Source organism: Brevibacillus ginsengisoli (genome assembly GCF_050113715.1).
Lineage (GTDB): Bacteria > Bacillota > Bacilli > Brevibacillales > Brevibacillaceae > Brevibacillus_H > Brevibacillus_H ginsengisoli.
Genome location: NZ_JBNJQR010000009.1, coordinates 1 through 230686 on the forward strand (window position 1 = coordinate 1; position 230686 = coordinate 230686).

235 protein-coding genes, 12 tRNA genes, 1 rRNA gene and 3 riboswitches (1 of these 251 cut by a window edge) are annotated in these 230686 nt (G+C 44.4%); of the genes, 172 read left to right on the plus strand and 76 right to left on the minus strand.

All coding sequences use genetic code 11. The features are described from left to right. From ACQCN2_RS17535 to purB, 22 genes are all read left to right on the plus strand, one after another. Positions 1-96 (plus strand): 23S ribosomal RNA (locus ACQCN2_RS17535); the annotation flags it as partial. Between the two features lie 62 nt (positions 97-158). After that, a tRNA-Asn gene (locus ACQCN2_RS17540) sits at positions 159-233 on the plus strand. A gap of 4 nt (positions 234-237) precedes the next feature. After that, positions 238-328, plus strand: a tRNA-Ser gene (locus tag ACQCN2_RS17545). A 30-nt stretch (positions 329-358) separates the two neighbouring features. Next, positions 359-435 (plus strand) — tRNA-Met (locus tag ACQCN2_RS17550). Between the two features lie 31 nt (positions 436-466). Then, positions 467-551, plus strand: a tRNA-Leu gene (locus ACQCN2_RS17555). Positions 552-560: 9 nt separating this feature from the next. Continuing rightward, positions 561-637 (plus strand) — tRNA-Glu (locus ACQCN2_RS17560). Positions 638-665: 28 nt separating this feature from the next. Continuing rightward, positions 666-741: transfer RNA gene (locus ACQCN2_RS17565), tRNA-Val, on the plus strand. Positions 742-755: 14 nt separating this feature from the next. Next, a tRNA-Asp gene (locus ACQCN2_RS17570) sits at positions 756-832 on the plus strand. A gap of 41 nt (positions 833-873) precedes the next feature. Next, positions 874-949: transfer RNA gene (locus ACQCN2_RS17575), tRNA-Phe, on the plus strand. 19 nt (positions 950-968) lie between these two features. Beyond that, a tRNA-Thr gene (locus ACQCN2_RS17580) sits at positions 969-1044 on the plus strand. 7 nt (positions 1045-1051) lie between these two features. Then, a tRNA-Gln gene (locus ACQCN2_RS17585) sits at positions 1052-1126 on the plus strand. Positions 1127-1136: 10 nt separating this feature from the next. Continuing rightward, positions 1137-1212, plus strand: a tRNA-Lys gene (locus tag ACQCN2_RS17590). A 22-nt stretch (positions 1213-1234) separates the two neighbouring features. Then, positions 1235-1317, plus strand: a tRNA-Leu gene (locus ACQCN2_RS17595). A 424-nt stretch (positions 1318-1741) separates the two neighbouring features. Beyond that, positions 1742-2695, plus strand: coding sequence for an AAA family ATPase (locus tag ACQCN2_RS17600; RefSeq protein ID WP_426930247.1), 954 nt, complete (start codon positions 1742-1744; stop codon positions 2693-2695). A gap of 15 nt (positions 2696-2710) precedes the next feature. After that, the gene (locus ACQCN2_RS17605; protein WP_426930248.1) at positions 2711-3916 is read left to right on the plus strand and encodes a DUF58 domain-containing protein; all 1206 of its coding nucleotides are present in this window, start codon (positions 2711-2713) and stop codon (positions 3914-3916) included. Between the two features lies 1 nt (position 3917). Next, a complete protein-coding gene (locus tag ACQCN2_RS17610) occupies positions 3918-6164 on the plus strand; it encodes a DUF4129 domain-containing transglutaminase family protein (protein WP_426930249.1) in 2247 nt (748 codons plus the stop codon). 25 nt (positions 6165-6189) lie between these two features. Further along, positions 6190-6291: riboswitch (purine riboswitch) on the plus strand. 157 nt (positions 6292-6448) lie between these two features. Next, a complete protein-coding gene (guaA, locus tag ACQCN2_RS17615) occupies positions 6449-7987 on the plus strand; it encodes a glutamine-hydrolyzing GMP synthase (RefSeq protein WP_426930250.1) in 1539 nt (512 codons plus the stop codon). 159 nt (positions 7988-8146) lie between these two features. Next, a riboswitch (purine riboswitch) is annotated at positions 8147-8247 on the plus strand. A 132-nt stretch (positions 8248-8379) separates the two neighbouring features. Then, positions 8380-9753, plus strand: a complete 1374-nt coding sequence (locus ACQCN2_RS17620) for an NCS2 family permease (protein ID WP_426930251.1) — start codon at positions 8380-8382, stop codon at positions 9751-9753. Positions 9754-9875: 122 nt separating this feature from the next. Then, the gene (locus ACQCN2_RS17625) at positions 9876-11447 is read left to right on the plus strand and encodes a M1 family metallopeptidase (RefSeq protein WP_426930252.1); all 1572 of its coding nucleotides are present in this window, start codon (positions 9876-9878) and stop codon (positions 11445-11447) included. Between the two features lie 125 nt (positions 11448-11572). Then, complete coding sequence (gene purE, locus ACQCN2_RS17630; RefSeq protein WP_426930253.1) at positions 11573-12061, plus strand: 5-(carboxyamino)imidazole ribonucleotide mutase; 489 nt, start codon at positions 11573-11575, stop codon at positions 12059-12061. Next, complete coding sequence (gene purK, locus ACQCN2_RS17635) at positions 12058-13185, plus strand: 5-(carboxyamino)imidazole ribonucleotide synthase (RefSeq protein ID WP_426930254.1); 1128 nt, start codon at positions 12058-12060, stop codon at positions 13183-13185. The genes purE and purK overlap by 4 nt, the downstream gene beginning before the upstream one ends. A gap of 16 nt (positions 13186-13201) precedes the next feature. Next, positions 13202-14500, plus strand: a complete 1299-nt coding sequence (gene purB / locus ACQCN2_RS17640; protein WP_426930255.1) for an adenylosuccinate lyase — start codon at positions 13202-13204, stop codon at positions 14498-14500. A gap of 245 nt (positions 14501-14745) precedes the next feature. Here the strand turns inward: purB and ACQCN2_RS17645 are convergent, their stop codons facing one another. Together ACQCN2_RS17645 and ACQCN2_RS17650 are read right to left on the minus strand one after the other, a co-directional pair. Further along, the gene (locus tag ACQCN2_RS17645; RefSeq protein WP_426930256.1) at positions 14746-15858 is read right to left on the minus strand and encodes an aminopeptidase; all 1113 of its coding nucleotides are present in this window, start codon (positions 15856-15858) and stop codon (positions 14746-14748) included. A 36-nt stretch (positions 15859-15894) separates the two neighbouring features. After that, complete coding sequence (locus ACQCN2_RS17650) at positions 15895-17094, minus strand: iron-containing alcohol dehydrogenase (protein ID WP_426930257.1); 1200 nt, start codon at positions 17092-17094, stop codon at positions 15895-15897. Positions 17095-17425: 331 nt separating this feature from the next. On the opposite strand from ACQCN2_RS17650, the gene purC reads away from it, so the two are divergent. From purC to purD, 11 genes are all read left to right on the plus strand, one after another. Further along, positions 17426-18145 (plus strand): phosphoribosylaminoimidazolesuccinocarboxamide synthase, encoded by a 720-nt coding sequence (gene purC / locus ACQCN2_RS17655; RefSeq protein WP_426930258.1) that lies wholly within the window; start codon positions 17426-17428, stop codon positions 18143-18145. Next, positions 18138-18386 carry a phosphoribosylformylglycinamidine synthase subunit PurS gene (gene purS, locus ACQCN2_RS17660; RefSeq protein WP_426930259.1) on the plus strand — a complete coding sequence of 83 codons (249 nt, stop codon included), beginning with the start codon at positions 18138-18140 and terminating at the stop codon, positions 18384-18386. Before purC ends, purS begins: the two co-directional genes overlap by 8 nt. A 4-nt stretch (positions 18387-18390) precedes the next feature. Beyond that, positions 18391-19083 carry a phosphoribosylformylglycinamidine synthase subunit PurQ gene (gene purQ, locus ACQCN2_RS17665; protein WP_426930260.1) on the plus strand — a complete coding sequence of 231 codons (693 nt, stop codon included), beginning with the start codon at positions 18391-18393 and terminating at the stop codon, positions 19081-19083. Next, entirely contained in the window at positions 19064-21304 is a 2241-nt protein-coding gene (gene purL, locus ACQCN2_RS17670) for a phosphoribosylformylglycinamidine synthase subunit PurL (protein WP_426930261.1), read from the plus strand. Before purQ ends, purL begins: the two co-directional genes overlap by 20 nt. Further along, the gene (gene purF / locus ACQCN2_RS17675) at positions 21289-22707 is read left to right on the plus strand and encodes an amidophosphoribosyltransferase (protein WP_426930262.1); all 1419 of its coding nucleotides are present in this window, start codon (positions 21289-21291) and stop codon (positions 22705-22707) included. Before purL ends, purF begins: the two co-directional genes overlap by 16 nt. An 18-nt stretch (positions 22708-22725) precedes the next feature. Next, positions 22726-23766, plus strand: a complete 1041-nt coding sequence (gene purM / locus ACQCN2_RS17680) for a phosphoribosylformylglycinamidine cyclo-ligase (protein WP_426930263.1) — start codon at positions 22726-22728, stop codon at positions 23764-23766. Then, the gene (purN, locus tag ACQCN2_RS17685; RefSeq protein WP_426930264.1) at positions 23760-24371 is read left to right on the plus strand and encodes a phosphoribosylglycinamide formyltransferase; all 612 of its coding nucleotides are present in this window, start codon (positions 23760-23762) and stop codon (positions 24369-24371) included. Before purM ends, purN begins: the two co-directional genes overlap by 7 nt. A 393-nt stretch (positions 24372-24764) precedes the next feature. After that, positions 24765-25202, plus strand: a complete 438-nt coding sequence (locus ACQCN2_RS17690; RefSeq protein WP_426930265.1) for a hypothetical protein — start codon at positions 24765-24767, stop codon at positions 25200-25202. A gap of 175 nt (positions 25203-25377) precedes the next feature. Then, the gene (locus ACQCN2_RS17695) at positions 25378-25956 is read left to right on the plus strand and encodes a YdcF family protein (RefSeq protein ID WP_426930266.1); all 579 of its coding nucleotides are present in this window, start codon (positions 25378-25380) and stop codon (positions 25954-25956) included. Between the two features lie 122 nt (positions 25957-26078). Next, positions 26079-27626 (plus strand): bifunctional phosphoribosylaminoimidazolecarboxamide formyltransferase/IMP cyclohydrolase, encoded by a 1548-nt coding sequence (gene purH / locus ACQCN2_RS17700; protein ID WP_426930267.1) that lies wholly within the window; start codon positions 26079-26081, stop codon positions 27624-27626. A 12-nt stretch (positions 27627-27638) separates the two neighbouring features. After that, a complete protein-coding gene (purD, locus tag ACQCN2_RS17705) occupies positions 27639-28907 on the plus strand; it encodes a phosphoribosylamine--glycine ligase (RefSeq protein WP_426930268.1) in 1269 nt (422 codons plus the stop codon). A 25-nt stretch (positions 28908-28932) separates the two neighbouring features. Here purD and ACQCN2_RS17710 read toward each other — a convergent pair whose 3' ends face one another. Beyond that, positions 28933-29070 carry an EYxxD motif small membrane protein gene (locus tag ACQCN2_RS17710; RefSeq protein ID WP_426930269.1) on the minus strand — a complete coding sequence of 46 codons (138 nt, stop codon included), beginning with the start codon at positions 29068-29070 and terminating at the stop codon, positions 28933-28935. Between the two features lie 12 nt (positions 29071-29082). Further along, positions 29083-29655: a YgaP family membrane protein gene (locus tag ACQCN2_RS17715; RefSeq protein ID WP_426930270.1), complete on the minus strand. Its 573-nt coding sequence runs from the start codon at positions 29653-29655 to the stop codon at positions 29083-29085. 89 nt (positions 29656-29744) lie between these two features. Here ACQCN2_RS17715 and ACQCN2_RS17720 point away from each other — a divergent pair, with 89 nt between their 5' ends. The 6 genes from ACQCN2_RS17720 (at position 29745) to ACQCN2_RS17745 (ending at position 36915) form a co-directional block, all read left to right on the plus strand. Continuing rightward, entirely contained in the window at positions 29745-31523 is a 1779-nt protein-coding gene (locus ACQCN2_RS17720; RefSeq protein ID WP_426930271.1) for an adenine deaminase C-terminal domain-containing protein, read from the plus strand. Positions 31524-31766: 243 nt separating this feature from the next. After that, complete coding sequence (locus ACQCN2_RS17725) at positions 31767-32987, plus strand: branched-chain amino acid ABC transporter substrate-binding protein (RefSeq protein WP_426930272.1); 1221 nt, start codon at positions 31767-31769, stop codon at positions 32985-32987. Between the two features lie 170 nt (positions 32988-33157). After that, positions 33158-34099, plus strand: coding sequence for a branched-chain amino acid ABC transporter permease (locus ACQCN2_RS17730; RefSeq protein WP_426930273.1), 942 nt, complete (start codon positions 33158-33160; stop codon positions 34097-34099). 10 nt (positions 34100-34109) lie between these two features. After that, positions 34110-35387, plus strand: a complete 1278-nt coding sequence (locus ACQCN2_RS17735; RefSeq protein WP_426930274.1) for a branched-chain amino acid ABC transporter permease — start codon at positions 34110-34112, stop codon at positions 35385-35387. 26 nt (positions 35388-35413) lie between these two features. Beyond that, positions 35414-36190 carry an ABC transporter ATP-binding protein gene (locus tag ACQCN2_RS17740; RefSeq protein ID WP_426930275.1) on the plus strand — a complete coding sequence of 259 codons (777 nt, stop codon included), beginning with the start codon at positions 35414-35416 and terminating at the stop codon, positions 36188-36190. Positions 36191-36207: 17 nt separating this feature from the next. Then, positions 36208-36915: an ABC transporter ATP-binding protein gene (locus tag ACQCN2_RS17745; protein ID WP_426930276.1), complete on the plus strand. Its 708-nt coding sequence runs from the start codon at positions 36208-36210 to the stop codon at positions 36913-36915. Positions 36916-37220: 305 nt separating this feature from the next. Here the strand turns inward: ACQCN2_RS17745 and ACQCN2_RS17750 are convergent, their stop codons facing one another. From ACQCN2_RS17750 to ACQCN2_RS17765, 4 genes are all read right to left on the minus strand, one after another. Next, positions 37221-37760: a pyridoxamine 5'-phosphate oxidase family protein gene (locus ACQCN2_RS17750; RefSeq protein WP_426930277.1), complete on the minus strand. Its 540-nt coding sequence runs from the start codon at positions 37758-37760 to the stop codon at positions 37221-37223. 167 nt (positions 37761-37927) lie between these two features. Next, complete coding sequence (locus ACQCN2_RS17755) at positions 37928-39130, minus strand: branched-chain amino acid ABC transporter substrate-binding protein (RefSeq protein WP_426930278.1); 1203 nt, start codon at positions 39128-39130, stop codon at positions 37928-37930. Between the two features lie 326 nt (positions 39131-39456). After that, positions 39457-40869, minus strand: a complete 1413-nt coding sequence (locus tag ACQCN2_RS17760; protein WP_426930279.1) for a HAMP domain-containing sensor histidine kinase — start codon at positions 40867-40869, stop codon at positions 39457-39459. Positions 40870-40876: 7 nt separating this feature from the next. Continuing rightward, positions 40877-41590: a response regulator transcription factor gene (locus tag ACQCN2_RS17765; RefSeq protein WP_426930280.1), complete on the minus strand. Its 714-nt coding sequence runs from the start codon at positions 41588-41590 to the stop codon at positions 40877-40879. 235 nt (positions 41591-41825) lie between these two features. Between ACQCN2_RS17765 and ACQCN2_RS17770 the strand changes: the two genes are divergently transcribed. The 20 genes from ACQCN2_RS17770 (at position 41826) to ACQCN2_RS17865 (ending at position 65620) form a co-directional block, all read left to right on the plus strand. Further along, complete coding sequence (locus ACQCN2_RS17770; protein ID WP_426930485.1) at positions 41826-42869, plus strand: DUF3048 domain-containing protein; 1044 nt, start codon at positions 41826-41828, stop codon at positions 42867-42869. 106 nt (positions 42870-42975) lie between these two features. Beyond that, the gene (locus tag ACQCN2_RS17775) at positions 42976-43266 is read left to right on the plus strand and encodes a YerC/YecD family TrpR-related protein (protein WP_426930281.1); all 291 of its coding nucleotides are present in this window, start codon (positions 42976-42978) and stop codon (positions 43264-43266) included. Positions 43267-43283: 17 nt separating this feature from the next. Beyond that, positions 43284-43982, plus strand: a complete 699-nt coding sequence (gene pcrB, locus ACQCN2_RS17780) for a heptaprenylglyceryl phosphate synthase (protein ID WP_426930282.1) — start codon at positions 43284-43286, stop codon at positions 43980-43982. A 145-nt stretch (positions 43983-44127) separates the two neighbouring features. Next, on the plus strand, positions 44128-46440 hold the full coding sequence (pcrA, locus tag ACQCN2_RS17785) for a DNA helicase PcrA (protein WP_426930283.1): 2313 nt from the start codon (positions 44128-44130) through the stop codon (positions 46438-46440). Positions 46441-46461: 21 nt separating this feature from the next. Then, positions 46462-48483 (plus strand): NAD-dependent DNA ligase LigA, encoded by a 2022-nt coding sequence (ligA, locus tag ACQCN2_RS17790; RefSeq protein ID WP_426930486.1) that lies wholly within the window; start codon positions 46462-46464, stop codon positions 48481-48483. A 36-nt stretch (positions 48484-48519) separates the two neighbouring features. Continuing rightward, positions 48520-49419, plus strand: a complete 900-nt coding sequence (locus ACQCN2_RS17795; RefSeq protein WP_426930284.1) for a WD40/YVTN/BNR-like repeat-containing protein — start codon at positions 48520-48522, stop codon at positions 49417-49419. Further along, the gene (locus ACQCN2_RS17800; protein ID WP_426930285.1) at positions 49410-50966 is read left to right on the plus strand and encodes a Ppx/GppA phosphatase family protein; all 1557 of its coding nucleotides are present in this window, start codon (positions 49410-49412) and stop codon (positions 50964-50966) included. Before ACQCN2_RS17795 ends, ACQCN2_RS17800 begins: the two co-directional genes overlap by 10 nt. Positions 50967-50980: 14 nt before the next feature. Then, positions 50981-52054 (plus strand): CamS family sex pheromone protein, encoded by a 1074-nt coding sequence (locus tag ACQCN2_RS17805; RefSeq protein WP_426930286.1) that lies wholly within the window; start codon positions 50981-50983, stop codon positions 52052-52054. Between the two features lie 328 nt (positions 52055-52382). Then, positions 52383-53930 carry an L-glutamate gamma-semialdehyde dehydrogenase gene (gene pruA / locus ACQCN2_RS17810; protein ID WP_426930287.1) on the plus strand — a complete coding sequence of 516 codons (1548 nt, stop codon included), beginning with the start codon at positions 52383-52385 and terminating at the stop codon, positions 53928-53930. A 183-nt stretch (positions 53931-54113) separates the two neighbouring features. After that, positions 54114-55073 (plus strand): MraY family glycosyltransferase, encoded by a 960-nt coding sequence (locus ACQCN2_RS17815; RefSeq protein WP_426930288.1) that lies wholly within the window; start codon positions 54114-54116, stop codon positions 55071-55073. A 158-nt stretch (positions 55074-55231) separates the two neighbouring features. Continuing rightward, a complete protein-coding gene (locus tag ACQCN2_RS17820) occupies positions 55232-56713 on the plus strand; it encodes a methyl-accepting chemotaxis protein (RefSeq protein ID WP_426930289.1) in 1482 nt (493 codons plus the stop codon). 28 nt (positions 56714-56741) lie between these two features. Then, positions 56742-57593: an archaetidylserine decarboxylase gene (gene asd / locus ACQCN2_RS17825; protein ID WP_426930290.1), complete on the plus strand. Its 852-nt coding sequence runs from the start codon at positions 56742-56744 to the stop codon at positions 57591-57593. 145 nt (positions 57594-57738) lie between these two features. Beyond that, a complete protein-coding gene (gatC, locus tag ACQCN2_RS17830; RefSeq protein WP_426930291.1) occupies positions 57739-58029 on the plus strand; it encodes an Asp-tRNA(Asn)/Glu-tRNA(Gln) amidotransferase subunit GatC in 291 nt (96 codons plus the stop codon). A 32-nt stretch (positions 58030-58061) separates the two neighbouring features. Next, positions 58062-59525 carry an Asp-tRNA(Asn)/Glu-tRNA(Gln) amidotransferase subunit GatA gene (gene gatA, locus ACQCN2_RS17835; protein WP_426930292.1) on the plus strand — a complete coding sequence of 488 codons (1464 nt, stop codon included), beginning with the start codon at positions 58062-58064 and terminating at the stop codon, positions 59523-59525. A gap of 13 nt (positions 59526-59538) precedes the next feature. Beyond that, positions 59539-60975, plus strand: coding sequence for an Asp-tRNA(Asn)/Glu-tRNA(Gln) amidotransferase subunit GatB (gatB, locus tag ACQCN2_RS17840; RefSeq protein ID WP_426930293.1), 1437 nt, complete (start codon positions 59539-59541; stop codon positions 60973-60975). A gap of 274 nt (positions 60976-61249) precedes the next feature. Further along, a complete protein-coding gene (locus tag ACQCN2_RS17845; protein WP_426930294.1) occupies positions 61250-61603 on the plus strand; it encodes a hypothetical protein in 354 nt (117 codons plus the stop codon). Positions 61604-61888: 285 nt separating this feature from the next. After that, positions 61889-62662 carry a sirohydrochlorin chelatase gene (locus ACQCN2_RS17850; protein ID WP_426930295.1) on the plus strand — a complete coding sequence of 258 codons (774 nt, stop codon included), beginning with the start codon at positions 61889-61891 and terminating at the stop codon, positions 62660-62662. A 98-nt stretch (positions 62663-62760) separates the two neighbouring features. Beyond that, the gene (locus tag ACQCN2_RS17855; protein ID WP_426930296.1) at positions 62761-63486 is read left to right on the plus strand and encodes an ABC transporter ATP-binding protein; all 726 of its coding nucleotides are present in this window, start codon (positions 62761-62763) and stop codon (positions 63484-63486) included. Position 63487: 1 nt separating this feature from the next. After that, on the plus strand, positions 63488-64669 hold the full coding sequence (locus tag ACQCN2_RS17860; protein WP_426930297.1) for an ABC transporter permease: 1182 nt from the start codon (positions 63488-63490) through the stop codon (positions 64667-64669). 45 nt (positions 64670-64714) lie between these two features. Then, entirely contained in the window at positions 64715-65620 is a 906-nt protein-coding gene (locus ACQCN2_RS17865) for a DMT family transporter (protein WP_426930298.1), read from the plus strand. Positions 65621-65698: 78 nt separating this feature from the next. Here the strand turns inward: ACQCN2_RS17865 and ACQCN2_RS17870 are convergent, their stop codons facing one another. Next, complete coding sequence (locus ACQCN2_RS17870; protein WP_426930299.1) at positions 65699-66664, minus strand: ROK family glucokinase; 966 nt, start codon at positions 66662-66664, stop codon at positions 65699-65701. Positions 66665-66859: 195 nt separating this feature from the next. Here ACQCN2_RS17870 and ACQCN2_RS17875 point away from each other — a divergent pair, with 195 nt between their 5' ends. Together ACQCN2_RS17875 and rlmD are read left to right on the plus strand one after the other, a co-directional pair. Then, on the plus strand, positions 66860-67756 hold the full coding sequence (locus ACQCN2_RS17875; RefSeq protein ID WP_426930300.1) for a diacylglycerol kinase: 897 nt from the start codon (positions 66860-66862) through the stop codon (positions 67754-67756). 65 nt (positions 67757-67821) lie between these two features. Then, entirely contained in the window at positions 67822-69324 is a 1503-nt protein-coding gene (gene rlmD / locus ACQCN2_RS17880; protein WP_426930301.1) for a 23S rRNA (uracil(1939)-C(5))-methyltransferase RlmD, read from the plus strand. Between the two features lie 105 nt (positions 69325-69429). Here rlmD and ACQCN2_RS17885 read toward each other — a convergent pair whose 3' ends face one another. From ACQCN2_RS17885 to ACQCN2_RS17915, 7 genes are all read right to left on the minus strand, one after another. Next, positions 69430-69726 (minus strand): hypothetical protein, encoded by a 297-nt coding sequence (locus tag ACQCN2_RS17885; protein ID WP_426930302.1) that lies wholly within the window; start codon positions 69724-69726, stop codon positions 69430-69432. Positions 69727-69904: 178 nt separating this feature from the next. Then, on the minus strand, positions 69905-70180 hold the full coding sequence (locus ACQCN2_RS17890) for a hypothetical protein (RefSeq protein WP_426930303.1): 276 nt from the start codon (positions 70178-70180) through the stop codon (positions 69905-69907). A gap of 122 nt (positions 70181-70302) precedes the next feature. After that, a complete protein-coding gene (locus tag ACQCN2_RS17895; RefSeq protein ID WP_426930304.1) occupies positions 70303-70725 on the minus strand; it encodes a hypothetical protein in 423 nt (140 codons plus the stop codon). Further along, positions 70722-71021, minus strand: a complete 300-nt coding sequence (locus ACQCN2_RS17900; protein ID WP_426930305.1) for a hypothetical protein — start codon at positions 71019-71021, stop codon at positions 70722-70724. The genes ACQCN2_RS17895 and ACQCN2_RS17900 overlap by 4 nt, the downstream gene beginning before the upstream one ends. Further along, positions 71011-72153: a tyrosine-type recombinase/integrase gene (locus tag ACQCN2_RS17905; protein ID WP_426930306.1), complete on the minus strand. Its 1143-nt coding sequence runs from the start codon at positions 72151-72153 to the stop codon at positions 71011-71013. The genes ACQCN2_RS17900 and ACQCN2_RS17905 overlap by 11 nt, the downstream gene beginning before the upstream one ends. Positions 72154-72165: 12 nt before the next feature. Beyond that, positions 72166-72366: a DNA-binding protein gene (locus tag ACQCN2_RS17910; protein WP_426930307.1), complete on the minus strand. Its 201-nt coding sequence runs from the start codon at positions 72364-72366 to the stop codon at positions 72166-72168. 27 nt (positions 72367-72393) lie between these two features. Then, complete coding sequence (locus ACQCN2_RS17915) at positions 72394-73461, minus strand: replication initiation factor (RefSeq protein ID WP_426930308.1); 1068 nt, start codon at positions 73459-73461, stop codon at positions 72394-72396. A gap of 530 nt (positions 73462-73991) precedes the next feature. Between ACQCN2_RS17915 and ACQCN2_RS17920 the strand changes: the two genes are divergently transcribed. Then, a complete protein-coding gene (locus tag ACQCN2_RS17920) occupies positions 73992-74741 on the plus strand; it encodes a S24 family peptidase (RefSeq protein ID WP_426930309.1) in 750 nt (249 codons plus the stop codon). Positions 74742-74931: 190 nt separating this feature from the next. Next, complete coding sequence (locus ACQCN2_RS17925) at positions 74932-76104, plus strand: hypothetical protein (RefSeq protein ID WP_426930310.1); 1173 nt, start codon at positions 74932-74934, stop codon at positions 76102-76104. 432 nt (positions 76105-76536) lie between these two features. Here ACQCN2_RS17925 and ACQCN2_RS17930 read toward each other — a convergent pair whose 3' ends face one another. The 3 genes from ACQCN2_RS17930 to ACQCN2_RS17940 all read right to left on the minus strand — a co-directional run bounded on the left by ACQCN2_RS17930 (position 76537) and on the right by ACQCN2_RS17940 (position 77764). After that, positions 76537-76815, minus strand: a complete 279-nt coding sequence (locus tag ACQCN2_RS17930) for a GNAT family N-acetyltransferase (protein ID WP_426930311.1) — start codon at positions 76813-76815, stop codon at positions 76537-76539. 15 nt (positions 76816-76830) lie between these two features. Next, on the minus strand, positions 76831-77064 hold the full coding sequence (locus ACQCN2_RS17935) for a (4Fe-4S)-binding protein (protein WP_426930312.1): 234 nt from the start codon (positions 77062-77064) through the stop codon (positions 76831-76833). Positions 77065-77368: 304 nt separating this feature from the next. Further along, positions 77369-77764, minus strand: coding sequence for a VOC family protein (locus ACQCN2_RS17940; RefSeq protein WP_426930313.1), 396 nt, complete (start codon positions 77762-77764; stop codon positions 77369-77371). A 288-nt stretch (positions 77765-78052) separates the two neighbouring features. On the opposite strand from ACQCN2_RS17940, the gene ACQCN2_RS17945 reads away from it, so the two are divergent. Then, complete coding sequence (locus ACQCN2_RS17945; RefSeq protein ID WP_426930314.1) at positions 78053-78622, plus strand: SF0329 family protein; 570 nt, start codon at positions 78053-78055, stop codon at positions 78620-78622. 173 nt (positions 78623-78795) lie between these two features. Here ACQCN2_RS17945 and ACQCN2_RS17950 read toward each other — a convergent pair whose 3' ends face one another. Then, positions 78796-79911, minus strand: coding sequence for a DUF2515 family protein (locus ACQCN2_RS17950; RefSeq protein ID WP_426930487.1), 1116 nt, complete (start codon positions 79909-79911; stop codon positions 78796-78798). 49 nt (positions 79912-79960) lie between these two features. Between ACQCN2_RS17950 and shc the strand changes: the two genes are divergently transcribed. The 6 genes from shc (at position 79961) to ACQCN2_RS17980 (ending at position 87508) form a co-directional block, all read left to right on the plus strand. Continuing rightward, positions 79961-81874 carry a squalene--hopene cyclase gene (gene shc / locus ACQCN2_RS17955; protein WP_426930488.1) on the plus strand — a complete coding sequence of 638 codons (1914 nt, stop codon included), beginning with the start codon at positions 79961-79963 and terminating at the stop codon, positions 81872-81874. Positions 81875-82085: 211 nt separating this feature from the next. After that, positions 82086-82988: a glycerol kinase gene (locus tag ACQCN2_RS17960; protein WP_426930315.1), complete on the plus strand. Its 903-nt coding sequence runs from the start codon at positions 82086-82088 to the stop codon at positions 82986-82988. A gap of 43 nt (positions 82989-83031) precedes the next feature. Further along, entirely contained in the window at positions 83032-83682 is a 651-nt protein-coding gene (locus tag ACQCN2_RS17965; protein WP_426930316.1) for a restriction endonuclease, read from the plus strand. A gap of 44 nt (positions 83683-83726) precedes the next feature. Continuing rightward, a complete protein-coding gene (locus ACQCN2_RS17970; RefSeq protein ID WP_426930317.1) occupies positions 83727-85280 on the plus strand; it encodes an RNA-dependent RNA polymerase family protein in 1554 nt (517 codons plus the stop codon). A 522-nt stretch (positions 85281-85802) separates the two neighbouring features. Then, on the plus strand, positions 85803-86777 hold the full coding sequence (locus tag ACQCN2_RS17975; RefSeq protein ID WP_426930318.1) for a helix-turn-helix transcriptional regulator: 975 nt from the start codon (positions 85803-85805) through the stop codon (positions 86775-86777). Positions 86778-86881: 104 nt separating this feature from the next. Beyond that, positions 86882-87508, plus strand: a complete 627-nt coding sequence (locus ACQCN2_RS17980) for a type 1 glutamine amidotransferase family protein (RefSeq protein WP_426930319.1) — start codon at positions 86882-86884, stop codon at positions 87506-87508. A 110-nt stretch (positions 87509-87618) separates the two neighbouring features. Here ACQCN2_RS17980 and ACQCN2_RS17985 read toward each other — a convergent pair whose 3' ends face one another. The 4 genes from ACQCN2_RS17985 to ACQCN2_RS18000 form a co-directional block, all read right to left on the minus strand. Next, positions 87619-88956 carry a GntT/GntP/DsdX family permease gene (locus tag ACQCN2_RS17985; protein ID WP_426930320.1) on the minus strand — a complete coding sequence of 446 codons (1338 nt, stop codon included), beginning with the start codon at positions 88954-88956 and terminating at the stop codon, positions 87619-87621. 32 nt (positions 88957-88988) lie between these two features. Continuing rightward, positions 88989-90338, minus strand: coding sequence for a D-serine ammonia-lyase (gene dsdA, locus ACQCN2_RS17990; protein WP_426930489.1), 1350 nt, complete (start codon positions 90336-90338; stop codon positions 88989-88991). Between the two features lie 64 nt (positions 90339-90402). Next, complete coding sequence (locus ACQCN2_RS17995) at positions 90403-90777, minus strand: RidA family protein (RefSeq protein ID WP_426930321.1); 375 nt, start codon at positions 90775-90777, stop codon at positions 90403-90405. Positions 90778-91050: 273 nt separating this feature from the next. Continuing rightward, entirely contained in the window at positions 91051-91605 is a 555-nt protein-coding gene (locus ACQCN2_RS18000; protein ID WP_426930490.1) for a cupin domain-containing protein, read from the minus strand. A gap of 507 nt (positions 91606-92112) precedes the next feature. Here ACQCN2_RS18000 and ACQCN2_RS18005 point away from each other — a divergent pair. From ACQCN2_RS18005 to ACQCN2_RS18020, 4 genes are all read left to right on the plus strand, one after another. After that, complete coding sequence (locus ACQCN2_RS18005) at positions 92113-93189, plus strand: alpha/beta fold hydrolase (RefSeq protein WP_426930322.1); 1077 nt, start codon at positions 92113-92115, stop codon at positions 93187-93189. Between the two features lie 171 nt (positions 93190-93360). Further along, positions 93361-93894: an RNA polymerase sigma factor gene (locus ACQCN2_RS18010; RefSeq protein WP_426930323.1), complete on the plus strand. Its 534-nt coding sequence runs from the start codon at positions 93361-93363 to the stop codon at positions 93892-93894. Further along, positions 93878-94948 (plus strand): hypothetical protein, encoded by a 1071-nt coding sequence (locus tag ACQCN2_RS18015; protein WP_426930324.1) that lies wholly within the window; start codon positions 93878-93880, stop codon positions 94946-94948. Before ACQCN2_RS18010 ends, ACQCN2_RS18015 begins: the two co-directional genes overlap by 17 nt. A gap of 336 nt (positions 94949-95284) precedes the next feature. Next, a complete protein-coding gene (locus ACQCN2_RS18020; protein WP_426930491.1) occupies positions 95285-95782 on the plus strand; it encodes a DinB family protein in 498 nt (165 codons plus the stop codon). Positions 95783-95831: 49 nt separating this feature from the next. Here the strand turns inward: ACQCN2_RS18020 and ACQCN2_RS18025 are convergent, their stop codons facing one another. Continuing rightward, complete coding sequence (locus tag ACQCN2_RS18025; protein WP_426930325.1) at positions 95832-96302, minus strand: GNAT family N-acetyltransferase; 471 nt, start codon at positions 96300-96302, stop codon at positions 95832-95834. A gap of 79 nt (positions 96303-96381) precedes the next feature. Between ACQCN2_RS18025 and ACQCN2_RS18030 the strand changes: the two genes are divergently transcribed. The 6 genes from ACQCN2_RS18030 (at position 96382) to ACQCN2_RS18055 (ending at position 101169) form a co-directional block, all read left to right on the plus strand. Further along, positions 96382-97242 carry a MerR family transcriptional regulator gene (locus ACQCN2_RS18030; protein ID WP_426930326.1) on the plus strand — a complete coding sequence of 287 codons (861 nt, stop codon included), beginning with the start codon at positions 96382-96384 and terminating at the stop codon, positions 97240-97242. A gap of 183 nt (positions 97243-97425) precedes the next feature. Continuing rightward, a complete protein-coding gene (locus ACQCN2_RS18035) occupies positions 97426-98052 on the plus strand; it encodes a 4Fe-4S single cluster domain-containing protein (RefSeq protein ID WP_426930327.1) in 627 nt (208 codons plus the stop codon). Between the two features lie 2 nt (positions 98053-98054). Continuing rightward, positions 98055-98510, plus strand: coding sequence for a DUF1257 domain-containing protein (locus tag ACQCN2_RS18040; RefSeq protein ID WP_426930328.1), 456 nt, complete (start codon positions 98055-98057; stop codon positions 98508-98510). Between the two features lie 135 nt (positions 98511-98645). After that, entirely contained in the window at positions 98646-99212 is a 567-nt protein-coding gene (locus ACQCN2_RS18045) for a ComEA family DNA-binding protein (RefSeq protein ID WP_426930329.1), read from the plus strand. A gap of 51 nt (positions 99213-99263) precedes the next feature. Then, positions 99264-100949, plus strand: a complete 1686-nt coding sequence (locus tag ACQCN2_RS18050) for an AAA family ATPase (RefSeq protein WP_426930330.1) — start codon at positions 99264-99266, stop codon at positions 100947-100949. Positions 100950-100962: 13 nt separating this feature from the next. Beyond that, the gene (locus tag ACQCN2_RS18055; protein WP_426930331.1) at positions 100963-101169 is read left to right on the plus strand and encodes a DUF2997 domain-containing protein; all 207 of its coding nucleotides are present in this window, start codon (positions 100963-100965) and stop codon (positions 101167-101169) included. Positions 101170-101301: 132 nt separating this feature from the next. Here ACQCN2_RS18055 and ACQCN2_RS18060 read toward each other — a convergent pair whose 3' ends face one another. After that, the gene (locus tag ACQCN2_RS18060; protein WP_426930332.1) at positions 101302-101952 is read right to left on the minus strand and encodes a GGDEF domain-containing protein; all 651 of its coding nucleotides are present in this window, start codon (positions 101950-101952) and stop codon (positions 101302-101304) included. Between the two features lie 418 nt (positions 101953-102370). Here ACQCN2_RS18060 and ACQCN2_RS18065 point away from each other — a divergent pair, with 418 nt between their 5' ends. After that, the gene (locus ACQCN2_RS18065; RefSeq protein ID WP_426930333.1) at positions 102371-103723 is read left to right on the plus strand and encodes an MFS transporter; all 1353 of its coding nucleotides are present in this window, start codon (positions 102371-102373) and stop codon (positions 103721-103723) included. A 109-nt stretch (positions 103724-103832) separates the two neighbouring features. On the opposite strand, the gene ACQCN2_RS18070 is transcribed toward ACQCN2_RS18065, so the two are convergent. The 6 genes from ACQCN2_RS18070 to ACQCN2_RS18095 form a co-directional block, all read right to left on the minus strand. Next, complete coding sequence (locus ACQCN2_RS18070; RefSeq protein WP_426930334.1) at positions 103833-104555, minus strand: cytochrome c biogenesis CcdA family protein; 723 nt, start codon at positions 104553-104555, stop codon at positions 103833-103835. Continuing rightward, entirely contained in the window at positions 104552-105088 is a 537-nt protein-coding gene (locus ACQCN2_RS18075; RefSeq protein ID WP_426930335.1) for a TlpA family protein disulfide reductase, read from the minus strand. Before ACQCN2_RS18075 ends, ACQCN2_RS18070 begins: the two co-directional genes overlap by 4 nt. 20 nt (positions 105089-105108) lie before the next feature. Next, positions 105109-106995 carry an ABC transporter permease gene (locus ACQCN2_RS18080; protein WP_426930336.1) on the minus strand — a complete coding sequence of 629 codons (1887 nt, stop codon included), beginning with the start codon at positions 106993-106995 and terminating at the stop codon, positions 105109-105111. Further along, positions 106982-107746: an ABC transporter ATP-binding protein gene (locus ACQCN2_RS18085; protein WP_426930337.1), complete on the minus strand. Its 765-nt coding sequence runs from the start codon at positions 107744-107746 to the stop codon at positions 106982-106984. The genes ACQCN2_RS18080 and ACQCN2_RS18085 overlap by 14 nt, the downstream gene beginning before the upstream one ends. 179 nt (positions 107747-107925) lie before the next feature. Beyond that, complete coding sequence (locus ACQCN2_RS18090) at positions 107926-108969, minus strand: sensor histidine kinase (RefSeq protein WP_426930338.1); 1044 nt, start codon at positions 108967-108969, stop codon at positions 107926-107928. Continuing rightward, positions 108966-109640: a response regulator transcription factor gene (locus tag ACQCN2_RS18095; RefSeq protein WP_426930339.1), complete on the minus strand. Its 675-nt coding sequence runs from the start codon at positions 109638-109640 to the stop codon at positions 108966-108968. Before ACQCN2_RS18095 ends, ACQCN2_RS18090 begins: the two co-directional genes overlap by 4 nt. A gap of 354 nt (positions 109641-109994) precedes the next feature. Here ACQCN2_RS18095 and ACQCN2_RS18100 point away from each other — a divergent pair, with 354 nt between their 5' ends. The 5 genes from ACQCN2_RS18100 (at position 109995) to ACQCN2_RS18120 (ending at position 115572) form a co-directional block, all read left to right on the plus strand. Then, entirely contained in the window at positions 109995-111368 is a 1374-nt protein-coding gene (locus ACQCN2_RS18100; protein WP_426930340.1) for a GTP pyrophosphokinase, read from the plus strand. A gap of 308 nt (positions 111369-111676) precedes the next feature. Beyond that, positions 111677-112753 (plus strand): hypothetical protein, encoded by a 1077-nt coding sequence (locus ACQCN2_RS18105; RefSeq protein WP_426930341.1) that lies wholly within the window; start codon positions 111677-111679, stop codon positions 112751-112753. A gap of 231 nt (positions 112754-112984) precedes the next feature. Beyond that, positions 112985-113551: a TetR/AcrR family transcriptional regulator gene (locus ACQCN2_RS18110; protein ID WP_426930342.1), complete on the plus strand. Its 567-nt coding sequence runs from the start codon at positions 112985-112987 to the stop codon at positions 113549-113551. An 83-nt stretch (positions 113552-113634) separates the two neighbouring features. Continuing rightward, complete coding sequence (locus ACQCN2_RS18115) at positions 113635-114876, plus strand: MFS transporter (RefSeq protein ID WP_426930343.1); 1242 nt, start codon at positions 113635-113637, stop codon at positions 114874-114876. Positions 114877-115038: 162 nt separating this feature from the next. After that, entirely contained in the window at positions 115039-115572 is a 534-nt protein-coding gene (locus ACQCN2_RS18120; RefSeq protein ID WP_426930344.1) for a DUF1003 domain-containing protein, read from the plus strand. Positions 115573-115585: 13 nt separating this feature from the next. Here the strand turns inward: ACQCN2_RS18120 and ACQCN2_RS18125 are convergent, their stop codons facing one another. Then, entirely contained in the window at positions 115586-116554 is a 969-nt protein-coding gene (locus tag ACQCN2_RS18125) for a helix-turn-helix transcriptional regulator (RefSeq protein WP_426930345.1), read from the minus strand. Between the two features lie 125 nt (positions 116555-116679). Between ACQCN2_RS18125 and ACQCN2_RS18130 the strand changes: the two genes are divergently transcribed. The 3 genes from ACQCN2_RS18130 to ACQCN2_RS18140 all read left to right on the plus strand — a co-directional run bounded on the left by ACQCN2_RS18130 (position 116680) and on the right by ACQCN2_RS18140 (position 118583). Beyond that, the gene (locus ACQCN2_RS18130; RefSeq protein WP_426930346.1) at positions 116680-117564 is read left to right on the plus strand and encodes an SDR family oxidoreductase; all 885 of its coding nucleotides are present in this window, start codon (positions 116680-116682) and stop codon (positions 117562-117564) included. Positions 117565-117703: 139 nt separating this feature from the next. Next, positions 117704-118045: a hypothetical protein gene (locus ACQCN2_RS18135; RefSeq protein ID WP_426930347.1), complete on the plus strand. Its 342-nt coding sequence runs from the start codon at positions 117704-117706 to the stop codon at positions 118043-118045. 115 nt (positions 118046-118160) lie between these two features. Then, positions 118161-118583, plus strand: coding sequence for a VOC family protein (locus ACQCN2_RS18140; protein ID WP_426930348.1), 423 nt, complete (start codon positions 118161-118163; stop codon positions 118581-118583). A gap of 100 nt (positions 118584-118683) precedes the next feature. Here ACQCN2_RS18140 and ACQCN2_RS18145 read toward each other — a convergent pair whose 3' ends face one another. After that, a complete protein-coding gene (locus ACQCN2_RS18145; protein ID WP_426930349.1) occupies positions 118684-119205 on the minus strand; it encodes an ankyrin repeat domain-containing protein in 522 nt (173 codons plus the stop codon). Between the two features lie 140 nt (positions 119206-119345). Further along, positions 119346-120248: a helix-turn-helix domain-containing protein gene (locus tag ACQCN2_RS18150; RefSeq protein WP_426930350.1), complete on the minus strand. Its 903-nt coding sequence runs from the start codon at positions 120246-120248 to the stop codon at positions 119346-119348. Between the two features lie 337 nt (positions 120249-120585). Here ACQCN2_RS18150 and ACQCN2_RS18155 point away from each other — a divergent pair, with 337 nt between their 5' ends. The 3 genes from ACQCN2_RS18155 to ACQCN2_RS18165 all read left to right on the plus strand — a co-directional run bounded on the left by ACQCN2_RS18155 (position 120586) and on the right by ACQCN2_RS18165 (position 122321). Next, the gene (locus ACQCN2_RS18155; RefSeq protein WP_426930351.1) at positions 120586-121185 is read left to right on the plus strand and encodes a hypothetical protein; all 600 of its coding nucleotides are present in this window, start codon (positions 120586-120588) and stop codon (positions 121183-121185) included. 160 nt (positions 121186-121345) lie between these two features. Continuing rightward, the gene (locus ACQCN2_RS18160) at positions 121346-121645 is read left to right on the plus strand and encodes a hypothetical protein (RefSeq protein ID WP_426930352.1); all 300 of its coding nucleotides are present in this window, start codon (positions 121346-121348) and stop codon (positions 121643-121645) included. A 199-nt stretch (positions 121646-121844) separates the two neighbouring features. Beyond that, complete coding sequence (locus tag ACQCN2_RS18165; RefSeq protein ID WP_426930353.1) at positions 121845-122321, plus strand: GNAT family N-acetyltransferase; 477 nt, start codon at positions 121845-121847, stop codon at positions 122319-122321. 83 nt (positions 122322-122404) lie between these two features. Here ACQCN2_RS18165 and ACQCN2_RS18170 read toward each other — a convergent pair whose 3' ends face one another. Next, a complete protein-coding gene (locus tag ACQCN2_RS18170; protein ID WP_426930354.1) occupies positions 122405-123082 on the minus strand; it encodes an HAD family hydrolase in 678 nt (225 codons plus the stop codon). A 214-nt stretch (positions 123083-123296) separates the two neighbouring features. Here ACQCN2_RS18170 and ACQCN2_RS18175 point away from each other — a divergent pair, with 214 nt between their 5' ends. Both ACQCN2_RS18175 and ACQCN2_RS18180 read left to right on the plus strand, forming a co-directional pair. Beyond that, positions 123297-123623, plus strand: coding sequence for a thioredoxin family protein (locus tag ACQCN2_RS18175; protein ID WP_426930355.1), 327 nt, complete (start codon positions 123297-123299; stop codon positions 123621-123623). Position 123624: 1 nt separating this feature from the next. Continuing rightward, positions 123625-124398, plus strand: a complete 774-nt coding sequence (locus tag ACQCN2_RS18180; RefSeq protein ID WP_426930356.1) for a helix-turn-helix domain-containing protein — start codon at positions 123625-123627, stop codon at positions 124396-124398. A 26-nt stretch (positions 124399-124424) separates the two neighbouring features. On the opposite strand, the gene ACQCN2_RS18185 is transcribed toward ACQCN2_RS18180, so the two are convergent. Further along, a complete protein-coding gene (locus ACQCN2_RS18185; RefSeq protein ID WP_426930357.1) occupies positions 124425-125462 on the minus strand; it encodes a heparan-alpha-glucosaminide N-acetyltransferase domain-containing protein in 1038 nt (345 codons plus the stop codon). 211 nt (positions 125463-125673) lie between these two features. Between ACQCN2_RS18185 and ACQCN2_RS18190 the strand changes: the two genes are divergently transcribed. The 9 genes from ACQCN2_RS18190 to ACQCN2_RS18230 all read left to right on the plus strand — a co-directional run bounded on the left by ACQCN2_RS18190 (position 125674) and on the right by ACQCN2_RS18230 (position 134421). Next, a complete protein-coding gene (locus ACQCN2_RS18190; RefSeq protein WP_426930358.1) occupies positions 125674-126945 on the plus strand; it encodes a helix-turn-helix domain-containing protein in 1272 nt (423 codons plus the stop codon). An 18-nt stretch (positions 126946-126963) separates the two neighbouring features. After that, entirely contained in the window at positions 126964-127107 is a 144-nt protein-coding gene (locus tag ACQCN2_RS18195) for a hypothetical protein (protein WP_426930359.1), read from the plus strand. 133 nt (positions 127108-127240) lie between these two features. Next, positions 127241-127480: an aspartyl-phosphate phosphatase Spo0E family protein gene (locus ACQCN2_RS18200; protein ID WP_426930360.1), complete on the plus strand. Its 240-nt coding sequence runs from the start codon at positions 127241-127243 to the stop codon at positions 127478-127480. 148 nt (positions 127481-127628) lie between these two features. Beyond that, positions 127629-128687, plus strand: coding sequence for a Delta(5) desaturase DesA (gene desA / locus ACQCN2_RS18205; protein ID WP_426930361.1), 1059 nt, complete (start codon positions 127629-127631; stop codon positions 128685-128687). A gap of 67 nt (positions 128688-128754) precedes the next feature. Next, entirely contained in the window at positions 128755-129891 is a 1137-nt protein-coding gene (locus ACQCN2_RS18210; RefSeq protein ID WP_426930362.1) for a sensor histidine kinase, read from the plus strand. Further along, positions 129888-130487 carry a response regulator gene (locus ACQCN2_RS18215; RefSeq protein WP_426930363.1) on the plus strand — a complete coding sequence of 200 codons (600 nt, stop codon included), beginning with the start codon at positions 129888-129890 and terminating at the stop codon, positions 130485-130487. Before ACQCN2_RS18210 ends, ACQCN2_RS18215 begins: the two co-directional genes overlap by 4 nt. Positions 130488-130702: 215 nt before the next feature. Beyond that, entirely contained in the window at positions 130703-133147 is a 2445-nt protein-coding gene (gene nirB / locus ACQCN2_RS18220) for a nitrite reductase large subunit NirB (RefSeq protein ID WP_426930364.1), read from the plus strand. A gap of 48 nt (positions 133148-133195) precedes the next feature. Beyond that, entirely contained in the window at positions 133196-133543 is a 348-nt protein-coding gene (nirD, locus tag ACQCN2_RS18225) for a nitrite reductase small subunit NirD (protein ID WP_426930365.1), read from the plus strand. A gap of 47 nt (positions 133544-133590) precedes the next feature. Next, positions 133591-134421, plus strand: coding sequence for a formate/nitrite transporter family protein (locus ACQCN2_RS18230; protein ID WP_426930366.1), 831 nt, complete (start codon positions 133591-133593; stop codon positions 134419-134421). A 57-nt stretch (positions 134422-134478) separates the two neighbouring features. Here ACQCN2_RS18230 and ACQCN2_RS18235 read toward each other — a convergent pair whose 3' ends face one another. Then, a complete protein-coding gene (locus tag ACQCN2_RS18235; protein WP_426930367.1) occupies positions 134479-135363 on the minus strand; it encodes a LysR family transcriptional regulator in 885 nt (294 codons plus the stop codon). A gap of 147 nt (positions 135364-135510) precedes the next feature. Here ACQCN2_RS18235 and ACQCN2_RS18240 point away from each other — a divergent pair, with 147 nt between their 5' ends. From ACQCN2_RS18240 to ACQCN2_RS18260, 5 genes are all read left to right on the plus strand, one after another. Then, positions 135511-136764: an MDR family MFS transporter gene (locus ACQCN2_RS18240; protein ID WP_426930368.1), complete on the plus strand. Its 1254-nt coding sequence runs from the start codon at positions 135511-135513 to the stop codon at positions 136762-136764. Positions 136765-136886: 122 nt separating this feature from the next. Next, a complete protein-coding gene (locus ACQCN2_RS18245; RefSeq protein ID WP_426930369.1) occupies positions 136887-137255 on the plus strand; it encodes a hypothetical protein in 369 nt (122 codons plus the stop codon). A 185-nt stretch (positions 137256-137440) separates the two neighbouring features. Then, positions 137441-138367 (plus strand): phosphatase PAP2 family protein, encoded by a 927-nt coding sequence (locus ACQCN2_RS18250; RefSeq protein WP_426930370.1) that lies wholly within the window; start codon positions 137441-137443, stop codon positions 138365-138367. A gap of 138 nt (positions 138368-138505) precedes the next feature. Beyond that, complete coding sequence (locus tag ACQCN2_RS18255) at positions 138506-138937, plus strand: NUDIX domain-containing protein (RefSeq protein WP_426930371.1); 432 nt, start codon at positions 138506-138508, stop codon at positions 138935-138937. Positions 138938-139085: 148 nt separating this feature from the next. Then, the gene (locus ACQCN2_RS18260; RefSeq protein WP_426930372.1) at positions 139086-139748 is read left to right on the plus strand and encodes a CPBP family intramembrane glutamic endopeptidase; all 663 of its coding nucleotides are present in this window, start codon (positions 139086-139088) and stop codon (positions 139746-139748) included. Between the two features lie 222 nt (positions 139749-139970). Here ACQCN2_RS18260 and ACQCN2_RS18265 read toward each other — a convergent pair whose 3' ends face one another. Both ACQCN2_RS18265 and ACQCN2_RS18270 read right to left on the minus strand, forming a co-directional pair. Next, complete coding sequence (locus ACQCN2_RS18265) at positions 139971-140300, minus strand: DUF3817 domain-containing protein (protein ID WP_426930373.1); 330 nt, start codon at positions 140298-140300, stop codon at positions 139971-139973. Positions 140301-140408: 108 nt separating this feature from the next. Next, positions 140409-141704 (minus strand): hypothetical protein, encoded by a 1296-nt coding sequence (locus ACQCN2_RS18270; protein ID WP_426930374.1) that lies wholly within the window; start codon positions 141702-141704, stop codon positions 140409-140411. Positions 141705-141915: 211 nt separating this feature from the next. Between ACQCN2_RS18270 and ACQCN2_RS18275 the strand changes: the two genes are divergently transcribed. Beyond that, the gene (locus ACQCN2_RS18275) at positions 141916-142494 is read left to right on the plus strand and encodes a GNAT family N-acetyltransferase (RefSeq protein WP_426930375.1); all 579 of its coding nucleotides are present in this window, start codon (positions 141916-141918) and stop codon (positions 142492-142494) included. A 128-nt stretch (positions 142495-142622) separates the two neighbouring features. Here ACQCN2_RS18275 and ACQCN2_RS18280 read toward each other — a convergent pair whose 3' ends face one another. Then, a complete protein-coding gene (locus ACQCN2_RS18280; RefSeq protein WP_426930376.1) occupies positions 142623-142718 on the minus strand; it encodes a YjcZ family sporulation protein in 96 nt (31 codons plus the stop codon). Positions 142719-142966: 248 nt separating this feature from the next. On the opposite strand from ACQCN2_RS18280, the gene ACQCN2_RS18285 reads away from it, so the two are divergent. Next, positions 142967-143425, plus strand: a complete 459-nt coding sequence (locus ACQCN2_RS18285) for a GNAT family N-acetyltransferase (protein ID WP_426930377.1) — start codon at positions 142967-142969, stop codon at positions 143423-143425. A 46-nt stretch (positions 143426-143471) separates the two neighbouring features. On the opposite strand, the gene coaA is transcribed toward ACQCN2_RS18285, so the two are convergent. After that, positions 143472-144419: a type I pantothenate kinase gene (gene coaA, locus ACQCN2_RS18290; protein ID WP_426930378.1), complete on the minus strand. Its 948-nt coding sequence runs from the start codon at positions 144417-144419 to the stop codon at positions 143472-143474. Between the two features lie 188 nt (positions 144420-144607). Here coaA and ACQCN2_RS18295 point away from each other — a divergent pair, with 188 nt between their 5' ends. The 7 genes from ACQCN2_RS18295 (at position 144608) to motB (ending at position 154710) form a co-directional block, all read left to right on the plus strand. Further along, positions 144608-145936 (plus strand): WG repeat-containing protein, encoded by a 1329-nt coding sequence (locus ACQCN2_RS18295; protein ID WP_426930379.1) that lies wholly within the window; start codon positions 144608-144610, stop codon positions 145934-145936. Between the two features lie 136 nt (positions 145937-146072). Next, a complete protein-coding gene (locus ACQCN2_RS18300; protein ID WP_426930380.1) occupies positions 146073-147764 on the plus strand; it encodes a methyl-accepting chemotaxis protein in 1692 nt (563 codons plus the stop codon). A 133-nt stretch (positions 147765-147897) separates the two neighbouring features. Further along, a complete protein-coding gene (locus ACQCN2_RS18305; protein WP_426930381.1) occupies positions 147898-149646 on the plus strand; it encodes a methyl-accepting chemotaxis protein in 1749 nt (582 codons plus the stop codon). Between the two features lie 29 nt (positions 149647-149675). Continuing rightward, positions 149676-150203 carry a YfiT family bacillithiol transferase gene (locus ACQCN2_RS18310; protein ID WP_426930382.1) on the plus strand — a complete coding sequence of 176 codons (528 nt, stop codon included), beginning with the start codon at positions 149676-149678 and terminating at the stop codon, positions 150201-150203. Between the two features lie 167 nt (positions 150204-150370). After that, entirely contained in the window at positions 150371-152833 is a 2463-nt protein-coding gene (locus ACQCN2_RS18315) for an exo-beta-N-acetylmuramidase NamZ domain-containing protein (RefSeq protein WP_426930383.1), read from the plus strand. A gap of 289 nt (positions 152834-153122) precedes the next feature. Beyond that, positions 153123-153926, plus strand: a complete 804-nt coding sequence (motA, locus tag ACQCN2_RS18320) for a flagellar motor stator protein MotA (RefSeq protein WP_426930384.1) — start codon at positions 153123-153125, stop codon at positions 153924-153926. Beyond that, a complete protein-coding gene (motB, locus tag ACQCN2_RS18325; RefSeq protein ID WP_426930385.1) occupies positions 153919-154710 on the plus strand; it encodes a flagellar motor protein MotB in 792 nt (263 codons plus the stop codon). The genes motA and motB overlap by 8 nt, the downstream gene beginning before the upstream one ends. Positions 154711-155031: 321 nt before the next feature. Here motB and ACQCN2_RS18330 read toward each other — a convergent pair whose 3' ends face one another. Then, positions 155032-155511 (minus strand): low molecular weight protein-tyrosine-phosphatase, encoded by a 480-nt coding sequence (locus ACQCN2_RS18330; RefSeq protein WP_426930386.1) that lies wholly within the window; start codon positions 155509-155511, stop codon positions 155032-155034. Between the two features lie 138 nt (positions 155512-155649). Between ACQCN2_RS18330 and ACQCN2_RS18335 the strand changes: the two genes are divergently transcribed. Further along, positions 155650-155880 carry a DUF1450 domain-containing protein gene (locus ACQCN2_RS18335; protein WP_426930387.1) on the plus strand — a complete coding sequence of 77 codons (231 nt, stop codon included), beginning with the start codon at positions 155650-155652 and terminating at the stop codon, positions 155878-155880. A gap of 74 nt (positions 155881-155954) precedes the next feature. Here the strand turns inward: ACQCN2_RS18335 and ACQCN2_RS18340 are convergent, their stop codons facing one another. The 4 genes from ACQCN2_RS18340 to sspK all read right to left on the minus strand — a co-directional run bounded on the left by ACQCN2_RS18340 (position 155955) and on the right by sspK (position 159060). After that, entirely contained in the window at positions 155955-157106 is a 1152-nt protein-coding gene (locus tag ACQCN2_RS18340) for a tyrosine-protein phosphatase (protein WP_426930388.1), read from the minus strand. A gap of 216 nt (positions 157107-157322) precedes the next feature. Continuing rightward, on the minus strand, positions 157323-158435 hold the full coding sequence (locus tag ACQCN2_RS18345; RefSeq protein WP_426930389.1) for a site-2 protease family protein: 1113 nt from the start codon (positions 158433-158435) through the stop codon (positions 157323-157325). Between the two features lie 132 nt (positions 158436-158567). Next, positions 158568-158915, minus strand: a complete 348-nt coding sequence (locus ACQCN2_RS18350; protein WP_426930390.1) for a DUF3905 domain-containing protein — start codon at positions 158913-158915, stop codon at positions 158568-158570. A gap of 16 nt (positions 158916-158931) precedes the next feature. Continuing rightward, positions 158932-159060: a small acid-soluble spore protein K gene (gene sspK, locus ACQCN2_RS18355; RefSeq protein ID WP_426930391.1), complete on the minus strand. Its 129-nt coding sequence runs from the start codon at positions 159058-159060 to the stop codon at positions 158932-158934. Between the two features lie 76 nt (positions 159061-159136). Here sspK and ACQCN2_RS18360 point away from each other — a divergent pair, with 76 nt between their 5' ends. From ACQCN2_RS18360 to ACQCN2_RS18370, 3 genes are read left to right on the plus strand one after another with little or no spacing between them, the layout of a single operon-like run. After that, positions 159137-159415 carry a DUF3886 domain-containing protein gene (locus tag ACQCN2_RS18360; protein ID WP_426930392.1) on the plus strand — a complete coding sequence of 93 codons (279 nt, stop codon included), beginning with the start codon at positions 159137-159139 and terminating at the stop codon, positions 159413-159415. Beyond that, positions 159415-159582 carry a hypothetical protein gene (locus ACQCN2_RS18365; protein WP_426930393.1) on the plus strand — a complete coding sequence of 56 codons (168 nt, stop codon included), beginning with the start codon at positions 159415-159417 and terminating at the stop codon, positions 159580-159582. Before ACQCN2_RS18360 ends, ACQCN2_RS18365 begins: the two co-directional genes overlap by 1 nt. A gap of 53 nt (positions 159583-159635) precedes the next feature. Further along, a complete protein-coding gene (locus ACQCN2_RS18370; protein ID WP_426930394.1) occupies positions 159636-159812 on the plus strand; it encodes a hypothetical protein in 177 nt (58 codons plus the stop codon). Positions 159813-159823: 11 nt separating this feature from the next. Here the strand turns inward: ACQCN2_RS18370 and ACQCN2_RS18375 are convergent, their stop codons facing one another. Genes ACQCN2_RS18375 through ACQCN2_RS18385 form a run of 3 tightly spaced genes read right to left on the minus strand, consistent with a single transcriptional unit; the run spans position 159824 to position 163011 of the window. Continuing rightward, a complete protein-coding gene (locus ACQCN2_RS18375; RefSeq protein WP_426930395.1) occupies positions 159824-161011 on the minus strand; it encodes an ABC transporter permease in 1188 nt (395 codons plus the stop codon). Continuing rightward, a complete protein-coding gene (locus ACQCN2_RS18380; protein ID WP_426930396.1) occupies positions 160998-161726 on the minus strand; it encodes an ABC transporter ATP-binding protein in 729 nt (242 codons plus the stop codon). Before ACQCN2_RS18380 ends, ACQCN2_RS18375 begins: the two co-directional genes overlap by 14 nt. Before the next feature lie 13 nt (positions 161727-161739). Beyond that, the gene (locus ACQCN2_RS18385; RefSeq protein ID WP_426930397.1) at positions 161740-163011 is read right to left on the minus strand and encodes an efflux RND transporter periplasmic adaptor subunit; all 1272 of its coding nucleotides are present in this window, start codon (positions 163009-163011) and stop codon (positions 161740-161742) included. Between the two features lie 214 nt (positions 163012-163225). Here ACQCN2_RS18385 and ACQCN2_RS18390 point away from each other — a divergent pair, with 214 nt between their 5' ends. From ACQCN2_RS18390 to ACQCN2_RS18400, 3 genes are read left to right on the plus strand one after another with little or no spacing between them, the layout of a single operon-like run. Next, positions 163226-164575, plus strand: coding sequence for a glucose-6-phosphate isomerase (locus ACQCN2_RS18390; protein WP_426930398.1), 1350 nt, complete (start codon positions 163226-163228; stop codon positions 164573-164575). Positions 164576-164585: 10 nt separating this feature from the next. Further along, positions 164586-164816, plus strand: coding sequence for an excisionase family DNA-binding protein (locus ACQCN2_RS18395; RefSeq protein ID WP_426930399.1), 231 nt, complete (start codon positions 164586-164588; stop codon positions 164814-164816). Between the two features lie 59 nt (positions 164817-164875). Then, positions 164876-165289, plus strand: coding sequence for a YugN family protein (locus ACQCN2_RS18400; protein WP_426930400.1), 414 nt, complete (start codon positions 164876-164878; stop codon positions 165287-165289). Positions 165290-165383: 94 nt separating this feature from the next. On the opposite strand, the gene ACQCN2_RS18405 is transcribed toward ACQCN2_RS18400, so the two are convergent. Further along, a complete protein-coding gene (locus ACQCN2_RS18405; RefSeq protein WP_426930492.1) occupies positions 165384-165743 on the minus strand; it encodes a L,D-transpeptidase in 360 nt (119 codons plus the stop codon). Positions 165744-165878: 135 nt separating this feature from the next. On the opposite strand from ACQCN2_RS18405, the gene ACQCN2_RS18410 reads away from it, so the two are divergent. Both ACQCN2_RS18410 and ACQCN2_RS18415 read left to right on the plus strand, forming a co-directional pair. Beyond that, on the plus strand, positions 165879-166685 hold the full coding sequence (locus ACQCN2_RS18410) for an NAD kinase (protein ID WP_426930401.1): 807 nt from the start codon (positions 165879-165881) through the stop codon (positions 166683-166685). A 154-nt stretch (positions 166686-166839) separates the two neighbouring features. Continuing rightward, the gene (locus ACQCN2_RS18415; protein ID WP_426930493.1) at positions 166840-167394 is read left to right on the plus strand and encodes a TetR/AcrR family transcriptional regulator; all 555 of its coding nucleotides are present in this window, start codon (positions 166840-166842) and stop codon (positions 167392-167394) included. Here the strand turns inward: ACQCN2_RS18415 and ACQCN2_RS18420 are convergent. From ACQCN2_RS18420 to ACQCN2_RS18435, 4 genes are all read right to left on the minus strand, one after another. Continuing rightward, a complete protein-coding gene (locus tag ACQCN2_RS18420) occupies positions 167380-169272 on the minus strand; it encodes a sensor domain-containing diguanylate cyclase (protein ID WP_426930402.1) in 1893 nt (630 codons plus the stop codon). The genes ACQCN2_RS18415 and ACQCN2_RS18420 overlap by 15 nt on opposite strands. A 92-nt stretch (positions 169273-169364) precedes the next feature. Next, positions 169365-169508, minus strand: coding sequence for a hypothetical protein (locus tag ACQCN2_RS18425; RefSeq protein WP_426930403.1), 144 nt, complete (start codon positions 169506-169508; stop codon positions 169365-169367). Continuing rightward, a complete protein-coding gene (locus ACQCN2_RS18430) occupies positions 169508-170965 on the minus strand; it encodes an ammonium transporter (RefSeq protein ID WP_426930404.1) in 1458 nt (485 codons plus the stop codon). The genes ACQCN2_RS18425 and ACQCN2_RS18430 overlap by 1 nt, the downstream gene beginning before the upstream one ends. A gap of 199 nt (positions 170966-171164) precedes the next feature. After that, entirely contained in the window at positions 171165-172421 is a 1257-nt protein-coding gene (locus ACQCN2_RS18435) for an MFS transporter (RefSeq protein WP_426930405.1), read from the minus strand. A gap of 160 nt (positions 172422-172581) precedes the next feature. Between ACQCN2_RS18435 and ACQCN2_RS18440 the strand changes: the two genes are divergently transcribed. From ACQCN2_RS18440 to spoVAE, 5 genes are all read left to right on the plus strand, one after another. Continuing rightward, positions 172582-172788, plus strand: a complete 207-nt coding sequence (locus tag ACQCN2_RS18440) for a DUF1657 domain-containing protein (protein ID WP_426930406.1) — start codon at positions 172582-172584, stop codon at positions 172786-172788. Between the two features lie 80 nt (positions 172789-172868). Then, positions 172869-173729, plus strand: coding sequence for a DUF421 domain-containing protein (locus ACQCN2_RS18445; RefSeq protein WP_426930407.1), 861 nt, complete (start codon positions 172869-172871; stop codon positions 173727-173729). A gap of 40 nt (positions 173730-173769) precedes the next feature. After that, a complete protein-coding gene (spoVAC, locus tag ACQCN2_RS18450) occupies positions 173770-174243 on the plus strand; it encodes a stage V sporulation protein AC (RefSeq protein ID WP_426930408.1) in 474 nt (157 codons plus the stop codon). Positions 174244-174245: 2 nt separating this feature from the next. Beyond that, positions 174246-175265 (plus strand): stage V sporulation protein AD, encoded by a 1020-nt coding sequence (spoVAD, locus tag ACQCN2_RS18455; protein WP_426930409.1) that lies wholly within the window; start codon positions 174246-174248, stop codon positions 175263-175265. A 3-nt stretch (positions 175266-175268) separates the two neighbouring features. After that, entirely contained in the window at positions 175269-175619 is a 351-nt protein-coding gene (spoVAE, locus tag ACQCN2_RS18460) for a stage V sporulation protein AE (RefSeq protein WP_426930410.1), read from the plus strand. A 23-nt stretch (positions 175620-175642) separates the two neighbouring features. On the opposite strand, the gene ACQCN2_RS18465 is transcribed toward spoVAE, so the two are convergent. Next, a complete protein-coding gene (locus ACQCN2_RS18465; protein ID WP_426930411.1) occupies positions 175643-175795 on the minus strand; it encodes a hypothetical protein in 153 nt (50 codons plus the stop codon). A 160-nt stretch (positions 175796-175955) separates the two neighbouring features. Here ACQCN2_RS18465 and ACQCN2_RS18470 point away from each other — a divergent pair, with 160 nt between their 5' ends. Both ACQCN2_RS18470 and ACQCN2_RS18475 read left to right on the plus strand, forming a co-directional pair. Next, entirely contained in the window at positions 175956-176297 is a 342-nt protein-coding gene (locus tag ACQCN2_RS18470; protein ID WP_426930412.1) for a toprim domain-containing protein, read from the plus strand. Between the two features lie 61 nt (positions 176298-176358). After that, positions 176359-176571 (plus strand): hypothetical protein, encoded by a 213-nt coding sequence (locus ACQCN2_RS18475; protein ID WP_426930413.1) that lies wholly within the window; start codon positions 176359-176361, stop codon positions 176569-176571. 58 nt (positions 176572-176629) lie between these two features. On the opposite strand, the gene ACQCN2_RS18480 is transcribed toward ACQCN2_RS18475, so the two are convergent. Further along, complete coding sequence (locus ACQCN2_RS18480) at positions 176630-177103, minus strand: MarR family winged helix-turn-helix transcriptional regulator (RefSeq protein ID WP_426930414.1); 474 nt, start codon at positions 177101-177103, stop codon at positions 176630-176632. A gap of 159 nt (positions 177104-177262) precedes the next feature. Between ACQCN2_RS18480 and ACQCN2_RS18485 the strand changes: the two genes are divergently transcribed. Continuing rightward, the gene (locus ACQCN2_RS18485) at positions 177263-177889 is read left to right on the plus strand and encodes an FMN-dependent NADH-azoreductase (RefSeq protein WP_426930415.1); all 627 of its coding nucleotides are present in this window, start codon (positions 177263-177265) and stop codon (positions 177887-177889) included. 164 nt (positions 177890-178053) lie between these two features. Beyond that, positions 178054-179184, plus strand: a complete 1131-nt coding sequence (locus ACQCN2_RS18490; RefSeq protein WP_426930494.1) for an MFS transporter — start codon at positions 178054-178056, stop codon at positions 179182-179184. A 126-nt stretch (positions 179185-179310) separates the two neighbouring features. Here ACQCN2_RS18490 and ACQCN2_RS18495 read toward each other — a convergent pair whose 3' ends face one another. After that, on the minus strand, positions 179311-180093 hold the full coding sequence (locus ACQCN2_RS18495) for an undecaprenyl-diphosphate phosphatase (RefSeq protein WP_426930416.1): 783 nt from the start codon (positions 180091-180093) through the stop codon (positions 179311-179313). Positions 180094-180267: 174 nt separating this feature from the next. Here ACQCN2_RS18495 and ACQCN2_RS18500 point away from each other — a divergent pair, with 174 nt between their 5' ends. Both ACQCN2_RS18500 and ACQCN2_RS18505 read left to right on the plus strand, forming a co-directional pair. Then, complete coding sequence (locus ACQCN2_RS18500) at positions 180268-181143, plus strand: CvfB family protein (protein WP_426930417.1); 876 nt, start codon at positions 180268-180270, stop codon at positions 181141-181143. Between the two features lie 167 nt (positions 181144-181310). Then, entirely contained in the window at positions 181311-182396 is a 1086-nt protein-coding gene (locus ACQCN2_RS18505; RefSeq protein WP_426930418.1) for a tetraprenyl-beta-curcumene synthase family protein, read from the plus strand. On the opposite strand, the gene ACQCN2_RS18510 is transcribed toward ACQCN2_RS18505, so the two are convergent. Beyond that, on the minus strand, positions 182393-182566 hold the full coding sequence (locus ACQCN2_RS18510; protein WP_426930419.1) for a DUF5325 family protein: 174 nt from the start codon (positions 182564-182566) through the stop codon (positions 182393-182395). The genes ACQCN2_RS18505 and ACQCN2_RS18510 overlap by 4 nt on opposite strands. 120 nt (positions 182567-182686) lie before the next feature. On the opposite strand from ACQCN2_RS18510, the gene ACQCN2_RS18515 reads away from it, so the two are divergent. After that, positions 182687-183283 (plus strand): PilZ domain-containing protein, encoded by a 597-nt coding sequence (locus ACQCN2_RS18515; protein WP_426930420.1) that lies wholly within the window; start codon positions 182687-182689, stop codon positions 183281-183283. Between the two features lie 267 nt (positions 183284-183550). Here the strand turns inward: ACQCN2_RS18515 and ACQCN2_RS18520 are convergent, their stop codons facing one another. Beyond that, positions 183551-185194, minus strand: coding sequence for a sigma-54 interaction domain-containing protein (locus tag ACQCN2_RS18520; protein WP_426930421.1), 1644 nt, complete (start codon positions 185192-185194; stop codon positions 183551-183553). A 189-nt stretch (positions 185195-185383) separates the two neighbouring features. Between ACQCN2_RS18520 and ACQCN2_RS18525 the strand changes: the two genes are divergently transcribed. Both ACQCN2_RS18525 and ACQCN2_RS18530 read left to right on the plus strand, forming a co-directional pair. After that, entirely contained in the window at positions 185384-186298 is a 915-nt protein-coding gene (locus ACQCN2_RS18525; RefSeq protein WP_426930422.1) for a proline dehydrogenase family protein, read from the plus strand. 123 nt (positions 186299-186421) lie between these two features. Further along, positions 186422-187366, plus strand: a complete 945-nt coding sequence (locus tag ACQCN2_RS18530; protein WP_426930423.1) for a DNA-3-methyladenine glycosylase family protein — start codon at positions 186422-186424, stop codon at positions 187364-187366. 35 nt (positions 187367-187401) lie between these two features. Here the strand turns inward: ACQCN2_RS18530 and ACQCN2_RS18535 are convergent, their stop codons facing one another. After that, positions 187402-188319 carry a DMT family transporter gene (locus ACQCN2_RS18535; protein WP_426930424.1) on the minus strand — a complete coding sequence of 306 codons (918 nt, stop codon included), beginning with the start codon at positions 188317-188319 and terminating at the stop codon, positions 187402-187404. 291 nt (positions 188320-188610) lie between these two features. Here ACQCN2_RS18535 and ACQCN2_RS18540 point away from each other — a divergent pair, with 291 nt between their 5' ends. Together ACQCN2_RS18540 and ACQCN2_RS18545 are read left to right on the plus strand one after the other, a co-directional pair. Continuing rightward, positions 188611-189021, plus strand: coding sequence for an acyl-CoA thioesterase (locus ACQCN2_RS18540; RefSeq protein WP_426930425.1), 411 nt, complete (start codon positions 188611-188613; stop codon positions 189019-189021). 91 nt (positions 189022-189112) lie between these two features. Beyond that, positions 189113-190078: a metal-dependent hydrolase gene (locus tag ACQCN2_RS18545; protein WP_426930426.1), complete on the plus strand. Its 966-nt coding sequence runs from the start codon at positions 189113-189115 to the stop codon at positions 190076-190078. Positions 190079-190184: 106 nt separating this feature from the next. Here ACQCN2_RS18545 and ACQCN2_RS18550 read toward each other — a convergent pair whose 3' ends face one another. Further along, on the minus strand, positions 190185-190532 hold the full coding sequence (locus ACQCN2_RS18550) for a VOC family protein (protein WP_426930427.1): 348 nt from the start codon (positions 190530-190532) through the stop codon (positions 190185-190187). Between the two features lie 395 nt (positions 190533-190927). Between ACQCN2_RS18550 and ACQCN2_RS18555 the strand changes: the two genes are divergently transcribed. After that, a complete protein-coding gene (locus tag ACQCN2_RS18555) occupies positions 190928-192142 on the plus strand; it encodes a WG repeat-containing protein (RefSeq protein WP_426930428.1) in 1215 nt (404 codons plus the stop codon). A 293-nt stretch (positions 192143-192435) separates the two neighbouring features. Further along, positions 192436-193824, plus strand: coding sequence for an MDR family MFS transporter (locus tag ACQCN2_RS18560; RefSeq protein ID WP_426930429.1), 1389 nt, complete (start codon positions 192436-192438; stop codon positions 193822-193824). A 79-nt stretch (positions 193825-193903) separates the two neighbouring features. Here ACQCN2_RS18560 and ACQCN2_RS18565 read toward each other — a convergent pair whose 3' ends face one another. Continuing rightward, positions 193904-194914 (minus strand): RluA family pseudouridine synthase, encoded by a 1011-nt coding sequence (locus tag ACQCN2_RS18565; RefSeq protein WP_426930430.1) that lies wholly within the window; start codon positions 194912-194914, stop codon positions 193904-193906. Between the two features lie 123 nt (positions 194915-195037). Here ACQCN2_RS18565 and ACQCN2_RS18570 point away from each other — a divergent pair, with 123 nt between their 5' ends. From ACQCN2_RS18570 to ACQCN2_RS18605, 8 genes are all read left to right on the plus strand, one after another. Beyond that, positions 195038-195379 carry a hypothetical protein gene (locus tag ACQCN2_RS18570; RefSeq protein ID WP_426930431.1) on the plus strand — a complete coding sequence of 114 codons (342 nt, stop codon included), beginning with the start codon at positions 195038-195040 and terminating at the stop codon, positions 195377-195379. A gap of 372 nt (positions 195380-195751) precedes the next feature. Beyond that, positions 195752-195910: a protein YhfH gene (yhfH, locus tag ACQCN2_RS18575; protein WP_426930432.1), complete on the plus strand. Its 159-nt coding sequence runs from the start codon at positions 195752-195754 to the stop codon at positions 195908-195910. Positions 195911-196289: 379 nt separating this feature from the next. After that, entirely contained in the window at positions 196290-196844 is a 555-nt protein-coding gene (locus ACQCN2_RS18580; protein ID WP_426930433.1) for a hypothetical protein, read from the plus strand. A gap of 100 nt (positions 196845-196944) precedes the next feature. After that, the gene (locus ACQCN2_RS18585) at positions 196945-197514 is read left to right on the plus strand and encodes a biotin transporter BioY (RefSeq protein ID WP_426930434.1); all 570 of its coding nucleotides are present in this window, start codon (positions 196945-196947) and stop codon (positions 197512-197514) included. 99 nt (positions 197515-197613) lie between these two features. After that, positions 197614-198786, plus strand: a complete 1173-nt coding sequence (locus ACQCN2_RS18590; protein ID WP_426930435.1) for a thiolase family protein — start codon at positions 197614-197616, stop codon at positions 198784-198786. Continuing rightward, a complete protein-coding gene (locus ACQCN2_RS18595) occupies positions 198783-200303 on the plus strand; it encodes a class I adenylate-forming enzyme family protein (RefSeq protein ID WP_426930436.1) in 1521 nt (506 codons plus the stop codon). Before ACQCN2_RS18590 ends, ACQCN2_RS18595 begins: the two co-directional genes overlap by 4 nt. A 36-nt stretch (positions 200304-200339) precedes the next feature. Beyond that, positions 200340-201173 carry a MaoC family dehydratase gene (locus ACQCN2_RS18600; protein WP_426930437.1) on the plus strand — a complete coding sequence of 278 codons (834 nt, stop codon included), beginning with the start codon at positions 200340-200342 and terminating at the stop codon, positions 201171-201173. Between the two features lie 28 nt (positions 201174-201201). Further along, positions 201202-202023, plus strand: coding sequence for an SDR family NAD(P)-dependent oxidoreductase (locus ACQCN2_RS18605; protein WP_426930438.1), 822 nt, complete (start codon positions 201202-201204; stop codon positions 202021-202023). 143 nt (positions 202024-202166) lie between these two features. Here ACQCN2_RS18605 and ACQCN2_RS18610 read toward each other — a convergent pair whose 3' ends face one another. The 3 genes from ACQCN2_RS18610 to ACQCN2_RS18620 all read right to left on the minus strand — a co-directional run bounded on the left by ACQCN2_RS18610 (position 202167) and on the right by ACQCN2_RS18620 (position 204997). Then, complete coding sequence (locus tag ACQCN2_RS18610) at positions 202167-203528, minus strand: sensor histidine kinase (protein ID WP_426930439.1); 1362 nt, start codon at positions 203526-203528, stop codon at positions 202167-202169. Position 203529: 1 nt separating this feature from the next. Beyond that, positions 203530-204252 (minus strand): response regulator transcription factor, encoded by a 723-nt coding sequence (locus ACQCN2_RS18615; protein WP_426930440.1) that lies wholly within the window; start codon positions 204250-204252, stop codon positions 203530-203532. Positions 204253-204442: 190 nt separating this feature from the next. Further along, positions 204443-204997: a C40 family peptidase gene (locus tag ACQCN2_RS18620; RefSeq protein ID WP_426930441.1), complete on the minus strand. Its 555-nt coding sequence runs from the start codon at positions 204995-204997 to the stop codon at positions 204443-204445. Positions 204998-205001: 4 nt separating this feature from the next. Further along, positions 205002-205137: riboswitch (cyclic di-AMP (ydaO/yuaA leader) on the minus strand. A 225-nt stretch (positions 205138-205362) separates the two neighbouring features. Here ACQCN2_RS18620 and ACQCN2_RS18625 point away from each other — a divergent pair. The 7 genes from ACQCN2_RS18625 to prpE all read left to right on the plus strand — a co-directional run bounded on the left by ACQCN2_RS18625 (position 205363) and on the right by prpE (position 210856). After that, positions 205363-205776 carry a LiaF transmembrane domain-containing protein gene (locus tag ACQCN2_RS18625; RefSeq protein ID WP_426930442.1) on the plus strand — a complete coding sequence of 138 codons (414 nt, stop codon included), beginning with the start codon at positions 205363-205365 and terminating at the stop codon, positions 205774-205776. Between the two features lie 46 nt (positions 205777-205822). Continuing rightward, positions 205823-206527: a PspA/IM30 family protein gene (locus tag ACQCN2_RS18630; RefSeq protein ID WP_426930443.1), complete on the plus strand. Its 705-nt coding sequence runs from the start codon at positions 205823-205825 to the stop codon at positions 206525-206527. Between the two features lie 139 nt (positions 206528-206666). After that, the gene (locus ACQCN2_RS18635; RefSeq protein ID WP_426930495.1) at positions 206667-207209 is read left to right on the plus strand and encodes a class I SAM-dependent methyltransferase; all 543 of its coding nucleotides are present in this window, start codon (positions 206667-206669) and stop codon (positions 207207-207209) included. Positions 207210-207260: 51 nt separating this feature from the next. Continuing rightward, positions 207261-208139 (plus strand): cell wall-active antibiotics response protein LiaF, encoded by an 879-nt coding sequence (liaF, locus tag ACQCN2_RS18640; protein ID WP_426930444.1) that lies wholly within the window; start codon positions 207261-207263, stop codon positions 208137-208139. Positions 208140-208154: 15 nt separating this feature from the next. Next, complete coding sequence (locus ACQCN2_RS18645; protein ID WP_426930445.1) at positions 208155-209258, plus strand: HAMP domain-containing sensor histidine kinase; 1104 nt, start codon at positions 208155-208157, stop codon at positions 209256-209258. 18 nt (positions 209259-209276) lie between these two features. Then, positions 209277-209906: a response regulator gene (locus ACQCN2_RS18650; RefSeq protein WP_426930446.1), complete on the plus strand. Its 630-nt coding sequence runs from the start codon at positions 209277-209279 to the stop codon at positions 209904-209906. A 119-nt stretch (positions 209907-210025) separates the two neighbouring features. Continuing rightward, positions 210026-210856 (plus strand): bis(5'-nucleosyl)-tetraphosphatase PrpE, encoded by an 831-nt coding sequence (prpE, locus tag ACQCN2_RS18655; RefSeq protein ID WP_426930447.1) that lies wholly within the window; start codon positions 210026-210028, stop codon positions 210854-210856. Here the strand turns inward: prpE and ACQCN2_RS18660 are convergent. Continuing rightward, complete coding sequence (locus ACQCN2_RS18660) at positions 210853-211449, minus strand: N-acetylmuramoyl-L-alanine amidase family protein (RefSeq protein ID WP_426930448.1); 597 nt, start codon at positions 211447-211449, stop codon at positions 210853-210855. The genes prpE and ACQCN2_RS18660 overlap by 4 nt on opposite strands. 160 nt (positions 211450-211609) lie before the next feature. Between ACQCN2_RS18660 and ACQCN2_RS18665 the strand changes: the two genes are divergently transcribed. The 3 genes from ACQCN2_RS18665 to ACQCN2_RS18675 all read left to right on the plus strand — a co-directional run bounded on the left by ACQCN2_RS18665 (position 211610) and on the right by ACQCN2_RS18675 (position 212344). Further along, positions 211610-211834 (plus strand): YneF family protein, encoded by a 225-nt coding sequence (locus ACQCN2_RS18665; RefSeq protein WP_426930496.1) that lies wholly within the window; start codon positions 211610-211612, stop codon positions 211832-211834. Positions 211835-211849: 15 nt separating this feature from the next. Then, positions 211850-212035 carry a hypothetical protein gene (locus ACQCN2_RS18670; protein ID WP_426930449.1) on the plus strand — a complete coding sequence of 62 codons (186 nt, stop codon included), beginning with the start codon at positions 211850-211852 and terminating at the stop codon, positions 212033-212035. Between the two features lie 186 nt (positions 212036-212221). Further along, positions 212222-212344, plus strand: coding sequence for a hypothetical protein (locus ACQCN2_RS18675; protein WP_426930450.1), 123 nt, complete (start codon positions 212222-212224; stop codon positions 212342-212344). Positions 212345-212415: 71 nt separating this feature from the next. On the opposite strand, the gene ACQCN2_RS18680 is transcribed toward ACQCN2_RS18675, so the two are convergent. Beyond that, complete coding sequence (locus ACQCN2_RS18680) at positions 212416-213183, minus strand: TSUP family transporter (RefSeq protein ID WP_426930451.1); 768 nt, start codon at positions 213181-213183, stop codon at positions 212416-212418. Between the two features lie 252 nt (positions 213184-213435). Here ACQCN2_RS18680 and ACQCN2_RS18685 point away from each other — a divergent pair, with 252 nt between their 5' ends. The 3 genes from ACQCN2_RS18685 (at position 213436) to ACQCN2_RS18695 (ending at position 217753) form a co-directional block, all read left to right on the plus strand. Next, entirely contained in the window at positions 213436-214044 is a 609-nt protein-coding gene (locus ACQCN2_RS18685) for a superoxide dismutase (protein WP_426930452.1), read from the plus strand. Positions 214045-214280: 236 nt separating this feature from the next. Further along, positions 214281-216329, plus strand: a complete 2049-nt coding sequence (locus ACQCN2_RS18690; RefSeq protein ID WP_426930453.1) for a methyl-accepting chemotaxis protein — start codon at positions 214281-214283, stop codon at positions 216327-216329. A gap of 116 nt (positions 216330-216445) precedes the next feature. After that, the gene (locus tag ACQCN2_RS18695) at positions 216446-217753 is read left to right on the plus strand and encodes an HAD family hydrolase (protein ID WP_426930454.1); all 1308 of its coding nucleotides are present in this window, start codon (positions 216446-216448) and stop codon (positions 217751-217753) included. A 143-nt stretch (positions 217754-217896) separates the two neighbouring features. Here ACQCN2_RS18695 and ACQCN2_RS18700 read toward each other — a convergent pair whose 3' ends face one another. Further along, positions 217897-218892 carry a metal-dependent hydrolase gene (locus ACQCN2_RS18700; protein ID WP_426930455.1) on the minus strand — a complete coding sequence of 332 codons (996 nt, stop codon included), beginning with the start codon at positions 218890-218892 and terminating at the stop codon, positions 217897-217899. A gap of 181 nt (positions 218893-219073) precedes the next feature. On the opposite strand from ACQCN2_RS18700, the gene ACQCN2_RS18705 reads away from it, so the two are divergent. Further along, on the plus strand, positions 219074-219373 hold the full coding sequence (locus tag ACQCN2_RS18705) for a hypothetical protein (RefSeq protein ID WP_426930456.1): 300 nt from the start codon (positions 219074-219076) through the stop codon (positions 219371-219373). A gap of 9 nt (positions 219374-219382) precedes the next feature. Further along, positions 219383-220480: an A/G-specific adenine glycosylase gene (gene mutY, locus ACQCN2_RS18710; RefSeq protein ID WP_426930457.1), complete on the plus strand. Its 1098-nt coding sequence runs from the start codon at positions 219383-219385 to the stop codon at positions 220478-220480. Between the two features lie 71 nt (positions 220481-220551). Here the strand turns inward: mutY and ACQCN2_RS18715 are convergent, their stop codons facing one another. From ACQCN2_RS18715 to ACQCN2_RS18725, 3 genes are all read right to left on the minus strand, one after another. Next, positions 220552-220713, minus strand: a complete 162-nt coding sequence (locus ACQCN2_RS18715) for a YrzI family small protein (RefSeq protein ID WP_426930458.1) — start codon at positions 220711-220713, stop codon at positions 220552-220554. A gap of 158 nt (positions 220714-220871) precedes the next feature. After that, positions 220872-221033, minus strand: coding sequence for a hypothetical protein (locus ACQCN2_RS18720; protein WP_426930459.1), 162 nt, complete (start codon positions 221031-221033; stop codon positions 220872-220874). A gap of 416 nt (positions 221034-221449) precedes the next feature. Continuing rightward, entirely contained in the window at positions 221450-221671 is a 222-nt protein-coding gene (locus ACQCN2_RS18725) for a hypothetical protein (protein WP_426930460.1), read from the minus strand. Between the two features lie 206 nt (positions 221672-221877). Between ACQCN2_RS18725 and fabL the strand changes: the two genes are divergently transcribed. From fabL to ACQCN2_RS18750, 5 genes are all read left to right on the plus strand, one after another. Next, complete coding sequence (gene fabL / locus ACQCN2_RS18730) at positions 221878-222636, plus strand: enoyl-[acyl-carrier-protein] reductase FabL (RefSeq protein WP_426930461.1); 759 nt, start codon at positions 221878-221880, stop codon at positions 222634-222636. A 128-nt stretch (positions 222637-222764) separates the two neighbouring features. Then, positions 222765-223178: a GNAT family N-acetyltransferase gene (locus ACQCN2_RS18735; RefSeq protein ID WP_426930462.1), complete on the plus strand. Its 414-nt coding sequence runs from the start codon at positions 222765-222767 to the stop codon at positions 223176-223178. Positions 223179-223235: 57 nt separating this feature from the next. Next, positions 223236-223772, plus strand: a complete 537-nt coding sequence (locus ACQCN2_RS18740; protein WP_426930463.1) for a DUF402 domain-containing protein — start codon at positions 223236-223238, stop codon at positions 223770-223772. Positions 223773-223863: 91 nt separating this feature from the next. After that, positions 223864-225672, plus strand: coding sequence for an ABC transporter ATP-binding protein (locus ACQCN2_RS18745; protein WP_426930464.1), 1809 nt, complete (start codon positions 223864-223866; stop codon positions 225670-225672). Between the two features lie 72 nt (positions 225673-225744). Next, on the plus strand, positions 225745-226956 hold the full coding sequence (locus ACQCN2_RS18750; protein WP_426930465.1) for an MFS transporter: 1212 nt from the start codon (positions 225745-225747) through the stop codon (positions 226954-226956). Positions 226957-227276: 320 nt separating this feature from the next. Here the strand turns inward: ACQCN2_RS18750 and ACQCN2_RS18755 are convergent, their stop codons facing one another. The 4 genes from ACQCN2_RS18755 to ACQCN2_RS18770 all read right to left on the minus strand — a co-directional run. Then, positions 227277-228125 carry an NAD(P)-dependent oxidoreductase gene (locus ACQCN2_RS18755; RefSeq protein ID WP_426930466.1) on the minus strand — a complete coding sequence of 283 codons (849 nt, stop codon included), beginning with the start codon at positions 228123-228125 and terminating at the stop codon, positions 227277-227279. 78 nt (positions 228126-228203) lie between these two features. After that, a complete protein-coding gene (locus ACQCN2_RS18760) occupies positions 228204-229025 on the minus strand; it encodes a pyrroline-5-carboxylate reductase dimerization domain-containing protein (protein WP_426930467.1) in 822 nt (273 codons plus the stop codon). A gap of 124 nt (positions 229026-229149) precedes the next feature. Next, positions 229150-229836, minus strand: coding sequence for a zinc metallopeptidase (locus ACQCN2_RS18765; protein WP_426930468.1), 687 nt, complete (start codon positions 229834-229836; stop codon positions 229150-229152). A gap of 264 nt (positions 229837-230100) precedes the next feature. Next, positions 230101-230686: the end of a glutamate synthase-related protein gene (locus ACQCN2_RS18770; protein WP_426930469.1), read on the minus strand. The gene runs 3953 nt beyond the window's last position; only the last 586 of its 4539 coding nucleotides appear in the window; its start codon lies off the right edge, out of view; it ends in the stop codon at positions 230101-230103.

Sequence of the window (230686 nt, forward strand, 5' to 3'; positions counted from 1 at the left end):
TAAGACCCCTCATAGACGATGAGGTTGATAGGTTCGGTGTGGAAGTGCGGCAACGCATGGAGCTGACGAATACTAATCGGTCGAGGACTTATCCACGTTATAATCTCTTAGCATATCGAGTGTATCCAGTTTTGAAGGTACAAAAGTATCTTCTATATTCCTCAGTAGCTCAATGGTGGAGCAACCGGCTGTTAACCGGTAGGCTGGCGGTTCGAGTCCGTCCTGAGGAGCCATAATGGAGAGTTACCCAAGAGGCCGAAGGGGACGGTTTGCTAAACCGTTAGTATGCGCAAGCGTAGCGAGGGTTCGAATCCCTCACTCTCCGCCATTGTAATGCAATACCTATCTTTTATATCTTGGCGGTGTAGCTTAGCTGGCTAGAGCGTTCGGTTCATACCCGAAAGGTCGGGGGTTCGACTCCCTCCACCGCTACCATTATTATAATAAATGTAATGTTTTTTCTTTTGCGGTCGTGGTGGAATTGGCAGACACACCATCTTGAGGGGGTGGCGGGGCGACCCGTGCGAGTTCGAGTCTCGCCGACCGCACCATATAAGAATGGCCCGTTGGTGAAGCGGTTTAACACAGCAGCCTTTCACGCTGTCATACAGGGGTTCGAATCCCCTACGGGTCACCATCATTTTAGCTGAAAAGTGTAACAAAATGGAGGCTTAGCTCAGCTGGGAGAGCATCTGCCTTACAAGCAGAGGGTCGGCGGTTCGATCCCGTCAGCCTCCACCATATTTTAATTTTTTGGAGCTGTGGTGAAGTTGGAGTTCACGCCGGTCTGTCACACCGGAGGTCGCGGGTTCGAGTCCCGTCAGCTCCGCCATTTTAACTAACATATTAAAATGGCATGAAAATATTTATCATGGCTCGGTAGCTCAGTCGGTAGAGCAGAGGACTGAAAATCCTCGTGTCGGCGGTTCGATTCCGTCCCGAGCCACCATAAAACAATACGTTTATGTGCCGGTGTAGCTCAATTGGTAGAGCACCTGACTTGTAATCAGGGGGTTGTGGGTTCAAGTCCTATCGCCGGCACCATTTTTATTGGGGTATAGCCAAGCGGTAAGGCAACGGACTTTGACTCCGTCATTCCCAGGTTCGAATCCTGGTACCCCAGCCATTTTCAGTACGAGCCATTAGCTCAGTTGGTAGAGCATCTGACTTTTAATCAGAGGGTCGAAGGTTCGAGTCCTTCATGGCTCACCATGTAATCGTTCAAGCTAAATATGCGGGTGTGGCGGAATTGGCAGACGCACCAGACTTAGGATCTGGCGGGCGACCGTGGGGGTTCAAGTCCCTCCACCCGCACCATATGCTTAAATAGTAAATCCTTGTAATCAAGGATTTTTTTGCGTTTTAAGGGGAGTTTGAACGATTCTATGAGGGAAATATAGGATTTGTACCTGCCAAGTAAGAAAGGTATAATATTGGCGTATACAAATTGAATGAAGCAGAGACCTTACATAGGGATTGAGTTTCACACCAGGTGAGGGTTGCACTGAGAAAATAAGGGTTTGCATGCGTGCAGACCCTTTCTATTTGGTAGCTTTTGACACACGCATGTAAATTTTGTAAAATGAAATGATGAGAAAATAGAGTTGTTCTATTTGTCAGTATATTTTAATTTTACTAAGTTTTATAATTATTTTCTTGTTTTTCCCTTTATTTATCGATTAATTTAAGAAGTAATCACTCCGTGCCTTCTAGGCCAGGAAGACAGATAGGAGACGTTAATATGAGCGTAATCAAACTTGAACATCCTCACAAAGCAATTGAAGCTCTTATTCAAAATATCGAGAAAGTACTGATCGGCAAGAAAAACGTGATTGAATTAAGTATTGTCGCGTTATTGGCAAGAGGGCATGTTTTATTGGAAGACGTACCTGGCGTTGGGAAAACGATGCTCGTTCGCGCGTTGGCTCGTTCAATTGGAGGAAATTTTAAGCGTATTCAATTTACTCCTGATTTACTTCCTACGGATGTAACAGGGGTCTCCATATTCAACCAAAAAACGCTGGAATTCGAATTTAGACCGGGACCGATTTTTGGACATGTTGTGCTAGCGGATGAAATAAACCGTACATCGCCTAAAACCCAAGCTGCTTTACTTGAAGCGATGGAGGAGCATTCGGTCACCGTAGATGGAGTGACCAATCAGTTAGCGGAGCCTTTCTTCGTGATGGCTACCCAGAATCCTTTAGAATATGAAGGAACGTTTCCGCTTCCTGAAGCGCAATTAGATCGTTTTCTTTTGCAATTACATTTAGGGTATCCGACAGAATCGGAAGAAGTAACGATGTTGACGCGTTATATCGCCAATAAGCCGATTGAAGAAATTCGGCCTGTCGTGACGGTAGAAGATATCCAACAGTTACAACTCGAAGTTTCCAATGTGAGGCTTACGGAAGGAATCAAGGATTATATCGTCCGTCTTTGTCAAAAAACACGGAATCATCACAGTGTTTATTTAGGCGTCAGTCCGCGTGGATCGTTGGCGTTGTGTCGCGCGGCGCAGGCTCTCGCTTTTGTGCGTGGACGTGATTATGTCATTCCTGATGATGTGAAAGAACTCGTAGCGGTTACGTTTACCCATCGGATTATTTTGAAGCCGGAAGCGCGGCTTGAGGGAGCTACAGTTGATCGTGTGATTACTAGTGTGCTTCAGGAGACCCGAGTCCCGATCAGCTAAAGGGCGGTGAACTAGATGAAAAAACGCAAATACGGAAAAGTAAAAGTCATCGGGCTATTAGCGATCACCTATGCATTTGCCAAATTCCAAGGGGGATTCGCCAGCTGGTTTCTTTTCTATAGCTGTTTATCATTTTTCGCCTATGAGTTGTTGGCCTATGTGCTGATGTTTGCTACCCTGCAAGTCACCCGAGAAATTGACAGAGAGCGATTGCAGGATGGCGAAGACGTGGTGGTCACGATCCGGATTCGGCGCAAGATCTGGTTTCCGCTTGGGTGGAATCTGGTTGTTGAGTCTCTTCCAGATAAGTTAGCCAGCTACTATGAGCCACATCGGCAGCTATTTTTTCCATGGTTTAAAAGAGAAGTGCAACTGACCTATATGATTCCTTCATTGCCACGTGGCTATTACCGATTAGAAGGCTGTGAAATTACGGCGGGTGACTTTTTTGGGTTTATTCAACGCGTGAAAGCCTTCCCTCTATATAATGATTTTCTGGTCTACCCTTCGCACCGCCAAATAACCCATTGGCCGACTGGAGATGGGCGTATGAGTGGAAATGTTCAGGTGCCTAACAAACGCTCGGATGATGTGTCTGCCGTTCGAGGAGTGAGGGATTATCAGCGGGGGGACCGATTGAGCCAAATTCATTGGCGCGCCTCAGCTCGTGGAATGGGGCTGAAAACCAAGGAATTTGAGCATCAGGCAATGAATCAGATCGTTTTCTTTTTGGATGTGAATAAATCTGGCTATCCGGCCAAGGATACTCAGTTGTTTGAGATGGCTGTTAAGCTGACGGCAAGTTTGGTTTATTTTGCGAGTCGCAGGCAGTTTCCGTTTGGATTTGTGAGTAACCAGAACGAACGAACCGTGATTCCTGTGGGGAATACACAAACGCATTTCTTTCGGATATTCGATCAGTTGGCTAGGGTTATGCCTGAAGGAGAAATGGAGTTTGCCCAGGTTATAAGCAGGGAAGCGCTGGAGTTCCCTCTTGGGTCTACCCTGGCGTTGATCACTCCTTCATTGAACAAACGATTTGTCGCTGTTCTGCTGGATCTGGCTGCAACGGGAAAGAAGCTCCACCTTTTCTGGGTTTACTCCACCCGTATGAAAGAAGAAGACAAGCAGGCACTGCAAATGCTAAAGGCAGCCAAGGTTGAGTGCAGTTCCATACACCTCCATGAGTATGAAGAACTAAAACAGATCGGAGGTGCGTAACATGATCGGAACGTTACAGTTTTTTCGCAGAGTAAAAGTAATGGATTGGTTGGCCGCGATCTTCCTGTTTTTATTGTTGAGGGAATGGTTGCTGCCCCTCCCGATATTGACGGATACGAGTGAAGCGACCCCATTTCTACTGTTGACGGCTGGCGTCCTGCTGATTGATATGCTTTTCGAGTGGCGCTGGTTGGGATTCCTGCTGAAAATGGGCTTTGGCTTGTGGATGCTGCATCAGACGTTTTTTGAAACATCATTTTTCAAGATGGAGTGGCTGCGAGAGACGTATGAGCGATTGATCCATGACATTCCCTTGCTATATTCACAGCAGTGGTTGGCGATGTCACCGGTTACGAGAAGTTTGTTGTTTTATCTTCTCCTATTGGTTCTGATCTCGATTTTATCGTATCTCGTTTTGCAGCAACGACAGGGGCTTTGGTTTGTCTTTATGACGGAAGCTTATCTGGCGACGCTCGATACATTTATGCCTTACGATGCGGACGCGGGCATTATCCGGTCGCTGATTGTCGGGTTTATTATGTTGGCTGTTCTTCATTTTTCGGCCATGGAAAAGCTAGCTGGCCCTGGTCAAAGCAAATTGACGTACTGGAAGTCACTGATTGCCCCACTGTTGATTATCAGTTTCACAGTTGGTGTCGCTTATTCGGCTCCCAAGGCGGATGCAAGTTGGCCGGATCCGATTTCGTATTTCACGTCCCAAGCGAACGATGGAAAAGGAACGCTCAAAAAGGTCGGCTATGACAACAACGACACGACATTGGGTGGTCCATTCATTCAGGATGAGAGCTTGGTTTTTATGGCGGAAACCAACGAAAAATATTATTGGCGCGGGGATTCCAAAGACATTTATACGGGCAAAGGGTGGAAAAAGGGTGAGGTTGAATACGAGTCGATCCTAAACCCTGGGACGTATGAGTGGCGTGACAAGTTGTTTGAAAACGTGGAGACCAAAAAGGTTGACGCCAGGTTGAGGTTTACGAATGGAGAACAATACCCGACCATATTTTATCCGGGTCAGTTACTTCGCACAACAAGCTTGACTCCACAAAACGCAACAATCCAATATGATGTGACCAACAAGCATATACAGACGCACGAGGGAGTTGTCTCGGTTACCCAAAGCAGCAACCCAGCATCGAGTGCTTTTCCAAAGACGGTGGAAATTCCGAATCCTACTCAGCTGAAAATGCTTAACTACGAAGAACAAGCGGAAGTGCCCGTTCTAAGCGAGAAAAAGATGCTGGAATTGCCTAGCCGATACCCGTCTTCCATTAAAGAGCATTACTTGCAGCTTCCTGAAAATCTGCCGCCAAGGATTAAAGAGCTGGCGCTCAAGGTGACTGAATCTGCTAAAACTCCTTATGAGAAGGCAGTTGCGATCGAAACCTTTTTGCGAAGCGGAGATTACAAGTACGAAATTCGGGATGTACCTGTGCCAACGGAAGGTCAGGATTTTGTCGATCAGTTCTTGTTTGAAACCAAAAGGGGATACTGCGATCACTTCTCGTCCTCTATGGTTGTCATGCTTCGGACGATTGGGATTCCAGCTAGATGGGTAAAGGGCTTCGCTCCTGGAACGGAAGTGGGTCAAATCGAAGATGGCAGGAAGCTGATTGAAGTCCGCAACAAGGATGCCCATTCGTGGGCGGAGGTTTATTTTCCTGAAGTCGGCTGGATTCCATTTGAAGCAACGACCTCGTTCGTTTCGCCAGTTCGCGTTAACTATGATCTGAATTCGGCTCCCGAGCAGCAACCCGCCGTCAATAACACCCAAGCTAATAAACCTCAAGAACAAAACAAAGACCGCCTCAACAAGTTGGAGGAAGATGAGAATACGGCGACGGGTGGGAAAAAAGTTACAGGCAAATATGCATGGATCCTAGGTGTCATACTTCTCGCTGGCTCAGTGATCGCTTGGAAGCGAAGAAATCAATTACTGGTCTGGTGGATTCGCAAGCAGATCGCGACATACTCAGAGGATCGCTTTGTTGAGAAGTACGGAAAGCTTTTAGCCTTATATGAACGAGTTTTGATGAATCGGCGTGAAGGAGAGACACTTCGTGAATATGTGAGACGCTTGTCTGTACCGGGGGATGTACGTCAGGACCTCTGGTATTTGACAAACTTGTATGAACAAATTCACTACGGCTATAAGGAGCTGGAAGAAAAGTCTCGAACCATTGCGAATAAAATTATGGATCGCCTCTCACAACAAATGAAACCTTGAACATTTACCTTTTGTCTGCTAGAATTTGCTCGATAGCAAGAACTCTCGTATAATGTCAGGAATATGGCCTGAAAGTATCTACCGCTCGACCGTAAATTGAGCGACTACGGGGTTAGCAGCCAGAGGTACGTGAAAAATCTGCGTATAATTAACTGGGACTGTACCCTCGCATACTCAAGGGGAGCAGTTCCTTTTTTCTGTGAAAAACGGGCATGACCGTTTTGTTTTTGATTCAGCAGGTTAGTTTTGCTACTATATCTATGAAGTGAATAAGGAGGGTACACATGGAGAAACCGGTAGAATTAGTTGTCGTACTTGATTTTGGAGGCCAATACAATCAGTTAATCGCCAGACGTGTGCGTGATCTGGGTGTTTACAGCGAGTTGCTTCCTTACAATACCTCTGTGGAGAAGATTAAGGAAATGCAGCCAAAAGGGATTATTTTCTCTGGCGGTCCGGCGAGCGTATATGAAGAAGGCGCGCCAAAAGTGGATCCAGCTATCTTCGAATTGGGATTGCCGATTCTTGGGATTTGCTATGGGATGCAATTAATGACGCATAGCCTTGCGGGTAAAGTGGAAAGAGCCGGTAAACGTGAATACGGTAAAGCGGAGATTAACATTCAACAACCACACGAGTTGTATCACGACCTGGAGAATAATGAAGTAGTATGGATGAGCCACTCCGATAAAGTTGTTCAGCTTCCGGAAGGGTTTATTATTGATGCGACCAGCGAATCTTGCCCAGTTGCGGCGATGAGCCATCGAGATCGCAAGCTTTTTGGCGTACAGTTCCACCCAGAGGTGCGTCATACCGTTCGAGGCAACGAATTCATCGGAAACTTCTTATTCAAGGTGTGCGGCTGCAGCGGAGATTGGAGCATGTCCAGCTTCATTGAGGAAGAAGTGGCGAACATCCGTCAAATCGTGGGAGACAAGCATGTTTTGTGCGCATTGAGCGGCGGAGTGGATTCTTCCGTAGTGGCGGCACTCATTCACCGTGCGATCGGCGATCAGTTGACTTGTATGTTTGTGGATCACGGGTTGCTTCGTAAAGGTGAAGCAGAGGGTGTTATGGAAACTTTCGTCGGCAAGTTTGACATGAAAGTGCTGAAAATTGATGCACGCAAACGCTTCATGGACAAGCTGAGCGGTGTCTCTGATCCGGAGCAAAAACGTAAAATCATCGGTAACGAGTTCATCTACGTATTTGATGAAGAGGCCAAGCAGCTGAAGGGTATGGACTTCCTGGCTCAAGGAACGCTTTACACGGACATTGTTGAGAGTGGTACGGATACCGCTCATACGATCAAGTCTCACCACAATGTAGGCGGTCTGCCGGAAGATATGAACTTCACACTGATTGAACCGCTGAAAACGTTGTTCAAAGACGAAGTTCGCAAATTGGGATCCGAACTTGGATTGCCAGACGAGATCGTGTGGAGACAGCCTTTCCCAGGTCCAGGGCTTGCGATCCGCGTTTTGGGTGAAGTTACGGAAGAAAAACTCGAAATTGTTCGGGAATCCGATGCAATCCTTCGCGAAGAGATTAAAAATGCAGGTTTAGACCGTGAGATTTGGCAGTATTTCACCGCATTGCCTGGTATGAAGAGCGTAGGGGTAATGGGCGACGTTCGCACATATTCTTACACAGTAGGGATTCGCGCGGTTACTTCCATCGATGGGATGACAGCGGACTGGGCTAGAATTCCGTGGGACGTACTGGAGAAAATCTCCACTCGTATCGTCAATGAAGTTGATAACGTAAACCGCGTTGTGTACGATGTAACCTCTAAACCACCTGCAACGATTGAGTGGGAATAGGAATTATTAAATAGAGAGAAAGCACCTGTTACTCGAAGAAAGTATGGAGTAACAGGTGCTTTTTCAATAAATACGGATGATTTTTAAAAACGAAACCTGAACGTTCGGTTTTTGTGTTGACATTCGACAAAATTCTTGTTAAACTTTCGTTGTGAAGTAAAAAAGAATAAGGTTATGGTTCGTATAATCCCTGGAATTTGGCTGGGGAGTTTCTACCAGGTTACCGTGAATACCTGACTACGGACGGAACTAACGTGAAAAGTGAAATCATCTTTCGTTTTATTGCTATTTTCCGAACGTTCCTTTCCGAGTCGAGGTATCTGTAGCCACACAGACCTCGACCTTTTTGTTTTTTGCCTCACATCATAATAATCATTAGGGGGAACTAGCAAGTGCGAAAGTATTTTGAATTCGACAAGCTGGGTACGAGCTACCGTAAAGAAATTATCGCGGGTATTACAACGTTTTTGGCAATGGCATACATCCTGGCTGTTAACCCATTCATGTTAAGTGGCGCTGATTTGCCAGCAAATTTAAAGGCCGGTCATTATCCACCGTTTGACGCTGTATTTACAGCAACTGCGCTTGCAGCAGCAATCGGTACATTGGTAATGGGGATCGTGGGTCGCCTTCCAATCGCGCAAGCGCCTGGTATGGGCTTGAACGCGTTCTTTACCTTCACGGTTGTACTGACAATGGGTGTTCCTTGGCAACAGGCGTTAGCGGGGGTATTCGTATCTTGTTCCATCTTCTTGATTTTGTCTTTAACAGGGGTTCGTGAAGCGATTATTAACTCTATTCCGCAAGGTCTGAAATATGCGACATCTGCAGGTATCGGTTTGTTTATCGCCTTTATCGGTTTGAAAAATGCAGGTATCATCGTAGGGAACGAAGCGACGTTCGTGGCACTTGGTCATTTGAGCTTCCATGATGGGATGAAGCCTGAAGAAATTCTTGCTGCGAAGAATGCGCTTCTTGCAGTGTTTGGTTTAGTGGTTACTGCAATTCTGATGTCTCGCAAGTTCAACGCGGCAATCTTTATCGGGATGCTTGTTACGGCAGTGGTCGGAATGATCTTTGGCTTGGTTGAATTGCCAACAAAGATTTTCTCTGCACCGCCTAGCTTGGCTCCTACATTTGGAGCGGCATTCCCTTACCTTAGCGATATGGGAACCATGTTCTCTGCGAAGATGCTGATTGTTATCTTTACCTTCTTGTTCGTAGACTTCTTCGACGCAACTGGAACGTTGATTGGTGTAGCGAGTCAAGCTGGTCTTTTGAAAGATGGCAAACTACCACGCGCTGGTCAAGCCTTGGCGTCTGACGCTATCGCCGGTCTTTGCGGTTCTATTCTGGGTACATCAACTACAACTAGTTATATCGAATCGACAGCAGGGGTAGCGGCTGGTGGTCGTTCTGGTTTTGCTTCCGTTGTTACTGGTTTAATGTTCATCCTTGCCTTGTTCATCTCTCCGGTTTTATCGGTTGTAACATCTGCGGTAACGGCTCCTGCGCTTGTCATTGTCGGTGTGTTGATGGCTTCTCACATGACTAAAATCGCTTGGGACCAAATGGAAGAAGCGTTGCCGGCATTCTTGACTGTTCTGATGATGCCTTTAACCTTCAGTATCGCATCTGGTATCGCGGCTGGTTTCATTGTGTATCCAATCACCAAAATCTTCAAAGGACAAGCAAAAGAAGTTCATCCAGTGATGTATGTGCTGTTCTTCATCTTCCTGGCATTCTTCGGCTGGCTCCGCGAATAGAAGATCGAACGCATAGAACACAATAAATAATCAAAGCTAATCCTGTAAATAAAAGGGATTAGCTTTTTTCCTTTAGGCATATCCTGTAATATGAGTGGGACAAGGTAACGGGGGGCATAACCATGAAAAAATGGAGCGTAACGCGCAATTTGGTGATTGTGTTCGTATTGCTTGAACTGATTGTCTGGGGAACGTGGAGCCCGATGCCCATTCAAGCAGATACCATTCAAACACAGGCAAAGGGTAGCGCCCAAAAACCAATAAAAGAATTCCAGTCGTCAACCAAATATCAAGTGAATGCGCAAGTTGATCCAGACAAACATGTCGTATCTGGTACGCTCTCGGTTGAGTTTCCGGCAGTGGACACGTCCAAAGTTTATTTTCATCTGTATCCCAACGCGTTTCGAGAACGATCCGAGCTTTCCCAGCCAAATTGGCGGTATGAGTTAGGAGACGATCGAATCCCGGGTCAGATCGATATTCAAGAGGTTTGGGTCAATAACCAATCCGTTGCGTTCCAGGTACATAATACGATTCTGGAGGTTCCCTTTCCCAAAAAAGCGAACCAGAATCAGCTCACGCATGTTCGACTTTCCTTTGAACTAAAAGTACCCAAAAATAATGGTCGCCTTTCTTACGATGATCACGCCATCTGGTTAGGCAATTGGCTTCCGATTCTCGCTGTGAAGGAAGCGGCAGGCTGGAGACTGGATGATTATTATCCAATCGGTGATCCGTTCTTCAGCGAGGTAGCGGACTTTGACGTGCAAATTCGCGTTCCCAAGGAGTATCAGGTGGCGACAAGCGGTCTTGAAAGCCAGGCAGTCATCACAGAAACCAAACCAAAAGGAGTTAGGCTGTACGATATTCAAGGGGTCAACATTCGAGATTTTGCGGTCGCCGTGATGGACAGCAGCTACCATAGCTTAACGTCCAAGGTTGGAGATACACTGGTGAACACCTGGTATCGACAGGATGATGATCAAGCGGCAGTTCAACAGCTGCACGATGTCGCTCAAAAATCTTTGCGCTACTATAGTAACTCCTTTGGCGCATATCCGTACCGGGAATATGATGTCGTGCGCACCGGAGGATTCTTCGGTGGTATGGAGTATCCCGGTGTCGTGTTTATCCAGGATCGGTATTTTCAAGAGCCGAATGGATACGGAGCGGCAGTGGTAGCGCATGAAACCGCCCATCAATGGTTTTACGGGATGGTTGGCAGTGATGAGATCCGCGAAGCCTGGGTAGATGAGAGTTTGACGGATTATGCAGCGATGGCGTTCCTTACCCAATATAATCAAAAGCTGGCGGCGCCATATATTATGCGAAGAACGACGCTTGGACACCTAGCTGATTCCTATACCTCACGAGGTATTGTGGCATGGCAAAGCGTCGATAAATTTCCGGATTGGAAAAGCTACAGCGATCTGGTGTACTCGAGGGGAGCCACCATGCTTTGGGAGTTGAGGAAAGCATGGGGGGAAGACGTGATCAACGAGGCATTACGATATTACTGCAGCAATCACCAATATAAGAACGCAACCGGTAATGATGTGATCGAGGCGTTCACTCATGTGACAGGTGCAAGCGCTAAGCCTTACTTCCAATACTGGCTGCAATTGAAGGTTGATCAGGAAAAGCAGGCTTTTCAATGGGTAACGGATGGGAAGGGCAAGGTGCACACAAAATAAACACGAATGATTAATTAATTGTATTCATGTAACGTTCGGAAATAGGTTGACATTCCTTCTTTCCTCTTGCTAAACTGAACCTTGAAGTAACGAAACGGTGAAGTAAAGAGAGGGGCAGCTTAGTGATGAATCATCCTTTGGTCGGCGTGATTATGGGAAGCACATCAGACTGGGAAACCATGAAAGAAGCTTGTCACATTTTGGAGGAATTGCAGGTTCCTTATGAGAAAAAGGTGGTTTCTGCTCATCGGACACCTGATCTAATGTTTGAATACGCGGAAACGGCTAAAAGCCGCGGTCTTGCAGTCATTATTGCGGGAGCTGGCGGTGCGGCCCACCTACCTGGGATGGTAGCTGCCAAAACGGAGCTTCCTGTCATCGGTGTTCCTGTCAAATCTTCGAACCTGAATGGGCTTGATTCGCTTTTATCGATTGTTCAGATGCCTGGTGGCGTTCCTGTCGCAACAGTCGCTATTGGAAAAGCTGGAGCGATCAATGCCGGTCTCTTGGCTGCACAGATTCTTGGTCTGCAAAATCCTGAGATTCAAGATCGTCTTGTCCAAAGACGGGCTGCCATTCGTCAGAGTGTAATGGAGGATAGCCAACTATCATGAAAATCATTCGACCAGGTGCAACGATTGGATTGTTAGGCGGCGGGCAGTTGGGGAGAATGATTGCGTTGTCAGGGCGGGCAATGGGGTATCGATTTGTAACCTTGGACCCGACACCGGATTCACCCAGCGCACAGGTTTCTGATCAGCAGATCACAGCAAGTTTTGATGATGTAGAAGCAGCGAAGCAACTAGCCAAGCTGAGTGATGTTATAACGTATGAATTTGAGAATGTCGACGCGCGAGTAGCGGAAGTGCTGGAGACAAATTCTTTTGTTCCGCAGGGAAGCCAGCTGCTGCGAATTACTCAGCATCGGATTCGTGAAAAATCAACAATAGAAGCCTTAGGAATCCCTGTGGCGCCATTCCGTCAGGTCCAATCTCTTGAGGATGTGAAGCAAGCGACAGAGGAGTTCGGGCTTCCTGTCGTGATGAAGACCGCTACTGGCGGGTATGACGGCAAGGGACAATTTGTCATTCGAGATGCAAGCGAGATTGAAGAGGCTTATGAAACTCTTCATCAATGGGGAACGGAACTGATTGTGGAGAAGTTTGTTCGCTTCCAGATGGAGCTGTCAGTGATCGCGGCCCGTAATCTGTCGGGGGAAGTTGCGTCATTTCCGGTCGCGCAGAACATTCATGTGAATAATATTTTGCATCTTTCGCTGGTTCCCGCTCCTATTTCGTCTGAGGTAACGGAGAGGGCGCGTCAAATAGCGGAAGAACTGGCCGGGAAGCTGAATGTAGTCGGACTGATTGCCGTAGAGATGTTTCTAACGGATGATGGCAAACTATATGTAAACGAATTAGCACCTAGACCGCATAACTCCGGCCATTATACAATGGATGCCTGTGTTACTTCTCAATTTGAACAGCATGTTCGTTGTATCTGCAATTTGCCGCTTGGCAGTACGAAGCTGCTTACACCAGTCGTCATGGTCAATATTCTAGGAGAGCATCTCGATGCGATCCTTCAGAATGTGGACAAGCTTCCGACGTCGAGTAAGCTGCACTTATATGGTAAGAAAGAAGCGCAAGCGAAACGAAAAATGGGGCACTTGAACGTGTTGGCTGATTCAGTAGAAGAAGCATTGGAATTGATTCGGAATTTGGGAATATGGAAATAGAAGCGGAGGTATTCAAATGATTGAACGTTACTCTCGCCCTGAGATGAGGGCAATTTGGACGGAACAGAATAAATTTCAGGCGTGGCTCGAAGTGGAGATCCTCGCGTGTGAGGCATGGTCGAAGCTAGGCGTTATTCCTGCTGATGACGTTCAGAAGCTGTGGGAGAAGGCGAGCTTTGATATTAACCGAATCTATGAAATTGAAGAAGAAACTCGCCACGACGTTGTCGCATTTACTCGCGCTGTCTCTGAGACGATCGAAGGCGAAGAGAAGAAGTGGGTTCACTATGGATTGACCTCTACTGACGTAGTAGATACGGCTTTGTCTTATCTTCTTTTGCAAGCCAACCGCATTATTGAAAAGGACTTGGAAGATTTCATTCAAATTCTTGCTGATAAAGCTCGCGAGCATAAAAATACCGTTATGATGGGACGTACACATGGTGTTCATGCAGAACCAACGACGTTTGGTTTGAAGCTTGCCCTCTGGTATGAAGAAATGAAGCGGAATCTGGAGCGTTTCCGCGCCGCGAAACAAGGAGTAGCTTTTGGCAAAATCTCCGGTGCGGTGGGAACCTATGCCAATATCGATCCATTTGTAGAAGAATATGTTTGTGAGAAACTAGGGCTGCAAGCGGCTCCGATCTCGACTCAAACCCTTCAGCGTGATCGACATGCGGACTACATGGCTACACTTGCTTTAATCGCAACTTCACTTGATAAGTTTGCGACTGAAATTCGCGGGCTTCAAAAGAGTGAGATTCGTGAAGTAGAAGAAGCATTTGCCAAAGGACAAAAAGGTTCCTCTGCGATGCCTCATAAACGCAATCCGATCGGCAGTGAGAACATCTCTGGTCTGGCTCGTGTGATTCGTGGTCATATGGTGTCTGCTTATGAGAATGTGCCGCTGTGGCATGAACGCGATATCTCTCATTCTTCAGTAGAACGCGTCATTCTTCCTGACGCTACTCAATTGCTCAACTATATGCTTCGCCGCTTTATGAATATCGTGAAGAACTTGACGGTCTTCCCTGAGAATATGAAGCGCAATATGGATCGTACTTTTGGTTTGATTTACTCTCAACAAGTATTACTCAAATTGATTGACAAAGGATTAAGCCGTGAAAAAGCGTACGATACCGTCCAACCTCGCGCGATGCAAGCGTGGGAAGAACAACGCTCCTTCCGTGAAATCATTGCCGAAGACGAGACTGTTCAATCTCTGCTCTCCCAAGAAGAACTGGACGATTGCTTTGACTATCGTTATCATCTCAAGCACGTGGATACCATTTTTGAACGATTGGGCTTGGCGTAATCGGAAAAGCATACAGGAAAAAGGACGACCCTTCGCAGGTCGTCCTTTTTTTGTTTAGATGATTTTAGAATGTTAACTTCGCTTTACATAAGTAAAGGAAGTTAACATTCCTTCCATTTGCGTAAGCCCGCTAAAGAAAAGACTTCGTCCAATCTTAGCTCATTTTAAGCGATACAAAGCGTAGAGAACAGTTTTGCTACCAGCGAGCTTAAACAGAGCGCCGATGGACGAAGTCCTTTTCTTACTTACTTCAAGTTCTCTGGGTTAAGTCCTTGAAGCTCTGGCAGAACGAAAATGCCGTCTTTACGAATCAAAACATCATCGAACCAGATCTCGCCGCCGCCGTACTCAGGACGTTGAATTTGCACCAAATCCCAGTGAATAGAGGAGCGGTTTCCGTTGTCAGCGATGTCGTAAGCATTACCAGGGGTGAAGTGGAAGCTTCCGGCAATCTTCTCGTCGAACAGGATATCTTGCATCGGGTTGAGAATATGCGGGTTGAATCCGATGGCAAACTCACCGATGTAGCGCGCGCCTTCGTCTGTGTCGAGGATTTCATTCAACACTTTGGTGTTGCTGCTGGTCGCCTCCACGATTTTGCCTTGAGAGAAGGTGAACTGAATATCAGTGAAAGTCGTGCTATGATAGTTGGTTGGCGCGTTGTAATAGATCGTTCCTTCTATGGAGTCACGAATTGGAGCGGTATAGCACTCGCCGTCCGGGATGTTTAATTTGCCATCGCATTTGATAGTTGGAATACCCTTGATGGAGAAGCTCAGATCCGTTTTAGGCCCCACAATGCGGACACGATCTGTACGATCCATCAATTCCACGAGCGGATCCATCGCTTTGGACATTTTGGAGTAGTCAAGGTTGCAGACAGAGAAATAGAAGTCTTCGAAACCCTCCAAGCTCATGTTGGCGGCTTGAGCCATTGATTTGTTTGGATAGCGCAGCACAACCCAACGTTTCTTCGGAATACGCTCGCCAAAGTGAACCTGTTTGTAGAAGATACGGGAGTAGGCCCCCATCTTATCTTCCGGGATATCGGAGTATTCGTTGATGTTTTCGAATGCGCGAACCGCAATATACGCGTCTACGTCTTGCATGCGGGATAGCTCGTGTTTGGCCATAAGCTCCATGTGTTCTTCGCTAGTGCCCATGATGAGCGCGCGCATGATTTCTTGATCTTTTACCGTAACCAGTGGAAGTGCTCCGACAGCGAACGCTTCACGTACCAATGCTTTTACGATCGGTGTTTGCAAACCGATGTTTTCAATGAGAACTTTCTCTCCCTTTTGCAGGTCGAGTGAGTAACGAATTAATCTTTGCGCTAATTCTTGAATACGTGAATCCATTACGTAAGCACCTCTTTCATTCATCATTGATTTCAATTAGAAACAAGCTTCATATATGGAGAGAACGTCCGATTCAGACAGGGGTCTGGAGCTTTGGATCGCATGAGTTCCTCCTCCGCCCGTTCGAATCGATTCTCGCGCCATTGTTGCCATGGAGTCATGAGATACTCCTAATTCAGAAAGACTCTGAGTGATCCCAAGTTCGGCATACCAACTCGCCACCGCTTCAATCGTCGCTTGAGCCGCCAGGTGATCATTGGTTTCTCGAACACCAAAGCATTCACGTCCCATTCGGGCCAAACGATCAGGACGGTCAGGTAAAATGACCTGTTGGAAGTAGGGGATCGAAAGAATTGCTAGCCCTCGTCCATGTGCGATATCAAAAAAACCGCTGATCGTATGCTCGATCTTGTGCAGCGGATAACCAGCGCTTCTGCCGGAGAGCGTAAACGGACTGATGGCTAATGTACTCGTCCACAAGAGTGTGGCACGTGCCTCCTCATTAGTTGGATCATCCATCGCCAGGCGAGCAAACTGAACAACCTGACGAATCAGTGACTCCGTGAAGCCGTCCTGTACATTCTGCTTGTGTGTATCGATCAGGTACGCTTCAAACAAATGGGAGAAGATATCAGCGCACGCTTCGGCTGTCACATGTGGTGGAACCGTATATGTAAGGGATGGGTCCAGAATGGCAACTTGAGGGTATAGACCCGGTCCAGAGATAGAAGTCTTCTCGTGGCTTTCCCAGTGGGTTAAAACGCTGATATTATTCGCTTCTGAACCTGTTGCCGCAACGGTTGGGATGGTCATGATCGGGAGTGCGTGTCGGACAGGGAGAAGCTCTTTGCTGAATCCCGCCGGATTACCTCGCATGAAATCATAGATGGGGCGTTTGGCAAATGCTGCAGCGGCGATAGCCTTGGAAGCATCCATTACCGATCCACCGCCCAAAGCGATCACGAAATCACAGTGCTGCTCCACGATGAGACGCGCGCCTTCGTCAACGGTGGTCGTACGCGGATTGGGCTCCACACGATCAAACACGACATATCCAACCTGCTCTTGATCCAACAGCTGTTTGACCTTATCCAGCAGTCCAGTAGACTTCGATGATTTTCCTCCAGTAACGAGTAACGCTTTTTGACCTAGTTGTTTGGCTTCTTTACCGGCTCGTGCTAATTCACCAGTGCCGAAGCGGATGCGAGTTGGGAAAGCTAACTCGAACGGAAACAACTTTCATCACCAGCTTTCAAAATGAAATTGTGAGAAAATTTTTTTTACTAAAGGTATTGTACCATAAACGCTTAAAATCAACGAAGTCTTTCGGCATACCCAGAGAGTTTAAGTAAAACAGGATTTGCTAAGGGAAGTATAGGGAAATCGTCGTGTTTTTAGTGAGAAACCGGTGACTATTGTCACTTTCATGAGTAAATCACGAACATTTGTCGACACCTGCGTTGTTAATATTCGTTGAAATATGCGTACATTTATGTTTTAATCAAATTGTAATGTTCGTAAATAACAAACTAATCGAGAAATAACGGAGCGAAAGGGGATATTCCTGGTGGAAAAACAGGAACTACTATACGAAGGTAAGGCAAAACGAATTTATCGGACTTCTGAAGTCAATCTGTTCTGGGTCGAGTATAAAGACGATGCCACAGCCTTTAATGGCGAAAAGAAAGCGACGATCCTTGGTAAAGGCGAGCTAAACAACAAAATCACTTCGATCTTTTTTAACTTGCTTCGAGAACACGGAGTTGATAACCACTTTGTAAAGTTACTTTCTGCCAATGAGCAATTGGTACGTCAAGTAGAGATTATCCCCCTTGAAGTTGTTGTTCGTAACATTGCGGCTGGCTCTCTCGCCAAGCGTTTGGGATTGGAAGAAGGAACAGAGCTTAGTCAAACCGTGGTTGAATTCTATTATAAAAATGACGCGTTGGGCGATCCGCTTGTCAACCCATCCCACATCAGCCTGTTGGGTGCGGCTAGCGAAGCGGATTTGACTCAGATTGAGAAGATTGCCCTTCGAATCAATGAAATTTTAAAAGCTTATCTGGCAGAGCGCCAAGTCATTCTTGTTGATTTCAAATTAGAGTTTGGACGCACACCTGAAGGCGAAATCCTGTTGGCTGATGAAATCTCCCCTGATACCTGCCGTTTCTGGGATGCCGAAACCAAAGAAAAACTGGATAAAGATCGCTTCCGTCGCGATTTGGGAAATGTTGAAGCAGCCTATCAAGAAATGCTACGTAGATTAGGAGGAGTTACGAATGTTTAAAGTACGAGTATATGTAACCTTGCGTGAAAGTGTATTGGACCCTCAAGGTCAAGCGGTAAAAGGTGCGCTTCACAGCCTAAGCTTTAACGAAGTGAATGAAGTGCGCATCGGCAAATTCATGGAGCTTCAGGTTGAAGCTTCAGATCGCGCGCAAGTGGAAGTGCGTGTTGGTGAAATGTGTGAGAAGCTGTTGGCCAACACTGTAATCGAAAATTATCGTTACGAAATCGTGGAGGGCTAAGAGAATGCGAGTAGCCGTCATTGTTTTTCCAGGCTCCAATGCCGATGTAGACATGTATAATGCCGTAGAAGATATCATGCAGGTTCCGGTTGATTACGTATGGCATACACAAAATGATTTGTCTCAATACGACATTATTCTGCTTCCGGGCGGGTTCTCTTATGGAGATTATCTGCGCTGTGGTGCGGTTGCCCGTTTTTCACCTGTGATGGAGCAAGTGAAGAAGGCTGCCGAGGAAGGGAAACTGGTGATGGGTGTTTGCAACGGGTTCCAGATTCTTGTGGAAGCAGGACTGCTCCCAGGTGCTTTGATCCGTAACACGACGCTCAAGTACCGTTGCAAACTGGTTAATCTTCGTGTCGTAAACAATAAGACTGCATTTACACAAGCGTATAAAGATCAGGAAATCATTGAGATTCCAATCGCCCACGGTGAAGGCAACTACTTCTGTGATGACGAAACCTTGGCGCAAATGCAAAAAAACGGACAAATCGTGTTCCGCTATGAAGGCGAGAATCCGAATGGTTCATTAGATAACATTGCCGGAATCACCAACGAGCGCGGTAACGTACTGGGCATGATGCCACATCCGGAACGCGCGGTTCATCAATGGATGACCTCAGATGACGGTAAACATATTTTCACTTCTATTCTTAAGACTTGGAGGGAACGTAACGGTGTCACAACTCACGCTTAAAGAACCAACCCCGGCTCAGATTGCTGAACAGCGTTTATATACGGAGATTGGCCTTACCGATGAAGAATACAACCTGATTGTCAAGTTAATCGGACGTCAGCCTAATTGGACTGAAACGGGCTTGTACAGCGTGATGTGGTCCGAGCACTGTTCCTACAAGAATTCCAAGCCAGTTCTTCGTCGTTTCCCAACCAAGGGTCCTCGCGTGTTGCAAGGTCCTGGAGAAGGAGCTGGAATTGTCGACATTGGTGACAATCAAGCGGTGGTTTTCAAAATCGAAAGCCATAACCATCCTTCCGCGATCGAACCTTATCAAGGCGCGGCTACGGGTGTAGGCGGGATTATCCGTGACGTGTTCTCTATGGGTGCTCGTCCGATTGCGTTGTTAAACTCCCTTCGCTTTGGTGAGCTTAAGTCCCCACGTGTAAAATATCTGTTTGAACATGTGGTTGCGGGTATTGCAGGATACGGAAACTGCATCGGTATCCCGACTGTTGGCGGAGAAGTCAATTTCGATCCAACCTATGAAGGAAACCCACTCGTGAATGCTATGTGTGTCGGCTTGATCGACCATGATAAAATCCAAAAAGGCGTGGCTTCCGGTATCGGCAACCCGGTTATCTACGTTGGTGCTAGCACAGGCCGCGATGGAATCCACGGCGCTACTTTTGCATCTGAAGAATTAAACGAAGACTCCGAGAAAAAACGTCCGGCCGTTCAGGTAGGCGACCCATTCATGGAAAAACTGCTCTTGGAAGCTTGCCTTGAGCTGATCGATTCCGGAGCCGTTGTCGGAATTCAGGACATGGGAGCAGCAGGCTTGACCAGTTCCAGTGCGGAGATGGCTTCCAAGGCAGGCAACGGGATTGAGATGAACCTTGATCTGGTGCCACAGCGCGAGGAAGGTATGACTCCTTACGAAATGATGCTCTCAGAATCACAAGAGCGCATGTTGGTCGTCGTGCAAAAGGGACGTGAAGCTGAAGTTAAAGACCTGTTCGACAAATGGGGACTTCACTCAGCTATCGTCGGAAAAGTTACCGATGATGGAAAGCTTCGTCTGATTCATCAAGGAGAAGTTGTTGCCAATGTTCCAGTGGATACTCTGGCAGAAGACGCTCCGGTTTATCACAAGGAGTCCAGAGTTCCTGCTTACTATGAGGCCAACGCTACTATTGATACTACTGATTTCGTAGCGCCATCTGATTTGACGCAAACGTTGAAAGATATCCTGTCTCAACCAACTGTAGCCAACAAGCATTACGTGTATGAGCAGTATGACCACATCGTTCGTGCCGGAACTGCGGTGAAACCAGGTTCCGATGCGGCAGTCGTGTTGATTCGCGGCACACGCAAAGCTCTAGCGATGAGTACGGATTGTAACGGTCGTTATGTATATCTCGATCCGGAAGTAGGCGGAGCGATTGCGGTAGCGGAATCTGCGCGCAACGTCGTTTGTTCCGGTGCAGAACCGCTGGCGATTACGGATTGCTTGAACTTCGGAAACCCAGAGAAGCCAGAAGTGTTCTGGCAGTTTGAGAAGGCAGTTGACGGAATGAGCGCTGCTTGTACTGCCTTGAACGCCCCGGTAATCGGCGGTAACGTGTCGCTATACAACGAGCGCAGCGGTGAAGCGATTTATCCTACTCCTGTAGTGGGGATGGTTGGCTTGATTACGGATGTGGATCACATCACGACACAACACTTCAATCAAGCGGGCGATGCAATCTTGCTTCTGGGTGAGACGTATGCCGAGCTTGGCGGAAGTGAGTATCAGAAGCTGATGAATGGAACGATTTCTGGACGTCCTCCACAAATTGATTTGGATAAAGAAGCCAAGCTCCAACAGCTCGTGCTTCAAGCAATTCGCGGCGGTCTTGTACAATCCGCGCATGACTTGTCTGAAGGTGGACTTGGAGTGGCCGTTGCAGAAAGCTGCTTCGAGCATCATTTCGGTGCTTCTATTGAAGTCGAAACAGAACTTCGAGCGGATGTTGCCTTCTTCAGTGAATCTCAATCACGCATTCTGATCAGTGTAAAACCTGAGCATGTGGAGCAAGTTCTAGCGTTAGCCGCTGAACAACAAGTACCATGTGTGAAAATCGGAACAACAGGCGGTGAACGTCTGGCAGTGAAGATCAATGGAGAGGTTGCAATTGACGCACCAATTACGGATCTAAAAACTGCCTGGAAGGATGCGATTCCATGTTTGATCGGGTAATTTGGGATAAATTGAACGAAGAGTGTGGAGTATTCGGCATCTATAACCATAAGGAGGCGCCCCAGTTAACGTATCTGGGGCTCCACGCCCTCCAACATCGCGGACAAGAGAGTGCAGGCATGTGCTCTTCCGATGGAGAGAAGTGGTATAAGCATCGCGGGATGGGACTTGTTAGCGAAGCGTTTGGCAAAGGCGATTTAGAGAAGTTTGGCGGCCATCTGGCGATTGGACACACACGCTATACAACCGCTGGATCAAGTAAAATTGAGAATGCCCAACCGCTGTTTTTCCGCTATGCCCATGGAAGTATGGCGGTCGCACACAACGGGAACCTCGTGAATGCGGCACCGATGCGCAAAGAATTGGAACAGCAGGGTTCAATTTTCCAAACGACCAGCGATACAGAAGTGATTGGGCATCTGATCGCCCGTTCCAAAAAAAGTGATCTTCCGAGTGCGGTAAAAGAAGCACTCCAACATATTATTGGCGCTTATGCGCTGCTTGTCATGAACGAAAAACAACTGGTGATTGCGCTTGACCCGAACGGATTGCGCCCGCTCTCCTTGGGACGATTGGGAGATTCGATTTGTGTCGCGTCAGAAACTTGCGCTTTTGACATCATTGGTGCGGAGTACTGGCGAGAAGTGCAACCGGGTGAACTGATCGTTGTCGACGAGACAGGCGTTCATTCCAGCTTTTTTGCAGAGAGAAGAGAACGTTCCATTTGCACGTTTGAATATATTTACTTTGCCCGTCCTGACAGTGATATTGACGGAATCAATGTACACATGGCAAGAAAGCGTCTCGGTAAACAGCTTGCCTCAGAAGCTCCAATTGAAGCGGATGTCGTAACTGGTGTGCCAGATTCAAGCATCTCGGCGGCGATCGGTTTTGCGGAGGCGACGGGAATCCCGTATGAACTTGGATTAATTAAGAATCGGTATGTGGGCCGCACCTTTATTCAGCCGACTCAGGAAATGCGTGAGCGCGGTGTTCATATGAAACTATCCGCTGTTCGCAAGGTTGTGGAAGGCAAGCGGGTTGTGATGATTGATGATTCGATCGTGAGAGGAACGACAAGCGGACGAATTGTCCAAATGCTGCGTGATGCGGGTGCGTTGGAGGTTCACGTGAGAATCAGCTCACCGCCTGTCATGAATTCCTGCTTCTATGGAATTGATACGTCTACGCGCGATGAATTAATCGCATCCAGCAAATCAGTCGAAGAGATTCGTCAATTTATTGGGGCTGACTCACTCTCCTTCTTGTCTGTTGAAGGAATGGTAGAAGCCATTGGTCGCACAGATGCCACGCCTGATCGTGGACATTGTCTAGCATGTTTTACAGGGAAGTACCCAACGAAAATCGATTTTGAGGAAGCTTTGCCGGCAGCCAAGTGCTAGTTTAGAGGAGGGGAAACCATGAGTGATGCTTATAAACAGGCCGGGGTGGACATCCAGGCAGGTAACGAAGCGGTAGAAAAAATGAAAAAACACGTGAAGCGCACATTTCGCCCAGAGGTCATGACTGATCTCGGAGGGTTTGGCGCTTTGTTCAAACTAAATGCGAAGAAATATGAGAATCCGATTCTTGTTTCAGGTACAGATGGAGTCGGCACCAAGTTAAAAATTGCCTTTGCCATGGATAAGCACGATACGATTGGTGTGGATGCTGTTGCTATGTGCGTCAACGACGTCGTGGTACAAGGCGCGGAGCCGTTGTTTTTCCTTGACTATTTGGCGTGCGACAAGGTCATCCCTGAGAAAATCGAAGCGATTGTTAAAGGAATCGCGGATGGCTGTGAACAGGCAGGATGCTCTCTGATTGGTGGAGAGACTGCGGAGATGCCAGGCATGTATGCTGAAGGCGAATACGACATTGCCGGCTTCACAGTGGGTGTTGTCGACGAGCATAAAATGATCGATGGCAAGAACGTTAAACCAGGAGACGTATTGATCGGGATTCGTTCCAGTGGGGTTCACTCCAATGGCTTCTCATTAGTCCGCAAGGTGTTGCTTACAGATCACCAGATGCGCCTAGATCAACACGTGGAAGAGTTGGGCAAGACATTGGGAGAAGAATTGCTGACTCCAACCAAGATCTACGTCAAATCAATGCTGTCCTTATTGGAAAAATTCGAGATTAAAGCGATGGCGCATATTACGGGAGGAGGATTTACTGAGAATATCCCGCGCGTGCTGCCAGCCGGAACTCAAGCGGAGATTGACTATGGCTCTTGGCCAATCCAGCCGATCTTCTCTCTTGTCGAAGAACTGGGGAAAGTTTCTCGCGCAGACATGTTCCGTACATTTAACATGGGCATTGGCATGGTTCTCGTCGTGGATAATGAAGCGGCGGTTTCCGTCATGCAGGAACTGGAGCGCATGGGAGAACCAGCTTATCTGATTGGACGTATCTCCAGCGGGGATCAAGGAGTTGTATACGGCGGGGTGGCATGGTAATGAAGATTGCCGTTTTTGCGTCCGGTAATGGCTCCAACTTTGAATCGATCGTAGAGGCAACAAGAGATGGCCGATTGTCACAGATTGAGGTCGCTTTGCTCGTCTGTGACAAACAGGATGCGTACGTAATCGAGAGAGCCCAACGCTTAGGAATCCCAACCTATGTTTTTCAACCAAAACAGTTTCCGGATAAAGCAGCTTTTGAAACAGAGATTGTTCGCCAATTAGAAACAAACCGGATTTCATTCGTTGTGCTCGCAGGCTATATGCGTCTTGTCGGAGACGTGCTCTTGCATGCGTATGGCGGCCGAATGATCAATTTGCATCCGTCGTTATTGCCAGCTTTTACGGGTAAAGACGCGATCGGCCAAGCCATTTCCTATGGAGTGAAGGTCACGGGGGTAACCGTCCATTTCGTAGATGAGGGTTTGGATACGGGCCCGATCATTGCTCAGCTTCCTGTACAGGTAGAGGAGAGTGATACCGCTGAGACGCTTGCGAAGCGGATTCATCAGGTCGAGCATCAACTTCTCGTAGACGTGATTAACGAGATTGCAGAAGGAAAAGTAAAGCTGTCTGGACGCCAAGTCAGCCGTATATCTTAAACTATTTCAGCTTGTTTCCCAAATCGGTGGAAATGGGCTTTTTTCTTGTTCAATCCAAAAGATCAAGAACTTTACCTATGTAAAGTACTTGATCTTTTTCCGTTCGCGTCTGCCCGCTGAAGAAAAGACTTCGTCACTAAAGCTCATTTTAAGCGAAACAAAGCGCAGAGAACGAAGGAAGGAAAAAGAGTCGGCATTCTTTACACCAGACTGAGAAACGAAGTGATTTTCTTGTCGACTCCCTTCCGTAGTGAACGGAGCGGACAGTAATTGCTACAAGTAAGCTTAAACAGAGCGAAAAGGGACGAAGTCTTTTCTTCCAGTACAACTTTCCCCTTTTCTCCACATCCACATAAGATAGTCAGTGAGATTGAAGTGAAGGGGGTCGAGGCGTTGAGCATCGATCTTATCAATAACCTATTGGAAAAGCTTAAGGCCAAAACAGGGCGTGATTGGAGCATTGTCGATCTGTTGCAGTTAGCGCAGAAACTGCCTGATTTGAATAGCGATAATATCGATAAGTTGTTTGAAGAGTTGAATGAAATGGGATTGGAATTACCTGAGGATACGAAGGAAAAAGTATTGCAAAAGCTTGAAGAAAATCCGAATCTCTCTTTGGAAGATATTCAGCAAGTGAAACGGAAGGTAAAGAATCGACTGCCCCCAAAAAACAGGATTTCCTCCAAAGACAAGGGTCCATCTAAAGACAAGGGCCCATCCAAAGACAAGAGCCCCTCTAAAAACAATATTTCCACCAATGAAAAGAAGAAAAGCTTGCTTGAGCGGGTAAAACAATTCCAAGCAAGCAAATCCAAAAAGAAGAAAAAGTAAACAATTGGAACAAAAAAGGAGAGGCCGACGATGCGCTCTTCTTTTTTGTTGTCGATAAGACGATTCCGCTCTTGCCAGAGGTTCGGCAATCCCGAAGTTTTTTGTCATAGAGGTTCCTGTCGTGAAATGATATGCTTGTAGGTGGATTTTACATTCTTTGGAAGGTGCTATGGCGATGAAACGAATAATGACGCGAGTAATCTGGCTTTTCGCGCTTTGGTTCATGCTGCACGTTATTTTCATCAGTGCGGATGGTTTAATCGATTCCAAACAGCCAGCTGATCTTGGGGTAATTTTGGGCAATAAGGTCGAACAGGATGGAAAGCCATCAGAGCGGTTAAGGGCTCGTTTAGAAAAGGCGCTTGAGCTTTATAAAGAAGGGTATCTCAACAAAATATTGGTGAGTGGCGGAGTTGGCAAAGAAGGCTTTGACGAAGCGCAGGTCATGAAACAGTATTTAGTTGAAAAGGGCATTCCTGCTGACAACATCCTAACCGACAGCATGGGATTGAATACAATGATGACTGCACAAAACACGAAACAGATGATCAATGGAATCGAATCCCAAAAAGTCATGGTGATCACCCAGTTTTATCATATTAGCCGAACAAAATTAGCTTTTCGTAAAATGGGCTTCCAAGAGGTTTATTCAGCACACGCCAATTATTTTGAATGGAGGGACATTTATTCTCTTTTCAGAGAGTTTTTCGCTTACTATCAGTATTTTCTGACGGATGCCTCACATTCGTTTTAGGGAAAAGAATGGCTAGTTGCTTCACCTGGTTAATCTTGAATAACACGTACGTTTATGGTTTAATTTAAATATATCGTTCGTGATTTTCTAATTTAACTAGGATAAATGGGAGGTTTTTTGGCGTGTCGATTAAAAAAGCGCTAATTAGTGTTTCTGACAAAACTGGTGTTGTCGAGTTTGCCCGTCAACTAGTGAGCTTGGGTGTGGAAGTGATTTCTACGGGGGGAACCGCGACACTTTTGAAAGAATCAGGCGTTCCGGTCACAGGGATCTCTGAAGTAACTGGTTTCCCTGAAATTCTCGATGGCCGTGTCAAAACACTGCATCCCAACATTCATAGCGGATTGTTGGCGATTAGAGATAATGAAGCGCATGTTAAGCAGCTGGAAGACTTGAATATCCAAACGATTGATCTCGTTGTAGTGAATCTGTACCCCTTCAAGCAAACGATTGCCAAGTCCGACGTGACATTTGAAGAGGCGATTGAAAATATTGACATTGGCGGACCAACGATGCTCCGTTCCGCTGCCAAGAACCAAGCATTTGTTACGGTTGTCGTAGATGCGAGTGATTATGCACAAGTATTGAAGGAAGTTTCTGAGCAAGGGGATACTACTCTCGAAACCCGTCAGAAGCTCGCGGCCAAAGTATTCCGTCATACTGCTGCCTACGATGCTTTGATTTCTCGTTATCTGAGCGAGCAAGTGGGAGAGTTTCTGCCTGAGACCTATACCGTTACGTATGAGAAAGCGCAGGATTTGCGATATGGCGAAAATCCACATCAACGCGCTGCCTTTTACCGTGAGCCATTAGCTGGAGAAGGTACGGTTGCTACAGCAGAGCAGCTGCACGGCAAAGAACTTTCCTATAATAATATTAATGATGCGGATGCGGCTCTGGCTATCGTTCGGGAATTCACAGAACCTGCTGTTGTAGCCATCAAGCATATGAATCCATGCGGTGTGGGAATTGGCGCTACGATTAAAGAAGCCTACGAAAAGGCGTATGCCGCTGATCCTGTCTCCATTTTTGGAGGAATTGTTGCCGCTAATCGTCCAATTGACGAGCAAACCGCTTTACTGTTAAAAGAAATCTTCTTGGAAATTATTCTGGCTCCAGACTTCACCCCAGAAGCGCTCCAAATTCTTCAGCAAAAGAAAAACCTTCGCCTGCTTCGCACCAATAATGAGTCAGCGCAAAGCAGTCTGGCGCCAAGCTTGAGAGTAGCGCCGGTTGTTGGAGGGGTTCTGGTACAGGATTATGATACCAAGCAATTGAACATGGATGAACTCACCGTTGTAACAGAGCGCAAACCATCCGCAGAAGAACTGGCTCAGCTGGAATTTGCTTGGAAAGTTGTGAAGCATGTTAAATCCAACGCCATTTTATTGGCCAAAGACAACATGACAATTGGCGTGGGGGCTGGACAGATGAATCGCGTCGGCTCCGCTAAGATTGCCATTGAACAGGCTGGGGAAAACGTAAAAGGTGCTGTACTTGCTTCAGATGCCTTCTTCCCGATGCCAGATACAGTCGAAACTGCAGCGCAAGCAGGTATTACGGCGATTATCCAGCCAGGGGGTTCCGTCCGTGATCAGGACTCCATCGATGCTTGCAATCGCTTTGGCATTGCCATGGTATTTACCGGAGTTCGTCATTTCAAACATTAAGGAGGATGACCGATGAACGTATTGGTTATCGGCGGCGGTGGTCGAGAGCATACGATCGCCTGGAAACTGTCACAATCACCCAAGGTGGATAAAATTTATTGCGCACCAGGCAATGGCGGAACGGCTGAGCTTGGGCGAAATGTAAACGTTGCGGTCTCCGATTTTGCGGGACTTGCTCAATTTGTCAAAGATGAAGGAATTGACCTGACGATCGTAGGTCCGGAAGATCCGTTGCTTGCTGGAATCGTGGATTTCTTCGAAGCTCGCGGATTAGCGATTTTTGGAGTGAATGCTCTTGCCGCAAAAGTCGAAGGCAGCAAAAGCTTTGCCAAAAGCATCATGAAACGCTATTCCATTCCTACAGCCCGTTATGAGTCGTTCATCGATTATGAGTCCGCATTGGCCTATGTGCGCGAGCAAGGAGCGCCTATCGTGGTGAAAGCGGATGGGTTGGCTGCCGGTAAAGGGGTAATTGTTGCGCAAACCTTGGAAGAGGCGGAGAACGCGTTGCACTCGATCATGCAGGACGGGGCGTTTGGACAAGCGGGAAGTCGAGTGGTTGTCGAAGAATTCATGAGCGGTGAAGAGCTTACTCTGATGGCTTTTGTAGATGGAGAAACAGTCAAACCAATGATCACCGCGCAAGACCATAAGGCTGTATTCGATGGCGATCGTGGCCCGAATACAGGTGGAATGGGTACGTATGCCCCAGTGCCGCACATGTCACAGGAATTGGTGAACGAGATCGTCGAAATGATCGTCAAACCAATGGCCAAAGCGATGGTGAGCGAAGGCATTGTGTTTAGAGGGATTCTGTACACCGGATTGATGATTACTTCTGAAGGTCCTAAGGTCGTGGAGTTTAACGCGCGATTTGGCGATCCTGAGACGCAGGTCATCCTCCCGTTGCTGGAGACTGATCTGGTAGATATTTGTCTCGCTACCATAAAAGGAGAACTGGCGTCTGTCGATGTGCAATGGAGCGACAAAAGCGCGCTTTGTGTCGTGATGGCTGCACCAGGCTATCCGGGGGATTATCCCAAAGGGGCAATGATTAACGGACTTCCTAAGCCGAACAAAGAGACGATCGTCTTCCATGCGGGAACTCAACTTACAATGGAAGGAACTGTGACCAATGGCGGACGTGTGCTTGGTGTAACTGGTGTTAGCGACACGTTGGAACAGGCTCAAGAGGTTGCGTATAAACAAGTGGCTTCCATTTCGTTCGAAGGGGCTCATTACCGCAAGGATATTGGAGACAAAGCGCTTAGAAGAGTATAGTATGTACCTAAGGGAAGATCCGCTTCTAGGAGCGGTATCTTCCCTTTTTTCTACCTACGTTTATAATAAAATAAACCATGACAGCAATGGAGGCAATTGCTAAAGCGGCCACAAACAGGTTGTGTGAGATCCATTCGTAGAGGTGAGGTCCGATAAGGATCATATCATAATCCCCCTAAGAATACGTCGGATACGTATTCTCATCCTGTTTGTAATTGGTTGCTTGAGTCTTCGCTCTCCGCAGATTTTCCCGCAGATTTTCTCTGGTTCGAACATGTCTAGTTTGCCCCCGAGAAGAAGTCTGGGAAGTAGTTGTAGCCTGGGAAGATCTTGCATGTACTGGTTGCGCAGCTTCAGCAATTGCGGAGCTAACCATTTCAGCCACATCGAAATCCTGTTTGCTACCTTCTTGGCGGTTAACATTCGAGGTCATATGGGAACGGTTATTTTCTTCGCCAATCGCTTCTGTGAATTGGGCCAGCTGGGAAGCCATGAAATTGTCCCCGATTCTGGACAGCTTTTTTTTCGCTTTCTCCATACCTTGTTCCGTGCGCGTTTCCACACCCATACCATATAGCATCGGACAAAAACCGGTGACTCCTTCGGCAACTTTCATAGCGGACATGGTCATGAGAAGCCATGGAGTACGATGAGGACGTCTGGACATCTTGCCTATACCGTAAGCCAAGCCTAACAAGCCGAGTGTAATTCGAATGGATGCGTCAATTGTTCCAACGTTCTTTTGCATGGACAGATTCCCTCCCTTTTCTACTGATAGTTTGTAACCACCTCCGAAAAACAAACATGGAAAAAAACGGATGAAAGGAATGAACGATTATGCGTATACGACCATTATCGCAAGAAAAATATTTGCAGCTGTTGCGAACTGCCAAGAATCAGGCAGCGGCCACGGTATGGATCCGAGGCGGGAAGGTGCTGGACGTCTTCCTCAAAGAATGGCGGGAAGCCCATGTGGTACTCGCAGGAGAACGAATCGCCTACATAGGAGAACGTGAGCCGTTAGTCGACGAACACACAGAGATTATCGATGCGACAGGGTCTTATCTGGTGCCCGGCTATATTGAGCCGCATGCGCATCCATTTCAGTGGTACAACCCATTTAATTTAAACGATTATGCCTTAGCGCGTGGAACGACGACAATGATCGCGGATAACCTATTTCTTTTCAATAGCTTGCCGTTTGAAGAGGTAACGCAAATCATGGATCTTTTGTCTGGGCATCCAGTTAAACAGTACTTCTGGGCAAGGCTTGATCCTCAAAGTCAGAAAATAGAGAAAAAGGCAAGGTACACAAAAGACCAATTAACCCAGATGCTCGCCCATCCCCTCGTCATTCAGGCAGGCGAATTAACCGATTGGGGTGGCATTCTGGCTGAGCAAGAAGAGTTAATCCACGGGATGATGAAGGCAAGAGAACTCGGCAAAAGAATTGAAGGACATCATCCGGGCGCTTCCTGGGATACACTCAACATTGCGGCTGCGGCAGGCGTGACAGCATGCCACGAAAGCATTAACGTTGATGAACTAATCAACCGGCTACGTCTGGGATTGTATGTTACGTTGCGTCATTCGTCTATTCGTCCCGATTTGCCGGTTCTCATCCAGGGAATCCGTGAGCGACAGATCCCTTGGTCCTCGCGATTTATGCTGACCTCAGACGGTTCCACACCGCCAATGATGGGAAAAGGCTTCATGGATTACACCATTCGCGTAGCCATCGAAGCGGGTGCGCCAGCCACGGAAGCGTATGTAATGGCTACGTTGAACCCGGCAACTTATTATGGCTTGGACGCGGAGATTGGCAGTATTACACCAGGAAGAATCGCCGATATCCTGATGCTTTCCGCTCCTGAAAATCCCGTGCCGCATACAGTTATGGCCAATGGAAAGGTGTGGAGTCGCAATCAGCAGTTGGTACAAAAGCCTCTGAACGTGGACTTGTCCCAGTTTTCCTTTGAGAATCGCAGCGATGACTGGCTTATGCAAGCGTCAGCTGATTGGTTTGATTTCGTACACCCGGACACAGAGATTTCCGTCATCGAGATGCTGAATGCCGTGATTACCAAACCAGCGATGGAAAAGCTGCCACGGGACTCGGACGGATTCATCAGTTTGGAGCATGACCCATCGCTTTGTTACGTCTTTTTGCTGGACACGCACTCAAGAAGGATTACTCGGGCTGTCCTCCGCGGATTTGGAGAGAATATCGACGCCTTGGCTAGTACCTATACGGCTTCAGGTGACTGGATCGTACTGGGAAGAGATAAGGTGCAGATCGCCGAAGCCATCCGTCACCTGAATCGAATGAACGGCGGAATCGTACTCTTGAACCAAGGTCGCATAGAGTTTGAACAGCGTCTTCCGATATCGGGGATGGTCAGTCAGGAGCCGATGGCAGTGCTTGTGGAGAAAGGTGAGGAGTTCTGTGAATTCCTGCGGAAAAAAGGCCATAAACATATCGACCCAATCTACTCGCTGTTGTTTATTACGGCTACACATCTACCGTTCATTCGGCTCATGGATGAAGGGATTTACGATGTCAAAAAGAGAAAAATCATTGTTCCATCCAGCCAACTAGACACTTTACCGAATTAAACTAAAGATATACTTATTCCAAAATGATCCAGAATTGTGCAAAAACATAAATAATATAACAATAAAAATAATTTTTTCTCTTGTAAATCTTCTAATTTATCTTACAATAATTGAAGAGCCAAGCTACATCTGCCATCAGCTGCATGATAGAGACGTCACTTACATTCTTTGAGAGCTGAGAAGCCAGAAGGAATTTGGTGATAGAAAGACAAGTGACAGGTAGAAAAGGGGGATTTAACGGGTATGAAGAGAAAGACTCAGCTCGGATTTCTGACAGCGGTTTTAGCTGCTGGAATGGCTCTCACAGGATGCGGTGGCGGTGCTCCCAGTGCCGGAGGCGGCTCAACGACTCAACCAAGTGGTTCTGCAAACAGCGGAGCTTCAGATGGCGGAAAGATCCTGATCGCGACGCAAAGCCCACTCTCAGGGTCGCAGTCTGCTATCGGGGATGCTATCAAAACAGGTGCGGAGTATGCTCTTAATCTCCAAAAAGACGAATTCAAAAAAATGGGTTTTGACTTGCAATTATATCCACAGGATGACCAAGCAGACCCCAAGCAAGGCGTAGCGAACGCGGAGCTTCTCATCTCCAATCCAGATGTCTACGGGGTAGTTGGACACTTTAACACAGGTGTCGCGATTCCCTCTTCTGTCAAGTATGAAGAAGGCAAGCTGGTAATGGTATCTCCAGCTAATACTGGAGTCAAGTTGACCGAAGAAAACAAGAAAACTGTTCACCGAATTTGCGCGCGTGATGACTCGCAAGGTCCGAAAGCCGCGATTTACGCGAAGAACCAATTGGGTGCAAAAACAGCTTTCCTCATTCACGATAAAACAGCGTATGGCCAAGGTCTTGTTGATCAGGTAAAAGCCCAATTGGAAAAGGACGGCGTGCAAGTTCTTGGTTACGAAGGGATCACCCAAGGCGAGAAAGATTATAGCGCAGTACTTAACCAAGTAGTCTCCAAGAAGCCTGACCTTCTCTACTTTGGAGGCATCTACTCGGAAGGCGGTATCCTGGTCAAGCAAGCTCGTGAAAAAGGCTTCAAAGGCTACTTCATGGGTGGCGACGGTATAGACTCTTCCGACATGATCAAGATTGCTGGTCCAGCTGTTGAAGGAGTTATCTTCACATCCATAGCGGGTGACGTATCGCAAACCGAAGAAGGGAAGAAATGGGCTGCCGATTATGAGAAAGCGATGGGCAAAAAGCCTGAAACCTTCTCCGTATACGGATATGACAGCATGAATGTCATCCTGAACGGCTTAAAAGAAACGATCAAAGCAAACGGTGGCAAAAAACCAACGCGTGAGCAAGTTCTGGATGCCGTTCACAAAACAACGGATTTCCAAGGACAATTCACCAAAGTCAGCTTTGACGACAAGGGTGACAATAAATACGCGGAAGTATTTATCTATAAATATGAAAAAGATAAATCCGTTTTTGTGGGTAAAGCTGAATAATCCAACATAGAACAAATCGCAGCTTATTCTTTGCCTCATCTCAGCACGCTGTATCGGGGCGACACGTAGGTTGTCGCCCTTTCCTTGCGTATAGAAGAGACCGTCTCGTTTCCAGTTTGCAATGAGTTTAGTAAAGATAGAGAAATTTACATGAAAAGAGGGAAAAGACGATGCTCAGCATGCTGCCTCAAGTACTGGTTGATGGACTAACCCTCGGGTTTATGTATGCCGTCGTTGCTTTAGGTTATACGATGGTATACGGAATTTTGGAGTTTATCAACTTCGCGCACGGTGAAATCTTCATGGTGGGTGCGTTTGTTGGTACGGAAGTTTTATTAATTTCGGATGCGGCGAATTCAGGCATGAATCCTTACTTGGCCTTCATTCTTAGTATTGTGATCGCCTCTGTGGTTACTGGAGCGCTTGGTGTCGGCATCGAGCGGGTCGCTTATCGTCCGCTGCGCAATGCTCCCAAATTAGTTCCGATTATTTCGGCAATTGGTGTTTCGTTCTTGTTACAGGACGTGGTTCGTTTTACAGAAGCGATTACTCGCAATGAGTTTTACTTGAATGCGCCAATCCTCTTCCCTGGACAGATTGATTTGGGAGTTGCCACTATTCCAGTTAAAGGCTTAATTGTTATCGTGCTTGCGATTGTAATGATGATTACATTAACTTTCTTCGTAAACAAGACTAAATGGGGAATCGCCATGCGTGCTGTAGCCCAAGATCAATCTACGGCATCGCTGATGACTATAAATGTCGACAAAGTAATTATGCTTACCTTCCTGATCGGTTCCAGCTTAGGCGGTGCCACTGGGGTGCTTTTCGCTCAGAATTATGGAACGATTGACCCTTACATTGGATTCATTCTCGGTTTAAAAGCATTCACCGCAGCGGTTCTTGGCGGTATCGGTAATCTTCGTGGGGCGATGGTCGGCGGTGTCCTCTTGGGTGTGTTGGAATCACTTGCCGGTGCATACCTTGGGCCGCTTACGAACGGCGCTTTTGGTGCCGAGTATAAAGACGTATTTTCGTTTGCGATTCTAATTCTCGTGCTTTTGTTCAAGCCAGAAGGTCTGTTTGGCGAAGCCGTAAAAGAGAAAGTGTAGGTGAGAGAACATGGCGAATAATCTATGGAATTCTGTCTTCAAAGAAAAACAAATCCCTCTTCTCTTTACCGTTATCTGGGTAGCCGCTTTTGCTACCGCCCTTTACTTGATGGAAAAGTCAGTAATCGCTTTTATCGGGATTTTATTCTCCGTAATCCTCGTATTCTACACAAAAACATCCAAGCTCATCCGCACGCTTATGGGGGCAGCAATACTTCTCGTGATTATCCCGTTGGTGGCCGGTGACAACCGCTATTACATGGAGGTAGCGTCACAGGTAGGGATTTATGTTGCGATGGCACTTGGGCTTAATATCGTAGTCGGTTTCGCTGGTTTATTAGACCTTGGCTATGTGGCGTTCTTCGCGGCTGGAGCTTATGCCTATGCGATTTTTGCTACCGCGCAAGCGAATGAATTTATCCCGGGTCATCTGTTCCCGCTCTCCGGCGAGTGGTTCTGGCTGTTCTTAATCGTTGGATTAATCGTTGCGGCTATTTTCGGTATTTTACTAGGTCTGCCAGTCTTACGTGTAAAAGGGGACTACCTGGCCATCGTAACACTTGGGTTCGGGGAGATTATCCGCATTATCTTTAACAACCTGGATAAGCCCATCAACATCACAAACGGCCCTCAAGGCCTTACGCCAATAGCCTCACCGGAGTTGTTCGGAATAAAAATGTCCACACCGTTCTACTTCTACTTTATTGTCTTGTTTGTGATTGCCTTTATCGTTTTGGCGAACGTCCGCTTCGAGCATTCACGTCTGGGACGCGCTTGGATCGCTGTTCGTGAAGACGAATTGGCCGCGCAGTCCATGGGGATTTCTCTCTTGAAAACCAAAATTGCCGCTTTTGCTACGGGTGCTTCCTTCGCAGGGGTGGTAGGGGTAATCTTCGCCGCCAAGCAAACCTTCGTTGACCCGACGTCGTTTACCATGATGGAATCGATCGGTATCCTCGTCATGGTTATCTTGGGTGGCAGCGGCAGTATCCCAGGTGTAATTCTGGGGGCATCATTCGTTACGGTTCTGCAGGTTCAATTACTGAAGGAATTCTCCAACTTCCTGCATTCTTTGCAGGCATCCGGAATCATTAACTTGCCGAGTCAGCTTGACCCGTCCAAGTTCCAACGTCTTGTTTTTGGTATCTTATTAATCCTAGCCGCCTTATATCGACCGAATGGGTTAATACCGGCCCAACGGAAGAAAAACGACATTGACGGCATCAAGAAAAGCCAGTATACCAGCGTGAAGCAAGGCATCTTAGGGAAAATAACGGGAGGCAAGTAGATCCAGCCAAAAGGAGGGGCAGCAAGATGGCACTATTAGAAGCAAATGGTTTGACCAAACGATTCGGCGGTCTCGTAGCCAATCAGGACGTCACCATTCAAATAGAAAAAGGAACCATTACAGCGGTTATCGGGCCGAACGGAGCCGGCAAAACAACATTCTTCAATATGATTACCGGTTTTTATGTGCCGGATGAAGGAGATGTGTTGTTGAACGGCAAGAGTATCAAAGGCCTGCGTCCCGATCAGATTGCGGAACGAGGCATCACTCGGACATTCCAAAATATCCGACTATTTAAACAAATGAGTGCGTTGGAGAACGTCATGGTAGGTGTACACAGCCGTCTGTCTGCTGGAATCCTCGGCATCCTGTTTAACACGAAGCGAGTGCGTACAGAGGAAGAGAAATCCAGAGTGGAAGCTTATCAGCTGCTTGAATATGTGGGCATTGAGCATATTGCCAATGAAGCGGCGGGAAGTCTCCCATACGGGTTGCAACGACGATTGGAGATTGCGCGCGCACTGGCAACGAATCCGCAAATTATTTTGCTGGACGAACCTGCGGCAGGGATGAATCCGCGCGAAACGGTGGAGATGACAGATTTTATTCGCAAGCTGAAGAAAGAATTAGATCTCACCATCATTTTGATTGAGCATGATATGAAGCTGGTCATGGGGTTGTCAGAATATATTCACGTGTTGGATTATGGACGCAAAATTGCGGAGGGTACACCTGAGCAAATCCGTACCAATCCGAATGTTATTGAAGCTTATCTCGGCAAAAGTGCTACGGAAGTGTCGTAAGAGGGGAGGATTAGACAATGGCGCTATTAGAATTACAGAACGTCCACACCTATTACGGCGGAATCCATGCGTTGAAAGGGCTGACGATCAGAGTTGAACAGGGAGAAGTAGTGACCCTGATTGGATCCAATGGTGCGGGCAAATCAACTACACTTAAAACTATTTGTGGACAGACGAAAGCTCGCGAAGGAAAGGTTATCTTCAACGGCAAAGACATCACCGGATATAAAACGCATGAAGTCGCTTTGGCGGGGATTGCTCACGTTCCGGAAGGTCGCCGTATTTTCCCGAAGCTGACGGTGCGAGAGAACTTGGAGATGGGAGCTTTCTCCGTAACCGACAAGCAAATTATTGACGAAGGAATTGAGCGCGCGTTTCATTACTTCCCTCGTCTGAAGGAACGGATTAATCAAAAAGGTGGAACCATGTCCGGCGGTGAGCAGCAAATGCTGGCGATTGCTCGTGGATTGATGATGAAGCCTAAAATTCTCATGTTGGATGAACCGTCCATGGGATTGGCTCCGATTCTGGTTGAACAAATCTTTGAAATCGTCACCGAGTTGAACAAGGAAGGAATGACCATCCTGTTGGTTGAGCAGAACGCGAATCAAGCACTTTCTGTTGCTCATCGCGGATATGTGATCCAAACAGGGGAAATTATTCTCCAAGACGAAGCAAGTGTGTTGCTCACCGATCCGCAAGTGCGTGAAGCTTACTTGGCGTAAGAAGAAAAAGGGACTGTCACCGTAAGTGGTGAAGTCCTTTTTTTGTTGTATCGGAATGCATAATTACTTTACAGTGGTAAAGTAATTATGCATTCTTCCATTTGCGCAAGCCCATTAAGAAAAGACATCGTCCGCTTGCAGCCTCCTTGGAAGTGAAGCCTAGCGAAGGAAAGGAGAAAGGGAAAAGAGGCGCCACTCAACCCCGTAGGGGCGCGAAGCGTTTGGCGACTCCCTTTCGGATTGAGAGAGCGGACTTCTTTACTTCATTGCGAACTTCCACAGAGCGAAAAGGGACGAAGTCTTTTCTAATCTTGAGAATCCATTCTTTGGGTCCGTCCTGGATAAAACATCTCGTCTGTCTTTACCGGGTTTTCTTTTGCCGTAAGTGTTAAAGCCTCCATTCGATAGAGAGCGACACCGTGTCCGCGCGAAGAACGGTATTTGATGACATGCTGTTGAGAGAGTGGCGAGGCGTAATAGCCTGGAACGTATTTATCCAGCATCCGGTCTAATGCCTCGGTTGCTTCAACAGGATCATGGACAAGCTCAGCGTTGCCAAAGATCATCACGCTCATATAGGCTGTGTCCGTATGGGCGGGAACCGGTTGGGCGATGGTCCCGTATTCCTCACTGACGGTAAAACAGCAGGAAGGGTTTTGATGAATCAAATCCACCTTTTTTCCTTGGTCTGAACCGTGAAAGTAGATGCGATTGTCCCACCAAAGATAGTTTAAGGGGACGACATAGGGGGAGTTGCCATCAGTCAGGCCAAGAAAGCCAATCCGTGCTGACGTAAGGAACTCTTCAATTTTGGTTTGGTCTTCACAAGCTCTCATGGGAATCATAGCGGTGCTCCTTTTCATCAGTGACTTCTCATTATGGTAAAAGACTCATGTCATGGTGAAAAGGGGCAAAATTAGAATAGTGCGTGGGGTCAGAGATCGATAGACAATGAAGAAGACCAAAAAAACCCGCTAATCGCTGTTACGCGTTAGCGGGTTTCGTCGAAGTATTACTTGGCTTCTCCTTTGAACTCAGCTTTGTCTTTGCCATATTCATAGATGAATACTTTTGCGGAAGTATTGTCGCCTTTGTCATCAAAGGTAACATCTGTGAAGAGGCCTTTAAAGCCGGAAGTAGAGCGAATTGCGTTCATTACTTGCTCGCGGGATGGCTTTTTGCCACCATTCTCTTTGATTGCTTTCTCGATTCCATTCAGGGCTACCAGTGTAGCGTCATAGGAGAATGGAGAGAAGGCAGCTGGGTCTTTACTGAAAGTGGTTTTGTATTTGTCGATCCATTTTTTGCCTTCATCAGTGGAACGGGTATCGCCGACAACGGTTGCGTAAACGATACCAGGTGCGGCATCTCCGGCGATTTTGTAGATATCATTGGACTCGATACCTTCGCCGCCCATCAGTTTGCCTGTGAAGCCCTTTTCCTTCGCCTGCTTCGCGATGATTCCGGCTTCCGCGTACATACCGCCGAAGAAGATCAGATCAGGTTTTTTCGCAATGACTTGGTTGATGACGGCACTGTAATCTTTTTCGCCAGCTGTTACCCCTTCATAGCCTAATTCCTGAACGCCAAGATCTTTGAAAGACTTGCGAACCTCATCTGCAAGGCCTTGTCCATACGCTGTTTTGTCGTGGATCAGGAAAACGGACTTAATGCCCAAAGTGTCTTTCGCGTATTTAGCGGCTGCAGGAGCGATGGTGTGGTTTGTAGCTACGATTCGGTTAACTGATTTTTTGCCATCTTCAGTCAATTGCACGCCTGTGTTGGCTGGAGAAACCATAGGCAGCTTGGCTTCTTCGTATTTAACAGAAGCGGGAATCGCTACTCCTGTATTGTAGTGACCGATAACGGCTAACACGTCGTTATCAGAGATGAGCATTTCTGCGTTGGCTACCCCTTGTTTTGGGTCAGCTTGGTCATCCTGCGGGAAAAGTTGAAGATCGAATCCTAGCTTTTTGAAGTCCTCCGCGCGATCTTTCACCGCTAACTCGGCGCCCAGTTTAATTCCTTCACCTTCAAGTGATTGAGAACCTGAGAGTGGGCTTTGCGTAGCGATTTTGATCACAGTGGAACCGCTGGCGGCATTTCCGCTTGCTCCTCCTGCGTTACTGCTCGCACCGCCGCCGCAGCCAGCAAGCAAAGAAGTAACGAGAAAAGAGGAAAGTAACAAAGAAACAATTTTGTTGCGTTTCTGCATTTTTATGCAACCCCCAATACTACTTTTTGATTTTTCTATACTTTATAAACATATCAGTTGTAAGCGGTTTCGTCAATTAACGACAAGGTGAAACCATGGATGAAATCCTAAATTTATCAGGCTGTTTGTCGAAAAAATATATAATGGCGCAAATTAATTCATAGAAAATTCAATATATTATGTCTATTAAATTTAATGGTCAGAAACTGTATTTCACATACAATAAAATTTGATCGATAGAATGAAAAATGATCAATAGAATAGATGAAAATAGAAAATGAAAAAAGCGAGGAACAATCCCCTCGCTTCTCGCTTTCTTTGCTGGCTTATTGGCTACGCTTCAACTGAGTTTTGGGCAGGAGGATCGTAAAAGAAACCCCAAGCTCGGTATTGGATGCTTGTATAGTGCCATGGTGCGCCTCGATAACAGCTCTCGCGATCGCAAGCCCAAGGCCATGCTTTCCGCTTTTGCCCTTGCGGAAGCGTTGAAACAGGTTGGGCAGAAGAGCTTCATCGATGGGCGGACCGTCATTGGAGATCACGATTTGTACGTCATCCTGCAGTGATTCGGCTTCAACTTTTAATAAACTTTTGGCATACCGGAGCTGATTTTCCAGGATATTGACGAAGGCAGTACTAAGCTGCTCGCCGTCACCTTCTACCTTTACTACAGACGGAATGGCGATTTCCCAGTGAATCTGCGGATTTAAAACATGCAGACGTTGCTGGAGGTAGAAGAACATCTCGGAAAGCTGCAAAGGCGTGATTTCCAGCATCTCTTCGACCGACTCGATTTTGGTCAGATAAAGCAGTTGCTCCACGACATCCTCTAGCCGTCTGCTTTCTTCCATAATGATCTGCAAGCCCTTCTCTGCCTGCACGCCTTTAAATACGCCTTCGAGCAGTCCTTGCGTATACCCTTGGATCGCCATGATCGGGGTTTTCAGTTCATGGGAAATATTCTGCACAAAGTGACGCTGAGATTCGTCGTAATCCTTCAATTGATTTTTCATCGAGTCGAACGAACGAGCCAGTTGACCGATTTCGTCCTGTCGATCAAGCGAGAGGGGAATATCAAATTGGCGGTTCGCGATCTTCTGGCAGATATCCTCCAATTTTCGCAGCGGCTTGCTTAGATAGCTGCTAAACCAGACGGCAAGAATCCAGCTGACGAGTAGAAGGATTGTAAAGACCAGAAAGAACTGTTTTTGCAAAATGGTGTTAATCTGGTTAAGCTCCTGTTCCTTGGAGAACAGTACGAGATAGTAAGGGAATCCGTGAAAATTCATGCGCTTGCTGACGAACAAATAGGATTCATCCGGCTGATTCAGCGTTCCGTGCTGAAGCTCGTTACTCTTGGCGGTAGCCGCGCGGTTATATAAGTAAGTCGTTTGTGCTTCTGTAATCGGTTGATCGCTTCGATGTCCCAACAGACCGCCGTTTGTGTCGAAAACCAAGACGTTAAATGAATACGTGTAGTTTTGTAAAAGTAATTGCAGGAAAAATGGAGCGGATGCTGGCACAGGGAGTAATTCGTTTTTCTCGTTAAACGAGATGTGGCTGGAGAGAGCATCGAACTCTTCCTCCAGCAGGCTAAAGGTATTCTGTACAAGATATTGCTTGATGGCAAACGGATACAGAATACCTACACCGGCTCCCAGTGTGATAGTCAGAATCATGAAGAGAATCACGATTTGGCGAGAAAGGGGCCAGTTTTTCAGATGAATACGCAGTCTCATCGCCTCCTCACTCCTGTGTCATACGATAGCCAAATCCGTAGACGGTTTCGATTGGGAACTTGGCCATTTTTTTACGGATTCGTTTGACCAAATCATCGACTGCCCGATCGGAGCCGATATAATCATCTCCCCAGACAGCCGTGAGAATCTGTTCTCTCTGAAGTGCTTGTCCACGGTTGCGCACAAGGTAGAGGATGAGATCGAATTCTTTGGTCGTCAGTTCGATTTGCTCATGGGCGTCTTTGATTTGACGGCCCTTTTCGGAGATTTGATACGGACCTACCTGAATCCAGTCCTGATAACCTTGTGCTGGTGGTTGGCTGGCCGGCAGGGAATTTCCTCTTTCGTACGTGCGTTGTAGCAGCTTTTGCACCCGGATCACCAATTCGCGCGGTAAAAACGGTTTGGCCAGATAATCGTCACTGCCAAGCTCCAGACCAATGATTTTATCGATATCCTGATCGCGCGCCGAAATGAAAATGATCGGGACATCTGATTTGCCTTTGATCTGGCGAAGCAGCTCGTAGCCGTCTATATCAGGCAGCATGATATCTAGTATCCACAGATGGGGAGCGTCGTACTTCAGTGCTTCCAACGCTTCTTCACCAGTCTGGAACGCTCTCACTTCATAGCCTGCGTTTTGTAAGTAGGGTTTTAACAACTCCAGCAGATTAACCTCATCTTCTACAAGGTGAACGATATAGGTAGTGGGTTGAACCATTCGTTACATCTCTCTTTCTAGTCGAAAAATGGGGGTGACCTAATTCCATCATATCAGATAATCAAGTGATGCACAGGAAATGCGACTTCTTTCAGTCTAGGGAATGGGTGTGGCAACCAAAAGAGAGAAATGTGTAAAAGTATAGGAATTTGCTCTTGCGTCACCATAAGGAGGATTATTATGGATGTTGCAGAAAAAGAATAAGGTACGGGTGAAATATAGAAGGAGTGGTCACATGCTGAAACGAACCAGAATGCTGCTGATACCTATCGCCTTGTGCTCCTTGTTAGCCGCATGCAGCCAAGACGTCGCAACCAAGCCGGTCGATCCCAAGCAGCAGCCAACTGTTGCGCCTACTGGCCCCATCTCAACAACCAAACCGTACACGGCTCCATTCACAGGAGTTGCTGTTGATCATAAGTTGGACAATCGGCCGATTATGGTCATGGTCAACAATCATCCCAAGGCACGTCCCCAATCGGGTTTAGATAAAGCGGACATTGTTTATGAGATTCTGGCGGAGGGAGAAGTGACACGCTTCATCGCCATCTATCAAAGTCAGAAACCGGAAGTAGTAGGACCAGTAAGAAGCATTCGCCCCTACTTTATTCAGGTGGGAGCTGGCTTTGACGCTGTCATGGTGCACGCTGGAGGAAGTCAGGAAGCGCTGGATACCTTGGCTCACTCCGATTACTCATCCATTAATGAAATTAGTAACGGCGCCTATTTTTGGCGCGAGAAGTTCCGCAAAGCGCCGCATAACCTATATACCGACTTGGATCACATTGAAAAAGCCATGCAGGATAAAGGGATGCGCATGAAGTCTGAGCTTCCGTATATCTCTTTCTTGCCTGCTGACACGACCATACAAGAGGGAGAGCCAGCCGCCCATATTGATGTGACCTTCCACCCTGCTTACAAGGTGTCCTATCAGTACGATCCCAAAACCAAACGGTACCTTCGCTTTACACAAGGGCAGCCGCATCTGGATTTGACGACGAATCAGCAGCTTTCTGTAACTAATTTGCTCGTGGTGTCAGCCAAACATCGGGTTCTGGATAAAGAAGGCCGCAGAAGCGTGGATGTCGTAGGCCCAGGGGATGGATACCTGTTCCAAGAGGGCAAAGCCCGCAAGATCAAATGGAAGCGCAGCGGAGGCGTCATTCGTGCCTATACGGATATCAGCTTTACGCAGGAATTGCCTTTGTTGCCGGGGAATACGTGGATGAATATCGTTCCGGATTCGCCAGGATTATCGAAGGAATTGAAATATCAGTAAACACTTGAATTGGAAGCGTTTTTTTTCTAATATAGTGAATGTAGGTCTTTAACGCATAAAAATTTTACAGAGACAAATAATTTCCCACAATAATGGGGTGATCGAGATGCAATTGGAGAAGCTGAAGGGAAAAGGTATTGAACAATTATTCGAGGCGATTCTCTCGCTTGAGTCGATGGAAGAATGCTATCAATTCTTTGATGATTTGTGCACGATTAATGAAATGCAGTCGCTTGCGCAAAGATTGGAAGTGGCACGCATGCTTCGCAAAGGGTTTACCTATAACCAGATTGAAGCGGAAACCGGAGCCAGTACGGCAACGATTTCGCGTGTGAAGCGCTGTCTGAACTACGGCAATGACGGCTATCAGCTTGCCTTGGAGAGAATTGGCAAATAGGCAGGAGGCTTGTTGACGTGATTGATTACAGTGGTTGGCGCCACGCGTTTAAACTAGATCCGGATAAACCGATTGACGACGATGCGTTGGAAGCTGTTTGTGAATCGGGTACCGATGCGATTCTGGTAGGGGGAACGCTTGGTGTTACCTATGAGAACACACTTGATTTAATGGCGAGAATCAGACGATATGCCGTTCCTGCGGTCTTGGAGCTGTCCAACCTGCAATCGGTAGTTCCTGGATTTGACGCCTACTTCGTCCCGCTTGTCTTGAATGCGGGTGATTCGGATTGGTTATTTGCTCCACATGTGGAGGGCTTGAAGGAATACGGTGCCTATATTCACTGGGAGTCGATTTATTCGGAAGGGTACTTGATCTTCAACGAGGACTCCTCAGTGGCACAAGTAACCAAAGCGCGACCGATTCTGACAGGGGAAGAAGCAAAGGCCTATGCTCAAGTAGCCAGCAAGATTTGTCGTTTGCCGATTGTCTATCTGGAATACAGTGGAACTTACGGCGATGTCGAGATGGTTCGCGCCGCTAAATCGGTGCTTGAAGAGACGCATGTATTTTATGGTGGCGGCATTCGGACAGTCGAACAGGCGCAAGCAATGGCTGAAATCGCAGACACGGTAGTTGTAGGCAATGCGATTTACGACAATCTGGAGCAAGCGCTGGAGACTGTGCAAGCCGTGAAAAACGTTTGCCGAAAATAAATAGTTCAAGGCTGCTGCGTAGTACGAGAATTTCTTGTACTACGTTTTTTGCTTTTCGTCAGAAAAACTGGCATACAGGGGTAATCTGTGCCAAAATAGGAACGTATGATTTCTTTTTTGATGTGAAAGGTGGCAATGAGACTTTATGTCAGCACGTGAAAAGATTCTTTTTGGCTTAAATCCGGAGCAACGGGAAGCGGTTGTGAAAACAGACGGACCTGTTCTCATCTTGGCAGGAGCGGGCAGTGGGAAAACACGCGTATTGACTCAGCGAATTGCCTTTTTGATACAAGAGATGAATGCTGCGCCATGGAGCATACTGGCGATTACTTTTACCAATAAAGCGGCACGCGAAATGCGCGAGCGTGTCGGACGTATTGTCTCCCAAGGTGCTGACGATATTTGGATTTCTACTTTTCACTCCTTGTGCGTGCGAATTTTGCGCAGGGATATTGATCGGATGGGCATTAGCCGAAGCTTCTCCATTCTTGATGCGGGCGATCAACAGAACGTCATCAAGCAATGCTTAAAAGAACTGAATCTCGATCCAAAAAAATATGAACCAAGAAGTGTGCTTGCGGCGATCAGCGGCGCGAAGAATGAACTGTTAGACCCCAAAATGTACGAGAAACGGGTAGGCGATCCGTTTACCAAAGCGGTTTCTCAAGTGTATGAACTCTATCAGAAAAAGCTGAAGCGGAATCAGTCGCTTGATTTTGATGATCTGATTATGACGACCGTTCGCCTATTTCAGGATGTGCCGGAAGTGCTGGAGTATTACCAGAAGAAGTTCCGTTACATTCACGTGGACGAGTATCAGGATACGAACCGCGCGCAATATCTGCTCATATCCATGTTGGCGGCCAAGTGGCGCAACGTATGCTGTGTAGGGGACGCGGATCAGAGTATCTATAAATGGCGTGGCGCCGATATATCGATCATTTTAAATTTTGAGAAGGAATATCCGGAAGCGACCACAATCAAGCTGGAGCAAAACTACCGTTCGACCAAAACCATTCTCGAAGCGGCCAATGCGGTGATTGCCAAAAACGTCAATCGCAAGCCGAAGAATCTCTGGACCGAAAATCCAGGAGGGGATAAAATATATGCCTTCGAGGGAGATTCGGAGCATGATGAAGCATATTTTATCGTCGAAACGATTAAGCAACAGTTGGCTACCTATAAACGATTTGACAAGTTTGCCATTCTCTATCGAACCAATGCGCAGTCCCGGGTATTGGAGGATGTTCTGATTAAATCGACCATTCCCTACACAATCGTGGGCGGCTTGAAGTTCTATGATCGCAAGGAGATTAAAGATATTCTCGCTTACCTGCGATTGATCTCTAATCCGGACGATGACATTAGCTTGGTTCGGATTATTAATGTGCCCAAGCGAAGTATCGGGGACACTACCGTTGAGAAGATTCAAGCGTACGCATCGGCTCATGGGATGACGATGTTTAAAGCGATTCAGGAAGTAGGTTACATGGGGCTTCCGTCGCGTACGACCAACGCGATTGGGGCATTCGGCGAGTTGATCTCCAATTTGATCGAAATGTCGGATTACCTAAGCGTAACAGAGCTGGTTGAAGAGGTGCTGAAGCGTACGGGCTACCGTGACGCGTTGAAAGAAGAGAAGTCTCTCGAAGCGGAAGCAAGACTCGAGAACATCGAGGAGTTTCTGTCCGTTACGCAGGAGTTTGAGAAGAAAAGTGAAGACCGCACGCTGCTGGCATTCTTGACAGATCTAGCTTTGGTTGCGGATATCGATACGCTGGGAGATCAGGAGCAAGCAGACGATGTTCCGGCTGAGGGCCAAGTGACCTTAATGACGCTGCATAGCGCCAAAGGTCTGGAGTTTCCTGTGGTGTTCCTTGTGGGGATGGAAGAGGGCGTCTTTCCACATAACCGCGCGCTGTTTGACGACAGCGAGATGGAGGAAGAACGTCGCCTAGCCTATGTAGGGATCACTCGCGCGGAAGAGAGACTCTACTTGACGAGAGCGCGAATGAGAACCTTGTTTGGTCGGACGAATACCAATGCGGCTTCCCGATTCTTTAACGAAATCCCTGGAGAATTGCTGGATGGATTTGTTTCAAGAGAATCCAGCGGTGGCGGCTGGGGTCGACCAGGTATGGGGGGTGGCTCAAGCTACGGCGCTAGTTCTGGCGCTCGTACCGAGAAGTTCAGCTACGGGTCCCATGCTCGTCCCGCGTCCGCTTCGTTTGCTCGTCCGGCTACGATTCAACCGGCAGCAGGCAAAACCCCAATGCATGGTGGAGCAGCAGGAGTGGACTTTAAAACAGGAGATAAAGTAAGTCATGCCAAGTGGGGCATTGGAACAGTCGTGAGCGCCAAGGGCACAGGCGATAATCTTGAGATCGATATCGCTTTCCCTTCCCCAACAGGGATCAAGAAGCTGTTGGCTAAATTTGCTCCAATCACCAAGGTGTAAGGAAAAGAAAGGATGAACGGAATGGATCGGGTAACCGCAGAGACGCGTATTGAAGAATTAAGGAAACAAATTGATCGCCATAATCGTCTGTATCATATAGAAGACCGTCCGGAAATTTCCGATCAAGAGTATGATCAATTGATGCGTGAATTGCAAGGGCTCGAGGATGCGTTTCCTGATCTTGTCGTCCCTGATTCCCCGACGCAACGCGTGGGGGGAACACCCCTTCCGTTCTTTGAAAAAGTAGAACATCGTACGCCGATGCTAAGCCTTGGCAACGCGTTTGGCGAGGATGATTTGCGCGATTTTGACCGTCGTGTGAGGCAAGGGGTAGGAAATCAACAGGTTCGCTATGTTTGCGAGCTCAAAATTGACGGGCTTGCGGTTTCCCTGCGCTATGAAGACGGATTGTTTACAACCGGGGCTACTCGTGGAGATGGGCAGGTTGGGGAGGATATTACCCAGAATCTCAAGACCATCCACCAGGTCCCGCTTCGTCTCAAGCAACCAATCAGTTTGGAAGTGCGCGGCGAGGCGTATATGCCCAAGCGAGCTTTTGAGCGGTTGAACAAAGAGCGTGAGCAACGCGGCGAAGCTTTGTTTGCCAATCCGCGCAACTCTGCTGCAGGTTCCTTGCGTCAGCTAGATCCCAAGATCGCTGCCAGTCGTTCTTTGGATACGTTTATTTATGGAATTGGCGAGTGGAATGGAGAAGCGATCACTTCTCACAGTGAAGGATTAACTTCGCTGAAGGAGCTAGGCTTCAACGTCAATCCAGAGTGGCGATTGTTTGACGATATTGAAGGGGTTATTGAGTTCGTCAATGGCTGGACCGAGAAGCGGCCTCACCTTCCGTACGAGATAGACGGAATGGTGATCAAAGTGGACAGCTACGCGCAGCAGCAGGAGCTGGGCTTCACGGCTAAAAGTCCTCGCTGGGCGATCGCTTACAAGTTCCCAGCGGAAGAAGCTATTACTGTTCTTGAGGATATTGAACTTAGCGTCGGTCGTACGGGTGTCGTGACGCCAACAGCCATCTTGAAACCGGTAAGTCTGGCGGGGACTACCGTAAAACGAGCATCCCTGCATAATGAGGACATTATCCGTGAAAAAGGGCTGATGCTGGGTGATCATGTCGTCGTGAAAAAAGCGGGAGATATTATCCCAAAAATTGAAGAAGTTCTCATTGAACGCAGAACGGGTAATGAACGTCCTTTTGTTATGCCGACTCATTGCCCGGAGTGTAACAGCGAATTGGTACGCTTAGAGGAAGAAGTGGCGCTTCGTTGTATCAATCCGGAGTGTCCCGCGCAGATTCGCGAAGGCATGAGCCATTTCGTCTCCAGGCAGGCCATGAACATCGACGGATTGGGCGAAAAAGTAGTCGCTCAGCTCTTTGCTCTTGGCCTGATCCACAGTGTGGCAGATCTTTACTATTTACATGAGAAGAAAGATCAGTTATTACAAGTAGAGCGGATGGGCGCCAAATCAGTCGATAACATGCTGGAAGCAATTGAGGCCAGCAAGCAGAATTCCGTGGAGAAGCTTCTCTTTGGCTTGGGAATTCGCTTGGTTGGTTCCAAGGCGGCTCGTACATTGGCAGAGCACTTTGGCCATCTGGATCGGATTCGTGAAGCGAGCTCTGAAGACTTAACCGCTATTGACGAGATCGGACCTAAGATGGCGGACAGTATCATCGCTTATTTCTCGATGCCACAGGTGGATGCGTTAATTGAGCGCATTCGTCAAGCTGGAGTCAATCTGGAGTACAAAGGTACTCGTATCGAAAACGCGGAAGGCTTGCCGTTTGCAGGAAAGACTGTCGTACTCACTGGAACGCTTGAGCAGCTTTCCCGTCAGGAAGCTGAAGAGAAAATCACTCAGCTCGGGGGAAAAGTAACCAGCAGTGTGAGTAAGAAAACCGATTTGGTGATTGCTGGCGAAAAAGCTGGCTCCAAGCTGGAGAAAGCTGAAAAACTAGGAATTGCTGTTATAGATGAAGCAAGCTTCTTATTACTCATCAACGAATCGACAACTCCGTAAGAAGTAAGCATGGTATTACGGGAAGGGTGATTAGGGATGAACAAACAGACCGCAAGAAAAGTATGGATGATCGGGGGGCTGGTGGCAGCTCTTTTGGTAGGATGTACTCCGCAGAACCAGGAGGAGAGAAAAATTTCACATACTTCACCGGTTCAAGCAGCACAGATTCCTGGTGATTTAACCTATCAGGATGTGTTGCAAACTGGGGAGCAAATTCATTTCGCCTACGTCTCCCCCCAAGACCTGCGAATCTTATTGGGCACCCATGCAGGCATTTATGGGTCGGCAAAAGATGGCTTGTGGTCTGCGTATTCGCCCGAAATGGCCAAAAGCGATATTACAGGAATTTATGTGGAGCCGAGTAATCCACACTGGATTTACGTGGCGGGAAATCAGGTGAGTAAGCTTACTCATGATGGAGGGAATACCTGGAAGAATGTTTCAACAGGGCTTCCAACTCCATTGGACATTCGTTCAATCGCTGGATTTAGCACGGGCCAAGGTGTAAATCTCTTTGCTTACGTGGAAAACGAAGGGATTTACAAGTCGAGTGATAGCGGAGAGCATTGGAAAAAATGGCTTGCTGTTAACACGGAAGTGATTGCCATGGATTATGATAAAAATAGCAATCGGCTCTATATACTGACTCAAGAAGGGCTATTCTTTGAGGAGAATGGTCATCTAAATCAAGAGGGCACACCTGTCGCGCGGCAAATGTACTCTTTTTCAATCGACCGTGACAATAACCGAATCTATCTCGCGACCGATCAGGGTGTTATGATGAAATCGGATGGCAAGTGGGAGTCATTAGGCAAACAGCTCCCCGAACAAGTCATTCTGCTTGCATCTGGTTCCATTGGTCATCAAATGATTGCGGTAGGAGAATCCGCCTCGCTTTATCTGCTGCAAGATAACCAATGGGAGAAATGGGAATAGAAATTAGCGCAAAGGAGTGGCCGACGCTGAACAAAATCGCCATCATTGATATGGGATCCAACTCCATCCGCATGGTTGTGTTTCAAGTAAGTGAAAAGGTCTACCATCTAATTGATGATACCAAGGAAACCGTTCGTTTAAGCGAAAATATGGGATCCGATCAAACGCTGAAGCCACCAGCCATCAAACGGGCGCTGGCGACTTTGACAAGGTTTATGAAAATTTGCCGGTCAAGGGGTGTTACGGCCATTTTTCCGATAACAACGGCGGCTGTTCGACAAGCAAAGAATCAGATAGAATTCCTCAATCAGGTAGAGCGAGAAACTGGGCTTCGCTTTCGTGTGTTAAGCGGCCAAGAAGAAGGCTACTACGGATTTTTAGGTGTCATTAATGGATTTTCTCTTCCATCAGGTTTTACTCTGGATATTGGAGGGGGAAGTTCGGAGGTCACCCTGTTTGAAGAACGGGAGTTGAAGCGAGCTGTTAGCTTGCCGTTTGGCGCGCTCACGTTGCATGAACAATTTAAGGAGAAGATAGGGGATCTCAAGCTGTTCCTGCGCAAGGTTTACCAACAGTACGATTGGATGAATACTCCAAAGGGTATTCCGCTGATCGGGCTTGGCGGAACAGTACGGAACATCGCGAAGGTTCATCGCCATCTCACCAACTATCCATTAGAAAGTGCCCATTATTATGAAATGACAAAAGCGCAGGTGGATGAGACGATGAATCATCTTACCACCTTAACCATACAAGAGCTGCAATCCCTGCCCGGTCTATCAAAGGATAGAGCGGATATTATTGTTTCCGGCGGATTGATTATTCAGATGCTGATGGAAGTCTGCCATGCCCCTAGTTTGTACATTAGCGGCAACGGGTTAAGAGAAGGACTTTTTTACGAACATTATTTTGGGCCGAGGGAAGTTCAAAGCGGTAAAGATGTGACGATGGCCGACGTCACTAACACGATGCAATATTACAATGTAGACATGGAACATTCCCGTCACGTGGCTTTCCTTTCCGAACGTCTGTTTGATCATCTGAAGCCGATTCACAAGATGGGGGAGAGTGAGCGGCAACTGCTCTTTATCGCTGCTCATCTGCATGATGTGGGAGTAGCGGTCAGCTATTACGAGTGGCAGAAGCATACCTTCTATGTGCTTCTTCATTCCAAGCTGGCGGGATTGAATCATCGAGAGCGCCTGCTGGTCGCCATGATCGCTTCCTTTAAAAATAAGAAGAAGACTCGTGAGTGGGTGCTTCCTTACCAAACAATCGTCAAGCCAGAAGACGAGGATTTGGTCCAAAAATTAAGCCTGTTGCTGTTGATGGCGCGAGCGTTTGATCGCGCTTTGTCCAGCGATATTGTAGATGTTGTATGCGATTTGGAAGAGAAAGAAATTAAGATCATTGCCAAGACAACCAGCCAGGATATAGCGCTTGAACTGAAAGAGGCAAAAGAGCTGCAACAGAAATTTGCCAAAGTGTTCGGATCTGGCTATCAATTAATAGCCGATTACGTGAACGAACCACGTTTCAAAAAATAAAGGAGTTTTTGTAAATGAAAAAACGTACTTCTAGAATTGCTATGGCAGCCTTATCCTGTTTGTTGGCTGTCTTCACCTCTGCCTGCTCGTTGATTCCAGGAAAAGATAATGCATCCAATCCGGCAACTCCTTCGATTTCTTCTACCGTCGACGTCAATGAAAATTACTACTCGGGTCTGTTCCCTTATAAAGAGAACAAGACACGTGGAATGTTAAGCAAACTAAAGAGTTACCGGATTGATTTCAGTCATCTGGAGCTTGGCCTGATGGAGATCGCGCGGGAGACGTATAAGGAAGATGACTACTATTTCCAAGAGGGACAAGTTATCCCCGCTAATCAAGTGAAGGCATGGCTTTCGTCTCCAAGTGAGGACCCGGCCGGATTAAATCCGGAAAAGGGAGGGAACTTGCTGGTTAATGTTTTGGAACATGACTATTTGGATAAGAACAGTAAGAAGCTCTCAGGAATCGTTCTTGGCCTGACGTTATCCCCTCGCTATAAAGACGCGTCAGGACAGGACAAGATGTATTCAACGGATGAACTGAGAACCAAGGGAGAGCAGTTGGCTTCCCATATCGTGACTAAGGTTCATACTCTGGCTCCGCAAATTCCGATGGTAGTGGCGCTTTATCAGGTACCGGACAAAAGCTCAACGCTTGTTCCAGGGCATTTTATTTTAACGGGGACCGTCAATGCCAATGAAAGCAGTGTCTCCAAATGGCAACCGATTGACGAAGCCTACTACTTGTTCCCAAGTGATGATGTGTATAAAGCCTATCCGCAAATCTCACTGCAATACGATAAGCTGATGAAACAAACCCAATCCTTCTTTGGAGAATATATCGGGCTTACAGGTGTTGGTCGATTCATGGATGGACAGTTAATCGAGATGAACCTCACAGCAACGGCAGAATATGATTCTCGTACGGAGGTACTCCAGTTTACACAATATGCGGCCACGTTGATCGATCAGCTGTTTGACAAGAAAGTTCAAGTAAATCTGTACGTTCAATCCGTTAATAAACCGTTAGCCATCTATATACGCCCGGCGAATGGGGAAGGATATATGCACATATACCGTCAGTAAAAAAGTGTAAAGCCTTCTTTGTTTAAAATGTTTCTACTGTACAAACGTGTGTAAATGTGTGCAAGAATTCATTTCTTGCACACAACTGTTCAGAGAGTGGTTTTGTGCCAAATTTTTTGGCGGCTGCCAAGTATTTTTGCAGAAGACGGGGTCATTCTTCATCAAATTGTTGATTTTTGTGAGCCGGCATCGATTGATTGGATCGGACGGAATGCCGAACATGCGCCAACACTGGAATTAGATTGTTTCGGAGGCGTTGGTATGATCCTTGCATTAAACTATTCCACGTAAGAAACGTTAAGCAGTAGGAATTGAGGAGGCGACATTCGTGCAAGTAGAATTCAAGAATGAACCATTTACTAATTTTAAATTACCTGAGAACAAGCAAGCCTTCGAAAAAGAGCTTGCTAAAGTAGAAAGCGAAATGGGCCGTGAATACGATATAATTATTGGCGGCGAACGAATCCGTACCGAAAAGAAAATCAATTCCATTAACCCTTCTAATAAAGAGCAAGTAGTTGGGGTAGTTTCTCAAGCTGACCAAGCGTTGGCTGAAAAAGCGATCCAAACAGCTTTGAATGCATTCGAGACTTGGAAGGATGTCAATCCGCAAGCTCGTTCCCGTTACCTCTACAAAGCAGCTGCGATCATGCGCCGCCGCAAACATGAATTCTCCGCTTGGCTGGTAAAAGAAGCAGGTAAAAGCTGGGCAGAAGCAGATGCGGATACAGCAGAAGCGATCGACTTCATGGAATACTATGGCCGTCAAATGGATCGTCTGGCTGAGCGCCAACCATTGACTCGTATTCCAACTGAAGACAACGAATTGTACTATGTTGGACTTGGTGTGGGTATCGTTATCCCGCCTTGGAACTTCCCATTGGCGATCATGGCAGGTATGACAACGGCAGCGATCGTTTCAGGTAACACAGTTGTATTGAAACCAGCTTCCACTACACCAGTTATCGCCGCCAAATTCATGGAAATTCTTGAAGACGCTGGCGTACCTGCAGGTGTTGTCAACTTCTTGCCAGGAAGCGGCGGAGAAGTGGGCGACTACTTGGTAGAGCACCCAATGACTCGCTTCATCAGCTTCACTGGTTCCCGTGACGTAGGTCTTCGCATCAACGAATTGGCTGCGAAACCTCGCAAAGGTCAAAAATGGATGAAACGACTCATTGCTGAGATGGGCGGTAAAGATTCCATCGTAGTTGACAACGATTGCGATTTGGAAGCAGCCGCACAAGCGATCGTAGCGTCCGCTTTCGGCTTCTCCGGTCAAAAATGTTCCGCTTGCTCTCGCGCGATCGTTCATGCTGACGTGTATGACCAAGTATTGAACCGCGTAGTAGAATTGACCAAAGAATTGACAATTGGCGATGTTGTAAACCCTGAGTTCTACACAGGCCCAGTTGTTGACGCTAAAGCATACAACAAAATCCTTGAATACATCGAGATCGGTAAATCCGAAGGTAAATTGATGGCTGGTGGCGAAAAAGGCCCAGAAACAGGCTTCTTCATCCAACCAACTGTTATTGCTGATGTAGCTGAAGATGCTCGCCTCATGCAAGAAGAGATCTTTGGACCAGTTGTTGCGTTCTGCAAAGCGAACGATTTCGATCACGCAATGGAAATCGCAAACAACACCGAATACGGTTTGACTGGTTCTGTGTACAGCCGCAACCGCGCACACCTTGAAAGAGCTCGTAACGAATTCTTCGTAGGTAACCTGTACTTCAACCGTAAATGCACAGGCGCACTCGTTGGCGTACATCCATTTGGCGGATTCAACATGTCCGGTACCGACTCCAAAGCCGGTGGACCAGACTACTTGCTGCTCTTCACGCAAGCGAAATTGGTTTCTGAATTGCTGTAAGAAGGTTATTGAATCGGATAAAATATCTGAATCAGATTTCATATGCGCAAGTCACCCTTTCTTCTATGGAGAGGGTGGCTTTTTAACGTATTTAGAGAGGTTATGTCTTTCTTTCCACTGGTTATATCCCCACCCAAAAGCCCAAACTAATACAAATCAATTCCTTTTGGGGTGGTGGTTAGCGTGTACGTCTATATTCTAGCGTTATTAGCCTCCTTCTTTTTAGTGTATTTACTCATTCCGCTAGCGAAACGGTTCGCTTGGAAGATTCGCTTGCTCGACATGCCAACGGGGCGAAAAGCCCATGGACGTCCGATGCCACTATCCGGGGGAATCGCGATGTTCACTGGGATAGCATTTATCCTGTTGCTATTTGCCAGAGATGAACCACTGATCTGGGTTTTGATTGTTGGAGGAGCACTCCTTATTGGAATCGGAACAGTCGATGATTGGTTCAAGGCGAATCAGATGGAATTTCCGGTATCGCCCAAGTTAATCGTCCAGATCATGGTGGCTGTCATGGCTTTTTTAATGAATATTCGGTTTCAGGGGATGAATCTCTCTCTTTTTGCGGATCAAGCGGACATTGTGGAATTTCCCGTTTGGTTATCTTTTGTAGCCACTGTTCTATGGATCGTCGGGTTAATTAACATGGTGAACTTCCTGGATGGAGCAGATGGTCTGGCTGGTGGAGTGGTGACGCTTTCGGCAACGACGATGTTTTTTATCTCGTTTGTGAAACAACAATCCCTTACGGCAATGATTGCCATTGTCATAGTAGGTGGGACATTGGCATTTTTGCGCTTTAATTTTTACCCCGCTCAGGTATTCATGGGGGATGCTGGATCCACCTTTCTTGGATATGCGCTAGCCATCGTTTCCTTGGAAGGCCTGATGAAGGGAGCGACGCTTATTTCATTATTCGTCACGATTCTTGCGCTGGGAGTACCCGTTATGGATACGTTGCAGGTGATGATTAGTCGCTTGTTAGCGGGGAAACCGATGTATCAGGCTGATCGACGACACATGCATCACCGATTGATGTCCAAAGGCTTGACAGCCAAGCAGACGGTAGTTGTTTTGTATATCATCAGTATCATTTTCTCGGCTGTTTCTTTATGGCTTTTTCTCTATGTGGTATAACTGCATGAAAAATTACTGGAAATTCTTCGCTATTTATTAATAGACTCACTTCATCTGTTCACTTAGATGTGGTAATGTAAAATAAGTGTGAACTTTATCCATCCGAAAAATGGGAGAGTAGATATGAACATGGATCGAGTAGCAAGGGGAGGAAGCTCATGTTGAATGGATTATTGAACTTGGTCAGAAACACGCTTACGAATAAAGATGGATTTATGATTTTTGTGTTATGGAATCACTTATGGATATCTGTCCTCGTTTGGCTCCATTCAGGAGTTTCTTACTGGAGTATTGTTTCATTTGGTTTACTTGTCACTCTGATTGTCTCTCCATGGTATTTTATCAAGAATGATAGTATCGCTCTTCGCTACTTTGTGGCGATAGGTTTGGTTTACTATACGCTTGCCTTTAATCATGTGACGGAATACGCGGAAGTCAGTTTTCTTGTTTTCATGAGTTTAGGGATCTTGGCTGCCTATTTGGATTGGAAATTGATCGTTACGACTGGAGCACTCTATCTTGGCGCCTATTTCTTGGGATACAATTGGGGCTTAATTGATCTTTTTGATGGTTCAAGCACATTAGCCGATGTGTTACTGGGTGCAGGTGCGATCATTTTCATGTGTGTTGGTTTGGTCTACCTCTGTCTTTCTGGGCAAGCTACACTGCGACAAGCTCACAACGCGCGACTGGATGCGGAAGAGAAGCAGAAGCAACTCGCTATTGTGCTTGATGAAGTCACACATGTAACGGAGACGCTTGACGAGACTTCCCGCCATGTGAATGATAATGCTGACGCTACACGACGCAACACAGACGACATGATGAGCGCCTTCAAGGAAGTGGCATCCGGTATGGAATCGCAAGCCAACTCCACTTGTAAAATCGAAGAAGAGATTCAGTCCATCGACAGCGAGATCAAGGTGGTTAACGAACAATCCTTTACGATGAAGGAAGAAGCGGAGAAAAATAACCGTCGCCTTTCTACTGGTATCGAAATGATGGAGGAGCTGTCTAATCAAATGAATCATATCGTCGATACGGTTCGCGTGGCGTCCGCGACGATTTATCAGTTGAATGAGCGCACCGAAAAGGTTGAATCGATTGTCAGCGCGATTAATCAGATTGCGACCCAAACCAACCTGTTGGCCTTGAATGCGGCGATTGAATCTGCTCGTGCTGGGGAACATGGAAAAGGCTTTGCCGTTGTAGCCGATGAAGTTCGCAAGCTGGCGGAACAAAGCGCAAGTGCGACCCAAGAGATCGCTACGATTCTGGAATCGCTCCGACTTGAGAGTCAGAACGCGGTTAAACAAATGCAACAAGGGGAATCCTCTGTCTTTAAAGGTCAAGAGATCGCCAACAACACGGCGCAATCCATGGAAAAAGTGAAGACGGGCATGGAATCGTTCATGCAGGCCGTTGAGTATGTTCGCACCAGTATGGATAAAGTAAAACGTCGCTCAAGCGAAGTGACGGATGAAATGTCCAATATCACCTCGATTACAGAAGAATCCGTTGCGAGTTTGGAAGAAGTGTTTGCGACGGCCGAATCTCAACGTGAGAAGATTACCCAAATTGCTGAACAAATCCATCATTTGAATAATTTGTCGACCACATTGCGTAAAACATTGAAATAAACCAAGAAGCATTACAAGGAGTTGCATTATGAAAAAACGATTGATTGGCGGATTAATTCATCGGCTTCCACAGAATTCGATGTCTCGGACAATGGGAAAGATCATGGCTTCCCGATTCAGCCGTCTAGCGATTCGCCATTACATCCGCATGTACAATATCGACCTGTCCGACGTAGAGAGGCCTGTAGGTGAATTCAAATCGCTGAAGGAATTCTTCATTCGGCGATTAAAACCAGGAGCGCGCCCGATTGAAGCAGATCCACGCGTGATCGTAAGCCCAGTAGATGGAACCATCTCACAGCTGGGCGATATTCATGAAGGCACATTGATTCAGGCAAAAGGAAAAGACTATCGGGTAGCGGAACTATTGGGACATGATCAGGAATTCTCCGATAAGTTTCACGGTGGATCGTTCATGACGATATACCTCAGTCCGCGTGACTATCATCGTATCCATGCGCCGATTGATGGAAAGCTGATGAAATACTCCTATCTGCCAGGGCGACTCTATCCGGTTAATCAGATCGGTGTTGAACAAGTGGAGAATTTGTTTGCTCGCAACGAAAGGCTGATTACGTTTATCGATAACCAGGAGATGGGTTGCGTAGCTGTGGTGAAGGTTGGGGCTTTGTTCGTAGGTAGTGTCAAAGTTGTCTATAATCGCGCCACCACCAATGTCCCGGGCGGCAAACAAATCACAGAAACAATCGAGGGATCACCCGCTATTCATAAGGGAGACGAATTGGGCTGGTTTGAATTTGGCTCAACCGTTATTCTCCTGTTTGAGAAAAATCAAGTGGAATGGGCGCAAGGAATTGCCGAAGGATCTGTTTTGCGAATGGGACAGAAGCTGGCTGTTCAAGTAAGCTCATCCAAATAATTCCATTTAAAATTGGCCTAAGCGAAAAAAAGCTATAGGTCAATTTTATTTTGCTGAATATTCAGGCCTTGGGAAATTGACGAATCACATTTTATTCAAGTATCATCAATGTTATGGTTTGATTTGAAGACGGGGGTGTCTAGACATGAGTGATATTACTCGAGAGCAGGTTGAACATGTAGCCAACTTGGCGCGCCTGCAATTAACAGAAGAAGAAACCGAACGATATACCAAGGATTTGAATGCGATCCTGGATTTTGCGGCCAAACTGAATGAGTTGGACACTTCACAAGTTGCTCCAACCAGCCACGCGACTGATGTGAAGAATGTCATGCGTGAAGATGCTGTACGCCCTTCCCTTACTCGTGAGGAGGCACTGCGTAACGCTGCTGATCAGGAAGACGGGCAATTTAAGGTTCCTGCGGTATTTGAATAAAGGATAGGTGGATAGGAAGGGAGGAAACTGACGTGTCATTATTAGAGAAACGACTGTCTGAACTACATAGTGGTTTGCGAAATAAAGAAATAACCGTAACCGACCTCGTGAAGGAATCCATTGAGCGAGTGAATGAGGTAGATTCCAAAGTGAAAGCTGTTCTGGCTGTAAACGAAGAATTAGCGTTTGAGCAGGCCAAAGCTTTGGACGAGCGTCTGACCAAAGGGGGCGACGAGATTGGCTTGCTTTTTGGGCTTCCAACAGGTCTAAAAGACAACATCGTGACCAAAGGAATGAACACCACTTGTGCGAGCAAGCTTTTGGCCAACTATGATCCTGTTTTTGATTCTACGGTTACGAAGAAGCTGAAAGCATCCGATGCCGTGATTGTCGCCAAATTGAACATGGACGAGTTCGCGATGGGTGGTTCCAATGAGAACTCCGGCTTTTTCCCTGCGCGCAACCCATGGAACCTTGACTGTGTGCCAGGTGGATCCAGCGGCGGTTCAGCAGCGGCAATGGCAGCGGGAGAATTCTTCTTCACGCTAGGCTCTGATACAGGTGGATCGATTCGTCAGCCAGCGGCGTTTTGTGGTGTTGTTGGATTGAAGCCTACCTATGGACGAGTTTCCAGATTTGGCCTTGTGGCGTTTGCTTCTTCTCTCGATCAGATCGGGCCATTGACCAAGAACGTGGAAGATTCGGCTTTTGTGTTACAGGCTATTGCAGGTCATGATGCGATGGATTCCACTTCTGCCAATGTGGAGGTTCCAGATTATCTGTCCGCTTTAACAGGAGATGTGAAGGGGCTTCGAATTGGTGTTCCTAAAGAGTTGTTAGGAGAAGGGATCGATCCGGAAATTCGCGAATCCGTTCTCGCAGCGTTGAAGCAGTTGGAGAGCATGGGTGCCACCTGGAGTGAAGTCTCCATGCCACACACTCAGTATGCGGTTCCTGCTTACTATCTGTTGGCTTCTTCTGAGGCGTCGTCCAACCTGGCTCGTTTTGACGGGATCCGTTATGGAGTACGTGCGGATAATCAAGAGAATTTGATTCAGCTGTACAAAGAAACCCGCAGCCAAGGCTTCGGACCAGAAGTGAAACGCCGTATTATGCTGGGAACCTATGCGCTTTCCTCAGGATATTATGACGCTTACTATAAAAAGGCACAGCAAGTACGCACCTTGATCATTCAAGATTTCCAAGACGTATTTGCTAACTTTGACGTGATTATTCACCCGACAACTCCATCCACCGCATTCAAACTGGGAGAGAACGCTGATGATCCGGTGAAAATGTATCTGGAGGATATTTGTACGGTACCTGTTAACTTGGCAGGCCTGCCAGCGATTAGTGTTCCATGCGGCTTCTCTTCGGAAGGAATGCCGATTGGATTGCAGATTGTCGGCAAGGCGTTTGACGAAGCAACCATTCTGCGCGTAGCTCATGCCTACGAGCAGGCGACCAATTTCCATACAAGAAAACCGGTATTGTAAGGGGGGGACAATCATGACGAAGTTCGAAACAGTAATTGGCTTGGAGGTTCATGCCGAGCTATCCACCAACAGTAAAATCTTCTGCGGATGTCCTACTGAATTCGGAGCACCGCCGAATACACATACATGCCCAATTTGCCTGGGTCATCCCGGCGTTTTGCCAGTGTTAAACAAACAGGCTGTTGAGTTTGCCATGAAGGCGTCGCTTGCCTTGAACTGCCAGATTAACCAAGAAACCAAGTTTGACCGAAAAAACTATTTCTACCCGGACTCGCCAAAAGCGTACCAAATCTCTCAGTACGACCAACCGATCGGCATCAACGGCTGGATTGATATTGAAGTGAATGGCGAGAAAAAACGCATCCGCATTAACCGTCTGCACTTGGAAGAGGATGCGGGTAAACTGACTCATTCCGATTACGGTGGTGGAACGCTGGTTGACTACAACCGTGTAGGTGTGCCGCTCGTCGAGATCGTGTCAGAAGCGGATTTGCGCTCTCCTGAGGAAGCCAAAGCGTATCTGGAGAAGCTTAAAGCGATCCTTCAATACACAGAAGTATCCGATGTGAAAATGGAGCAGGGCTCCCTTCGCTGCGATGCCAACGTCTCCATCCGTCCGTTCGGTCAAGAAGAGTTCGGTACCAAAACCGAGCTGAAAAACATGAACTCCTTCCGCAACGTCCAATTGGGATTGGAGTACGAAGTTGAGCGTCAACGCCAGGTTGTGCTTACAGGCGGCAAAATTACGCAAGAAACACGCCGTTGGGATGATGCGGGACGCAAAACCATCGTGATGCGTTCCAAAGAAGAAGCCCACGACTATCGTTACTTCCCAGATCCGGATTTGGTGAGTTTGCAGATTTCCGATGCGTGGATGGAGCATGTGAAGGCAACGATTCCGGAATTGCCGGATGCACGCCAAGCGCGCTATATCGAGCAGTACGGATTGTCCAGCGTAGATGCTGGCGTCATCACCAACTCCAAGGAATCCGCTGATTTCTTCGACCAGGCCGTTGCGACGGGCGCTGATCCGAAGCTTGTGGCCAACTGGTTGATGGGTGAGCTGTTTGGCTATTTGAATGCCAATGCGCTTGAGTTGAAAGAAGTGAAGTTGACACCGCAAGGCCTAGGCGAGATGGTGAAGCTGATCGAGAAGGGCACAATCTCTACTAAAATCGCGAAGACCGTCTTCAAGGAAATGGTGGAAACAGGTAAAGAGCCAGCCACAATCGTTGAAGAAAAAGGCCTTGTCCAAATCAGCGATGAAGGCGAACTGAAACGTATGGTAGAGGAAGTATTGGCGGCGAATCCGCAAGTAATCGACGACTACCGCGCTGGTAACGAACGGGCTGTAGGGTTCCTTGTCGGTCAAATGATGAAACTAACCAAAGGAAAAGCAAACCCGGGATTGGTAAACAAGCTGTTGCTTGAGGCGATTGAAAAGCTGTAGAGCCGTAGAGCCGTAGAGTGTATAGCTTTAAATCTGCTAGCACATCAGGACTAGCTAATGAAGAGGCGCTTCCGAATTTAGTCGGGGGCGCTTTTTCACATTAGATCACTCGAAGCTTTTACGACGGTAATAACGGTCATCGCCAAATATCCCGAATCCATTTCCCCGACTGCTGGCTATTGTCAGTTATACCGGTCATTCCAATTATAATTGTGATAAAAGGCTAACTGCCCTATAATGATAGTGGAAATAGTATTAAAGGGGCGTTGTTCTTATGAAAATACTCTCAGTCGTAGGCGATAGTCTTCCCGCAGGCAAGGGTGGGTCGCCATCTGATACGTTCGACCACTCGACGGTCACCTACCAGGTAGGCAAAGATACCAAGACACTTACTGTAACGTATGTCCGCTATTTTGCCACTGTACTTGCCGAAAAAGGCATGTACGATCAAGAAAAAGAGGGCGTTCCAGTCAACAAATTAGCGGGGCTGCTCTTCCTGGAAAAGTTCCCGAACGCAAAAGAAAGCCGTCACTACTTCAATGACGAAAAGGATTTCCTTCCTTTGTTCGAAGGTTTCTCATTAGCCAAGTTCCAAGAGAAGTATTCCAACGTTACACTTGTATCTTAATGCATTAGTTCCTAAGCCTTTGGTGTCGATCTATGTGCGATGTCAGGGGCTTTTTATTATTTAGAAATGTTTAATTGCTTTACAGAGGTAAAGTGATTAAACATTTCCTCCATTCGCGTAAGCTCACCAAGAAAAGACTTCGTCACTCGACGCTCATTTTAAGCGAAACCCAGCGCAGGGAACGTAGGAAGGAAAAGATCTTTTCTTACATTTTGTGATTGGATAATCGATTGTCATTATTATAAAATAAGAATACTTAAAGCTGACACGAAACGAGGAACAAGCATGGAAAGAACCGGGATTTTGATCATCGGACATGGTTCAAGCAAATCCTATTGGGTCCACATGGTGGATGAAGCTGTTCGGATGTTGCGAGCAGATGTGCCAATCGTCCCCTGCTTTTTGGAGATTGTGGAGGGGCGTCTGATTGAAGATGGCATTCGGGCACTGGAGAGCCAAGGTGTGGAACGCATCATTGCCATTCCGCTGTTTGTGGCGTCAGGAAGCATGCACATAGATGAGATCGGGATGATGCTCGGGGTGATCCCTCCTGATCAAGTGCACACGGATGAACTTATAGAACCCATACAGACTCAAGCCAAGATCGTTTATTGCGCGCCAATGGATGACCACCCGCTGATCGTGGATATTTTGGAAGAGCGGATTCGTGAGCTATCCATTGACCCGCGTGAAGAAGTGCTGTTACTGGTAGGACACGGGGCGGACGAAGGCAAATACCATGCAAGTTGGGAAAAGGTACTGCAAAGACTCACCACCAACTTGCGTGAACGATGTGGATTCAAAGGGGCAACCTACGGGACTTTGCATCCAAACAATTTGCGCAGACGTGCCGAAGCTGTTTCAAGCAAGAATCGGACGATTGTCATTCCGCTGTTTTTAAGTGAAGGATACTTTACTGACAAAGTAATCCCTTCTGCTCTTGAAGGCTTGTCTTATCTCTACAACGGTAAAACTTATTTGCCGCACGCCAATGTATCCCGCTGGCTGCAGGCTGGCATTGATCGTGAACTAAACAAGCTCCATCTCAAAACGGTGTAATCCCAAAACCCGCTCAGCCATAGCATTTGCTTCGGTTGGGAGGGTTTTTTGCTCTTGCGGGGCATACCTAGATTGGATGATAGGCAAGGAGGTTCGACATGATTGAACTGCAATCTGTTACCAAACGGTTTGGAAATTTTACGGGCGTAGATCGGTTATCCTTTCAGGTGCGACCCGGCGAAGTAGTAGGCTTACTTGGTGAGAACGGAGCCGGTAAGACCACAACGATGCGGATGATGGCCACTCTGCTTAAGCCAACAGAGGGTGAAATTTATGTGAACGGCTACTCTGTACGAAAAGACTCCATGCAGGTACGCAATCAGATCGGGCTCTTGTTCGGCGGTGATGTGGGATTGTACGCCAGACTGACGGCTCGCGAGAATATTGAATACTTTGGCCGACTCTATGGGTTGGACAGAGCAGAGGTAGCCAAGCGAATCCAACATCTGAGTGAAACGCTCGGGATGGAGGAGTTTCTGGAACGGCGGGTTGCCGCCTTTTCCCGGGGAATGAAGCAGAAGGTGGCGATTGCTCGCGCGTTAGTGTATGATCCACAGGTTATTTTACTGGATGAACCGACGACGGGGCTTGATGTGACGGCTGCCCACGTGTTTCATCAGCTGATTACCAGCCTGCGTGCCGAGGACAAAACCATTCTCTTCTCCAGCCACAATCTAGGTGAAGTGGAGAAGCTGTGTAATCGCGTGGTGATCCTGCATAATGGAAAATCGTGCTTTGAAGGGACCGTTCCCTCGTTGCGTGAAACCTATCAGATGACTGACCTTGAGGAGATCTTCATGAGAATCGTGGGAGGAGGCAACTGATATGAACCGTTCGATCTGGATCGTCTTTCGCAAAGAATTCACAGACCTGCTGCGTGATCGCAAGACGTGGGTCGGTGCGTTTGCCATCCCAATTATCTTGATTCCGCTTGTCTTTTTCCTGTTGGGATCCGCCATCAGCGGCGTAGAGCAGGATGCCAGGACATACATACCCATTGTCATCAAAGGTGAATTGAATCAACCATTGGCGCAAAACATACTCTCCACACCGGGAGTCAAGCTATTGAATTCATCCAACCCGGCTCAGTCCCTGCAAACTTCTAAGATTCGCCTGATTATCGAGCTGCCAAACGGTTTGGAAAAGCAGCTGTCCTTGGGCCAACATGTCACGATCCCGATCTGGTACGATCCCTCCAATCAGAAGTCAACTATCGCTCGTGAGACCATAGAGAAAGTAATCCAAGATTATGAGCAAAAAGTCGTGGCAAAAAGGCTGGAAGCGGTTGGCCTATCGACGCAATCCATCCATCCGATTGAGCTTCATGTGACGAGTGTGGCAAGCAAGGAGAGGATGTCAGGAAGCATGCTGGCAACGATCATTCCGTTGATGCTCATGCTCTCGTTGGCGTCAGGCGGGATACCAGCGGCAACCGATCTCATTGCTGGGGAGAAAGAAAGAGGGACCCTGGAAGCTTTAATCAGCTCGCCTGTTTCCGGAAGTAGTGTTTTGATTGCCAAACTTCTGACTACCATGATCATGGGGATGGTAAGCGCGACAGCCTCGCTGATCAGCTTGTCGATCATTTATACCGTAGCTCCGATCGGTACAGAAGAAGCGGGGGTTTCGCTAGGCTTTTTCAATCCGTTATCCGTACTGGTGCTTCTCCTGATGATCTTGTTATTAGCCGCCATGTTTGCGGGGGTGGAGTTAGCGGTTAGCGCCAGCGCCAAGACATTCAAGGAGGCCCAAACCTATTTGGCTCCCATTGCGATACTGGCCGTCGTTCCCTCCTACATGCTCATGCCGCTTAATCCAGCGGATATCCCGCTCTACTATCATTTTCTGCCGCTTTTTAACGGGGCCGCTGTGTTTAAAGAGATTTTTTACGGAGATTTACAGTGGCTGCATGTCCTTGGGGCCATCGGATCTTCCTTGTGTTATGTAGGGATTGCCATCTGGTTGGCCGCGTACTTTTTCAGGCAGGAGCGTTTGCTGATTCGATAATCATGTATAATGAAAGTACAATCCTTGGTAAAGGTGTGTTAGAACGTGAATCGGTTTTATGTCGGGGTATTATACATCGTCTTATCTGCGGCAGCATTCGGGTTTATGCCTATTTTCGCCATTTACGCCTATCATGGCGGCTTCACTGTCATGACGCTGCTCGCCCTTCGTTTTCTAATGGCAGCGGTGCTGTTTTTTCTAGTTATCGGAGTAACCAAGCCACAATGGAAACTGAGCGCCAGACAACTTCTTTCACTCTTGCTGATGGGGTCTGTGGTGTATGCGGCGCAGTCTTTTACATACTTCTCGGCAGTAAAATTCATTCCCGCATCACTCGCAGCGTTATTGCTTTACACGTTTCCGATCTACGTGACCATATTAGCTTATTTTGTTGAAAAAGAACCGCTCTCCAAGGAAACTGTGCTCGCTATACTATTGTCGTTGGGCGGATTGGTGATGATTCTGGGAACGTCATTCGGGCAAGTGAACCTGACAGGAGTGCTGTTGGCGCTAACGGCCGCCATCATTTACGCGCTGTATATACTTGCAGGAAATAGGCTGGTGAAAAATATCCCTCCTGTGATTGCTACCGCGTTTATATGTCTCGGTGCGTCTGTCTCCTTTTTTATTGTCGGAGCATTTACAGGACAGTTGCAGTTTAACATCCTACCTCAAGGCTGGTGGGCGTTAATCGGTATCGTCATGATCTCAACCGTTGTGTCGATTTTCACTTTTTTCAAAGGGCTGGAGTTAATTGGATCAACCAAGTCCTCGATTCTCAGCACAGTTGAGCCGTTCGTAACCGTCCTGTTGTCGACACTGCTATTGCATGAGCATTTAACCTGGCTGCAACTAATCGGCGGAATCACCGTTCTAGCCGGGGCGATGCTGGTTGTAACCTCTCGCTCCAAACAGCAGGCGGTTTCGAAAGAAGTGCAAAATGGAGCCTAACCTCTAAAAGAGTGATAGAACGAAAAAAGCCGGATTGCTCCGGCTTTTCAACTTTATTCGGGTATAACTGCCACCGAGTCACACCTGATCGTTGTAGACAAGCCACGCGGCACCAATAACACCGGCGTCATTGCCTGTCGTTGCGGGAAGAATCTCGCATGCGTCATAGCAAATTGGCAAGGTAAATTGTTTAAATGACGCTCTCACGCGATCAAACAGGAAATCACCCGCCGCAGAAACTCCACCGCCAATGACGATTTTGGCGGGGTTCAAGATGGTGGCGAGATGGGAAAGCCCAAGTCCCAGATAATACGCCGCCTGATCCACGATGGCAAGCGCCGCCTCGTCCCCTGCAATCGCTGCGTCAAATACATCCTTCGCATTCACTTTCCCTTGACTGCTCAAGCGCTCCGCCAAAAACGGACTGGTTTGCTCCTGTGCGGCACGATTGCCTTCACGTTTAATGGCCGTTGCAGAGGTGTAGGTTTCGAGACAGCCGGTTTTGCCACAATTGCATTGCGGCCCCCCACTCGGAACGATTGAGATGTGCCCGATCTCTCCGCCAGCACCCGTCACACCTTGAATCACTTGACCGCCGACGATCACTCCACCGCCTACCCCCGTACCAAGCGTAATGGCAACAAGGTCATTTGCGCCTTTACCAGATCCTTGCCACATCTCGCCAAGAGCTGCGTTGTTGGCGTCATTGCCGATAAAGACAGGGACATTGGCCAGTTTTTGCAGGCTGTCTCGAAGCGGTACGTTTTTGCAATGGAGGTTGACAGCTTCCAGAATGACTCCGGTTTTTTCATCGACAAATCCAGGCACACCTACACCAATGCCAAGCAGCTTGGTTTTATCCAGTTTGATTTCACCAATCAGGTTTAGTACGGTATGATGAATGGTAGAAATGATGGTATCTATTCCTTCTTGAACCGGAGTTGGTACTTGCGTCTTGCCCAACATGGCGCCTGTCGTATCGAACAAAGCTACTTTAATAGCAGTTCCACCTAAATCGACACCAGCGATAATGGCAGTATCCACATGGTTCACCCCTAACCTATATAAAAAGAATCTCAAGTTTATCTTACCATTGACCAACACCTCAATATTACAGGAATATGAGCGAATCCTTAACGAAATCGAACGATTATCGCATAGCAATTCCCAAAATCGGCTATACAGGATATGATGGTAAGAAGATGCTACGGAAATGCTTGGACGGAAGAAGGGAAATGTGTGAAAACCAAAAGAACACGGCTAATCTACAACCCCAGCTCTGGGAGGGAGGGGATTCGTCGACAATTGCCCCACATTCTAGAGATTCTAGAGGAAGCCGGTTATGAAACATCTTGTTACGCAACCAAGGGAGCGGGTGACGCTACACGGGAGGCTGAAGAAGCGGTCAAACGCGGATTCGACGTCATCATCGCAGCTGGAGGCGACGGTACCATCTATGAAGTGGTCAACGGCATCGGAGAGAAAAACAACCGTCCAGCACTCGGGATTATTCCAGCGGGAACGACCAATGATTTTGCGAGAGCGCTTGGTATCCCCAAATCAGTCAGTTTATCAGCGAAGGTTATCGCCAATGGACGAAGTAAGCCGATTGATCTAGGGCGTATCAATAATCGCTATTTTATCAATATCGCTGGAGGAGGCTCACTCACCGAGCTGACCTACGAAGTACCCAGCAAGCTCAAAACCGTGATTGGACAGCTCGCCTATTACGTCAAAGGTATGGAAAAGCTTCCATTCATCCACCCGACACACGTCCGAATCGAGACCAAAAATCAGGTCATCGTGGATGATGAAATCATGATGTTCCTTATCGCTAACAGCCGTTCGGTAGGTGGTTTTGAACGCCTGGCCCCGCACGCCGATTTATCAGACGGCAAATTCGACTGCCTCGTCGTGAAAAAGATGAGCCTGCCCGAATTCATTCGCTTATCCACTTATGCAGTCAAAGGTGATCATTTGAAGGACCCCAACATCATATATTTTCAAACCGATTATCTCAAAGCAACTTCACAGGGCAAGAACCCAATTCAACTGAATCTGGACGGCGAACTGGGCGGACAGCTGCCGTGCGAGTGCGTTGCTTTGCGGAACCATCTGCAAGTATTTGTTCCATAAATATAAACAGACAGAAGACCCCATGACAGATCACATATTGTAGAAGCAAAGGAGTCCAACCCCACGTGTCAAAAGAAGCCAAACCGAAGAACAATCGACGGAAAAATAACCATAGCACTCGTTCAGCCAGCAACCAAACGAATCGGCAAACCAGCCAGCCAGCTAGTCAAAAAAGAAATCGCAGCGCAAGTGAACGTAACTACCCCGTACAAAACGGACAGGTCCTTAATCTTGAGATTCACGGGCTGAATCATGAAGGCGCGGGAGTAGGACGGCATGAAGGGTATACTTTATTCGTGCAAGGTGCACTTCCGGGTGAGATTGTGCGAGTGCAAGTCGAGCATACTAAGAAGACGTACGGGTTTGCTAAACTGCTTGAGGTAATGCAGCCAAGCGAAGCTCGTTTAGTGCCGCCTTGTCCGTTGTTTGACGAGTGCGGTGGATGCTCGTTGCAGCATATCCACTATAGCGAACAGCTTGTCCATAAACGTCAAATCGTCATCGATAATCTCAAGCGAATTGGAAATTTTGATCTCGAAGGACAGGGAATTGTCGTTCATCCTACGCTGGGAATGGCAGAACCTTGGCGCTATCGCAACAAGGCGCAAGTTCCGATTGGAGAAGAAGAAGGCGGACTGATCGGTGGCTTCTACGCCGAGAAGTCTCACCGCATCATCGACATGGACGAGTGCTTAATCCAGCATCAGGCCAACGACGAGGTAGTTCGAATCGTCAAGCAAGTAGCCAACCAGCTAGGTATTCAAGCGTACAACGAAGCCACGCATACCGGACTTCTGCGCCACGTGGTCTCTCGCGTCGGAGCCAATACAGGTGAAATCATGGTCGTGCTGATCACCACTGAGGCATTTATTCCAGGCCTAGACCAGCTAATCGAAACTATTCGCACGCGAATTCCGCAAGTCAAAAGCCTTGTGCAAAACATTAACGACAAACGAACTAACGTCATTTTTGGCGATACGACGTTTACCCTCTGGGGCAGTGATGTCATTTACGATACGATTGGCCCTGTACGATTCGCCATTTCCGCAAGATCGTTCTATCAGGTGAACCCGACACAGACAGAGGTACTCTATAACAAGACGCTGGAGTACGCTGGACTTCACGGAGAAGAAATTGTAATCGACGCATACTGTGGAATCGGAACCATTTCGTTGTTCCTAGCCCAAAAAGCAAAGCGCGTCTACGGAGTCGAGATCGTTCCCGAAGCGATCGCCGATGCCAACCGGAATGCCGAACTGAATGGTATTACCAATGTGACTTTTGCAGTAGGGGCTGCTGAGGAAGTGATTCCAGCGTGGAAAGAGCAAGGGATTCGTCCGGATGTGCTGGTGGTTGACCCGCCGCGAAAAGGCTGCGACGAAGCTTTGCTCACGACCATTTTGCAGATGAAGCCGGAGCGGGTGGTTTATGTGTCATGTAATCCGTCGACGTTGGCGCGGGATTTGAAAGTTCTAAATGAATTGTATGAGTTGAGAGAGGTTCAGCCGGTGGATATGTTCCCGCATACGGGGCATGTGGAGTCAGTTGCCTTGTTGAATCTTAAATAAATGAGAAAAACCCTTGGGAATCAAGGGTTTTTGCTTTTGTAGGAATACCTATAGAGGACTAATGACCACAATTTGACCACAAACAGTAATTTATTGATAGGCAGTTCAACATTCATCATGTTTGATTTCATGGTAGTCTTTACAAACCGAGCACCATTTCATCCCGTGTTCATCTAACATGTGTTTCTGTTTTATTGCCATAAGCAAAAGTTCCTTATCAGTCCAGTTCCTAACCTTCATAGGATTTACATCTTCAGGGAGACCATTTTTAGGGAAGCCATTAGCATGAAGTAATTCAGCAATAGCATAGTAATCTGAATTAACATCATAGGGGAGATTTAACAGTCTAAGCAATCTAATTTGAGATTGAGTTGGCTGAAATACTTTTTTACTCCTGCTCATGTAATTTTACTACTCCCTTTATTTTATAATAGGCTAGCCTTTGGCAGCGTACACGCTGCCATCGTGCTAGCCCCATAAGCCCATTTAAGCGCTTAGTTAGAGCGCCTGGGATACCTTTCTGTTACCCCTACCACTTACCTTTAACACATAGAGAATAGACTTGATTTTAAGACATACTTTAGATTAATTTTGTTAGTTCTACTCTTCCAGTTCTATTAGTATCTAAAAATCTTATCAATCCCCAAACTGGATTGCCTATCTCATCTTTTAGAAAGCTAATTAGGACTCCCATTCTCCGAGCTTTTTTTGCTTTACTTCTAGGATTGGTTTGGTAAGTTGATCCCAGAACAAGATTTGTTTCATCAACTTTTTCCTTGTTTACGTATAACTCAATCTGACATTCGATGATGTTACCATTTTCATCAGTCTTGTATTTTGTATTATAGAATTTCAATTGAATCACCTTCTGAATTAATTTGTTTAAATGTTAACTCAAGATAATAATGTACAAGGCTTTGCTTTTGAGGATTTGTCATGAATTAATCCTTCTTTGTAGGTCGAACAGATTACCCTAAACTAAAAACCAAAATCTAAATCATCTTCCTTTTGGTCGATTAATCCTTCCTGTTCAGCTTCAACAACAATATTAGAATTTAAAGCGTGCTCTATGAATTTCTTTACTATTTCAATGTTTCGTTCTTCATCATCATATGGTGCTGCCCAACTAATAGCATTTCCAATGGAGTCTAAAATGGCTAACAGGTATTTTTGAAAAAGGTTATAATCTGCATTCAAATCATGCTTGTAATCGATAGAGTCTATTAAATGAACGATAGTTGCTAACCTTATGTCTGAATTCCAAAACTTCTTCTCATTACCCTGTATAATTAAAGATAGATTAACTCCATCCTCATCACCTGAACATGAAGCTTGAAACGGCTTATTAATATCAAATCCAAATTCAGATATTTTTGAAATGAATTTTGTTTTATTGTTCATACTGGTATCTCCATCCCATCACGTATATAATCCAAATACTCCCATTCAGCACTGTCTAAATCTAGCGTTTCGAGAATGTTATGTCTTTCGTCATAAAAACAAATAGGTGAATCTAACAATTCTTTATGTTGTAGAAGGCATTCTTTAGCTCTGCGATGTATTTCTATATCAGTTACATTTGTAAAATCAAATCCTACAACAAAATCGTGATACGCAAATAATAGTGGTTCAAGATCGCCTTCAAAATTTAGGTCATCCATAGTTTCAAAGAAAATTGCTTGTTCCTTAGTCATCATCTTTCAAACCCTCCATTTTCATTGCTTGTTCAAATTTTCTTGCTGCACCGATTTGCATATCAGGAGTAACGTGACTATATACATTCAAGGTCATAGCTGAATTGGAGTGCCCAAGACGCTCAGAGACTATTTTTATATGCTCACCAATCTTTAATAGAATTGTTGCGTGCGTATGCCTCTGGTCATGGAATCGTATCAGCGGAACTCCCGCACTTCTGATGGTCTGCCGGAAATGTCCAGTCAAACTACGTGGATGAATAGGAAGCCCAATCTCATTAGTTGCAATTAAATCATAGTCTTGATAAATATTAACTAATTCCTGCTTATGCCTTTCCTGTTCTTGATAATGTAGTTTTAGTTCCGAAATAACTGTTTCAGGAATAGAGATCAAGCGATTAGACCGGCTAGTTTTTGGTTCCAAAAAATCAAATTTACCCTTGGAGTAATAAAGAGTATTACGAACACTAATTTTTCCTTGGGTTAGGTCACAGTCTTTCCAACGTAAAGCAAGAATCTCTCCTTTTCGCAAACCAGTATAGAGTGCAAGTAGGTAAATTATGTAGTAGGTCTTGTTTGTATTACCTGCGGTTTCAAGAAATTTCACAGCTTCTTCAATCGTCCATGTTTTTTGTTCTTTTCGTTTAATTCTAGGAGGAACAGCAAATTCAACTACGTTTTTTTGAATGTTCTGTAATCTTACCTGATGTTTGAAAAAGCTTTTAATGATTGAGTGTAAATACCTGATATACTCAGGTGACAATCCCTCATCAGTAAGTGACATGTAAAAGGATTGAATATGTTCCGTTTGAATTTCTTTCAATTTGAACCTTCCTAAAGCTGGGATAATTCGCTTTAGAATTGCTTTGGAGTAGTTATCAAAAGTTGAAACTCGCAACGATGGCTTCAAGGTAGTTTCAAGCCACGTAACGATAGCTTCTTGAAGAGTTTTCTTACTTGGTTCAAAATAATCTCCCTTGCTTAATTGGGTGATCATTTCAGCGCAGGATTGTTCTGCTGCTTTCTTTGTTTTAAATCCGCTTTTTGTTTTTTGATGCCTTGAACCATCGGGTTTTCGTCCAATATCAACAGTAAATGACCACGTAGAGCCACGTTTACGGAAATATCCCTTCATCCAGAATCTCTCCTAGACGTATTGTTCGTTTAGCCATTTGAAAAAGGCATCACGAGCGACACGTTTGCAACGTCCGATACGGATTAATGGAAAGCCTGTTTTTTCCATGATTTCATAGGCGATTCTTGTTGAAACGCCAATAATTTCAGCCAGATGTTGAGCATTTAAAACTAACGGATATTCTTCCATGGCAAATATTTTTTTAGGTACCATTGCATTTCCCCCTGAATCTGTTTTAAGCTAATCAGTAAGTAAGTATTTTTTTCTTCTACGTTCTTTCTCATCTTGGAAAGACGTATTTTTTTTATTTAGGCCGATCTCTGCCCAGGACTTGAATAGTCTAGTAGTATCGTCAATTGAATCATGATTCCCAACCGCAGCAATGGAGAGTAAAATTCCTGCTCCTTGGTCAAGAAGTTGTTTCATATTACCTTGCTTTACTAATTCTCTTGTAAGTGGTGAGGCTTCATAATCTAAATCAGCTTGTTGTATGATTCGCCATTTCCTTTTTAGTTTCCACCGAGAAACATTATCCTTAGAAGGCTGCCTGATCGTAAGCCATTCTTGGGTTAAATACGCCCATAAACCACTCTCCTTTGCCAATAGTTCTTCAATCGTGTTTATAGAAAACTCTTTTAACACCTCCCTTCGTAGTTGAAACTCAACTCGCCAAACATCTTTATCATCCTTCCAACCATGATCACGCCAAATTTGTTTGAACCAGTCTTTACCGGATTTCTGAATCTCCAGAGTCTTGTTATAAATTCGGGCTAGTAAGGGGCCACCAATACCTACTCGGAATCCGGAGAATTTTCTTCCCCGAGAATATTCCCCACTAACAAAGCAATCTTCTTTTTTCCTAGCTCTGGTTATCACTCCTTTTGAATCTATCTGTTTAAAAGTAACTAAATCACTATCAGCGCAAATATCAATCCGAGAAATCTGATTATAATAATATGAGTCGGTTAATGAACGGAACCAATTTGTGAAGTGCTTATAAGCGCCTTCTAATCCGTAAGACCATATATACCCTGAGAGGAAATGGACGAACACAGGAGGATTTGTTTTTGATTCCTTATCCATGAAAAAAATGATAAAGTCATCACAGGACAGTCGATATGGATAAAGACGTTTTCCAGTCCGGTGTACCGTAAGTGAGACATTATTGATAAAGTGGTTTTTTTCAATGCCCGATTCTTGGGCTTCCTCCTTTAGTTTTTTTAAAACATCTAGGTGAGGGCGTAGATTCGATTCGTAGTTTTCGATTTTTAATCCAAATTCGATAGTGTCAAAACCCTTTAAAATCAAGGCATCTACCTCCGTCAGCTTGTAATTAGAGCCTAGCATGTTATATGGGTTGCTAGGCTTCCCGATGGTACGCCATAGTCTTGACATGGAGCCTCTGCAAGTGTGCAGGACAAGGCTTAGCGGTCAGGCTAGAAGCGTGCCTGTCCGCTAAACCAGCCTGGCACATCTCGCCACTCCATATCAAGACCAAGCCAGTATTCCGCTGCGCTCCATACTGGTAGGCTGCGCTCACTTCATGGCTTGCCGAGCTTCGCCAATAAGTCCTAAAAGCTTTTTTTCAATACTAATTTGTATAGCTCTAGTTTTTGCTTGCATCTGGAGATATTTTTCAATCTCAATAACTAATTTACTAGAGGATTTTATTTTCAAATAATCACCCTACCTTAAATGTTACAATGTTGTAATCGTATGTTACTAAAAAATCACTTTAAAATTATGGTATACTCTGTTTATGTTTTTGTCAACAATGATGATTAAAAAGTAACATTAAATTCAACACACATACGAAAAATAAAGAGAGGAAGATAATAATGGGATATTATGAGACTCTCATTGAGATGGTAGATAAATCTGGACTAACTTTACAAGAGATAGCGGATAAGTGCCAAGCCGAGTATGGGGTCAAAATTAATAGATCATATATCAGTAAACTTCAGACTAAAAGACAAGCCCCTGCATCCGATGAAGTAAATGTAGCGATTGCTAAAGTTTGTGGAGGTGAAGTTGAGAGATTTCGTTACGAGGGGTATATTGAAAAAGCTCCTGAGTATATTAAAGAATTAATTCAAGAAATGAAGTTTACAATAAAGGGCATGACCCTCTCAATGCTTGGCAGTATTTTGACAGACGAACAATTAAGTTTAGTAGAAAAAGATTTAAATACAAAATCTGAAATTGAGTTAGTTAGAAACACCAAAAATTATCTTAATAAATTACCAAACATAAAGGCTGACTATTACCAAGTAGCAAAAGAAGAACAAGATGGAAAGTACGTTTATAAAATAACGGGATTGCTAGGGGCAAGAATGAACGACGACTCAATGGAGCCTAGAATAAAAAAGGGTACTCTACTACATATCGATAAACCAGAAGATATAAAAAGTGGAGATACAGTCGTTGTGAAAAAATTTTCGGAAGAAAAGTTCTTAGTAAGAAAGTATGTTGTCCTATCAAATACTACTGCTCTTATAAGTGAAAATCCCATATATGAGCCAATTGAATTTGATAACAATGAGTATGAAATTCTTGGTAAAGTAAAATCCATTACTGTTGAAATTTAATTCATTTGTCTTTTGTATTAACCACCTAAGGGCGTGGGCTTCGCCCCACGCCCTTTTGGTGCGTTGCGCCGCTTTACTTCGCAAGGTTCCGACAAGTACCTGCTGATAGAGACTCGTTTTCACTGTGATGTTTCCAATGATGGAGAAAATGTAACGTAAACGGCGAAAGCCTTGTTGAAGGGGGATTCAGATGATCAATATTTATGCAGAAATTTCAAAAGAGATAGCTAAGCAAGTGAATGAGAATATTCATTCTATACTTGAAATGTTCATAGATTACTGTGAAACATCTGGGTTCGAGGTATTTTTGCAGGGAATTTTCCCGCCATTTTTAATTAGAGAAGATCTGGAAAAATGTAGCCGCGTAATTTATGAATTACAAGAATTTACAATGGATAAGTATGAACGCGAATTATACCCGCTTCATGAATATGCTCTTTTTTCACTTCTTGGTTGGTGGAAGGAAGTATCAGATGAATATGATGAAATTGAATTTGATAGTATTGATGAAAAGTTAATTCGGACAGAGGACGATGAATATATAGCCCGAAATATAAATGACATGTATATGTATAGAACATTACTGTTTCAAGATAACGATTTTTTGCAAATACCAAAATTAATCAGTATTTATAGAAAATCTCCTGAATTTGTTCAAGAATTCCTACATATTAACTTAGATAATTACACTGATTTAATGCCTAATGACATAAGAGAAGACTACATATCCTCTAAAAAAACGCTAAACAATCAGGAAATTAGCGATGAACAATTGATAGTATCTTTGTTACACTCAGCAACGAAAAGATTGCAACATAATCCTATAAAGCTTATGAGGACTTCCGAAACAGAACTGAGTGATTATATATGTAATTTTCTTTGGATGAACCTAGAGGAAAGAGGTCTGCACATTTCCAGAGAAATGCCAGGTGGGTTTGCAAAAAAAGTAATAGGAGAAATAGATTTTTTTATTTATCGGAATGATAAAAGTTTATATAATCCTATAGCAGTTGGGGAAAATAAAGAGTGGGGAAATTTTACAGATCAGTTAAAACAGTTGCTTGGTTATATGACAGAAAACGTTTCTTTTGGTTTCACAATAATTTTCAATAAGTCGGTAACATTGTCGACAGTACTCAAAAATAGAATAAAACAATTGGAAGATTTCTATATAGAAGTTAATGGCATCAAATACTTTGAAACATTAAGTGTCAATCCAGTTGAGGGGATGAAATATGTCTTAGTTACAGAACATAAAAACCCCGAAGATAGTGATACCTTTAGAATGTATCATTTGATTGTAAATGCTAACTTAAATGTTCGTGAAGAGGCTGCTAGACAGGCTCGGATGAAAAAATCCTAAAGACCTAAAGATTGACCACATTTTTGACCACACAATAAAAATCTTTATGATAAGCGTTGATCATCCTGATTACCCAAAGCGCTGAGAATCATCACTTAAATTAATTGGGAGATAAGGGATTCGTCCACTTTCTAAACAATCACGAAACGGGGCATGTTGAGTGTGTAGTGTCAACACAGCTAATCGATAAATAAAGAGACATCTAAATAGTTTATATGAAACAAAAGCCTAAACCTCATCTGATGAATGGATTGGGCTTTTGTTTATATCGAGTCAAGTTTGCTTTTGCTGTCAATTGACCCTATCGGAACAACGATGAATAAATTTAATAGGTCTAGCAGGCTACAGAAACATGACCTTTTTACAATCTGTCGCATCAAAAAAGGCAAGTCCATAAGTAACTGAACCTGCCTTTTCTTCTGTAAATATGGATTAATATTTCACATCCGCGTATTCTGGTCTTATCTCCAATTGTCTCTTAGCAAAAGGACAAAGCCCGAGTAGTCTGATCTTATACTGCCGCGCATAATCAACGACTTTAGACATTAGCTCCTCAGCTAATCCTTGTCCGCGATAATGATCATCCACATAGGTGTGATCTATAATATAGAGAGTTTCACTGGTAACGCTATATGTCATTTCGGCCACCAGCTTTCCGTCCTTTTCAATATAAAATTGATGTCCATCCGCATTATGTTGAACCTTATTCATTTATTTCACTCCTTATTAGTCTTGTTTGTCAGAAGGCTTTGATGTCAGCTTGTAGGTCAGTGCTCCACTTGGACAAGTGTCGATATGGGCAGCGATCTTGTCCGCAGTTGATCCTGTAGCATTAACCCATGGTCGCCTGCTCAGATCAAATACCTCGGGCATCCCTTTCACACAAACGCCGGAATGAATGCATTTCTCCGAATCAAAATAAATTTCGATGTCTTCACCTTTGTACACTTTCTTATTCATGTTGAACACACCTCTCCATTATGAAAATACGGAACTTTCTGCTCGTTAAAGGTAATGATTAATGTAGTTAAACGGTAGTTACTGGTAAAGTATAGATTTAGAAATTAATCTTGTCTATAATCTCATTAACTCTCTGCGTCGGTTTGGACGTATGTTGGGTACTCCGTATCACCTCAGCACATGTAGAGTGCTGTGTGTTACAAAGCATACTAGTCTTTACCAAATGAAAGAGAGTACCGCTTTTGAAGTACTCTCTTTCTTCAATCATAGGATCACGATTTGTAGTTAATATTTTAAAAGGATTCTATTTAGCGTTCACATCTGGCTGATGAATACCAAAAATATTGCCTTCGGTATCCATATAATATCCTTGCCACGCCATTCCAGGCAGAGCATACTTTGGAAGGGCGACCTTGCCTCCATTTTTTAGAATTTTTTCTTCAGTTGAATCGTAATCTTCCACTCCCATTGTACAGGCATAACCATTCACAGCCTGGCCAGGTTCTGGGGAAGCGCCTTGACGTTGCATCAAAGCTCCGTTAATTCCAGGCTCGTTTGCATCGCCAGTCACAGCCCCAAAATAAGGCATTCCAGCATATTCACTCCAATCTTCAAATGCCCACCCAAATACCTCTCCATAAAACGTTTTAGCACGCCCCATGTCATCTACATGAATTTCGAAATGAACTAATCTTCCCATGATACCCTCCTGATTTCTTTATTCCTTAATTTGTTATTGTGTATTCTACTTATCGTTTTGATACTCCTTCATGACAATTTTACTTATGCTACACACGTGTAGTGTTGCTCACTGTTGGTCAGGAAAGACTAATGATTGAGGTGTATTGGCGACCTTTTTCAAAAATTGTTGACCTCTCCCCACAGCGATAGAGTTTTTTTTAGCGAAAATACACTCGGAGAATTGTATTATGGGTAATAGTACAACTCCCATAATAGGTATTTATCATATAGAACATTGGAGGATTACATGGCCTGGAGCAAATTGAGACAACAACTAGAGAGTTTTCTCTGTCCTGCGTTATATGGAAGGGTCGAATACCGTGCAACCGGCTACCGTTATTTACCTGATAAAGCAGGACTTTGTTATATTGCGGTAGATAAAAAGAACATACTCAATATGAGTGATAAAACTACCTTAATCAGATGGTATCTGACGGAGCTGGAAATTAAGAATGATTCAGCTATCCAAATTCCTATCCATGATGAGGAAATTGAAGCGATCAGAAAAGACACCAAGGGAACAGTTCCGGAGGATCGTCTAAAAGTAATTGCAAGAAGTAGAAAAATATCAGAATATGCAAAGGAGCTTTTGTCAGCACAATCATCATTAAGTAAATCAAATTTTATAGTTGTTGCTAATAAGTTTTTATCCAGTCCTATAGAGGAAAGCATGGAGAGCAATGATATCTTATTGAATATTCTAGCTTTGGTGGACAGACGAGTTGGAAAAAAGCGGATTTTAAACATGACCGAGAAGATGAAATTAAAGCATCCAATTGTGCAATATTTTTATGAACTACGGCTTAGTACGTTATAAAAATAACTCATTCACCTCCAATCGAGAGGTTTTTCATCTGAAATTGTGTTTGCTGACAGATTAGTTTCGGTGAATTGAAAGAGTTAATTCAACAGGGAAACGATGCAGAGGTAGCACAATTAAGAAAATATTAGTGACCAACAGACAAGTCATGTGGAATGTACAGTGTTTCTTTATTGCAAAAAATGAATCGTTTTATTGGCAAGAGCGGCAACCTCGAGCCGCTCCAATGTTTTACAGTATTCATTCTTAATCTCTCCTTCTATCATTTCTAGGTCTTCCTCTAAATAATCCACTACGTTTATATCTTGTAACCAATCCCCAGGTTCTGCTTCCGGCTGGCTGATATTTTTCCAGGCATACTCCAGTTTTGGGCTGTAAATTCTCATCGCTCCCTTGCGAAGCAGGCAAGATTTTAACTTTAATGGATTGGTAATTCCCGGCGTACCTTCATTTACATCATTGAATAAATGCGGCCAGTAATCCTTCCTTGATCCAGTATGTGGATGACATTTCGCCCAATCCAGTGCCTGTCTATTAAATTCCTTATTCTTAAACAAAATGGTATATAGCCTTTTTCCAAGTAAAATTCTCTCATGGAGAGATTGGAATTGGTGAACTGTCTGCCCCTTTAAATTCTCACCTTCCGAAGGAAAAAGAATTTGATTAAATGACAACCAACTCTGAAGGTGAAATTCAGTTTTGTTTAATACTTCTTTTAGATAATGGGGATTTTGAATGACCCTTTGTTCCAAGTAGCTTTGTTCATTGATAACTAACGCTATACAATGAATATACGTATCTTGGACTCTCCAAAAATAGTTCCAAATCGTTTCCATAAAAAAAGAAATATTCAGTTGAGGCAGTAGATAAAACATTGGTCTATTTTGCTTTAAACTCTCATCGTAAAGCAGGAATTGCGGGTATGCATCTTGGAAAATCAGCCAATTGCTGCGTTCTAAAAAATGAAAAAATGATTCCTGCACCTTTTTTGAGAGCAGTTTGGTTAGAAACTCTCCCTTGAGATCGGTCATATTCCATCCGCCGTTCCGTGATACCATATGGGCTAAAAATGCCCAGTGGATTTCAGGATGCCGGAGATAAAACTCGAGATAGGCTTTTGTTCTAGTCACATTATTTAGGTTGTGTTCCTGTGTTATCCATCTAATTTTGTTCAAAAGATTTTTCTCTGAAAGAGTTAACTCATTGGAGAGGGCAGGGAAGTGTTTCTTTCTTTTCTTTAATTCCTCGCGAATCGTTTCAAGTGGTGTTTTTTGGCGATTTCCTATAAAAAAGATAGGAATTCCCTCCCTTATGAATTCTCTATCGTTGAGCCGAATATGTTTAGCGTACAGATGCTTTTGCGGGAGGAAGGAGTGCTGGGGAACGATGGATACTGTGAAAGGGATAAGATGGATAATTGAAACACTTCGAAAAGATCAATCTCCCGATGGGTCATGGGCCTATCCGTTTGATACGGGTATTACTACCGATGCCTATATGATTATTTTATTAAGGACTTTAGAAATTAATGATGAGGATTTAATTGCAGGGCTTTGCCAAAGGATTTTAAGTAAACAGCAGAAAAATGGAGCATGGAAGCTTTTTTATGATGAAGGAGAAGGAAACATTACCGCAACTTTAGATGCCTATTATGCACTGATTTTTTCAGGATTGTACCGTGAAGAAGACGAGCGTCTTCGCGCCGCCAAAAAGTTTATTCTCACAAACGGCGGTTTATCGGAAGTGAGCATGTTAACGAAAATAATGCTGGCACTGACCGGACAATATAAATGGCCATCCTTTACCCCCTTGCCAATTCAAATCATTTTGCTTCCGAACGACTTCCCAATCAATTTCTTTTCTTTATCTGTTTTCGGAAGATCCAATCTGACCCCGATTATGATACTAGCTGATAAAAAGTTCTCCATTAAAACAGCAAATGCTCCTGACCTGTCAGATTTGAAATTGATAAGGGATGATGAGGACGAGTGGATTCGCTCAAGTGAATGGCGCTCGCTGCTCTCCTTTATTCAGGACGGAGTCAAAAGATTGCTGGGCATCCCGAGGGAACTTCATCGGTTAGCCCTTGAGCGTGCGGAAAAATATATGTTGGAACATCTGGAACGGGATGGAACTTTTTATAGTTATTTTAGCAGTACCTTTTTGATGATTTTTGCCCTGCTTTCGTTAGGGTATAAAAAAACTGATCCGGTCATTACCAAAGCCATCCATGGGATTAGGGCAATGAAATGCGAAATAAATGGCTACCCACATATGCAATACACCACGGCTAATGTGTGGAATACCTCGCTAATAGGTTATACACTTCAGGCAGCAGGAATTTCGCACGAAAACCCGATGGTGACAAAGGCAAACAAGTATTTGCTGAGCCGCCAACATGACCGCTTTGGCGACTGGGCCGTGCACAATCCGAGCAGCTTGCCGGGCGGATGGGGTTTTTCTGATGTGAATACTATGAATCCAGACGTAGATGACACGACTGCCTCGTTAAGGTCCATATCCAGAATTTCGTCGCAGAAGCGGACTGCCTGGGAAAGAGGTATCCGCTGGTTTTTGACGATGCAAAACGATAATGGCGGTTGGCCTGCTTTTGAAAAGAATACCGATTCCAAGCTATTAGAATTCCTTCCGATTGAAAAGGGGCAGTTTCTGCTGATGGATCCCTCTTGTGCGGATTTGACCGGAAGAACGCTTGAATTTTTAGGGAATTATACGAACATTCCTACCAGCCATTCCGTTATCCAGAATGCTGTAAATTGGCTGTTAAAAAATCAGCAGAAGAATGGGGCGTGGTACGGGCGTTGGGGGATTTGTTATATTTACGGCACATGGGGTGCGATTACAGGTTTGAAAGCAGTGGGCATATCGAAAAGCCATCCAAGCATTCAAAAGGCGGAGGCATGGCTGAGAAGTTTCCAGAATTCGGACGGCGGGTGGGGCGAATCGTGCCAAAGTGACATTAAAAATACCTACGTTCCATTAAAGACGAGCACGCTGACGGATACGGCTTGGGCGTTGGATGCCTTGATAACAATTGCTGACCGACCGACTACACCCATCCAAAAAGGAATAACCTATTTGCTGGATTCCCTTGAAAAAGAGGATTGGACCACTGACTATCCAAAAGGTCAAGGTATGGGAGGAGCTTTTTATATCCATTATCATAGTTATCGGTATATATTTCCCCTGCTTGCTTTAGCGCATTATCGAAAGAAGTTTGAATATTGAAACGAGCATTGGCGAAAGCACTTCGTACATGTTCACACTGATTACTCGAGTCATGTTGAGAGTGTGGTTATTAGCGAAGAAATAGCGAGAGAAAGTTTTTTGTATATAAGCAAATCTCAAAATAACCTACTGAATAGTGGGTTATTTTGATTTTAATTGGAGGGAATAGTAGAAAATTGTCGAAAGGATGTTTTAGAAAGGAAGGAAAAATATGACTGTTAATAACCAATTAAAATACATATCAACAACAAGTTTATCTAAGTTAATTGAAGTTCCTACCAGTGAACTTTTTTCCTATCTAGTTCAGCTGGGGTGGATTGAAAGAAAAGATGAACACTGGAAGTTAACTGAGCTTGGTATTGAAAAGGGTGGTCAAATAAAATCGGATTCTCTTCGGGGATCTTGGATAGCGTGGCCTGAAAGCATTAAAGATGATTTAGACTTAGTTAAGAGAATGAAAAATAAGGATGTGAAGATGCTGAATACAACCTCATTAAGTGAGGTATTCAGTGTATCTAGAAATCGATTAAATCCTATCCTGTCTGAGCTAGGTTGGGTAGAGAGAGAACGTAAAGGGTGGGTATTAACAAAGCTCGGAAAGAGTTTAGGTGGTAAGCAACTAGAGTATGAAAAAACAGGCATTCCGTTTGTAGCTTGGCCTGAAGGTATTATAGAAAACAAGCGTTTAAAAGAAACGTTCAAGGTAATTAGCGGCGATTCATCTCAAGAAAAGGATGAGCCAAATTCAAATTCGGTTGGGTTTAGAGAAAAATTTGAAGCGAAGCTAAGAACAGCAGATGGGCATTATGTTCGTTCAAAAGCTGAAATGCTCATTGATAACTGGCTGTACATGTCAGAAATAGTACATGCCTACGAACGTAAACTGCCTATTGAAGAGGAAGTATATTGTGACTTCTATCTACCAGTCGGTAAAGTATACATTGAATACTGGGGTTATGAGAACGATGAAAAATATAATGAGAGAAAAACAAGAAAGCTAGAAATCTACCAAAAATATGATTTTAAGCTAATAGAACTAAATGATGCAGATATTATGAATTTAGACGATACCTTACCAAAAAAATTATTGAAGTTTGGAATACAGACTTTCTGATAGGTTTAACAAACTATGACTTTTACATGATAGGGGAAAGTAGATGGAATTAATTTTAATTATTCTTACCTTAATAATCGTATGTCTTTTTATCCTATTGAAGTGTGGGATTTTAACAAAGAAGGCACCAACAATCAGCGAGGATAATTTTGAATCAATTGATCCGCTAGCGATAGACATACATGATATAGATAAAATGGTTGACGGTTCAGAGTTTGAAATGTATTTATATAGACTATTTGATGCACTGGGATACAAAGAAGTTTATAAAACCGTAGGAAGTAGAGATTTTGGTGCTGATTTAGTTTTTACTGATCGTTCCGGGGCTCGTAATGTAGTACAGGCCAAACGATATAGTATTGATAATCCAGTAGGGTTGGGTGGAGTACAAGAAGTATATTCCTCTATGCGATTTTATAAGGCTAAGAAGTCAATTGTCATTGCAACGACTACATATACCGATTCATGTGAAAAGTTGGCAGGTTACAATGGCGTAAAATTATTAGATCGTTCAGATTTAATTTCTATTATTGAAGAATTTAAACAAGGGAATGCAGAAAAAGCAAAAGATATTATTGAGGCAGAGCCAAGAGTAATTCTGGACTCGTGGTCTCAATACATGAACACGAATACTGATATTAAGAAAGATAAGAAAGCAGAGAAATTATTACGAGATACAAAATTATTTAATTAGAATAAATAACAGAACTCTATTAAAAAATAAATATGGAGGAAACAATGAAACTTAATAATGCATATAATTTTAAAAATCCAGTAAAGCATTTTTTAAATGTAGATTCCCTTAAATTTCCGGATGATGTATCTTCAATGGATATTAAGAAGTTGAGCTGGGTTGAACCCTTTAGTTTCAGAGTGAAAAAGCAAGATGATAAGTATCGCACTCTAAAGATGCCTAATATCTTGAATTTTGCATGTGCGTATGAGCAATTTAAAAGTTTACCTAATTTCGACAATGTTAAGATGCTAGATTTCTCTCATAAACGACTATCTACGAATATCGAGACTGGGGATTTTAAATCTGGTGAATATGAAAAACAATTACAAGAAGATTTCGAAAGATTATGTGTATATGATAATTTGATAAGGATGGATATAAAAGAATACTATGGGAGAATCTATACACATCATATCGATTTTAAGGACAAAAAAGAAAATTATTTATCTAATTTGAATTTAGGTGGAACGAATGGGTTACTAATGGGCAACTATTTGTCGCTATATTTTGCAGAAACTATTTTAAAATCTATAAGTGATGATATAGCGCAAGAAATAATTGATGCTAATATTGAATGTGAGTTCTCGTATTTCTCGGATGATTTTTATTTCTTCTGCAACAAGAATGATAATGAGAAAGTGGTTACGATTTTTGATAAGGTTTTAGAAAAATATCACTTTGAAAGAAACGAAAACAAAAAGGAAGTATGGGATTATGAAACTTATAATAACTACAATCTAGTCGCAAGATATTGGAAAAAACTAATTGCTCATTGCAATATTAGATTTAATGAAGAGAGAGATAATAATAAGCTATATTTTATTAATCAACTAGTGTATAGAATGTCTAATTTGAAGGATGACAAACTTAAAACTGTTTTTATCAATAATTTTTTTAAGACTAGATATTTTATGGAACTTGACCTTGAGAAATATCAGATTAAGAGATATGACTATCATCAGATCTGCTTTATTATGAAATTTTCACCCGAGGTTATGTTGTATGCAGCTAATAAATTTAGTGCGATGAGCAATTTTGATTCTTGTAGATTATACAAATTTTTAAAAGTTAGATATAGAGAGGCACTGCAAGGATCATTTAATGAAGAACAACTCTATTATTACTATGCCATTAAAATGTTTGGTTTTACAGACATTTTAGAGGGGTTGAAAGATGTAGTACTAATGTCAAATAATCAAATATTAATATCCTATTATTTAATGGATGGCATATTTAACGATCAAGATAAAGATGTTTTAAAGGAATATACAGATGAAAAATATTGGTTTCAGAATTACCATTTGATTATGTATTCGGATTCTTTACTCAACGATTTAGAAAACAGTATAAGGAAGTATTTAATACCCGTAAAAGCAGATAAAGATAGACAAAAGGAATCTTACATGACTTTTTATAAAGAGAATTTAGGAATGAGAAATTCAATAATAAGAGATTTCGGAAAAGTAGACGATGAAATTCAAAGGTATATATTACTAAGAATAGAGGAAGGTGAGGCTGCATTTGAAGAAGAGGAGGACGAAGAGATAATAATATAAGAGCATCTGGAATATTGGAGGAAATCCTCTTAGGTGATCTTAATATCTTAAAATATTTAAAAATACCTATGTAATTCTTACTAATTGACCACATTTTGACCACACAATTACATATGTTAATTCGTCTTTGGATTAACGAGGATTAACAAATGCAATAAAAACACACTAGAAGTAATATTATTTCATCACCGATTCATATTACCACAATACGAGTCATGTTGAGACGGTCTGTCAATTGATAAAGAAATTGTAACCCCAAAATAAACCCGTGAAAAAATCGAATATTGACATGATAAAATCGGGGAAGGGATGAATGGAGAACGGGGGAAAACCCAGATCCATCAAGCCTTTCCCCTGTTTTTATATCAAGACATTATTCAGACTATAATAAAGTCGTGACAGAAAAAGTCTGGTCAAAAATCGGGAAAATCATTGCTTTGTAGTAAGAGTGTATTAATTGATGAAACGGTGGAACGCGGGTTAAAGGGCTGATGGACGTAAGAACAGAAAGGATAGGGCTCCGTGTCAAAAAACGATAATATGCTGGCAATTCTTTGGATGCTGAATTCAGGAGCAAAAATAACGGCGAAACAAATTGCGGAAAAGTTAGAGATAAACGTGCGAACCGTATACCGTTATATGGATTCGCTTTGCGCCAGTGGAGTACCGATCGTCTCTGATGCAGGACAGAATGGCGGGTATAGCTTGCTGAACAATTTCATCAATGCGCCTTTGATCTTTGATGTTGAAGAACAAAAAGCGTTGATTCATGCTGCCGTATTTGCAAAAGAAGCAGGGTACCCTTTCAGCGAGACATTAAGCAAAGCCACAGAAAAATTGAAAATGTATTCAAACCAGGAACAGGAAAGCATTCTCAAGCGCCATTTAACTGGCTTTGAAGTGATAAGCCGTAATATTGACCCTTCTGTTAAGCCAACATTAGTAGAACTGGAGCGGGCTGTAGCAAACGAGTATTCTGTAGAAATTGAATACCGCACAACCCATGAAGAACAACCAAGGCAAAGGGTGATTGATCCTTATGGTGTGATTTATTGGAATAATAAATGGTATACGATTGGGTTTTGTCATCTGCGGTGTGAAATTAGAAGTTTCCGGGCTGAACGGATTTTACAGATAAAACAAACGCAAATGGTGTTTAAACGGCCTGAATCTTTTTCTGCCAAAGAGTTTTTTTTACAGAATCTATTGCCGGATCTGACGGATAAAGATGGGCTGATTTCATTAATTATACGGGGCAGGGCAGAGGCTTTGGACGACTTGTGCATTCATTGGTTTTTAGGTCATCATCTAAAAGAGAGAACAACAAATCAAGCTGTCTTTTTACTTGACGAACGAGCAATTCATGCCTATGTGCCGAATTTTCTTTTATCCTATGGGAAGGCGATTCAGGTAATTGAACCACAGAGTTTGAAGATGAAACTCGTTGCTGTCGCATCAGAGTTAATGGAATACTATCAGAATGAACAGCTTCACTGACAGCCGTTGTCAGTGAAGCTGTTTTATTATGAGAAAAGGGGTTCAACAATCCCAAAAATGATGGATTACCATCAATGAATTGTAAAAAGGTGGAGGACATGCAAATGAATAATACTGTCTATCTCTATGTATTTGATACGATGGCAGACTGGGAAATAGGTTACTTATCTGCCGAACTAAATTCGGGAAGATATTATAAGAAAGGACTGACACCATCAAAAATAGTTACGGTGGGAATTGAAAAGACCCCTGTGATTACAAAGGGAGGCTTAAAAATATTACCTGATCGTAAGCTGGATGAGTGCAGTATTAAAAACGCAGATGCTTTGATTCTACCGGGTGGAGATACGTGGGCGGAGACAATTCACGAACCTATACTAAAAATAGTCGAGCAGTGTTTAATAGAGAATATTGTTGTAGCAGCGATTTGCGGTGCTACAGTAGGACTGGCTAAGAAAGGATTGTTGGATTCGCGATGGCATACAAGCAATGACTTAGAATACCTTAAAATGATATGTCCCACCTATACCGGAGAAAAGTACTACAAGAAGGAGTCCGCCGTAACGGATGGAAAATTGATTACTGCTTCTGGAGTAGCTCCATTGGAATTTGCTTTACATGTCTTGAAGTCCTTAGATGTATGTACATCCCAAACATTAGACGCTTGGTATAATCTTAATAAAACGCATGAACCGAAATATTTCTACGAGATGATGAATTCAATCCAATGAAGGTGAAAAAGGTACTTTACTTACATGTCGTTGGAAGCATGTAAGTATAAGTACCTTTACTTCTGCATCCCTTCATGACGAATGGCGAGGATGTGTTATACTAGTATTTATTAAATGACTAGAGATAAAAGTAATATACTGCCTAGAGATACAAATGATGCAATAAGGCAGGCCGCCGTGAAGCTCTTAAACATATCCGGTAATGATAATCCTAAATATTCTTTTACAAACCAAAAGCTCGAATCGTTAACATGGCACCAACCTATCGCTCCGGAACCAATGGCGAGAACGATAATTTCAGGACTCACACCAGGATAAGCAGCCAGCATTGGAGCCACCATGCCTGCAGTACTAATCATGGCCACCGTGGCGGAACCGATAGCACCGTGCATGAGCCAAGCAATTAGCCAAGCAAGAATAATAGGGTTCATGTTTAGAGACATCAAAATCTTAGACAATTCATTACCTAACCCACTGTCAACTAATATCCCATTAAAAGCTCCACCGCCACCAATAATCAGCAAGATGCCGGCAATCGGTCCAAAGCATTGTTCTGTAAGCGCTAACAAGTTTTTCATTTTTAAACCACGAGAAAGGCCTAACGTATAATAGGCTACAAATACGGAAATGAGAAGCGCGATAATTGGATTGCCTAAGAAGGTAACAATCGGCAAAATAGCAGAATCTTTTGCGAGAAACAATGTACTAATCGTTTTTCCTACCATAATGAAGAGGGGCAATAGGATAGTAAATAGGGTAATACCGAAGCCTGGAAGATTCTCAGCTGGCGTTGCAGCGGTCACTTCTGATTCTTTTAATACTCCAGTCTTGCACTTCTTACTGATAAACTTGGCCCAAATTGGACCAGCTAAAATGGCAGTAGGAGTTCCTACAAGAAGAGCATACAGAATGACCTTCCCTACATCAGCTCCCAAAGCTGTAGTAATGGCAAACGCTGCCGGATGTGGAGGTACCATGCAGTGTACGACCATCAGCGATACTGCCAAAGGAATTCCGACGCGGAGCAACGACATCTTAGCTTGTTTGGCAACTATGAAAACCAAAGGGAAAAGTAAAACAAATCCTACTTCAAAAAATACGGGGATTCCGGCGATTAAGCCGACAATTGTCATAGCCCAGGGAGCCCTTTTTTCTCCCATTGTTTCTAGTAATGTTCGGGCAAGGCGCTCTGCCCCGCCAGATATTTCTAACATTTTGCCTAAAATCGTGCCAAAACCGATAACAGTAGCTAGAAAACCTAACGTTCCAGCCATTCCGTTTTCAATGGAAGTAGCAATCTTAGGCAGAGGCATACCTGTAGCAATTCCCACAAATATACACACTATCATTAAGGAAAGAAAGGGATGTAACTTAACTCGAAGAATTAGAAAGATGAGTAATGCTATAGATGCACCTAATACTAACATCATCATTGTTCCTGTATCCATATTCTAAATCCCTCCCTATGCTATAAAGCAAATCAGCTCATTGCACCTTTACGGTAGAAATCTTCCATAACATCTTTGGGAACCATGCCGCCGCCAGTAGCCCAAAGAATGTGAGTGGCATTTGGCATCTTCTGTTCAAGGTGATTATTTTTTATATAATCTTTTCCAATGGAAGAAGCGTGCAATTGAACTGGTCCGATAAATCCTGCAACTGCTGATGGTTCTAAGAATATTCCTTCCGAATCGGCTAGCTTTCTGAGGATTCGATAGAGACAGTCATCTTGAATAGTAAAGACACCACTAATATCTTTCTCTAGCGCTTTACCCACAAAGCCGGATGGTCTCCCAACGGCAAGCCCATCTGCTGCCGTAATATTATCAATGCCAAATTCCTGAGCGGATACATCGCTATGCTTACGTGTCATTAAACCTAGCAACATTGCTGGTGAATGAGTTGGCTCTGCAAAAAAGCAATGGACATTGTCTCCAAATACTGTCCGCATTCCAAAAGTAATTCCGCCTGGAGCGCCGCCTACACCGCAAGGTAGATAAACGAAAAGCGGATGATCCTGATCGACTGGAATTTTCATGTCATTTAGTTGCTTTTGGAGCCGTTTAGCTGCTACGGCATAACCGAGGAATAATGTTGAAGAATTTTCATCATCAACGAAGTGACTATTGGGATCTTCTTGAGATTGTTGTCTACCTGCGGCTACTGCTTTCCCATAGTCGCTATTGTGTTCAACTACGATTGCGCCTTTTTGCCGCAATAAATCTTTTTTCCACTGTTTAGCGTCAGTAGACATATGCACAATAACTTTGAAACCTAATTGGGCACTCATAATACCAATACTAAGACCTAGATTACCGGTTGATCCGACCACGATCGAATAATTCGAAAATAGAGTCCGGAATTTTTCATCTGCCAGAATTGAGTAGTCATCGGTTATTGAAAGCATGCCGTGTTTAAAGGCGATCTCTTCGGCCACTTTTAATATTTCGTAAATTCCACCGCGAGCCTTTACAGAACCCGAGATGGGAAGGTGACTATCACACTTCAGATATAAAGTTCCCGCAATTTCCTGATTGAACATTTCTGACAACTTCTGCTGCATTTTAGGGATGTTGACTAATTCAGATTCGATGATCCCGTTTTTTTCCTTGGTTTCCGGGAACACGTTTGCTAAATAGGGAGCGAAGCGAACCAGTCGTTGTTCCGCATCTTCGATATCAGCTATCCCTAATTCCTTGTTAATCATTCGGTTGTTGCAACTCTCAAGCTGCGGGTTTACCCAGAAAACTTCCTCTGCATCAATGATTTGCTGCAGAACAGGTAATTCTTCTTTCCATTCTTCGACTGTTTTTCCGGCAACGATGTTCATCATGTTTACCTCCGTTTTTGGATAAAGTTTTAATCCAAAAGGCGACTTGTGGTTGGTTTTAAATCTATTTTTCTGCGATTAATTCTATTTCTACTTTGGCTCCCTTAGGAAGACCTGCAACCTGGAAGCAGGAACGTGCTGGGAAGCCAGACGGGAAATAAGAGCCATAGATTTCATTCAGACAAGTAAAGTTGGCAAGATCGGACATAAAAATCGTCGTTTTTACAATATCCTCGAAACCGTATCCTGCTTCGTTCAAAATTGCGGAGATGTTCTCCATCACTTGTTTTGCCTGTGTTGCAAAGTCGTCATCCATTTCACCTGTCTGCGGATTAATTCCAAGTTGCCCAGATACATACAGGCGGGAAGCGCTTACAATTGCTTGCGAATATGGTCCGATCGCGCCGGGAGCCTTATCAGTCATAATTGTTTTTTTCATATAATTTCATCTCCTTGTTTTTAAATCTATCGAACCCTGATAGTTAAATCAGGTTTAATAAATTAAATCTGAATAAATCATAGCATTTCACTTTTATTCATTCAAGCTTAATATTTATCAATTTTTTGAACCGGTAATAATTTTATTTGCATTAAAAAAACCGTTTCTGTAAGTACAAGTGTATTTCACACTGGTACATACAGAAACGGTTTAAACAATTCAGCCCATATAATTAGAGCATTTGCCGCTTTATCTATGAATATAATTTGCTTTCTAAAATGATGGAGGAGTAATAGCAAAAATAACGTTTGCTTCTTTATCCGATTTATTTTCCCACTTATGTTCGATCCCAGGTGGTATTTTTACACTGTCTCCATTATATAAAGTCTCCACATCGTCCCCAATAAATAATACGACCTCACCCGCCAATACATACGCGACTTCTTCACCAATGTGTCTCATCGGTTTTTCGGCAGACTGGGAATTAGGCGGTAATTTCATTAAAACCATCTCAATGGAACCGCTTAAATCCGGAGACAATAATGTATATTCCCAATTGTTCGATGATGGAAATATAATTTTTTTTCTGGAATTTGCTCTGGTAATTAAATCTTTAGTTTGCACATATTCAGTAAAAAAACTAAATAAAGGAACTTCCAACGCATCGGCAATCACGCGCAGAGTATTCAGTGACGGACTGGCAAGCCCTCTCTCAATTTGGCTTAACATTGATGAAGTTACATTCGTTATTTCTGATAACTGTTTAATCGTATATTCCTTGTTTTTGCGAAATTTCGCGATTGTTTTCCCTAATTCTAGATTATCCATCATTCATCATACCTCTTAAAAATACTCAAAAATTAATGAATATGACGTTCCTGAGCCTAATTGCCCATAAATATAAAGATATCATAAGTCTTAGATATATGATAGTTTGATTTGATTTTTTGCGGATGTAGCCATTTTTCAGTAACTCTCTTTTGCCATTTCTTCAGTAGCTTCTTTCGTTAGAAGTTCCCCTTCCACTAAACTTTTATCCATCCAAGTAAAGCCAAGGAGTTTATTATTGCAATGCCCTTTTCAATGATTCACTGTATGCCTCTTCTTTTACAGAAATGTTTGTTTGAGCGACATTGGCATTGCGTGCTTGGGTCTCGGTGTTTACGAGAAAAGAAGCCAACAATCCAATGCCTATTATTGATGCTAATATCTCAAATGTAAGGATCACCTTGCTAGAGTGAAAGCGATTCCATAAATTTCTTGACCGTTTATATTGAAAGGCATATACTTGTCTCGGTTTACCAAATATTAACGTGACAAAAAGGAGACGAGCTTATGAGAATAACGAAGTGGTCACTCGTTTTTGCAATCTTTTTTTTGTTTATGGTCTTAGGCAGAACGGAAGCTATGGCTTCTTCTGTAACCCATACCGTTGTTAAAGGAGATAATCTTTGGAAAATTGCTAAAAAGTATGGGGTAAATTGGGGTGCCATTGCAGAGGAAAATGGAATTAAAAACGTCCGTGCATTGCAAATTGGGACAGTCCTGAATATTAACCTAAAAGACAAATCCAATGGAACCGTTTCAGCGAAAAGCGCTAACAAGGAAAATGCCGCTCAAGCTTATAAGGAGTATACTGTTTCTATTCAAAACGGAGAGCACAAAATTCCAGCTATTATTTGTCTGCCTAATAGGAAAGGGCCATTTCCCGGGGTAGTGATGCTGCACGGTACCGGATCAAACAAGAATGAAGCAGGCAATGGGTATAAACTAGCTGCTCCGGAGCTTGCTAAGGCTGGCATTGCAAGCATCCGTATTGACTTTATCGGTAATGGAGATAGCACGGAGGATTATATTAATTATAACTTCACTACGGCTGTATCGGATGCTAACGCTGCTGCCAAGTACTTGGCTAAGCTTAAAGGAATTGACGGAAATCGAATTGGGATAATGGGCTGGAGCCAAGGCGGTACAATCGCGATGTTAGCGGCAGGACAAAACAATAATTTCAAGTCTGTTGTTACCTGGGCCGGAGCGCCAGACTTATCAATGATCGCTACTGACGAAGCCTATAATATCGCTAAGAAGGATGGCTTCTATAAACTGACGTTTGACTGGCGCAGTCCCCTTAGACTAGGACTCAAATGGTTCGAGGAAGTGCATGCTACGGATGTATTAAAAGTGTTCTCCAATTCGTCAGCACCGGTATTGGCGATAAACGGTGCGGTTGACACAGACGTAGACCCATCTAATGCAAAGAAAATAGCTGCAACTTCAAAAAACAAAATCTCAAAAGCTATGCTTATTGAAGGCGCAGATCATACTTTTAATATTTTTACAGATGACAAGAGAGCTTTTAATAAACTAGTATCTTCAACAGTTGATTGGTTCTCAAAAACCCTTGCAAAATAAAGAACATATCTATGAAAAATAAGACTATCACATTAGTGAGTAAGAGACACCAGTTATGATCTGGTGTCTTTAGTTTGTATTGTGAGAAAAAAGTGTAAAATTTTTCGTGAAAAAAGTGAAAGATATTCATAAGCTTGTCCGTCTATACAGTGAGTAGGAGGTGGAAAACAATTGGATGATCATGCTGGCGCACGTATTGAACGATGGTTTCTGGCATACAGCAATGATGTTTATCGCTTTCTTGTCTATTATACGGGACGAACAGATATAGATGATCTTGTACAAGAGACCTTTATTCGTGCGCTGAAGGCTATCCAACAAACAGAGGTTGTAAATCCAAAAACGTGGTTGTTTGCCATAGCCAGAAATGTAGCGATTGATGAAAAGCGGAAGACAAAACTTATAAGCTGGTTGCCGGATACGTTCTTGCGGCATCTTGTTTCGTGCGACAAAACACCAGAAGAGTCTTTGGAATTAAGTGAGGACAAACGCATGCTTTATGACATCATCCAGCAGTTGAAGAGATCTTATAGGGACGTCTTGATATTGCGTGGTATCAAGGGGTTATCTAGTAAGGAGACGGCGGAGGTTTTGGGATGGAGTGAAGCCAAAGTAAATGTCACTTTGCATAGGGCAATGAAGGCTATTCAAAACAATATGAATCTTCCTATTTCGGAGGCGATTAAAGATGTCGTCACAAGATGAACAGATCATCTGGGAAGATTTAAACAGTTTCCCGGAGCAGTCCCTTTCTTGGGAGCGGACCCAAGTGATATTAGAGAACATACGCGAGGAGAGAAAAAAGATCGAAAAAATGAGAAAGCGAAAAAAATACGTTGGATGGGTGGCAAATGGACTAATCGCATGTGTAGCGGTATTAGCGTTTATCTGGATGAAGCCATTTTCTTCTTCAGTAGACACTTCGGGAAATAAAGTGGTAATCGACCAAAAGTATATAACGGCGGCTCAAAAGGAAATAAAAGCGCTTGGTATTAACAAGGAGTTTCATTTTGAGGAGATGGAGAAAGACACTGATTTCTATATCATACGGACAAAGAATGAAGAGGCATTTGTGGGGTTTAAACAGAATACAACAGAGGTTCGTTATCTTAAGGCGACGTGTACAGTCAATGAGTTGCCAGCTATTTATAAAAAATATGTAGATACAGCACAAGATGAGTTGAAGAAATCGAACCAATCAGTATTTCAGAAAGTCGAATTGTATAAAAACATGGAAGGAACAACTTTACTCTTTAGGGTAGATGACAAACAGTACGTTGATGTCGATCTAAAAACAAATAAAGTATCCAATTTCTCTATAGATTACAAGCCGGATGATGTCGATAAAAAGTATGTGACTTTAGCACAAAAAGCGTTGATGCAACTGTCAGGTACTGATAGTTTCTCTTTTACTCGGGCGGAAAAATTACTAGTTAATGGTGAAGAACAATGGATACTAACCAATGATCAACAGGATTACGTTAAGAATTATTCTGCTACAATTGGAGCAAAAACAGGTCGAGTGTATATGGTCCACTATATAACGGACCAATATAAAATAAAATCAATTAATGAAGTGATCCCAGTAGTTAAACCGCTTATTAAAAACATATTTGGTCTGGATATTACCGGTTATAAGACTTATGGCGACAGAAGCTGGGGTGGCTACGTGCTTAAAGGTCAGGGAAAACCGGATATTTCCATAAAAACTCAGGACTTCAATATTGGTAGTATCTACAGTATAAATGTTGAATGGTAAAAAATGCTCAGTGATCATATTAATTATCATAAACAGTTTTAACCCTGCCCCGATTTCATAAAATTGAATTCGGGGTCTTTTTGCGTCTTATACTGGGCGAGCAGTCTAACACTAAATGGGGAGAATAGAGAGAGCATAACTTGGTTATTGTCTGAAATCGTGGTAAAATTTAGGTAAAGGTTCAAGGGCAATGCTAATGCTTTGGAGTGAGCTCAGAACTTCTTCCATTGAATTGACGTACTTATATTGGATTAAGGTGAAAAATTACATGTCTAGGATATATACTGGCGGCGCAGGGCAAGACGACTTGCTCGCGCGAGGAGGGACAAGCCGATGTTGAACAAAGCATTGCTGGTCGGGGATGTTATGCACGAGTGGGCGGGAACACGCCGATTGTTGGCAAGTTTGCCGGACGAGCATCTTGGTTGGAAGCCGCACGCGAAGTCGCACACGCTCGGGGAATTGGCGACGCACGTCGTTAACCTATTGAATTGGCAACTGGGCATTCTTCGTGATCCGGGAATTGACCTGTCGATCACGTCTTCTCGAAGGACAGCGTTAACGAGCCGTCAGGCGTTGCTAGACGAATTCGACGGGAACATCCAGGAGCTCGAACGGACCCTGGAGGCTATCGATGAAGCGACGTTGGCTTCGGACTGGACGCTCCGTCGCGGCGATACGATCATGGCCGTTCAACCGAAGGCGATTGCGTTCCGTACGATGGGCATGAGCCACATGATTCACCACCGCGCGCAGCTCGGCGTGTACTTGCGTCTGCTTGACCAACCGATCCCGGGCGTTTATGGCCCGACTGCCGACGAACTCGGTAAGTAGCGATCCGCATAACTAGGCCCGTCGGACTTATCCGTCGGGCTTGCTGTTCTTATTCGCCACTGAAATCCAATTTCTTCACCATGACTTTTTCGCCGTTAATATCGAGTTCTCCATTGAACTTGAATCCTCGTTTTTGATAAATACGAATGGCTTTGACATTGTCCTTATATACACTTAAGTAAATCTTATTGCACTTGTATTGTTTGACGAGGTGCTGGATAAGGTCTTCCAATGATTGCTTACCTAAGCCACGCCCTTGATAACGGTGGTCAATAAAGTAGCGATCTAACCAAACGCGTGTAGCTTCAGTTTCATCTCCCTCTGGAAATTCCCCGTACATCGCAAATCCAACTAATTCTTTGCCTAAATAAAGCCCAACTGGACGATAATAGCAACATTCTTGTGCATCATGTAAACAATTTTGAGGTGTTTCGATAAACGAGGTTTGATCCTTTTCGACACTTAGTTGCAAAATTTCTTGTACATTTTCTTCCGTTACGTCACGAATGAGGATATTCATGACTATCAAAACCTTTCTCTTTAATTTACAGTTAGAAATGTACACTATATAGTAACTATATAGTCAAGGAGGTGTTTTTTTGTCTGATACGGCAAACAAATATTTCACAACAGGGGAATTTGCGAAATTATGTCGAGTCAATAAGCAAACATTGTTTTATTATGATCACATCGGATTAATGTCACCGGATATAAAGAATGAGAATGGCTATCGATTTTATTCGTACCGACAGTTTGAGCTATTTAACGTGATTGAGCTCTTAAAAGAGGTCGGGATGCCCTTAAAAGAAATCAAGCCCTTTTTGGAAAACAAAACACCCGATAACTTTGTTAGCCTTTTAGAAGAGAACGCTTCGAAAATTCAGTGCAAAATTCAAAACCTGCAGCACATAAAGCAAATGATTGAAACGAAGCTGAGATTGACAAAGGAAGCCATCAAAACTGATTTTTCACATATATATTTAGAAGAGCTTGCGGAGGAAAAACTCTTTATCAGTGATTTCATTCTAGATTGTACAGACCGAGACTTTGTAAAGGCTGTTTCTGATTTTATCGATACGCTCTATACACATCGATTCGATACAGGCTATCCGATTGGCGCGATGGTTTCGCGTAATCAACTATTGACAGGAGATTACGAAAACTATTCATATTTATATATGAAATGCACTGAGAATCATGAAGCAATAACTTGCTATACCATGCCAAAGGGTTTGTATGTCGTTGGTTACCATATTGGAAAGAGTGAGAAGATTTCTGTAACTTTTGATCGACTTCTTGAATTTGCTAAAGATCAGGGACTTCAAGTAGAAGAATATGCGTATGAAGAATACGTGCTGGATGCGCTAACCAATAATACGAGCGAGGAGTATGTGACAAAAATAATGATTGGGGTAAGGAGTACAGGGGAAGGGTTCGAGAGAAATGGAGAAATCCAGTAATCTCAAGCCCTTCCTCCGATTTTTATCAAGCTGTTTTTCTCACAACAACATGTGTCCCACAGTAAAGACTAAGGTATGTAAACTGTGACCTGAATTTAAGTAACCAGGAGGGAAAAAAGTGTTAATTGTCGAAATGAAGCATTTGGTATCGCAGTAGATTTAGTTCAATAGGGGTGAATGTGTTTGCCTTCCATTCGTATTTCAAGAGTTGAAAAAAAGACGCGGGTAGAAGGACCTGGGTTGCGTTATGCGATTTGGGTGCAAGGCTGTCCGATTCAATGTGTAGGGTGTTTTAATCCTCATACATGGGATACGGAAGGTGGGGTTTTACGGGATATCGACGAAATTTTTTGTGATATCAAAGATACGTTACAAACTACTCCAGAACTGGAAGGTGTTACTTTTTTGGGAGGAGAGCCTTTTAGTCAAGCAAATGAGCTCGGTATCCTTGCGAAAAGGTTGAAGGAAATGAACTTATCGATTGTCACATTTACGGGGTATGAATATGAGAAGATTCTTCGGTCAAACAATCCAAGCTGGCATCAATTGGTGCAAGAAACCGACTTACTGATTGATGGTCCTTATATTGTGAGCCAACATGATCTAAGGCGTCCCTGGATAGGTTCTAAAAATCAACAATATCGATTCTTAACGAATGTCTATAAACACTTGGAGAAATCGATCCTAACCATACCGAATAAATTAGAAATACGTTTACATCCCGATGGAACCATTACGGCGAATGGAATGGCTCGCGTATTCGATCTGGATATGTTGCATCAATTGGGCTATATACGTAAGGAGGTATAATCTTGAGTATTGAAATCGTGTTAATTCCCCTGGCAATAGCTTTAACAAAAGAGATTGCGGAAGGCATCTCAAACTATACCGATAAAATAAAAAATGACTACATGATGATTGAAACCCGAATGAAGGACGAATCTCTGTTGAAACAAGCCCTTGGGGAGTGGAGTTGTTCATTTCGACAAGTAGAGACAGTAGATTCTTTCAAGTTCGATAATGAAAATGAAGTGACCTTTTTGCTAAATGAGGAGGGCTGTTACTCACTAGTTTTACCTAATTCGGCGGATCAAGAAGCCTTTACGAAGTGGCTTAACAACGTTGAACAATCGTATACCCATTTGCTTCAACAAAGAGTCTATCAGGACCTGATCGAAAAAGCCAAAAAACAGGGAATGATTATGGAAAAAGAAGAAGTGCTGGCAGATAATTCGATACAGCTCACGTACCTATTGAATCAATCGTAAAGGAGGGATAGCCTGGTGAAAATGTACACGAATAGAGGGAAGACTTGGGAGTTAGCCAATAGCTGGTGGATTTTATTGACCTTTCTGCCAATTGGGATGACGAGCTTTATCGGGTTTTTGTATGCAGGATCAAAAGTGAAAAATCAGCGGTGGAGAATTTGGGGAGTCATTTATCTACTCGTCTTTATTGTCGCTTTATATCCCCCTTCCAAGAATATTGGGGCGGTGATCGCTCTCACATTATGGATTGGATCTATTATTCATGCCATTAAAATTCGTCCGGCTTATTTAGTTCAACTAGACGTATTAAAAGAGAATGAAAAAGCGCTGGACAATCAAAAAATCTCAAAGCTGCGCCAAGAAGCTGAGGCAAAGTTTAATGTAACGGAAAATAAAAAATCTCAACCACCACAGCCTAAAATGACAAACGCTTCTCAGGAAGAAGAAGCAATAGGAATAATTGATCTGAATACAGCCTCTGAATCTGAAATTGCCAGCATCCCGGCAATTGGAATCATTCTGGCGAAGAAGGTCAGCATCAAACGTCAAGAGCTTGGCGGCTTTCAATCGTTTGAACACTTCTCGCAAATAATGGAATTAGAAAAACAGACCATCGAAAAAATTGAACACCGTGTAGTTTTTTCACAAGTGGAAAACAACAATACTCAAAATAAGTCAGGAGGAAGAGTCATCGATTTTTAAATGACGCAACTATAAAGCTTCAAAAAACGCTAGGGAAAAGGAAGGGGTAGAATGATCGCATCCGGAAATCAAACGAGAACAAAAACATTACTGGCTAATTTACTGAAGGCGCGTTTTCCCTATTTATATATTCAAACTTGGGAGGAAGACCGTGTGTTATCGGTTATTCGTTCCCTTGCTCAAGAAGTTGAATTAATCAAAACCCCGAGGGAAGTTTTAACATGGAGAATGACAACGGGTATTCTTGATAGTAAAGGTCAGTCCAAAGGGGATTGTAAACAGCCGTTAAAGGCGTTAGAGTTCATTGAAAATTATGACATGCCTTGCATTGTGGTCTTGCAAGATTTCCATGTGTACTTTGGAGGTCAAGGAAGGCTTCCAGATTTCCAAGTCATTCGAAAATTGCGAGATATGTTAACCAATATTAAGCAAAGTCCGAACCCAATCAATGTCATCTTTACATCGCCCTTTTTGACCCTTCCTGAGGAATTACAAAAAGATATAACCATCGTCGATTTTGATTTGCCAACCTTTGAAGAAATTCAATCGGTATTAGAGGAAATGATCAGTATTAATGAGCAAAGTGGCCGAATACAAATCTCTCTAAACGGCGAAGAAAAGGAACGTCTCGCAAAAGCAGCCTTGGGATTAACGCTTTCAGAGGCCGAAAACGCGTTTGCGCGCGCGATGGTTGAAGATGGTCGATTGGATATAAACGATTTAGAAATTATTTTTGAAGAGAAAGAGCAGATTATTAAAAAGACGGGCATTCTGGAATTCATCAGAAGCAATTTAAAGATGGCTGATGTCGGTGGTTTAGAAAACTTGAAGCGTTGGCTAACGAAACGCAATAATTCATGGTTAGATTCCGCAAGAAAATATGGTCTGCCAGCTCCCAAAGGCGTCCTTATTACAGGTGTGCCAGGTTGCGGAAAAAGCATGATCAGTAAATCGATTAGCTCCATGTGGCAATTGCCACTTTTACGATTGGATATGGGGACAATTTTTAGTGGAATCGTTGGAAGCAGTGAAGAAAACATGCGAAAAGCAATTAAAACGGCTGAAGCAATTTCCCCTTCGATTCTATGGATTGACGAGATCGAAAAAGGCTTTAGAGGACTCTCGAATGGCGGAGATAGTGGCACATCGTCACGTATTTTTGGCCAATTTTTAACATGGATGCAGGAAAAAACAAGTCCGGTATTTGTTATTGCGACAGCGAATGATATTTCTGGATTACCGCCAGAATTAATGCGCAAAGGGCGCTTTGATGAAATCTTCTTTGTTGATCTGCCTACCAAGCGTGAAAGAAGAGAAATCTTGAAGGTTCATATGAATAAGCGCTTAAGGGATACTGAAGTAATTGGAGACTTCCAGTTAACAGACGAAGTGTTAGAAAACTTGGCTGAAAAATGTGAAGGGTTCGTTGGAGCTGAGATTGAGCAGCTTGTCATTAATGCCCTTTTTGAAGCTTACGCTGAGGAGCGCTCAATTCGTCTAGAGGATTTTAAAAGAGCGATTGTCAATACCGTTCCATTGTCGATTACGCAAGCAGAACAAATCAGAGCGATTCGCAATTGGGCCAATGTACGTGCGGTTACGGCGACTCCCCAAGAAGACCGAGAAGACTATGCAAGTGAGGCCGCTCTAGTCACAAGCGGAAGTCAGGCTCCGGACGGGAATGGAAATGAGGACGATATTCGGAATAACCGTGGTGGAAGAACGATCGATTTCTAGGGAGTGAGTAGTCATGGCAGAAAAAATTCAAATCCGCATTTTTCCTGATGGTCGAATACAAGCGGAAACCAAGGGGATTAAAGGGGAAAAATGCACGGACTTAATTCCAATTCTAGAAAAGTTACTGAATGCTGAAGCCGTTGAAGCCGAGTATACAGAAGAGTTTTACGAGACAGAACAGGTTAACACCAAAGAGACTCAGAATGAATATTTGAAATAGAAGTTTAGCCCGCTTCAACAAAATTCGGTCAAGTGGCCGATGTTCCGCATACCGGGCAGGTTGACTGTATAGTGTCTACAAATAGAATGGATGAAGCTAAACTATCATAAGAAAAGACCAAGCGAAATATTTTCACTTGGTCCCTGTTTTTCTCTGTTCCTTGTACTTATACATATTACGGTCGGCAGATTTGATCAATTCGTCTAGGTTCTTGCTATCATCTGGGTAGAGTGCGGACCCGATGGAGACACTAACGTCTATGCTAACTTGCTTTGATAGATTTTCTAATTGATTGTCCAGTCTGTTGAGAAGAGTTTGTAGACCTTCCTCATCTTTGTAATAACCAATGATCAGGAATTCGTCCCCTCCCCATCGAGCGGTGATGTCACTTTTTCTTGTCGATTTAAGCAGGGTCTCCGCAATCTTGGTTAGAATCAAGTCACCATTTAAATGACCATAACAGTCGTTAATGTACTTGAAATTATTACAATCAATAATCAATACAAAGAGCCTACTATTTGCTCGTTCGGATAATAATGAAATTTTTTCAAATATTCTCACTACAAATCTGCGATTGTATAGCCCCGTTAATTCATCTTTTTCTGAATAAAATTTAACCTTATCGTACTGTTTTCCAATCCAATACCCACAGAAAATCAAGAGGGGATAGGTGTAAAGATCGAAGGGTTCAAGTGTTCCATCACGGCAATAATAATAGATCAGGTAAATCAGATGTATGATGAACATACCAATACTTCCGCAAATTCTGCCTTTATTTCTCATGTGGATCCCGTCCTAAGATAGTTAAAAAGATCTAATACTTTACTACCATCATACTATGGATGTTACATACAGGGGAAGTGACTTAAATCCGAGATCATATTTCAACTAACTGTTGTCATTCATAGTGCCCCTCATGCAGAAAATTTCTATCTACTGATGGGAGCTAAACGAATTGGGGAAATCGAATCGACTGTTTTCGAGGGGATAAAGTTGCCCCTGATGGAGGATGCAATTTCCTAATATTCCCATTAAATTGTACTTTATATGATAAGATTATTTTGCATGAAATGAAGTATTTATTTTGGAGGCGATACAATGAGGTACGGAATGAAGAAGTGGGCACAAAACAAAGGGGATAACGCATCACTGGCCCTATAAACTGCGTGTTCCCCTTGCCTATTAAAGGGGTAGTACACGAATGGAAAAACCGATTGCGGGTAGCATTCCAAAGTCCTTATTTTGGCTTAGCATACTTGCGTTTTTCAGCGTACTTAACGAAACGGTGTTTAACGTATCGTTGCCGGACATTGCCGCTCAATTCAGGATTGTGCCGTCCGTCGCAAACTGGGTGAATACAAGTTTTATTCTTTCTTTTGCAGTAGGAACTGCCGTATACGGAAAAATAGCGGATGTCTACGGTGTAAAAAAGCTGCTTTGCCTCGGTCTGTTGATATACGGTGGAGGATCGTTAATTGGCTTGCTGTTTCATTCCTGGTTTCCAGCCTTGCTTGCCGCACGATTCATTCAAGGAGCGGGTGCGTCTGCCGTTCCGGGGCTGATTATGGTCTTCGTCACTAGCGGTATCGAGCAGAAGCATCAAGGAAAAGCTTTTGGCATAATCGGATCGTCAGTAGCTTTTGGGGAAGGCATCGGTCCGGTTATTGGAGGATTGATCGCGGAATATGTACATTGGTCCTATTTGTTTGTCCTGCCAATGATAACGCTGGTGACGCTGCCGTTCTTCATACGGTCACTTCCCGACGTGCCTTCCCAAAAAGGTCATCTTGATGTTCCCGGCGGTTTGCTCCTTGTTCTTGGAATTGTGACGTTTACCTTATTCACGACGAATTATGAATGGTGGTATTTGGCTATCAGCGTCATCCTGTTCATAGGGCTAGCGCAGCGAATTCGAGTAGCCAAGGAACCATTCATAGAACCTAGCTTATTCAAGCGGAAAAGGTTTATCGTAGGGGTTTTCGTAGGGAGCCTTCTTCTAGGGACCATTGCCGGATTTATCTCCATGATCCCCTATATGATGAGAGAAGTGTATCAGATGGCGACAAGCCTCATTGGGAGTGGTGTTCTCTTTCCTGGAACGATCGGCGTGATTCTCTTTGGGTTTGTTGGGGGTATATGGGTAGATAAGCGAGGAGCAAGATTTGTCCTGGTTTCCGGTCTATTATTAATAGGTGCGGGTTTCCTAACCGTTTCGCTTTTTGTGGATACAATCCCTTGGATGATCTCCGGAGCGCTGATTATGACTTTAGGCGGCTTATCCTTTGTCAAAACGGTTATCTCCACGATTGTGGCGGAAGCGCTAGGCGCAGACGAAGCGGGATCAGGTATGGGGTTTCTGAATTTTTCATGCTTTTTGGCGGAAGGGATCGGCGTCGCTGTGGTAGGAGGGCTGCTTACTCAGCATTGGCTTGCTATGCCCTTTCTCCCGACTGTCACAAACACTACAGCGTATCTTTACAGCAATTTGGCTCTGCTACTTCTAGCGGTAGTGATTGCCGTTGGAGCTATTTTCCTGATTGCATTTAATGACTGACCCATTGGTCGTGCTTGCGCCAGAAAAGTAGGTATTATAAAAGCATCCCGTTTTCCAAATTGGTACGGGATGCTTATTTTTTATTCCTATTTTAACTTTAGAGGGTCCCTTAGAACGAAGAAGGAAGCAGGGAAGAGAGGTAAGTGGAAACCACCTTGAAACTTCCCGTACATAGCATCAAGCCAAGTCCGATCATTAACCAACCATTTACTCGTTGGATAGCAGGCAGATATTTATTCATCTTCCGAATTTTATGAAGGGACTGAGACCACACTGCTGATACTAGAAGGAAAGGAATGCCGAGTCCAAGAGAATATACGAGTAAGAGAGTCATGCCGGTGAGCATCGTGCCGCTTTGACTGGCCATTATCAAAATGGAAGTTAATACAAGTCCGATACAAGGGGTCCATCCTGCGCCAAAGACAAAGCCGAACAGCAGCGAACGGGCAAAATTCATTCCTTTTTGAGTCGATACGGGCATGTTCATGCGTTTTTCTTTAAACAAGACACCTAAGGACAAAATACTGGCCATCTGCAACCCGAACACAATAATGACGATCCCACCGATCTTCTCCACCCAATCTCGATAGGCAAGGAACCATTGTCCAATCAATGAGCTGGATGCACCTAGCAATAGAAATACGACGGTAAAACCAAGAATAAATCCAAGGCTGCGGTTCATTATCGTAGTTCGATTGGCTTCGATTTTCTGCCCATCCACATGCCCACCTGTCAATTGTGCAAGATAGGCAGGGACAAGCGGAAATACACAGGGGGAGAGGAACGAGGCGACACCCGCCAAAAAAGCGATTCCGATGCTGACGTCACTCATTGCTTCACCGCCTCTTTTTTGCGCAGGTCATTGATCATTGTGCGATATTGTTCTTCTGTACGTGCACCAGTGACCAATTCGCCTACAATTCCCCCTTTTTTGTTGACGAGAATGGAAGAAGGGATACCGATCAGCCTCTTCTGGAGCTGCTTCATGAGCTCGTCGGTCGGAATGACATTGGTGAAGGTCAGGTTCATCTCTTTCATCATGCGGTATGCGGTTACTTCCTGTTCTCTCCCATCCGAAACAATGCCAAGTATTTGGACGTTTTGGTCCTTCATTTCTTTCGAAAGCTTTTCGAGTGCCGGCAGCTCTTCTTTACAAGGGGCACAATACGTACCCCAAACGTTTACAAGAGTTAGATCATATTGTTTGAAAATTTCGTTGCTAATCGGTTGATCGTTGGTATCTGTGGTTTGAAACGCGGGAAACATTTTGGGCATAGCGGCTTCTGGTTTATCTGTGGAGGAGCCGCATCCGGTAAACAACAGGCAAAATACAGATAGAAGTAAACCAAGTGTTATCTTTCTCATCCGAGATATCCTCTTTATCTTTAAGAAGTTATGATTTTGTAATAGGAATGAACGGTTATGAAATAGTAGAACACATAAACGAGTGTATACATGACAAGTGTTCCGACGATAGGCACCGTGAAGTCTGCATTCAACTGGATCGCTAAAATCAGGAGCGCAACAATGCTATGACAGATGCCAAGCAGTAAAGGGGCTGCGAAGATGACCCGCATTTGGCGTGCGACCGAGCGCTTTACTTCTTTTTTGGTCATGCCGATTTTACGCAGAATATCATACTGTTTCTTGGCTTCCCCTGCTTCTGTGAGCTGTTTAAAGTAAATGACGCTGCCAGTTGAGAGGAGAAAGATAAAACCAATCAGGATACCGATAAACAGCAGAATCGACATGGGCATAATCAACTGGGCAAACAGCTCGTAATAGGTCGTAAGCGAAGCATCTGTGGGCAGAATTTGGATGAGCTTTTTGGTCAGCTGTTTGCTCGTCTCTGCGTTTTCAATCATGTACCCCTTTAAGTGAAGCGTGTTAGTTGCTGTATACATCTTGTCGTATACACTGTCTTTTACAATAAAGACTTGCTCGAGCATATATGCATTGAGTACGGATTGATTCGTATGTTTGATGATCCGTACGTTTTGTTCGATTCCGTTGGCGCGCAGGTTAAAGTTTTTGCCGATTTCCTCGTCGTAGGTAACTGGGCCATAGTAAGAGAGTACGGCTTCCTGCTCATTGTTTAAGGATACGGGTTCACCATGTTCTTTCATTGCTTCGATTTCGTTCCACTTGCTTTCCGGGATCACATAAAATGAATCGGCTTTTCGTTTTCGTGGAAATGATGTATCGACTTTCATGAGTTCTGCATCTGCCTCATGACGAATGGCATGATCTGGGTCACTGGCAATGGTTTGCTTTACTTTTTGATCAAGGGATGCGTCATGGCTAATATAAGCGTATGAAAAAGGGACAGTCAGGCTCGCGATCTTTTGCCCGTTATAGTTCATGCTGTACGTTGCGCCCACCGATGTTAACGTGACTGCACTTAAAATCGTAATGATGGACAGTGTACGGCTGTGTGAACGAATGCGGTACGTCAGTTGGGAAATATCCGTCAAATTTGATTTGCGGTAATACAGGGACTGATTGTTTTTCAGACGGTGAAGTACCCAAGAGAGTGCGAATCGGAAGAATAAAAAGGTTCCAACGATGGATGAGACAAGCGTGATGACCATATCCCTCAGGAACGTATCTCTGCCTGTTTTCAACCCAATCACATATCCAGCAGCCAAAATCACGATCGCTAACAGTGCGCCGACTATCGATGGTTTCGGCAGCTTCTCTCCTGTTTTCTCGGCATGAAACAGTTCAATTAATTGAAAGCGATACACAATGGAAGCTGCGTATAGGGAAGTAATGATAAACACAATCCCGAACACACCAATCGTATACAAAATCGCTTCCGAGCTTACTGTAAAGGCAATGACGACAGGCAAAGCCATCAGCTTGACGAGAATCATCATGAAGAGCTTGGAAAAAATGCTTCCAAACACAATCCCGATTCCAAGTGCCAATATGCCCATCACAACATTCTCATAAAACAACATGAGTCCGATTTTTCGTTTGGTGACACCAAGCAGCGTATACAAGCCGATTTCTTTTTTTCGCTTGCGTACAAAGAAGGAAGTAGAATACCAGATGAAAAGCATAGAAAACAGTGCGATGATTATAGAAGCAGCGTTAAAGGCGAGGAGAATCTTTTGATCTCCTTCGGCAAAGCCAGCCAGCTGTTCATTAAACCGGATCGAAACAAATGCGTAATAAATCGTCACCGCAAAAATAATGGAAGTGAAATAGATAAAGTAATTCTGGAAGTTTCGCTTTATATTTTTGGTTGCCAGCTTAAAGAGCGTCATGATTACCGCCTCCGATTACTGCCAGTACATCGAGAATTTTGTTGAAGAAGACTTGGCGTTTCTCCCCTTTGACCAGCTCCATAAACAGTGTGCCGTCTTTAATGAAAATAATCCGATCACAGAAGCTTGCGGCAAATGGATCATGCGTGACCATCATGATTGTGGCGTGTTGTTCTTTATTTAGGCCAGACAGGCATTCGAGAAGCTCTGTTGCAGATTTGGAATCAAGTGCTCCAGTTGGCTCATCAGCTAAAATCAGTCTGGGCTGGTTAATCATCGCCCGCGCAGCAGCCGTTCTCTGTTTTTGCCCGCCGGATACTTCATAAGGATACTTGTCGAGAATCGAATCAATCCCGAGTGTTTCGGCGATCGAATAAACTCGCTTGTCCATTTCTTGCGCTTTACCACCCGCTAAGGTAAGGGGCAATACGATGTTCTCTTTTAATGTCAGGGTGTCGAGCAAATTAAAATCTTGAAAAATAAACCCCAGCTTATTTCGGCGAAAAGAGGAGAGCTCCGTTTCATTCATTTTATGAATCGGATATCCGTCTATCAGAATGCTCCCGGTGCTTGGTTTATCAATCGTCGCTACCAGGTTCAGAAGTGTCGTTTTACCTGCGCCAGAAGGGCCCATTACACCGACAAATTCTCCTTCATTAATATCGATATTGATATCGTTGAGTGCTGTATAGTGATGACCGCGTGAGCCGTATACTTTGCTTAAATCTTTGGTTGTTAATAAGAGCGACATGGTGTTTCTCCTTTACCTTCGTATTTGTTCCTTGTTCATTAAACCGCAAACAGGGAGGGGGGAGCCATTGTTCTACCTAACAAAATGCAGGCTAAACTTACATTTGTGTAAGAATCGCAAATAGAAAGGCCTCACCACCTATTTATACAGGGAGTGAGGCTCAAGGGGCCAAACAAAGTCTAACGCGATTTGTGCGTTTGGAGCGCGGTAAAGGAATCATTCAGCTTGGGAAAATGAAGGGTTACTTCTGTATACACGCCATATTCAGACTGTAGAGTAATATCATGATTAAGTTTATGGGCCAGTTTGCGGGCTAGGTATAAACCGATGCCGGTCGATTCCTCATGAGTGCGGCCAGTAGAGCCAGTAAAACCTTTCTCAAATACGCGGGATACGTCTTCTGGGGGAATACCAATTCCTGTATCTCGGATTTTTAGGAAATATTCCTGTTTAGTTTCGCCCCCGCAGATTTCAATTATTCCTTCCGGGGCGGTATATTTTAAAGCATTTGATAAAATTTGGTTCAGAATAAAGAAGAGCCATTTTTTATCGGTTAGGACTTCGTGTTCAAGATCATGCAGCTTGACTTGAATTCTTTTGGAAATAAACGTTTTGGCATTGTTTTTAACAGCTTGTTTGACAATCTGATCCAAATTCACGGTATGAATGAAATAGTCACGGGAAAAGTCATCAATTCGTGCGTAATATAATGCCCGCTCAATTTGATGCTCGATTTTATCCAGTTCTTCATCCAGGCTATCGAGGATCTGTCCGGGTTCTTTTTCCGCTTTATTCTCAATCAGCAGTCGGCTTACAGACAGAGGGGTTTTAATTTCATGGAACCAGGATGTCATAAATTCAAGTGTTTCTTTCTTCTCTGCATAGAGGTGACTCACTTCTTCATGGTGACGTTCATATACGTTAAGAAGCAACTTGTTATAGAAAGCCTGGGCATTTGATTTCGGTTCAGGCAGAATCACGATGGTGTCAAATGGCTGATTGCAGGCTTCTTGTAAGGTGGAAAAGTATGATCGCTGGCGGATATATCCACCAAAGAAATAAAGACAGAACAGTAAAAAAGCAACACTATGTATATAAAAAAACAAATCCAAAGTGGCGCCACCGAATGGGGCTGCATAGATCACGATCGAAATAAACGACATAAGCAGGATGTAAAAAACAAACAGCCATTTATGATCAGCCATATAATCGAGCAGGTTCATGGCAAGATATACCCCTGTCCTTTTTTAGTCTGAATGAAATCGTGCAGTTGAATATCTGCCAGCTTTTTGCGCAAGCGATTAATATTGACTGTTAAAGTATTATCATCAACAAAGCTTTCATCTTCCCACAAGCTGCGCATAATTTTATCGCGACTGACGATACTGCCCGCATTCTTCATTAAAAGATGCAAGATGTTAAATTCATTTTTGGTCAATTCAATGCTTTGTTCATCGTAGGTAAGTGTACTAGATTTTAGATCAAGGATTGCTTGTTTATATTCCAGCACATTGGTTTCTGTATCGGTATAGGAGTAGGTGCGGCGTAGGATGGCCTGAATTTTGGCAATGAGCACTTCAAGTGAGAAAGGCTTTTGAACAAAGTCATCTCCGCCCATATTCATCGCCATCACAATGTCCATACTTTCGGTTCGGGAAGAAATAAACATAATGGGCACTTTCGAGATCTCTCGTATTTTTTGACACCAGTAAAACCCATTGAAATAAGGAAGCGTTATATCAAGTAATACGAGATGAGGCTTCTGTTCAATGAAGCTCTCCAGTATGTTATTAAATTGTTGTACCGCATGTACGTGAAATCCCCATTTTTGAATACTTTCCTCGATAATGTCTCGCAGTTTCGGATCGTCTTCAACCAGCATGATGGTAAACATAACACCCGCTCCATTCAGAATCCCTTCATTGTATGATTGTTATTATAACGATTTACAACAACCTATGTTGTTTATCATATTTTTCCTTCGTTTTGTTCCATCCATTTATGTTCATGGTAGAGGATAAAGGGAATCATTCACAGATAATAATAAAGGGAATATGCTATAATCGCCTTAAAAATCAAGTGATTTAACGGATATTTCTTTAAAATTAATAGGAGTGTTTCGGATGGATCTAGTGGACAATATAATTACTTACTGAGAGTCGCGTCATGTCTTCACCAATCGAACAAATAAAAGATCATTCCTACCGCCATAGAAGAATAAGGATAATGGAATAGTTGGAGGGGCTTTATGGAACTAGAATTGTTCAGTTTTATCGAAAGTGTCACCGAGCATCTAGAGGATTCAAGAAATGAGTTGGAAATAGTAAGCAGAGATATGAGATTATATTTTGAAAAAGTATTGGGAGCTTATAGTGAAGGATATTTAAACATTAATTCCAGGGTTAAATCTGCATCTAGTCTAAAAGAGAAAATACTTAGAAATAGTTACTATAAGAAGTATCAGTCTCCACATCAGTTGATGTATAATCTTTCGGATTTAATCGGGGTTCGAATTGAATGCAGATTTATGGAAGATGAAAAAGAAATATATGAGCTCTTAAAAACACATTTCCACGAGCAAGATGACGATGGGTATTTTTATAATTCAATGAATAAGAATGTGAAATTAAAGTTGGTAGGTGAACAACCGCAAAGGCAAAAAAATGGGTTTGAAATATTTAGAATTGACGGGTTCTGCCAATGTGAGGGTAAAATGATCAACTTTGAGTTACAGATTAAATCTCTCGTTAATATATTTTGGGGAGAGATTGAGCACAAGGTCATTTACAAAAATAATAGCTATACCCTTGGAGACGAATTTATTAAAAACTTAATGACGTCGATTAAGAAAAATCTCTTGATGATCGATAGCCAGCTAATGACAATCGATCATCAATTTAATAAACAAAATTCTATTCATCCTGCCAATCGGAAATGGCAGATCCAAACGCTGTTATCCAAGATCATTTATGATATTTACTCCTTAAAAATGAAGAATGACATTGGGTTTATCGTGGATTTTAGAGAATCCTGTGACACGATCATGAAATATATTTTTAGATCCAATAACGCTGAAGTACTTGAAGATTACAGTGAAACCTTAATCAAAACCTTGAACAGGTTAAATGATGTGAGCAGAAATAATGTGAGCTTTAATAGCGAATTAAAATTTGAGCGGGATGTCTATTTTCAAGATGAATTTTGCAATATTGTAGGCGGCACAATAATGAAGTCCATTAATCGTGATTTTAAATGGAACCTATTTTTTAGAATCTTATTCGAAATAGAGCTAGGAAATAATGCGGAGGACTTCGAGAATTTTATCGTGTTTTTCAGGAATATGTTGTATGGCAATATCAATTTTGCAAAGCTGTATACCAAATTTAATTGTGAAGAAGCCGGTAAAATTGTCAATTTACTCATGAAGGAAGTAGCATACTGTTTTGAGCGTGCTGATTCAATCAAATTTATGTATGACCATGGCATAGAAGAAATTAAAAATATCTTAGACAATACTATTGATTTAATCAGTATGAACATCGATTCATTCCAACACTGGGAGAAAGAACATGAGGTCTATTTGGAAATGATCGGTTCAAGATTATTGCCAAAGCTCACGTAATCCTAATGCGATTTTTTAAAATGAAGAATTGAAAAACCTCTATTAAAAAAAGTTATCCTCCCCAATAGAAAGCCCATCAAGAACGATACATGTCACGAAGCTCGTTTCCCATTTATATTTAGCTTTAGGCCCTTTACATGGGATGTAGACAGGAACTACCTGTACTTTCCAATGTAAAGGGCTTTTCTATGGCTGGAAAAATTAAATTATCCTAAAATTTAATACAGCAATAGTAAATCTTTGTAGACAATAATAGAAAATTAGATAATAATTGTTGCTAAAATATTACATCGTAGAAGGAGAGTTACATGAATAAGCGAAAAGCATTTATTTTTTTATTAGTATTATCACTTTTCATTTCTACCCTACATTGGGGGAATTTCGAAAAAGCAGAGGCTGCAACACAGCCCGTAAAAGTAGAGGATATACAAAAACTTTTAAATGGCTGGTCAAGAATAGCTGTTGGAGGTTCACTCAAAGATAATTCGAAGAACATTGTTTTTGAAAAAAAAGAAATAGTGAACAAAAAATTATATGCGCATCTTCTTTCTCTTAGATCGTATAAGGTGACGAATGAATCTTTCGATACAGGGATAAAAAATTATATTCAGTTAAATCAACAACAACATATTCAATTAAAAATAAAGAAGCATACAAATGCTCTTTTTGAAGCGGTTTCAGCAGATTCTCGGGAGTATACGTACGTGTATGTCGTAAAAACAAATAATGAATATACAGTCAATGAAATTAGTTTAGTAAAATGGAACGATGGATGGAGATTTGGTGTCGGATACCAAATGACATTAAATCCAGCTATTGTAAAAGCGGTAGATAAGCTTGCTCCTCAGTTAATGCAAGAGTTCCTTCAGTATCAATTTATAGATTCTCAAACACTTGACACCACCTATAAAACAATGTCTAAGCAAAAAGACTGGGTGTTAGTTAATACCAGAATAACAGGGAATACTCAATTTGAATATCTGGCCAATGCAGTAGAACGTAGTTATGAAAAAGTAAATTCGAATGGGAAGTATGGAATAAATGTCGAGAAAAGAGTTTTAACACAAAAGGAATTCACCGAGGTATTAAGAAGGTACAAATCAATTTCAACTCCAAAACTTATGTCAACTTACGTAAAAGCCTATGAACTAAAAGGGATGGGCCCTGAAGGTGATGATAAATATGGATATTTCAGCCCTACCCGTATTATATTTGTTCAGAAGAAAGGCACTAACACGATAGACTACTATAGAATCCTTTCATCTGCATATGACGCAAAAGGAATGGGGAAAGACGAAAGTATTGGTGAATGGAGTATTGATGATACAAAAGAGATTAATAGAGTGTTGGAAACAATTGTCGATGGTTTAGTAAAAGCTCCCTAACATAAATGCACTACAGGTAGCACCAGACGGCTTTATAGTCAGGAAATAGACCGTACATCTCTGGAGAGGGCGGTCTATTTTTCTGAGTGGAGTATCTAAAGAGTGAGGTAAGTAGGACCACCTTGAAACTTGATCATTGATGGGTTACAATTGCTTATTGTAACTGTATAAACTACTTTGGTTTTTTTAGTTTCCTGAGATATTTGTAGCTCCCAAATGGAGGATGACGGAATGAATAACCGGATTATGTCGGCTTTTATTGCCGAAATTCAGCAGAACGGCATGAAGTTTACAATGGATGATTTGGCGAAGCGGCTTGGGATCAGCAAACGTACCTTATACGAGCATTTTCCGTCCAAAGGCGATATTCTCGAAGCCATCATCGACCAAACTTTCAACGACATAAACGAAATTACGGAGCGGATTATCCGTGACGACAAGTTAACCATCATTGAGAAGATCCGGGGTCTCATCACTACGCTGCCTAAACACTGGGAGTTATATGACCTGCGCATTCTGGAGCAGATGAAGCGGTATTTTCCCGAACAGTGGGCAAAGATAGACTCCGCGCTAAAAGATGATTGGGCCGCCCTGCGTGTATTGATCGAACAAGGTATCCGTGAAGGCGAAATTGTTGATGTTAACGTGCCGCTCGTTATGAAGATGATTATTGATGCTACCAATTCGACACTGGATCAACGTTTTTATCGGGACAATCAAATTACAGTGACCGACGCGCTGTCTTCCATTGTAGATGTGCTGTTGAACGGGTTAATTCCTAGAGACAAGAAAAAGTAAACGCCTACCGTTTTCTTTTTCTTTTTGATTATGAAAACTGCAAAAACAATAATAGTTTTACTGGTTTAAAAGGAGGTATTCTCATGTTTACTTATTCATCTAAATCCATCGAACAACGGATCGGATTGATGCTTGTCATCACCATCCTTTTCATTGATATGCTGTTGTACAGCCTTCTCATCCCCATCACACCTTACCTGACCGAACTCCTGCACCCTTCATCCACGATGATTGGTATTTTGTTCGGCAGCTACGCCGTCGCTTTGTTGGCCTTTACACCAATATTTGGCCCCTTGTCGGATCGAATCGGCCGGAAGAAGCCACTGTTGATCGGGTTGGCTGGAATGGTACTGTCTACACTCTTATTCGCTTATGCCAATTCTATGTGGATGCTCATCACCGCCCGTTTTATGCAAGGCGTCGGAGCGGCGGCTACATGGACATCCGCGTTGGCCCTGCTCGCCGATCTGTTTCCCCCGAATAAACGAGGCACCGTCATGGGCATGGCTTTAACCGGAATCTCGACAGGCTCGCTGCTCGGCGCACCGCTTGGCGGATGGTTGCTCGATATTGGCGGCTATCAAACACCTTTCCTGTTTGCCGCGGGGCTCTCGCTGGTCACGATTGTGCTCGTTGTCTACCTGCTGCCCCAGCCAGAACGGATCAAGCAAAATGAGCAGGCCGCGGGTGGAACGTTCAGGCTGTTGCGTAACCGCTCCGTTTTGTTCATTGCCATTGTCGTGTTATTGTCCGAAACTACGCTTACGTTGCTTGAGCCGATTATTCCCGTCTTCCTGACGGAGCAGCTTGCCTTGTCATCTACAGCGATCGGGCTGTTGTTTGCGGCATCCATCTTGGCCTACGGTGGCATCGCTCCTATCTCCGGAGCGCTGTCGAACCGCTTCAATCCGCGTAGCCTAATGCTAATCGGTCTCAGCTGTCTAGCGCTCACGCTGCCCTTGATCGCCATGTCGCATACGACATGGCAGCATGCTTGCGCCTTGATTGCGGTCGGTGCGAGCGTTGGCTTCGCGCTATCACCTACTTTGCCGTCTCTCAGCGCTGTCGTCGACAACGGCACGCAAGACGGCGCTTATGGCAGCGCGTTCGCCTTGTTCAACATGTTCCATGCGGTCGGCATGATAGCGGGGCCGCTAATCGGCGGAGCGTTAACCGATTGGCTCAGCGTCCCGAGTGCGATCTGGACGATCAGCAGTGTGCTCCTGTTGGGCGTCATCCTGCTTCATCTATACAATCGCCATGCGCTCGGGAACCGAAAGAATGCTACCCAACGCAATCAACTGATGTTAACTAATCAAAAGTGATTTGGCGAAAGAATGTTACCTCGAGAATGTAAACTAGTCAAAGCAGACATGCAAAATATGGTGTCTGCTTTTTTCTGTAACTCTTGACGAGTATGTTTTGACATTATAAGTTTGATGCTAATAATGATAATTGACCCCATTCGAAAGTAGGGCTATCAAACGATGAGTGAACAAGACAATATCGATAAAGAATTAAAAGATTATGGTAAAAGGGTAGATAAATTAGTAAGTGAATTTGAGGAACAGATACATGAGCATCTCAATGAAGAGTACATGAAGTCCACAAAATGGTCTGATAAATTGGCGGACCAAATAGCTAAGTTTGGTGGCAGTTGGAATTTTATTATTCTATTTTTTGTCGTGTTGCTCGTATGGATTGTTTTTAATACGTTAGCTTTTACTAAATTTCTTCATTTTGATGAGCCGCCATTTATTCTATTGAATTTAGTGTTATCTTTCCTTGCTGGATTTCAAGCACCGATTATTATGATGAGTCAAAACCGACAAGCGGCAAGGGATAAGAGAGAAACCATTATTGATTATGCGATCAATTACAAAGCGGAACAGGAAATTGATGATATGCAAGGCCATTTGCATCGACTTGAGGCTAATTTTGCCGAGTTTAGATCCGAGGTTCAAAATGAGTTGGCGGAGATTAAAGCATTACTGAAAGAAAACCGTAATAACATGCAATAAGGAAAGTGCTGCATTAAGTGTTGGAAGAGCAACCGGTATTGTACAGGTTAATGACAGCCTGAGTTTCGGAGATGACTTTGGCGCGAAGCTCCTCTGGGGCAATAACCTCCGCGAATGAGCCAAAACTAAGAACCTTTTCGCAGGCATGTTCAAGGGTTGCGAATTGTACGATAGCTTCCAGCAAACCATTTTCTGCTGGTTTCGTTTCAAGTACTGTTAAATAACGCTCTTGTTCCAAGCGGTCAAGGAGTTGCTCGTTTATCTTTAGGGTGGCAGGATAACGAGGCAGGTTCTGCTGGAATTGTATGGTTGACTGTTCCCATTGTTGGGCTAAATTAAAATCGATAGGATAGGGAAACGATTCATTCAGCAGTTCGGCATGTACGATGCGTGACACCCGATAGGTTCGGATCTCTCCATCGCTTTCGGCAAGTAAATACCAGACCGAGCGTTTAGCGACCAATCCAAGCGGATGAACGGTTCTGATTACAATATCTTTTTCACGTTTATAGTGCATGCATAACGTACACTCAGCCCATACCGCTTCTTGAACAGTGGTCAAGTAGGGATATGACTCACTTGTTTGATGCCATCCGGCGCCGTCTATATGGATTTTTTTCTGAATCAGTTCGATATTTTTCTGTATCGAAGCAGGTGAGGAAGCCAGCAATTTCTGAAGAGCAACATCGAAATGCTTTTTGATTCCTAAATCCGTTAATAATCCAGGATGCGAAGAGATCACCAAAGAGATCAGTTCCTCTGCCTTCATCCCTGTTAATTTGGTACGATACCCCTCTGCCAGGAGCCAGCCGCCACAACTACCCCGTTCAGCGTATACCGGAACGCCGGACATGCTCAAAGCTTCCATATCACGTATAATCGTCCGTTCGGAAACCTCCAGTCTTTGCGCCAATTTTCTTGAGGACATTTTCCCCTCATTTTGCAAAAGCAACAATATCGTAAGCATTCGATCGGCTCTCAACTGTATCACACCTCCACTGACGAAAAAAATGAAAGATAGCCTTACTTTATCATACATATATGACGATAGGTGTCATGTATGTTCGGCTACTATAAGGATGATCAAATGAAGAGGAGTGGTACGCAATGAGCAAGCCTTTAGAAGGAAAAGTAGCTGTAGTCGCTGGCTCAACACGTGGTGCAGGCAGGGGAATTGCTGTTATGCTTGGAGAGGCTGGAGCAACCGTTTATTGTACAGGGCGAAGTGTGCGCGGCAAACCATCCGATTTGAACCGATCCGAAACTATAGAAGAAACGGCCGAAATGGTATGCGCCAGGGGCGGTATAGGAATACCAATTCAAGTCGATCACACGGATGCTGAACAAGTCAAAGCGCTTTTCGAGCGGGTTAAACAGGAACAGCATGGGATACTTGATATTTTAGTGAATGACATATGGGGAGGGGAGCAGTTAACGGAGTGGGGTACGCCTTTCTGGGAACACTCTTTAGCCAATGGACTACTCATGCAGGACCGCGTTCTTAAAACCCATCTAATTACGAGTTATTACGGGACCCCATTAATGGTCGCTCGCAAGTCAGGGCTGATTATTGAAGTGACAGACGGAATAGATTATCGTTATCGAGGAAATCTGTATTACAGTCTTGCCAAGATATCACCGATCCACATGGCCGTTGCCATGGCCGAAGAGCTGCGCCCGCATAATATTGCCGCAATCTCGGTCACTCCCGGCTTTTTGCGATCGGAAGAAATGTTGGACTACTATAGGGTTCGGGAGGAGAACTGGCAGGATGCTGTGAAGGGTAATCTGCCGCATGCGGAACACTTTGCCGAATCGGAGACGCCTTATTTTATTGGGATGGCCGTGGCAGCGTTGGCGGCTGACCAACAGATTATGCAAAAATCAGGGCTTGCTCTTTCAAGTTGGACACTTTCGGATGATTACGGTTTTGGAGATGTGGATGGAAGACAGCCTCACTGGGGCAACTATGCCAAAAAACACGGGCTTTAAATAGGTATGAGCAAGAGGGGAGCGATCCCCTCTTTTTTGTTCTGTTAGTAAGCAACTGGGCTGGGAAATGGAATAATTAGTAATTAATATGGTAAAATACAGAAAAATTAGGGGGATTTATAAGAGAAGGAATGGTCTCATGATAGATTACGCAAAAGAAAAATGGCGAAAGAATCGTGAAAAAGAGACACAAAGAGAGAATACAATTGGCAATTTAATCGTAACGTTAACAATAGACCCAATAATAATGGCATTAGCTTGGCTGTCTGTTAAACATTATGGATTGACAATAACATTGTCTCTATTAGCTATCTTCATCATTATGAATGAATTCCTCTTCAGCTTAAATGATATTATTTTTTCCCTAATGTGGAAAAATGGATTGAAAGAATTCTCTAAATTCCCTATGCGTACTGCAAAACCTTGGATCAGTAGTTTTGTAATGTCACTGATTGTATATTTTCTTCTTAGGAATCAATAAGTACGTTGAAGGAAAAGGACCAATCGTTTGGGACATTATCCAGAAGGCTCATACTTGGTCGCAAGAAGTAGGATGGAAACCAGGTCAAATCGGATAGGTAGGGTGGGAGGTTACTATGAAACCACGAATTACGGTGATTTCACTCGGTGTAGATGATTTGGAGAAATCGTTGCATTTTTATCGGGATGGATTGGGGCTTCCAACAGAGGGGATCGTCGGTGAGGAATTTGAACATGGCGCAGTTGCTTTTTTCGACTTGCAAGCAGGCTTAAGGCTCGCCATTTGGAATCGCAAGGATATCGCCCATGATACCAAACTTATTCCAACTGCACCAAGCCCTACAGAATTCACGATTGGACACAACGTAGGCAGCCAAGAAGAAGTAGATCAGATAATGGAACAGGCAAAGAAGGCGGGTGCTACGATAACGGTCACGGCGCACGAAACGTTTTGGGGAGGTTATTCAGGTTATTTCCAAGACCCCGATGGTCATTTATGGGAAGTAGTCTGGAATCCTCAGTGGGAAATCACAGAATAACTTTCAATTCCTTATTTCTTAACACGTGCAAGATGCTAGCCTAAATTAATTAAACAAAACAACAGGCTATCTTTTTCATAGATAGCCTGTTACCGAAACTCTATTCTTTTGCCCCATGTTCACGCAATAGGTTGGCCACTTGATCATTGCCCTGTTCTATGGCAATCGTTAAAGCGGTTTTTCCTCCCTCTACTTTGGCATTCACGGGTGCCCCATTCTCCAGCAATAAACGGATGATTTCTGTATTGTCCTGATGGTAGGCAGCAACATGCAGGCATGTATGACCATTGGAGTCCAATAGATCGGTCTGACCGCCATGATTCAAGAGAAGTGTAATGACTTCAATATTTCGCTCCCCAGCAAGGGCCGCGTGTAAGGCAGTGTTGGAAGGAATGTAACTAATTTTGGAGTGGGAAACAGCATTTACGTTGGCCCCATGATCCAGCAGAATCTGAACCACATCTCTATGACCAAAATGAGAAGCAAACCCTAGTGGTGTAAGCCCATCGCTGTTTTCGGCATTTGCGAGATCCGGATTTGCACCCAGCAACTGCATTAATTTCTTATTGTCTCCTGCTTGCGCCGCATCAAACAAATAACGAATCGAATCAATTACACTCATCGAAATATCCTCCTTGTAATCCCAATAGAATGAATAGCCTGACTATTTTTATTATAATCGTGAGGCCTGAAATAACTTCTTCAATATCACTTTTTTTGGTCGATAAGAATTTATAAAAATTCTTATCGATCCAAGTGCAACTAAGGCTCTACCGGCGCCAGAGGCTTGGTATCGCCAAGTTTTCTTTGCCGGAGCTGGGATGGTGAGCTAGAGAATCGTTTTGAAAATAGCCCGCTAAATGTACTTGGGCTCTGAAGCCCCACTTCCAAGCAAATTGTTGTAACGGACTTGTCTGTTTTCAGAAGAAGTTGTTTGGCCTCCTGCAGCCGCTTTTCGGTTAAATACTGATGGGGTGACATACCAAACAACTGCTTATAGGTTCTTAGAAAATGATTAGGGGATAAACAAGCAACCTTGGACATATCCGCTAATGAAATTGGTTGATCATAATAAGCGGAAATAAACTCATGGCCTACTAGCACTCTTTTATAAAGTTCCTGCCGGGTTGAGGTGCGAACGACAGGCAGATTCATCATTTCTTTCATTACATCCCGGTGAACCAGGATAAGCTTTTGGGCAATATCGTGCAGTTGTTCCTCAACCCAAATGCGATCATTCCGTCTATGCTGGTATTCATCCCTCATTTGAAACAAGACAGGGGTTAACACATTGTGGGTGTAAGTTTTTTCAACAAATTCTAAGGTAAGTGGATGGTAGTCCATCGGATTGTCCAGAAGCTGTTCAGAAGAGGTCACGAAACTTCGATAGATTTCTTCCACCATTCCTTCTGGGAAGAAGATGCAAAATGACTCTACCGGCTTTTCAGATTCAATCGTAATCGAATATTCCTGCCCCTGATTAAGTAGGAGATAATTGCCTTCATCCACCGAGTAGTGACCATTCCCTGTGTTGTAAAAAGAACGCCCATTCCGAAACGTTTTAATGGATAACTGACCTACCCCTCTCCAAAAATAGTTACTGCCTTCTGCATGTAGGATAGGATCAAAGCTATGATCAGAGCTTGAGCTTAAAATAGTAGTCATTTAGGAAATCTCCGTTCCTGCGATACTTTGATAAGGCTCTTTTCGATACATTGGATAAATTGTCCTACTAGCAAGTTGGAAAAAGTAGAAAATTACATCTCGGCAAGTTTCCAATGCATTGATATTGTGTAATCCATTTATATCCAATTAAAGACCGATTTGATACAATGTCTTAATGAAGAACGATCACGTGGATGGTGTCACAAATATGAGTAAATTCCATTATATTGCATCAAGTAAAGTGCTTCCATTGGGTTCGAGAGGAAGCGTGAAATCTAACCATATGATGTTTGAAGAGATTGTGAAACAATCAAAAAAATAAAAAAGAGTGTGAAATATGAAAAAAATATTATTGGTTTGTATTATGATAATGTTGATGCTAGCATCGGCTTGTGGAAATGTTGAAATGACATCAAATCCAAATACTTCTAGTGAGTCTAAACCTGAAACGGATGAGTCTATTATTCCAAAAAACACATCCGAATATTGTACTGTAGAACGTATAAATTTGGATAGTGAAACTGAAAAATATTTCTATGGAACTTGGAAAGTTGAGAAGCTTTTAGGATTTGCAAATTCATATAATGATGCTTCTGAATATCCAACAGGGCAAAAATTTATTGGAGATGAAATTATAATCAAAAAAGACTTTTTTTCATCAAAAGGACTAAAAAACTATAAGAAATATCAATATGAACTAAAAAATCCATTATATGAGATTACAGCGACATGCTATAACTCTCTCTCTTTTTATAGATTCTATAAAATACATATCCCAGACTTAAATAAAAATGATGTAGTAAAAGCAATAGATTTAAGTGACCCTTCTACAAAACGTAGCATACCTGTAGGTTTAAGTTTTTTTGTTGTTAATAACGATAGGCTTATCTTGTTATCAGAGGCAACTATTTTTGAGCTTAAAAAAATTACTGATTAAATGAATTAAGGTTATGTAATAAGTTCTGTGCTAATAGGGGTAGCGTCAGGATTTTGACAATTTACAACGTTAAGATGAAAACCCTTGTATCATTAGGGTTTAATCTATTGAGAGTTTATCGATTTCTTGTGAAATCAGGAATTTCGCTGTCTCATATAACTTGTCTCAAAAGTCTTATCGTTGTGAAATTCTACGTTTTGAACGTCACAAGCTGCTTAGCGTTGTAAATCCGCATTTTCGGGACGGGACCCCAATACTGGCTCGACCACTCAAAGCATACGCCGAGAAGAAGACGTATCGAGAGGTAAGAGAGTCGAAAGAGATCATGGATCAGGCTGATGAACGTTTGAAGGAGTTCGGAGCAGTTCCGCTTGAACAGATTGTCGACTTATCTCATTTAAAAGAAGAGCAATTTGGTTTGTCTATCAGGTCTCACCCAATTGGGGAAAATTCTTTATAGATTCAGAACTGGAGAAGAAGTTCCCCGAAGATTACAAGGCAAATGCTAAGTGCATCCGAGAACTATTTAATTAAATGTTGGAGTATGGAGATGAAGATGACGAATTCGAGCTATACACGTGTTGGAATGAGTGGTAATGATATAAAATACTCAATCACACCGTAAACCAAACATTTCTTTAAGAGAGGAGTTCCCTTCCATGACAATGACATTAGAACCGGTCACAAGGGACAATTGGCTTGAGGCACTGGAGTTGAAGGTAAATCAGGAGCAGAGCAGCTTTGTGCCGACAGTTGCTGTCTCCCTTGCGAAGGTTCATGTGAAGCCTGATGGAGATCGTGTCGAGTATCTTCCTTTTGCTATTTATGATGGAGATACCATGATCGGATTTATGATGCACGCGTTTGAGGAGCATACAAGCGATTCGTATTGGATCAACGGTTTTCATATTGATTCCCGCTATCAAGGGAAGGGGTATGGGAAAGCCGCGCTATTCCTAATGATCGACTATATTAAAGAGCGGTTCTCGCAATGCCAGGAAATACGGCTGACCGTCCACAAAAACAATTCAATTGCTTACAACCTTTATCGTGGAATAGGGTTTATCGAAACTGGGGATGTTTGGGGAGATGAGCTGGTTCTCAGGCTTCCAGCAGCTTTTTTAAGCCACAGCTAAGGGCTGTTGAACCTAATTAGGATAGGCATTAAAAAAGGAGAGTATATGAGATACCCTCCTTTTTTGCACCAGTATTACCCTAACTATCCTAGATTTTCATTTTCTTCAACCATTAATAATTTTGTCTTTAATTCTTCTACAGCATGAACAATACAGGTTGGATTTAATTGTCGTAATTCATCCATTGATCCATAGCCATAAGTTACTCCGATGGAATCAATACCCGTATTGTTTGCTCCGATGATATCGTATTTCCTATCACCGATCATAATAAAATCTTGCCTTTCATAATCTTTCATCTCGTTGAGGATGTGCTGAATAATTTCAGTTTTCGATGCTCTTGTTCCATCAAGATTACTTCCGACGATAAGGTCAAAATATTGATCAATGTTGAAGTGTTGCAATATCTTTTCAGAGAAAACAGTAAGTTTGGAAGTTGCGACAATTAAGACCTTTTGTTGTTTTTTGAGTTCTTCCAAGAGTTGAGGTATCCCTTGGTAGAGGACGTTTTCAAACATCCCTTTATCTTTATATCTTTCCCGATAAAATTCGATCGCAAGCTTTGTTTGTTCTTCATCAAAAGAATAAAATTCAGCAAACGATTCATGAAGTGGAGGCCCGATAAAGGGTTCCAGTTTATCTAAGTCAGATTCAACAATCCCCATTTTCTCCAAGGCGTATTGTACAGATTTTGTTATTCCGATTTTAGGGTCTGTCAGTGTGCCGTCTAAGTCAAATAGGACGACCTTGTAATTGTTCATTCATCTATCTCCTTTCATACTTTCATTCAACAAATCGTTAACATGATTATATCCTGTTTAGACACTTTTTTTAACTCAGACCATTACCGTAATAGAACGACTATAGGGGTCGTTTACTAGACAGAGGAGTAAGGATTAAGTAGACTACAACTACTATGATTGAAGTTTCAAAATAGCTGCCAATAAGAACAAAACAAAAGTGATGGTGGATGATATGAAGGTATGTACTGAACTGACAGAGATAAAGGAGTCTATCAATCATCATAAGATCAGCTTATTGTTCATCAAGATGGCCCATTGCGGGGTGTGTGATGTGGTTTTCGCCAAGACGGAGGAGCTGCTCAAAAAGTATCCCGAAATCAATCGTATTGCCGCATCCATTGAAGAAACACCGGAGCTTGCGGGGGAGTTTCTTGTCTTTACAGCACCAACGATTTTGTTGTTCGCAGGTGGCAAAGAGGTTCTGCGTCAATCACGCTTTGTCATGTTTAACGAATTAGAAGATACCTTGAAGCTTATCAATGAACCGCGAGGATACTGAAATGAGCGAACAAATAACCATCAGTAAGCTTGCAAGACTAATGAATGTTTCCACTCATCAGATCAGGTATTTTGAGGAAAAAGGAATTCTCTTCCCCGAGAACATTGAGGAAAATGGGTACAGAATGTATGGGGTGAAAGACATTTATACACTTGCCCATATTTTGCTTTTGAGAAAATTGAATATTCCGGTTTCCAGCATTAAGGAGTGCCTTACGGATTATACACCTGACGATTATACGCAGTTATTTCATTCGTCTTTAGAGCAGCTCAACGAACAAATAAACAATCTGCTGGAATTAAAAAATTTAACCATCGGGATGATCCAAAAGCTAAGTAAGGCTGATCAGTCAAAGGATCAATATGTGATCAAACCTATTGAAAATCGTACGCTTAAACAAATTGGCAAAATGAATCATGACGAAGAATTATCAGCAAAACAATTCTATGACCTGATGAACGAACCAAATAATGCCTCGGGTCTATATGAGACGGATATCATTAGCCTTTATGATCATGAATATGTGTATCTGTGCATCGAAGCGGACGGAACCAATATGGATGGTACGCATCAACTAAAGGCCGGAAAATATCTATGTTACGGTTTCCTTGCGAAGGATGAGAAGGATTTTGAAAGCCAATTGAACCAATTCTTTGAATACGCACAAACACATCAAATCAAGCTGAAAGGAAGACTTATTGCCATAGAAAATACAATACTATCGATTTGTTATAACAACGAGGTATACTGCGAGCTGCAAATGCTAGTTGAATAATCGTAAAAAAAAGCTGCAGCCTATTGCTACAGCTTTGGCAGACAGCTTTTCACACGTGTAAATTTTAGTAAAAAACTGGTTATGAGTACGACGAGGAAACCAATGAACATCGCCACATAATCGGCCATTTGATGGGCGCCTAAGAGCAGAATACTCCACCCGAATAGTACCCACTGGATGATGTAAATTTCTGTGACATGATAACTCCAGAAATAAATGACGCGTAAGACTTGGTGGAAGCCTTTTTGATTCAATAGGGTAACCAGGTAATTCGTGAACATTAGCCATACAAAGATAAAGCTGATCATAAGAAAATGAATACTCAACCCACTTCTATAATAATCACCCACAGGGAAGAACGGTAGTGTTGCAAGTCCGATTGCACCTAGAATTAAGCTTCCCCAAATCAACTTTTTCTTTACCGGTTTTTCCAGTGTTTGGCCCGGAAGATTGTTACTAGCATACATCCCCAAGAGAAAATAGATCCCCCAAGGAAATAACGGAAAATCTGTATGGACACCAGCGCCCCAAAGAGGATCCCATAAAAACAACTGATGATTTAATCCCCATAAGCGCGGAGATACAAGTAGTAGGACAAGGATGAAGGTCGGTAGAATATAGACATGCTCCGCATACTTTTTCAAACCAGAGAAACATATCAGCGATAATCCAGCCAATTGAAAAATGTCTACGACAAACAATAAAGCGAAGGGATCACTTTCAGAATCATAAGGTCCGCCAACTAAAACTAAAGGAAGCGTAAACCTTATGAAATTTAGCACGTACCCAAAAGCAAATAATTTACAGCCGCGAATCATATTTTCTTTTACACTCTTCTGAGATCTGTTTGTGAAAATGCCCATAATGAATATAAAAACGGGGGCAGCAGGTGCCGTTCCTAACAAAACAAACAAATTGCCTAAAAGAGTAGCGCCCTCTCCAGAGGTTCTTTCGTGTAGGATCATTGCATGTTGCATAATCATAAAAAATACGGCCAGTCCTCTGGCAAAATCAAGATAATAAATACGTTTTGAATTTGCGTGTTGAACAGAATGATGCTCCATTGTACACACCTTCTTTACGGAGTTGTATGATTTTCAAGCGGATTGATTGTGCTTAGTGTAGACCTTAGGTCAGACCTAAGGTCAATAGTGGTTTTGTTTTCGTAAACAATAAAAACGTTCAATTTTTAGACAATTTACAACATAATAGACTGGTGGTAGCATCCTAATTAGGAAAATAAAGTAAAAAGAATGGAAGTCGTGGGTGAGTTGCGTGGTAGAAGCGATAATGTATACAACCCTGGGAGAATTGATACGACAGAATAGAAAACAAGCCAATCTTAAATTGTCTGAATTGGCCACCAGATCAAAAGTCAGTAAGGGTGTTATTTCAAAGCTTGAAAACGGTGAAACCAAGCGCCCTGAATTAAAAACGATTCTTCCAATTGCAAAAAGCCTAGCCATTCCAACTGTACAAATCATTGAATACTATATTGATATAGACGAAAGACCAGAAGTCCTAGGCGAGCTTTTTATGAAAGCGATCGAGCTGTCCAATTTAACATTGATAGCGAAAGTAGCGTTGAGGTTTCTTCAATCTACTCAAGAGGAAAGCTATAAGTTGGTGGAACGTTTATACGATATGACCAGCGCCGTTGAGGAGACTGCCGTTAAGTTAACGGTATATGAGTTGATCATCAAATATTCCAGGGAGCACGGTATTCAAAAATACCTGGCAAAAAGCATGTTTCAGAAGTATTTAATAGAGCGGGATGATTTTGGCAGATTGCAGGCAACCTATCAATCGGCCAGGTACCTGTTAAACTACGAAGAGTTTTTATCATCTGAGGAACAAATCCTCATGAATTACAAGATAGGGGTCCATGCGTATAACCTGAGGCTGTTCGAAGAGTGTATTAAGCTCTGTAATCACGTCCTTACAAAGGACAAGACTACAAGCAGAATGAAAGCAGATGCAACACTAGCAATCTGCGGCTCCTATTATTATTTGGGAGACTACAATATGGCTGAAAGCTACCTGGACATTTTTAATACCTATTCCTATCATCATGTAAAAGAGAATGTCCTCTATTTAAGAGGAGCGATTGATGGGAAAAGAGGGAATGTCGCAATGGCCATCGCCCAGCTTAAAGCCTCTCTGGGAGACTCTTCAGAGAATACAGCGATTCATATTGTGAATGAGCTATTAGAACTTTACTTGCAAAATAATGATTTTGACCCTATAGAAGAACTCTTAAGCCTTGAAGACAAAATAATCGATATCAAAATCTCCACTCCATTCAAAAAATCAGAACTAGCGTATTTCTATAAACTCAAAGGTGATTTCTACAAGAAAAAAGGTTTGTATAACCATGCGATTGATTGCTATTTAAAGAGTGCTTATGATTATGCCAAAATAAGTGATCACTCACAGAGTTACAAATGTGTCAATCAAATCTTAAGTTTGTGTACAAATGAAATCGCTGAAGAAAAAATCCAAGTTTTACAAAAAATACAAGAAATGTATGGTATACTTGGAAAATAATTACAAAGGAGTGATACTATGAAAAAGTGCCTTTGGAGTCTATCAGCTTTGCTAACAGCATTTGTCTTGGTGGTTGTTCCTCTCTCTGTTCAAACATCAGATGTGAAAGCCTCGAACACTGCTACTTTCAGTAAGGCTTATGGTCCTGATCCAGGCTGGTAATTGATTCGTGAAGAACGCTCTCGGAGCGTTCTTTTTTATTGGAGATTTTAGTCGAAATATGTAAAACGTTTCGAAGTATCTTTTGGGGAAGAAAAAAAGGAACAAACTGTAAATTAAAGGGTAGAAATGTGGAATGAAAGGATTGCTGGTTTTGTTGGATATTCTCGAATTACAAAATCATTCTGGGAGCGCTATCCCAGACCAAAATACTCTTAAACAGACTATTCATCAATTAAAAATAGAATTGAATCATTTGGTCAGCGAAAGAGGTCTATCAGATGATTCAGTTTTAAAGCTTAGTCAGCTTTTAGATACATATATTGTGGAATATCAGCTTCTCAATCACAAAGCCAAGAGCCGATTAAAAGGTTGAAGGACCTCCCCAACTATGACATTTGTCATACCCTCGACTTGACATTTATGACTACATAGATTCGAAAACGCTTTCTATAATATGGAGAGGAGATAGCGTTGACGTTTTAAGAACGTTCCCTGCGCGCCATATTGAGGAGGAAACATCTATGGAACAGCTGAGCATTTCCCAATTAAAAAAGAAAGTCGCCCCTTATGAAAAGACGGATGCGAAGACTAGTATTCAACAGCTTTTCAATACCCTTCTCCCTTTGTTTGCACTGTGGTATGTGGCTTATCTTAGTTTATCCGTTTCGTATTGGCTAACTTTACCTATTCTCATTGTGACTGCAGGCTTTATGATCCGAAATTTTATTATTTTTCACGATTGCTGTCATCAATCCTTTTTCAAGAGCCGTCTTGCCAATGATATACTCGGCACCATTACGGGTGTCTTATCGATCGTTCCGTATGAACAGTGGAAGAATAGTCATTCCATCCATCACGCGACGAGCGGTAATCTGGATAAGCGAGGCGTCGGGGATATTTGGGTACTGACAGTCGACGAATATATGGCTTCACCATTATGGCGCCGAATGGCTTATCGGATTTATCGCAATCCGTTCAGCATGCTCGTAGTTGGGCCTTTCTTTGTTTTTGTCCTGCAATACCGGTTTAATGTAAAAGGTGCCAAGATGAAGGAGCGTTTGAATACTTACTTAACCAATGTGTTAATTGTGGGTTTGTATACGCTGTTGTGCTGGGCAATTGGATGGCAGGCGTTTCTGATGATTCAGCTCCCGATCTTTTTTGTCTCTGGTATGCTTGGCATTTGGCTGTTCTATGTGCAGCATCAATTCGAGGATTCTTACTTTGAAAACGAAGAAGAGTGGAGTTATGTGAAAGCTGCTGTGGAAGGAAGCTCCTATTACAAGCTTCCGAAGGTTTTGCAATGGCTTACAGGGAATATCGGGTTTCATCACGTTCATCATTTGAGCGCAAAAATACCGAATTACAACCTGGAGAGAGCGCATAATGAAACACCGGCGCTTCAAGAAGCAACGACGATTACGATTGCAACTAGTCTTAAGTCGCTTCGTTTCCGTCTGTGGGATGAGCGCAACAAGACGTTTGTCAGCTTTAAAGAGATCAAACAATTGGCCGCCAAATTACCTGATTCAATTGCGGAGAATATGAATCATCCTAGTCCGAGCTTGGAAGGAAAATAATAAACCTGACATTAATCGTTCGTTCATATACACTTACCTTTAGTGGCATAGAAAAAGGTGAGCAAATATGCAAAAGTGGTATCAAATTCTTCACAAAAATACGGGTCTAAGCCCTTATGTGTGGATCGTCTTTTACATCCTTCCGTTTTATTTTATCTTTCGGTCATCTTCAACATATGAAATGGTAATCGGGATCTTCATGATTGTCCTATTTTTTGTCTGCTACGTACTTTCTTTTATTTCTAAAGGGTGGCAGATTTATTTTTGGACGAGTGTGCAAATCGTGATTTCCATCGCCATGACCATGATGTTTGGCTACGTCTATTTCTCGTTGTTCCTGGCGTTTTTTATCGGGAATGTTCAGAACAAAATTGGTTTTTTTACGTTGTATTCCATTCATCTGATCAGCACGCTTGTCGCGATTAACATTGGCTTTATCTCGAAGAATCCTTTATTTATTACTCAGCTGCCTTTTGTATTGGTCAGTCTGTTCGCCGTGATTCTCCTTCCCGTTACCACCTACAACCGGATCAAGCGGGAGAAACTGGAGGGACAGCTGGAGGACGCCAATAAACGAATCGCTGAGATGGTTAAACTGGAGGAGCGTCAGAGAATCGCGCGAGATCTTCACGATACGCTCGGACAGAAGCTTTCATTGATCGGACTGAAGAGTGATTTAGCTGGTAAATTAATTAGTAAAAATCCAGATCAGGCCCAAGTCGAAATCAACGAAATTCGCCAGACCGCCAGAATCGCGCTGAAGGAAGTAAGGGAAATGGTCACGGAGATGCGCGGAACGAGGTTGGAAGATGAGATCTTTCGAATCAAGCAGATATGTAAAGCGGCGAATATCGATTTTATCCTCGAAGGAGATCCGAATCTTACCAACATCTCCCTGATGTTAGAGAATGTGCTGAGCATGTGTCTGAAGGAAGCGGTGACCAACATCGTGAAACACAGCAGTGCTTCAGCTTGCTCCATTGTGATCGAGCCATCCCGCACCGATCTGGAGGTCAGGGTGAAAGACAATGGGGTCGGCTTGACGAAAGAGTCTGCTTGCTTTAGAGGAAACGGACTGCGGGGCATGAAAGAACGGCTTGAATTTGTAAACGGAAGTATGGAAATCATTTCTGATGAAGGGATGACGGTCGTAATAAAAGTGCCTAACGTCCTCAACCAACCGCAAAAAGAGGTGGGAGTATGATTCGAATTGTAATTGCTGAGGATCAGCGAATGCTGCTTGGAGCTCTAGCTTCCCTGCTGGATTTGGAAGAGGATATGGAGGTTGTGGGTAAAGCCACCAATGGCGAGGATGCCGTAAAGCTGGTACACCTTCATAAGCCGGATATCTGCATCATGGACATTGAGATGCCGATAAAAAGCGGATTGGAGGCTGCGGAGGAATTAAAGGGATTTGGCTGTAAAGTCATGATTCTTACGACTTTTGCCCGCCCTGGATATTTTGAACGAGCAATCAAGGCTGGTGCAAACGGTTATTTGCTGAAAGACAGTCCCAGCGAGGAATTGGCTAGCTCCATTCGCAGTATTCTAGATGGTCGGCGCATCTACTCACCTGAGCTGGTAGATGGAGCCTATGGTCAAGAAAACCCGTTGACCGAGCGCGAGAAGGAAGTGTTGGTCTTGGTCGCCGAAGGCAAAAATACGAAGGAAATCGCCAGTCAGCTATTTATTACAACTGGAACGGTACGCAATTACATTTCGGGAATCCTCGATAAATTGAATGTCAGCAACCGGATTGAAGCGATTAAGCATTCAAGAGAGAATGGATGGTTTAAATAACCGAATAGATGATCGTTGCCCAAACCCCTTGTGAATTCAAGGGGTTTTTTGTTATTCCGTCCTCATTTGCCTCACTGAACCAACTATTCAGAATAAAGGGACAAACCAGCGAATGTGTTTATTAGTGATTTTGATCACTATCCTTCCCCCTGCCCCACGCTATGATAAACACCGTAAGAGAATCATTCTCACGCAACAATGTGGAGGGAACATCTATGGAACAGCAACCAGTGAAAAAAAGACTAGTCGTGATCGGCAACGGCATGGCTGGAATCAATACAATCGAACAGCTCCTGAACCTGACTACTTCTTATAAAATTACTGTAATCGGCAGTGAGCCGCATCCCAATTACAACCGAATTCAATTATCCTACGTATTGGAAGGCAGCAAAACCATCGAGGACATCATCTTGAATCCATTGGAATGGTACCGTGAACACAACATTACGCTATATACGGATACAATTGTGACACGTGTGGATACTGAACATAAAGTGGTGATAACTGCGTGTGGGGTGGATATCCCTTATGACGTTGCTGTTATTGCGACAGGCTCCAAGCCGTTCATCCTGCCGATTCCGGGTTCGACTTTAGAAGGTGTCGTTGGGTTTCGTGATATACACGATTGTGAAAAAATGCACAAACTTTCTCGGAGCTTTAATCAGGCAGCAGTGATCGGAGGCGGACTGCTTGGATTGGAAGCAGCTAAAGGTCTTGTCAGCTTGGGAATGGAAACGACTGTTGTGCATTTGACAGATACCTTAATGGAACGACAACTGGACGCGACAGCAGGAGAGATGCTGAAGACCGAGCTGGAATCTCAGGGTATTCGCTTCCTGATGGGCACAAAAACCGTTGAATTGTATGGGGAGGATCGGGTGGAAGGGCTTCGTTTTAGCGACGGAACCGAGCTTCCTGCTCAGTTGGTTGTCATGGCCGCTGGAATTAAACCCAATACGGAGGTCGCGAAGGAAAGCGGACTTACGGTAAACCGTGGCATCGTAGTGGATGATTGGATGCGGACAAGTGCTCCTGATGTGTACGCTGTCGGGGAATGCGTCGAGCACCGTGGAGAGTGCTATGGCTTGGTTGCGCCACTGTTTGAGCAAGGTATGGTGTTAGCCAAACACTTGAGTGGTCTGGAGATAGCACCGTATGAGGGCTCTACCGTTTCAACCAAGCTGAAAATCTCCGGTGTAGATGTATTTTCGGCCGGAGAATTCCTGGAAACCGATGAGCATCGGGTCCTGAAGCTGCATGACGACTGGAACAAGATCTACAAAAAAGTCTTGCTTCGCGACAATAAAATCGTCGGGGGCATCCTGTTTGGCGATGTGAACGAATCGACGCAGCTGGCCAAATTGGTCAAACAGCAACAGGAGATGACCAATGAACTGCATGCGCAATTGTTCGGAGGCGGTTCTGAATGCTGCGGAGGCAAGAAGACGGCGGCAGTTGAAGCAATGGAAGATGACGAGATCGTGTGTGGTTGCAATGGGGTGACCAAAGGACGGATTGTACAGGTCATTCAGGAGAACGGATTTACAACAGTAGATGAGATTAAGGCTTGCACGGGTGCAACTCGCTCGTGTGGCGGCTGTAAGCCATTGGTGGAACAGATTCTTCAGTATGTACTCGGGGACGGATTCGATTCAGCGGCAGCTAAATCTCAAGGAATTTGCGGTTGTACGACACTGTCCCGTGATGAAATCGTGGCTTCTATTCAGGAGAAGCACCTGACACATGTGAAGGAAGTCATGAATGTGCTCGGTTGGTCACAGCCAGAGGGGTGCTCCAAATGTCGTCCTGCTCTGAACTACTACCTTGGCATGATCTGGCCAACAGAGCATGAGGACGAGCGGGAATCCCGATTCGTCAATGAACGACTGCATGCCAACATTCAGAAGGACGGTACTTTTGGCGTGATTCCACGCATGTATGGCGGGGTCACCACACCAGCAGAGCTGCGGAAAATTGCGGAGGTAGCGGAGAAATACAACGTGAAAATGGTGAAGGTGACAGGCGGACAGCGGATTGACCTCTTAGGCGTCACCAAAGAAGATTTGCCGAAAATCTGGGAAGAGTTGGACATGCCGTCTGGATACGGCTATGCCAAATCGCTTCGTACGGTGAAAACCTGCGTCGGTTCGTTGTTCTGTCGCTTCGGTACACAGGACTCTGTGAACATGGGCATAGAGCTGGAGAAAAAATTTGAGCGTCTGAATATGCCAGCCAAGTTTAAAATGGCGGTCAACGGATGCCCTCGCAACTGTGCCGAATCTGGAACCAAGGACTTAGGGATTGTCGGTAACGATGGTGGTTGGGAACTGTATGTGGGTGGTAACGGTGGAATTAAAATGCGGGCTGCCGACCTTCTCTGCAAGGTAAAAACAGATGAAGAACTGATGGAAATCTCGGGAGCCTTCATTCAGTTGTATAGGGAGAGCGGACAATACGGTGAGCGGACCTCAGAATGGGTGGAGCGCATGGGGTTGGAAAACATCCGTCAAGCGATCGTCGATGACGTGGAGAACCGCAAAGCCTTGAATGAACGAGTAGAGCTAGCGATTGCCCAACTGAGAGATCCTTGGAAGGAAGTTCTGGAGGATGAAGGGTTGCGTGAACAACTCTATGAAACGATTACCGTTACGAACAAATAAGTTTATTGAACAGAAGACATCGATACAGAGGACTTGGAGGAAAAGGAAATGAGCAACCAAACTGTTGAAAAAAAATATACCTTTATTGAAGCAGGGCGTCTTGCCGACTTCCCGCAGCAGTTAGGCAGACAGCTTGTAGTGAGAGGATTCGATATCGCGATTTTTCGCACGGCAGACGGGAATCTGTATGCGCTGGATAACCATACCCCCCATCGGAAGGGCGGCCCTCTCGCTGAGGGAATCGTCAGCGGTCACTACCTGTATTGCCCTCTGCGTGACCTCAAAATCTCGTTGGAAACCGGATTGGTACAGGAACCCGATACGGGAAGCGTAACAACCTTTCCCGTTCGAATAGAGGACGAGTGTGTTCTGATCGGCATTCCGCAAGCGGGGTAGTAATAACGCGTCAACAATTTGTATAACAGCCTGGGAGTGAACATCACATGTATAAAGAATCAATTGAAACCGTTATTCAGAATACCCTTAAGCGAAAAGAACTGTTGGATCAAAGCTTGTTCCGCTATCTAGTGTCGGCTGGAATGGCCGGGGCATATGTTGGCCTTGGAATTGTACTGATCTTCTCCATTGGGGCACCGCTGTTTGCAATCAAGTCTCCCGTGACGTCCATTGCGATGGGGGCATCGTTCGGGATCGCACTTACGCTGGTTATCTTCGCAGGAGCAGAGCTGTTTACTGGAAACAACATGTATTACACAGTATCTACGTTGGCCGGGGCAACCACGTGGAAGGATACGGCGAAAAACTGGTTTTGGTGCTTCATTGGGAACCTCGCTGGCGCCATGGTGTTGGCAGGACTGGTATATGGTACAGGTATCTTTGATGGCATCAAGCCCAATCATTTGCTTCTGAGTGTCGCCGCGAAAAAAATGAATCTCGGTGTCGCAGAGCTGTTCTTCCGCGGGATTCTGTGCAACTGGTTGGTTTGCTTAGCGATCTGGACCTCGCTTCGCACTAAGAACGAAGCGGCCAAGCTGATCCTAATCTGGTGGATGCTGTACGCGTTTATCGCATCAGGCTACGAGCATAGTGTGGCGAACATGACTGTCTTGGGGCTCGCGCTGTTGCTCCCACATCCAGAAACCATCTCCATCGCGGGCTGGTTCCACAATATGATTCCGGTCACGCTTGGAAATATCGTGGGGGGTGGGCTCTTCCTTGGAGGACTGTACTGGTTCGTTTCTCCTGTAAAAATGGGACGAAACGAGAAGGCCGACCTACTGTCCGATGGTAAAATGAAAACAGTGGCGAGCTAAGCAAATGACAACAAACGACAGACATGACAAAAACCTCAGGGCAATCCCTGAGGTTTTTTACCATTTCTCATCTTTATACTGACTTACCCATTTTTCCACGTGTTCCATAAATAGTTTGCATGCGGGCGAGATCGTCTTAAAGTTGCGAGCAGCGATTCTGACCTTTCTGCATTTTCTCGGGGAGAGGGACAAAAGCTGAACTCGTTCCAAAGCGACAGGCAGAGCTAATTCTGGAAGAAGCGTGACGCCAAGCCCTTCTTGCACCATCTCCAGAATGGTGGTCGTTTCGCGGATCTCAAACTGAACCTTGGGTTGGAGGTTCTTCGAGGAAAAAATATCTTTCACCATCGTTTGGCAGCCTTCTGCGGGCATAATAAACGGTTCATCTGCTAGTTGGTCGATTAGTAGATGCTTTTCATTGGCCAAGCGGTGATCTTGTGGTAAAAGGACCATGATCTCTTCATTGAGTAAATCAAGAGAGTCGAGCTCTTCCAGTTTGGTCGAAATAAATCCTAAATGGATGGTGTCGATGAAAATCCAGTTTTTAATTTCGACATTAGAGCCTTCTGTGACGATGACTTCTATCTCGGGATGTAATTTGCGGAAGGAACCGATGACTCTGGGTAACCATTTGGAAGAGACACTCGAAATACAGCCGATTCGGATGATCCCCTTCTGTTTTTGATTCTCTACGGCGACTTCTTGAATCATCTGCTCTTGACGATTCAGAATTTCATGCACATGGGTCAATAATTGTTCACCGATTTTGGTCAGTGTAATTCCATTGCGATTCCGTTTGATCAAGATCGTTCCTAACTCCGATTCAAGCCCCGAGATGGCATGGCTAATCCCTGGTTGCGATATGCCTAAGAATTCTCCTGCTTTGGAAAAGCTCTCGAGTTCCGCTACCGCTCGAAATACCTGCAGCTGAGTAAAGGTCACCTGAAACACCCTTTCATGAGTAAAAGCTTATAGTAGATATTCATACTATTCATTTGACGAATAAATATACGGATACTATACTGACAACAAATTACTCCTTTGGCCAAAGGATACATTGAATAATCAATGCGTCGAGGAGGAGTATTCATGCTCACCAGCTTCCTATCGCGAATGCGATCGATCCTCCCGCGAATGGATCTATTGGCGTGGAGTGTCATTATCGGTACTTTTATGTCACGAACGGTCTTTTTTATGACCATGCCGTTTTTGGCGATTTTTTTGCATCAGACCAAGGGGTTAGATTTGAGCATTATCGGAGCTATTATCGGAATCAGTCCGCTGGTATCTACCTTTGGCGGTTTTTTTGGCGGGATACTGTCTGATCGTATCGGGAGATTGACCGTAATGATCATGGGTTCCCTTCTCTCTGGATTTGTCTTTTTGGGCTTTGCGGTAGCCGATTCGACAATATTCTTCTTTATGCTGAGTGCGCTGAATGGATTTAGTCGGTGTCTCTTTGAGCCGGCAGCCCGTGCTTTATTGACCGATACAACCCCGGCAGAGCAGCGGTTAGCCGTATTTAATATTCGGTATTTTACGATCAATATCGGTGCAGCCGTCGGACCGATCCTGGGAGCTTATCTGGGAAGTTCCCATTCAGCCTCGCCTTTTTATATAACCGCAGCAATTAACTTTATCTATGCTTTTTCGAACATGGTATTAAAACAACGGTACAATCAAACGATCCAAAATACGCAAACGGAACGGATCGCGTTTTCAAAAGCTTTTCAAGTAATTGTAACAGATAAAACATTCCGGTATGTACTATTGGGCAATATCCTTGTGTTCTTTGCCTACTCGCATATGGCATCTACACTTCCGCAATATATGGGAAATTCGCCCTTGTTTCCCAATGGTGTCGCCGAGTATTCGATGGTATACTTGGCGAATCCTCTTACGATCTTAACCCTTCAATATCCGATCATACGATTCGCCAATCGCTTTGCTCCCATCACGGGAATACAGCTTGGGAGTATATTTTTTGCTCTAGGACTGCTTGGTTTCGGAGTGTTTCATCATCCGCTGTTGCTAATTTTGTCAATGGTGATCTTCTCAATCGGTGAAATCCTTTGCTTCGTGCTTACCGAGGTCGTGATTGGTCAGCTTTCACCCAATGACTTGCGGGGAACCTATTATGGAGCAAGTGAGTTTAAGTTTTTGGGGGCGAGCATAGGTCCGGTTATAGGTGGAGCGTTGCTGCAGAAGCTCGGTTATCAACAGGGGGCGCTCATTTTCGGGATATTGATGGGGATTTCTTTGCTAGCCCTTCCAGTCTTCCAGCGAAGCCTGAACTTGCAGAGGCGTTCTAGATTTAAGCAGAATGTGAAGTTGGATTGTTAAAACTTGGGCATCTAATACGGATGATTTGAGCTTTTGTCTAATGAATGATTCCGCCTGTGTACATATAGTGTAGAGTACCCTTGCGAATGATTCCTCAAGTCATAATGTAGGAGAGATTAACCGTGCCCAATGGACAGGTAACGATGGTTAGTTTACCGTACCCATCACAATGGGTGATTAACGCGAGTATAGGTAGGAGACCGACTAATTTGGGAACCCTGCGTATTCATAGCGTGACTGGTAACAGCGTGAATGGAGATGTTAATTTCCGTGGGGCTTTTCTTCCCATTCGTGGACTCTGGAATGAGAGCAACAAACAATTGACGTTCGAATCACCCTATGCTTCCTTTGTTGGTCAGTTAACAAGCTTCGATGAGCCAGCGATAAGCATGAGGCATTATATTTTAAGTGGCAGGGTAGCGATGAAACCTCCCTCTATCCGAGCGGGTGAATTTGGTACGTGGACGGCTACCTATAACATTCGCATATGAAAAATGGTTACGTGAAAAAATAACACCACAATGCCCTTTTCAACATAGGCTGAAAAGGGTATTTATAATGGGCGACAGTTCGACTTTGGGTTTTTCTCAAAATTGACTCTGGATTAAGTTTGTTGGACAAGTTAGGATAGAATCTGGTATATCGAATTGTACGCAACAGGAAGGGGAAACATTGATTGTTGTTACGTAATTATTTGCAGCCTTTGCTTATCTTGCTTACCGCATTACTGGTCTACGGGATTATCAAAGTAGATCACTGGGATATTTGGTGTGTGCTCGTTCTGGCCCTTGCGTTATATGGTATAAAAGTCGACTCGAAGAAAATAACGTGGGGTCAATTTTTACCCGTGGGCGTATTTGTTCTGACACTTTTTTACGTGATTTACAAGTATGCCAACCCGATGTGGGATCATGTGCTGTCCATTGAACTGAAAAGCGTCCATCACATTTTTCATTGGAATGAGTGGTTTCGCTCGATTCCATTCAACGACGGATCGCTCTTTCGCTTGTGGCAGCCGGATTGGTTAACGGCGTATTTAAAATGGGCGTATCGATACGGCTTTGCTCTTTCTTTCTGGATCTGCGTAATTCGTGCCTTTTTCACGAAAGACGTCAAGAAGATGGGGCTGTATTCACTCGCTGGTTATTTATTGCAGGTGCCGTTGATTTTGCCGTTTTATAATACGGTCTTCTTGCAGGAAGTATGGTATGTTCTGGGCCAACCAGACATGCTTGCACGACACTTTACGCCAGCGGAACAATTTGCTGTCTCACTCAATTGCTTTCCAAGTATGCATACGTCCATTGCGTTTGCCGCTATTCTGCTAGTGTCCAGGGAAAAAAGCAAATGGTATCGCACGATTGTTACCATCTACTGTTCATCGATTATCCTTGCCACCCTCTATTTAAAAATTCACTGGATGATCGATGTAGCGGGCGGGATGCTGTTCGCTTACCTGGTTGTCAAGCTCGCAGATTTCATTGTCAATTCAAGAGTGTACGAAACGATGATGAGCAAGGTGGAACAGTTTGGATTAAAGCTGCAACAAACCAAACTGGAGAATGGCGCACCAGCACCAGTAGTTGGCGAAGAAGAATATTAAGCTGCAAAAAAAAGAGGGGATTCCCTCTTTTTTTTTGTTCTCTAGCTCCACAATGGACCTCTCTTCCTTGTACATGGGAATGTTCCTTTTCCATCGAGAGTGTTACACTGAAAGAAAATAGTGGATAGGTGATCAACCATGACGCAACTGCGAGTGCCTCGTATTGGCGTAGGCGCAGTAATCCTCAATGAAAAAAATGAGATTCTATTGGTACTAAGAAATCGCGCTCCCGAAAAAGGAACCTGGAGTATCCCGGGAGGCAAGGTAGACCTTTACGAGATGCTGGAAGATACCGTGGTTCGTGAAATCAAGGAAGAGGTAGACCTGGATATTCGGGTGGAAGGTTTTCTTTGTACGGCGGAAACCATAAAGCCTGATCATGAGGAGCATTGGATCTCGGTGATTTATCGGACAAGCGTAGTAGAGGGAGAGGCACGCAATATGGAGGAAGGCGGAGCTATTGGAGAGATCAGGTGGTTTTCTCTTGAGGAGTTGCCTGAGAATCTCGCTTGCTTCACCGTTCCAGCCATCCAAGCGATACATAGCAGTGAGAGAACCCTTTCCAGATGATTGGAAGGGGTTTTTCATCATCTTAGGGAATATCGGCTTGGTGGCTTCTTGTACCTGGATCGAGGTACCAGGAAAGGTTGGTACTAGTGGAAGGTGGATGCACCTAGTACAATGAGACAGGAAAAATCCAAGACTTGGTGGGGATCGTATGGGACTTCTTTTACTCTTACTAGGACCAACAATCATGATTTTTATGGGCTTGCAAGTATTTAGCAGCGTGCCGTTGACGTTTGTGCTTTTTTACGGCTGGCTGTTCCTTGTTCCAGTTGTAAACATGCGATTTGTCCAAAAAAATACGTGGGGAGAAACAGCAAAAGCACTTGGCTTATCCGGTAACAGGAGAAACAGTTATTTGGGCATTGCATCTGGCCTAATTTTTGGGTTGTCGATTATTCTTTCGGGGTATTTCTTTCATACATCCTTATTTGATCTGGCGAATCTAGGAGATCTGTTGAGTAGATGGGGTTTCTCAGGGAATCTGGTCACAGGATTGATCCTCGTATTAATCGGGATTAACCCCTTGCTTGAGGAAATTTATTGGAGAGGCTATCTGTATCAGAAGCTGGAGGGCAGGTGGGGAAGTCGAGTGACGATTCTTCTTACCTCGTTGTTTTACAGCCTCTATCATCTGTTGTCGGTGATTCCGTTATTTAACTGGCCTTATAATTTGCTGGCTATGCTCCCTGTCTTTCTAGCCGGTGTGTTCTGGGGTTATATGCGAATGGTGAGCCGAACACTGGTAGGTTCTATATTTAGCCATATTCTGGGGGATTGCGGGATTATTGGGGTGTATCTGCTGTTTATAAAGTAAAGGGCGTATTCGGTGTGAAACCTCTCGTTTGTGTGGGGGGGTTCGACAAGTCTCATCTAATTCTTGTTGTTATCAGGTAGAATATGTCGAACTCACAGACAATCCACAGATTTTTGTGGATAAGTCAGAAAATTTGTGCAAAACCCCAATAAAAAAACCCACCTTCCAAAAGATGGGCTTAATCAGCTGCATAATATGTAAGCTTATGTCCAACACTTTTTCCTACGCATCTCGCCGCAGACGCGCATCCATAACAAACGGACCAAATGGAAGCAGCGCAGCGACAAAAGCGCCAAGGATGCGTTGAAACGACCAGCGATACTCTTTGGTCACGAAGCCAATCGCCAGCAGATAGAGAATAAACAGGATGCCGTGAAGGATGCCAATGTATCTGACAGCTTCCGGTAAATCGGCAAAGTACTTAAGCGGCATGGCGATTCCAAGCAGGACCAGAAAAGAAATACCCTCACTAAAACCAATCACTCGAAAAAAGGTAAGCGAATTTTTCAAGGTAGGAACCTCCTTTTTTGAAAATATTGGGAATGTGTACATTATAACTTTTTTACGTTGTGAATGCTAAAAAGTTTCGTTTAAAGTATAAACAAAGAGGGCGTCCCCAAGTGGCAAACTACTTGTGGGACACCCTCTTTTGGCGTTTGTCTATCTAACTAATGTACGATTAAGGATCTGTAGGAAGTCATCGACGTGCTTGTTTAATTTCTCAGACTCTTCTTTTCCGTGCAACTTAGAAGCAAGTCGCTTTAAATCGGTATCGGAGATTGATTTCAAGCCATCTTTAACTTTATCTAACAATTTATTCAGCTTCTCGAGAGAGATTGTTTTATCTCCTTTGCCCAAGGTACTCTTTTTAAACAATTTATCGAATTCACTTTGTAGATCAGCATTGTCGAATTTGATGCTAACCTTTTTCTTTACGCCCTTAGCATCAACTAAATAGAATGCCGATTTATCATCATGACTAGTGGCGTCCTGAATCATGAGTTTGCCTTTATATGTGCCGACGTTGATCTCAAATGGATGTTTTCCATAATGAAAGAGATCTTCTGGATTTGTTTTTTTCGGTGGGTAGTTCCTAACGTTCACCTGCTGATGGATCATATCACTATAACGTTTGCCTAATGACTTGATTTTATTTTGGAAGGTTTCCATCAGGGTGTCCTTAATACCGCTCGGTAATCCATCTAGTGACCGGGACAGAAAATCAAGGGGACTGTTCAGCCAATTATTCATATCAGTTACATAACGATTGACTTTTTCATCTGTAATGAAGCCTTGTTCATCGTGAATACTGTTCTCGATCTCTTTCATGTAATCTTCCGAATCAGCGGTAAAGGCTTTTTCGAAGTCTGCATAGAAGCTCTTGGCGGCAACATTAGCCGATCGATTATCACGGATAAGGGTATCGATTCCCTGCCATAAACTCGTTCCAATTCCTTTTGCGCCAAACATGAGTTGATAGTCTTGTTTTATGTAGGTATTGGCTTCATCGAATGTTGCCGGATCTAAGAGAGCTGAAGTAAAGGCATCATTGATCTCGGAAAACCGATCCGCTAACCACTGATAATGTTGGTCTCGAAGCTGAGCAACTTCCTGCTCGGTTATCCCATCTCGATCTTGATCTATACGATCCACGATAGAACCTATGTACTCCTTTGTGGCCTGACCCAAATACTCCAGCCACTCGGTATTAATCTCAGAGGGTACTGTGGAGGTTGGAATAAATCCATTCGTGCTCGTAGTGGCAAGAGTAGCCTGTGGTCGGGAGTATAGATAAGAGGTTGGTGTACTGGAAGCTGAATCACTGCCCTTTTCATAGACAGCGACTACTTCTTGTTGAGTGAGTGCCGACTCTACTGTCGTGCTTGTCTGAGGAGATTTGGTAAACGTAGAGTAGGATCGAGTAATGGTGGGGGGAAACAAAGAATGGATTCTCACCTAAATCGCTCCTATCTGATGCAAATAAACAAAAAAAGTAAACTACTCTAATTCTACTGGACTTTATTTTGTATGATCAAGTTAATTTAAACAAAAAATATTATTTGAATCTACCAACTTATCTGATAATTTACACACAAACAAATTTTCCCTATCTCCTGTCTGGAAAAGTATGATAGGATTTCTATGGAGAAAGGATGGTTGAGACTTCATGATACGTCCAGCTAGACCAGATGACAAAAGAGAAGCGGCAAGATTGCTACTTGATGCGATTCATGACATAGCGTACACATTAACAGGGGCTTCAACGGAACCGGAAGTCCTTGAGGGTCTTCAATATTGGTTTGTCCAACAAGGAAATCGGATAAGCTACGAGAATACCTTGGTGAAAGAAATCAATGGTCAGGTAGTTGGCTTGGTAGTTTTTTACCATGGTCGAGCTGCCGAAATGCTAGATAAACCAATTGTAGAGAGACTTCGCCGTTTATTTCAGAATCCAGAGATCACTATTGATAAAGAGGCGGATGAAGATGAGTGGTACATTGATACCCTATCTGTCTCTCCTGACTACCGTGGTCGAGGTATCGGATCGGAATTAATTCAAGCAGTTGAAAACCACGTGAAGCGTTTTGATCAAGAGGATGGCAAGGTAGCTCTCAATGTGGATCAAACCAACGAGAAGGCTCATCGATTATATAGAAAATTAGGGTTTGTGGCTGATAAAGAAATTATGATTAATAATCACCCGTATGCGCATATGGTCACGTATCTGATACAACCTGTTCGCTAAAACTCTTTCTTCACGAGGGGATTACGGGGGAAAATAAAAAAGTTGAAAAAAGGGCTCGCATACGCTTCAGCCCTTTTTTCATATGTGTTGTGTTTCATGTAGGTCGGTTGAGATGAGCTGAAAAGGAATTAGTTTTCGCTTGCGCCAACGATGACCAGCAGGATGAACAACACAAGGATCAAAACGAACTCATCTTCGAAGCAGCCGTTGAAAAGGGAACTCATAATTTGGATCATTCCTTTCAGGAGGAGTTGAATTGGGTTATCCCTTAACAACATATTCCTTCAGGGGGGAATGCGTAATGTGCATTCGCCTATTTTTTTGAAAATAATTATTCATCCATCAGCAGAACCACCAACTCAACATGCGACTCTAGACTGTCGGCGTATGATTACTGAACCCGAATCTCTATACTGGAGCTACAAAATGGTTTACAATATTTTGTAATTACAGAGAAAAGGTGGGATCACCAGTGATAAAACGATTGTTAGTAGAGGAGCAGGAGACAGCGAAGAGAATATGGGAGCTTCAAATTCCATCCTATGAAGTTGAAGCGAACCTGATAAACTTTTTCGAAATTCCGCCATTGCGTGAAACTGTAGAGGATTTGCAGAAGTGCGGTGAAATCTTTTATGGGTTGTGGATGGATGATGAACTGGCTGGAGCTATTTCTTACAAGCGGGAAGAAAATACGTTGGATATTCATCGCATGATGGTTCATCCAAGACATTTTCGCAAGGGAGTTGCCAGTCGTCTGGTAGAGTATGTAGAACAAATAGAGGAGGGAATAGAGGAAATTCTGGTTTCCACGGGATCCAAGAATACCCCGGCCGTAAACTTGTACAAGCGTTATGGCTTCGAGCCAATCGGTGAACTTGAAATAGCCCCGGGAGTTAAGCTCATGAACTTTAGAAAAAGGTTGGAGAAGTGATCGGAACTCAAGCGTAAAAAAAGAACAGGTCAATTGAACCTGTTCTTTATATTTTACGAAGATGAATATTAGAGACGAGATGATTTTTCCCTTTTTCCAAAATGAGGTCAGCGCGGTACTTTGTTGGCAAGATGTTTTCGACCAGATTCAACGCGTTGATTTCTCGCCAGATACCTGCAGCAATCTCAGTAGCTTCCTCATTCGATAGATTAGCATACCGATGAAAATAAGATTGCGGGTTGGAGAATGCTGTGTGGCGCAAAATTTTGAACCGTTCAACATACCAGCGGAAAATGTCTTCCTCATTCGCGTCTACATATATGGAGAAATCAAAGAAATCCGAGACAAAAACTTGCGGAATGTGTATGGAACGACTATCCGAATCGGTTTGCAAGACGTTAAGGCCCTCTACAATCACAATATCCGGCTTCTCTATCACGAGCCTCTCATCAGGGAGAATGTCATACGCCAAATGGGAGTATACCGGTGCTGTTACTTTCGATTTGCCGGACTTGATATCTGCCAAGAATTGAATAAGGGCGCGAATATCGTAGCTCTCAGGGAATCCTTTTCGCTTCATCAGACCGCGTTGCTCCAAGATGCGGTTCGGGTAAAGGAAACCGTCTGTGGTAACAAGAGCTACCTTGGGATGATTGTGCCAACGAGATAACAAGGCTTGTAGAATTCGAGCCGTCGTGCTTTTTCCAACCGCTACGCTTCCGGCAACTCCAATGATGTAGGGAACCTTCTCGGTCTGATTGCCCAAGAACAGGTGAGTAGCGCCGTACAACTCCTGCGTTGCTTCAACATACAAGTTAAGCAAGCGGGACAGGGGCAAGTAAATTTCAGTAATCTCTTTGAGAGAGAGATCTTCGTTAATCCCTTGAAGGCTGGTTACATCTTCTTCTGATAGTGAAAGCGGAGTCGCTTCCCGTAAACCTTCCCATTTTTCCCTAGTAAAGTTAATATAAGGAGAATAAAATTTGGTGGACATGAATAAATCCCCTTTTCGAGATTTGTACGAGCATTATAACATAGATGAAGAATAAGTAACATGTGACAAGGTGTTCAACCGCACTAGAAACCCATGAACCTTGACTAGCCGTAGGAAACATTTGTCATGTACCCTGCGTCATAGGTACATCAGATGGATTTCACAATTTAATGAATGAGGGGGATTCCATGAAAAAAGTAATTGGGTTGACCGTTGCGTGTTCACTTTTATCAGCGGGTTATGCTAGTGCTCATACCCAGCCGGTGATGCCTTTACAAGAAGGCAAGCAAATTGCTGCCCCTATGCCTCCGCTGCAAGATTTCCCCGTTCCTAAGCTGTATATCATCGGTCAGGATAATCATTACGGATATATTAATAGTAAAGGGAAAGTCATTGTAGAGATGAAATATCAGCAGGCAGGGCAATTCTCGGAGGGGCTTGCCTTCGTCGCGAAAGAAGTTAATGGGCATTTAAAATACGGTTTTATCAATGCGAGCGGCAAAGAAGTGATTCCGTTGCAATATGACTACGCGGCTGATTTTCACGAAGGTTTAGCCCTCGTAAAAGTTGACAATCAATTCGGATATATCAATAAACAAGGAAAAATGGAAATTAAACCTGCCTATCACAATGCCAACAGCTTTGTGGAAGGAATGGCGCTTGTTGTGACAGAAAACGACAAAGGCTGGCTTGAAACCAGCTACATCAACCATGCTGGCAAAAAGATGGTTTCATCGTCGCAATTTTCCGCTTTGGAGGATTTTGATCTAGGTGTAGCCAAAGTCGAATTGTACAACCCAATCTTAAACATTCCTGCCTATATTAATCGATATGGAGAAATTATCTGGAAACAGAACCTCAAGGATATTCGGGTGCTCAAACAGGACAATGCGCCGAAGATGAATCAGGCATTTACGCTGCCGTTGCCGTCTAATGATTGGACGAAGAAACTGCAAGGACTAGATGCCCAAGCAAAAGCGCTCGAGCAGTTAAGCCCGAATGTCAAGGTCATCCTCAATCAGTTTGCGCCATCCGACTATCTTCAACAGTTGGGGCTTAACGAAGCTCAGATCAAACAGCAAGCAGGACTCGTGATGGCAAGAGATGTCTCTATTTTGTTTTACGAAAAGCCAATCCGAGGTACTGGAGCAGTGGCGGCAACCCAACAGCAGACTGTGGGAACCTGGAAAGCTCGCCTGTTCTACCTCGTAGATTCAAAAGGAAACGCGAAATCTTTCTTGTTCGAGAGAAATTATCATAGCACCGATCCGCATGACGGGGATGAAGAAAAAGCTCCGACAGCAGAAGAGAAGCGCCGAGACGAGGTAACCTCTAAGCTATACGAGTTTCTGTATCAAAAGTATGTCACAGAAGTTAAGAAAGCGTTGAATCTTCCCGCCAGTGACAATTGGACATGGGAATACAACAATGGAACCTTGTTGCTTCAACAAGCGGATGGTTGTGGAGAAAGTGCGGAGACATATCGATTCATACCAGCTAATCTCCCTGTTCAGTGAGTTGTACGAATCCCCAAATATACGACGAGTCAAAAAGCACCCCACATTTGATAACGGGTGCTTTTGACGTTTTTTGACAAATTGTAACAACGGCTTGTTACAATGTACCCATCAGTGTCAAAAGGGGTCGAAAAAAATGAGAAGTTCAATACGTTTTAAACTGTTCAGCGGATTCGGTATCGTTCTTTTACTTCTGATTGTTATTTCCTGTATGGGTTATATTCAAGTGAAGAAGGTTGATCAAACCTATAGTCATTTAGTGGAAGAAGATGTAAAGCAATTGATCATGACCAAGGATATGGAAGCGAACGCCATCAAAATGTCTCGGGCTGTCAGAGGGTATTTGCTCATGGGAAAAGAGTCCATTACAGCAGAGTACCAAGAAGCTCGTGATCAGTTCGTGAAAACTCAGCAAGTGCTTGGACAACTGGAAGCTTCTTCGGAGGAACAGAAAAAATTCGATGAGATTACACAGGCGCTCCATGATTATGAGGAACTAGCAAATCGGATGTTCGAGTTGAAAAAAGAGAATAAAAATAATGAGGCAGTTGAGATCGCCCTTAATCAAGGATCGATTAGCAATAAAGTACTGATTGAGAAACTGAATGAGCTACTTCAATACCAGCAACAAAAGCTAGATAGCGCCAGCGCGGAGACATCTTCAACTGTATCTACCATTTTATCCTATATCCTTATCTTAAGCTCCATTGCGGTGATTGCGGGGATACTGGTTTGGCTGATCATAAGCCAGGTAATCTCTGCCCCGATTAAAAAGGTAGCGTTCATTGCAAGAAGTATAGCCGAAGGGGACCTAAGAGTTGCCGATATTCAGGTGAAGAATCGAGACGAGATTGGAGATTTGGCTCACTCGTTTAACCAGATGAAAGGCAATTTAAGTGAGTTAATCAGTAGCGTTCATCAAGAGTCGGAACATGTTGCGTCAGCATCAGAGGAGCTATTTGCTGGAACGCAGCAAGTTACGGCATCCTCCAATGAAATTGCCCAAACGATGCAAGGGGTAGCACAGGGAGCAAGTGCCGCAGCACAATCTGGAGAAGAGGTTGCGCGTAGTATGGAAGCGACAGCGGCGGATGTTCATCGAATTAGCGAATCGACTGCTTCTGTATCGGAATCGGCTCAATCCACAATGCAGGAAGCGGAACAAGGAAATCAAGCCATTCAACGCGTACAGCAGCAAATGAGCATTATCTCTCAATCTGTCCAGTCATCGGCAGACTTAATAAAGCAATTAGGCCGGCAATCTGAAGAGATTGGCCAAATTACCGAAGTGATCACTCAGATTACGTCTCAAACCAATTTGCTGGCGCTGAATGCCGCAATCGAGGCTGCGCGGGCGGGCGAACACGGTCGAGGTTTTGCCGTTGTTGCGGATGAGGTGCGTAAGCTTGCCGAGCAGTCTAATCATTCTGCGGAACAAATCGTTCTTTTAATCCGAGATATTCAGCAAGGGACGACGAATGCGATTCAATCGATGGCAAGGGGGACTCATGAAGTGGAGGAAGGAGTCACTTTGATCCAGAACGCCGGAGAGTCGTTTGGAAACATATTGTCCGCCATCCAAAAAGTTACGCAAGAGCTTCAAGAGATCTCTGCCGCAACAGAGGAAGTGTCAGCTAGTACGGAGCAAGTTACGCATTCAGTCGATGGAATGTTTCAAGCTGCATTGGAAGCGGCAAACCATACACACACCATTTCGTCAACGGCACAGGAACAACTTGCAGCGATGGAGGAAATCAGCACAGTGGCCGATTCTTTGAGCCGTATGGCTACGAGTTTGCAAGAAACTATCAAACAATTTAAGATTTAATGAAATTTTGACGGCTGAGCTAATCTGGCTTGGCTTTTTTGGTAGCCAACTGTTTCAAATGAACTATAATTAGGGTTATGTCTATGTATTTTATTCCATCGCAGGACTGACATATTAAAGTGAGGGATTACAATTGAAAACGTTGCAGGCGAAGATTCTTATTTTTTTTAGTGTGTTAATTGTTTTAGCTGGAGCCATCTTAAGTTTCGTCATATTCCACTCCTCTTCTCAATTGATTGAGAATTCGGTTGGCACACAGGCCATGAATATCGCCTTGAATGTTAGTCATTCGATTAACGTCGAAGATTTTCAGAAGGTCGCTGAACAGTCACGCAAGGTGAAGGAATTGGGTGGTCCACAGTCTGTGCTACAGATGCCCGAGTATGTACGAATTCGCGAAGAACTAGCAGAACTTAAAAAGATGAATGGACTTAAGTATTTGTACACCATGGCCGAGGCGAGTCCAGGGGTGAATATGTATGTCGTGGATGGCTACCCAATGGATAACAAGGAAGACGCATCGATGCCTGGTGCTATTGAACAAAACTACTATCCCAGTATGGATGCCGCCTTTAAGACAGCTCAGACTCAAATCGGGAGTATGAATAACGATAATTACGGAGCATCCATCTCGACTTATGTCCCAATTGTGGATCAAAGCGGCAAGATGGTTGGAATCGTCGGAGCAGATTTCGATGCAACGAACATTTATCAACTAAACCAGAAACAAAGAGTTCAGATGATGTTGATTACAGGCGGTATTTTACTCTTAACGATTCTAGTGAGCTATATATTTGCCAAATTTTTGGTGAAGCCTTTGCGCAGCTTAACTCAAACCGTAGCTCAGGTTCAACAAGGAGATTTAACGGTTCATTTTGAGAAAGGCGGCAAGGATGAGATTGCACAGTTGGGCTTGGCGTTTGAAGAGATGGTGAATGATCTCAATACCATGATCAAAGGGATTAATCACAACTCTTATAGTCTGACTCAATCTTCCAATGAGCTGGCTGCGAGCTCCGAAACCGCTTCAGATAGTACGAAACAGTTTGTCGATCAGATACAGTCTTTGAAGGAAGATGCTGACAAACAGCTGCGAATCTCGGAAAAGGCGAGCAAGACCTTTAATCAAATGTCAGTGGAGATCAGACACATTGCTGATTCCGCTTTAGATGTGAATCACATGTCTTCATCGGTTGCCTCCCTGGCCGACCAAGGAAAAAATCAGGTAGCTGAAGCCACTAGTCAAATATACGCCATTCAGGAAACGCAAAAAGAGTCGTCCGAATTGATGAGACATCTTGGCGAAAGATCAGCCCATATCATCGAAATCGTTGATGTTATCTCTGGAATCGCGAAGCAAACCAATATGCTTGCGCTTAATGCTTCCATTGAAGCCGCAAGAGCCGGAGAAGCAGGGAGAGGGTTTGCGGTCGTCGCCGAGGAAGTACAGAAGCTTGCGGTTGAATCTGCCGGTGCAGCCAGTCGAATCAATGAGCTCGTACAAGACATTCAAATTGCGACAAAACAAGCAACTGTACAAATGGAGCACTCCACCGAGCAGATTAATCAAGGGGCGGCTGTTATTGATCATACCGGACAATCTTTCTTGTCGATTATCGATGCCGTTCATGAAGTGACCGTTAAAATTGAGGCTGTAACGAATACAACACAAATGCTAGCGTCAAGCAGCAATCAAATGGTTGAATCGTTTAAAGAGGTGGAAGAAACCGCGATGCATACCTCGCAAGCCACAGAGGAGTGCAGTCAGTTCGTCAAGCACGAGTTGGCGGTAGTGGAGGCGATCGAAGCGTCAGCAGAGGAACTTACGGCGATGTCGATACAGTTGCACGAATTAATCAAAAAATTTAAAGTAAGTGAATAAAGTAAAGAATATCTGGAGGTGGCTGTTCAATGACAGATTTACGTTATCCAATCGGGGTATTTGAGTGGAATGGAGAAGTGAACGTCGATCAGCTTCAAACGTGGATTCAAGATATTGAAGAGCTGCCTGTGCAACTCCGTTTAGCGGTAAAGGGTCTAAACAAGGAACAGATCGATACTCCCTATCGAGAAGATGGGTGGACGATCCGTCAAGTCGTTCATCATGTGGCAGACAGCCATATGAATTCCTATATCCGCTTCAAACTGGCGTTAACAGAAGATCAGCCAACTATTAAGCCATATGAAGAAGCGCTGTGGGCAGAACTTGCCGATTCGACAACACTGCCTGTTGAAACCTCGTTGGCGTTGCTGGATGCTCTTCATTATCGCTGGACAACTTTACTCCGTTCGCTGAAACCTGCTGATTTCGAAAGAGCATTTGTCCATCCAGTTAACGGGGTTCTTCTCTTATCGCAAGCTACCGGATTGTACAGCTGGCATGGAAGACACCATCTTGCTCATATAAATAATCTAAAGGAACAACTGGGCTGGGATTAACATTTTGCAGAAATCGTATATCGGCACAAGAAATAATCCAAAAGACCCGCGTTATTTCGCGGGTTTTTATTTGCCAAATACCTGAATGGGGGTTATATTTGACGGTGTTGGTATTACTGATTCGTCAGAAGATTTGAAACAAAACTTGACTGAAAGGAAGAGCAGCGGTGAAGAGATTAGGTGCGGTGAGAAGAATTACTGCCTTTTTAGTATTTATTACTTTGCTTGTGTTAACCGTGAACCTCCAGACGAATGCAGCAACACCTAATGTGAAGTTAGGGGACGATCTGCTCTTAACGAAATACCAGAGCTGGATTGACGGAAAAAAACTGGGGCTCGTCACGAATCAAACAGGAGTCAACAGTAAGGGACAAAGTATGGTGCAGATCTTGTCACAGTACCCGCAAGCCTCACTGAAGGCTCTCTATACTCCTGAGTATGGCTTAGATGGTAAAAAGACACCTGGAACCTATGTCGCGTCGTACACACATCCGGAACTCAAAATACCTGTCTATAGCTTATACGGTGAGACGAGGATGCCTAATGAGGCAATGCTGAAGGATATAGATGTCCTGCTGTTTGATCTGCAGGATATTGGTGCGCGAAGCTATACGTACATCTCAACCCTGCAATACTGTCTTGTCGCAGCCGAAAAGTATCATAAAGAACTGATTGTGCTGGATCGCCCCAACCCGCTTGGAGGCTTAATTGTAGATGGACCTTTACTTCAAGACGGCTATCAGTCCTTCGTAGGAGTCGATAACATACCGATGGCTCACGGGATGACGGTAGGAGAGCTGGCCCAGTTTTTTAACCGCAAGATCGGAGCCAATCTTCGAGTTGTTCCGATGGAGGAGTATACTCGAACCATGAATTATCAAGACACGGCACTGCCTTGGGTGCCAAGCTCACCGGACATTCCTCATTTGCAGGCAGTAGAGGGCTATATGGCTACGGGATTGGGCGAGGGGACAGGTATTTATCAAGCGGATTCTTATCAATGGGTGGGTGGCAAAGGAATTAATTCCGATCAATTTGCCAATCAGTTGAATCAATATAAGCTTCCGGGTGTAACCTTTTTGCCGGAGAACCGTGGAAGAGATGGTGGAGTACGTCTTAGAATTAATGATCCTCATTCCTTTAATCCGGCCAAAACAGGAATCTATGTGCTGGCAACCGCGCATCAATTGAACCATTTTTCGATTCCGAAGAGCACGGGAAAAGGGATCGTCATGTTTAATAAAATCATGGGGACCAACCTCATTGGACAGCTGCTCGAAAAGGGGTATACCCCTCAGCAGATCGAATCACAGTATGCAAAAGAATTGGAACAGTTCAAAACGTTACGAGCACAATTTCTCATTTACGGAAATGTGAATGTTCAGCCTGGCGGCGTAGCCAAGGCGAGAGTTACACTCCAAGGTGCGGTTAATCAAGGGAAGGATACCTTCATTCCGATCAATAGTTTGTTAACGGAGCTCGGATATGAAAGCCATTGGGATCAAACAGCAAAACAGCTTGTAGCAACGAAGCCGGATAAGCGAATTGTCGTGGAGACGGAGTCTAATCCGATGCTGATCAGCGTCAACGGTCAATATCTCGACACCCAGTCCGCCGGGCCACGTTTCATCAACGATTCACTCTGTGTCCCAGCCAGCTTGGTTCCCGCTCTGGATCATCTTCAGGCGACACCAGATATTCAGGGGGCCGTCCAATGGGAGGGTGATCATGAGGTGATTCGTTTTGTTACTCCTATGAATGAGGAGAATGCTGTAGCGGATACCGTGACAGATGTATCACCCAAGGAAGCGCCTCCCGTTGTCCAACCGCCGAATAAGAACACGCAGCCAGCGCAACCGCCTAAACCTACGCCAGCCCCACCAACATCGGGCACAGCTGCAGTCCAACCTAAACCAGCTGTACAACCACTAAACCCGAATGAAAAGGTGGCGTACTTAACCTTCGACGATGGGCCGTCACGGGTTACTCCGGAGGTTCTGGATATTTTGAAGCAAAATAAGATTCAGGCGACATTTTTCCTGGTGGGAAAAAATATCAAAGGGAACGAAGCGCTTGTGAAGCGAATGATTGCGGATGGTCATGCCATCGGTGGACATACGTACTCACATGATTATCAAAAGATATACCATGATCCCAAAGCTTTTCTAGCGGACTTGGACGCGGGCCTCGTAGAAATCCAGAAGGTTCTCGGTACCAAACCGACGATGATACGATTCCCCGGTGGAAGCAACAACACGGTGAGCAAGAAAGCGCAGGACCCTCGCTTCTATCCGAAGGGTAAATGGATTATGACCGATCTGGTAGAGGCGGTCACGGCCAAAGGGTATCAATATTTTGACTGGAATGTCAGCTCTGGAGATGCCAGTGGTATTCACTATACAGCTGATGAGGCATTCAATTCTGTAAAACAAAGCAGTCATAACAAAAGAGAACTCGTCATTCTTTTGCATGATGCCGTTGGGAAACAGAATACGGCCAAAGCGCTTCCAAATATTATTGCCTATTTAAAATCTCAAGGGTTTACCTTCAAGACATTACAGCCAACCACTCAGCCGATTATGTTTCTTAAAACCAAATCCGCACAAACAACTAAGCAGGCTACCCATTAACGGGTGCCTGCTTTTCGATTCCTTGGGAATTCGCTAACGTAAGGGGGTTCATTCACCCCTTTGATGCTGGGGTTTCATGACAGACAGGAAAAAAGTAGCGTACCCTCTGTAGGGATATGGTATTATTTTGGTAGACAAAATTTTTCAGAATCTATATTTTTCGGCCCAAAAAGAATATATTTTCGACAAATTACCAACTAACTCTTATTATTGTTACGCCAAATTCCGAAACCAATAATATGAAGTTCTTATACGTCAATTATACTACGCAGATATAGGGGTTGTAGAAATGGAGAAATCGTCGTATATAGGTCTCGCTTTAGGCTTTCTTGCCGTAGGCGTGGGGATGGTGCTGAAGGGTGCCAGCTTGTCATCGCTCGCCAACCCGGCGGCGTTCTTGATCATTATCGTAGGAACGGCTGCAACACTTTTCATCGGGTTTCCGATGGCAGAATTGAAGAAGTTTCCGAAGCTGCTAGGGATCATTTTTAAGGAACAACAATTGATCCAGAAAAGGGAGCTCATTAATCAATTCATGAACTGGGCGTCCATTGCCCGCCGTGAAGGACTATTGGCTTTGGAGAATACTTCAGATGAGATTCAGGATCCTTTTTTGAAGAACGGGATGAAAATGATCATCGACGGTGGAGAACCTGAGTTTGTGCGTGATGTACTGAACGAAGAAATTTCGGCGATTGAAGAACGTCATCAAGCGGGAGCGCTTATTTTTACCCAAGCAGGTACATATGCTCCAACCCTCGGGGTATTGGGTGCCGTAGTAGGTTTGATTGCAGCTCTCGGTAACTTGAACGATGTAGAGAAACTGGGTCACTCCATTGCTGCAGCTTTTATCGCGACTTTGTTGGGTATTTTTACTGGTTATGTGTTATGGCATCCATTTGCCAATAAATTAAAACGAAAATCCAAAAAAGAAATTGAAATCAAAAAGATCATGGTCGAAGGACTTTTGTCTATTCAAGCCGGTGTTTCACCTGCGGCAATTGAACAGAAGCTGCTTGTCTATATTCCAGTACGTGAACGCACCGAAGAAAAACCGGAGAATAAGGAAGAGGGTGTTGGCGTGAATGGCTAAGAAGAAGAAGCACGCCCAGCACGAGGAACATATGGACGAAACCTGGCTCATTCCTTATTCTGACCTTCTTACCTTGCTGCTCGCTTTGTTTATCGTATTATTCGCGTCCAGCCAAGTAGATGCGAAGAAGTTTGACCAGTTAGCTCAGTCACTAAACGTGGCGCTAAACGGAGGGGTTAGCTTTTTTGAGCAACCGGCTCCTGTGAAAACACCGGAGACAACTCCACAGACTACCCTGCCAGAGAAACAACAACCGAAAAAAGATGAGACTCAACGTGAGAAAGAGCAACGTGAGAAGTTCCAGCAGGAAACAGAAAACCTAAAGAAACTTCAACAGTCCATTGACGCCTATATCATACAAAATAAGCTGACGGACAAGCTGCAAACCAAATTATCTGATCAGGGCCTGTTGATCACCATCCTGGATAATGCGCTGTTTGCATCAGGAAGTGCCGAGGTAAGACCAGATGCCAGAAATCTGGCTAAGGAAATATCGGGGATGCTGCAACAATTTCCACGACAGGTGATTGTCTCCGGACATACGGATAACGTCCCGATTCATACGAGCGAGTTTCCATCCAACTGGGATTTAAGCTCCAAGCGCGCGCTTAATTTCATGAAGATCTTGCTGGATAACTCAACGTTGGATCCTCGGAAATTTAGTGCGACTGGCTTTGGTGAGTATCATCCAATCGCAACGAATGATACACCAGCAGGACGGGCCAAAAACCGACGCGTAGAGGTATCTATCCTCCGTGAGACGCCAGCGCCAGTCCAACAATAAATGAAACTCGGCTTGCCGTCGCCAGTGGCGAAACAAAGCCGAGTTTTTTATTTTATATTGGAAAATTTAATTGCTTTGCGGTAGTAAAGGAATTAAACTTTCCTTCCATTCGCGTAAGCCCACCAAGAAAAGATTTCGTCCGCTCGAAGCTCATTTTAAGCGAAACCGAGCGCAGAGAACGTAGGAAAGAAAAGAGTCGGCATTTTTGCATCAGACTGAGAAGCGAAGTGATTTTCTTGTCGACTCCCTTCCGGAGTGAACAGAGCGGACACCAAATGCTACGCGCGAGCTTAAACAGAGCACAGAGGGACGATGTCTTGTCTACAGCCCATGTTCCAGCCGAATTTTCTCCAGCAGCCCGCGGCATCCTTCTTCTACCAGGGAGTACACGTAATCAAACCGCTTTGTGTAATACGGGTCCTCAATGTTACGTTCTGGTTGTTGGGGAGCGAAGTCCATCAGGCGATGAAATATGCCACGAACGCTTTGGTCTCGGGTAGTGATTAATCGATGGAGATTGGCTAGGTTTTCTTCATCCATGCCAATAATATAATCAAACTGCTCAAAATCACTCGATTTCACTTGGCGGGCACGGAGGGTATCATAAGCGATTTGTTTAGTGGCAAGCACCTTCTGGGTTCCCGCATGTGGAGGTTCTCCCGCATGCCATCCCCCTGTCCCCGCCGAATCAATGGAAATCTGTTCGCTTAATCCAGCCAGCTGCACCTGATGACGAAATACGGCTTCTGCCATGGGAGAGCGACAAATATTGCCCAGACAGACAAATAATACGTGTATCAATCGAAATGACACTTCCTTCCATTCGTGTATTCCCGTATGTAGGTTGTTATTCCTATTGTACAATTGGCAGAGTTTACTTGCTACAAGGAATAAAACCCGCTATAGTAGAAGTGTCTATAGAAGAAAGGAACATACTTCATGGCTAACGATATTCGAATTTGTGATTTGTGCAAAGGTTACCAAGCAGATAAATTTGCCAAGCGCCTGGAAGAGATGGTGCCCGACGCCACTGTGGAAATTGGCTGTCAAAACATGTGTGGACACTGTTTGAAGCGCGCTTTTGTTTTCGTCAATGGACGATGGTTTATTGGAGAAAATGAAGAAGAACTCATTACGAAAATGCAACCGCGAATCAAAAAGAGCAGATAATAGCGTGGAAAAAAGAAACCGGACCAATTTCGTTTGCGGGGAAATTGGTCCGGTTTTTTTCGTGATGGTTAACACTACTTTTCTAACAAAGCATCTTGTAATTGCTTTCGTTTTTTCTTGGTTAATCCGAGCTCTTTTTCCAAGTATTTATCGACAGAACCATACTCGTTCTTGATTTCATCCAAAGCTGCTTGCAGATACTCTTTTCGCACTTCCATGATGGCTGTAAATATTTCTACACTGATTTCATCCTTCAAATACGGTTTAATTGCAGCTATTGCTTTTTTATTAGCTTCTGCACGATATTCGTTACTCAGCAGGTAGTCTTCCATGACCGTATCCTCAGGTACGCCAAGAGCAAGTAAAAGGAGAGCAGACCCAAGTCCGGTTCGATCCTTACCAGCGGTACAGTGTTGCACCATTGGCAAATTATCCGCATTCTCTACCATCTCAAACAGACCGGAATATGCGTCTCTTGAGTGAACCATCTGTTTGTTTAACTCTGTGAGATACTCTCCTGGTTTACCTAACGCAATCAAGCTGCCGCTTTGAAGCAGTTTGCTCATATCGGGGGAAGTACTCTTGCTCATGTCTACAGGAATTCGTTCATATATGATTCCGTCTAGTACGGGGTCTGGTTTCTTCGCTACTTCATCATCACTTCGATAATCTGCGATCAATTTCAAACCGGAATTTTTTATGTATTTCTGATCTGCGTTAGTCAAACCAGCCAATTCATCGCTTCGAAACAAAACGCCCCATTTGACCGTACGCCCATCATTGGTTTTATAACCACCTAAATCGCGATAATTAGGAACACCCTGTAGAGACACACGTCGCTCAGCTACGGTGATAGAGGCACCATCCGCTGTTTCAATGTAAAAATATGGTCTTGCCTTTGGGTTAGGATTTTTGATAGTAATGGATGAATTCTTGGTTTTTTTGAGTAGTTTACCCTTCTCTTTAATGTTGGTTGGTGAGGTAGACCAATAAATTTTGGCCTCGCCTGAGTTTTTCTTGCTGGATACCCAAGAAATCTTCAGCTTGCCGTTTGAGAGGCTTTCAACATTGGCGCTTTGCAATTTTTTGTTTTGCACTACTACGGATTGCTCGGATGCATAGACTGTTGCGGTGCCGGTCAAAAGAGGTGAATAGTTTCCACTAAACAAGATGGCAGATGCCAGCGTTACGGAGAATGCGGTTGAAGCTAATTTTCTGTTTCGCATGATTTCGTCACCTATCCCATAATTTTTTAGTCAATATTTGAGTTTTCTGACTAAAGTTTGTATATGAGCAGAATACTGAACGAATATTTTTTGTGTATGAAAGAGTTGTAAAGTTATGGTTAATAGGTGAAAAACTAGACTTAATGAAAAATTAAATTCGGGATAATATGCAAGAAAGACCTTCATTGATTGAAGGCCTTTCCTTTAGATCTAAAACTAGCGCACAATCTCATGCCCATACAACAAGCAAAGCGAGAGTACACCCATCAAGCCCAGGTAGGCGACGAGAACCTTCCATTTGGTTGAAGTTGGAGATTGATAGTAGGTTCTTAAACGATGCAATTGTTCGTCAATTTGGGCCAGGCGTCCATGTGAATGGCTGATCGTTTCGGTTAGCAACGGCGATGGTATGGGGTCAAGTGGATTTCCTTCCATAAACAACACGGGCATCCGCTCCCATTGTGAAAACAACTCCCATCGATTCTGAGCAAATTGGCGATCAATTCGGCGTTTATCCATCTCAAACCGTTTGTTATCATCGATAAAGGGAATGAAAAAACGGCGTTTCGTGCTTGGACTTGACAGGAATTGAAATTGCAATTCCGCTCGTTTATCACCCAATGAATAGTGGGAGGACCAGCTTTGCACATCTCGGATGAACGCTAGCAGCTCCTGCTTTTCATAAGATAATACCTTGTGTTGATAGCTTTCTCTTACACGATTCCACCAGGTGATCAAGCCCAGGATAAAAATCATGAATAACAGCGGGTTAGGGGAGAAAAACAAGTAAGCTCCCAGTATACACAGTCCGATAAACCAAATTTTGGTAGACAATACAGCCACGATCCTACCGCCATCCAAAGGCGATACGGGAATCAAGTTGAAGAGATTAATGGTGGCGCCAAGAAAGATCAGCAAGCCCCAAAAAGAGTTGTGGGTCCACCAATAAAGCGGTATGGCAGGCAGAAACGACAGCAAGCCGGCAAAAGGCCCACCATACGCGATATAGCTTTCGGTGGCCGCATCCCGAGGCTGCTCTTTCATCGAGATGAAGGCGCCGACAAACGGGATGAATACAGCCGGGGAGGTCTTGATTCCTCTTTTCTTGGATGCTACCAAATGTCCCATCTCGTGCACAAAGATCAGATAGACGATAGCCACAGCGAATTTCCAACCGTAAATGACCGCGTATGCCCCAAGACTGACGATCATGGATATGAGTGTTGTACCAAATTTGGAGAATTTCAACAAAGCAATCAACCATTTGAAGTTTGCAGCCAGAAAGGCGCCGATTGCCAAAAGAGCCGATTTATTTTTAGGTTTATTCATGTAATGAGAGTCAACTCCCGTTCATCAATCAACTGCTTTCAATAGTATATACGACCGATGGAGGGAATAGTTGCGCACAAATAGGCGTCCATCTATCTGTATAAATAGATGAAGACGCCTACGAATTGATCATTAATCATTCTTGTGGCTTACATCCTTCGTAGGATGCATGAATGGAGCTGCCTTGGGAGGAATTCCTTCAAGGATTTCACGATTTTCGGTCGTATTCCAGCCAATATCATTTGTCGGATGAACCCATCGGTCACCCGCCATGACAGAGGGGTCGGTCTCTGTGCTCCACTGATTAAGAGGAGATTGGGAGGAGTCATAAAAGCTGTCGCCAATCACCACGCCAAATTCGTTCACGAACGGTAATTGCATTTGGCGGTTCGACTGTTTAAAATCAGGAGCGTCTATTTGATGAGGAAGTGTACCGTCAATGGAGACGTTAGGCACTTTCTTCGTGGATTTATCCTTCATGATGATTCCTCCGACGCTATCTGTTTTCTTTTAGCCGTTCTTGTGGTTCACTATTGATGGAGCCATTCGAGCGAACAGCCTCCGATTGCGCTTTTGGTCCGCGAATATCAGCCGTTTTTCCAAAGTCTTTTGCTTTATTACGCATTGTGCAAGCCTCCTCTCTTGGATGCTTGTAGTATAGCCAGAATGCATGATGAATAACACGAAAGGGGATAACGAAGATGGCCAAGAAAAAAACAGCCCATCACGCAAGAAAAGCACAGAACAACCCAGAAGCAACTACAGAAAACAAACCAGTCAACAGCCTCAAAGACATGCTGAATGACGATATGCTCAGCAAGCTGAAGAGTATCGAGAAGGATTTGAAAAACGCGAAGGAGCAAGAAGCGAGGGAAGAGGCTGAACGTCGCCAACGTGAAAAGGAAGAGCGCGAAAAAAATAAATCGTTCGCCGAGCTCTTGGAGGAATATGACAAAAAATCAGGCGGCAAGTTCGCATAATGAGTGAGTCATTTCAAGCGAATAAAGGACGGCCAGACACTTCGAAAAACGGAAGAATGAAGAAAAATCAGCTCCAACTAAAAGACGAAGCTGTTCGCGAACGAGGACGGAGTATTCTAAGCAGATTAGGCAAAACGCAATCGGACAAGTTACCAGAAAAGGAATAAACGAATGAATCCCCCCTTTTTCCCATATATGTAGTGAGAAGGGGGGATTCGTTATGGGCCTGTTCATCCTGATCGGGAGCTTGTTGCTGATGATCATCGGTACATGGAAATGTATCGGAATACTCAAAGCAGGAGAAGCCGATCAAAAAGAAAAGTACATATGGGCAGGAATTACCGCATTGGGAATCATCCTGTTCTTCCTGTTGAAAGTTCTTTGGGAATCCCCTTGAATGTTTATCTGTTATTCATAGCGAAGCGCTTCAATCGGATCCAGCTTCGCCGCTTTGTTCGCGGGATATAGCCCGAAGAAGATACCGATGGCACTGGAGAATCCAAAAGCAATCAGTACACTGCTCCACGAAATCAATGGAGGAAGCTTTGCAAAGTAGGAGATGGCGGCACCACTGGCTAGTCCAATCGCAACCCCAACCGCTCCGCCAATCAGGCAGACAAGCAGGGATTCGATCAAAAACTGAATCAGGATATCTTTACGTCTGGCACCTAATGCCTTGCGAATGCCGATTTCCCTGGTTCGTTCAGTGACCGAGACCAGCATGATGTTCATTACGCCAATCCCGCCGACAAGCAAGGAGATTCCGGCGATAATACTAAAGACAATGGTTAGAATGCCTGTCACTTGGTTCACTGATTCTACACTCTGTTCCATACTATATGTCGAGTAGAAATCCTTATGGTCATGTTTGCGATTGAGGAATTGCTTGGATTGTCGCATCGCGTCCTCCAAGGTTTCCTTGGAAGTGGCTTTCCCCATAAGAGAAGGAACCATTTTCATGTCTTTATATAAGGATAAAAAGGCGCGAGTAGGAATATAACCAGTCCCACGACTGTGATCAAAGACGAATTTATCCTCCTTGGTCAGTCCAATGATAACGAAGGAAGTTTGACTAATCTTCATCCTTTGCCCAATGGGGTTTTGCTTACCAAAAAGCTCTTTCGCCAGATTCTCATCAAGAACTACTACAGAACGCCCTTCTTTATCATCTGCCTCGTTAAAGAATCTCCCTTTCGTAACGTGAATATTGGCTTGAATGGACAAGAAGTCTGCCCCCGTACCAGTGAGAGATGCTTTCATACTTTTCTTTGGGCCGTGAAAGGTTGGCATTGCATTACTCAATGGAACGATATGCTCAATATACGGACTGATTTTGCCGAGAGTTTCGGCATCCTCAATGGTCAGATCGTAATCCTTCTGCTCCTCTTGAGAATCGTAAGCGGTATAGACGCTAAAGATATTGGCACCCATTTTTTCCATTTGACTCAAGATTGCTTGTTGTCCGCCTTGGCCTAGGGTAATTACGGTGATGACGGAAGCGATCCCGATGATTATCCCCAGCATAGTCAGCCCGGACCGAAGCTTATTCGACCAAACTCCGTCAAATGCAATACGTAAGGACTCAATCCAGTTCACAATCTGCCACCTCCTGAGAAATAGAAGCGATTAGGCGATCGTGTACGGGCTCATCAGCGATTACCCTTCCGTCTCTAAATGTTACAATCCTTTCGGCATACTGAGCTATGTCAGGTTCGTGAGTCACCAAGAGAATCGTCACTCCTTGTTGATGGAGTTTTTGGAAAATCGCCATGATTTCCAGACTAGAACGGCTATCCAGATTACCAGTCGGCTCATCCGCAAGCAGAATGGCGGGCTGATTAACGAGTGAGCGCGCAATGGCTACCCGCTGTTTTTGTCCACCTGATAATTGGTTGGGTTTATGCTCCAGGCGATGCTGCAATCCAACCTGAGTTAATGCGTCCACTGCTCTTTTTTTGCGTTCGTTTCCATTAAGCCCGGCATATAACATCGGCAATTCAACATTTCGCAAGGCAGTCACCCGAGGAAGCAGATTGAAGGATTGAAAAATAAAGCCGATTTTCTGATTGCGAACCTGCGATAATTGATTTTCATTTAGCGAAGTGACATCGATTCCATCCAAAAAGTAATGACCTGAAGTGGGTCGATCCAAACAGCCCAGCATGTTCATAAAGGTTGATTTGCCGGAACCGGACGAACCCATGATGGCGACGAATTCCCCAGATTCTACGGATAGTGAAACATTTTGCAGGGCGTGCAACTCTGTGCCCCCTGTACGAAAAACTTTGCTGATTTCCTCCACTCTAAGCATGAAATCCCTCCTCCTATTTCGCTTCCGAAGGCATCGAAGGAAGGTTAGATTCATAGACAGGATCGTTTGCTTTTAGATGCTCCGGCGGATTTAGAATCACTTTATCGGCAAGGTTAACGCCACTTTTGATTTGCATAAACAACTCATTCTCAATTCCGGGTTCAATTTTTTGCTTGGTAGCCGTTCCGTTTTTCGTTACCCAGACATAGGAGGAACCGTCATCCGCCTGTTGTACCGCTTCAATCGGAACCTGAAGGGTATTCGCTGCTTTTTCAACCTCGATATTGACGTCTACATGGAACCCAGGTTTGAGCACGCTGGATTTTTCAATAAGCTCAAGGGTAACAACTACACGATTTTTATCGGTTTGACTATCTTTTTTCGTTGTCGAAGTAGGGGCAATCCGTGTCACTTTGGCCTTCACGACCTCTTTTCCCAGCGAGCTTCCTTGGATTGTCGCAACTTGACCCAGCTTGATTTTATGTACATCTGATTCATCTACATCTGCCTCGACAACCAGATTGCTTACATCGCCGATCAGAATGACTTCGTTTCCTTTAGACAACGATTGTCCGTTTTTTACATAGGTTGATAAAACCGATCCTTCGGCTGGAGCGATCAGGTTTCGATGTACGCGGTCTTTTTCCAGTTCGCCTTTTTCCACTTGAAGCTTGTGGATCGTCGCTAGGTAGGTTTGAACTTCTTCTTTCGCGACACCCTTCTTCTTAAGAGCCAGATTTTGTTTGGAGATTTCCAGATCCGACTCGGCTTTTAAAAGAGAGTCATGACCCTTATCCAATTCTTGCTTTGTAATTGCGGAAGACTGATACAATTGCTCCGTGCGCTTGAATTCATTCAAGGCTGTTTGATAATCCCGTTCGGATTGATTCACCCTTTCTTGAAACTGGGACAACTCTTCGGGCTCAATCCCTTTTTGAGCTTTGGACAGGTTGGCTTCTTGCAATTGGATTTGAGCTTCCAAGTCTAGGATTTTACTGTCCATATCCGACATATCAATGATTCCGACGACTTGACCCGCTCTCACTTGATCGCCTTCTTGCAGCTGAAAATTCCGTAGTGTACCGTTGCTTTGCGCGTACAACGTCGTATCCTTCTGTACTTTTATTTGTCCCGAAGTTAAGACAAGATTTTTTAGTTCCCCTTTGGTTACAGCCGCAACCTGAACCGGTACACCTTTTGAAGACGAGGAGGTCAAAAATAAAAAGCCGCCAATTCCTACGGCAGCTACTCCAGCTGTCAACACTACCCACCATCGTTTACGCATATCAAAACTCCTTTCTATATATCTAAAAAGTAATACGATTCAGATCGCGTTAGGTTACATTTGGAAAAATAGGAGGCTGGCGGTATGATTTCTCATGGAATGGGGGATGGTTATAGGGGGAAATACTCGTTGGACTCGAATTGTCCCATGCAGACAAATTATGTCCATGGTAAAATAAAGAATAGAACTGAAGGATAAAATGGAGGCGTTAAGAATGATTCGCTTAGATACCAGCAACGTACTTTCGTTTGTGAAACCGCACGAGTGGGAAAATTTAAGTCCGTATGTGAAAGTGGCGCATGAAATGCTTCACGAGAAGACCGGACCAGGCAATGACTTTTTGGGCTGGGTGGATTTGCCGGTTGCGTACGATCAAGAGGAATTTGCGCGGATTAAAAAAGCGGCAGCGAAGATTCAATCTGATTCGGATGTATTGCTGGTCATCGGGATTGGTGGATCCTATTTGGGGGCCAAGGCTGTTCTTGACATGCTGGGACATACCTTTTATAACGGCTTGTCCAAAGACAAACGCAAAACTCCGGAGATTTACTTCGTGGGGAATACCATAAGCCCGACTTATATTTCTCACTTGCTTGACGTGATCGAAGGCAAGGAGATTTCCGTGAACGTTATATCCAAATCGGGAACGACTACAGAACCAGCAGTCGCATTCCGTATTTTCCGTGAATACTTAGAGAAGAAGTATGGTAAGGAAGAAGCGAAAGGTCGGATTTACGCAACTACAGACAAAGCGCGCGGTGCTCTGCACAAGCTTTCAATGGAGGAAGGCTACGAGAGCTTCGTCATTCCGGATGACGTGGGAGGCCGCTATTCAGTACTAACAGCGGTGGGTCTTCTTCCGATCGCGGTGAGTGGGGCCAACATCGATGACCTGATGAAAGGCGCAGCTGACGCGCGTGAACAGTTCGCTACCCCAGAACTTGAGAATAACGCGTGCTATCAATACGCGGCGATCCGCAACGCGCTTTATCGCAAAGGTAAAACGACGGAGCTTTTAGTTAGCTATGAACCGCAGTTCCGCTATTTCTCCGAGTGGTGGAAACAACTGTACGGAGAATCGGAAGGGAAGGATGGTAAAGGAATTTTCCCTGCCTCTGTCGAATTCTCTGCAGACCTGCATTCTATGGGACAATACATTCAAGATGGGATGCGCAACATCTTCGAAACGGTGTTGTTCGTCGACCAATCACAAAAAGATATCATCATTAGCGAAGACCCTGCAAACATTGACGGGCTCAATTTTCTTGCTGGCAAGGGAATGGATTTCGTGAATAAGAAGGCGTTCGAAGGAACATTACTTGCGCACGTAGACGGAGGCGTACCGAATCTGGTGATTAGCATTCCGGAAATGTCCGCTTATTATCTTGGCGCATTGATTTATTTCTTTGAAAAAGCATGTGGTCTTAGCGGTTATTTGCTCGGTGTCAATCCGTTTGACCAACCGGGTGTAGAAGCTTACAAAGCCAATATGTTCGCGTTGTTGGGCAAACCGGGCTACGAAGAACAACGTAAGGTTTTGGAAGCGCGACTAAATACAAAGTAAGGGATGACGTATGTACTTAACTGTGAAAGAAACAGCCGAATATCTTCAGCTTCCTGAAGCGTTTATATTGGAAAAAATCAAGGAAGGACGAATTCGCGCTATCCACAACGGTGAAGAGTACATGATCAATCGGCAACAATTTGATCACCATATGGAACAAGTGAGGAAGCTGCGGGAGTTTGAAGAGTTGGATAAATTTGAGCCGATTCCCGAAAGCTACGATTATAAAGACGAAGATTAAAGCCTGAGTACATTCCTGTCTTTTGAAGCAAAATATGGACGAGATGGGGAAAGGCAGGGATGCGCATGCAGGCTGTTGCAAGCAGTTTGGAAGGCAAGCAAGGGACGTACGGCGATCTTATGGATCAACTGGAATCCGAGGGGTTTGTGCTGGCCAACTGGGAATACGATGGCGGGTATTTTGATCGGAAGCTGGATGACGCAGGACAGGTATTCTTGCGGCTCCCTATTGCCGTACGTGAGGGTGAGCTAGACAATCGCGAGGCTAGAGTCGAATTCGGTCGCCCGTTCGTCCTCAAACATGTGTATCGGACAGGCAATGATCCGGATATTGGTTATATGGGCAGCCAAGTGATTGCGCCACTAATGAATCAATTTCAGGAACCTGTTGATAACGACGCGAGCATTGAACCACAATGGATTGCCCAAGCGGAAGAGGTTCTTCGTTTAATCGAGCTGGAGGTCATCTTCTGAAGTGCGGAAGGGTGAGAGCGGTTAATCCCGCTGTCACCCTTCTTTTTCATTAATGGATATACGGCTGTCCTGCCAAATCGATCCGACCGTCCCCTTACGTCGGCCGAATTTGCACTGGAGTCCCAATCGGAACAAGTCGAGCCAATTCATTGACGTCCTGATTATACAGGCGGATACATCCGTGGGAGACGAAATGGCCAATGGAAGCGGGATTGTTGGTGCCGTGAATGCCGTAATGCGGTTTGCTCAATCCCATCCACATGGTTCCGAACGCACTGAGCTTTCCTCCGGGATAACTGAACGGATAGGGGACTTTGCTTATGATGTGGAAATCGCCTGACGGGGTTTGAGTAGCGATCTTCCCGACACCCACCGGATAGTTCCTAATTAGATTCCCGTTCTGGTATAGAGACAACCGTCTAGAAGAGAGCGAAATTCGGATGAGATAAGGAATAAACACACCTCCTTTCCTTTTTCCATTTACATATGTCAGAAACAAGGGGGAAGTGCAGACGGGTAACCCTGACAAACCAATTATGGTATACTGATGAGATCGGAGTATTACCACAGGATGGAGAGGTTTACCGCGATGAAGATTGCGACCGTATTGCGCAATGATGATTATTCGAGACAAGTAGAACAACAATTAAAAGAGAAATTAATGAACAGCAGTCGACAAAGCTATTATTTTGTTCAAAATGAAGCGGAAACTCCTGACCTGGTTTTATCCATTGGAGGAGATGGAACGCTGCTGGAAGCCGTCCATCAATACGGTCTCGATCCCAAATATGTGGGAATTCATACAGGACACCTGGGTTTCTACGCCGATTGGCGACCAGAGGAATTGGATGATTTCGTCTATGCCTTGGAAACTGTTCAACCGTTTATTGCCGAATATCCAACGGTGCAATGTCGAATCCATTTGACGGACGGGCAGTATTCTACCTATTGGGCTCTAAACGAGGTCGTTATTCGGAATGCGACTCTCTCCACGTTGGTCGTGAGTGTGTTTATCAACGGAGAGGAATTCGAGACATTTCGCGGGGACGGTTTAATCGTTTGCTCGCCTTCCGGTAGTACGGCATACAATAAAGCGGTGGATGGTGCGATCATTCATCCATCCATTGAAGCGATTCAGCTCTCTGAAATTGCCTCAATCAATAATCGGATGTATCGTACGATCAACAGCTCCCTTGTTCTTCCGAAACACCATGAACTGGAGTTTATCGTCATGAATCCCGAGATCATGATTGGATTGGATCGTAATCATGCCATTTGGCAGCAAGTCCAAACGATTATCTGTCGTGTGGGAATGGAGAAAGTGAAGTTTGCGCGCTATAAAAAGCATCCGTTCTGGGGCAGGGTTCGCAGTTCATTTATTGCGTCAAATGAATAAAAATAAGCCCCTCAGATGCGTGCGCGCGTCTGAGGGGCTTATTTTATTCAGGATGATTGAGCCGATTCGCTAATGAAAAGGGTTTTATGGCATAATGACCTTATTAGTTAGATGACAGGGGGACGGGCTTATTCGTATCTCTAAGAAGGATCACATCGCCAAACACGCGCTTCGGGCATTCGCTCAGTACGGTTATAGTGAAACGACTATGGATTCTATCGCCGAAATGGCAAATGTGGCCAAAGGTACGCTTTACTATCACTTTAAGACGAAGGAAGAGTTATTCTACTATGTGAATAAAAAAGGCGTGGGTATGTTGATCGAGCGGATCACAAAAGTGATGCAGGATCACTCTCATACAATAAGAGAACGCTTACTCGCTGTTCTGGATGAGCATATTCGTTTTTTCTACGAAGAGGAAGATCTGTGTCTATTGCTGCTCAACATGACGACTGGCAATCAACAGCGAGATGAGATTATCCGCACCCTGTTAAGTGAGTATTTTGCTAACAATGAAAAATATCTCAAAACATTACAAGAAGAAGGACATATCTCATCTGAAGTCGATATTCACACGCTAGCGTCGTCGATGTTTGGCATGGTCGGCTTTACGGTTATTCGCAATCGGTACCGATGTGAGCAACAATCCTTGGCCGAAATACGCGAGTCGCTGGTACTCCTGTGCAAAGGAATGTTACATCTTCATTAGGGTGACTCGGTTCCCGCCCTCTCGTTTCGCTCGATAGAGTGCCTGATCGGCCATTCGAATCAGCTCTTCTGGATGGGATGAGAGAGCCGGGTGGGTACAGGCAACGCCCAAACTGATACTGACATATTGACTGCTCTTCGAGTACATGTGAGTAATTCGCAAGGCTTGAATTTGTTCGCGCAGCTTTCGGGCGACAGTTGCAGCACCCTCCAGGTCTGTCTGCGGCAAGATAATCACGAATTCTTCGCCACCGTAACGAGCGACCAGGTCATTGGAGCGTTTGATGGTAGCCGCCAAGGTTTGCGCAACAAGCTTGAGGCATTCATCACCTTCCTGATGCCCGTAAGTATCATTAAACGCTTTAAAATAATCAATATCGATCATAATCAGTGACAGCGGCAAAGAATTTCGCATTGCGCGAGTCCACTCCCGCTGGTACAACTCATCAAAAAAACGGCGATTGGCGATTTCCGTAAGACCATCGACGGAAGAGAGGAGTCTCAGCTTCTCGTTCGCTTCACGAAGCTCTTGCTCGAATCGTTTTCGTTCTGTTATATCCGAAAAAACAGCAACGTAGTTTGTGACTTCTCCTTCCTCGCCTTGAATTCGCGTAATATTCAACCACTCCGCATACGCTTCGCCGTTTTTTCGTCGATTCCAGATTTCTCCCTGCCATTGCCCTGTCTGTTGAATCGTTTGCCACATGGTTTTATAAAAAGATCCATGGTGCAGCCCGGACTGAAAGATTCGCGGATTTCTGCCCATTACTTCTTCAAGCGTATAGCCTGTCGTCAAGGAGAAAGCTTCATTGCCCCAAATAATTTTGGCCAGCTTGTCCGTAATGATTACTCCTTGTTGCGTATTCTCCACAACTTTGGCATATAAATTCAGTTGTTCAATTTTTTGGCGCCGCTCTGTAATGTCGGACAACAGACCAACGTAGTAAAGTGCTTCTCCCTGTTCATTCAAGATCGGGCTTATATCGATCTCGTTCCAGAATAGAGTGCCATTCTTGGTATAATTACAGAGTTCTGTTTTAATAGATTTTCGCTCGGTGATTGCTTCACGAATTTGGCGAAGCGTGTCAGGATCCGTTCGCTTGCCGTTCAAGAAGCGGGGATTGCGATACTTAACTTCATCTTCTGTATATCCTGTAAGCTTTGTAAATGCTTGGTTGACGAATATGATTGGGTTATCCGGCAGACGTGGGTTCGTGATCACCACGCCTGTAGAAATAAAGGTAAGAGCTGTTGTAAGTGTACGGCATTCTTCGGAAGATTGTTGCAATTGACTCTCTTCCCTCATTCGATGGAATGCTCCGCCAATCGCTGTGGCTACGGTCTTCAAGGCGTTTAGTTCCATTGGCGACCATTGCCGGTTCAACTTGCAATCAAAAAACCCGATAAATCCTCTCCACTTCCCTTGAACGGCAAAGGGGGCGATAAGTATCGAGACAATTCCTTGTGAATGTAGAAAGGCTTGCTCGCAATTAGGGAGATCCTCAACCAAGCTATGGATAACCGTATGATTGGAGAGAGTTTCAAACCAGCGCATCAATCCTGCGTCATTATAATTGAAATGAGAGAGAGGCGGGCTGCTTAAGTGCTTTTGCCAAGTGTAGCGAAGATTGGCTAGAATCTGCACGGGATCCGGGTGATTGTCATTTTCAAAAATACATATGGAATCCACTCTCATCGTGGTTCCCAGAATATCTAACGCTTTCGAAACAGCCTCATGAACATCCGAATGAATGACGAGTTTGCTTGTCGCCTCGAGCGTACCTTGCATGAATTCTTCTATCGATGGTAAGTTGCAAGGAATATCTCTTCTCTCTACTTTACTCGCCTCTGCTGCTGCCCTTTGATTTAGATTTATCAATACCTTCCCACCCCCTAAAATGATTAGCATGGAAAAAGTAATAATCCGGACAAAACGCAGTCCGGAGGTTTAAATGTTAAATTATGGTCATTTTACACGTCGGTGTGACAAATATCAATGAGGGTAGGCGTTATAATCATGGAATTTTTATGACAAAATGAATTTTTATTCAATCGAATAGAGAATTCGGAATTTTTGGTAGATCTCGTTTTGCGCCAGCGTAGGTTTAATGCCATCACGTTACCTTCACACGGCGGATAGCCCGCTTCAATAAGGCCTTGCGTCCAGATACCTCGGCACCTTCCTCGGCACCTTCCTCGCAATAAGCTGAATGGTTAGTTGTATAAAGCAGCTCGGGATATCCGTAGCTACCGTGCTCAGACAAATCAAGGCCGACAACCTCTTCTTCTTCTGTGACACGAAGACCCATTGTTGCCTTCATGAAACCAAGAATAATCATAGAAACGAAGAAGACGTAAATAAACGCTCCGAAAACACCTAACGTTTGAATGCCCAACTGATGAAATCCGCCGCCGTAGAAGAGTCCCGGCGAGCCTACCCCGACTTTGGCCACTAATTCTGGTGTAGCAAACAGTCCTGACGAAAGAGTTCCCCAGATCCCCGCAATACCGTGTACGGAGAAGGCGAATACAGGATCGTCAATACCTTTGCGATCAAAGTAAATGGCGGTGAAGAAGGTAATAATTCCAGCAAGCGCGCCAATGACGACAGCCGCCCAAGGGGCTACGAAAGCGCAAGAAGCGGTGATGGCGACGAGCGCAGCCAAAACGCCGTTAAGCATCGATGAGATATCGGCTTTTCCCATCACGACCCAAGAGATGACAAGTGCGGAAACCGCACCGGCTGCGGCGGCGAGATTCGTGGTTAGAGCCACATATCCAAAAAAACCGGAGAGAGAACCGAGGGTCGAACCGGCGTTAAAGCCGAACCAGCCAACCCATAAAATAATGACACCCAATACGGAGTAAACCTGATTATGTCCAGGAATCAGGTTGGAGCTGCCATCTTTATTGTATTTACCAATGCGAGGTTTCAACAGAATCGTTGCAGCCAAGGCGGCTACTGCTCCTTGCAGGTGAACGACCGTAGATCCGGCGAAATCCTGCATGCCTAGACTGGCTAACCAGCCGCCACCCCAAACCCAGTGACCAACGACTGGATAGATCAGAATAGTGAACAACACACCGAAGACAAAATATACTGTCAATTTGGCCCGTTCCGCGAAGCCTCCCCATGCAATCGCTAGGGATACACCCACAAACCCTAACTGAAACAAGAATTTAATGCCGATTGGAATGGAGCTGAACGAGAGAGAGCTGAATGCTTCCGCGGCTTGTTTGTCTGTTCCGTCAAAGAAAAAGCCTTTCAACCCGATGAGCGACGTTCCATCACCAAAGGTTAGGCCAAAGCCGAGTGCCCAAAAGGCCAGTGAACAAATACCAAATGTTAAAATCGTCTTGCCCGCAACGTGACCGGCGTTCTTCATTCTCGTAGAGCCCGTCTCCAGTAGAGCAAAGCCCGCTTGCATGAATATGACAAGCACGGCCGCTATCATCACCCATGTGGCATCTACCGCTGTCGTAATCTCTGTGAGCGTTGGTTCTGCCGCGAATGAAGCTGAAGGGCATGCCAGGCATAAAAGGACGGCAAAAGAAAGAATACGATACAGCATAGCTTCCACACTCCTAATTGTGTAAGGTAATCTTACACTTGTATTTTTATGTGTTAGATTATATGACATTAAAAATGGTTTGTGAACTGTTTTTGGGTGTTCTGTGTAAAATAATCTAACATCAATTTTTGGCAGCATAAATAAAAAGCTTCGATCACCCGCTTTCAGAAGAGAAACTGAAAACGGATAATCGAAGCCTTTATATACCGCTGCTGAAATAGGACTGGGCTTGCTTCTTCCTCCAAACTTGTCTGCCCAAAAAATAGCTGACCACAATGGAAAGCAGAAGATAAAGTCCGCTCACACCAAACATGAGTTCAACGGGCCATTTACCTAACCAAAGAGCACCCATACTGCTAGAGAGTACGCCAAACAAGGTGAACACCAACATGTTAAGGGCAAATACTTTGCCAATGTTTTGATTGCTGACATACGACTGGATTGCGGTCACGGAAGGAATTCCAATTAGCGGGCCACCCAATCCGGCAACACTTGCCCCGAGATAAACCATATAGAGATGGTTGCTAAAGAAAGAGATGCTCATGAAACCAACGGCTTGAAACAACCATCCAACCAACATCACCAAGAGATGATTCTGATAGCGAAATCTGGTCATGAACAAGCTCCCCAGCAGGTTCCCTACACCATAGAAGCCGATCAGGATCCCGAGAAAGCCAGCGTCGCCATGCCCCAGTTGATTCGCCAGGACAGGAAAACCTACACTCCAGCAGACCTGCCATACAAGAAAGCCCATATTGCTAAAAATCAAGACATACAACAAATAACGATTCGTAAGGACTTCGGTAGCAGCTGAACGGATATCGTTCATATATTGCCCGGGTGAAAAACCTTTAACAGAAGATAGCGCTTGATCTCGCTCATGGGTCAACTTCATATAGTAGATGCATAAAGCGGAGAGTATGTAGGTAATCGCGTTGAAGTAGAACAGCAAGTACAACGGCAAAAAAGCTGCAAGCACACCAATCGTCATTGGAGCGGCAATTCGCACGGTGCGAAAGGTGGTATCCAGTATAGCGTTCGCTTGTTGCAAGTGCTCGGGCGCAATAAGCGATTTCAAAGCGACGGTTTTGGATGGATGAAACAGGGTGGAGAAAATCCCAACCAAAAATTGAATCGCCAAAAAGAACAACAAAGAATTGAATTGGAGAAGAACCAGGCTTCCAACAAGAGCAACCAACACGAGGCGAGCCAAATCGGCACCCATCATTAACATGCGGGGGCTATACCGATCGGCGAGAACCCCGCCAACAAGATAGAATAAAAATCCCGCCACCATATCCGGAATAGCGATTAGACTTAGCAGTGATGCGGAGTGAGTTTGTTGGAGCAAATACCAGAGCAGGGCAATGCTGTAGAACTGGTCGCCTATATTGGATGCGACTTGGGCCAGCCACAGTGCGACAAACGAACGGTTTTTCCATAAAGAAGGTACCATGGCATGCTCCTTTTTCTGAATCGATAAAATTTTCTTTAAAGAATAACAAAAGACAAGCACCTATGTAAATAGCGAGAAAGGCGATGTCGCTTCTATTTATTCCCAAGGCATAAAATAGCTGGTTTGGTTGAACATAATTATCGTTGAGGAGGTGAAGGACATGACTGTATCTGCACAAGTAAAGCAAACATTAGCAAGCTTAAAAAGTGCGCAAGCCAACCTGGAGTCGTTTGCCTTGAATACGCAAAACAAACAGGCGAAGGATTTGTACTCCGGCGCAGCGATGAGTACACAAAGCATTTGTAATACCCTGCAACAGCGTGTAACTGAACTAGAGCAGGAAGAACCACAATACAAAGGGTTCTAATCGTGTGATAGAGAGGGGGAGACCTCTCTCTTTTCATACATGATTATTGAATGGCGTCAGATGTAAGAGGAGGAACTGCTGTGTCTGATTGGATCAACATTCTCATCCGTTCTGTTTTGGCTTTTGTCACGCTATTTGTGCTGGCTAAATTGATTGGGAAACGACAAATCAGTCAGCTTACGTATATTGAATACATTGTGGGAATCTCCATTGGCGATATTGCCGCGTTCATGGCAACCGATATGGATGGCCCGCTCTATCATAGCTTTATATCGATGGGGATATTTGCTGCGATTCCGATTCTATTGGAGTTCCTTTCGCTCAAGAGTAAAAAGGTTCGCGAGGCGGTGCAAGGAAGGCCAACCATTCTGGTGAAGGATGGGAAAATCTTGGAGGACAATCTCAAGAAGGAACGGATTACTGTCGAGGACTTCATGGAACAGTTAAGGATGAAAGACGTGTTTCGGGTAGCGGATGTGGAATTTGCCTTAATGGAAACGAGCGGAGATGTTTCAATTCTCTTGAAAGCCGAAAACCAGCCGGTTACTCCCAAACATTTGAACCTTCGTGTTTCACCGGCGGAAGAACCCCAAGCCGTTATTATCGATGGTGTCATGATGGACGAATCCTTGTCTAATCTCGGGTTGAATCGGAATTGGTTGGATGCTGAGCTCAAGAAGGCTGGGGTTGCCCTGGAAAATGTCTTTCTGGGTCAGGTGGATAACGCTGGCAGTGTTTACTTTGACTTATATGATGACAAGCTGCAAGTGCCGCAATCCATGGAGATGCCTTTGACCTATGTGACACTGAAAAAATGCCAAGCCGATCTGGAGCTGTACGCGCTAGCCACCAAAAGCCAATCCATGAAGAGTATCTATTCAGTTCAAGCAAGGCAGCTGCAACAGGTAATCGACAATGTAATGCCATTGTTAAATCGATAGATGGTGGATTCACGACATGAAGCATGCAGGTGATTGAAGGATGGCTAATCAAAAAAAGAAGAAACTGACTCCAACTCAGCAACAATACCAGCAGCTGGCCAAGCGCCACGAACCGCCAAGACCCATTGCCAAGAATTTCGTGAGAGCGTTTGTAGTTGGAGGGCTGGTCTGTGTACTGGGACAAGCCGTTCAAGAAATGTTTGTTCATTACTTTCACTTTACAGAAAAAACCGCTTCTAACCCGACTGTGGCCGTCATGATATTCCTGTCCGTGGTTTTAACCTGTTTGGGTGTATACGATCGCTTTGGCCAATGGGCCGGAGCTGGGTCATCTGTTCCGGTTACCGGGTTTGCCAACTCATTAACTTCGGCGGCGTTGGAGCATAAAAGTGAAGGTTTTGTATTAGGTGTAGGCGGCAACATGTTCAAGATAGCGGGACCTGTCATTGTGTTTGGGGTTCTTGCCGCATTTGTTATTGGATTGATTAAAGCAATGATCAAAATGGGGGGATAAAGATGAGACAAGGGCACCAGACTTGGGTGTTTCCCAGTAAACCAGTGATCGTCTCGTCTGCAGCCATTGGAGGGCCGTTCGAAGCCGAAGGTCCATTGGCGAATGATTTTGATATCTGTCATGGTGATTTAACCATTGGGGAAGACAGCTGGGAGAAGGCGGAGAAGGTCCTGCTGGAAGAAGCCTGTGACAAAGCGATTGCCAAAGCCAATTTGCAGCGGGACAAGATCGATTACTTAATTGCGGGAGACCTGATGAATCAAATCATCTCCTCAAGCTTTGCCGCACGTACCCTAAGCATTCCGTACATCGGTATCTTTGGAGCCTGTTCTACCTCGATGGAGGGTTTGGCGCTTGCTTCTGTTTTGGTCGACAGTCAAAATGCCAACTATGTTGTAGCCGCTACCAGCAGTCACAATAGTTCAGCGGAGAAGCAGTATCGTTATCCGACTGAATACGGTTCGCAAAAGCCGCCGACAGCTCAGTGGACAGTCACAGGAGGTGGGGCTGCGGTTGTCGCCAAAGAAGGTCTGGGACAAGGTCAGGATGTAATCGTCAACGCTGCTACCATGGGCAAGATTGTCGATATGGGTCTTACCGATCCGTTTAATATGGGTGCGGCTATGGCTCCCGCAGCTTTTCAGACCATCGAAGCGCATTTTAAGGATTTACAGCTTCCCCCCAATCATTACGATATGATCTTCACCGGAGATTTAGGGAAAACAGGTCACGCTATTTTGCTTTCTCTTTTCAAGGAGCATCAAGTAGCGATTCCTGGTGAACGCTACGAGGATTGCGGGATGTTGATATACGGAGATAATCCGAGCGTCTGGTCAGGAGGGAGCGGCTGTGGTTGTTGCGCGACCGTTACATATGGACACCTGCTGCGTCGTTTGCGGCAAGGGGAGTGGAAGAGAATTCTGGTCGTAGCTACTGGTGCGTTATTGTCGCCGCTTACCTTTCAACAAGGTGAAAGCATTCCGTGTATTGCTCATGCGGTAGCCATCGAGAGGGGAGATTGAAGCATGATCTATTTGTGGGCATTCCTCGTCGGGGGAACCATTTGTTTGATCGGGCAGTTTTTGTTGGACGTCGTAAAATTAACACCAGCACACACGATGACGGCGCTCGTGGTGTCTGGTGCTATTTTGGGTGGGTTCGAGTTATATGATCCGCTGGTTAAATTTGCTGGAGCCGGTGCTTCAGTACCGATTACCAGTTTCGGAAACGCTTTAACGCATGGTGCTTTGTCTGAGCTGGAGCAGCATGGAATGATCGGCATTGTCACCGGAATGTTCGAAGTAACCAGTGCCGGGATTTCGGCAGCTCTCGTCTTTGCCTTTTTAGCGGCGCTGCTGGTTAGAGCCAAAGGATAAGCGGTTGATCAAGGAGCTTAAGCTTACTTGGTTTTAGCTTTGGAGGAAGCTTGATATTGTTTGCTCGACCCTTGGTTTTCTTCCGTATGCGTATCATCGGCAACCGTACTGCTGGTCAATCCAGCAACAGCTAACCCTTTGGAATTCGGTCTATCGGCGTGTTTCCATTTACTCATTGTGTACATAACCCCTTTCCGAGAAGATACAAATAGTGTGTGCCTCTGCGTCTTGCTTACTCTCCCCACATCCTAACGAAAAAGGAAAAAGATCATAAGGGAACCGATCTTTAAACTTCTGGTATACTAAAGCTAAAGGGATGATGAAGGGGAGGATCGTATGAGTGAACGTACCATCATTGTCGAAGGAAAAACAGACAAGGAACGCCTGCGTTTGGTACTCGCGGAGCCAGTCCTGATTATTTGCACGAACGGCTCTTATAGTGCCAACAAGTCTGAAGAACTCCTGACCCGAATACCTGAGTCATCAGAGATTTACATTTTTACCGACGAAGACGAGAGTGGCCTCAAGCTTCGCGGACAACTGCAAGAGGATTTCCCCCATGCGACACACTTGCGGACCAAAAAATCTTTTGCACAAGTTGCCCACACTCCGCTGCCAGAGCTGGCTGAAATCCTGCTCAAGGCAGGCTTCCTTATCCAACAATCGCAATCGGCCTAAATGCTGGAAGTATAGGACCTCCTTTTTTTGGTTAACACTAAGATGAAGGAGGGTGACTCGGATGGGTGCTTTTTGGAACTATATGAGCAGAATTAATTTATTTTTGTGGATTGCTGTTGTATTTGTCGCCCATGGGATCTTGTATTATTCACTTGGTACGCCGACATGGTTGTCCACAACATTTTTGGCCTCAGCCTTCTGGGCAGTCGTCTTGTTTGTTCTCAAATCCGTAGGAAAAAAAGTTCAAGATAGTAGCAAAAACCCAGTAGCCTGATGGTTACTGGGTTTTTCATTGTACCATCGGAACGTGGAATTGAACGTTCTTTCGGCTTTTACCAGACAGGTCTTACCTTTAATGATAATTTTCCTTCATTTGCTTCATAAACAAATTTTGTTAAATCTTCTTTGAGCATTTCCATTCGTTCAGCGCCTATGTATTCAATCCAACGTTGCTGGATCTCAGTTAGTATCTCATCTTTTGCTTTCACTAATGACCAGCCTCGTTCGGTCAAAACAATAATTTTCCCTCTCTTATCAGTAGGATGAGTTTGGGACTTTACATAACCACTTTTCTCAAGAAAATCCACCATTTTACTCACAGCTTGCTTTGTAATTCCTAAGTGTTCAGCTATTTCTATACCGGTTGCTCCATTAGGAATGATAAGTTTAAACATAAAACCATGTGCAGGTCTAATATCTCCAAATCCCATTTCATTTAATCGGTCATGTAGTTCATAAATCAATGTACTATAAGATAATGACAAAAGAGATGTAAGATCTAATTCACTAAATACTTGATGGTTCATACATAAAACCCCCTCAAATAAAGTCAATTAGGTTGACTTTATTTGAATTTCATTGTACTATAAGCAATGTGGTCAATCAAGTTGACTATATTGCTTTATTTATGGAAAGAAAATGCATTTGCTTAAATGGATATAAGTGAGTAATAGGAGGAAAAGATAATGACAACAGTTTTATTTGTAAAAGCAAACAATCGTCCAGCAGATCAGGCGGTTAGTGTGAGATTATATGAGGCATTTTTAGCGAGTTATAAAGAATCACATCCAAATGATACAGTGATAGAGCTTGATTTATTCAATGAAGAATTGCCCTATGTAGGAGTAGATATGATTAACGGTACATTTAAGGCTAGTAGAGGACTTGATTTAACGGCAGAAGAAGCAAAGGCTGTAGCTGTTTCTGATAAATACTTAGATCAATTCCTTGCGGCTGATAAAGTAGTATTTGGTTTCCCACTATGGAATCTAACAATCCCAGCTGTACTTCACACCTACATTGATTACTTAAACCGTGCGGGCAAAACATTTAAATATACGCCAGAAGGTCCAGTAGGTCTTGCTGGAGATAAGAAAATTGCATTATTAAACGCAAGTGGCGGTGTATATTCTGAAGGACCAAAAGCCGAAGTGGAAATGGCTGTTAAATATGTTGCAAGTATGATGAGCTTCTTCGGTGTAAAAGACATAGAGAAAGTAGTGATTGAAGGTCACAGCCAATTCCCAGATAAAGCAAAAGAAATTATTGCTGATGGGCTTGAAAAAGCCGTTAAAGTAGCAAGTACGTTCTAATTAACAAAACGCTTGTCACTCGATATGGCAGTACCAACACTTTTATAGCGGTGGTACTGCTTTTTTATTCTCTTTTCTCACTACTTTTGGGCAATTAGCCCCCAATTGATGCGAACTTTCCACTCTCAACTAGATTAAACTATAGAAAGAAGGGTTACATGACAATGGATCGTTTATGGACCAAAAACTTTATAATGCTGACCATTACAGCATTATTACTATTTAGTGGTTTTTATTTACTGATGCCTACACTACCTATGTTTATTAAACAATTAGGCGGAAGTGAATCTCAAGTTGGCCTTATTATTGGAGTGTTTACCATATCGGCGGTAATTTTTCGTCCTATTGTTGGAGGATTAATGGATCGATATGGTCGACGAGTATTTATAATCAGCGGACTACTATTTTTTGTAATTACGATGTATTTTTATGATTGGGTAACAGGCGTTATTTTTTTGGTGGTGTTACGTATCCTCCATGGAATCAGCTGGGCAATTGCTACAACTTCAATAGGAACGGCTGTGACTGATGTGATTCCACCATCTCGACGTGGAGTAGGAATGGGATGGTATGGACTTGCAATGACCCTGGGCATGGCTTTAGGACCAATAATAGGGCTCTGGGTAGCCAAATCATTTTCGTTTCACTATCTATTTCTTCTATGCACAGCATTAGCGATTATGGCATTGATCCTAGCATTTAGCACAAAAATACCTGTGGTTAAACATACAGCAAAAACCCCAATATCATTTTTTGAGAAAACAGTTTTACCAATCGGTATTGTTACATTTTTCCTATCCCTTACTTTTGGTGGCATCACAACCTTCTTACCGCTTTTTGCGGCAAACATTCAAGTGAATGCCGGTACTTTTTTCTTGGTTTATGCTGTCACACTTATCGTAATTAGACCACTTGCAGGGAAAATATCTGATAAACATGGAGAAGGGATCATTATTGTTCCAGCGCTTTTTACACTGATCGTCGCACTATTCGTCCTGTCAATGACAAATGGAGTTGTTGGACTAGTACTTACAGCAATTTTGTACGGAATTGGATTCGGATCAGCACAACCTGCTCTTCAAGTAGCAACTTTACGAATAGCTCCACCAGAGAAAAGAGGAGTAGCAAACGCTACATTTTTTACTGCTTTTGATTTAGGGATTGGTTTAGGAGCTATTCTTCTAGGATTTGTTTCACAGCTTATGGGATATCAAATGCTATTTATTGTTTGTGCTGGATCTGGGTTTATTAGTCTGTTAATTTTTATTTTGTTTGTAAAAAAGACATTAAAATAACTTTCATTTATGAAAAAGCGCCATTCTTTTTGTAGAAATGTACAAATAAGAAGGCGTTTTTTATTAACCTTTCGATTAAAGCTGCAAGGGAGCTTTAACAAAGTATCATGGGAGAGTCTTTTCTTCCTACCAAAGACCGAACAATTGAAAGCAAATAATAATGAAACCAAGACCCCACACATAAACAGCAAAGCCCTTCATCGATCCTGCGCTAATCATCCGAATCATCCAACGAATTGCGATGTATCCGAATATAGCCGCAAATACAGTGCCGACCAACATCGGCATGAGATGGGTAGACCCCAGCGGATTGTCCAACAGGTCCTTGGCTTGAAGTGCGGTTGCGCCGAGAATCGCAGGGAGCGACAGCAAGAAGGAGAAGCGGGCCGCTTCCGCGCGATCGATCTTGCGCATCAAGGCCCCGGCAATCGTTAACCCGGATCGTGAAATCGCCGGAAGGATGGCAGCGCCTTGTAAAGTCCCGATAATCAGTGCATCCAAATAGTTGATCTGTTCGAAACCGCGTTTTCCCCGACGCATGGTTTCAACCGCATAAATAATAACCCCCGTTGCCATAAATTCAAAGCCAATTGTCTGTCCTGTACGTGAAATATCTTCAAAGAAATCCTTAAAGGCAAGTCCAATAATACCGGTTGGAATCGTTCCGACGACTAACAATTTCGTAAGTCTGCTGAACGGATGGGTGACGATGTACTTTACTTCCGACCAATATACGATGACCACGGCGACAAGCGTCCCGAGATGAAGTAAGGTATCGAACAACAAGCCTGCTTCGCGAAGTCCGAATAATTTGCCGAACAACACGAGGTGACCGGTGCTTGAAATCGGCAAAAATTCGGTTAATCCCTGCACAATCCCCAGAATGATTGATTCAAGATATTCTACCATCTGTTTCGCTCCTTTTGGCGTCTTCCTTCTCTCCATATGTATGAGACAAGTTCATAGACTTGCGCATTTACCATTGATTTTTTTCAAAAGGTTTCGGACACCACTCATCTTCTGTATAATTGTGTACAAACTATCTACTAATACATAGCATGATCTATAAGGAAGTGATTTTTGTTGATTCGCAAACAGAATGAACCTCAGGCAGGAGACGTTGTGACACTGCCTGTATCGCATGAAAAACCGTTTGGGTACTTCTTGAAGCTAGGAAACAACGAAATTCTTTTACACCATAATGAAGCGACTGAGACATTGCGGGTTGGCGATGAGGTTGAAGTCTTCTTGTACCATGACCATGAGAATCGGCTGGCCGCAACGATGAAAATGCCAAGCGTCCGTAAAGGGGAATATGGCTGGCTAGAGGTTGTGGATATGAATGCCCGATTAGGTGTTTTTTTGCATAATGAGATTGGCAAGGATCTCTTGCTATTTCTCGATGATCTGCCTAAGCTGCGCCAAGAATGGCCAAGACCAGGAGATAGTCTATTGGTCACACTGACGAAGGACAAACAAGGGCGGATGCTGGCTAAACTGGCGGATGAAGAGATCATCTTCCGCATTTCCCAGCCAGCTTCCTCGAGTATGTTGAATAAAAAAGTATCGGGAACAGTCTATAAACTGATCGGAGCAGGGGCGTTCTTGCTGACGGAGGAAGAACACATTTTGTTTATTCACCGTGACGAAATGCTTTCACCGCTTCGTCTGGGGCAAACGGTGGAATGTCGCGTAAGTTACGTTCGAGAAGATGGCCGACTGAATGGCTCCATGAAGGCGCGCAAAGAAGTATCATACGAAGAAGACGCGAATCGGATTTTGCAAATTCTAAAAGACCGTGGCGGCTCCATGCCGTATACGGACAGTACCGATCCGGAAGTGTTGAAGGAAAAGTTCGGAGTCAGCAAATCAGCGTTCAAGCGAGCGATGGGGAGACTGTTGAAGCTTGGGCTTGTGGAGCAAGAAGAAGGCTGGACGCACTTGAAAAGCAGGGAATAATCATTGAGACAAGGGGGTTACCCCTGTCTTTATCATGTTTCCGGAATATTGCAAACATTGTTTGTTGAAAATTCATAAACTGGTCGGAGTTTCCTTGGATGAAATAGGGGAAAATGGAAGGTAGACGATAAACTAACGGTGAATCATCTCATTATGCTACAATGTTGATGAACATAAAGGAGGAACGGGACGTGAACGGGAAACCCATTCGGCATCCTTGGCAACTCATCTATAGGATGTATCGCTACGTAAAGCCCCAATTGGACAGAGCACTCGCAATGTGGCAGCAAAAGGCCGAGGAAATTCCCGACCCCGAACTGCGTAAGCAAGCACTGGCCAGTATTACATCCAAGCGATTTCATTGTGAGGGTGGATCGGTTTACGCGACGCAGGTGATACAAGCCGTCGATACGCTGATACCCTTAATTGTTGCCTATCAAACGATAAGTGATTATCTGGATAATTTGTGTGACCGCAGTACTTCCATGGACCCTATCGATTTTAGGCAGCTTCATTACTCCATGCAGGATGCCTTGACGCCAGACGCACCGCTTCGGGATTACTATCAGTTTCGGAGCGAAAAGGACGACGGAGGATATCTGGCAGGGCTGGTTCTCGCTTGCCAAGAACAGATCAAGAAGCTTCCATCCTACGCTTCGATTCAGTCAAAGGTGTTGGAACTCTCTACTTTATATAGTGATTTACAGGTGTATAAACATATTGCTCATGAAAAAAGAGAAGCTCAACTTCTCGACTGGTGGGAGAAGTACAAGCCTCTCTATCCGCAAATTCAATGGCAGGAGTTCTCTGCGGTAACAGGATCGACCATCGGTATTTTTGCCCTTTTCTGTCTTGCCGCCGATGAGCAGGTGGATCCTGACTACGTGAATGCATTGAATGCCGCTTATTTTCCGTGGATTTGTGGTTTACATATCTTGCTTGATTATCTAATTGACCTGGAAGAGGATCGTATTGGCGGCGATCTTAACTTTGTCAGCTACTATCGCTCCAGTGAAGAAGCGCTCTCACGAATACAGTATTTTATCGAACAAGCCAAACTGACGTTGGGACAACTTCCGAATCCGGAGTTTCACCGGATGATCGTGGAAGGACTGGTCGCATTTTATCTGGCTGATCGCAAAGTAAATCGCAGTCAACCGCAAATCTACACGATTTCCAAGCAATTGTTGAGAGAAGCGAGTGGACTCACTTCTTTCCTATTTTATTTGAATAGCTTGTTAGTTCGCCGTTAACTATGGTGTCTTTTCTTATAAGAGAAGCCGAAGCCCATCATACATACGGCAATAAGCCCGCAGGCAATCCCGCCAAACCAACTATTTTCACCAATAGCAACACCGATCCCCGCCAAGCTTGAGGCAACAGAAATGGCTATTAAAAGTGTCACAATTTTGTAGGTAGACATTTTGAAAGAAACCTCCTTTGAGACGATGATCTCATTATATCGTATTTTTATCAAAAAATAGGATTCTTTTTCGCCAAATAGGGTATATAACTTACAGAAATAATTGGGGGCGGAGGAAAAATGGAGAATTTCATTCAGATCAAGCGTGGGAATAGAATGATTGAAGGGCTCGTGAAGTACGAACAAGGAGATATTGTGGAGGCTCGTTTCGAGGAAGATGTTGAGATTAGTGTCGGTGATCCGGTGTCCTGCATGATTACGCGCGACCTTTCGGAGATTTACTCATTTGAAGGAATCGCTCTGGCGCGTGAACCGAAGCGGCTGATCATTTTTAATCCACCCAGTATACTGGAATATAAAGAACATCGGCGTCGATACCCTCGCTATGACGTGAATCTGGCTGGGTGGATACGAGTTCCACTCGAGATCGCTCCAAAAGAAGGACAGAATAGCCCGAGAGTAGAGGTTGTTAACCTGAGTCTCGGCGGAATCGCTTTTCGCGCTAACTACAAACTGTCTCCCAAATCCCAAGTGTCGTTTTACGCGGAATTGTACGGGCGAGAAGAGGGAATCCTTGAGTCCAAACTGGAGGTCATACACGTAAGCGAGGAGGATGGCTACGTGCATGGCTGTAAAATAGTCGATATTACCGGCAAAAGTCTGCATGAATTGCGCAAGTACCTGCTTCAGCGCCAATTGGAAGAGCTGACATTGTAAAAGTTTATGACAATCAATAACTCCAACTACTTTAGGAAGTAGTTGGAGTTTTTTCATTTCGCGCAAGCCCACTAAAGAAAAGACTTTGTCAATTATAGCCTCCTTGGAAGTGATGCCCAGAGAAGGAGTGGAGAAAGGAATTAAAGGCGCCACCCAACCCCTTTAGGGGCGCGCAGCGTTTGGCGACTTCCTTTCGTAATGACTGACCGGACTGAACATGCTTCTCTGCGAACTTCCACAGAGCGAAAAGGGACAAAGTCTTTTCGCTTACTCAAGCCCATACTTCCGCAGCTTATTGTAAAGAGTGCCTCGGGAGATGCCGAGGAGTTGTGCGGCCGCTTTTTTGTTGCCATACGTCCGGTCCAGAGCATTCAGGATTCGCTTCTGTTCCTGTGTTTCATCATAAATCGGATGAGCCGTATCGTGAAACGCGTGGTGATCATTCAAGTGAGCAGTGTTCCTCGACATGATCGGAGGAATATGACTTTTCATCGAGAGTGGCAAATGATCGTAGAGAATCACTCCTCCTTCTTGCAAGATGGATAACCGCTCAATGATATTGCGTAACTGTCTAATGTTTCCGGGCCAAGAGTAATCGTGCATCGCTTGCATGACCTCAGGTGAGACTCTGGGTACTGGATGCTCGTTGGCAGCAGAGTATTCAGTAAGAAACATCTGGACGAGTCCAGGGATATCCTCTTTGCGTTCGCGAAGAGGAGGGATATCGAGTGAAAAGACATTCAGCCGATAGAAGAGATCCTCTCTGAATTTCCCTTCGGCAATCATCTGCTCCAAATGTCGATTGGTTGCGGAGATAATCCGAGTATTTACCGTAATCGGTTCCGTACCGCCAACACGATAGAATTGCCTTTCTTGCAAAGCGCGCAAAAGCTTTACTTGCAGCTCAAGCGGCAATTCTCCCACTTCATCGAGAAACAGCGTCCCCCCGTGAGCAAGCTCCAGCTTTCCGGGTTTCCCCTTACGCTCTGCTCCAGTAAAAGCGCCTCCCTGATAGCCAAATAATTCGCTTTCGAACAGAGCGGCTGGAATCGCGGCACAATTGATCGCGATAAACGGTTTGTCCCCTCTGCGGCTGGACTGGTGAATCGCTTGGGCAAACAACTCTTTCCCTACACCGCTCTCCCCATACAAGAGGACAGTTGCGTCAGTCTGAGCGACCTTTTTTGCTGATTGAATGGCTTGTTGAATAGCTGCTGAGTGTCCTTTGATCGAAAAGAACGGGTCATCCGCCGCCTGAAAACGATTCATTTCTTGCTGCAAATTGTGCAGGTGGGCAGTGGTATGGGCCAGCTCTTCATGCAGGCGAACAAGCTCGGTAATGTCCTGCTCGATGGAAATCGCCCCAATAATCTGTCCATCGTGTCTGATTGGCGCGGAATTAATTAACACGTGCGAATCGGGGCGAGGAATGTGATAGACCCGCTGAACGGATTGTCCTTGTGTCAAGGCGTCATTGAGCCGAATCGCGTCACTGGCGAAGTGAGCATCCAGAGAAGTGCCTACAATTTCGTGTTTGGCGAGGTCGTAGATTTTTTCGGCTGCGTTATTCCAGAAGACGACGGTCGTATCTTTATCGACAACAGTAGTTGCTTCGCTCATCGTGGCGAGCAGGGTATCAAGCAAGGCGCCCTGATTGGTCGAAATGGCAAGAAGAGCTTCAATGAGCTTAAAAACGTTCAAATGTCCGATCGGCTTGCCAGCTTCATCCGTTACAAGCAAAGAAGCCGAAGTTTCAAGGGCAAGCGGCGACTGGCTGCATATGACACTAGCTGCCTCGTGCAAGGTAGTATTTACGTCTATTGAACCTAAAGCTGGTTTGTGTAATGGATCATGATCCAACGGCAATAAGAAATCGTGCAGGGTTGTGGCTGTCGAGAAAAGCGTTTTCATCTGGTCACATCCTATGAAGTGAAAAATGATATATGCACAAGTGTACATCATTGAACACCGATTGTACATATATGTCGATGTGTGGCGATAATTACCGACAAAATATGAAGAAGTTGTGACAAATTAGTTGGCACGATACTTGCTTTGATTATAAGGCTATAGAGCTAGATAAAGGGGAGACATAAGACGATGGAACAACTCATGAGGGACTTTTTTCTTTTCTTATCCAAAAGCAAATACTTGAATAGCGCAGCGAAAAAATGGGGGCTTCGTTTCGGGGCAGCGCGCTTTGTTGCAGGTCTTTCCATTCAAGAAGCGATTGGCAATGTACGTGCGCTCAATAAAAAAGGCTTGGTATGTACACTTGACCACTTGGGTGAATTCGTTTTCAGCGTAGAAGAAGCCAACGAATCGGCTGACTACTGTATTAAAACGCTGGAAGCGATCTACACATCTGGCGTAGACTGCAATCTGTCTTTGAAAATGACTCAGCTAGGCTTGGACATCAGTCGTGAACTGTGCGTGAAAAACATGCGCCGCATTCTGGATGCAGCCAAACAATACGGCAACAACTTCGTTCGTATTGATATGGAGGACTACGGTCATAACGAAATTACCTTGGAGATTCTGGACGAGCTTCGCAAAGATTACGATAACGTGGGAACCGTCATTCAAGCATACCTTTACAAATCTTCGGATGACCTAGAGAAGCTGAAAGACTGCAAACTGCGTCTGGTAAAAGGGGCTTACAAAGAGCCGGCGGAAGTGGCTTACCCGAACAAGGTTGACGTTGACGAAAACTATAAAAAACTGATCAAGCAACATCTGTTAAACGGCGGTTACACAGCAATTGCCAGCCATGATGACAACATCATTAACTTTACCAAGCAATTTGTAAAAGAGAACAATATCCCGAATTCTCAATTCGAGTTCCAAATGCTGTACGGTATCCGTACGCAAACTCAGGTTGAGATTGCCAAAGAAGGCTATAAAATGCGTGTTTACGTACCATACGGAAACGACTGGTTTGGTTACAACATGCGTCGTTTGGCTGAGCGTCCAGCGAACGTTTGGTTCGTGCTCAAAGGAATTTTCAGCAAATAATCAGGTGTAACATGACCCACTCGGCAACTTTGTCGGGTGGGTTTTTTGATGACATCATGATTCGGGCCATCTGACGTTGGGTGAATTTTATGGTACAATATGGAATTGAAAGAGAGGTGTCCCATGTTTACGACGACGATTACGGTTACGCCCCCCTACTCATTTGAACGCTTACTTCGTCGATTGGAATCCCATCCAGATGACCAATTCAGGATTGATGCGGATCATGGAATTCTTCGACGCGCATTTCGCCTAGCCGGCAAGCCGGTTTTGGCAACCTTGCAATTCGCCGGTAATTGTGAACAACCCCTGTTGACCGTGTCGACTGAAGCGACATTAAGCCCTGCACAGCAAAGGGAACTGACAGCCACTGTACGGCATATGTTTTCAATTGACTATGATCTCACGTCACTATATGTACACATGTCAAACGATCCGTATTTGAGACCCTTGTGCAAATCATTTCGCGGTTTACGCTATCTCCTTGACCCGGATCTTTTTCAATCCATGATTCGGACGATTATTGGACAGCAGCTGAATCTGGCCTTTGCCGCAACCCTTACTCATCGTTTGCTTGAAGTTGCCGGAGATTCTCTCCAAGATGAAGCGGGGAATACCTATTTGCTCTTTCCGACACCTGAGCGTGTTGCCCAATTAACGGTGGCTCAGCTTCGCGATCTGCAATTCAGCCAGCGAAAAGCGGAATACATCATTGATTTTGCCAAAGCTGTAGTAGAAGGCCGGGTAGAATTGAATCGATTGCAGGGCATGTCAGATGAAGAGGTAATCCAGTATTTGCTTCCACTGCGTGGAATTGGACGTTGGACGGTGGAGTGCCTGTTGATGTTTGGAATGGGACGGAGTGATTTACTCCCAGCCGCGGATATTGGGCTTCGCAATGGAATTCAACTGGTGTATGGACTGACCGATAAACCAGACGAACAAGAGATCCGGCGAGTAGGAGAGAGCTGGGCGCCTTACCGTAGCTATATTTCACTGTACATTTGGGAATCAGTAGGAGCGGCAAGGCGAGGAGAAGTGTTTTTGGATGAAAAAAGAACCCGCTGACTCACATAATCGTGAGTCGGAGGGTTCCTCTTTTCTTAATGTGAAGTTTGTTTGCTGGGCACATCGACTGTTTTTCGTAGATTGGAAACCGCCACGCCGCCTAGGATCAAGCAGGCTCCGAAGAAAAAACCAAGGCTTAAGTGCTCCCCCAGCAACAGCCAGCCAAAAAATGAGCCAACTATCGGTTGAATGAAGAAAAAGGCGGCCCCGCTTCCCGCACTCATCAATTCAAAGCCTTTGTTCCACAAATAAAAGGCTCCCGCAGTGGATACGATTCCTAAATACATTATTCCCGCCCAGATGTTCCATCCGAACGACCAGTTTACAGGGGTGACGGACAACTCCCATAGCATGACAGGGAAAGTGAAAATAAGTCCGAACAGTGCCGCATAAGTAGTGACAACGACAGACGAGTAAATGGATGTCGCCCGTTTGCTCATCACCGTGTACAAGGCCCAGGTGACGGCCGCAACCAACAGGATCAGGTTCCCGAGAAACGATGTGGAAACTGCCTCGTGATCGGGTACCCCAACAACTACGATCACGCCAATCGTGGCACAAATCATCCCGAGTAGTTGGAATAGTTGCAATCTTTCTCGCAGCATCCAAACGGCAAAAAGCACGATGAACGCTGGAGAGGCGGAAGTAATTAGAGCCCCCATATGCGCTGAAGAAAACTTGGTGCCCAAGAACTGCGCACCGATAGATAGCGTGATCCCCACGAATCCGATGCCCATCATGGAAGGAAGATCGTGACGTGGTACATAGCTTTTTTGAATGATCACAATACTGCCAAGCACAAGCAAAGCAATGGCAAAGCGAATTTCAAGCAAGGTAAACGGTGGAATCACTTCCAAAACGACTTTGCTAACGACATAGACGCCGCCCCAAATCGCCGCCGCCAATGATAAAAAAATACTTCCTAGAATTTGTTGTTTACGCTGCGTGTTCATTAGTTTGTACCTCCCGGAGTAGATCGTTGTTTTATCAGGTGTGTAAGGTATCTACTAGCCGGGTAGAATTGGGCGCTACTCCATTCCTATCCGACTAGGATCGGAGGAATGTGGGCACATCTAACTCAAATCGGGAGTGTTGCAACATGGTATTCACCTCCAACAAGAATTTGGCCATTATCCCTTATTATAACATCCTGAGGAAAAATCGCACTCTTCAATTATGAATGAATATTCACTCAATTATAAGAATGAGCTATACTGTAGAAAAACGGAAGTGAGGGAGTACATATGGCTGAACACGTTTTTACCACGATTGTCCGCTCGACAGAAGTCGATACAATTGGACATTTGAATAACGCGAAGTATTTGGAGTACATGGAGTGGGGTCGCTTTGAATTGATTACTCAATCGGGACTTAGTCTTGAGGAAATGAAGAGTAGAGGGATTTTGCCGGTCGTTGTCAATATTAACGTGAATTACCGCAAGGAAGTCCTGATGGGCGCAGAAATCAAGGTGGTTTCCAGGCCTCTGCGCCTCGGTGGCAAGAGCATCGTGCTGCGTCACGAATTGTTTAATGCCAAGGGTGACCTGGTTTGCGACGCCGATGTCACGCTGGTTATGATTGACGCCGTTCAACGTAAAGCGACGGCTATTCCTCAAGAGTTTATCGATGCCTATGAGGCCGCTATCAATCAATGAATTCATCTCCCTTTAACGTAAAGTTAACGAATCATCCACACTCCCTTGATAAACTGAAGATGGCGTAAAGCTTACGTTAAATGGAGGCGATATGATGGATACAGCGAGCCATCTGTTGTTCGGAGCTACTTTGGCTGGTTTGGCTTATCTTGATCCGGCCGTAGCCCAGCATCCCGAAGTAGCCTTGATCGTAATGGCGGGAACGTTAATCGGTTCACATGCACCGGATTTTGATGCCATGATCCGTCTCAAAGGATTCGTAAGCTACATTCGTCATCACCGGGGGATTACACACTCACTACCCGCTTTAGGGATTTGGCCTGCCCTTATTGGTTTGGGTCTGGCTTGGGGAACTGGATTATGGCAGTATGTTTCGACCATTTATCTTTGGACGTTTGCAGCTGTTTTTTTTCATGTTTTTCTGGACACCTTGAATGCGTATGGTGTTCAGTCGCTCAGACCGTTGCGTAAGAATTGGATACACCTCGATATCCTCGCAATTTTCGATCCCATTCTATTTACGCTTCATCTCGGAGGGCTTGTTCTTTGGTGGGGGTTCAAATGGAATCCTGTTCCGTTGTTCAGTTCCATTTATGCTGCGACGTTGATGTATATCCTGACCAAAGGCGTCTATCATTCCTACCTCGTGCGACGAGTGAGACAGACGATACCTGAGGTAGGTGTCTGTCATGTACTCCCGACACTTCATTGGTTTCATTGGTTGTTTGTGTTTGAGGTTGAGGATAAGTTTTATACCGGAAGAGTCATTGGCAATTATGTGATTATCGAGGATCAATACCCGAAAACAGAGCAGCATCCCATTATTCAAGCTACGATGAATACGGACGGAGTGCGGGCGTTTTTACAGTTTGCTCAACGGATTCATGTCACCTATCGAGAAATTCAGGGAGGGTATGAAGTCCGCTGGAGCGAGATGAGGTTCTGGTACAACAAGAAGCTTCCTTTTGGAGTGGATGTTGAGCTGGACGGTCAGTTGAATGTTGTTCACTATCGGATTGGCTGGCGGAAAAAAGCTTGGGAAGCACCATTTGTTTAAATGTTGATTTTTATATAGTAATGAGGGGAACCTTCATTTGTCGAGGTTCCCTATTCTTGTTCAACTAACGCCCTTGTTAGCTCAATAGCAAATGAATTACAACTCGTTATTTCTCCCAAAGCTCGACCAGTCGACCTTCAGGATCTTCAATCCAAATAAACTTTCCATATTCACTACTCTCTTTGTTCTTTGCAAGTGGTACACCAATATGTTCAAGATGCTTAATAGTCTCGTTTAGATTATGCACTTGGAAATTTAACATCACTTGTTGTTCTGTTGGGAAATAACTGTCATTCTCGGTAAAGAAAGAAAAGATAGTCTCATTTCCTAATTGGGGTTTTATCACAGTCCCATTCCAATTTTCTATTTCAATCTTCAATACTTCACTGTACCATTTTTTTATAACTTCAAGATTCTTAGTTCTCCAAAAAATTCCTCCGAAACCTTTTATCATCGAATCTAACTCCTGTCTATCATCAAATTTTTAGCTATCCGATTACATTAGATTTTCGAGATTTAAATTAAAGTTCCCTTTTAAACTATGTTGCACGATAGTTTAATAATTCGTAATCTGTCTTTCATCTATGTTTGTTAAGTCTATAACTATTTTTTCCATTGATTGATATTTTATTTTTAAGTCTCAAGTCAGTATTTCAGTGAACACATGCTTCTAAATCAGCATGGAATATTGGGAATGGATAGTTCAATAAAGATGGATTCGATATCGCATTAGAAAGGGCTTAAATTCAAGATTTTTATTGCTGTTGAAATAATATTATAGGAAAATATAACCATTAAAAATATTAAATTTTGTCCGCATTATAAATGCGTTCAGAGGAGTGATATGTATTGAAATCACTAAAGTGGTCATTTGCAATATGCTTTATAATGTTGGCTTTTTTGGTAGAAAGTAGTTTTGCAGCCAATAATCAAGTTGGAGCCCAAGTAATTGATAGAACAGCTCTTTTTCCCATGTATAGTCACAGTCAAAATAAATGGGGCATGGTTAATCTAAGTGGGAAACTTGTGATAAAACCACAGTACGACAACCTTATTTTTCCGCAAAATGCACTTCCGGATTTTGATACGGATAAGGATATTGGCCAATTCTATCAAGGGGAAAAAAAAGGTTACATCAATAATCAAGGAAAAATAATCTTTACCGCTCCTCGTGGTACTAGATATCTATTCTTTTTTCATGAAGGATTACGGTCGGTTTTTATGTGGGGAAATTACGATGGAAAATCACAATGGAAAGCTGGCTTCATAAACAAAAATGGGAAAATGGTAATAAAACCGCAGTTTGATCGTACGACAGATTTCAAAAACGGCGTGGCACCAGCTGAAATCAACGACAAATTCGGTTTAATCGATAAATCTGGAAAAATAATAACGCCTATTAAATACAAGAGTATAAAGGAATACGATGGAAAATATTACATCCCGATAAGTGAGAATTTTTTACTTGGTTTGATGGATCAGAATGAGAAAATAGTTATACCTCCGAAATTTGTATATTTAGGAGATTTTTCTGAAGGAATTGCACCTGCTGGACTTCCGGGTGAGCTTCGTGGTTACATTGATTTTACTGGGAAATTTATTATTGAGCCAAAATTTTTTGAACCGGAACAGTTTGAAAATGGAATTGCCAGAGTAAGAGAAAGAAATGCGAATCTAAAAGGATTCAAATATGGTTTCATTAATAAGAAAGGTGAATGGATCGCTGAGCCTGGCACCTTCGGTGAGAAACAAGAAATATATACTTGGTATAACAACCCAAATATAGTGCAATTCTTCGACGATAACTACTTCTTGGGGGCGATGAACCTGAAAGGTGAAATTATTTCGCAGCCTTATATAAAAGTGCATCGCGTTCTAAAGAATGGTCTTGTAATAGTTTCTAACAGGAATAACTTATTTGGAATTATAGATAAAAATATGAAATTCGTACTCCCACCTGTTTATAAGCAATTGGACGAGTATAATGGTTTGTATTCTGTCGACCAAACAAAAGGTGGATATATAAATTTGCAGGGTAAACTTGTAATTCCGCCGATTAAATAATCTGTAAAAAAAGAGTTCCCACCTAAAACCCATTTCAACTAAACTGCTCGATAGTTAGTGCAACCGACAACACAATCATATCATATACAGGAAAATTACCATCCCATGAAGGCAACCGCATTTTGCTGATGCGAGTTGCCTTTTTTTACGCCAAAATTTATAGTTTAAGGAGGTATCTGGCCATTTTTAAACTTTTTGATTTATTAAGTTGACAGAGAGCCGAACGCTGTTCATTATTAACACATAACAAAAAACGGCAGTACCGTTTTTTCAGAAAAAGGAGTAAGCAGACGATGACGATGGATTCAACGAAACGCAATGTCTTTATCGCGTTGATGGTTGCGACGTTTTTAACCGCAATTGATACCACCATTATTAGTACGGCGATGGCAACTATCATCCGCGATTTAGGACAAAGCGAGTATATTTCATGGGTGTTCTCCATTTACTTGCTGACAGCGGCAGTGACGACGCCTATTTATGGGAAGTTGGCTGACTTGTTTGGCCGTAAGCGGATTTTTTTATTTGGTATTATTCTGTTTGTCCTTGGGTCGTTTCTCTGTGGACTATCCCAATCGATGATTCAATTGATGATCTTTCGGGCGATTCAAGGCTTGGGGGCCGGGGCGGTACAGCCGATTACCATGACGATTATCGGAGACATCTTTACACAGGAAGAGCGAGCCAAGCTAATGGGCCTATTCGGAGCCGTTTGGGGAATAGCCGGAATTGTTGGGCCGCTGGTTGGCGGTTTTTTTGTGGATTTTGTTTCCTGGCATTGGATTTTTTATATCAACATTCCGGTTGGCTTTGTTTCGATTTTGTTGATCTCGAAATTCTTCCATGAACAAATTCATAAGAAACAGGTGTATATCGATTATCCTGGCGTTGTGCTGTTCTCGATCAGTATTGGATTGTTTCTGTATACCCTATTGTCTAGCGGGGAAACAGGAAGCTCGCAGGTGTCAGGCTCATCGCTTGTTCCTGTATTGATTAGTGCGGTGTTGTTCGCTGTTTTTCTACAGGTGGAAAAGCGAGCCAAAGAACCAATGCTTCCGCTTCGCCTGTACAAAAGCAAGCTGATGACGATTTCACAAGCTGTCTCATTTGTCCAGAGTGTGGTGTTAATCGGGACTTCGGCATACTTGCCGATCTGGATTCAGGACATTCAAGGTCATTCCGCCACTTACTCCGGGTTCACCCTACTTCCGATGTCTATCGGTTGGCCTGTGGCAGCTTCTATTGGTGGTCGAATCCTGATCAAATCCGGGTATAAACTTGCCTCCATCATCGGATCGATCATTATGATTCTAGGCAGCGGGTGGATATCGATCATTACTCCTGACAGTCCACAATGGATGATTCCAGTTGCCATGTTTGTTTTGGGATTAGGCTTTGGATTCACAGTGACCTCCATTACCATTGCTGTTCAGAGCAGCGTAACGTGGCAACAGCGCGGTGTAGCTGTTGGATCTCTCCAGTTTGTGCGAACCATGGGGCAAACGGTTGGGGTAGCTGTGCTTGGGGCGGTATTTAACAGCTATATGACAAGCATTCAACTGTCGGCCAAACCATTAGGATTGGAATCAGTTTTTGATATCATGTTCTATTGTGCGGTGCTAGGATTGTTGATCGCTATCGCTTTGCCAAAACATGCAGAGCAAGTGGAGCAGGGAACCTAAGACTAATAAACCTTCACCGAAAAGCAAAGACCGTAACAGCTGTTTGGCTAGTTACGGTCTTTTTAATGGAGAGTTGATCTTATTGAGGATTTTCAGTTCGAAAAGGACTGAAAAAATCCTTGGGAATCTTAGACTCAAAACGCAGGACCTTGCCTGTTGTCGGGTGCGCGAAGGATAAAACATGCGCATGAAGCCCCAGTCTGCCAATGGTTTTGGTTCGGGAACCGTACTTCTTGTCCCCTACGATCGGATGACCAATATCCTGCATGTGCACGCGAATTTGGTTTTTGCGTCCAGTTTCCAGGTTTACTTGAAGCAAGGAATACTCGCGATTGGATTCCAGCACTTTGTAGTGGGTGACGGCATGCTGACCGTCGTTGGGATAAGGGCTGGAGTACATTTTTAAGGTTTTGCTTTCTTTTAACCAGGAGGAAATGGTGTCTTCCTTTTTCTTAACCATTCCTTCGACCAGCGCGATGTAGGTACGTTCCTGCACGGTGTCCTTCCAGGAATTCTGTAAGGCCTGCTGAATTTCTTTGCTCTTGGCGAACATCATGACACCAGAGGTTTCCCGGTCCAATCGGTGCACAATAAAGACACGGTTGTCTGGATTCTCTCTCTTGACGTGGGCCATGAGCTGGTTATAAGCCGTCAGTTCGTTCTCATCATCAGCCGCGATGGATAACAGGCCTGCTTCCTTACGAATCACGATCACATCATGATCTTCATGGAGGATGGTAAGGCCCTTCATCTGCGGCTTCTCGATAATTTTTTCCTTACTGATCAAGACCTTTTGTCCAGGGTGCAAGGCATAGTTGTAGAGTGTGACTGGCTGATTGTTAACGAAAATCTGTCCACGGGCCAGCATGGATTTAATTGAATTACGTCCTTCATTCGTCACGTGCTTCAGCAAGAATGGAAGCAGTTCCATGGGTTCGGTGACTTCATACGTTTTGATTTTCGGCTGGGCCTGCGCTTTAGGGGAAGGCACACTCCCTTTTGATCCTGCTTCACGCCCACGCGGCGTAGTGTCACGCATATGGGTCGGTTTGCTTTTTCCTTGGTTGGATTGGTTCGTCTTTTTATACATGTGAGCAACCTCCTACTGGTTGACGAATCTTGAATTCATTTCTCAATTGATTTGCTTTTTGCTATACTACTTAAAGGTTGTTCTTCCCATGCAACTGATAATGATAAGGGAGTGTTATGTACAATGGAAAGCTTGTTCGAAAAAATGAAAGAATACCTCAATATGGATACGGAAATTTCCTTTGAGGAATTTGATCAGTACTATAAACAAGTCCTCGATTTTTTGGGTAAAGACTGGCAAAGCTTGAACGAAGAAGACAGTCTGAAAATCTTGTTCATTCTCGACAATATCAAGTCTAACGCCGATGATCGCGCGAAACGCAAAGCGAAAGAAGTAAAGAAATATCAAAAAATGTCCGAGCGTACGAATATCTGGGTACAAGCAATGTTCAAGCGTCTGCGTGAAATGGGCTTAACCGACGAAGAGATCGGCAAGCGCTACGAAGAACTTTACGAAGCAGTGTAAGTGAATTGCCTTTAAGGTGATTCACTTTTTTTATGCTGGAATGATTAATTGCTTTACAGAGGTAAAGTGATTAATCATTCCTTCCATTTGCGTAGCCCACCAAGAAAAGACTTCGTTCATTGAGTTCATTTTAAGCGAAACCCAGCGAAGAGAACGTAGGAAGGAAAAGAGTCGGGCATTCTTTACATCAGAGTGAGTAATCGCAGTGATTTTCTTGTCGACTCCCTTCCGTAGAGAACGGAGCGGACAGCAAATGCTACACGCGAGCTTAAACAGAACGTTAAGGGACGAAGTCTTTTCTCCTCTATCGTATACTTTCCTGGCTAGAGCAGCAAAATAGACTCATCATGCCATAACAAAGGAGAGTATAGTATGCATTCCGCGAATTTCTATCATGCTTTACCTGACAAGGTATGCAGTGTCTGCCATGAAAAACTGCACGAACAAGCCGAAGCTTATACCAACGTGTGTCCCTCCTGTTTGCACACGCACGGCCAAGTAGTAAAACCACTTAATTCTCATAAGAGCTAGGTGGTTTTTTTATAATATCAGAAGTTTAATTGCTTTACAGTGGTAAAGTGATTAAACTTATCCGTTCGCGTAAGCCCATCTAGAAAAGACTTCGTCCACTTACAGTCTCCTTGGAAGTGATACCAAGCGACGTTTCAGCCCCCCGGTGAGAGGGGGAAGAACGGAGAAAGGGATAAGAGTCGCCACCAAACCCCTTTAGGGGCGCGAAGCGTTTGGCGACTCCCTTTCGTAGTGAAAGAGCGGACTTTCCTACTTCATTGTGAACTTCCACAGAGCGAAAAGGGACGAAGTCTTTTCTTATCGGCATTGACAAGCTACCTTGCATAGTGTACCACAGATAAGAGACTAGCAAAAACTGCCGGACAGGAGAGGAGAGGTCATGTTTCACCCGACGATTTATGACAATATCAAAGTGGTGCTGGAGGGGGCAGTCTATGATCGTGACTTGGAAGGCGCAATTGTCGTTCATTCACGAGCGGATATCGTGGACTTGGCTACGTTTAACCGATTGTTTCAGATTGAATTCAGCCTGTCGGAAGATGTGGACCCGGAGAAAAAAGTAACGGTAATGATGCAGCTAAAAACCCAGCTGGCTGACATTGCGAGCGAACAGTTGGAGCAATCATTAACAGATCACGTAGGCTGCACGATATGTCTTCACTTTTCGCTGAACATAACAGATGTGATGAAGGAAACCTACATCATCACTCAGATTCTGAATGAAATCTGGGGGCATCGTCCGCATATCACGCAGGAAGTAAGCGCGCGGTTCGACGAGCATAGGCAACTGGAATGGCCTCCTTCGGTGTATAAAAACAGAATAACGCTGGACTTCCATCGCAAAATTGATGAGGGAAACATCGAGGATATTCATGATTTAGTGGAGCATTGTATTCAGTCCATTACGCGTCTGAATCAAGTAGTAGTTGACTAAAAGGATATATGTTAACTTGAAATCTATAATAGTTGACAAAAATATTACGCTGCCTTACTCTAGTGGAAAGAAAACTTCCAAGAGGATAGGTGATTTACTCGTGACCACAAGGAATTTAGTAATGGCAGCGCTGATGATTGCGTTGACAACAGTGCTTGGAATGCTCAAAATCTCATTCCCGTTCTTCAATGAAATCTCCATTACAGGTCAAACCTTGGGGGTTATGCTGGCTGGAGCTTTATTGGGGGCAAGGCTTGGCGGTTTAAGCATGGGAGCTTTTGTTATCTTGGTTGCGGTAGGAGCTCCACTTCTATCAGGCTTTACAGGTGGGATTGGCGTATTTGCAACTGCTCGCGGAGGATGGGTGCTTAGCTGGCCGATTGCTGCGTATGCAATTGGATACTTGGTTGAGCGCAATTATTATACTTTACGTACATGGAAGGCATTCTTGATTACTCTGTTTGGTGGAATCATTGTTATTTATGCGATTGGAATGCCGTACCAAGCTGCTCTGACCAATATCCCGTTAAGTGTGGTCATGGTGAAGTCGCTGATGTTTATTCCAGGGGATTTGATTAAAGCGTTCGTTGCCGCTTACCTTGCCGTTCGAATGCGAAACATCTATCCGCTGATTAAACCGACAACACTTCAGGAAAATAAAGCTGCATAGTAGGAAGACAAAGAGAAGATAAAAGGTTTGCTTACGAAGCAAGCCTTTTTTTGGTAAACGGATACAAAATAAGTTGCATTAGCATTCGGGAGGATTTTGATGAATCGAACACCGGTAGTCGTTTATGCGAAGCGTACACCAATCGGAAAAGTTGGCGGAATGCTAAAGGAGCTTGAACCGGAACAATTGATTGCCCCTCTCATAGAAGATGCCGTTACCCATTGTGCGTTGTCTCCAGGGGAGATCGATGAGGTGATATTAGGGAATGCGGTGGGGCCAGGGGGCAATCTCGCGCGTCTAGCTTTATTGACCGCCCAATTACCTGCAGAAGTCCCGGGTGTAACCGTTGATCGGCAATGTGGTTCGGGATTGGAGGCGGTGATCATGGCGTGCAGGATGATCCAGGCCGGAGCGGGAGAGATTTATCTGGCAGGTGGGGTGGAGAGTACCAGCAGGGCACCATGGAGGATCGAGAAACCCGTTCAACTATATGGCAAATCTCCTCGATTCTATGGACGAGCCCGATTTTCACCCGACGAGATTGGTGATCCGGAGATGGGAGAAGCCGCAGAGAATGTAGCCGATCAGTATGGTATCTCTCGCAAAAAGCAGGATGAGTGGGCGCTTGGGTCCCATCAAAAAGCAATCCAGGCTATGAACCAAGGCGTGTTTGAGCCGTTCATCGTGCCAATGAAGACACGGGAAGGCTGGATCAAGACAGACGAATGCCCGCGTCCTGATACGAGTTTGGAAAAGCTCTCCCGATTACGTCCGATCTTTCGAGAGGGGGGCACAGTTACCGCTGGAAATGCGTGCCCAATAAACGATGGGGCCGCTTTAACGGTGATCATGAGTGAAGCCAAGGCTCGTGAACATGGACTGCTTCCAGTTCTTCGCTTTGTGGATTCTGTCTCCGTTGGGATCGATCCGCATATTCTCGGGGCAGGACCAATTCCTGCAGTTCGTCGACTCTTGCAAAAGACAGGGATTACCATTGACGAACTGGCGAGAATTGAGTTTAACGAAGCGTTTGCCTCTCAGGTGGTAGCGTGTGTAGAAGAACTTGGATTGCCGCCAGAACGAGTCAATCCAGATGGTGGCGCGATAGCGTTGGGTCACCCTTATGGGGCATCCGGGGCGATATTGGTCACGCATCTGGCGCATGGCATGAAGAGGGAAGGGGCGTCTTTTCTACGCTATGGCTTGGCTACATTGGGAATTGGCGGCGGGCTTGGTCTGGCGGTCTGTTTTGAGCGGGTGAGTGATCAATGAGTGAAGTGAAGGTTCATCATTCCCGAACGATTCTGCATGGTGTGTGGCAACAAGCAAGCCAGCAACCTGATCGAATGGCTGTAAGGATGGGCACGATTGGCTATACCTATCAGCAGTTGATTGAGCGAAGTGAACGAATTGCTCAAATGATTGGCGCGCGCAACCTGGCGAGACAACGAATTGGGCTTTATCTTTCCAATCATCCTGATTTTCTGTGTGCCTTCTATGGTTGTGTAAGAGCAGGCGCTATAGCGGTTCCTCTCCCTGCTGACCTTTTACGTGAGCAACTAGATGACTACAAAAAGCATCTGAATCTGACAGAAGTATGGGATCATGAAACGGTTGATGAGTATCTTGAGGAAAAGTCTCATGAGAATCAGCCAACTGTTTTTGAACACCAACCTAACGTCAAACAGATAAGTGCAGACGGACTATTTTACATGGCGGTTTCCTCTGGTTCGACTGGCAGACCCAAAGGAATCTTGCGCAATCATCGTTCGTGGGTGATCAGCTTTGACGCTATGTATGAAGCGTTTGGCATTGGATTGGAAGATACGATGCTGATACCAGGTCCTTTGCATTACTCCGCTTCTCTGATCGCAGCGTTGCAAGTGCTGGACCGAGGAGGAGAGGTTGTTCTACTGCCTTTTTTTCAAGCGGAATCCGTTATGGATCAACTGCTAAGCGGACAGATTACGTCAACTTTTCTTGTGCCGACGATGATTGCCAAGCTGCTCTCCATGCTTGCTGATCAAACACAGATGACTCCAATTTTTCGTACACTTCCGTTAAAGATTGTGTCAGCGGGTGCCAAGCTCGATCTGACTTTAAAAAAAGCGTGGCTCTCCTGCTTCAAGCAATCACAGCTTTATGAATACTACGGGGCGGCAGAGCTTAGCTTTGTCAGCTATATTTCTCCTGATGATCAGCTTACGGTCGGGAACAGCGTCGGCAAAGCGTTTCCGCAAACAAAGCTGGTGATTCGCAGTGATGCCGGAAAGCTATGTGAAGTCGGAGAAGTTGGAGAAGTGTACGTCCAAAGTGAGATGATCGCCCAAGCCTATGGACATCAGGTAGCGGAGAAGTTTCTATTGCCGCAAGAAGGATACTACACAGTGGGGGACATGGGGTACCTGGATAAAGCGGGTTATTTGTTTTTGACGGGTCGCAAACAGGATATGATCCTGCGTGGAGGAGTCAATATCTATCCTTTAGAAATTGAGCGCGTACTCAATCAGCACCTAAATGTGGCAGAAGTGGTTGTTCTAGGGATACCAGACCAAGTAATGGGAGAGTGTATCGTCGCCGCTATTGTCGAATCTAACCAAGAAGAAAGGAAACCTTCTGAAGTGAAGCTAATGACTCGTCAGGAGTCCAAGTTCCATTCATGGGTGAGACACCATCTTCAGCAGTCACGCTGGCCGGATTACTATCTGATCGTTGAGCAGCTTCCGCTAGGCTCTGCGGGAAAAGCAGACAAAGAGACGCTTCGCAACTGGATTGTTACGTCTAAATAAAATCAACACCATGCCATGGAGTAGGAGAGAAAGAGCATGAATCAGTGGAACCCGTCGAAGATCTATCGCGGCCTTGTTACCAATGATTTTCACGTAAATGTCACCGAAACCCAAGTGAAGAGCTTTGCCAAAGCGGTGGAATGGCCGTTAGATCACGGGCTTCCGCCGACGTTACCTATTACTTTTTGGCAGCATTCGTATCCGGAATGGCTTAAGAATTGTCCCTTACCGCAATTACTAAAAGAACAAAACTTCATTTACGAGAAGCCCTTACGAATCGGGATCTCCTATCGGTGCCGAATTGAGTGTGCAGAAGCCTATTATGTGCAAACGCCAAAGAATAAGGTTTACCTCGCCCTTCTTCATCGTTTGATTGGAGAGGAGGGAGATGAGCGTGTGTTTATAGCAGATACACTACTATATCTGCCAGTTTCAGAGCCAATAGCTACAGAAGTGATAAGGGAGCCTGTATATGAGTTGGCATCACAGGGGATGAAGCTACAGTCCTCATTGATAAAGCGCATAACAACTGAAGCCATTCGTGAGTATGCCTACGCGTCAGGAGACACACAAGCCATTCATCTGGAAGAGGCAGCGGCTCAAGCGGCAGGATTTCCTGCTGTATTGGCTCATGGGATGTACGGGATGGGATTGTCCATATCTTCTGAAACGGTGCTGACAGATAAGAGATTAGTCTCTTATCATATGCGTTTTCTGGCTCCAATTTTTGCGGGAGATCAGGTTCAATTCTCTATTTATTCGGGTGAAGACAAAGCTTCCAACGGCCAGAGTGAACAGAGCTTCAAGTTGGTTGGCTGTTCCTCTCGAACGGGTAAGCCAGTCTATGTCGGAAAAATCAAGGTTACCTAGAAATTGAAAGAAGAGAGGAACAAACCAGATGCATTCGAATGAGATGAGTTTCAAAAGGAAGGTAGCCCTGATCACAGGATCAACTCGCGGGATTGGACTCGCAATCGCCAAACAGTTGCTTACTCAAGGAGCTTTTGTAGTTGTGAACGGCACAAGTTTAGAACGGGTGAAAGAGACTGTCACTCAATTAGAAATCCATGCGGAAGGACGGGTCATCGGAGTAGCCGGTCGGGTTGAAGAGATGAAGACAGGTCAATTGCTTGTTGAGACGGCGATACAAGCATTTGGACGGGTTGATTTTTTGATAAACAATGCTGGTATTGTCGCAGACCGCATGACACATCGGATGTCAGAAGAGGAATGGGATCAGGTCATGCGAGTACACGCCAAAGGGACCTTTTCTTGTACGCAACCATTTATTCAAGCGCTTAGAGAATCAGCTCAACCTGGGATCATTATCAACATGATCTCTACAGCGGGTCTTCTAGGGACAGTGGGTCAAATCAATTACGCGGCTGCCAAGGGAGCCATACTCGCCATGACGTATACATGGGCAGAAGAATTGAAGTCCCTTCCTGTTCGTGTACATGCGGTAGCGCCTGCTGCGTTGACGGATATGACACGCCCCCATGTCAATCGCGAACAGAAGCTGGCTCGCGAACAAGGCAAAGAGCTTCCCGAATATTGGAGAATCGGTTCTGCTGAAGAGGTAGGAAGATTTGTCTCGTGGTTGCTTAGTCATTCGGTGGAAAGTGGAACTGTGTTTGGGATTAACGGGACACAAGCGGTTCAATGGTTAAAGCCGGTTTGTGTCGAATATCCGTTTGACGATATTCAACAATCCCCATAAAAAGAAAAAAAGTATCATACCGTGTGCGATCTTGTCATCGCCAAGTAGATACTAAAATAGGGTGTTTTACACGTGAAAGCAATAATGCTTACGACTTAGTCTAGCAGTCATTTATTAAAAAGACATAAAACGTTCATAAATATCTATAAAGTATTTGCCGGATCCTTACGCATAATCGGAAGCGATACGGTGAAGCAGCTGCCTTCCCCTTGTTGGCTGGTTACAGTAATTTGGCCACCATGCCGCTCCATGATACTTTGCGCAATAGTAAGTCCAAGCCCGGTCCCGCCACTATTGCGATTTCGCGATTTCTCCGCCCGATAGAATTTTGTGAAGACTTTATTCAGGTCTTCTTCCGCAATTCCTTCTCCTTTGTCAATGACGTTAACCACCAGTTGGTGTTCGCGCTGATCACAAGTCAAAAGAATCGATCCATCGGGTTTATTGTAATAGATGGCATTATTCAACAGATTTTGCATGACACGGCGTAATTTGGCTTGATCTCCTTCAACGAACAGGCGATCTGACACACGCAATTTCCACTTGAACTCCAGGTTGGCTTCACGCGTCTTCTCAAGATAATCCTCAACCAGACTCTGGAGAAACGTTTGCACGTGGATTCGGCTGTAAGTCAGGGGCAATTCCGTGCTGTATTGGCTGAAATCCTGCAGCTCATCAATCAACCGTTCCAGATCGGACGCTTTTTCTTCCATCTTTTTCATTCGATTCTGAATTTTATCCAGATCTGTCACACGACCCGATGCGATAAACGAGGCGTACCCTTTAATCGTCGTGAGCGGAGTGCGGAAGTCGTGAGCAATCGCGGAGATTAATTCATGCTGCCGATCTTCAGAATAGCGAAGCTGCTCCACCATATCCTGAAAATAGCGGAATAGTTGTCCGAATTCGTCATTAGCTTTATAAGAAAAGGAGACAAATCGCTTGCCTTCTTTTATGTCCTGTGTCACGCGAGTTAGTTCATTCACCGGTCGAAGAATCCAGCGAATGAGAATGTAGATGAGTACAGCGCCGATCAAAAGAATACTGGCATAAATGTAGGTGATCGTCATCGATACCCCTTTGGAAGCGAGAATATCATAATCATCCGTAAAGAATTCAATGACGGTTTGTCCCTGGTTGGGAGGTTCGTGATTGAAATGGTATTCGGCGATAATCTTTTTACCGGTTTTTTTCATATCATAGGCCGGCGATGGTTTGGAGAAAAGCTTGTTCCCATTTGCGTCGTAGACCGTAACTCGATACATCAATTCTTTGGGAAGCTGATCATCCAATTCTTTCACTTCGATTGGGTCTTTAAAAACACTGTTGCGCATCAATTGATTGAAGCGGACGAGCTTGGCAGCCTCCATTTCTTGCAAAAACTGCTCGTGGCGATCCGTTTTCATTTGCTCGACAATCAGTTGCTTGAAAAAAAGGTTGTAGGTCAGAAGATGAATGCCGATTACAGCGAGAAAGGACAAGAATAGTTTTTTACCTATTCCCATCCTACTGACGCTCCCCGATGAATACGTACCCGGTACCCCATTGTGTTTTAATGAAGATTCGCTCCGATTCCAGCTTCTCCCGCAGGTTTTTAATATGAACGGTTACTGTATTCAGTGAACCATAGCCATATCCCCATACGCGATCATAGATCTGTTCACGGGTGAAGACAATGCCTGGATTCTCCGCCAGAAAAGTAAGCAGTTGGAATTCCTTCGTGGACAGCTCCACCTTTTCGCCTTCCACAAAAACGGAGTAGGTCTCCTTATGAATCTCCAGTCCTTTAAACTTCAGAATGGTAATAGGAGAAGTGGAGGCATCTTTGTCAGGCGCATCGGTAATCGTTACTTTGCGAATCCGATCGTAGCGGCGAAGGTGTGCGCGTACGCGGGCCAACAACTCTTCGGCATCAAACGGTTTGGTGATATAATCGTCCGCGCCGATTTCGAGTCCAACTACTTTATCTACCGCTTTTCCTTTGGCGCTCAAGAATAGAATCGGAATGTCAGATTCACGGCGAATCTGGGCGCACAACTCGTAGCCACTCATGTTGGGCATCATGATGTCTAGGAGGATTAGGTCGGGTTGTAATCCGTTCTTCAACAGAACCAGGGCTTCAGCACCATCTTCAGTTACAGTAACCTGAAAACCTTCACTTTCAAGTATGTCGTGCAGGAGTTCAAGAATCTCCTGTGTATCATCAACAACGAGTATATGTTCTTTCAAAAAAGACTCCCCCATAATCGAGTTTCACTACCTCAAATATAACACGCTTTCCATGAGAACTGGGACGGTAATTTCTTATAGAAGAAACATATAGACAACATTATATATAACCATCTCATGGGAGCAGGTACTAATTATAATCAGAAAAAGTCAGAGGAAAATGTCCTCTGACCTTTGATGTACGTAGAACTTAGTGTTTTTTCTGTGGTGAAGGCTTTTTCGCTGTTTCAGTTATAGAAGCTGCCTGTACGCTCTTTTTCTTGCTTTGAGCCAGCATCTGATTTGAATCTGGTGAATCCTGAAGAGCTGGAAGAGCAATACGCTTCGCACCAACATAACGCTCGGACCAGTAGTAGGGATCAGTCAATTTGGTTTTGACGACGCCAACTCCTGATTCAGAGTGAATGAAGGTGTTGTTTCCAAGGTAGATTCCCACATGAGATACGCTGTGTCCATTTGTTTTGAAGAACACGAGATCACCAGGTAGAAGCTGTGATCTCTCTACAGCCTTGCCCATCTGATACTGCGCAGCTGAAGAATGAGGGATGTCTACGCCCAGCTTCTGAAACACGTATTGTGTAAAACCGGAGCAGTCAAATCCTCGAGTGCTGGTACCCGATGCCTTGTAAGGCACACCGTATAGCTCCTTCACGGTTGAATCAAGTACATTCTCATCAGCATACGCTGAGATTGTACCCATTGATAAGAGTCCAGCAAGAACAAAAGCCCAAACAAACTTACGCAATGAGGCTGCCCCTTCCGTGAGCCTACGAGGTTAGCTGATGGGTTCGGTTGAAAGGTCCCCTAAGCTGTTTTTCGACAGCTATTCACCCCAAAAGATTGGTTCCCCCGTTTCCAAATAAAGGAATTCGGCTTTTTTTGAGTTATTCTTACACAAAGTACAAGTATTCGCCCCCTAAGTAAATTTTTCCTCTTTAAATAATTAACGTTCATAAAATAGACACAATTAGGCGGTCGTGTTGAAGGACGAGCTCTCATCGGTCTCAAGGCGGAGTGAAAAACCAATCGCTCGTCCGTTATTCAAAAAGCTAAGTTGGCCTAGAATAAAGACATGAACGACAGCACCATTACGAATTGGAGGGATGAAGGATGGGGGAGCGTTCGGGGAAAGTGTTTCTCGGATTATCCCTGCTTATCGTCGGAGTACTTTTATTAGTGGACCAACTCGGTTTGGTTAGACATTTGTTTCACCTCCTTATACCGGGGCTCATCATGATTTTTGGAGCGAAAAAAGTAATTTCGGACGAATCTGCAGGCAAAAAATTCTTTGGGTTGTTTATCTTCCTGTTTGGTTTCTTAATGATGATCGGCAAGCTGCATTTGCTCTTTTCTAGCTTGCTTGCGATTGGAGTCATCTACTTTGGGTTCCGCTTGATTCGCCGTGACACACACCGGACGGATGAAGCCGTCGGATATGCTGATCGACAATGGGCCAAAGCGGTTTTGAAAGAGGACGCTCTGGATCGTTGGGAGCGGGAAGTGGACGCGAGAAACAAAGTTTAAAACTTTTTTAAAAAAACATGAATGGAAATACAAGGAGGAATACACAATGGGTATTATCAAAAGACTTCGCGATTTAACAGTAGCTTCTGTCAATGATGTTATGGATTCTCTGGAAGATCCTGCGGTAATGCTAAATCAATATATGAGGGATCTTGAGGCGGAGATTGGACGAGTGGAGGTATCAGTAGCCCGTCAAGTCGCGCTGGAGAAGAAATTCCGCCAACAGCTGGAAGAAGCCAAGGCAACTGTCCAAAAGCGCGATCGACAAGTCATGCTCGCCTTGCAAGAAGGAGAGGACGAGCTGGCAAGACGTGCCTTGATGGACAAGAAACAACAAGAGACCCGCGCTGAAGAATATGAGCAGATGTATATCTCGGCGCGTGAAGCCGCGCAACAGATGAGAGAGAAGCTTGGTGAGTTGAAAGACGAATTCTATAAGATGCGCGCCAAAAAATACACCCTCGTGGCTCGCGCCGAGGTAGCTCGTACACAAAAACACTTAAACAATGTCATTACAGGAATGGGCTGCGAGAGTGCCAGTCGAGGTTTCGCCCGCATGGAAGATAAAGTGATGCGGATGGAAGCCGAGGCTACTATGAGTGGTCAGTGGAAAGCAAGTTCTGTTGGGTTGGATCAATCTTTCCAAAAATTTGAGAAGGATGAGATTGACACTGAATTAGCGGAACTGAAGGCTTCTTTAAAGGCACCCCAAACGGAAAAGCCGAACGAAGTGCTGGAAGGCCAGAAATAATCTGAACAAGTTTCATACTTACAGTAGCCGAAGAATCTGAGGCTCTGGCGGAGCCAGCCATTCGCAACATCTAGTTGCATGGCTGGCGCTTGTGCTTAGAAAAGTGACATCATACTGGAGGTAAACGCTCGTGTCTGACATGATTATATTTTTAAAGCGATTTGTCTCAAATCCGACTCAAGTAGGCAGTATCATTCCAAGCTCCAGATTTTTAAGCTCACTCATGATGAAACCGATATCTTGGGAGCGATCAGGTGTAATCGTTGAGCTTGGACCAGGCACGGGTGTATTTACCCAAGAAATCATGAAAAAGATGAAAACAGATTCTCATTTTTTTGTCATAGAACGTGATCCACTTTTTCAAAAACTGTTGCGAAAACGATTTCCAACCCTTATCATTCGTAACGAAGCGGTTCAACTTTCCAGCTATTTGTCAGAGACACATCTAACGAAATGTGATGCGATTATTTCTGGCTTGCCTTTTGCTGTGTTTCCAGAGGAGACACGCAGAGAACTACTGGATGAAATCGAGCATTCTCTTAATGACGAAGGAGTCTTTGTCACTTTTCAATATTCCTTACAACTAAAAGAAGCGTTGGAGAAACGATTCGCTAAAGTGGAGATCAGCTTTACTTTATTGAACTTTCCGCCAGCATTTGTCTATACGTGTTACAAAAAATAAACGTTGACTTCTAGCACGCTTGTGATGAGCGCGGGGATGAGGGGACCATAGATGAAATTTTCACGCCTAAATAAATTAATCGCGGGGATCCTGATTATCTTCATCGGTTTCGGACTTCTGCTGGATAACCTTAACTTAATTGATTTTAATCCAGCTATCATATTTCCGCTGATCATTATCTATTTCGGGATGAGGTTATACTCCAAAAAGCGCCAAATAATTGGGGGACTTTTGACCTTATGGGGAGCTTTCATGGTCCTCAGTATGTGGTTTCACATCCGGTTTGATGATGTGTTTGGTGTCCTTGTTTCCTTGGGAGTTGTGTACTTTGGGTTTCGGCTAGTTCGTTCCAAGAAATCCGACAAAGAGAACCAGTCAGAGGAGCTAGTTCACCCCGTTCAACACATGCCAATCGAGACGGGTGGTCAAGAAGCAATCAAGACCGATCCAGAGCCTAAGCCAAATCCAGATCCAGATCAATTCACAAGCCAGTCCGAATCAGCGTCATACAAACAGATTCCACACATGCGCATTCAGACACCATTCAAAAACAAATCCAATCAGGAATCGAGAAGTGCCTTGATTGGGGATTTTCATTTAACCTCTGGGCGATTTGAACTTAAGAGTCTGAATATTTGGCATGGCATTGGCGATGTGATCATTGATCTGTCTCGTGCCCTTATACAAGAAGAGGAAGCATTTCTCGTCATTAACGGTTGGGTTGGCGGGATTACTATATACGTTCCAGTAGATTTGCCTGTTTCCGTTTCGGCTGAAGTGACGATAGGAGATATGGAAGTATTCGGACATCGCCAGGGTGGTCTAAATCGGCATGCCGTATTGACGGCAGAGAATTATGATGAAGCTCCCCGAAAAGTAAAGATCATCGTTTCGCTCATTATCGGCGATATCGATGTGAAGTACATCTAGGGGGTGTACAATTCCGTGCAGGTACAAGGAAAACTTTCTAGCATTCAATGGCAGTATGTAAAGCAATGGTTCTTTTTGACAGTGAGTATCGTATGTGTACTGTATGGAACCATGTTCGTTTTGTTTCGCTATATTGAGCGTAATGAGAGTTTTGCCGCATGGTTAGCGGTAAAGCTTGATGTGATATTTCCGATGCGATTCAATTGGAAGCTGTTTCTTTTGAGTTTGGTCCTTTCCCTACTGATCGCCTCCATCATTGGTGTGATTACTGGGTACATCATTGGCAATCTCCTGAAAAAACGGATGAATACGCTGCGGGATGCCGCCATGCATTTGGAAAGGGGCATGCTCTCCTATCGCGTACCCGAATTGGGAGCGGATGAACTTGGAGAACTAGGGTGGCAATTGAACCGATTGGCGGCCAAGTGGGAAGAACAGGTTGTATCCTTGCAGCGTTTGTCCAATCACAATATTGAGTTGGCTGATCAAGTGAAGCAAGCGGCGGTCGTGGAAGAACGACAGCGATTGGCAAGAGAGCTGCACGATGCGGTAAGTCAGCAGTTGTTTGCCATTTCCATGACAACGGCTGCGATGAAACGCTTGATCGAGAAGAATCCTGAGAAAGCCGCTCAGCAGATTGAGCTGGTGGAAGAGATGGCCGCAGGAGCACAAGCTGAGATGCGTGCGCTTCTCTTGCATCTTCGTCCGGCTACATTGCAAGATAAATCGTTAAAAGACGCCGTTTGTGAGCTTTTAGAAGAATTGACGCAGAAACACCCGATGGCGCTTACCTGGGAGATTGAAGAAATTATGAATCTCTCCAGCGCGATCGAGGATCATTTGTTCCGAATTTTGCAAGAAGCACTCTCCAATACTTTGCGTCACGCCAGGGCCTCTACCGTTTCAGTCAAATTATTTACCCTGCAAGACCAGGTACGTCTGCGAATAGCGGATGACGGTATCGGGTTTGATCCGGAGGGAGAGAAGATGACATCTTACGGTCTCGTCTCGATTCGTGAGCGTATCAATGAATTGGGCGGGGCCTTGGATATTTATTCGGCAGTTGGTAAAGGAACTCAATTAGAGGTTCGAATACCATTGATGAGTGAACGTGATTAATGGAGGAGGTACTTCCTGGTGATTCGAGTCATGTTAGTGGATGATCATGAGATGGTAAGGATGGGTTTGGCGGCTTATTTATCAACAGAAGACGATATAGAAGTAGTAGGCGAGGCATCCAGCGGAGAAGAAGGGGTGCGTTTGGCCAAAGAACTTACTCCAGACGTGATTCTGATGGACCTAGTCATGGAAGGGATCGGAGGGATTGAGGCGACTCGTCGCGTCCGAGAGATCAGTCCCGGCAGTAAGGTGATTGTCTTGACCAGCTTTATTGATGATGAAAAGGTATATCCCGTAATCGAAGCGGGCGCTTTCAGCTATCTTCTCAAAACTTCGCGGGCACCCGAAATTGCCCGGGCAATCCGATCCGCCTACATGGGTGAGCCTGTTTTGGAATCACGAGTAGCGGGTAAGATCATGGCTCGGTTTAGACATGGTCAAGAGGCGGCTGCCCATGAGCAGTTAACTCCGCGGGAGCTTGAGGTGCTTCGGCTGCTAGGCCAAGGTAAGTCCAATCAAGAAATCGCGGATGAACTGATTATCGGGATCAAAACCGTCAAAACCCATGTGAGCAATATCTTGTCCAAATTGAACGTGGAAGACCGTACACAAGCGGCTATCTACGTTCATACTCACAATTTAATGTAGCGAATTGACTCGTCCTTCTCCCCGGGGACGAGTTTTATGCATGTTCGCCTAAAATAGGCAGATTTCGGATAGGATAAACGTAATGGAAAAACAAATTGACGGATAAAGGAGGTTTAACGATGATTTACCATCCTGCCAAACGCTCCAATGTTTTTCGTGGAGATCAGGGCGTAGACTTGATTGGAGATGTACACGGCTGCTATGACGAATTTATTCAGCTAATTCGTCAGTTGGGATATGTGGGCGGCCAAGACGGATTATACCGCCATCCTAAGGGACGCAAGCTGCTTTCTTTGGGGGATATTACGAGCCGGGGACCTTTTTCCATTAAGATGCTGGAGTTCTTCATTCAACACATTAAGGCGGGACTCGCAGAAATGGTCGACAGTAACCATGGCTGGAAAATCGCGCGGTGGTTGGACGGGCGTAAGGTAACACTTGCTCACGGGGACGAAAAGGTAGAAGAGGAGTTCCGCCAATATGAAAGTGAAGCTGGTTTGAAGAAGGCTCAAAGTCTGAGGGAGGCCAGCAGAACATTATTATTGGGGTCCCCATCGCATATGCAGATCGTTCGGAATGGGAAGGTAGAGGCTGTAGCAGTGCATGCGGGAATTCGTGATGAGTACATCGGCAAAGATTCGCCTAGTATTCAGACCTTTTGCCGTTACGGTGATGTGGCTGGGACGGGAGCGGACGGAAGACCGATTCGCAGAGACTGGACGCTTGGCAAACAATCAAGCACAATCATTGTTTGGGGACATGATCCGCGTCCCGAGCCAGAGCGGAAACAAGGTGCGATCAACATCGATCAGGGCTGCGTATTTGGTGGCAACTTAACTAGCTATCGCTTTCCGGAAGATGAACTGGTCAGTGTAGCCGCCAAGGAAAACTATTCCCGTCTGGAAGATACGCCGCTGACTCGATTTGCAAACCAACAAGCAGGTCACTAGCCAAAGGGGTGACCTGCTTTGGTTGTGCCGGCTTGTGGAGGTTGATAGGGATGCTGGATGAACTTGCAGAATCCACGCACTACTGCCTCGGCGAGTTCCTGCCAGTCGGACAAGAGCTTTTGGGTATCTGTTTCATTGTCGGCAAAACCATACTCCAATATAACCGTTTCAACTTTACCTGTTTCTCTATGCATGAAATAGTAATCGTGTTTGGAGTCTCCCGGATAGGTTCTCGTGTATAATCGACGAGTAGGCATCCCAGCGGCATCCAGTTCATTGAGGAGCATTTGAGGGAACTTAGAAGTGGCGAAGATCGAATAAATCGCCTCTGCTCCTCTTCCTCCACCTAAATTGATATGATTGGATATGCAATAGGTTGCGCCACTATTGCGGACGATGGAAGCCCGCTCTTCGCTGTCTAGAGTGACATCGGTTTGCCTTGTAATGTCCACAGATATATGAAGTTCCTGAAATCTGCGATATTGATAGAGTGAGATTTTCAGGGTCATGTCCTTTTCTGTGAAAAATGGATTGGTTCCGCCTCCAGGGTCAATACCTCCATGGCCAGGATCTAAGATTATAGTAGGAGCCAATTTATACACCTCCCTTTTACCCAATATATGCAAGTGAAGTCTGATATGAATGAGCTTCCAACACAACGGAAGAAGTTTTAACACACCCATTGGATATGATACAATGAATCAGAAAGATGGCATTTATAAAAGACGATATATAAAGGATGGTTATGTAGCGATGTGGCAATGGATTATTCCGATTTTGACATTGATTCTCGGCCTGGTAGGCGGTTTTTTCATTGGGGTTTATTATCTACGCAAACAAGTTTCCAATATGCAAATGGATGAGAAGCAGATCCAAACAATGGCTCGTTCCATGGGAATGAATCTGAACCAAAAACAGCTGAAACAAATGACCCGTAATATGAAAAATGCGAAGATGCCAAACAAATTCGGTAAATAGCCAGGGAGGTATCGAATGGTTCCTACCCGCTTGCGCTATACGATGATTGGTTTTATTGTCGGAGTTCTGATAACATGGCTGCAAGCGCTACCGGTTAGTCAAGGAACCCGATTTGCCGCTCCATTTTACTTGGCTGGTATTGGCCTACTCATTGATGGGATCATTATCCGTATCAAAGAACGCAAAGGCGACCAAGACTAGCGAATAGCTGTGTGTTAAAACGTAAGCCCTGATTGTATGCGATCAGGGTTTTTTGCTTTGCGATTTTTTATAGTTTTGATAGAATAGTCAAATTTGTTGCATATTTTTGTAGCTATTGGAAATTTATTCATATCGTCATATAATAGAATCGATTACCTTATATTGCCAATTGAGGGAGGGGGTCTTATGCTTCTGTTACAAGCAGGGTCATCAGGTATCGGAGCATGGGGGATTATCATTCTTCTTTCGATACTGATTACCCTGATCTATTCGGCCATCGCAAGAAAAAAAGAAGATAACGACTTGTAATCGCTCCATGGGTACAAGCAAATAATAAACGCATCCGTTGCTTAGCGGATGCGTTTGGACTTCAACGATCTTTATTTGAAAATCAATTCGTACACCATTTTTCCCATTAGTGTAAGAGATACCGCTAGAAACAGAGGGCGCACATAGCGAACTCCGGTTTTAATCGCCATGCGTGAACCAAGTGAAGCTCCCAACAGCATCGCAACACCCATCGTCAGCCCCGGAACAAACATCACCTTGCCATCCATAATGAAAATTCCCAACGATGCCATATTACTCGCTAAATTCAGAATTCTACCATTACCAGCCGCAATGACAAAATCATATCCAAAAGCAAGCACCAGCATGAAAATGAGAAATGAACCGGTACCAGGACCGAAGAAGCCATCGTAAAAACCGATTAAGAGGGCTAAAGGAATCCCCCATTTCAGTGAAGAACGAGTAATGCCCTGAAAAGTGGATACCTGTCCAAAGTTTTTATTCAACAGCGTATAAAGAAAGATGATCCCTAACATAACCATCACCAAAATCCGCAACATTTCCTGAGGAACGAAGAGAACGATTTTGGCGCCAAGAGCTGCTCCTATGAACGACAGTGGAAAGAGGTAGAGAATCAGTTTCTTGTCGTACTTGCCCATTTTGACAAACGTAAGGGAGCTGGTAGCGGAAGCGATCGTCGAAGCCAATTTATTCGTCCCAAGAGCCATGTAAGGAGGAAGCCCCATACCCATTAAAGCGGGTAAAGAAATCAATCCGCCACCACCGACACAGCTGTCGATAAATGCTGCTAAAAAACCGAAAAAGGCTAAAAATAATATCGTTGATAAGTCAAGGTCCACAGTTCATCCTCCGATTTAAAATTATGTCTATTCCAAGTCTAGCATGAGACGTTTACATTTCAAGATGTATAATCCATAAATAATCATGTGCATAATAAAGCGGTTGGTACAAGAAGGGAATCCACCTTGTTTTTGTAATTTGTGTCGAAGATTGCAATATTAGATACTTTCAATACAAAAATATTGCATTACTTGTGTAAGAGGTTTATAATTAAGGATGAAAAAGTTACCATACATAGAGGAGGAATACCCATGGCACATCAATTACCAGCATTACCGTATGAATTTAACGCACTCGAACCGCACATTGATGCTCAAACTATGGAAATTCACCATGATCGTCACCATGCGACCTATGTAAATAACCTGAACGCTGCTCTGGAAAGCGCTCCTGAGCTTCAATCCAAATCCATTGAAGAATTGATCAGCGACATGAACGCTGTTCCAGAAGGAATCCGTACCGCAGTTCGCAACAATGGTGGCGGACACGCTAACCACACTTTGTTCTGGGAAATTCTCGCTCCTAACGCAGGTGGCGCGCCAACTGGTGCACTCGCGGACGCTATCAACTCCGCATTTGGAAGCTTTGATAACTTCAAAGCTGAATTTGCCAAAGCTGCGACAACTCGATTTGGTTCCGGTTGGGCATGGTTGATCGTTGATGGTGGCAAAGTTGCTGTGACTTCTACACCTAACCAAGACAGCCCACTGATGGAAGGTAAAACACCTATCCTTGGCCTTGACGTGTGGGAGCATGCTTACTACCTCAAGTACCAAAACAAACGTCCTGACTACATCGGTGCTTTCTGGAACGTAGTAAACTGGGACGCAGTTAGCCAAAAATTCGAAGCGGCTCGCTAATAGTTTGCGAAACAAGCAAATTAACAATGAATAACACCAATGAATAACCACCAATGAAAAACCGTCTGGGGAACTATGTTCTCTCGACGGTTTTTTTGTCATCAATATATCCAAAGAAAATGTTATATATGTGTGACTTTTTTTAATTTTATTAAATAAATGGGAAAAATTAACCGATACCAAATAGTGAATTTGCATTTTTTTCAAGATAGTGTCAAATGAGAGGAAGAGGTGCTATGTTCCGAGGGATAAAAGGGAAGCTGATTGCTGTCATCTTATTGATGACTCTGATTCCAATCACGGTAATTGGAACGTTTGTTTACCTGAACATGAAGCAGCAATTTCTACAGAATTTTCAAGAAGCGACCACGAAGGAGATCACGCAAGTTGATAACGGCATTTCGCTTTACTTCGACGCGGTCGCAGAAAATGTCCGCTTGATGGCAACGAACCCAACCGTAAAAAATGCCAATCAAAACATCAAAACCTACATAAATCAAACGCAAAAAACGAAACTGACACCGCTTGAAAATGGAGGTATCGAAGCGAACATTTACAAGGAATTCGAGCGATACGGGGAATCTCATCCCAATACCTCTTCTATCTTTGTGGGAACGGAGTCAGGTGGCTACACACAATACCCTGTCAAGGAGATGAAGCCTCATTATGATCCTCGTCAACGTCCCTGGTATAAATCGGCAGTAGAGAAAACTGGGGAAGTGGTCACGACAGAGCCGTATATCTTATCTGGCACCAATAACATCGCCGTCAGCACTGTAACGGTTTTGAAGGATAACAATGGCAAGACAGCCGGTGTAGTGGGATTTGATGCCCACTTGGGTCACTTGACCGACATCTTGAAAAATATGAAGATCGGCAGTTCCGGTTATGTCATGATGCTTTCCGGAGATGGAACCATTCTGGCTGATCCGAAACATCCAGATCTCGTCTCCAAAAACATTAAGGAACTGGAAGGGAATCCTTTGGGGGATATCCGTAAGGCGAATAATTTGGAGATTCTGATGGATGAGACTCAATACTTGGCTAATGTTTATACCTCTAAAAACACCGGGTGGACATTCGTTGCTTTCATCGAGAAGCAAGAGCTAAATAAAGACGCGGAGCAGTTCGGGCTGCTCATCCTGTTGGTCAGTCTAGGATTTGGTATTGCTGCGGTGGTTTTATCCATCTTGATCTCTGACAAGTTTTCCAAACCGATCCTGAAGATGGTTGCACACATGAAACAGATCGGAGAAGGAAACCTGACCAATGAGATCCCGGTTTCTATGTTAAAACGAAAAGATGAGATCGGTATAGCCGGGCAGTCTCTTCAAGCCATGCAGGCATCCATTCAGCAACTCGTTATCGAGTTTATCCAGGCAGGGAATAAACTGGTCGAGTCATCCGATAAACTGACGAATCATGTAGAGCAGAACATTGTATCCATCCAAAAAGTCGTGACGACGGTTCAAGAAGTGACTGGCGGTGCTGATCATCAATTGCTTCGTTCGGAAGAAAGCGCCAAAGGAATGGAAGAAATGGCTCTCGGCATTCAACGGGTGGCAGAGTCTATGTCCAACATTGCAGAGGCGTCCTTGGAAACTTCCAAAGAAGCGGATAACGGGAATGGCATCATCCAACAGGCTGTTAAGCAGATGAACGAAATTGAGGGTTCCGTCACCGATTCGCTGGAAGTTGTCAGAGTATTGCAGATGAGCTCCCAAGAGATTGTGCATATTGTGGATATGATTACTGATATTTCTTCCCAAACGAACCTGCTGGCGCTGAATGCAAGTATAGAAGCTGCTCGCGCGGGAGAACATGGCAGAGGCTTTGCGGTTGTAGCGGAAGAGGTAAGAAAATTGGCTGAACAATCATCTAATTCCGCTGCCAAAATCGTTGAGTTGATCACCGAGATCCGTAATGAAACAGGAAATGCAATGACAGCGATGGGTCATGTCAATGATCGCGTGGTCAACGGGATTTCCATGGTCCAGAAATCGGGTGAAGCATTCCGCAAAATTCTCAGTGAGATTCAGACGATTTCCGAACAGATTCATGATACTTCCGCCGTCTCGGAACAAATGTCGGCTTCATCCGAACAGGTTGCCTCTTCTGTCGACGAGACAGCAAATATCGCCCGAATGTCAGCCCATCATATGGAAAACGTAACGGCAATGTCTAATGCCCAGCTATCCGCCATGTTGTCCCTGAAGCAGTCTGCCGAGGAGCTGCGCGGCTTATCGAATAATTTGTCAACAATTATTAAAAAGTTTAGTGTTTAATGACTTGTTTTCAGTATTACCAAATATTATGATGTTTTAGAGACGTCCAACGACGCACGCCTCCAAACATTCTATATATAGAAAGTTTCAACAGAACAAAGGAGGATACTAAAGAAATGAAAAAAACAACAAAGGGTCTACTGCTCGGATTGTGCATGACATTAACCCTGTCGATGTCGCCGGTATTTTCTGCGTCCGCAGCGCCGCAAGCTCAACCGAAAGCCAAATATTCTGAAGCTCAGGTACTTGATTACGGAAAATGGGCACCACGCAATTACGAAGTTGTGCAAAACCTCATTAATGAAAATGGAGTAAAGAGCAAATCCTACAATCCAGGCAAGAAGCCTTATGCCGTATTTGACTGGGACAACACTAGTATCATGAACGATACGGAAGAAGCCTTGCTTGTTTATCAGATGAACAATCTGATGTTCAAAATGACTCCTGAGGAATTTGAAAAAGCGATCCGGACAAATGTTCCTGCAGGGCCTTTCTCCGACGATTTCAAAACAGTTGACGGCAAAAAAGTAATCTTCGACGATGTTGTCGCGGATGTCGTATCTGACTATACCTATATCTATAATCATTACAAAGGTCTTAAAGGTAGCGAATCTCTTGAAACCGTTACCAATACCGATCAGTTCCAAGATTTCCGCGCTAAAATGTTCTTTATGTATGAAGCAATCAACGGTACACACGGCAACGCGGTTGGTTATCACTGGGTGCTTTACCTCTTTGATAATATGACAGTTGATGAAGTTCAAAAAATGGCGGAAAAATCCGATGATTACGCTCTTGGAAACGCAATTCATACATTAACTTGGACAAGCCCTGAATCCATGAAAGGAAAAGCGGGAGTTGTCACTGTAGAACATGTTACAGGCATTCGCATGACTACTGAAATTCGCAATTTGATGAATACATTGCGCTCCAACGGAATCGATGTATACGTGGTATCTGCTTCACTTGAAGAAGTTGTAGAAGTATTCGCTTCTAATCCGAAATATGGCTATAGTCTGCCAAAAGAAAACGTAATCGGTATGAGACTGGCTATGGATGCTGAAGGCAAATTCATGCCAAAAGCCAAAGATAACTGGTTCCTTACTGTAAGCCATGGTAAAACTGAAGTCATTAAAGATCAAATTGCCAAGACACACGGCGGAGCCGGTCCACTTCTTATCGGTGGAGACAGTAAAGGCGATTATGAAATGATGACTGAATTCCCTGACACCAAGCTGCGCCTCATCGTTAACCGTGTAAGCGGCGGTACTATCGGTAAGGCTTCCACTCTTGCTGCAGAGCAAATGAAACAACCGCAACCACAATTCATTCTCCAAGGCCGTGATGAAAACACTGGTGAATGGAGACCGTCTGAAGAAACCATTAAACTTGGCAAAACTGAGCCACAGTTACTGAAAAAATAACAAGTAACTGAAAAAATAATAAGTATCTAAAGTCAACCGTCCGGTGTACCGCTGGACGGTTTTCATATGCGACAAAATGAAAAGGACGACCAACCTCCGTTGAGCGTCCTTTGAAGACTCGTCTAATAACAAGCCGTGAATGTTTAATTGAGCTGGATCTCTTTTTCGGGGTCCATTTTTTTTGCGAGCTGCTCTTCACCACGGTGAATCCAGCCGACGAATGAATCTCGGATGGCCATGGTCTTATCGATGTAGACCACCGCCACAAACATATAGTGGCCGCTGTTCTTGGAGCGGTAGCGCAAATCTGACCATCTGACCTCATAACCAAAGTGGTGTTCTCTTACTTCAACATGAGCATAGCTGGTAAATGAAAGAAAGGCTTGAACCTTCTCATCTGTCTTGGCGAGGGCTACATATTCATTCTCTGGTTTAATGGGAAACGTATCGAGTATAATCGGCTCAGTCCCACTCACTTCACCAACGTACCAATGAGTGTCTGTTTGAACCAGTAATGTCCATTGATTCCAGTTGAACGTAGGAATCAGCGTATAGTTGCCTTTGCGTCCGAACGATATTTGTACGGCTTCTTTCGCTTGTTTGTGTATTCGATAGCGAATCGTATAGTATCCTGCAATAATGAGATAGATTATGAGAAATAGCGATCCGGGTTCCATCCCTTTAGACCACAGCATGAAGCCCATCAGATGGATGCCAAAAATAAACGGATCGAAAATGAAGATGGTATGAAGGGAAATCCATTTCTTATTGAAGGGAGCAAGACCTTGTGTACCATACGAATTAAATAAATCGACAAACACGTGCAGCACCACAGCGAGGAATGTCCAACTCAATACGTGAAGCCAAGCCGTTTGCGGGGCCAACCACTGGATTAATCCAAAGATCCCAAAGGACCAAATAAATAGAAAAGGAATGGAATGAGATATCCCTCGATGGTTACGAATATAGGAGGCACTTCCCCACAACCTGGTGAAGCCGTCCAAGTCAGGTGCTTGCGAGCCTAGAACCGTTCCAATCGTTACTGCTTCGGCTAAGCCAGGATGGGTTGCGACTGCAGGATCTAGGTGAGCGAGAGCCGCCAACCCGAATCCCATGGCAAAATGTGTGGCCGTATCCATTATGAGCAATCCTCTCCTTTCTCATGGAGCATCCGTTGCCAATCCGTTAATTTGTGGATAGAGTTGAAAACTTCGCCTCATCAGGTTTACATTACTTATTATAACGATTCTCTTTCCTGTTTTCTCAGATCAAATAAAATTTTTTCGTGAAGTGGACAAGAATTTTGAAGGAGGAGCGTTAATGGTTACCGTTTTTATCGAATATCAGATTGAACCGGATAAAAGAAATGACTTTCTGCGTCTGCAAGAGAGCTGGGAAGAAGAAGTGCGTATCCATGGTGGGTTAAACTTTCGTTTTTATGAAGGGGTTGACCAACAGTATTTGTTTGTAGAAGAATTTGAAGTGAACACAATGGAGCAGTATCAACAATTCAAATCTCGTAAGACCGCTAACGAGTCTTTTAGCCGTTGTGTAAAGGGCGGGGCTGCCAAGATCCATATCTGGGCGTTTCAACAGGTTTCCGATTATAAGAAGGAGTAACAGTACTTCATGAAAACAAAAAAGCAACTTAGCTATGCTCTTCCCGATGAATTTCATGTGTTTGGGTTCCACCAGGACTTGCTCGGCTGGTATGATTCCGTCAAGCGTGACCTGCCGTGGCGAAAGGATAAAGATCCTTACCGTGTCTGGGTATCCGAGATTATGCTGCAGCAGACACGCGTCGATACGGTTAAACCGTATTACGAGAACTTTATGACTAAGTTTCCAACCGTAGAAGCCTTAGCCGATGCGCCAGAGGAAGAAGTGCTCAAGTCCTGGGAAGGTCTGGGCTATTACTCGCGTGCCCGAAATCTGCAGACGGCTGCCAGAGAAGTGAAAGCCACCTATGGGGGACGGGTACCTGATACGCTAGAAAAGATTCTAAAGTTGAAGGGAATCGGTTCCTATACGGCGGGAGCCATCCTGAGTATTGCCTATGAGCGAGTCGAGCCAGCTGTCGACGGGAATGTCATGCGAGTTTTCTCTCGACTTCTATACATGACAGATGACATTGCCAAGCCGGCTACCAAAACCAAATTTGAGCATATCGTGAAACAAGTGATTCCCGAAGGACGAGCTGGTGACTTTAACCAAGCCTTAATGGAATTAGGGGCAACGGTGTGCGCGCCGCGTAATCCGCAATGCTTGACCTGTCCTGTGTTTGACTACTGTCTTGCGCGTCGGGAAGGGGTTCAGGAGGAACTTCCGGTGAAAGGAAAAGCCAAGGCACCGAAGCCGGTCTCTCTCTTGGCTGTCGTGGTTTCCAAAGGAGACGAATACTTGATCAACAAGCGACCGGAGCAGGGGTTGCTTGCCAACCTGTGGGAATTTCCGATGGTTGAAGAATCCCCGGAGCTTGATGATGAAGAGGCGATCCAAGCATTTTTGGCTCGGCAGTATGGCGTGACTGTTCGTAATCTCATGTATACCGCTAATGTTCAGCATACGTTCTCGCATCTTCAATGGAACCTGGATGTGTATCACGCTGAATACGTTGATGGCGAAATTAAGCCATCGTCCGCTAGGTTCGTGAAGAAAGAAGAACTGGATCAATATGCGTTTTCGGTCGCCCATCAGAAAATCCGAAAAAACACCCTAAATGGATAAAAAACGGGGCCAATCCATCAGTCTTTTTTAGACAATGGATTGGCCCTTCGTGTTGAAGACAAACGCAATGGTTATAGACGTGTGCAGTAACTAGGATAGCTGGATAAATCTTTTACATGTTTATCTTTTCTTTCCTTGATGATTTGCTTTAGGTGCAAGGAAGCCATTACTTCCTCAGAAGTCCTTTTCTTGCGTTCAATAATGATTGTAAAAAAGATCATAGATAAATGCATATTCCTAAACCCTCCTAACCTATTCATTTTTGCAGTCAGGTGCCGTCTAGCGCCTTTACCCCTACTGCTTTGATCATTTGACGACGTTGTCTGTTTGTCATAGAACATTCCTCCTTCTAATTAATCAGGCCGTATGGCAACAAATTACTCACTCGAAATTAGATGCGACCAACAAAGTTTGGGAATTGTGCGGCTTCAATCACTTGAGCTTCTTCCCGTTGACGGAACAGCTCAGCTTGTCGATGGTGGGCAATTTGTTCTTCGGCGCTAGAAGAGGAACGCTCGATTCGAACAGTGAAAAACACAAAGTTGAAAATCATGAATAATCCTTCCTTCCATAAATTAAATTTGGCTCATTTATAGAAAAAGACCGTGGGAATGAGCAAGAACGCTTTATCCTACGGCCTTCATCTGTCAAAAAAGGGAATAAAAAAACCGTAAGTTGCAAGCAACCTACGGAGTTTGTTTCAAGAAAAGACACGGAACGGATAGGAAATTACCGCCCTTTTACCAGTAGGAGGTTGCGTTGACCTATGAAATTGTGATTGTTCATATCAAGCTGCTGCACAACGGGACTAGTTAGCAAAGCAATCAATCTCATCATCAGTCAAACCTCCTTTCAACATTTTAGGGAAAATTTGTTTCGTAGGAATAGGATATGGTAAATTCTTCAACAAGTAAAGGGGGAATTTGGTATTTTTAAATTAAAAGTTTTTTCTGAAAAGTTAGACAAATATCAGTCGTAAATAGGTTCGGATGAATGATCCCAAGCACCTCTATCACTTAATGGGCCACGTTCCTCTAATTCATGGATGACTTTGGAGTGAATGGAAACACCCTCTGCATTCAAGTAAGCGGCAAGCTCCGACATGGCATGGTGAAAGTAAAGAAGCTCATGTATCTCCCACTGGTTGACGGATACCATCGTAAGTTCTTGAAAATCGCGTCCTATGTACATTTACATCCTCCTTACTTTTCCGATAACGATGTGCGCATGTAGTATTATGTTCAAGAATAGGGGGGAACATGCAAAGCGAGCCAGATTCTAGCTTCATTTGCAAAAACGAGGTATAATAAGAAATACGACTTAGTACCAGCTAATAATAGCTGTTGATAAAACACTACACATGGATTGTTTAAAATGGAATTATAGGAGGTTACATAATGAAATCGCAAGCAAAAGTAGCTCTTGTAACAGGTGGTTCCAGAGGGATCGGAAAAGAGATCGCTTCTAAACTGGCAGATCAAGGCTATAACCTAGTTATCAACTATTTGCGGAATCGCTCGGCTGCCCAAGCGACGAAGGAAGAATTGGAAGCCAAGGGAATAGAGGTGCTTCTCGTCAAAGCCAACGTTGGAGATGTCGCCAAAATTAAAGACATGTTCCAGGAAATCGATAATCATTTTGGAAGACTGGATATACTGGTAAATAATGCGGCATCTGGAGTGCTTCGTCCGTTGATGGAACTAGAAGAAAGCCACTGGGATTGGACCATGGAGATCAATAGCAAGGCGTTGCTTTTCTGCGCACAGGAAGCTGCCAAGCTGATGATGAAAACAGGGGAAGGCGGCAAAATCGTCAGTCTGTCCAGTCTTGGTTCCATTCGTGTGTTGGATAACTATACGGCTGTTGGTGTCTCCAAAGCGGCTGTTGAAGCGCTCACCCGTTATTTGGCTGTCGAGCTTGCCCCTTACAATATTGTAGTCAATGCAGTTTCGGGGGGAGCGGTCGATACGGACGCGCTGAAACATTTCCCGAACCGTGAGGAAATTCTCTCGGACGCCGCCAAACGAACTCCAGCGGGACGCATTGTTTCAACAGAAGATTTAGCGAATGCAGCGATCTTTTTGCTCTCAGATCAGGCCTTTATGATTCGTGGACAGACACTGATCGTGGATGGCGGGCTTTCCATTTTGACATAAGATTTGTAAACATACTGTGAGAAAATGTTAGCCTAATCTCAGAATTCTGGTGCAGACGAAAGACAAAAGGGTACGGGTAGTGTAGAATAGGTAGTGGAACTTTTGGAAGCTATCTAAGGAGGCAGTCTATGTTTATTCGTACGTTTCGCCTCGGTGACTACGCTGCGATTACACGTATTTGGCAGGAGACTGGTCTAGAGCACACGGAGATGGAGTCTTTAGATGCTTTAGCCCGACAACTTGCTTGGGATAGCGAATTGGTAATGGTAGCTGAGCTTGATGGAGAAGTCGTTGGGGTTGTGGTAGGAACCATTGACGGGACTCGCGCCTACTTTTATCGATTAGCGGTGGATCCAACCAAACAAGGGATAGGAATTGGACGCAAACTCGTAGAAGCATTAGAGAATCGGTTTCGCCAGCGCGGTGTACATAACGTGCTGATTATGGTGAATCAAGATAATGAGAGAGTGTTGCCTTTCTATCATTCGCTTGGCTATAAGTTGCAAAAATATGTTACACTTTCCAAAAAGCTCTCTTCGTAACAGTCGATCGACGTCTCAAAACCGTAACAGATACAGAAGAGAAGAAAGGGGAGAGTCATGTCGTCTGTACCAGGCAGTATTATTCGGATTGAAAGCTTTAAGCATGACCAGTCTTTGCACCGTTCGTGGGACAAGACTACATTAATACATAGTAGTGATGCCGTTGTCATCGGCGGTAATGACCGTGTAAGGGTGACGGAAGCCGATGGACGTGAATGGCGTACCCGGGAACCGGCCATCTGCACTTTTGGACGTGGCCAATGGTTTAATACGATCGCGATGATTCGTGAAGATGGCATATACTACTACTGTAATATTGGTTCGCCCTTCAGTATGAAAGGCAACCTGTTAAGCTATATTGATTATGATTTGGATGTAAAGGTTTTTCCGGATATGACATATGCAATCCTTGACGAAGAGGAGTTTGCGTTGCACAGCCGCCTAATGAACTATCCTCCACATGTGATGGATCGGGTTCAAAAAGCCTTGAAGGAGGTTCTGGAGTGGATTCATGCTCGCAGGGGACCTTTTCAAAATGGCTTTGTTCAGCGGTGGTATGAACGTTACCAAACGCTTCGTGTGGATGAAGAATAGATCCCTCTCCCTGTTTTTCGATGGGAGAGGGTTTGTTCTTCGCTCAAATAGGATGCCTACGTACTTGAGTAGGTAGAGAAGGAGGGGAGAGATGAAGAGCGTCCTACGCTATTTATCGTTTGTCAAACCCTATTCAGGCAAGATTTTTTTTACAATTTTCATAGGAATTCTGAAGTTTGGGATTCCACTGTTGATGCCGCTCTTTATCAAGTATGTCATCGATGATTTACTGCCAAGCAATATGCCTCAGGCTGATAAACTGAATCAGCTTTTCTGGCTGATGGCGGCGGCTCTCGTGTTGTTTACAGTAGTTCGCGCACCAGTGGAATACTATCGTCAATATTATGCGCAATGGGTTTCCAGTCGGATTCTATACGATGTTCGCAATCAACTGTTTGCTCACCTGCAACGCCTATCCATGCGATACTACAACAACCATAAAGTAGGCGAGGTCATCTCCCGTGTAATCAACGATGTAGAGTCCACCAGGAGCTTTATCGAAACAGGCCTGATGAACATTTGGCTGGATTTCATCACAATTTCACTAACGATTGTTATTATGCTGTACATGGATGTCAAATTGACGTTCATTTCGCTGCTTGTTTTTCCTTTGTATGCCGTTTCTGTCAAATTCTTTTACAAAAAATTGCGCCAATTGACCAAGGATCGCTCTCAAGCCTTGGCCCAGCTGCAAGGACACTTGCATGAACGGGTGAATGGAATTTCGGTTATTCGCAGCTTTGCGATCGAAGAGTACGAAGCCAAGCAGTTTAATAAGCAGAATGAGCACTTTTGGCAAAAGGCCTTAAAGCAAACAAATTGGAACGCGAATACATTTGCGGTTGTCAACACGGTAACGGATATTTCGCCGCTGTTGGTCATTGGTTTTGCCGGTTATTCTGTGATTCAAGGCTCCTTAACCATCGGGACGCTGATTGCGTTTTACGCCTATTTGGAGCGGCTATATACACCGCTTCGCCGAATGGTTAACTCTTCTACCACGTTGACTCAATCTGTCGCTTCCATGGATCGAATGTTTGAATTCATGGATGAAGCGTACGATATTGTCGACAAACCAGGAGCAACGGAACTTCCTGTGGATCCGTCCACCAATCGGGTTCGCGGTAAAATCGAATTTAAACACGTCTCCTTCCGCTATCGGGATGAGGGTGAGAATACGCTAAACGATATTAATTTGACGATTGAACCAGGCCAGACGATCGCCCTCGTCGGGATGTCAGGTGGCGGCAAATCGTCGTTGATCAGTCTTCTTCCACGGTTTTGGGACGTCACCGAAGGACAGATTCTCATTGATGGGGTCGATATTCGGGATGTAAAGCAACAGAATCTTCGGAGTCACATCGGGATTGTCATGCAGGATAACATTTTGTTTAGCGAGTCCGCTCGCGCGAACATCTTGATGGGCGATCCAGAAGCAGGTGAGGGAGCGATGATTGCAGCTGCAGAGGCAGCCAACGCTCACGAGTTTATCTCGAACTTGCCGGAGGGCTACGAAACGGAATTAGGGGAACGCGGCGTGAAGCTCTCAGGCGGCCAAAAGCAGCGGATCGCGATTGCGAGAGTTTTCTTGAAAGATCCGGGAATTCTGATTCTTGATGAAGCGACCTCAGCGCTTGATTTGGAGTCTGAGCACATGATTCAGGAGTCTTTGGCTATTCTGGCAAAAGGACGAACGACGATTATTGTGGCGCATCGTCTTTCAACCATCACGCATGTTGATAAGATTATTGTGATGAAAGAAGGACGGATCGTCGAAACGGGTAAACACGAGGAGCTGCTTGAGCAAAAAGGTGTTTACCATTCCTTGTGGAGCGTACAGGACTTTCTTCCGGTAGAAGAGCAAACTTCTGGGCAAAATCAAGTACAAACAACCTCATAAATTAACGGAAGCTGCCACATGACAAAAGGCAGCTTCTTGATGTTGATAGAGGGGAGAGAAAGGAGCTCTGATATGGAAGAATGGAAAAAGAATTTATACGTACTCAGCGGATGCCTGTTTCTGGTGATGGTTGCCATGAGTATGGTGATGCCATTCCTCCCGCTCTTTATCCAGAATGATTTGGGGATCACTGATCAAGGTCAGGTAACGACGTGGGCAGGGATTATTTTTGGGGCGAATTTTTTAACAGCTGGGCTCGTCTCACCTATCTGGGGCAATCTGGCAGATAAACATGGTCGTAAAATCATGATTCTCCGCTCGGGCTATTGCATGTCACTTATCATTGCCTTAACGGGATTTGCAGGCAGTGTCTGGCAGCTTTTGGGGCTGCGCCTGCTAAACGGAACGGTGGGCGGAATAATTCCGGCAAGCACGGCCTTAATTGCTTCCAGTGCTCCTTCGGAGAAAGCCGGGTGGGCTCAGGGGACGCTACAGTCTTCCGCGGTGGCCGGAACGATTATGGGTCCGTTTTTTGGCGGATTGCTGGCCGAAGCGTTTGGATTTCGGATGATTTTTGTTCTGACTGGCTGTTTAATTTTAATTGCGACCGTTATTATTACGTTCGTTGTAAAAGAGGACTTTACTCCTCCTCCTCCAAAGGAGCAAAGCAGCATTCGGGAAGATTTCAAAGTGATTTTCTCCACGCAACCACTTCCTGCCTTGTTCTTTACGACAGTTATGATCCAATTTGCGCTGTTAAGTGTGAACCCGGTTCTTCCGATTTATGTTCAAAGGTTGATCGGCAGTAGTGAAGGAGTCGCCTTTTTTGCCGGCCTGGTTACGGCCGCAATGGGACTTGCTAACGTGCTGGCTGCCCCGCAGTTAGGGAAACTTGGCGACCGTTTTGGCTCCCAGAAGGTTCTGTTGATCTGCTTGTTTACGGCGGCGATCATTATTTTTCCGCAATCGATGGTTACGTCGGTGTGGCAACTGGTGGCGCTAAGGTTCTTTCAAGGGTTATGCATAGGAGGATTGCTTCCTTCGGTAAACTCGCTTCTTCGCAAGGCCACTCCAAGCGAAATGACCAGTCGAGTGTATGGATATAACAACAGCTTCGTTTCCTTCGGGAGTATGCTGGGTCCGGTCACTGGCGGATTGGTCGCGAGCAAATTCGATTTGCACAGCGTGTTCTGGATGACAAGCGGTTTGTTGGTTATCGGAGGGCTTTGGGTCTGGCACAGCCTGCCCAAAATCGAGCATGTCGGGGAAAATGATTTTCATTGAAAAAAGAAAAGTGGTCTGTTAGCTCATCATGGGCTAACAGACCGCTTTGTTTTTGAATAATATCGGAAAGCAAAATAACTTTACAAAGATGAAGTTATTTTGCTTTCCTTCCTTTCGCGTAAGCCCACTAAAGAAAAGATATCGTCCGCTCGTAGCCTCCTTGGAAGTGAAGCCTAGTGAAGGAAAGGAGAAAGGGATAAGAGTCGCCACCCAACCCCGCAGGGGCGCAAAGCGTTTGGTGACTCCCTTTCGGATTGAGAGAGCGGACTTTTCTAATTCTTTGCGAACTTCCACAGAGCATAGAGGGACGATGTCTTTTCTTATCTCCCTAAAAACTTAAAAATAGCCATCACATCCAGATCTCCCAAGCCTTCCTTCAAAGCAGTCTGATAGGTGCCAGTGACCGTCTCAGCAATTGGGAGGGATGCGCCAGCCTCTTGGGCAAGCCGCAAATCTTTGGCCATGTGCTTGAGAGCGAATGCAGCCGGGAACTCCTCAGCCATAATGGAGGGTTGCTTCATGCGGGCGATCGGCGTTCCTACCGCACTTTCCGTGATAATCGAAAGCATGTCCTCCTTTTGAATCCCACGCTGCTCAGCAAACAGAACGGTTTCAGCCAGACCCTCCACGGTGATCGCAAGCAGAAGATTGATCGCAAGCTTCGCATTGCTTCCAGCGCCATTTTCACCAAGGTGAAGCGCCATTTTGCCCAGAACCTCAAAAATCGGCTTGGCTTTCTGGAAGGTTTGCTCCTCGCCTCCCACCATCACGATCAGATTGCCTTCTTTCGCAGGCTGCACACTACCTGAAACGGGAGCATCGAGGAAGGAGACTCCACGCGCGGCGCACAGGTTGGCGAGTGTCTTTGAAGTATCAGGTGAAACTGTACTCATATCAATCGCGATTTTGCCTGGTTCGGCGGTTTTCAGGAAGGAGTTTTCCCCATCATAGATTTCTTTTACTGCCTGATCGTCACTTACCATCGTAATGACAACATCACACGTACGATAAAGCTGGTCAGGCTGCTCAACCATGTGAGCCCCCAGCTCAAGAAGAGGTTCAGCTTTCGATTTCGTACGGTTATAGACATAAACCTCGTATCCTGCCCGAATCAGATTGGAAGCCATGGGGACTCCCATATTGCCTAAACCGATCCATCCGATGATCATCTGTATCTTCCTTCCTTGCATCTAGTTATGTCTAAAAACATCATGCAGCCTATTTTTGATTATGCAACGGGGTGATGATTATGGTTTGAATTGCTCTTTGACCTTTTCTTTTAACAGCGCATGCTTAGATTCAGTCATCTTGAGCAATTCGTCGAATGCTTGAGGCAGCGTGCGTCCTAATACGCCCAGCCCCTCTTCTGTAATGCCTCCCTTGGTTGCCACCTGTTCGATACACTGGTCAAAGCTGAGCTGTTTGTTTTTAAGGAGTGTTGCTGTCCCCAGCAAGGTTTCCACCAGCATATGACGGTATGTATCTAACGCGAATTCAGGGGTTTGACGAAAGGCAGCCTGGGCGAATTGTTCCATAATGCCCGCAATCAATCCAGGGCCGCTACTGGTCAGAATCGTTGCCGTCTCAATAGCCGATTCGGAAATCTCCTGTGCTTCTCCTATCGCATTCAGTAGTTTAACCAGGTCATCGTGTTGCTGATCAGAAACCCGCTCATGACAAGCAAACAGGCTTACTCCATGAAGCTCCTGCGAGGTTACAGTGGGAATGACCTTAGAAACAGGGCCATCATAGACGGAAGCTAAGTCGTCCAAACTTACACCCGCTGCTACGGACACCAGATGCGCAGAGTTTGAAACCAGCCTTTTGATTTCTTGTAAAACGGGATAGATATCAAGTGGCTTGGTACAGATAAAAATAAGATCGGCTTGCGCACAGAGGGTCTTCATCTCTTCGCAAACCGTAAAGGGGTATTCTTGATTCAGTTGATGACTCTTGGCAGTCGTTCGATTATAGGCATAAAGCTGGGAAGGGGAAACAACACGGCTTTTACTAAACCCCTTGACCAGCATACTACCCATACTGCCAAGGCCAATAATACCAATGTTCATATGGGGACCTCCCAAGATGGAATGATACCATTAATTGTACCCTACTATGTCAACTGATAAGTGATGAAAAAGAGCAGAACCCTGACGTCAGGAGTTCTGCTCTTTGGTTTAGGGACTATAAAGATTAATCGTCGTCTCTGGAGCTGGAGAAGATCATGACATACTTAAGTAATTCGAGAAGAGAGATCAAAGCAGCCGCTACATAGGTCAAAGCGGCGGCACCCAATACTTTGCGAACGCCCTCTTCTTCATAGTTGCGGATAAAGCCCATCTGTACCATCAAGGTTTTGGCTCTGCTGCTCGCGTTGAACTCAACTGGAAGCGTGATGAGCTGGAAGGCTACCGCAGCACTGAAAAAGATAATTCCTAAAAGAATCAGGTTCGCCCAGTGGAAGATAAAACCTCCAATAAGCAACAGTGGTGCTACCCCAGACGAGAAGTTCACCACCGGGAAAATATAGTGACGAGCAACGAGCATTGGATAAGAGACTTTATGCTGGATGGCATGGCCGACTTCGTGACAAGCGACTGAGACGGAAGAAATAGAGTTTCCGAAGTAAACTGGATCAGACAATCGCACGGCTTTTTCGAGCGGGTCGTAGTGGTCAGTCAAAGTGCCTGGGATGTGCTGAACAGGGATATGAGATAACCCGTTGGCATCCAACATCCGTCGCGCTGCCTCAGCTCCGGTAATTCCTGTAGAGACAGGTACCTCTACGTAACGATTGAACGTCCCTTTTACACGGAATTGAGCCCAAATTGACAGACCAAACGCAATAAGGATCAAGAAGTCCATTGGATGAAAAAACATCGTATTACCTCCTTAACGTATAGGAATCATCGAAATGATTGTCTCCAGTACAAGATTGCTCCGTTTAGCATATGGATAACCTATAGCTATACATACGAAACAGGCTAATATAAGTTTCACCTGATATTATAAAATCATTTGCTGCTTAATGGGCAAGAAATTTGATAGAGGGTCAGAAATAATCGCAAACGAAGCCAGCCGCTTTACTCGACATAAAGTGGCTGGCTTCTTCATGGATATGCTGTTCACCGCTTTTAGATGCTCTTATTCCGTAGAAACGGACGGATCCGCTTGCTCTTTACGCGGGGAAATCATAATGAAGTTGTCAACTGGATTGTCCATTAACTTCTGTACGCGTGCGGCTGTTTCGTATTGCTCCGTTGCTAACAGCTCTTCTTTATACGCGGTCAACAACTCTTGAACGTCTCCGACTCCTTGCGCATCTAGGTTGTAAAGGAATACCTTAGCTCCTTTGGCAATCCGACGTTGTAGAGCGGTTTGATCAAAGCCCAGCTCTGGCTGGAGGCGAACATACACCACACCGCCTGTCATCCCCGCACAAATCCATGGACCTGGATCACCCAGTACAACCGCACGACCATTCGTCATGTATTCAAAGGCAAATCCTTTGATATTGGCTCGTGAACCGATACCACCCAGTTCATCACGGATCGGGCCGCGAAGTTCACCGCCGAATACGACATCTGCGCCAGAGAGGCGGATACACGCGCGGGAATCGGCGTTGCCTTGAACGATGAACAAGCCTTTTTGTGCGCCGTAGCAGAAGCTTTTGCCGACGGAGCCGTTGATGTAGGCACCGTTTTTGCCTTTTTCTTTCAAGATGGAGACA

Bases quoted from the DNA above. Each gene is read 5' to 3' on its own strand.
- ACQCN2_RS17600 (WP_426930247.1), top strand. From the start codon at position 1,742: ATGAGCGTAATCAAACTTGAACATCCTCACAAAGCAATTGAAGCTCTT.
- ACQCN2_RS17605 (WP_426930248.1), top strand. From the start codon at position 2,711: ATGAAAAAACGCAAATACGGAAAAGTAAAAGTCATCGGGCTATTAGCG.
- ACQCN2_RS17610 (WP_426930249.1), top strand. From the start codon at position 3,918: ATGATCGGAACGTTACAGTTTTTTCGCAGAGTAAAAGTAATGGATTGG.
- guaA (WP_426930250.1), top strand. From the start codon at position 6,449: ATGGAGAAACCGGTAGAATTAGTTGTCGTACTTGATTTTGGAGGCCAA.
- ACQCN2_RS17625 (WP_426930252.1), top strand. From the start codon at position 9,876: ATGAAAAAATGGAGCGTAACGCGCAATTTGGTGATTGTGTTCGTATTG.
- purE (WP_426930253.1), top strand. From the start codon at position 11,573: ATGAATCATCCTTTGGTCGGCGTGATTATGGGAAGCACATCAGACTGG.
- purK (WP_426930254.1), top strand. From the start codon at position 12,058: ATGAAAATCATTCGACCAGGTGCAACGATTGGATTGTTAGGCGGCGGG.
- purB (WP_426930255.1), top strand. From the start codon at position 13,202: ATGATTGAACGTTACTCTCGCCCTGAGATGAGGGCAATTTGGACGGAA.
- ACQCN2_RS17645 (WP_426930256.1), bottom strand. From the start codon at position 15,858: ATGGATTCACGTATTCAAGAATTAGCGCAAAGATTAATTCGTTACTCA.
- purS (WP_426930259.1), top strand. From the start codon at position 18,138: ATGTTTAAAGTACGAGTATATGTAACCTTGCGTGAAAGTGTATTGGAC.
- purQ (WP_426930260.1), top strand. From the start codon at position 18,391: ATGCGAGTAGCCGTCATTGTTTTTCCAGGCTCCAATGCCGATGTAGAC.
- purF (WP_426930262.1), top strand. From the start codon at position 21,289: ATGTTTGATCGGGTAATTTGGGATAAATTGAACGAAGAGTGTGGAGTA.
- purM (WP_426930263.1), top strand. From the start codon at position 22,726: ATGAGTGATGCTTATAAACAGGCCGGGGTGGACATCCAGGCAGGTAAC.
- purN (WP_426930264.1), top strand. From the start codon at position 23,760: ATGGTAATGAAGATTGCCGTTTTTGCGTCCGGTAATGGCTCCAACTTT.
- ACQCN2_RS17695 (WP_426930266.1), top strand. From the start codon at position 25,378: ATGAAACGAATAATGACGCGAGTAATCTGGCTTTTCGCGCTTTGGTTC.
- purD (WP_426930268.1), top strand. From the start codon at position 27,639: ATGAACGTATTGGTTATCGGCGGCGGTGGTCGAGAGCATACGATCGCC.
- ACQCN2_RS17710 (WP_426930269.1), bottom strand. From the start codon at position 29,070: ATGATCCTTATCGGACCTCACCTCTACGAATGGATCTCACACAACCTG.
- ACQCN2_RS17715 (WP_426930270.1), bottom strand. From the start codon at position 29,655: ATGCAAAAGAACGTTGGAACAATTGACGCATCCATTCGAATTACACTC.
- ACQCN2_RS17720 (WP_426930271.1), top strand. From the start codon at position 29,745: ATGCGTATACGACCATTATCGCAAGAAAAATATTTGCAGCTGTTGCGA.
- ACQCN2_RS17725 (WP_426930272.1), top strand. From the start codon at position 31,767: ATGAAGAGAAAGACTCAGCTCGGATTTCTGACAGCGGTTTTAGCTGCT.
- ACQCN2_RS17730 (WP_426930273.1), top strand. From the start codon at position 33,158: ATGCTCAGCATGCTGCCTCAAGTACTGGTTGATGGACTAACCCTCGGG.
- ACQCN2_RS17735 (WP_426930274.1), top strand. From the start codon at position 34,110: ATGGCGAATAATCTATGGAATTCTGTCTTCAAAGAAAAACAAATCCCT.
- ACQCN2_RS17740 (WP_426930275.1), top strand. From the start codon at position 35,414: ATGGCACTATTAGAAGCAAATGGTTTGACCAAACGATTCGGCGGTCTC.
- ACQCN2_RS17745 (WP_426930276.1), top strand. From the start codon at position 36,208: ATGGCGCTATTAGAATTACAGAACGTCCACACCTATTACGGCGGAATC.
- ACQCN2_RS17750 (WP_426930277.1), bottom strand. From the start codon at position 37,760: ATGATTCCCATGAGAGCTTGTGAAGACCAAACCAAAATTGAAGAGTTC.
- ACQCN2_RS17755 (WP_426930278.1), bottom strand. From the start codon at position 39,130: ATGCAGAAACGCAACAAAATTGTTTCTTTGTTACTTTCCTCTTTTCTC.
- ACQCN2_RS17760 (WP_426930279.1), bottom strand. From the start codon at position 40,869: ATGAGACTGCGTATTCATCTGAAAAACTGGCCCCTTTCTCGCCAAATC.
- ACQCN2_RS17765 (WP_426930280.1), bottom strand. From the start codon at position 41,590: ATGGTTCAACCCACTACCTATATCGTTCACCTTGTAGAAGATGAGGTT.
- ACQCN2_RS17770 (WP_426930485.1), top strand. From the start codon at position 41,826: ATGCTGAAACGAACCAGAATGCTGCTGATACCTATCGCCTTGTGCTCC.
- ACQCN2_RS17775 (WP_426930281.1), top strand. From the start codon at position 42,976: ATGCAATTGGAGAAGCTGAAGGGAAAAGGTATTGAACAATTATTCGAG.
- pcrA (WP_426930283.1), top strand. From the start codon at position 44,128: ATGTCAGCACGTGAAAAGATTCTTTTTGGCTTAAATCCGGAGCAACGG.
- ligA (WP_426930486.1), top strand. From the start codon at position 46,462: ATGGATCGGGTAACCGCAGAGACGCGTATTGAAGAATTAAGGAAACAA.
- ACQCN2_RS17795 (WP_426930284.1), top strand. From the start codon at position 48,520: ATGAACAAACAGACCGCAAGAAAAGTATGGATGATCGGGGGGCTGGTG.
- ACQCN2_RS17800 (WP_426930285.1), top strand. From the start codon at position 49,410: ATGGGAATAGAAATTAGCGCAAAGGAGTGGCCGACGCTGAACAAAATC.
- ACQCN2_RS17805 (WP_426930286.1), top strand. From the start codon at position 50,981: ATGAAAAAACGTACTTCTAGAATTGCTATGGCAGCCTTATCCTGTTTG.
- ACQCN2_RS17820 (WP_426930289.1), top strand. From the start codon at position 55,232: ATGTTGAATGGATTATTGAACTTGGTCAGAAACACGCTTACGAATAAA.
- asd (WP_426930290.1), top strand. From the start codon at position 56,742: ATGAAAAAACGATTGATTGGCGGATTAATTCATCGGCTTCCACAGAAT.
- gatC (WP_426930291.1), top strand. From the start codon at position 57,739: ATGAGTGATATTACTCGAGAGCAGGTTGAACATGTAGCCAACTTGGCG.
- gatB (WP_426930293.1), top strand. From the start codon at position 59,539: ATGACGAAGTTCGAAACAGTAATTGGCTTGGAGGTTCATGCCGAGCTA.
- ACQCN2_RS17845 (WP_426930294.1), top strand. From the start codon at position 61,250: ATGAAAATACTCTCAGTCGTAGGCGATAGTCTTCCCGCAGGCAAGGGT.
- ACQCN2_RS17850 (WP_426930295.1), top strand. From the start codon at position 61,889: ATGGAAAGAACCGGGATTTTGATCATCGGACATGGTTCAAGCAAATCC.
- ACQCN2_RS17855 (WP_426930296.1), top strand. From the start codon at position 62,761: ATGATTGAACTGCAATCTGTTACCAAACGGTTTGGAAATTTTACGGGC.
- ACQCN2_RS17860 (WP_426930297.1), top strand. From the start codon at position 63,488: ATGAACCGTTCGATCTGGATCGTCTTTCGCAAAGAATTCACAGACCTG.
- ACQCN2_RS17885 (WP_426930302.1), bottom strand. From the start codon at position 69,726: ATGAGCAGGAGTAAAAAAGTATTTCAGCCAACTCAATCTCAAATTAGA.
- ACQCN2_RS17895 (WP_426930304.1), bottom strand. From the start codon at position 70,725: ATGAACAATAAAACAAAATTCATTTCAAAAATATCTGAATTTGGATTT.
- ACQCN2_RS17900 (WP_426930305.1), bottom strand. From the start codon at position 71,021: ATGATGACTAAGGAACAAGCAATTTTCTTTGAAACTATGGATGACCTA.
- ACQCN2_RS17905 (WP_426930306.1), bottom strand. From the start codon at position 72,153: ATGAAGGGATATTTCCGTAAACGTGGCTCTACGTGGTCATTTACTGTT.
- ACQCN2_RS17910 (WP_426930307.1), bottom strand. From the start codon at position 72,366: ATGGTACCTAAAAAAATATTTGCCATGGAAGAATATCCGTTAGTTTTA.
- ACQCN2_RS17920 (WP_426930309.1), top strand. From the start codon at position 73,992: ATGGGATATTATGAGACTCTCATTGAGATGGTAGATAAATCTGGACTA.
- ACQCN2_RS17925 (WP_426930310.1), top strand. From the start codon at position 74,932: ATGATCAATATTTATGCAGAAATTTCAAAAGAGATAGCTAAGCAAGTG.
- ACQCN2_RS17930 (WP_426930311.1), bottom strand. From the start codon at position 76,815: ATGAATAAGGTTCAACATAATGCGGATGGACATCAATTTTATATTGAA.
- ACQCN2_RS17935 (WP_426930312.1), bottom strand. From the start codon at position 77,064: ATGAATAAGAAAGTGTACAAAGGTGAAGACATCGAAATTTATTTTGAT.
- ACQCN2_RS17940 (WP_426930313.1), bottom strand. From the start codon at position 77,764: ATGGGAAGATTAGTTCATTTCGAAATTCATGTAGATGACATGGGGCGT.
- ACQCN2_RS17945 (WP_426930314.1), top strand. From the start codon at position 78,053: ATGGCCTGGAGCAAATTGAGACAACAACTAGAGAGTTTTCTCTGTCCT.
- ACQCN2_RS17960 (WP_426930315.1), top strand. From the start codon at position 82,086: ATGACTGTTAATAACCAATTAAAATACATATCAACAACAAGTTTATCT.
- ACQCN2_RS17965 (WP_426930316.1), top strand. From the start codon at position 83,032: ATGGAATTAATTTTAATTATTCTTACCTTAATAATCGTATGTCTTTTT.
- ACQCN2_RS17970 (WP_426930317.1), top strand. From the start codon at position 83,727: ATGAAACTTAATAATGCATATAATTTTAAAAATCCAGTAAAGCATTTT.
- ACQCN2_RS17980 (WP_426930319.1), top strand. From the start codon at position 86,882: ATGAATAATACTGTCTATCTCTATGTATTTGATACGATGGCAGACTGG.
- ACQCN2_RS17985 (WP_426930320.1), bottom strand. From the start codon at position 88,956: ATGGATACAGGAACAATGATGATGTTAGTATTAGGTGCATCTATAGCA.
- dsdA (WP_426930489.1), bottom strand. From the start codon at position 90,338: ATGAACATCGTTGCCGGAAAAACAGTCGAAGAATGGAAAGAAGAATTA.
- ACQCN2_RS17995 (WP_426930321.1), bottom strand. From the start codon at position 90,777: ATGAAAAAAACAATTATGACTGATAAGGCTCCCGGCGCGATCGGACCA.
- ACQCN2_RS18000 (WP_426930490.1), bottom strand. From the start codon at position 91,605: ATGGATAATCTAGAATTAGGGAAAACAATCGCGAAATTTCGCAAAAAC.
- ACQCN2_RS18005 (WP_426930322.1), top strand. From the start codon at position 92,113: ATGAGAATAACGAAGTGGTCACTCGTTTTTGCAATCTTTTTTTTGTTT.
- ACQCN2_RS18015 (WP_426930324.1), top strand. From the start codon at position 93,878: ATGTCGTCACAAGATGAACAGATCATCTGGGAAGATTTAAACAGTTTC.
- ACQCN2_RS18025 (WP_426930325.1), bottom strand. From the start codon at position 96,302: ATGAATATCCTCATTCGTGACGTAACGGAAGAAAATGTACAAGAAATT.
- ACQCN2_RS18050 (WP_426930330.1), top strand. From the start codon at position 99,264: ATGATCGCATCCGGAAATCAAACGAGAACAAAAACATTACTGGCTAAT.
- ACQCN2_RS18055 (WP_426930331.1), top strand. From the start codon at position 100,963: ATGGCAGAAAAAATTCAAATCCGCATTTTTCCTGATGGTCGAATACAA.
- ACQCN2_RS18060 (WP_426930332.1), bottom strand. From the start codon at position 101,952: ATGAGAAATAAAGGCAGAATTTGCGGAAGTATTGGTATGTTCATCATA.
- ACQCN2_RS18065 (WP_426930333.1), top strand. From the start codon at position 102,371: ATGGAAAAACCGATTGCGGGTAGCATTCCAAAGTCCTTATTTTGGCTT.
- ACQCN2_RS18070 (WP_426930334.1), bottom strand. From the start codon at position 104,555: ATGAGTGACGTCAGCATCGGAATCGCTTTTTTGGCGGGTGTCGCCTCG.
- ACQCN2_RS18075 (WP_426930335.1), bottom strand. From the start codon at position 105,088: ATGAGAAAGATAACACTTGGTTTACTTCTATCTGTATTTTGCCTGTTG.
- ACQCN2_RS18080 (WP_426930336.1), bottom strand. From the start codon at position 106,995: ATGACGCTCTTTAAGCTGGCAACCAAAAATATAAAGCGAAACTTCCAG.
- ACQCN2_RS18085 (WP_426930337.1), bottom strand. From the start codon at position 107,746: ATGTCGCTCTTATTAACAACCAAAGATTTAAGCAAAGTATACGGCTCA.
- ACQCN2_RS18090 (WP_426930338.1), bottom strand. From the start codon at position 108,969: ATGAACCTGCTCGATTATATGGCTGATCATAAATGGCTGTTTGTTTTT.
- ACQCN2_RS18095 (WP_426930339.1), bottom strand. From the start codon at position 109,640: ATGTTTACCATCATGCTGGTTGAAGACGATCCGAAACTGCGAGACATT.
- ACQCN2_RS18100 (WP_426930340.1), top strand. From the start codon at position 109,995: ATGGAACTAGAATTGTTCAGTTTTATCGAAAGTGTCACCGAGCATCTA.
- ACQCN2_RS18105 (WP_426930341.1), top strand. From the start codon at position 111,677: ATGAATAAGCGAAAAGCATTTATTTTTTTATTAGTATTATCACTTTTC.
- ACQCN2_RS18110 (WP_426930342.1), top strand. From the start codon at position 112,985: ATGAATAACCGGATTATGTCGGCTTTTATTGCCGAAATTCAGCAGAAC.
- ACQCN2_RS18115 (WP_426930343.1), top strand. From the start codon at position 113,635: ATGTTTACTTATTCATCTAAATCCATCGAACAACGGATCGGATTGATG.
- ACQCN2_RS18120 (WP_426930344.1), top strand. From the start codon at position 115,039: ATGAGTGAACAAGACAATATCGATAAAGAATTAAAAGATTATGGTAAA.
- ACQCN2_RS18130 (WP_426930346.1), top strand. From the start codon at position 116,680: ATGAGCAAGCCTTTAGAAGGAAAAGTAGCTGTAGTCGCTGGCTCAACA.
- ACQCN2_RS18135 (WP_426930347.1), top strand. From the start codon at position 117,704: ATGATAGATTACGCAAAAGAAAAATGGCGAAAGAATCGTGAAAAAGAG.
- ACQCN2_RS18140 (WP_426930348.1), top strand. From the start codon at position 118,161: ATGAAACCACGAATTACGGTGATTTCACTCGGTGTAGATGATTTGGAG.
- ACQCN2_RS18145 (WP_426930349.1), bottom strand. From the start codon at position 119,205: ATGAGTGTAATTGATTCGATTCGTTATTTGTTTGATGCGGCGCAAGCA.
- ACQCN2_RS18150 (WP_426930350.1), bottom strand. From the start codon at position 120,248: ATGACTACTATTTTAAGCTCAAGCTCTGATCATAGCTTTGATCCTATC.
- ACQCN2_RS18155 (WP_426930351.1), top strand. From the start codon at position 120,586: ATGAAAAAAATATTATTGGTTTGTATTATGATAATGTTGATGCTAGCA.
- ACQCN2_RS18165 (WP_426930353.1), top strand. From the start codon at position 121,845: ATGACAATGACATTAGAACCGGTCACAAGGGACAATTGGCTTGAGGCA.
- ACQCN2_RS18170 (WP_426930354.1), bottom strand. From the start codon at position 123,082: ATGAACAATTACAAGGTCGTCCTATTTGACTTAGACGGCACACTGACA.
- ACQCN2_RS18175 (WP_426930355.1), top strand. From the start codon at position 123,297: ATGAAGGTATGTACTGAACTGACAGAGATAAAGGAGTCTATCAATCAT.
- ACQCN2_RS18180 (WP_426930356.1), top strand. From the start codon at position 123,625: ATGAGCGAACAAATAACCATCAGTAAGCTTGCAAGACTAATGAATGTT.
- ACQCN2_RS18185 (WP_426930357.1), bottom strand. From the start codon at position 125,462: ATGGAGCATCATTCTGTTCAACACGCAAATTCAAAACGTATTTATTAT.
- ACQCN2_RS18195 (WP_426930359.1), top strand. From the start codon at position 126,964: ATGAAAAAGTGCCTTTGGAGTCTATCAGCTTTGCTAACAGCATTTGTC.
- ACQCN2_RS18200 (WP_426930360.1), top strand. From the start codon at position 127,241: ATGAAAGGATTGCTGGTTTTGTTGGATATTCTCGAATTACAAAATCAT.
- desA (WP_426930361.1), top strand. From the start codon at position 127,629: ATGGAACAGCTGAGCATTTCCCAATTAAAAAAGAAAGTCGCCCCTTAT.
- ACQCN2_RS18210 (WP_426930362.1), top strand. From the start codon at position 128,755: ATGCAAAAGTGGTATCAAATTCTTCACAAAAATACGGGTCTAAGCCCT.
- ACQCN2_RS18215 (WP_426930363.1), top strand. From the start codon at position 129,888: ATGATTCGAATTGTAATTGCTGAGGATCAGCGAATGCTGCTTGGAGCT.
- nirB (WP_426930364.1), top strand. From the start codon at position 130,703: ATGGAACAGCAACCAGTGAAAAAAAGACTAGTCGTGATCGGCAACGGC.
- nirD (WP_426930365.1), top strand. From the start codon at position 133,196: ATGAGCAACCAAACTGTTGAAAAAAAATATACCTTTATTGAAGCAGGG.
- ACQCN2_RS18230 (WP_426930366.1), top strand. From the start codon at position 133,591: ATGTATAAAGAATCAATTGAAACCGTTATTCAGAATACCCTTAAGCGA.
- ACQCN2_RS18240 (WP_426930368.1), top strand. From the start codon at position 135,511: ATGCTCACCAGCTTCCTATCGCGAATGCGATCGATCCTCCCGCGAATG.
- ACQCN2_RS18255 (WP_426930371.1), top strand. From the start codon at position 138,506: ATGACGCAACTGCGAGTGCCTCGTATTGGCGTAGGCGCAGTAATCCTC.
- ACQCN2_RS18260 (WP_426930372.1), top strand. From the start codon at position 139,086: ATGGGACTTCTTTTACTCTTACTAGGACCAACAATCATGATTTTTATG.
- ACQCN2_RS18265 (WP_426930373.1), bottom strand. From the start codon at position 140,300: ATGTACACATTCCCAATATTTTCAAAAAAGGAGGTTCCTACCTTGAAA.
- ACQCN2_RS18275 (WP_426930375.1), top strand. From the start codon at position 141,916: ATGATACGTCCAGCTAGACCAGATGACAAAAGAGAAGCGGCAAGATTG.
- ACQCN2_RS18280 (WP_426930376.1), bottom strand. From the start codon at position 142,718: ATGAGTTCCCTTTTCAACGGCTGCTTCGAAGATGAGTTCGTTTTGATC.
- coaA (WP_426930378.1), bottom strand. From the start codon at position 144,419: ATGTCCACCAAATTTTATTCTCCTTATATTAACTTTACTAGGGAAAAA.
- ACQCN2_RS18295 (WP_426930379.1), top strand. From the start codon at position 144,608: ATGAAAAAAGTAATTGGGTTGACCGTTGCGTGTTCACTTTTATCAGCG.
- ACQCN2_RS18300 (WP_426930380.1), top strand. From the start codon at position 146,073: ATGAGAAGTTCAATACGTTTTAAACTGTTCAGCGGATTCGGTATCGTT.
- ACQCN2_RS18310 (WP_426930382.1), top strand. From the start codon at position 149,676: ATGACAGATTTACGTTATCCAATCGGGGTATTTGAGTGGAATGGAGAA.
- motA (WP_426930384.1), top strand. From the start codon at position 153,123: ATGGAGAAATCGTCGTATATAGGTCTCGCTTTAGGCTTTCTTGCCGTA.
- motB (WP_426930385.1), top strand. From the start codon at position 153,919: ATGGCTAAGAAGAAGAAGCACGCCCAGCACGAGGAACATATGGACGAA.
- ACQCN2_RS18335 (WP_426930387.1), top strand. From the start codon at position 155,650: ATGGCTAACGATATTCGAATTTGTGATTTGTGCAAAGGTTACCAAGCA.
- ACQCN2_RS18340 (WP_426930388.1), bottom strand. From the start codon at position 157,106: ATGCGAAACAGAAAATTAGCTTCAACCGCATTCTCCGTAACGCTGGCA.
- ACQCN2_RS18345 (WP_426930389.1), bottom strand. From the start codon at position 158,435: ATGAATAAACCTAAAAATAAATCGGCTCTTTTGGCAATCGGCGCCTTT.
- ACQCN2_RS18350 (WP_426930390.1), bottom strand. From the start codon at position 158,915: ATGAAGGATAAATCCACGAAGAAAGTGCCTAACGTCTCCATTGACGGT.
- sspK (WP_426930391.1), bottom strand. From the start codon at position 159,060: ATGCGTAATAAAGCAAAAGACTTTGGAAAAACGGCTGATATTCGCGGA.
- ACQCN2_RS18360 (WP_426930392.1), top strand. From the start codon at position 159,137: ATGGCCAAGAAAAAAACAGCCCATCACGCAAGAAAAGCACAGAACAAC.
- ACQCN2_RS18365 (WP_426930393.1), top strand. From the start codon at position 159,415: ATGAGTGAGTCATTTCAAGCGAATAAAGGACGGCCAGACACTTCGAAA.
- ACQCN2_RS18370 (WP_426930394.1), top strand. From the start codon at position 159,636: ATGGGCCTGTTCATCCTGATCGGGAGCTTGTTGCTGATGATCATCGGT.
- ACQCN2_RS18380 (WP_426930396.1), bottom strand. From the start codon at position 161,726: ATGCTTAGAGTGGAGGAAATCAGCAAAGTTTTTCGTACAGGGGGCACA.
- ACQCN2_RS18385 (WP_426930397.1), bottom strand. From the start codon at position 163,011: ATGCGTAAACGATGGTGGGTAGTGTTGACAGCTGGAGTAGCTGCCGTA.
- ACQCN2_RS18390 (WP_426930398.1), top strand. From the start codon at position 163,226: ATGATTCGCTTAGATACCAGCAACGTACTTTCGTTTGTGAAACCGCAC.
- ACQCN2_RS18395 (WP_426930399.1), top strand. From the start codon at position 164,586: ATGTACTTAACTGTGAAAGAAACAGCCGAATATCTTCAGCTTCCTGAA.
- ACQCN2_RS18400 (WP_426930400.1), top strand. From the start codon at position 164,876: ATGCGCATGCAGGCTGTTGCAAGCAGTTTGGAAGGCAAGCAAGGGACG.
- ACQCN2_RS18410 (WP_426930401.1), top strand. From the start codon at position 165,879: ATGAAGATTGCGACCGTATTGCGCAATGATGATTATTCGAGACAAGTA.
- ACQCN2_RS18425 (WP_426930403.1), bottom strand. From the start codon at position 169,508: ATGGCATTAAACCTACGCTGGCGCAAAACGAGATCTACCAAAAATTCC.
- ACQCN2_RS18430 (WP_426930404.1), bottom strand. From the start codon at position 170,965: ATGCTGTATCGTATTCTTTCTTTTGCCGTCCTTTTATGCCTGGCATGC.
- ACQCN2_RS18435 (WP_426930405.1), bottom strand. From the start codon at position 172,421: ATGGTACCTTCTTTATGGAAAAACCGTTCGTTTGTCGCACTGTGGCTG.
- ACQCN2_RS18440 (WP_426930406.1), top strand. From the start codon at position 172,582: ATGACTGTATCTGCACAAGTAAAGCAAACATTAGCAAGCTTAAAAAGT.
- spoVAC (WP_426930408.1), top strand. From the start codon at position 173,770: ATGGCTAATCAAAAAAAGAAGAAACTGACTCCAACTCAGCAACAATAC.
- spoVAD (WP_426930409.1), top strand. From the start codon at position 174,246: ATGAGACAAGGGCACCAGACTTGGGTGTTTCCCAGTAAACCAGTGATC.
- spoVAE (WP_426930410.1), top strand. From the start codon at position 175,269: ATGATCTATTTGTGGGCATTCCTCGTCGGGGGAACCATTTGTTTGATC.
- ACQCN2_RS18465 (WP_426930411.1), bottom strand. From the start codon at position 175,795: ATGAGTAAATGGAAACACGCCGATAGACCGAATTCCAAAGGGTTAGCT.
- ACQCN2_RS18470 (WP_426930412.1), top strand. From the start codon at position 175,956: ATGAGTGAACGTACCATCATTGTCGAAGGAAAAACAGACAAGGAACGC.
- ACQCN2_RS18475 (WP_426930413.1), top strand. From the start codon at position 176,359: ATGGGTGCTTTTTGGAACTATATGAGCAGAATTAATTTATTTTTGTGG.
- ACQCN2_RS18480 (WP_426930414.1), bottom strand. From the start codon at position 177,103: ATGAACCATCAAGTATTTAGTGAATTAGATCTTACATCTCTTTTGTCA.
- ACQCN2_RS18485 (WP_426930415.1), top strand. From the start codon at position 177,263: ATGACAACAGTTTTATTTGTAAAAGCAAACAATCGTCCAGCAGATCAG.
- ACQCN2_RS18490 (WP_426930494.1), top strand. From the start codon at position 178,054: ATGGATCGTTTATGGACCAAAAACTTTATAATGCTGACCATTACAGCA.
- ACQCN2_RS18495 (WP_426930416.1), bottom strand. From the start codon at position 180,093: ATGGTAGAATATCTTGAATCAATCATTCTGGGGATTGTGCAGGGATTA.
- ACQCN2_RS18505 (WP_426930418.1), top strand. From the start codon at position 181,311: ATGAACATAAAGGAGGAACGGGACGTGAACGGGAAACCCATTCGGCAT.
- ACQCN2_RS18510 (WP_426930419.1), bottom strand. From the start codon at position 182,566: ATGTCTACCTACAAAATTGTGACACTTTTAATAGCCATTTCTGTTGCC.
- ACQCN2_RS18515 (WP_426930420.1), top strand. From the start codon at position 182,687: ATGGAGAATTTCATTCAGATCAAGCGTGGGAATAGAATGATTGAAGGG.
- ACQCN2_RS18520 (WP_426930421.1), bottom strand. From the start codon at position 185,194: ATGAAAACGCTTTTCTCGACAGCCACAACCCTGCACGATTTCTTATTG.
- ACQCN2_RS18525 (WP_426930422.1), top strand. From the start codon at position 185,384: ATGGAACAACTCATGAGGGACTTTTTTCTTTTCTTATCCAAAAGCAAA.
- ACQCN2_RS18530 (WP_426930423.1), top strand. From the start codon at position 186,422: ATGTTTACGACGACGATTACGGTTACGCCCCCCTACTCATTTGAACGC.
- ACQCN2_RS18535 (WP_426930424.1), bottom strand. From the start codon at position 188,319: ATGAACACGCAGCGTAAACAACAAATTCTAGGAAGTATTTTTTTATCA.
- ACQCN2_RS18540 (WP_426930425.1), top strand. From the start codon at position 188,611: ATGGCTGAACACGTTTTTACCACGATTGTCCGCTCGACAGAAGTCGAT.
- ACQCN2_RS18545 (WP_426930426.1), top strand. From the start codon at position 189,113: ATGATGGATACAGCGAGCCATCTGTTGTTCGGAGCTACTTTGGCTGGT.
- ACQCN2_RS18550 (WP_426930427.1), bottom strand. From the start codon at position 190,532: ATGATAAAAGGTTTCGGAGGAATTTTTTGGAGAACTAAGAATCTTGAA.
- ACQCN2_RS18560 (WP_426930429.1), top strand. From the start codon at position 192,436: ATGACGATGGATTCAACGAAACGCAATGTCTTTATCGCGTTGATGGTT.
- ACQCN2_RS18565 (WP_426930430.1), bottom strand. From the start codon at position 194,914: ATGTATAAAAAGACGAACCAATCCAACCAAGGAAAAAGCAAACCGACC.
- ACQCN2_RS18570 (WP_426930431.1), top strand. From the start codon at position 195,038: ATGGAAAGCTTGTTCGAAAAAATGAAAGAATACCTCAATATGGATACG.
- yhfH (WP_426930432.1), top strand. From the start codon at position 195,752: ATGCATTCCGCGAATTTCTATCATGCTTTACCTGACAAGGTATGCAGT.
- ACQCN2_RS18580 (WP_426930433.1), top strand. From the start codon at position 196,290: ATGTTTCACCCGACGATTTATGACAATATCAAAGTGGTGCTGGAGGGG.
- ACQCN2_RS18590 (WP_426930435.1), top strand. From the start codon at position 197,614: ATGAATCGAACACCGGTAGTCGTTTATGCGAAGCGTACACCAATCGGA.
- ACQCN2_RS18595 (WP_426930436.1), top strand. From the start codon at position 198,783: ATGAGTGAAGTGAAGGTTCATCATTCCCGAACGATTCTGCATGGTGTG.
- ACQCN2_RS18600 (WP_426930437.1), top strand. From the start codon at position 200,340: ATGAATCAGTGGAACCCGTCGAAGATCTATCGCGGCCTTGTTACCAAT.
- ACQCN2_RS18605 (WP_426930438.1), top strand. From the start codon at position 201,202: ATGCATTCGAATGAGATGAGTTTCAAAAGGAAGGTAGCCCTGATCACA.
- ACQCN2_RS18610 (WP_426930439.1), bottom strand. From the start codon at position 203,528: ATGGGAATAGGTAAAAAACTATTCTTGTCCTTTCTCGCTGTAATCGGC.
- ACQCN2_RS18625 (WP_426930442.1), top strand. From the start codon at position 205,363: ATGGGGGAGCGTTCGGGGAAAGTGTTTCTCGGATTATCCCTGCTTATC.
- ACQCN2_RS18630 (WP_426930443.1), top strand. From the start codon at position 205,823: ATGGGTATTATCAAAAGACTTCGCGATTTAACAGTAGCTTCTGTCAAT.
- ACQCN2_RS18635 (WP_426930495.1), top strand. From the start codon at position 206,667: ATGATTATATTTTTAAAGCGATTTGTCTCAAATCCGACTCAAGTAGGC.
- liaF (WP_426930444.1), top strand. From the start codon at position 207,261: ATGAAATTTTCACGCCTAAATAAATTAATCGCGGGGATCCTGATTATC.
- prpE (WP_426930447.1), top strand. From the start codon at position 210,026: ATGATTTACCATCCTGCCAAACGCTCCAATGTTTTTCGTGGAGATCAG.
- ACQCN2_RS18665 (WP_426930496.1), top strand. From the start codon at position 211,610: ATGTGGCAATGGATTATTCCGATTTTGACATTGATTCTCGGCCTGGTA.
- ACQCN2_RS18670 (WP_426930449.1), top strand. From the start codon at position 211,850: ATGGTTCCTACCCGCTTGCGCTATACGATGATTGGTTTTATTGTCGGA.
- ACQCN2_RS18675 (WP_426930450.1), top strand. From the start codon at position 212,222: ATGCTTCTGTTACAAGCAGGGTCATCAGGTATCGGAGCATGGGGGATT.
- ACQCN2_RS18685 (WP_426930452.1), top strand. From the start codon at position 213,436: ATGGCACATCAATTACCAGCATTACCGTATGAATTTAACGCACTCGAA.
- ACQCN2_RS18690 (WP_426930453.1), top strand. From the start codon at position 214,281: ATGTTCCGAGGGATAAAAGGGAAGCTGATTGCTGTCATCTTATTGATG.
- ACQCN2_RS18695 (WP_426930454.1), top strand. From the start codon at position 216,446: ATGAAAAAAACAACAAAGGGTCTACTGCTCGGATTGTGCATGACATTA.
- ACQCN2_RS18700 (WP_426930455.1), bottom strand. From the start codon at position 218,892: ATGGATACGGCCACACATTTTGCCATGGGATTCGGGTTGGCGGCTCTC.
- ACQCN2_RS18705 (WP_426930456.1), top strand. From the start codon at position 219,074: ATGGTTACCGTTTTTATCGAATATCAGATTGAACCGGATAAAAGAAAT.
- mutY (WP_426930457.1), top strand. From the start codon at position 219,383: ATGAAAACAAAAAAGCAACTTAGCTATGCTCTTCCCGATGAATTTCAT.
- ACQCN2_RS18715 (WP_426930458.1), bottom strand. From the start codon at position 220,713: ATGCATTTATCTATGATCTTTTTTACAATCATTATTGAACGCAAGAAA.
- ACQCN2_RS18720 (WP_426930459.1), bottom strand. From the start codon at position 221,033: ATGATTTTCAACTTTGTGTTTTTCACTGTTCGAATCGAGCGTTCCTCT.
- ACQCN2_RS18725 (WP_426930460.1), bottom strand. From the start codon at position 221,671: ATGTACATAGGACGCGATTTTCAAGAACTTACGATGGTATCCGTCAAC.
- fabL (WP_426930461.1), top strand. From the start codon at position 221,878: ATGAAATCGCAAGCAAAAGTAGCTCTTGTAACAGGTGGTTCCAGAGGG.
- ACQCN2_RS18735 (WP_426930462.1), top strand. From the start codon at position 222,765: ATGTTTATTCGTACGTTTCGCCTCGGTGACTACGCTGCGATTACACGT.
- ACQCN2_RS18740 (WP_426930463.1), top strand. From the start codon at position 223,236: ATGTCGTCTGTACCAGGCAGTATTATTCGGATTGAAAGCTTTAAGCAT.
- ACQCN2_RS18745 (WP_426930464.1), top strand. From the start codon at position 223,864: ATGAAGAGCGTCCTACGCTATTTATCGTTTGTCAAACCCTATTCAGGC.
- ACQCN2_RS18750 (WP_426930465.1), top strand. From the start codon at position 225,745: ATGGAAGAATGGAAAAAGAATTTATACGTACTCAGCGGATGCCTGTTT.
- ACQCN2_RS18755 (WP_426930466.1), bottom strand. From the start codon at position 228,125: ATGATCATCGGATGGATCGGTTTAGGCAATATGGGAGTCCCCATGGCT.
- ACQCN2_RS18760 (WP_426930467.1), bottom strand. From the start codon at position 229,025: ATGAACATTGGTATTATTGGCCTTGGCAGTATGGGTAGTATGCTGGTC.
- ACQCN2_RS18765 (WP_426930468.1), bottom strand. From the start codon at position 229,836: ATGTTTTTTCATCCAATGGACTTCTTGATCCTTATTGCGTTTGGTCTG.